Genomic DNA, 230,686 nt, shown 5'->3' on the forward strand with positions numbered 1-230,686 from the left:
CATGACGACCGCAGAACGCCGCGAAGCGCCCCGGACCGCCGATGAACGCACCAGCCTGGAGGGGTGGCTGGACTTCCACCGCGCGACCCTCGCCCTCAAATGCGAGGGGCTGGACGACAAGCAACTGCGCGAGGCGTCGGCGCCGCCGTCCGAACTGACCCTGCTCGGCCTCGTACGGCATATGGCCGAGGTCGAACGCAGCTGGTTCCGGCGGGTGTTCGCCCACGAAAACACGCCGCCGATCTGGTACAGCGAGGAGGACCCGGACGGGGAGTTCCACGTCGCCGACGGAGACACCGCGGAGAGTGCCTTCGCCATCTGGCGGGACGAGATCGCCAAGGCCAAGGAGGCCGCCGCGGGCCATTCCCTGGACGATGTCGTCACCCGTCCCGGCCGTGGGGACTACAACCTGCGCTGGATCTATCTGCACATGATCGAGGAGTACGCCCGCCACAACGGCCACGCCGACCTCATACGCGAGCGGATCGACGGCGTCACCGGCGACTAGGGCACATGGCGAGGGCGCCCCGGGATCAGTGGGCGTGGTGGTGCTCGTGGTCGTGGCCGTCGCGGTGGTCGTGGTCCGGGGGGCGTCGCGCCAGGGCAAGGGTGCGGGCGGTGACTTCGTCCGCCGAAACGGCGCACCGACCGGCGAGCGTGTCCTCCAGTGCGGCCAGCCAGAGCCGGTAGTAGTGGTACGGCTCGTCGGGTGCCGCCGCGGCCTCCCAGGCCGCGATCCGGGCGATCAGCGCGGCCTGGAACTCCGGCCAGGTGAAGGCACCCGCCTCGTACAGGCTGACGGCCATGCCGAAGGCGCGGCTCTCCCAGGGCTCGGCGAACACCAACTCACCGTTGGAGCGCGGTGGCGCGGCCGGGCCCTCGATGTCCAGTGGCGCGGTCATGGTGCCGCCACCTTGGCCACGCCGACCATCGCCTCCCGGGTCACCAGCGGCACGAGCTGTTCCTCGGAGAGGTGCTCGGTGCCGGCCGGACGCTCGGGCAGCACCAGCCAGCGCACCTCGCTGGTGGAGTCGTGGACGGTGATCCGCACGTCGTCGTCGAGTTCGAGGCCCATCTCGGACAGCACCGTGCGGGGCTCCTTGACCACGCGCGCACGGTAGGCGGGGTCCTTGTACCAGCTCGGCGGCAGGCCGAGCACCGGCCACGGGTAGCAGGAGCACAGCGTGCACACCACCACATGGTGCGTGGTCGCGGAGTTCTCCACCACGACGATGTGCTCGCCCTGCGGCCCCGAGAACCCCAACTCCCCGATGGCCGCGGTGCCGTCCTGGAGCAGCCGCCGCCGGTACTCCGGGTCGGTCCATGCCCTGGCGACGACCTTGGCGCCGTTGAGCGGGCCCACGTTGGTCTCGTAGGTGGTGATGATCTCGTTCATCACCTTCGGGTCGATCAGGCCCCGCTCGGTGAGCAGTTGCTCGAGCGCCTCGGTGCGCAGGGCCACGGGAGGCGCCTCGCCCGGTCCGCCATCGGTGCGGGTCATGAGGTGGCCTCCAGGTAGTTCTCGAACAGGTCGGCGGTGACCGCGAAGGGCTCGGCGTCGGCGCCCCACAGCTCGCGCGAGTCGAAGCGCACCGAGTAGACGTACCGCGGGTTCTCGCCCTGGAAGTGGGCGTTGGTGTCCGGCAGTACGAAGGCGGGCTGGACGACCTCGACGATCCCGGTGTGTCCCCGTGCGTAGCCCGGCAGCCGGGTGTGCCCGGGCACCGGCATGGTCTTGGTCCGCACCCGCTCGCCGACAGCGAAGGCGGGCGGGCGGTCCACCGGGCGCAGCGAGCCCTCGGCGCTCGGCTCGTAGTCGGGCACGGCGGGCTCGGGGATCGGCGGCTCCTCCACGCGTTCGCCCCGCAGGTTGCGGGCGCGGGCGCGGATCGCGCCCGGCGCGAGGACGGCACTGTCGGTGAGCATCAGCTCCGCGCCGTTGAGCCAGCGCCCGTAGTAGCCGTCGTCCAGATAGGCGGCGCGGTCCAGGCGCTCGAGCCCGTGCCGGAAGGCGTCCAGGTTGACGCCGCCGAAGGCGATACGGCCGGAGAGACTGGCGAGCGCGAAGGCCCGGCCCTGCCAGGGCTCCTCGAAGACCGGTTCATCACGCCTCGGAGGACGGACGGGGCCCCATCCCGGGGTGCCGCCCATATCAGCGATGCCGTCCACGGCGGGCCTCCCCATATGGCCGCATAACGGAACTATGGGAATGAATCATACGCGACGGGCGTCATCCGGGCCGCGACGACGGGCGCCGCATGGGTCCCGGGACCGCACCCGAACGCCGCGATCCCGGCACCTGGGCGGGTCAGGCCAGGACACGGCCGAGGAAGTTGCGGATATACGCGGTGATCGACTGCAGATGGCTTTCGAGGGCGAAGTGCCCGGAGTCGAGCAGATGGATCTCGGCGTCGGGCAGGTCCTGGCCGAACGCCTCCGCGCCCGCCGGGCCGAAGATCTCGTCGTTGGCGCCCCAGACCGCCAGCAGCGGGACCCGGGAGTCGCGGAAGTACTGCTGGACCCGCGGGTAGAGGTCCACGTTGGTGGGGTAGTCGCGGAAGAGCTTGAGCTGGATCTCGTCATTGCCGGGGCGGTCCAGGAGTGCCTGGTCGTGCACCCAGTTGTCGGGGCTGACCAGGGTGGGGTCGGCGACTCCGTTCAGATACTGCCAGCGCGTGATCTCGGCGGTCAGGGCGCCGCGCATGGGGGCCTCGGTCTCCGGCCCGGGGGCCTCGGCGTAGGCGAACACGCCGTCCCAGAACGGCTTGACGAAGCCGTCGACGTAGGCGTTGCCGTTCTGGGTGATGATCGCGGTGATGCGGTCCGGGTCGCGCAGCGCGAGCCGCCAGCCGATGGGGGCGCCGTAGTCCTGTACGTACATCGCGAACCGGTCGACGCCCAGGCCCTGCAGCAGGCCCGAGGTGACCTGGGCGAGGGCGTCGAAGGTGTAGGGGAAGTCCCGCAAGGAGGGCATCACCGACTGGCCGAACCCGATGTGGTCGGGGGCGATGACGCGGTATCGGTCGGCGAGCGCCGGGATCAGGTGGCGGAACATGTGCGAGCTGGTCGGAAAGCCGTGCAGCAGCACTACGACGGGCGCCTGGGGGTCACCGGCCTCCCGGTAGAAGACCTCCAGGCCATCGACGGTGGCGGTGCGGTGGTGGACTACGACAGTCATCACTCTAACCTTTCTACGCGGCTTCAGTGGTTACACAACCCAGTCGAGCACGCTAGGGCTAACCAGTCAAGAAGCTTTAGAGGGTTAGATTGAATCCCGGGTTGAATCCTGGGTCGCCGTCTCCGTACAGCGGCGCCCTGATTCAAGCCTCCGCCCGTCCGCGGCCGTCGGCCAGTGCGGTCGGCGCCGAGGCGCCGCCACCACATCGCCGTCCGGCACCCGGGCGGCCGGCACAACCGCTGCACGCTGCGCTAACCTGTCACACGAGGCAAAACGGTTAGGACGTGTCATGGTGACCACGCAGGAGCAGCAGGACACGCTGCTGGAACTCCTCAACAGCACACCGGTGGTCCGCGGGGTCGTCCAGGACCAGCTTGCGGATCCGGAAACGGCCAGGTCCTGGCAGCAGGCGCACGGCGGCAGCGGCACCGCGGAGGAGCACGCCTGGCTCCTGCGGGCACGGGACGCACTGCAGGACGTGGTGCGCGGCGGCCGGCCGGCCGCTTCACTGGCTCCGCTCCTCGACGGGGTCACCTCCCGCCCGGGGGTCTCCTCCGAGGGGGTGTCCTGGGAGCTCGACGCCCCGGAGGAGCGCCGGATGGCAGTGGAGTCGGTGATGGCCTGGAGCGCGCTGCTGGAGACGATGTCCGGGCGGCTGCGGCCGTGCGCCAACCCGGAGTGCCGGCGCTTCCTCCTCGACCGCAGCAAGACCAACAAGGCCCGCTGGTGCTCGATGGCGATCTGCGGCAACAGGATGAAGGCCAGGCGCCACTACCAGCGCACCCGGGACGGAGCGACCCAGTAGCCGTCGCCGCGCCGGCGGTCGGAGCCTCCGGCCGCCGATCGGCCTCTGGTCCCTTTAGCCCTCTGGTCCCCCTAGCCCTCTGGTCCCCCTAGTCCCCTAGTCCTCGACGGCGCCCTCCAGAGCCAGCGTCAGCCGCAGGATGGCGGCCCGCACCCCGTCGCCGTACGGGTCCTCGCCGAGCGCACCGGCGGCCGCCCGCGCGAGCGCCAACTGGCCGCGGGCCGCCTCCTCCTGGCCCAGCTTCAGGTAGCCGGTGGCCACATTGAGGTGGAGGGAGGGGACGAACGCGCGCGGGGCCAGGGCCCCGGTGAGCCCGTCGGCGGCGGCGAGCGCCCGCAGATTCCAGATCAGCTCGTCGAGCGGATCGTCCTGGGTGTCGGCCAGGTAATGGGCGAGGGCGCAGCGGTGGAAGGGGGCGCCGTCCCGTTCGATCTCCTGCCACAGCGCGGCGAGGCGATTGCGCGCCTCCTCCCGGTCACCGCCCCGGTGCAGCATGACCGCCTGCCCGATCCGGGTCAGTACGGCATCGCCGTTGGGCGCCTCCCGCTGGGCTTCCGTCATCGCGGCCTCCCGACCTTCGAGCGAAGCTAGAAGGCCGATGAAGATCTTGGTGAGGGGCTGTCCGGCCGGAGGCCGGATGGCCCCTCTTCGTTATGTGGTGGCTGGGGCGAGGTGCCAGGCGCCGTCGATGCGGGTGAGTCCGAGGTTGATCAGTCGGCGGAGGTTGAGGGCGGCGGCTCGGGTGTGGAGCCAGGTGTCGTTCTTGAGGGTGCCGCGGTAGCGGAGTCGGCGGTTGCCGTGGTGGACGAGCCATGCGACGGCGCGTTCGACCGGTGGTCTCCAGCGGCGGTAGTCGGCCTGCCAGTCAGGATCGGTGGCGGCCTGGTGGCGGGCGGCCGCTTGGAGGTCGTGGTGCGGGCGGATGGTCAGGATGCGTCCGGCCTTGGCCTTGGTGCACTGCTCGCGCAGGGGGCATCCGGTGCATAAGTTCCCGAAAGAGGCTTTGCGCTGGTGGTGCTGCCCGCCGGGGTCGGACAGGCCCACGGCGTGTCCGGCCGGGCAGGTCACGATGGCGGTGGTGGTGTCGATGGCGAAGTCGTCGAGGGTGAAGCCGCCGGGGACGGCGGGCCGCAGCGGGGCGGGTTTGAGGAACAGCCGGTGCCCGGCCCGGTCCAGGGCCTGGCGGGCGTCGCCGGTGGAGTAGGCGGTGTCACCGAAGGCGTCCACCGGGGTGTCCTCGTCGGCGAGCAGCTCAAGACCCACGGCAGCCTCATGGTGCTCGGGCCCGGAGCCGGGCCGCAGGGCGACGGCGGTGTATAAGCCGGTCTCGGGCTCGATGGCCAGATGGGCCTTGAAACCGTCCTGCTGGTGGCTGCGGGTCTTGTGGATGTGCCGGGCTTCCGGATCGATGGTGGAGACCATCCGGCCAGGGACGGTGCCCCGGGTGATGCGCCAGCGTCCGTCGCGGCCGTCGGAGTCCTCGGCGGGCTCGACGTCCTGACCGGCGACCAGGGCCAGGATGCCCACCGCGTTCGCGGCCTTCTCGCCGAGTTGCTGTTCGGGCAGGTGACCCAGCAGCCGCAGCGCGTCCGTGACGAGTGCGTCGACCAGCTCGGCGCGGGCCTGCTCGTCGTTCCAGGCGATCTTCGGTTTGCCCGGGTCGGTGTAGTCGTGGGCGGTGCACTGGGCAGCGGCGGCCGTGTCGGCGCCGGGGACTTCGCGGATCACCGCGCGGACGGCGGCGATGATCTGGGTGACGGTGTCCTGGGTGGCGACCGCGTCGTCCAGCACAGTGGAGTCCAGAGCCCGGCGGTGCTTGCCCTTGAGGACACCGGTGGCCTTCACGACCTCGCGTACGGTCTCGAAGATGCGGTTCGGGCGGGCGGAACGGGCCAGCCGGCGGCGGAAGTAGGCCAGCAGCGATGGATCGAACGCCATGTCGTTGAGGCCCAGGCCGCATGCGGCCTTCCACCGCAGGTCGCACCGCAATTCCTGGACTGTCTCGAAGTCCGACAGCCCGTGCAGGGCCTGTAGCGCGATCGCGGCGGCCAGGATCTGCGGCGGCATGCTCGGCCGTCCATTCGCCGACGGATACATGTCCACGAACATCTCAGCCGGGAACAGCTCGCCACGATGCTCGGCCAGGAACGCGAACACACTCCCGGCCGGAATCAGGTCCCGGCAGGTCTCCCACACATCCGGCCCGACCATCTCGCCGACCCACTCACCCATCGCCACAAGACAAGTCTGGCCCTGCCGCTGACACGGCAGGGCCAGAACCCAAGATCTTCACGAGCCTTCTAGGGGGTGTTCTGCGGATCATGCACCGTTCGCCATGCCCCGCTCGGCGTGTCGTGGTTCGGCGGGGCCCCGGGGGTGTCGCCCTTCGGCGCGCCGTAGCGGCGGGCCAGTTCGGCGACGGCGCGGGCGACGGCCGACCGCAGCTCGGGCGGCCCGAGCACCTCGGCGTCGGTGCCCAGCCGCAGCATGTCGTGGACCGCGACCGGCAGCGACTCCACCGGCAGGACGACACGCCGGCGCCCCCGGTCGTCGGGCGGGCCCGCCGCGGCCACCGCCTCCGCGCCCACCGCTCCGAACTGCATCGGGAGCAGCTGCACCCCGCGCTCGGAGAGCAGGAGTTCGGCCTCGCCGTGGAAGCGCGAGGACTCCAGGCGGCGGGACGACTCCGCCCAGTAGGCGGCGAGGTCGAACCCGGCGGGCCGGTCGAAGACCTCCTCCAGCACCTCGGCAGCGAGGATCCGGGAGACCCGGTAGCTGCGCACGGTGTCCTCGACCCTCGCCACCAGGTACCAGATGCCGCCCTTGAGGACGAGGCCCAGCGGGCACAGCTCCCGCCGCACCTCGCCGCGCCAGCGGCGGTAGTGCACCCGCAGGACCCGCAGCTCCCATACGGCCTCGGCGGCCGCCGCCAGATGGGGCACCGGCTCGGCATCGCGGAACCAGCCCGGCGCGTCGAGGTGGAAGCGCTCCTGGATGCGACGGGAGCGCTCCCCCAGCTCGGCCGGGAGCGCGGCCCGCAGCTTGAGCTGGGCCGTGGTGAGGTCGGCGCCCAGACCCAGCTCGGCGGCCGGGCCCGGCATCCCGGCGAGGAAGAGCGAGTCGGCCTCGTCGCCGGTGAGCCCGGTCAGCCGGGTGCGGTAGCCGTCGAGCAGCCGGTAGCCCCCGGCCGGGCCGCGGTCGGCGTACACCGGCACACCGGACGCGCTCAGCGCCTCCACATCGCGGTAGACGGTGCGCACCGAGACTTCCAGCTCGGCGGCGAGGTCGGGCGCGGTCATCCGGCCCCGGTTCTGCAGCAGCAGAAGCAGCGAGAGAAGGCGGTCGGCGCGCATGCGGTCCATTGTGGGTGCCGTACCTGACAAAAGATGTCAGGTACGGCCGCCAGAGTGGCTCCCACAGCCGATCCACCACAGATCCGGCCCCTGACCGGCCCCTGACGGCCCCCGAAAGGACCCGCCATGACCACCCACACCACCGGCCACTTCACCTACGCCGACTGGAAGGAGACCGCTCTCGAAGAGGTCGAGGGCAGCGGCGCGAAGCCGGCCCAGGCCGTGGTGACGAACGCCTTCTCGGGCGGCATCGAGGCACCGCGGACGAGCTGCAATTACGCGATCACCTATCTGTCCGAGAAGACCGGCGTCTGCTGCGGCTACGAGCTGCTGACCGGCACCCTCGACGGGCGCGCCGGCAGCTTCGTCGTACTGCAGCACGGCAGTTGGGGCGAGGACGCCACCGTCCACTGCACCTTCGAGGTGGTGCCCGGATCCGGCACCGGCGAGCTGACCGGGCTCACCGGATCGGGCACCTTCGCCGCCGTACGCGGGGAGACCGAGATCCCCTACAGCTTCGACTACACGCTCTAGCCGTGCCGTCCGGTCAGGCGCCGAGATCCGGGATCCGCCAGTCGATCGGGGTGTGTCCCTGGGCCTTGACCGCCTCGTCGATATGGGTGAAAGGGCGCGAGCCGAAGAACTTCTTCGCCGACAGCGGGGACGGGTGCGCCCCCTTCACCACCGCATGCCGCGACTCGTCGATCAGCGGCAGCTTCTTCTGGGCGTAGTTCCCCCAGAGCACGAAGACAGCGGGATCGGGGCGCGAGGCCACCGCGCGGATCACCGCGTCGGTGAACTTCTCCCACCCCTTGCTCTTGTGGGAGTTGGCCTCGCCGCCCCGGACCGTCAGCACCGCGTTGAGCAGCAGCACACCCTGCCGCGCCCACGGCATCAGATAGCCGTTGTCCGGCACCGGGTGGCCGAGCTCCTCCTTCATCTCCTTGAAGATGTTCCGCAGCGACGGCGGGGTCTTGACGCCCGGCCGCACCGAGAAGCACAGACCGTGGCCCTGACCCTCGCCGTGGTACGGGTCCTGCCCGAGGACGAGCACCTTCACCTGGTCGAACGGGGTGGCCTCCAGGGCGGCGAACACCTCCTCGCGCGGCGGGTACACCGGCCCCTTGTCCCGCTCCTCCTCGACGAACTCGGTGAGCTCCTTGAAATAGGGCTTCTCCAGCTCCTCGCCGAGGACCCCGCGCCAGGACTCGGGCAGCACATAGGGCACGTCTACAAACCTCCGGTCGTGTTCCGTTCAGGGCACAGAACCTACCGGTGGCCACTGACAACGCCTCATGCGGACCGGGCACCGGCCCACGGTGCCTTTGGCGCGGGGTCGGGCCGGGCGCCGGTCAGCCGATCCCGGCGCCCAGGAGGATGCCGCCGTCCACGACGAGCGTCTGGCCGGTGACCCACGCCGCCTGGTCGGAGGTGAGGAACGCGGCCGCGCCCCCGATGTCCTCCGGGGCGCCGAGCCGCTTCAGCGGATAGGCCGCGGCAACCTCCTCCTCCCGCCCCTCGTACAGGGCGGTGGCGAACTTGGTCTTCACCACCGCCGGCGAGATGGCGTTGACGCGGACCCGCGGGGCGAACTCCTGGGCGAGCTGCACCGTGAGGTTGATCATGGCGGCCTTGCTGACCCCGTAGGCCGCGATGAACGGCGAGGGCGACATCCCGGCGAGCGAGGCGATGTTGACGATCGTGCCGCCGTTCTCCTGCTGCCAGGCCTTCCAGGTCCGCTGGGCGAAGCCCAGTGCCGAGACGACGTTGGTCTCGAAGACCTTACGGATCACATCGAGGTCGAGATCGGCGATGGGCGAGTACACCGGGTTGGTGCCGGCGTTGTTGACCAGGTGGTCGATCCGCCCGAACGCCTCCATCGTCCGCTCGACGGCGGCCGCCTGGTGCGCCTGGTCGTGGGCCTTCCCGGCGGCGTAGATCGCACGGTCGGACCCGAGCCGCTCCACGGCCTCCTTGAGCGCGTCCTCGTTGCGCCCGGTGATGCACACCCGGTCACCGCGGGCCACCATGGCCTCGGCGATGGCGTAGCCGATTCCCCGGCTCGCCCCGGTGATGAGCGCGGCCTTGCCGCTGTCCTGTATCTGCTCGGACATCTGGTGGGTGACTCCTGATCAGTTGAGCGGGCCGCCGGCCACGTACAGGACCTGGCCGGAGACGAAACCGGCCGCCTCGCCGGTGAAGAAGGCGACCGCGTTGGCGATGTCACCGGGCTCCCCGACCCGCTGCACCGGGATCTGGCTCGCGGCGGCCTTCTGGAAGTCCTCGAAGCCCATGCCGACGCGCTGGGCGGTGGCGGCGGTCATGTCGGTGGCGATGAACCCGGGCGCCACGGCGTTGGCGGTGACGCCGAACTTGCCGAGCTCGATGGCGAGGGTCTTGGTGAAGCCCTGCATTCCGGCCTTGGCGGCGGAGTAGTTGACCTGGCCGCGGTTGCCCAGCGCCGAGCTGCTGGAGAGGTTGACGATCCGGCCGAAGCCCGCGTCCACCATGTGCTTCTGGCAGGCGCGCGACATCAGGAACGCGCCCCGCAGATGCACGTTCATCACGGTGTCCCAGTCGGACTCGCTCATCTTGAAGAGCAGATTGTCGCGGAGCACGCCCGCGTTGTTGACCAGGATCGTCGGCGCGCCGAGCTCCTCGGCGACACGCGCGACGGCGGCCTCGACCTGCTCGGCGTCCGACACATCGCAGCCCACGGCGATGGCCTTGCCGCCCGCCTCGTTGATCTTCTCCACGGTGTCCGCGCAGGACCCCTCGTCGAGGTCGAGCACGGCGACGACGCGACCCTCCTCGGCCAGGCGCACGGCGGTCGCCGCGCCGATGCCGCGGGCTGCGCCCGTCACGATGGCAACGCGCTGCTCGGTGGTGGACATGCGGGTTCTCCCTCGCATCGATGGCGGCTCACCGTCCCGGCCCCGGGAGTGAGCAACCGCTTAGTCTCTCCTGCGCACGAGACGCTATGAGGCCCGCCACCGCCTGTCAACGACCGCCCTTATGCACTCGCTCACCTCCGGGCACTTTCACCCGGTGTGTCACCGCACCAGCAGCCGGTGTGTCACCGCACCAGCAGATCGAGCAACCGCTCGACCTCCGCCTCCGCGTCCGCCGTCAGCCCCGTGTGCACCGGCCCCGGCTGGACGACCGTGGAGCGCGGCGCGACAAGCCAGCGGAAGCGCCGCCCCGGGTCCTCCTCCGCCGCCTGACCGGCCTGCTCTCCCCCGCAGCAGACGCACTCCACCGCGCGCAGCGCGGCCCGTACCGCCCGCACGTCCGCCGAGGGGTCGAGGGCACGCAGCCGGTCCTCGTCCAGATGGACCCGGGCCGCCACGAAGGACGTGGCGCGGCAGTAGACGACGACGCCCGCGTTGATCTGCTCACCGCGCTCGACCCGGGGGACGACGCGCAGCACGGCGTATTCGAAGACATCCCGGCCGTTGTGGAACCCGCTCACTTCGACGCCTTTCCCTCGACCCACACCCGCAGCCACTCCGGGGCCTTGGACGGCTCCTCACCGGCGCGCTCGCCGAGCGTGATCCTCCCCCCGACCGTGGCCGCCCGCTCCAGCAGCACCTCGACATAGGCGCGGCGCACCGCGTCCGGCCCGTCGAAGCCCGGCTCGTCGGTCAGCCACTCGTCGGGGACGTCCGCGACCACCTCGGTGAGCAGCTCCTCGGTGATCAGCGGCGCCAGGGCCTCGGCCGCCGCGGCGACATCCGGCGCGAACGGCGCGAGAACATGCTCGGAGGCGTCGTACGGCTTGCCGGCGGCCTTGTCCAGGCCGCGCCAGCCGTGGTGCCAGATCATCGTGGCGCCGTGGTCGATGAGCCACAACTGCCCATGCCACACCAGTAGGTTGGGGTTGCGCCAGGAGCGGTCCACATTGCCGATGAGCGCGTCGAACCACACCACCCGGCCGGCCTCCTGCGCACCCACCTCGAAGGCGAGCGGGTCGAAGCCGAGCGAGCCGGGCAGGTAGTCCATGCCCAGATTGAGCCCGCCACTGGCCTTGAGCAGCTCCTGCACCTCCTGGTCGGGCTCACTCAGACCGATCACCGGGTCCAGCTGCATCCGCACCAGCTCCGGAACCCGCAGCCCCAAACGGCGACCCAGCTGACCGCACACGACCTCGGCGACGAGGGTCTTACGTCCCTGTCCGGCGCCGGTGAACTTCATGACATAGGTGCCCAGATCATCGGCCTCGACGATGCCCGGCAGCGATCCGCCTTCACGCAGTGGCGTGACATAGCGGATCGCGGTGACTTCGGTCAACATTTTCCCAGGCTATCCGACGCACTGACCTTGCAATTCACCATTGACTCCGGGCAGGAACAAACCGGGGAATCCGCTGCCCTAAGCCCTTCATCTCGCTTCGGAGCATTCGGCGGCGAAGGCGCTGAGCCGGTCAATCAGGCTCAGGTAGGTGGCGGGGTCCGCGGTGCTCTGCATGGGGGACGCATCCTGGAGGCAGTGCTGCTGCCCCAAGCCACCCGAGCTCAGGAAACGCGCGGCTCGGCCAGCAGTGGCGCTGGACGCTACGGCTACCGCGTCACCTCCGCCGGTGACGGTTGACCGGTCTTGAACTGTTCCGGGAGGGCGGGCACCGGCCTGCTGATGCTGGACGTCATGCCGCCGGAACTCGACGGCATCGGGCTGTGGTGCCGCCGGATCCGGGAGACCAGCACGGCCCATCCCGATGCTGTCGCCCCCGCGGGTGCCAGAGTTACGCGTTCATGCGGGCCGCCTCTACGCGATCCAGTTCCACTACGCCTTGCCGGACGACATGTGGTGTGTGGAGCCGAGCGAAGCCGTGCCGGCGCCGGCGGCGTGGGCTGCGAATCCCAGGGCAGAGACGCACCTGTCATCGTGTACTGACGGACGAACCTGACAATGCGGCAGCTCGCACCGCTCTTCGGGTTCTCGAGGTCGGCAGCGGATCACATCGTCGACCACCTCGGGCCCGCCCTGGCTCTGCAACAACGCAAGCGATTCGGCAAGGACACCGTGCTGATTGTGGACAGCGCCCTGCTCCCCGCACGGGACCACACGGTTGCCGAGCAAACGTGGTCGGCCGCCCCCTCCTTGGGCGGTGAGCGAGTCGGCGCCGGCATCCGACGCCCCGTGGCGGCATGGGTCAGGAGCGTACGGGGGGCACCGGGCACGCGGCATCGAGACCGGGACGGTAGAAAGGGCGTATGCCCCGTCCTTCTCCAGCCTCCGAGTCCGATGCCGAGGCGATGGTCACCGCCCTGCTGACCGCGTCCAGGCTGCTTGTCGCCGTGTCCGCCCGGTCGTTGGCCGCGGTGGAGGATTCCCTGACCTTGCCGCAGTTCCGCATGTTGGTCGTCCTCGACGGCCGGGGGCCGTTGAGTCTGTCCAGGCTGGCGGGGGAGCTGGGGGTGCGGCCATCGACCGCGATGCGCATGATCGACCGCCTGGTCGCGGCAGGCACGGTAGCGCGCGGTGTCACCGCGGAGGACCGGCGCACCAGCATGATTTCCCTCACTGAAGACGGTCGGCGGATTGTGCACGAGGCCACCAGCCGGCGGCGACGGGAGATCGCGGGCATTGTCGACGTCATGCCACCCGGTCAGCGGCGTCATCTCATCGAGGCGCTGCAGGCGTTCACGGAAGCAGGTGGCGAACCCTCCGTGGAGGACGGTCCGCAGACGCACGCGACCTGGTGACCTCCCACAGCGGCCCCAGCGCGTGTACGGAGCGCTCCGCGTCCGGCGCACCCAACCGCGCGGACGGGCCGCAACCGGAGGCGAGATGGTACGCCCCGGTCGCCGGGTCGCGACCGGTCACCTCCTGGACGGCCTGCCGCGACAGGCCGCTCGTACGACCCCTACGTGTGAGCAGCAGCATCCGGCCGCCCAGCAGCCACCCCAGGCGCCGGCGGCAGCGCAGGAGCGGCGCCCGGAACATCACCCCGCGCAGCCCGGAAGGCGGGGGGCACCCGCGTACGGCGGTTCGCCATCGACGGGTCTCCTCTCATCGAACTTCCCCAGCGCGAAACCGGCCGCGCCGGGTGATGTGGTCGGCCGTGGTCGCCTCCGAGGTCAACCTCACCGTCCTCGACCACCAGAACGTCCTGGACGACTCCGGCCTGGTCGACGAGGCCACCTACGACGACATCGCCTCCACCTTCTGACACCCGCAGGCATGCCACGACGGCAGGCACGCGGCCGATCGCGGCACTGGCGCCCGTGATGACGACCGACTGGGACATGAGCGGTCGGGTTTCCTTCTGCTAGGGGGCAGCCTTCGTGGGCCGAGGCGGCTTCCCCGGGGTGGTCGCGGGGCCGGCCAGCCGTGCCGACGCTTCGAGCATCAGGGCGTGGACGAACGCCTGGGGCAGATTGCCCAGCAGCCGGCGCTGGGCGACGTCGTACTCCTCCGCGTACAGGCCCGGCGCTCCGCAGGCGCCGCGGTTGCGCTCGAACCAGCGGTATGCGTCGATCTCGTGGCCCTGCTGGTGCTCCGCGAGTGCCACGACGAAACCGCAGAGAAGGAACGCGCCCTCGGCCTCGTTGAGGGGCCGTTCGTCATGCCGGAAGCGGTAGGCGTAGAAGCCGTCGGTCAGCTCCGCGGTGTAGGCGCGGAGGGTGGCCCGGGTGCGGGGATCGTCGGCCGGCAGCAAGCCCCGCAGGGGAGGCAGCAGCAGCGCGGCATCGAGCGAGGGGTCGTCCGGGGAGCGCTGCCAGCGCCCGTCCGGGTGCAGGGCGCGCCGGGCGGTGTCGGCGACGATGGCATCCGCCAGAGAGGACCATTCATGGGCCGACGGCCCGCGGTGGGCCGCGTCGGCGATCCGGCGCAGCCCGGCGGCGCAGATCAGACGGCTGTGTGTCCAGGCGCGGTTGTCCAGCTCCCAGATTCCGGCGTCCGCCTCCCGCCACCGCCGCCGGATGGCGTCTGCCGCGATCCCGGCGGCCGCCCAGCCGTCGCCGTCCAGCCTGCCATGCTCCGCCGCGGCGGCGAGGAGCAGCAGCGCCTCGCCGAAGCAGTCGAGCTGGAACTGCCGGTTGACGTGATTGCCGATCCGGTCGGAGCCGCCGGGATAGCCGGGCAGGTCGAGCGGCTGCTGGTCGGGGACCGGGTGGCCGTCCACGGTGTACGCGGGGCTCAGGTCCGGCCCGTCGGCGTGCAGCCTGGCCATGGCGAAACGGACCGCGTCGTCCAGCAGCGGTCCGGGGGCAGTCGCGGCCACGGCCTGGCCCGCATAGGACTGATCGCGGATCCACACGTACCGGTAGTCGTAGTTGCGGCCCTCTTCGGCGCGTTCGGGCAGGCTGGTGGTGGCCGCGGCGACCATCCCGCCGTCGGCGCTCGTCATGCCGCGCAGTACCGCGTAGGCCTGGCGGGCGTCACGGACCGCCACGGTGTCGCCGAGCCCCGGGACCGCCGAGGCCCAGGACCGCTCGGTGGCCGCCCAGGCCCGTCCCGGATCGACGGTCGGTGTCCGCAGGGGCCCGGCTCCCAGTTCCAGCACCAGATCACGCCGCTGGCCCTCCGCCAGGTCCAGCTCCAGCGTGAACCGGCAGCCGTCCCCGCCCTCGCCGGCCGGCCGGGCGTCCTCGGCGCCCGACCACCGCAACGCCAGCCCGCCCAGCCGCGCCCGCCACTCGCCCGACGCGCCGCGCCGCATCTCGCGCATCGGCTCCCGCCCGTAACCCGCCACCGGGTGCAGCACCACCTGGACCCGGGCGGGCCCCTCGCGGGCCACGATGCGCCGGAGCAGGACCAGCCGCCCGGTCTCCCCGGGGAACGCCAGCGCATCGCGGCACTCGACGATGCCGCTGCGCGTCACCCACCGGCTGCGCCAGATCAACGAGCCGTCCTCGTACGCGCCGCCGGGCACGAACCGTTCCGCCGGAGTGACGGCGTACAGTCCGCCGCCTCCGATGAGCGCGGCGAACACCGCGTCGTCGTGCCAGCGCGGCGCGCACAGCCAGCAGATCTCGCCGCGCGGGCCGACCAGGGCGCCGCGCTCGCCGTCGGCGAGCAGCGCGTAGCTGCCCAGGTCCTGCGGCGGATAGCGGGGCGTCTCGCCCGGCCGGTGGACTCTGGTCATCGTCGCGGTGTCCTCAGGCGATGCGGTAGGGATCGGCACGGTCGGCACGCAGCGTGAGCCCATGGCCGGGTGACCGGTCCTCGCCCGGCCGGACGGTACCGCCCGCCGGGTCCAGAGCGCCGCTGAAGAGCAGATTCTCGATACGCACATGATCGTGGAACCATTCCAGGTGCCGCAGATTGGGTACGGACGCCGCCGCATGGGCGTGGACATGTGGCGCGCAGTGGCCGGAGATCTGCAGACCGGCGGCCTCGGCCAGGGCCGCCGTGCGCAGCCAGCCGGTCAGGCCGCCGCAGCGGGTGGCGTCGGCCTGCAGACAGTCCACGGCGCCGGCTTCGAGCAGATGCCAGAAGTACGGCAGCGTGTAGCCGTACTCCCCGGCCGTCACCTCGGCCGCGACGCCGGCCCTGACCTGCGCCAGACCGGCCCGGTCGTCGGAGGAGACCGGCTCCTCGAACCAGGTGACGCCGTGCGCGTCGAGGTGCGGTCCGAGCCGGATGGCCTGTTTGCGGGTGTAGGCACCGTTGGCGTCGACATACAGCTCCGTATGGTCGCCGACGCTCCGGCGGGCGAGCGCGATGCGCCGCCGGTCGCGCTGCTCCGCGGTGCCCCACGACTCACCGATCTTGATCTTGACCCGTGGAATGCCCTGCTCGGCCACCCAGATGCGCAGCTGCCGGTCCTGCCGAAGGTCGTCGTACGTGGTGAAACCGCCGCTGCCGTACACGGGCACCTCGGCACCGCTCGCCCCCAGCAGCCCGATGAGCGGCACCTGAAGCAGCCGCGCCTTGAGGTCCCACAGGGCGATGTCCACGGCCGAGATGGCGCCCGCGACCAGACCCGGCCGGCCGGCGTTGCGCACCGCCCGGGACATCGCCTCGTTGGCGCCGGGCACGTCCAGCGCGCAGCCGCCGGTCACGATGCCGGCCAGCTGCTCTTCGACGACCTGGGCGGTGGCCGCGGCCCCGTAGGTGTAGCCCAGGCCCGTCGTGCCGCCGGAGCGGACCTGGGCCACGACCACGGTGGTCGAGTCCCAGGCCAGCGTGCCGTCGCCCTCGGGGGCATCGGTGGGAAACCGGTAGACCGAGGTACCGACCGAGTCGACAACGGGGTCCGAGCCCCGGGCGTGGTGGCGCACCGTCAGTCCTCGTGGTGCTTCCGGCCCGGGAGAAACTCCTGGACCTTGGCCTTCAAGCCCTGTTTGACCATCGCCTCACGGTCACTGTCGCCCTTGACGATGGCCGTGGCCGCGGCCTCGATCTGGTCGAGGCTGGCGTGCGGCGGAATCGGCGGCACGGCCGGGTCGGTACGGAAGTCGATGACGAACGGCCGGTCGGCGCCGAGCGCCTTGTGCCAGGCGGCTTCCACCCCGTCGGGCTTTTCCACGCGTACCCCGCCCAGACCGATGGAGTGGGCGAAGTCCGCGTACCGTACGTCCGGGAGGGCCTGGGAGGGCAGGAACTGCGGCGCGCCGGACATGGCGCGCATCTCCCAGGTGACCTGGTTGAGGTCCTGGTTGTTGAGAACCGCGACGATCAGCCGCGGGTCCCGCCACTCGGACCAGTATTTGGCCGCGGTGATGAGTTCCGCCATGCCGTTCATCTGCATGGCTCCGTCGCCCACAATGGCCAGCGCGGGCCGGTCGGGGTGGGCGAACTTGGCTCCGATGACATACGGCACTCCTGGACCCATGGTGGCGAGGGTGCCGGACAGCGAGCCGCGCATGGATCCGCGGATGCGGAGGTGGCGCGCGTACCAGTTCGCCGCGGAACCGGAGTCGGCCGCCAGGATCACGTCGTGGGGCAGCAGGGCGTCGAGGGCGTGGACGACGTATTCGGGGTTGATGGGTTCGGCGTCCACGGCGGCGCGCCGTTCCATGACCTGCCACCAGCGGGCCGTGTCCTTCTCGATCTTCTTGCGCCACGATCCGTGCTTCTTGCGCTTCAGCTGGGGCAGCAGCGCCCGCAGTGTCTCCCGGGCGTCTCCGACGAGGTTGACCTCGAAGGGGTACCGCAGTCCGACCATGAACGGATCGATGTCGATCTGCACCGCGCGGGCCTGGTCGAGTTCGGGCATGAACTGGGTGTAGGGAAAGCTGGATCCCACCACCAGCAGGGTGTCGCAGTCCTGCATCAGCTCATAGGACGGCCGGGTACCGAGCAGCCCGATCGCTCCCGTGACATACGGCAGGTCGTCGGGGAGCGCATCCTTGCCCAGGAGCGCCTTGGCCACCCCCGCGCCGAGGACGTCGGCGAGTTTCTCGACCTCCGCGCGGGCCCCGCGCGCACCTTGACCGATGAGGACGGCGACCTTCTCGCCTGCGTTGAGCACCTCGGCGGCCCGGGTGATCTCCTCGGCGGCGGGGGTCGGCGCGTACCGGGCCATGCCGAGGCTGGAGGGCACCATCTTGAACGCGTGGGTCGGCGGTGAGTAGTCCAGTTCCTGTACGTCGGCTGGGATGATGACGGCCGTCACGGTCCGCTTGGCACGGGCCGTGCGCATCGCCCGGTCGATGACGTTGGGCAGTTGCTCGGGGACGGTGACCATTTCGCAGAAGTCGGCGGCGACGTCCTTGTACAGGTTGCTCAGATCAACTTCCTGCTGGTACGAGCCGCCCATGGCACTGCGATTGGTCTGGCCGACGATCGCCACCACCGGTACGTGGTCGAGCTTGGCGTCGTAGAGGCCGTTGAGCAGGTGGATGGCACCGGGGCCGGAGGTCGCCGCGCACACCCCGACCCGGCCGGAGAACTTCGCGTACCCGACGGCTTCGAACGCGGCCATCTCCTCGTGCCGCGCCTGGATGAACTGCGGCTTGTTCTCGGCCCGCCCCCAGGCGGCCAGCAGGCCGTTGATGCCATCGCCCGGGTAGGCGAAGACGTGCTCCACGTCCCACTCGCGCAGTCGCTGGAGAATGTAGTCGGACACTTTGCTCGACACGGTTTTTCCTCTCTCGTCTGTGGTCTGGCTGAGGTGTCGCCGTGGTACGGCGGTTACGGCCGGGACCCGCCGCTCACCGGCGGCGGTGGCGCACCAGGGTGCGGACACCGGCCACCGCGGCCCCGGTGACGGCGAGTGCGGCGGCGCCGGTGGCCAGGCGGGCGTCCCGCAGGGAGGGTTCGGGGCGGCGGAGGAGCTTTTCGGGCTGGTGCGCGGGCGGCGGCCCGTCCAGGCCGAGGGACAGGGCCTCGGCCAGGTGCATCGCGCGTCGGCCGGTGTCGCCCTGTTCGATCTGGGTGCGGCAGCTGAATCCGTCCGCGAGGACCAGTGCGCCGGGCGAGGTGTCACGTACGGCGGGCAGGACGCCTTGTCCGGCGATGGCCATCGACAGATCGTGGTGGCCGCGTTCGAACCCGAAGTTGCCCGCGAGCCCGCAGCACCCCTCGTCCAGGACGTCGGCGACAAGGCCTGACCGGCGCATCAGCTCCCGGTCGGCGTCATCCTTGAGCACGGCGTGCTGATGGCAGTGCGTCTGTACCGTGGCCGTCCTGCTGAGCTTCGGCGGCTGCCAGCCGGGAGCGTCATTGACCAGCAGTTCCGAGAACGTGCGGAACTGCCGGGCAAGCCGCTGGATGTCCTGGTCCTCGGGCAGCAGTTCGGGTGCGTCGGCGCGGAAGACCGCGGTGCACGAGGGCTCCAGGCCGACGATCGGAGTGCCGGCCTCGACCCACGGCCGCAGGGTGTCCACCGTGCGGGCGAGGACGCGTTTGGCCGTGGCGAGCTGTCCGGTGGAGATCCAGGTCAGGCCGCAGCATACGGCGCGGGTGGGGACCGCCACGCGGAACCCCGCGTCCTCCAGCACCCGCACCGCCGACTGCGCGATGTTCGGCTGGAAGAAGTTGCTGAAGGTGTCCGGCCACAGCACGACCGCGTTCGCGTCGCCGGGCTCCGGTCGCGACCCGTCACGCGCCTGCCACCACTGGAGGAACGACTCCGGTGCGAAGGCCGGAGCGTTCCGCTCGGTGGCCACCCCGGCCAGGGCCTTCCCGAGCCGGGCGATGCCGGGGGCGTTCAGTACGGCGTTGACCAGCCGCGGCGAGATCCGTGACAGGCGGGCCCACACCGGGAGCCAGCCCATCGAGTAGTGGGCGGCCGGACGGAGCCGCCCGGCATAGTGATGGGCGAGGAACTCGGCCTTGTAGGTGGCCATGTCCACCCCGACCGGGCAGTCGGACTTGCAGCCCTTGCAGGCCAGGCACAGGTCGAGGGCATCACGGACCTCGGTGGAACGCCAGCCGTCGGAGATCGTCGAGTCGGCGTGCCCCTCCAGCATCTCGAACAGCAACCGGGCACGGCCGCGGGTGGAGTGTTCCTCCTCGCCGGTCGCCCGGTACGAGGGGCACATCACGCCGCCGGTGTGGGTACGGCAGTTGCCGATGCCGACGCAGCGCATGGCCGCATGGGTGAAGGATCCCTGGTCGTCGGGGTAGCCGAAGTGCGGCTGGTGGGTGCGCGGCCGCCAGTGCGGGCCCAGTCGCAGATCCTCATCCACCGGATGGGGAGCCACGACCTTGCCGGGGTTCATCCGGTTGTCCGGATCGAAGAGGTCCTTCACCTCGCCGAACGCGGTGACCAGCCGGTCGCCGAACATCCGCGGCAGCAGTTCGCCGCGGGCCTGCCCGTCGCCGTGTTCCCCGGAGAGCGATCCTCCGTAGGAGGTGACCAGATCCGCGGCCCGGACGAGGAAGTCCCGGAAGGCCGCGACGCCCTCCGCGCTGGTCAGCTCGAAGGGGATGCGGGTGTGCACGCATCCCTGGCCGAAATGTCCGTACAGCGAGGAGAGACCATAACCGAACCGCTCGAACAGCCGCTTGAGGTCGCGGAGGTAGTCGCCGAGCCGCTCCGGCGGAACGGCCGAGTCCTCCCAGCCCTCCCAGGTCTCGCGCCCGTCCGGTGGGCGCGCCGTCAAGCCCAGCCCGGCCTCCCGGGCCCGGAGCATCTTCTGCTCCCGCCGGGGGTTGTCGGAGAACGTCACGGTGCCGTCGTCCTCGCGGCGGCCGATCGCCCGCAGCAGCGTTCGGCCCTGCTCATCGACACTTTCCTGGGTATCGCCGCTGAACTGCAGCAAGAGCCAGCTGTTCCCGGACGGAAACTGTTCCAGGGAATCGAGATAGGCGTTTTCCTCCCGCATGAGCTGCGCCATCCGGTCGTCCAGGGCCTCCAGCTGAGTGGGGCGGCTGTTGTCCAGGAGCCGGGGAACGTCGTCCGCTGCCGCGCAGATGTCGTCATAACCGAGCACCAGCAGGGATTCGTACGGTGGTACCGGCACCAGATCCAGCTCGGCCCGCAAAACGGTGACCAGGGTGCCCTCGCTTCCCACCAGCGTGCGGGCGAGGTCGAAGCCGTTCTCCGGGAGGAGCGAGTCCAGGTTGTACCCCGATACGCGCCGAGGAATGGCGGGAAAGCCGCGCCGGATGTCCCCCAGATAGCGGTCGACGATGTCCCGCAGCCCTTGGTAGATCTCCGCGCGGCGGCCACCGGCCGCGATGACTGCCGCGAACTCGTCGTCCGCGGTGCGACCGACCCAGCAGCGGGTTCCGTCGTAGGTCAGGACCTCCAGCCGCCGTACGTTGTCCACCGTCTTGCCGTAGGCCTGAGCGGACGCGCCGCAGGAGTTGTTGCCGATCATGCCGCCCAGCGAGCAGTGGCTGTGTGTCGAGGGCTTGGGCCCGAACTTCAGCCGGTGGGCGGCCAGCCGGCGGTTGAGCTCGTCGAGCACGATGCCCGGCTCCACCACACAGGTCCGCCGGTCGGTGTCGACCGATACCAGCCGGTCGCAGTACTTCGTCCAGTCGATGACGACCGCCGCGTTGGTGCACTGGCCTCCGAGGCTGGTTCCGCCGCCCCGGTTGAGCACGGGAGCATCGAACCGGGCGCAGACCGCGACGGCTTCGGCTCCGGCCTCCACCGTCCGTGGCACCACCACACCGATCGGCACCTGGCGGTAGTTCGAACCGTCCGTGGAATACGCGCCCCGGCTGCCCGCGTCGAAACGCACCTCCCCGTCGACGCTCTCGCGCAACGCCTTCTCCAACGTCCTGGCCCGTGCGTTGCGCTCATCGCCGCCGATGGCGGCCCTCCGACCTTTCCTGAGCATGGGCACCTTCCCGCTGTGGCTTCCGAGGCTGTGACCGGCCCCTTGAACGAGTTCCCCTTCCTCGCTCCTCATCCCGCCCGAAGTGCCGGGCCCTCCCCGTTCGGCTCAGTACCCCGAGCCCGCGGGCGGAGCCGGGGCCCGCCGTACGACCGGACGCCGGGGCGGGACGACGGGCGGTGGCCGCAGGCGCCGCGACCGAAGGCGAGGACATCGACACGAAGATCACATGGCTCAGGACCTCACGGGCCTCCGGGTCAGTGGTCCTGCCCTGATCGCGTCCGGACGGGCAACGCGCGACGACAGGCTCAGGGACGCAGCGGCGCGGCTCCTCAGCGTTTCTGGCGCGAGCGGTGGAAAGGCCAGACCGCGGGCACGAACCAGCAGGTCACAGACCAGAGCAGGGCCGCGGCCCGGTGGTGGAGACGCGGACCTGGACGCGGGACCTGGACGCATCGCGGCGATCAGGGGCCCCCGGCGATGTGCGATCGGCGAGTGGGCCAAGCCGTAGGGTTGGCCCGATGAGCAGGGATCTACGCATGTGCTTCATCGGCGACTCCTTTGTCCAGGGCATCGGTGATCCGGAGCACCGAGGTTGGGTTGGCCGGGTGCTCCAGGCCACCTGCGGTGATGTCACGGCCTTCAATCTCGGGATCCGGCGCAACACCTCCGAGGATGTCCTGCGTCGCTGTTGGCAGGAGGTCGCACCGCGCACCCTGCCCGATGCCGACAATCGGCTGGTCATTTCCTTCGGCAGCAACGACATGGTTGAGGAGGAGGGCACGGTCCGCGTTGACCCCTCCCGCTGTGTGGACAACCTGGCCTCGCTCCTCGACGGGTGCGGGCAGCGGGCGGTCGGTGCGCTGGTCGTAGGTCCCCCGCCCGTCGTCGACGCAGGTGAAGGCCATCTGCGACGGACCTCGCAACTGGCCGAGGAGATGGCCGCGCTCTGCCGTTCGCGGCACGTCCCGTTCATCGCCACGACCCAGGCCCTTGCCAATGACCCCGCCTGGACAAGGGAAGCGCTGGCCGGCGACGGTGCCCACCCAGGCAGCGCGGGCTACCACAGGCTCACTGACATCGTCCTCGCCGGCACGTGGCACGAATGGATCGCTCGCCCAGGCCAATAGCCGACTTCCGCCACCCGGCGTCATCCCAGGTCACCGCGCTCGCCAGGCTCTTCCGCGAGATCTGATCCCGCACGGCGATGGCCTCCGCGTCAGAGGGGCGCTCCCCTGGTCACCGCCGCACCTGGTTCGACGCGGGCGTGACGCCCGCCCCGTGAAGGCAGGCGCCGCCCATTGATGCCGACCGCGACGACCATCGCGCCAATACCCGCGACCTGGTCGTCCACTGGCACAGATCGCCCTCCACACAGGAGATGCCGGACCAGGGCTTCGGCATAGCCCACCACCCATCCTCCGTCTCACCTCTTGATTCACCTATCGAGATTCGATAGGTCTCCATCGTCACTCGATGGAAGGATGGGGCATGGGACAGCTGGCAGTGCGTGCGCCTCGCGCCATGCTCGTGGTGGTGCCGCCGGCTGACCCCGCTGCGCGTGATCACGATTCTGGGCATGGTGTCGGCCCAGGTCGCCCTGGTCAGCGTATGGCGGCTGGTGACGATGGTGCGAGGTGGAACCGATGTTGTCCCATGCCGCCTTCCGGTACGTGGACGCCGTGATCGGCGCGATCGTGGCGGCCGCCCTTCTGTGGTCCGCGGTCACGGCCCTCAATGCACCGGGCCAGCGGGACGATCCGGGCGTCACCGTCATCATGGGTGGGTTGGCGTGGCCATCCTGGGGGTCGCGCTCATCGTGCTCGTGCTGCGGATGCTGCTCGCCCAGGCCGTCGCGCGTGACGTCGAAGCGGCACAGATGCAGGCCAAGCTGGACGAGGTGATCTGATGCCGATCGTCGTCGACATCGACGTCATGCTGGCCAGGCGGAAGATGTCCGTGGGCGACCTCGCGGACCGCGTAGGGATCACGCCCGCCAACCTCGCGGTGCTCAAGAACGGCCGCGCCAAGGCGGTGCGTTTCGCAACGCTCGCCGCGCTCTGCGAGGTGCTCAAGTGCCAGCCGGGCGACCTGCTGCGCTGGGAGGCCGAGGACGCCGCGGGCGAATGACGTGCCCCCGGGCGTGCGTGAAAACGCGCGGCTCCACGGCCCGGGACACGGCACCTGGACCGCAACGCCCGGTTGGTCGGCCGGCGACTCCGGCCCTGTGCCATGCCGCCAGGATTCGTCCAACTGCCCTATGACTCACACCCGGACCGATCTTCGTCTGCTCTTCGTCTGCCCATGCGCCAACTGCGCGTTGCGCGGTGTCCCCCTCCAGGCCGGCGCGCACAAACACTGTTCCGCGGACCCCGCCCGGAGCCGGCACAAGGCTCGCCGCCCGCTTCCCAATCCGTGCCGTTGCGGAGAGGATCCCATCCAACGGCGTCGGCCACCCCGGTCTTCCACATCCTCTGCGCTGCCGCCGTGGATCCGTCGCTATAGGGAAGGACGTGTCCCTGGTGTTCACCACACGGAATGAATGGAACACCGGCTATGCCGATGGCCGCCGCTATCGCCCGCTCAGCGACCGTGAGCGGTCACTGCTCGCCACACACCTCCCCGCCCCTGTCGACGGCAAGGCCCTCGACGTCGGGTGCGGGGTCGGTGAACTCGCCGCCCACCTGTCCTCGCTCGGCTACCACGTCGACGCCGTCGACTGGTCCGACAACGCCCTTGCCGAGGCAACCGCCCAGCACGGAAATGCCGCCCGGTGGCTGCGCCTGGACATCGAGCTCGACGACTGGGCGCCGCTGCACGCCGACGGCTACGACGTGATCACCCTACGGTTCGTATATCCCTTCCTGAAGCACCGCGACCGAACCATGCGGGCCCTCGGCCGCCGCCTGCGACCTGGCGCCGCCATCGTGGTCATCGCGCCCCTCGCCGCCGATACCCCGGCCGATCGGCGCGGCATCGCGCTCGACGAGGACGAACTCGCCCGGCTCCGGGCCGGCTGGTCCACCACCGAACGCCACGACGCTGAAGGACTGGCCTTCGTAGTCCTGCGCGGCCCCCACCCGGCCGAGGCCACGCCGCCCTCTGGGCCATCGGCCAACCACACACCACGCACGCTCGCCGAAAGCCCAGGCACGACGCCCACCGCGCGGCAGCACCACTTCACCCTTCAGGAGCGCTACTACGCCCAGGTGGAGTGCGGACGCAAAACCATCGAAGTACGCGTCAGGACCCCCAAGAAAGCCGCCGTCGAAACCGGGGACACGCTCATCTTCCGCGAGCCGGACAGCGGGCGGGAACTCGACATCGTCGCACAGCGAATCACCCCGTACGGCTCATTCGAGGAGCTTCTCGACGCGGAGGACCCAGCCCGTATCGATCCCGACTCCTCGCGTGAGGCGCAACTCGCCAGCCTCCGCCGCATCTACCCGCCGGTCAAGGAAGCCCTCGGCGCCCTCGCTTTCGAGTTCGACCACCGTCCGGGACGGCCCGGCCGCACCATGCCCATGACTCCCGAGGAGTACGTCCAGACGGTGCCCCATCACACGGTGTACAGCTGCCTGTACATCCGCGACGAGCACGATCGCCCGGTACAGCTGCGCTCCGTGTACGGCGACCGGCTGTGGCAGTTGCCCGGCGGCAACGCCGACGCCGGTGAGGACCCCTTGGAGACCGCACGCCGCGAAGCGGCCGAGGAGACCGGACTCGAACTCGGCCGGGGCCAACCACGCCTGCTGCTGACGCACTACCGCCCGCCGGGTCCCCGCCGGCCACTGGGCAAGATCGGTTTCATCTTCGACGGCGGCCGGCTCAGCCCCGAGCAGCTGCGCCACATCCGGCTCGACCCGGCCGAACACGACCTGTGGGCCGTCCATGATCCCGCCCAGTGGCGACAGCTCATGGGCGAGCTGCCCTTCGCCCGTCTCGAAGCCATCGAACGCGCGCGCCAGGGCCGAGGCCCGAACTACCTCGCCACGGGGCCTTGATGCCCAAACCGGATGATGGAGCGCGCAGCTACTACTCTCTTCTCTCTGCTCTCGGGAGTTCCCGTGTCCCTTGAGGACCTCAATGCCGAAGCCTGGGCCCCCTTGTCCTCAGCGACCAGGGCGTGCTCCTCGGCCGGCACCGTCGCGGCACCCTGGAACTACCGGGAGGAACAGTAGAGGCCGAAGCCGTGATCCGTGAACGTGCCGAGGAGACCGATCGCCCGGCCCGACGACGTCACGCGCCAGGACGTGCAGAGCCTCGTTGTCGCCGGAGCGGGTCGAAGAGCAGGTCGGATGCAATGTCAGCCGATCCGCGACACGTCGCGGGGCTAGGTGGGGCAGCAGCACGCGCTGTGAACGGGACCGCGTCCTCGGCGAAGGCGGCCAGGTCCAGCGGGCGGTCGCGGGCCGATGACGGGTCCACTCCGCGCCGGGTGAGAAGGGCGCTCGCGCTCACCGCGCCGCCTCCGTCAGCATCAATTCGTAGGTCATCGCCACCGGGTTGTGCCCGGGCTCGAGCCGTCCGCTGTGGACGATGCCGTGGCGGTCGACGAGATGAGCCTGCAGGTGGGCGCGCATCCGGCCGTCCTCCCGGCGCACCGATCCATCGAGGAACATCACCTCCGTGGCCGGCCCGTCGACCTCGACCACGCTGCCGTCGGGCTGACCCAGGCGTCCACCGATCAGTGAGCCGATCTGCCCGCATACGTTGGCGCCGGCCCAGCCCTGTTCGTCGGCGAGAAACTCGATCACGTTCACCAGGTCCACGTTGGGGCGGATCCGGCACACCATCCCCGCGACCTCGCCGCGGCCGGTGTCGGCGATTCGACGAGGAGTGAACAGCGACATCTCCGTCTCCGGGTCGGGGTGGACCTCGATCTGGACATCCGTGGCGATGGACAGCTGGGCCCGGACGCCTGCGCCGAGTACCACGCTCTCGGGGATGAGGTGACCAGCCCCGCGGACCCCGTTGGCATCGACGAACAGGGCGTGGCTGTGTGAGAACACCGCGCCCTCTTTCAGGCCGAGGGTCAGCCCGCCGCGAACCAGCCTGCCCGGAGCCGCCCCCGACCGCGGGTCGCTGAAGGTGGCGACAGGACCACCGGGAGGCCCGAGAGCGGGTACGTAATAGGAGAACCCCGCCAACTCGCCACCGACAAGTTGCCCACAGCCCGACCTGCCGCCCGTCTCTGCGAGAAGCTGTTCCAACGCGGCCAGCAGCGGGAGCCCGGCAGGCAACTCAACATCGTGTGTCGTGAGGCGCGTCTCCACCGCCACCACCCGCTCCGCGGCAGCCGGACCGGGATGGGTCAGCCTCGGCGCTCCGGGATCCGGTGCGGCCGGGCCTGTCGTCGAACCGACCGAGTCGGCCGTCATCGAGAACCTCCCTTGGGCCAGACACCGGCGTCCTGGAGAAGCTGACGCAGGACCGGCGTGGTGACCTTGCCGTAGGCGGTGGTCGGCAACTGGTCCACGAGATGAACGCGCTTGGGTGCCTTGTAGCGAGCCATGTGTTCGCGGCACCAGCCCAGCAGATCCTCGGCGGTGAGCCCGTCGTCGACCACCGCGACGGCGTAACCGACCTCGCCCCAGTCCGGATCGGGCGCACCGACCACGCCCGCCGCCTGCACCTTCGGGTGGGTCACGAGCTTCTCCTCGACTTCACGGGGGTCGATGTTCGACCCTCCGGAGATGTACATGTCCGAGGCTCGCCCGGTGATGTAGAGCAGCCCGCGCTCGTCGAGTACGCCCAGGTCGCCGGTGCGGAACCAACCGTCCTGGAACGCCTTGGCGTTCGCCTCGTCATTCTCGAGGTAGCCGGCGAAAACAGCGGGACCCACGACGCAGATCTCGCCCCGCTCGCCGCTGGGGACCGGGTTGCCGTCGGCGTCGCGGATCGAGATGGTCATGCCGGTGCGGGGATAGCCCGCGGTGACGATGCCCTGGTACGTGGGCACGTCGTCGTGGAGAGCCGGAGGCAGGACGGTGATGGCTCCGGTGACCTCGGCCAGACCGTAATACTGCTCGATCACCGCGCCGAGCACCTCATAGGCCCGGCGCTGGTCCTGCCGGGTGATCGGCGCACCGGCGTAGATGACGTAGCGCAGCGACGAGTGGTCGGTGTCCCCGGCGACGGACTGGACCAGTCTGTTGAGGATCGTCGGTACGGTGAACATCGTCGAGATACGGTGCTCGGCCACGAGCTCCCATGCCTGTGCCGTGTCGAGCGACCCGCCGGGCAGCAGCACGATCCGCGCACCGCGGGCAACGTGAGTGAGCACATGCACGCCGGCTCCGTGCGAGAGCGGCGCCAACACCAGCGTGGCGTCGTCGCTCGACAGGCCCGGCATCAGGTCGGCGATGTGGTTGTTGATGATGAACGCGAGGTGGTCGTGGGTCAGCACGGCCGCCTTCGGGCGGCCGGAGCTGCCGGAGGTGAAGAAGAACCAGGCAGGATCCCCCGTCATCACCTCGGCATCGGGCACTCGAGCGCCGAGGTGTTTGTCGATGAGCCGCCCTACATGGGGGGTGGCACCGCTGCCCGGGGCGTCGGAAATGGCCCAGGACGGTGTGGCATCCAGCGCCGCGGCGTGGTCCTCGGCGCCCGCTCCGACGATCAGCAGGGCCGGGCGTACGACCTCGGCGAGCTGGACGAGTTCCTCGGCGGTCAGCTTCGCGTTCGTCGGTGTGACGATCCCGCCGACCCGCCAGGTTGCGAACATGACACTGAGGTAGTCGCGGCTGTTGGGCGCGTGCAGCATGACCACGTCACCACTGCCGACACCGGCATCGGTCAACGCGGCGGCCAGAGCATCGGCCCTGTCGTCGAGCTCGCCCCATGTCCAGACCACGTCGCCGCGGATCAGGGCGGTCTGGTCACGCCGTCGAGCAGCCTGCTGGCGCAGCAGGGTGGACAGGTTGCTGGTCCTCCGAGTCACCGATGGTGTGCGGGAACCGGTCCTCGGATCGGGCGCCATCTCGGTCACCAAGCCTCCAGAACGCTGGCGTAGTTTGCGACGGCGACACCGCCCATGTTGAACACCCCGGCCAGCTCCGCCCGCGGAAGCTGCATGTCGCCGGCGGTGCCGGTCAGCTGCATCGCCGCGATGGCGTGCATCGAGACGCCGGTCGCCCCGAGGGGGTGCCCTTTCGCCTTGAGCCCTCCGGATCGGTTGACGGGCAGTTTGCCATGAGGGCCGGCCAACCCCTCCTCCAGCACCCGGTGGCCCTGACCGCGCTCGGCCAGTCCGAACGCCTCGTACTGCAGCAGTTCCGCGATGGTGAAGCAGTCATGGGTTTCCACCAGGTCCAGGTCGAGGGTGGTGAGACCGGCCTGTTCCAGGGCCTGGCCCCAGGCGCGGCGTACGCCCGCGAACTCGAGCGGATCCCTGCGCGAGAGGGCCATGACGTCGTTGGCCTGAGCGCGTGACCGGAATCCGACCCGCTGTGGCGCGCTCCTCGCCAGGTCGGCCGAGGCGACGACGAGAGCCGCCGCGCCATCAGAGATCATGGAACAATCGGTGCGACGCAGCGGAGGTGCGACGAACGGGTTCTTCTCCGACGGAGAGTTGCAGAAGTCGAAACCGAAGTCGCGACGCATATGGGCATAGGGATTGTCCACACCATTACGGTGGTTTTTCGCCGCGATCTGCGCCATCGCACGGCTCGGGTCGCCATACCGCTCGGCGTATGCACTGGCCAAGGTGGCGAAGACGCCGGCGAAACCGGCTTCTTCCCCTCCCTCCTCGCGGACATAGCAGCCCGAGAGCATGAGCTCGGAGGCACGAGCTGTCGGGACTCCGGTCATCTTCTCCGCGCCGACCACCACGGCGAGGCGTCCGCGGCCCGACTCCACGAAATCGAGCGCGGCGTACAAAGCCGCGGAGCCGGTGGCACAGGCGTTCTCCAGCCGGGTGGCCGGGATGCCGACGAGCCCGGGAACGGCGATCGACACCAATCCCGCCTGAAAGTCCTGAAGGGAGAAGCCGTTGTTATAGACGCCGACGAAGATCCCGTCGACATCACCGGCCGCCACGCCGGCATGTTCGAGCGCACCGGGCAACACCGATCCCATCAGGGTTGTCGTGTCCGGCGCTTCGAGCCGCCCGAATGGAGAATGGCTCCAGCCAATGATCGACGCCCCACTGGTGGCCGCGCTCATGCCGGCACCTCCCCCGTGCGGATGGCGCCCCTGAACGTCGGATCGCCGGATCCTCCGGGGGCGACGGTGTGGATGACGGAACCGGCGGCGACCAGGACCAGCATCATCCTGGGAACCGTCTCGAAGCCGGCCTTGACAGGCATGGGCATGGCGCGAACCTCCTGGACATGGCATCAGGCGGGGGCGGACTCGGTGCACAGCTCGGGCGCTTCGACGGTAACGGTCACGGAACTGTACGCGGTGTCGGGGACGCCTCTGCGGGCCGCGCCTCGGCTGTCGGCTGGGCGCGGAATCGTCTGCCGAAGGCCAGCAGCACGATCGCCGAGGCGAACATGACCACACCGACAACCCAAAGGCCCGCCTTTGAGGTACCGGTGAGGTCCAAGAGCCAGCCGGTGAGGTAAGGAGCCGCGAAACCCGCGGCGGCACCCATGGTGTTCACTACGGCGATGCCGCTGGCCGCGGCCGGGCCGGTGAGGAAGGTCGAGGGCAGGTACCAGAATACGGGGAATGCGGCATAGATCCCGATGGCGGTGAGGCTGATGACCGCCATCGCTCCGGCGGGGGACCGCATGTACATCGCCACAGGAACGGTGATCGCGGCGAGCAGCGTGGGGAGGGCGACGTGCCAGATGCGCTCGCCGGTCCGGTCGGAGTGCCGTGACCAGATGACCAGAGCAATCGCGCCTATGGCGAAGGGGATGGCGACGATCAGCGCTGATTGGAAGGTCGAGAACTCGGTGTGGAAGCTCTCCGCGAACCCGGCCACGATGGTCGGCAGGAAGAAGGACAAGGCGAACAGGCCATAGCCCAGACCGAAGTAGACGAATCCCAGTACCCATACCCGGGCATCCCGCAGGGACTGGCGTACGGAGGTATGTCCGCCCTCTGCCGTGGCCCTTTGTTCGGCGGCCATTGTCGCGTGCAGCCATGCGCGTTCGCCGGGGGTGAGCCATTGAGCTTGGCGTGGGTAGTCGGTGAGGTAGAACCAGGCGGCGATGCCGAGTGCCACCGTGGGGACGCCCTCGATCAGGAACATGACCCGCCATCCGGCCAGGCCGAAAAATCCGTGCAGGTACTCGATAATCGCGCCCGACAAGGGAGCGCCCAGCGCGGACGAGACCGGCAACGCGATCATGAACAGGCCGATCAGCCGGACGCGGACGGTTCGTGGGAACCACCAGGTCAAATAGAGCATGACGCCGGGGAAGAAACCGGCTTCGGCGACGCCCAGCAGGATTCTTCCGATGTAGAGCGTGGTTGGGCTGTTCACGAACGCGATGCCGATCGCGACCAGTCCCCACGTGACCATGATCCGGGCGATCCAGCGTCGCGCGCCGAATCGGTGCAGCGCGAGGTTGCTCGGCACCTCGAAGAATACATAGCCGACGAAGAAGAGGCCGCTCGCCAGACCGTACGCGGTTTCGCTGAGACCGAGGTCTTTGCTCATGGTCAAATTGGCGAACGCAATGTTGGTGCGGTCCAGATAATTGAGCAGATAGGCCACCGCAAGGAACGGAATCAGCCGGAGGGCAACCTTCCGGACGACGCGTGCCTGGACGGCGCCGGGTAGTGGTCGAGGATTTTCTGAATCCATTGGGCCGGCTCCTTTGCGGGCTCCATTGAAGGCTGTCGAGCGGGGGCCGCTACCCGAGCGCCGCGCCGCCGCACACACGCAGCACCTGTCCAGTGACGTACGCGGCCGCGGGCGAGGCGAGATAGGCCACGGCCGCCCCGATTTCTTCGGGCTTTCCCATACGCGGCAGGATCTGTTGACCAAGGTCGTATGCCACGCTTTCGGTGAGCGGCGTGGCGATCGGACCAGGTGCCACCGAATTGACCGTGATCCCCAGGGCGCCGACCTCTTTGGCCAGCCATTTGGTGAGGGCGATGACGCCGCCCTTGGAAGCCGCGTACGCGGGCCCGGATCGCCCCTGGTCCTCGCTGCCCGAGGAGGGACCGCCCATCAGGCCACTGATCGAGCTGATATTGATGATCGCGCCGGCACGCCGCTCGCTCATCCAGGGGCTGATGGCGGCGCGGCAGAACAGGAACGTGCCGCGAAGGTTGGTGTCGAGGTCACGGAACCATTCATCGTCGGTGATCCCGGTCAGACCTGCCCGGCTGGCCGTCCCGGCGTTGTTGACGAGGATGTCCAGGTGCCCGAAGCGCGCGGCGGTGCCGGAGACCACCTCGTCGACCTGATCACGTTCGCGCACATCGACCGTCTTGCCCTCGTGGATACCGGCAGGGAAACCGTCCCGTAGGAGCGCCACCGTCTCGCTCGGGTCACGAAGGTCGGCGACTACGGTGTGGACGCCTCGCCGGGCCAGTTCCACAGCGATCGACTGGCCGATTCCGCGGGCGGCTCCGGTGACCAGTGCGACCTTCCCGGTGAGGTCGAACGGGTCGGTTCCGGCTCGCGTCGCCTCGACGGTACGGCGAACGGTGCTCATCTCGCGTCCCCTGCGGTTGTGTGGTCATGTCCGGAGCAGAATGCGCCTCTGCGACCGTGTGCCACTACAGATGCCGGTTGGAATGCGGACGCTGATTTTCCTCTTATTGTCGAACCCTGGCCTGCATGAGGTCCATCATGATGAGACCCAGGTGGAGCACGAGCCGGGTACGGCCGTCGGCCAGGTCGAGGCCGGTGAGTTCACCGATGCGGCCGAGGCGGTAGTAGAGCGTGGTGCGGTGGATGTGCAGCGCTTCCGATGTCGCGGGACCCGAGCACGCGTGGTCCAGATAGGCACGCAGGGTCTCGGTGAGCTTCTGACCATGGTCGATGTCGAGAAGGCGGCGTAGCTCGACCGGCAGCGCGCTCGCGCTGAGTTCGTCGGCGGGTATGCGGAGCAGCGGGCCGTAAGGGCCGACGTCGGCCCAGGTGGCGACGTCCGTGCCCAGTACTGACGAGGCGGCGCGGCGGGCCAGACGGGCCTGATCCGCTGTTTCCACGGCTCGGTCGAGACCCGCGACGGGGAACCCGACACCGGCGACCGGTGTGAAGCGGCCGGCGGCCAGATCCCGCATACGCTCGACGATCCGTTGCGCGTGTCCGCGGCTGACGCTGTCGGGAATGGGCGCGGCGCCGCCGAGCAGCAGCAACGCACCGCCGGCGGTGACCGCGCGCAATTCGGCCGTCGGGCCGGGCGGGCGACTGAACGTCACGGCGTCGCGAAGCGCCATCTCGACGTGTGACGCGCCCACCGGCTCCGCGGTGAGTGCCACCCCCACGTCGATGGCTGTGACGTGCGCGAACCGGTTGAGTTCGGCGTCCGGGCCGAGATCGGCCAATGCCCGACGGCGCACTGTGGGTTCCGTGCTGACCAGGTCCCGGATGGCTTGTTCGCGGGCGGCCGCGTCGTCATCACCAGGACGTTGGCCCACCAGCATCGGCGCGACGATCCGGACCGTCTCGTTGATCGCCGCGAGCTCGGAGGCGGTGAGGGAACTGTCGGCGTCCATCACCAACAGCAGGCCGAGCAGATCGCCGCGCCACCGGATGGGGACCGCGACGCGGGCCTTCAACCCGATCTCCTCGTAGGGAGGGATGACGCCGGCGGTGGTCCAGGTCCATACGCCCTGGGCGAGGACGTGGCCAATGGCTTTGGGGCCGGCGTCGCGGTGCAGGATCGCCTGGACGCGGACCGGGTCCTCGTCGCCGAAGTGGGCACTGCTGTAGAGCATGCGGACGGCCGGATCGTTGATCACAACGGACCGCTGTAGCTGCTGGGCGAGCTGGTCGACGAGTGGCTGGATTTCGTTGTCGGACACACGTGGATCCTACAAAGAGAGGAACGGCGGCCACGTTTCCTCGTCCGGAGACGGTGCCCGGCGGCCCGTCTCGCGCGGCATCGTGACGGTCACCTGGAGAAGGGCATAACGTGCTTGAACGATTCACGGGCAAGACCGTCATCGTCTTTGGCGCCGGTTCCGCCGGCCAAGGCTGGGGCAACGGCAAGGCGGCGGCGGTCGCTTACGCCCGAGAAGGCGCCACCGTCATCGCGGTCGACCTGCGCAAGCAGGCCGCCATCGAGACCGCCGAGGTGATCGCCGCCGAAGAGGGCCGGGCCGAGGCGTGGGAAGCCGATATCACTTCTGACAGCGAGGTCGCGCACATCGTGGCAGAGGTGATGGCCGCACACGGACGCATCGACGTGCTGCACAACAATGTCGGGGTCACGCAGATGGGCCGTCTCGAGACACTCACCCCGCAGCAATGGGACCGCTCTCTGGACGTGAATCTGTCCGGCGTCTTTCGCACGATGAAGGCCGTCCTGCCAGGCATGGTCGAGCACGGCACCGGCGCGATCGTGAACGTCTCATCGCTGGCCGGAATGCGCTACACCGGCTATCCCTACCCCGCCTATAGTGCCGCGAAAGCCGCGGTCAACCATCTCACGGCGGTGACCGCACTCGAATACGCCCGCACGGGAGTACGCATCAATGCCGTAGCGCCAGGTCTGGTCGAGACCCCGCTGATCTTCGAGCAGATCTCCAGCGAATACTCCTCGACCGAGGAGATGCTCGCCGCGCGGCACGCGGCATCGCCGACTGGACGCATGGGCACGGCCTGGGATGTCGCCCATGCCGCCCTCTTCCTGGCGTCGGACCAAGCAGCCTATGTCACCGGCGTTACTATCCCGGTCGACGGCGGCCTGCATGTCCGCTGCCTGTGAGACCGACCTCGGTCGCCACACTGGCGCCGTCTCATCAAAACCTGCACATGCGTCGAAAGGGCGGCTACGTGGCTCCCTGGAGGGTCACGACAGCCTGACCGGCGGCGCTTCCGCTGCGACTGGCCATGGCCGCGGGAACATCGTCCAACGGGTACTGCTCCGCCCGTGTCCGCGAGGGGCTGTTCGACGAGTCCGTCACTGGCTGGACACGCAGTGGCCGGCTCTGCTCAGGCCCTCCGTCGCCGCATCGTAGCGGCCGCACCGGCGCGGCCTGCGGCAGTGACGCGATGGCGGCGGGCTCCGCCTGGTGCGCACGTCGTCGGGGGCCGCCTCGCGCAGGCGCCGCCCGGCGAGCAGGTGCCGTGGCCTCGGACATCAATCGCGGACGTCGCCCGCAGCGGTTCTCACCCCGCATACGCGGCCGGGTGTGCTGCACCCGGCCGGAGCGCGGGCGCGCTCGGACAACGCCTCCAAGCCGGCATGTCGTCCATGCTGCCGAGATCAACCGCCGGGCACCGGACACCATGACCGCTGTCGCGTGCCACCCCGGCACCGTCCGCTCCGGTCTCGACCCCAACTCCGCACTGACCACGGCGGCGAAGGCAAGCCGGATCGGTCGGCGCCTGACGCGGTCACCGGAGGAGGGCCCCGAGCCGATCGTCAGAATCGCCACCACCGGCCGCAGCAATCTGGGAGACGTCTTCTACAACCGGCCCGGGGCCGGGCGGATCCGGGTTCGCCATGTCCTCCCTTCGGCCGTATCAGAGGGTGGCAGCCGTCCACCGTGGCAACGGCGTCGAGTGTGTCCCAGGGTGCGGCCTCGCGGGTCTCTAACCGAGCTGGGCGCGTCGGCAGGTTCCGGTGAATACGCGGCCGAGGTGGTCGTCCAGCGCGGCGAGGATCGCCGGTTTCGGTGTGCCGTCGGGGTCGATGTGCGTATGCAGGGCGAGTCCTTCGGCGAACGCGACGATGCGCAGGGCCTGGTCGGCCGCGTCGGTCCCCTGAGCGACCTCGCCGCATACCGTTCCATTTTTAATGGCTTGGGCGACACGTGAGCGAATGCCCACGAGGGTCTCTCTCTGGACGCCGGCAAGGCGGGCGTTGTGCGCGGCCTGGTCTGCGAAGGCGAGACGGACCAGGAATTCGGCGCGGCGGGCGTCGTCGAGCGGTACGAGCTCGGTCAGCGCCTGCCGCAGCATCTCGGCGATGGTGCGGCCCTCGGCCTCGCCTCGGTTCACCAGCTCGTCCACTCGTGCGGTGAAACGCCCGTTGACGCGGGTGAACGTGGCCAGCAGCATCTCGTCCTTCGCCGTGAAGTAGTGCTGCACCAGGCCAACGGACATGCCCGCTTCCGCGGCGGTCCGCGCGACGGTCACGGAGGTGAGGCCGTGTCGCACGATCAGGCGTTGGACGGCATCGGTGATCTGCCCGTGGCGGGCGTCATGGTCGGCAACTCTCGGCACATGAGGACGGTACCGCGTGCTATAACCGTATACATATATTGCTACCGGGGAGGGCCCTCGCGATGATCCGACGACGCTCAACTCGCCTGTTAGGCATGGGGCTTGCTCTCGCTTTCCTGCTGCCGCCCGGCATGGCCACTGCGGGCCAGGCCAGTGACGGACAGGCGGCCGGCAGCCGCCGTGACCCGGCTCTGCAGGCCCTGGCCGACCAGGTGGTGGCCGACCCGAATCCCAACCCTGGCGCCTTCCTGCGTGCCCGCCGTGGCTCGGACGACCGCTTCGGCGCGGCCGGCGTCGCCGACCGGTCCGCCGGCACGCCGATGGCACCGGACCTGAAGTTCCGCGCCGGAAGCGTCACCAAGACCTTCACCGCAACGGTCGTCCTGCAACTCGTCGCCGAGCACCGATTGCGACTCGACGACACCGTGCAGAGTCTGCTTCCCGACCAGATCCGCACCGACAACGCACTGTCCGGTGCGCCCATCACTGTCCGCCAGCTGCTCAACCACACGAGCGGGCTGTACGACTACATCGACGGGCTCCTTCCCCACTTCCGCGGGCTTGACCAGTACTGGCCCCGCGACCAGCTGATCGGCATCGGTCTTGCCCAACCCCGGTATTTCCCGGCTCCCGGCACCCGATTCCGGTACTCCAACACCAACTACCTGCTGCTCGACCTGATCGTGGAACGGATCACCGACCGCGATCTGCGCACCAATCTCGAACGCCGCGTCTTCACCCCCCTCAGGCTGCGTGACACCTCCTATCCGTTGGCGCGGAACACCATCGACGGAGCGCACGTACACGGCTACGCGGACGTTTCACCGCTGCTGCCGAACGCGCCGGAGCCAACCCGTTTCGACGTCACCGCGTTCAGCCCGTCCGAGGCTGGGGCATCGGGCGCCCTCGTGACGACCGCGGCCGACATCGCGCGCTTCTACCGGGCCCTGCTGCAAGGACGTCTGCTCCCTTCAGACCTGCTTCGCCGGATGCTCACCGACACGGTCCCCACAACCGGCACCGTCCCACCCGCTGTCGCCTACGGGCTTGGTGTCTACGTCTACGCCACCGGCTGCGGCCGTGCGTACGGCCACGGCGGCAGTGCACTCGGGTACCTGACCTTCGCCCTCAACAGCCGCGACGGGCGCGACCAACTCGTCGCCCACACCAACTGGAACTCGTTCGCCGGCACCGGGATCGACGAGGACTTCTGGACTGCCTTCCAGCGGGGTTACTGCGGAACGCCTGGGCAGATCGGCGGCCGGGTGTGATCGCTCCACGAGGGTGACCTCATGGCCGCGGCGGGCCGGCTGCCAGAGCGTGGCCGCACCCGCCAGACCGGCTCCGAACACGAGGTACTTCGACGAACTCATGGTCGTGAACTCCTGATCCGCGGGTGGCTGGACAGGTCAGCGGGCAGGTGTGGGTTCGGGTGGGGACGGCCCGCCGGTGCTGGGCGGGGGCGGTGCTGGGCGGGAGCGGGCGCGGCATCCGGAGCCGACATCTCGACGCGCACACGGGCCACGGTCGCGCCCTGGAGAGTGAGGCGTGTCCCTTCGGCGCCAGGAAGGATGGTGTCGAAACGCTCCAGCCGTCGGCCGCCGAGCGCGACGATGCCGTCGAGGACCACCAGAGCGGTGGCGAACGCGGCCGAGACCGACAGTCGCGCATCGCCCCCGAGGAGGTCGAGGCTGCCGCGGATACCGCTGCGCACCATGAGGTTGAGCGCCCGCGCCCTGCCGTGAACAGCGGTCGTGGCCACTTCGGCGGTCCCGCCGAACGTGACGATCTGGGTGTACCGCAGATCGTGGACGACACCGTCGATGGACAGCTGAAGGGGCACGGGGGCCGCCGACAGCAGATGGCGCTCCATCCCCGGAAAGGGTGAGAAGGGGCCGGTGTCCTCGATGTCCGCGAGGCTCAGCCGCCACGGGACCGTCTCCGGGGCATCTGCGGCGGGCTCACGGTGGATCTCGCGGGTCCAGCCTCGCCCGTTGGCCCACCGCTGTGGTTCGAGCGTGTCCATCGGGATGACGTGTGCGGTGTCCGCCGAGCCGTTTCCCGGTTCTCCGGCGGGCTTCCTCGGTGATTGCATGTCGAGTGCGTCTCCATCCCGCACGGCCTGGCCGATCGGGTTCAGTGGCAGGGAGGCCGGGGGTGCGGCTTTCGTCGGGGGAAGTACGGAGTGGGTGCGGGTGTTCATCCTGCTCAGGGTCAGTATCCGGCGGTGCCCATGTGGGGGTAGGTCCAGTCCAGGTCGGGGTTCGACCTGCTCATTTTCCTCGGCCGGCCGCGCGAAGCCGAAGAGTGCCGCGCAAGACAGCCCCGCGTACGTCCGCCCCGGGCCGGGCGAAGAAGCTCACGGGTGAGGACCGGCGCGGCCCAACCGTCCGCTTCCGCGGGGCACTTCGATATTCGATCGCGTGAGACGGAGCTGGGCTGCCAGGCTGCGTCCATGGATCACGCGGAAGTGCTCCTCATCGGAGGGCGGGCCGGGGTCGGCAAGACGACGGTGGGGTGGGAGGTTTCGGTGTCGCTCCGAGGTGCGGCGGTCCCCCACGCGGTCATCGACGGTGACTTCATGGGGCAGGTGCATCCCGCTCCGGAAGGAGATCCACACCGCGCGGAGATCACTGAAAGCAATCTGACTGCGGTGTGGACGAACTACGCCCGCCGCGGCTACCGGCGTCTGATCTATACGAACACACTGAGCGTGGTGCCCGAGGCGACCGGCATGTTCGAGCGGGCCATGGGCAGCGGGGTGCGGATCGTGCGGGTTCTTCTCACGGCCACCGACACGACCGCCCGGGAACGGCTGGAGCGCCGGGAAATCGGCTCGGAACTGGAGACAGAGTGGGAGAGCAGTACCCGTAAGGCACGGTTGCTGGACCAGCGGACCCCCGCGGACGCGGTGCGGGTGGCGACGGACGGGCGGGCTGTCGCGGACATCGCGCGCGAGGTGGTGGCCGCCACCGGCTGGGCCGAGCGGCACTCCACGAGCAGGCCGTGATCAGATCGGCGGTCCGGTCCGGCGGTGGCCGCGGCGGACTGCTGATCATCGGTGTGTGAAGGCCGAAGATGGGGGGTGCCGAGCGTGGCACCGGCGCTGCCGAGCTGCGGCGAGGCGGGTCTGCCCGGCGGCGTCGGCGGTCCGGGGCTCCCGAGGACGTCGCCGCGGTGCGGCAGGTGCTGCGGGCCGGAGACGAGCCGTCCGTGGTCGCCCACAGCTACGGCGGCATCGTCACCGCGGAAGCCGCCGCGGGCGTCGGGTCGGTGCGCCATCTGCTGCTGGTCTCCAGCTACCTGCCCGAGGCCGGGCAGAGCCTGTCGGATTCTGCGGACGGCAGCCCCGCCCCGTTCCTCGACGTCGCCCCCCGACGCCGGCACGTTCGGGGTCCGCCCTGCTCGTGGACACGTTCCTGCAGGACTGCGCCCCCGAGGTCCAGGCGCAGGCGGCGGACCACCTCGCCCGGCAGAGCGTGCGGGGGACCGGGCAGCCGGTCGGGGGGCTGCCGCATGGCAGCAGGTGCCCTCGACGTACCTCGTCTGCGCCCAGGACCGGGGCACCCCGCCGCGGCTGCAGCGGGAGTTCGCCCGCCGGGCCGGCGGCGTCGTCGAGCTCGACGCCGGCCACCACTCGTTCCTGTCTCAGCCTGAAGCGGTCCGGGACCTCTTTGCTGAGCCTGTGACGGCAGCCGCGGACGAGCCGGGCCGGCGATCCGAGGGCCAGGAGGCCGCCGTCCAGCCCGGGCATCGGCGGCAGCGCCATCCGCACCGCACAGAGGTCCGGATGGCGCTGCTGAAAGGCGCCGGCATCGGCGGAACTCCGCACCACTCGCTGCTCGGCCGAGCGCCCGAAGCGGGCTCCCTCAATACGGTCCCCGTGGAAAGGCGGATCAGGCCGCGCGCGTCAGCTCGATCCGGCCGAACAGGAGGGCATAGCCGGAGGGCAGCTGGGCGAGGATACGGTCCACCAGGCCGTCTCCCGCGAGTTGCGTGACGACCTTGAGGACGGAGCCGGCGTCCCAGCGAGCGGTGGCAGGAGTGCCGCCCACCCGGGTGGCGAGGTCCTTGACGAAGCCCCATCCGGTGAGGGGCTCGGGGGCGGGGATCTGGTCGGCGAGCGCCCGGGCCGCCTCCACGGGCAGCCGGGCGGCGAGGTCGACCCGCTCGTCGCCGGTGAGCTGCCGGCCCAGGCCGGCGAGCACGGCACGGACGACCGTCTCGGCCCGTTCACGGGTGGGGTAGGCCCCTTCGTAGCGGACCTTCTCCAGCATCTGGTCGAACGTCATCTCCGCCGCGGTCGGGGCGTATTCGGACTGGACCGGCATGGCTGGGTCGATTGCCTTTCTCGTCATGCTTGCTTGTCATGATGGTGTGCGCGAGTGATCGCGGAGATCGGGCGGAGGTCGGGCGGAGGCCATGGAGGACGGGGCAGAGGACGGCAAGGGAGCGCCCGCCCTTCCTGGCGTCCTCCGCCCGCGATGGTGAATCCCCATGGCCCCCTGGGGTCAGCCCCTGATCTGCTTGTGCCCGGCGCCCTCGCCGATGGCGATCTTGCGGGGCTTGGCCCGCTCGGCGATGGGGATGCGCAGCGTCAGGACACCGGCTTCGTAGTCTGCCTCGATGCGTTCGGTATCGAGGGTGTCGGCCAGCATCAGCTGGCGGGAGAAGACCCCGAGGGGCCGCTCGGACAGCTCCATCTGCACATCGTCGGCCTTGGTGATCGGCCGCCGCTCCGCCTTGACGGTGAGCATATTCCGCTCGACATCGATATCGATCGCATCGGTCGAGACGCCGGGGAGGTCGAGGGCGATCACATAGTCGTCGCCCTCACGGTAGGCGTCCATCGGCATGGTGGACGGCCTCGACCAAGTGCCGGACGAACCCATGAGCTGCTGGGTGAGCCGGTCAAGCTCGCGGAACGGGTCGGTGCGCATCAACATCGTGAAACACCTCCACTGTGCTTTGTGCCCTTTGGGCGGTACCGCCAATGCGCTGTAACCTGCTTCCGTTGTAGCATGTCATCGGAACGATGACAAATGATTCCGTCGTCGATCCGATGACGAAGGAGGGATACACCATGGCCAGCCCGGAGGAGTCTCACGAACTCGGCCCCCACCCCGCCCCCACGTCGTTCCCTGCCACCTCGGCGGCGCTGGAGGCCATCAACGAGGTCGTGCGCACCGCCACCGCCCCACCAGGCCGAGGCCCGGAGCCACCCCGGACCAGCTCGGAGCAGGCCCTGGCCGCGCTGTTGCTGCTGCGGGAGGTCAGGGACCGGCTCGCCGGGTGGGAGCCGTGGCTGATCGAGACGGCTCGCGAGGCGGGCGCCAGCTGGGCCGAGCTCGCACAGCCCTTGGGCGTGGCGAGCCGCCAGGCGGCCGAGCGTCGTTACCTGCGCGTACGGCCCGGCACCCCCGGCGCCACCGGCGAGCAGCGAGTGCAGGCCACCCGTGACCGCCGCGCCGCCGACCGCACCGTCACCTCATGGGCCCGGGGCAACGCAGCCGATCTGCGTCGGCTCGCCGGGCAAGTCACCGCCCTCACCGATCTGCCCGCCGAGGCCCGCGACCACATCGCCCGGCTGGCGGACGCCCTCGCCCACGACGACGCCGCCCAGCTCGTCGCCCCGCTCACCGAAGCCCATCAGCACCTGACAGCACGTCATATCGACCTCGCGGACCGCGTCGACACCGTGGCCCGCCACGCCGACGAGCTGCGGCAAGCGAGCGGCGACCAGCGGCGCGGCACGGACTGACCCCTCCCCGAGCCGGCCGATGCGCCGTCGGGACCCGCGCCGGAGGCGCTCGGCTACGGGACGACCAGAGGCGCCGTCGCGGCCTTCCAGGAGGAGCGGCTCATCGTCGCTGCCGGGCATCCGCGTCGGCGTCGGCCGCCACTTGGCGCAGTGCGCGCCGCGTCCGTACGGACCTGGCCCGGGCCGGATCGGGGGTGCGGTGCCGGGAGCCATGCGTGTCGTCCTTCTACACCGCCGCCTTCCAGATGATCACGCCCGCGCGGAAGAAGGCCCTGCGAACCGCGACGGTCGACCCGCAGCGCATCCGCCGTGCGCACACCCGACAAGATCGAGAGGCCGGCCGCAGCGGTCAGAGCCTCCGCCACCTTCTCGACAACGACCTCGGCAGCTACGCCCTGGAATACCTCGAGAACGATTGGTACACCACCGACTGAAACGATCGCCGCACGGGCCATCTGGGCATCGGCTTCCCCAGCACGCTGACGGAGCCGGCGCTCAGTTACTGACGCCGCCGGCCGAGGACACAGAACTCGTTGCCTTCGGGGTCTGCCATGACAACCCACGGCTGGTCACCCTGACCAATATCAACACGTTGTGCGCCATGAGCCTCAAGGCGAGCCACCTCGGCGTCCTGATCATCGGGCACAAAGTCGAGATGCAGTCGGCTCTTGGCCTTCTTGGGCTCATCAAGCAGGACGAACTCCAACCCCGGCAGGCGATCCGGCTCCGGGCGGATGGCGAACTCCACGTCGGAGGAGTGGACCACAACCCACCCAAGAGCCTCGGCCCACCACTGCCCCAGGGTCGCCGGATCCGCGGAGTGAACAATTACGTGTCGCCATTCCAAGGTCATCGGCTCAGCGTAGAGCTGACAGGACTTCGACAACAGTCATACGTGTGCCAGCGCTGCTCGAGCTCGGCGGACGCGCGCCGGCTAGCGCGTCACGCGGTAGCGGAGGTAGAGGACTCCGGAGCTGAAGGTGCGGGCCTCCACGAGTTCGAGATCCACCCGGCGCTCGCGCTGGGGAAAGAATGGAATGCCGCCGCCGACCAGCACCGGGTGGACCCTGGCCCGGTACTCGTCGATCAGACCCGACGCGGCCGCCTCGGCGGCGAGAGTCGCGCCGCCGATCGCGATGTCGCCCTCCCCCGGCTCGGCCCGCAACCGCTCGATCTCCTCCGCCACGCCGCCGGAGGCCAGGCGGGCATGGCCGCGCACCGCCGACAGCGTGGTGGAGAACACCACCTTGGGGAGCGGGTTCCAGAGCGCGGCCCACTCGAGCATCGAGTCGTCGAGCGATGGATCCTGGTCGGCGGTCTCCCAGTACAGCATCGTCTCGTACAGCCGTCGTCCCAGCAGGTGGACGCCGACCTCTCGAATCTCGTCGATGGAGGAGCGAAAGACCTCCTCGTCGGGCGCCGTCCAGTCGAAGCCGCCGTCCGGCCCCACGATGTAGCCGTCAAGTGAGACGCCCATCGAATAGGTCACCCTGCGCATAGGAAGTCCTCCTCGGTAAGGGGTTCGACAGTACGACCGCCAAACGCCGCAGAACTCATCGCGGCTCGCGGGATCCTGCCGTTCCGGCGGGTCCCGCGGGGTGTGCTCACCGCGTGAGCGGAGAGGAGATCCGGAGCCGATTACCCATGCGCACCTGAGGAGCCGTGCTTACGGAGCATGCGCGGCCAGGCGGGCGCCGATCGCCGCCGGGCACAGGCCGGCATCCTGTTCGGCACCATCGCCGTCATCGTGCCCCTGGCAGTCTCGTCGTGCCCCTGGCAGTCCATGTGCGCGGCGCTCCGCCTGTGTCGTCGCGGCGTTCCATCACGACCACCTCGGCCGCCCCCGCCGCGAGCGTTCGGTTGCCGATTCTCCGATTCGCAGGGTGGCGTGGGTGCGCGCAGCATGGAAGTGGCCGGCTGCCATCGTCGCGCGAGGGGACAGGCCACGCGCGAGGGGACAGGCCATGCCTGGTCGAGCCCGCTGGAAGCAACGACCGCGCCCGGGCCGAGGCCGTCCGGCCGAGGGGCATGGGCGCCGGGGCTCCGGCGCGATGTGCCGGTCGGAGGAGCCATAGGAGGTCGGCGATGGCGTCGCACGCACACGGAGATGAACCGATCGTGGTCGGCCTCGACCCCGATCCGGGCAGACGCACGGCACTCGGCTGGGGCGCCGACGAGGCGGACCGGCGCCGTCTGCCGCTGCTGCTGGTCCTCGCGCAGAACGTGCCGACCCCCGGGTACCGGCCGGCGGGCGGGCGGCCGTCCTGGGAGGAGTGGAACGAGTCGCTGCACACGACAGGGGATCGCATGCTGAAGGAGGCCGTGGCCTTCGTCGAGTCCCGGCATCCACAGGTGCGGGTATCGGGGCTGCTGGCCGAGGGGCATCCGGCGTGGGTGCTGCGTGAGCAGGCGCGGAACGCCACGGTGGTGGTGATCGGGTCCTGGCGTCTGAGCGCTCTTCAGGAGCTCTTCACCTCCGCCGCCGTCGCCCTGCCGCTCATCGCCCACGCGCCCTGCCCCGTGGTGGTCGTGCCGGAGCCGGACCAGGTGCCCGAGGCGGAACACGTCCCTGGGCGGGAACCCGCCCCCGAGGCGGAGCACGCCCCCGAGCGACAGCCGCATTTCGTGGTCGGGGTCGACGGCAGCCGTCATTCCGCGGCCGCCGTCGACTTCGCCTTCGGCGAGGCCGCCTTGCGCGGCTCGGCCCTGCGCGCCCTGTACGTGTGGCAACCTCCGCGGCTCGGAACCCCCGACGAGGAGGCCGCCGTCCAGGAGTGCCGTCGGCTGCTGTCGGAGACCGTCGCCGGGCGTACCGCCGACCATCCGGAGGTGGAGCTGCGCCAAGAGGTCGTACCGGGCCACCCGGTGCAGGTCCTGACCGAGGCGTCCGAAAACGCCCTCGGCCTGGTCGTGGGCACACGCGGACACGGCGGGTTCACCGGCCTGCTGCTGGGCTCCGTCAGCCAGGGCGTGACGCAGCACGCCCGCTGTCCGGTCATCACCGTCCCGAGCGCCTGACCACGGTCGCGGCCCCGAAGGCCCGGTCCGGTTCGGTGTTCTTCAGGCCCTGGCGAGGCGGGGGGCGATCTCCCGCAGCAGCTCCATCACCACACGGGCGCGGGCGGTCTGGGTCATGCCCTTCACCGAGGCGATCTTGACTTCGAGCGGGGGGCTTCCGTCCCGCAGCTCCAGTTCCGCGATCTCGCCGCCGCCGTAGGTCTGGCCGGTCGCCGGCCGCTGGTTGAGCACGGAGTATCCGAGCCCCCGGGCCACCAGGGAACGTACGGTTTCATAGCTCCGAGTGCGGTAGCGGACATCGGGCGCGGTGCCGGTGGCGGCGACCAGGGAGCGGAAGTAGTCGCGGCTGTGGGGCAGGTCGAGCAGGACGAGGGGTTCCGCGGACAGTTCGGCCAGCTCCACGGAGCCCTGCCGGGCCAGCGGGTGATCGGCCGCGACGATGACATAGGCCGGGGCCCGCGCGATCGTCTCGCTGCGCAGGTCCATCTCGGCCGTCAGACCGAGGTCGTAGGTGAGGGCGAAGTCGATGCGCCCCGCGCCCAGGGCCTGGACGAGCTGGTCCGTCTCCCCCTCCACCACGTCGATCTCGATGCCCGGGTAGCGGTCGGTGCATTCGCTGAACAGGGGCGGCAGATAGTACGGGGCCAGGGTCACGAAGCAGCCGACGGCCACCGGCCCGGAGATCGTCTCGCCGTCTCCCCGGGCCTCCCGCTCGATCTCGCGCGCACGGGCCAGCAACTCCCGCGCATGCTGCTGAAGCCTCTCCCCCGCGGGCGTCAGGGTCAGACCCCGGCCCCTGCGGCGGATGAACAGCTGCACCCGCAGGTCGCGCTCCAGGTTGTGGATGGCCGCGGACACGGCGGACTGCGCGATATGGAGCGCCCCCGACGCCTCCGTCATCGAACCGCGCTCGGCGGCGACGAGGAAGTAACGGAGCTGGAGGAGGGTGAAACCCACCGGTGACGTCATGCGTGACCCTCGCGCCTGGTGATCGGTGTCCGTGCCGATGCCGACCCTATGCGGCCGCCGGACCCTATGCGGGCGGTGCCTGGTGGCGCTCCGCGGGCGTGTCGGAGACATCCTCGGGACGCAGCAGGGCGGAACCGGCGGTCTCCTTGAGGGACAGGGCGGCGATGAGGCCGCCGACGGCGAACACCATCAGGTAGGGGCCGGGCAGCAGGGTGCTGCCGGTCGCGGAGATGAGCACGGTCATCAGGTACGGCACCGTGCCGGCGAACAGGGCCGCGGTGACGTTGTAGGCGATGGACAGGCCGCTCTGGCGGGTGCGGGTGGGGAAGATCTCCGCCGACCACACCGCGTAGGTGCCGAGGATCGCGGCGAGGATCGCGCCGAGCAGCAGACCGGCGATCCAGGTTCCGGCGAGCCCGGTCCGCATGAGGAGGAACGCGGGGGTGGAGAGGACCAGGAGGGCCGCGGTGGCCCCGACGAAGACCGGTTTGCGTCCCACCCGGTCGGACAGCAGCCCGAACACGGGGACCAGCACCAGCCCCAGCAGTGAGATCACCGTGGACAGCAGGGCCGCGCTGCCGGCCGAGTGCCCCAGGTGGTCGGTCTCGTAGGTGACCAGGTACGTCAGCACCATGTAGAAGGGCACATGCATGGCCGCCATCAGGCCCGCGGCCTGGAGCAGGTGCCGCTTGTGGCGGCGGAGCAACTCCCGTACGGGGGTGCGCGGCACGGTGTCGTTGGCTTCGAGCGTCCGGTACTCGGGGGTGTCCTCGATCTTGTTGCGGATGATGAAGCCGATGACGCCGAGCGGCGCGGAGACGAGGAAGGGGACGCGCCAGCCCCAGGCGGTCAGCTGGTCCTCGTCGAGCCCTGTCGACAGCAGCAGATAGACGAACGAACCGGCGAGGAAGCCCAGCAGGGAGCCGACCTCCAGCCAGCTCACCCCGAAACCGCGGCGGCGCCGGGGCGAGCTCTCGGCCAGGAAGCTCGCCGCGCTGCCGAACTCGCCGCCCGCCGCGAATCCCTGGATCAGGCGCAGGATCACCAGGAGCACCGGGGCGGCGACCCCGATCGTCGCGTAGCCGGGCAGCAGGCCGATCGTCAGGGTCGCGCCGGACATCATGAAGATGACCAGCGACAGTGTGCGCTTGCGGCCGATCCGGTCACCGAGCGGTCCGAACACCAGGGCGCCGATGGGCCGGATGCCGAAGGACACGGCGAACACGCCGAATACGGCGAGCAGTCCGGTGGTGCTGTTCTCGTCCGGGAAGAACACGGTCGCGACGGTGCCGGCGAGATAGGCGTAGGCGGCCCAGTCGAACCAGTGCACGAACACGCCGACGGCTCCCGCGGCAACGCTTCTTCGCAGTGCGACGACGTCGGTGGCCACCTCGACCTCGGCCGTGGTGACGTCGGTGTGAGTGGTGGGCATGCGCGCCTCCTTGGGGATGGGTGGAACAAGCCGGAGCTGTGCGGGGCCGCCTCGGTCGGGAGGCCGTGCGGGGGTGCCGCCTCGGTCAGGAGTTCGCGCTCGCGTAGCGGCTCGAACTCCGGTCCACACCGGTCCAGGCCAGCGCCACCGCCCCGTCGAGCAGAGCCCGCTGGGCGTTGCCGCCCACGCAGAACGCGGCGAACTCGTGCTGGTGGTTGGTGGCGGGCAGCGAGCCGATACCGATGTACGGGTGGATGGCGGGCACCGTCTGCGAGACGTTGCCCATGTCGGTGGAGGCGCGGTTCATCCGGGCGGCCTGTCCCGGCGGCGCGAACTCCCGCCCCAGGGAGAGGGCGTTCGCGCGGTAGTGGGCAAGAGCGGTCTCGTCCGTGCGGAACTCCGCGTACGGCTTGCTCTCCGGCTCGATCTCCAGCTCGCACCCGGTCGCGAGGGCGCCCGCCTCGAAGGCCCGCATGACCCGTGGTTCCAGCTCGGCCAGTTCGGCGAGGGTCTCCGCCCTGACGTACCAGCGGCCGGCGGCCCGCTCCGGGATGGCGTTCGGGGCGTCCCCGGCGTGGGTCACCACGCCGTGCACCCGGGCGGAGGCGGGCAGTTGCTGGCGGAGCAGCCCGATCGCGACCTGGGCCACGGTGAAGGCGTCGGCCGCGTTGATCCCGGCCTCGGGATAGGCCGCGGCGTGTGCGGACCTACCGGTGTAGGAGATCTTGGAGTGGCTGACCGCGAACGGACGGGCCTCGGCGACGTCGACCGGTGCCGGGTGCACCATCATCGCGAGGTCCAGCCCGGCGAAGGCGCCCCGGTCGAGCATCTCGATCTTGCCGCCGCCGCCCTCCTCCGCCGGGGTGCCGTAGACCTCGACGGTGAGGCCGGCGTCGTCGGCGACGGCGGCGAGGCCGAGCGCGGCGCCGACCGAGCTGGCCGCGATGAGGTTGTGCCCGCACGCGTGGCCGAGGCCGGGCAGCGCGTCGTACTCGGCGCACAGCGCGATCCGCACGGGCCCGCTGCCGAACCGGGCGTGGAAGGCGGTCTCCAGGCCCAGGTAGGACGTGGTGACGTCGAATCCGGCGCGGTCCAGCGACTCGGGTACAGCGGCCGCCGCCCGGTGTTCCTCCCAGGCCGTCTCCGGGTCGGCGTGCAGCCGCTCGGACAGCCGGATCAGCTCCTCGGCATGCCGGTCGACCTCGCGCCGGGCGGCCTCTTTGAGCGCCCGCATCGTCCCCGTCGTACCCGTCGTACCCGTCGTACCCGTCGTACCCGTCGTACCCGGGGTCCCCATCGTCTCCATCATCGATCGCCCGGGACGCCGTAGGAGGGGGCGGAGGCGGGATCGAGTCCACGGCGCACATAGTCGTCCCGCTGCGGCAGCCAGACGGCGAGGAGTTCGGCAAGCCGGTCGACGGGGTCGTCGGCCCAGTCCACGCGCAGGTCGGTCACCCGCCACTCCACCTCCGCGACGACCGCGAGGCCCGCGGAGTGCACCGGCCCCTCCTCGCCACCGGCCTCGACCGCGGCCTTCAGTGCGGTGACCAGTCGCTCCTCCAGCTCCCCCGAGGCGGCGGAGTACGCGTCGAGGAGGACGCCCGGGATGTGCTCGCCGCACAGCATGTTGCCCGCCGCCACCGCGCCCTCGGCGGTGGCCGAGGCGTGCTTGCCCAGGGTGTGCGCGCCGCTGTAGACGAACCCGGGCCCGGAGCGGCCCAGCACGGTCAGCTGACGGTGGGCGATGGACCTCGCGTTCCGCGCCGCGCCGGTGACACCGGCCAGGGCGCGTTCCGCGTCGCCGTGGTCCGCCAGTTCCGCCAGCAGGCTCGTGCCGAGCGTGGGGTCGGTGACGTTCTGCGACGCCGCCGCTCCGACCCCGGGCCGCAGATGGGCGACCCGGGCGGCCACCGCCGGACTGGACGAGCTGACCACGACGCCGAACCGCTCGCCGTCGCGGACCACCAGGGAGAACGTCATGCCCGCTCCTCCCCGGGGATCACGGCGACGGCGTCGATCTCGCACAGCCACTCCGGACGGGCCAGGGCCGACACCACCAGGCCGGTGGAGATCGGGTGGACGCCGTTGGTCCAGCGGCCCACGGTGCGGTACACCGCCTCGCGGTAACGCGGGTCGATCAGATAGATGGTCAGCTTGACCAGGTGCTCCATCCGGCTGCCCGCCTCTTCGAGCAGCATCTTGATGTTCGCCATGGCCTGTTCGGCCTGCGCCTCGGCGTCGCCGATGCCCACCGACTCGCTGGTGTCGAGGTCCTGGCCGATCTGGCCCCGGACGTACACGGTGTCGCCGGCGACGACGGCCTGGCAGAGGTCGTTGTCGAGGTTCTGCTCGGGATAGGTGTCGCGGGTGTTGAACGGACGGATCCGGGTGTGCCCGCCGGCAACGACCGGGGCCTTGACGGCGTTCGCCCGGCGGCCCTCGTTCGTGGAGGTCATCAGCTGCTCCTCAGTTCTTCCAGGCCACCGGCGCGGCGCCGGGCCGGTCGGGGGTGCCGTACGCGAGATAGCCCCGCTGGGTCGTGATGTGATCGGCGACGTATCCGGCGTCGTGCCACACGCCCCAGATGAAGCTCGATCCGCGGCGGGACAGCCAGGGCAGGCCCAGGAAGTACACGCCGGGTTCGGAGGACACACCGCGTCGCTGGTTCGGCCGGCCGTTCTCGTCGAACGCGTCGACCTCGAGCCAGCTGTAGTCGGTGGCGAAGCCCGTCGCCCAGACGATCGAGGTGACACCGGCCGCGGCCAGGTCGAGCTCCAGCCGGGGGTCGGCCACGCCTGCCGGGTCCGGCCCGAGGACGTGGGCTTGTGGCTCTTCGGGAAGGTCGAGCCCATTGCGTTCGACGTACTCATCGGCCGCCCGGAGGAGTTCGAGGTACTTCGCGTCGCCGAGCGCGATATTCGTGGCGAGATCCGGCGCGAAGCGCAGCACACCGTCGTCGTAGGACGCGGTCAGACCGACGAGCTCGACGCCGTCGGCGGCCAGCGCACGGAAGTCCACGGTGTGGCCGCCGCGGGCGCCGCTCACCGCGATGGTGACGTGTTCGGCACCCTGGGGAGGCGTCTCCGCGTCCCAGCGCCCGAGCACACCGAGCCACCAGCAGAAATCGCGTTCGCGGTACTGGCGGGCGGGACGGTCGTGCGGACCGACGGAGAGAAAGACCCGGCGGCCGGAGCGGCGCAGCTCATCGGCGATCTGGACGCCCGAGGAGCCGGCCCCGACCACGAGGACCGCGCCCTCGGGGAGCTGCTCCGGGTTGCGGTACCCGCTGGAGTGAATCTGCACGGGGACGGCGCCGTCCGGGACGATGGGCGGGATCACGGGCCGCTGGAACGGCCCGGTCGCGGCCACGACGAAGCGCGTGTCGATGGGGCCCCGCGAGGTCTCGACCCGGAAACCGGGCCGACCGGTCCGCCTGCGCACCGAGGTCACCTCGACACCGCACCGGATCGGGGCACCTATCTTCTCGGCGTAGGTGACGAAGTAGTCGGCGATCTGTTCCTTCGAGGCGAAGGCGTCGGGGTGGACGTCGGGGTCGACATCGGAGAACTCCAGCCCCGGGAACCGGTCGTGCCACGCGGGCCCGTTCGCCACCAGGGAATCCCACCGCTCCGAGCGCCATCGCTCGGCGATACGGTGCCGCTCCAGGACGATATGCGGCACACCGTGGGCTCCCAGGTGCTCGCTCATCGCCACGCCTGCCTGGCCCGCGCCGACGACGACTACCTCAGTCTCTTCACTCAACGTTCAGCCTCCACTCAGGCGGTAGCGCATCCCGGTGTCGCGTCGACTGTGCTGTGGGTGCTACCGCACGAGGGATCCTTGGGCATGGCCGTAGTGCTGTCCAACAGATGTTTCCGCTGAAGGCGATCTGATTTACAGATGCGGCTGCGACTGGCGGCTGCGTGCGTGCGCAGGGCGAGGGCCGGCCTGGAGAGGGGAAGCCTCTTCGGAGTCGGCGAGTTCAGCGATCACGGCCATCGGCGTCAGCAACCGCACACTGCAACGCTCCGTCCAGCGCACCATGGGGACCTCCCCCATCCGCTTCGTCCAGGACCTCAGGGTCCAGCAGGCCTCCCACGTGCCGCGCACCACCGATCTGCCCCTGGAAACCACCGCCCGGAGAGTCGGCTACGAGCACCCCGACACGCTGCGCGTGCTCCTTCGCGAACGCGCCGGCAAGACCACGATCGCCCTGCGGGGCGCCTGCCCCGCGATCACCTGGCTACGAGCCGGGTGGCAGGAGTCCGCGGGCCAGGGTGAAGGCAGCCGTGGCGGTGGACAGGAGGGCGTTGATCCTTCCGAGGATGCGAGCCGTCCTGTCGGGATCCCGCGCGTCGACGGCCGCGGCCAGGTCGTCGGCGTACTCCCGTGCCCTTACCGCCTCATCGGACGTCGCGGTGTCCGCGTCCGTACGCAGGGCGTCGATCAGTTGCTGATGGGGGATGTCAGGCGCGTTCGTCCGGTTGCCGTAGCCGCCGTGGACCACCGAATGATGGCTGTTGACGTTCGCCACGACGAAGCCGCCCGGTCCAGTGGAGATGTGCACCCCTTCGCCTCCCGTCCAGATGAACTTGCCCTCGTACTCGGTCCAGCCCTTGTACGTCACGCTGTAACTGCCGAACCGCCAACCCTCCACATCGATCAGCTTGTGCTTGAGCGGCTCGGCCAGGACGCGCATGGCGTCCGCCCGATTCCATCCTCGCTGGGCGAAGTAGTCGGTCATCATCACGCGCCGGCCGGGGTTCGCCGCCCGTCGGCAGATCTCGCGGAACGCCTGCCCCTGATACGTCTCCAGCTGGCCCGGGGCGACCGACGGCTCCGGCAGCCGCCGCCGATGCACGATTCCGCGGATCCATACGAACAGGGCGTAGATCAGCCAGCAGAGCAAGGCGATCACAACTAGCAACTCCACGCTCGTCACCCTCCCCCGTCGACCCCAAGCCAACCCATTTTAGGACCAGTTGGTGCGCCGTGGCACTGTCCTGGCGTGTCCCGTCCCGTCCTGCCCTGCCCTGCAACGGGCTTCGGGGACAAGCGGCTACTGGGGCAGGGGGCGGTCGTGGACGACGGACCTGCTGCTGGTGTTCACTTCCGGCGCGGACTGGGCCTATGCGACCGCGGCCGGGCTGCGGGACCGTTCGGTCGTCCCGGCGGTCGCCGGGCTGACAGCCGGATACGCGGGGTACACGCTGCTCGCCGACGGCTTCTGGACCGCCCGCCCGAGGTGCTCGCCGCCGAGTTGATCGACATCACGCTCGGCAGCGGCGCCGTCATTCTGCGCGACGGACGCCTCCAGGCCGCCGCGGAGCCCACCCCCGTCCCGGCGGAAGCGCTCCGGGTGCCGTACCCCCGGGCGTGGCCGCCGACGCGACCGCGCTGACTCGCGGCCGGCTCGGCGGTGGTACACGCGGCCCCGCCTCCGGCCCGGCCCGGCCCGGCCCGGCCCGTCAGCGTGTGTGGCGGCGGACCGCGTCGAGGAGCTGGTCGATGTCGTCGGCGCTGTGGGTGAAGGAGGTGACGAAGCGGACCGTCCCCGGCTCCCAGCGGTCGTGGTGGAAGACGTAGCCCTCCGCGAGGAGTCCCTCGGTGACGTGCTGGGGCAGGCGGCAGAAGAGGATATTGGCCTGGGGGGTGGCCAGAAGAGCGATGTCGGGGATGGCCTTGAGACCGTCGCCGAGCCGGGTGGCCATCGCGTTGGCTCGGCGGGCGTTGTGCAACCAGAGGTCGTCGGTGAGGTAGGCGTCGATCTGGGCGGCGTGGAAGCGCATCTTGGAGGCGAGCTGGCCGGCGCGCTTGGCGCGGAAGCCGAGCTCGGTGGCGAGTTCGGGGTCGAAGGAGACGATGGCGTCGGCAGTCATCGCACCGTTCTTGGTGGCGCCGAAGGACAGCACGTCGATGCCGGCCTTCCAGGTCATCTCGGCCGGGGTGGTGCCGAGGTGGTCCAGCGCGTTGGCGAAGCGCGCGCCGTCCATGTGGACGCGCAGCCCGGCATCCTTGGCGATGGCGCACAGGCGGCGGATCTCCGCCACGGTGTAGACGCTGCCGAGCTCGGTGGCCTGGCTGATGCTCACCGCGGACGGCTGCACACTGTGCACGTCACCGGCCTTGCGGCGCACCGCCGCATGCAGCGCGTCGGGGTCGATCACGCTGTTGTCGCCGGGAACGCCGACGAGCTTGGCACCGGCGGTGAAGAACTCGGGTGCGCCGCATTCGTCGTGGTGGATGTGGCTGTCGGGGTGGGCCAGCACACTGCCCCACGGCGGGGTGAGGGCGGCCAGGCTCAGACCGTTGGCGGCGGACCCGGTGGAGACCATGAAGACATCGACGTCCCGCTCGAAGATCTCGCTCAGCCTGCGGCGGGCGCTGACGGTGAAGGGGTCGTTGCCGTACGGCAGGACCTGCCCGGCAGCCGCTTCGGCGACGGCCTGGACTATCTCCGGGGATGCTCCGGCCATGTTGTCGCTGATGAAGGCACGGCTGGCGGGGGTGGTGGCGATGATGGCGCTCATGAGTGGGTTTTCCTCGGTGTCAGGTTCCGAACGGGTCAGAGGGTGATGGTGCCGCGGATATAGCTGGTGGCGGCGCCGCCGACCCAGACGGTGCCGTCCTCGTCGACGATGACCTCGATGGTCCCGGCCCGGCCCAGGCGGGCGCCCTGGGAGACCCGGTAGGCGGACGGCACCGCACCGGTGGCGGTGAGCCACTGCCCCACGGAGGCGTTCATGCTGCCGCATACGGGATCCTCGGCCACGCCGACGCCGGGCGCGAAGGTGCGCATCTCGAAGTCGTGCTCGGATCCCTCGGGGTGGGCACCGATCGCGCCGATCATCGCGTCCGGGATGAGGGACAGGTCGGGTTCGAGGGCGAGCACCTCCTCGGCCGTGGCTAGCCGGACCACGGCCCAGCCGGGTCCGTTGTCGACCCACTGGTGCCCGATGACACGATCCCGCTTGATACCGAACGCGGCGACGATCCGGTTCAGGTACGCGTCGTCGAGCCCGCCGTCGCGGACAAGCGGCGGGGCGGCGAACGACAAGATGCCTTCACCGCGGCGCACGGTGACCAGACCGGCGCCGCACTCCTGCACGACGCGGTCCGCGTGCCGTGGCGCGCCCCCGTTGTCCAGCCACGCGCGCGCGGAGCCGAGCGTGGGATGCCCGGCGAACGGCAGCTCACCTCCAGGGGTGAGGATCCGCAGCCGGTAGTCCGCCTCCGGCGTGGTCGGGGGCAGGACGAACGTGGTCTCGGACAGATTCGTCCAGCGCGCCAGGCGCTGCATCTCCTCGTCGGCGATATCCGCCCCATCGAGGACGACGGCGACCGGGTTGCCGAGGCAGGGGGTCGTGGAGAACACGTCGACCTGCATGAACGAGCGTGCGCGTGGCGTGGTCATCAAGAGCCTCTCACAATGGCGGAAGCGGTCTTCGGGCGTCCCGTGCGTCCATGGAAGCTCCATCCCAGCGGCTGCCGGCCCGGTGGGAAACAGCCAGTCACGACCGGGTGGACTGATTGCCGGGGCTGGGAGAAGGCGGGGGCAGGATCCCGCACGATGGCGTCGCGTCCCGTCCGACACGCGCATGCCCGCCTCGACACCCACGTGCCGTGATCGCGTCCGAACACCGTCGGCGACCGGGGCAAACCCCGGGCGGGGCACGATCATCTTATCGAGTTAACGCCAGCGGCTCTCCGAGGCCGAATGGGCGCACCGGCCACTACTGTTCCCCGGGTCTGGACGGATTCCCGGAGGTTTGCCCCCTCCTTTCCTCTTTGCCGGTGACCCGCACGCACGCCAGCCATCGCCCTCACGAAGGAGAGTTCACCCGATGACTGTTGGTACCAGCTCGGAAGCACCTCTGGAGCCGCCTCGGCAGTCCAGCCTGAGCACGGCGACCGCCCGCAACCTCGCCACCACGACCAAGTCCGCCCCGCAGATGCAGGGGATCACCTCGCGCTGGCTGCTGCGGACGCTCCCCTGGGTGGAGGTCAAGGGCGGCACCTACCGGGTGAACCGCCGGCTGAGCTACACCGTCGGCGAGCGGCGCATCGAGTTCGTCCAGGACGGCGCCGACGTCCGGGTGATCCCCCGCGAGCTCGGCGAACTGGCCCTGCTGCGCGGCTTCGAGGACGTGGAGGTGCTGACCGCCATCGCCGACCGGTGCGTCCAGCACGACTTCCGTGCGGGCGAAACGCTGGTGGAGCGCGGTAGACCTGCCGAGGAGTTCCATCTGATCGCCCACGGCCGCATCAGCCAGACCTCCGTCGGCCCGTACGGCGACGAGACCGCCGTCGACTACTCCGCCGCCATCCTGGTGCCGGATGCGCTCGGCGTGTTGGAGAACGTGCAGATCGCCCGCAGCCGCGACTAGAGGTCCTGCCCTGCCCCGCGGCTACGAGAGCCCGGCGCTCCCGGCCGGCCGGGCATGCCCGAGATCCGGGACAGCCACCCACCCCATCGAGGAGCTATGGATGCCCGCGCCCGAACCTTCCCCTCCGCAGCCGAGCCCGCCCGCGGCGGGTTCGCACTCCGGGGCGTATGTCCTCGCTGAGGCCGCCGCCCGCGCCCGCGACATCAGGGCCGCCTTGGGCGGCGGCAGATCCCCCGCGCCGTCCTTGCCCGCACCGTCTCCCGCCGACGCCCGCACCGACGTTCCTGCCACCGACGCTCTTCCCGCCGAGGCGCCCACCGCGGGCGCCGGCCTGGGTCGGATCCTGCGTGGTCCCAGTGGTCTGGGCACAGTGGGCCTGCACCTGGCCCGGTGCGAGAGCGCGTCGGCGCCGGTTGAGCCGCCGGCGGCTCCGGCGGAGGGTACCCCGGTCCCGGGCCTCTACCACCATCCGGTGCCGGAGCCCGACCCGGTGCGGGTGGAGGAGGTCAGCCGCAGGATCAAGACCTGGGCGCTGGACGAGGTCGATCTGTACCCGGAGGACTGGGAGGACCAGTTCGACGGCTTCTCCGTGGGGCGCTACATGGTCGCCTGCCATCCGGACGCTCCCACCGTCGACCACCTGCTGCTCGCCACGCGCCTGATGGTCGCCGAGAACGCGGTGGACGACTGCTACTGCGAGGACCACGGAGGATCGCCCATCGGCCTCGGCGGACGCCTGCTGCTGGCGCACACCGCCCTCGACCCCTTGTACACGACGAAGGAGTACCAGCCGAGGTGGGCGGAGTCGCTCCATTCGGACGCGCCCCGGCGCGCGTACCGCTCCGCCATGGAGTACTTCGTCCGAGCGGCCGGCGCCTCCCAGGCGGACCGGTACCGGCACGACATGGCCCGTCTGCACCTGGGGTACCTCGCTGAGGCCGCCTGGGCCCAGACGGACCACGTGCCCGAGGTGTGGGAGTACCTGGCGATGCGCCAGTTCAACAACTTCCGCCCCTGCCCCACCATCACGGACACCGTCGGCGGCTACGAGCTGCCGGCGGACCTGCACGCCACGCCCGCCATGCAGCGCGTCATCGCGCTCGCCGGGAACGCCACCACCATCGTGAACGACCTGTACTCGTACACCAAGGAACTCGCCTCCCCCGGGCATCACCTGAACCTGCCCGTGGTGATCGCCGAGCGTGAGGGCATCTCCGACCGCGAGGCCTATCTGAAGTCGGTCGAAGTCCACAACGACCTCATGCACGACTTCGAAGCCGCGGCCGCGGACCTGGCCGCCGCCTGCCCCGTCCCGAACGTGCAGCGCTTTCTGCGGGGCGTGGCCGCGTGGGTCGACGGCAACCACTACTGGCACCGGACCAACACCTATCGCTACAGCCTGCCCGACTTCTGGTAAGAAGAATGGACTTATCTGTGACCAGCACCGACCTCTCCACCGACGCCGCCGTCTCCACCAGCGCCGCCTCCGTGTTCATCCCCGCCCCGGTGACGCCCTACCAGGGGGACATCGCCCGCTACTGGGACGGCGAGGCCAGGCCGGTGAACCTGCGTCTCGGCGATGTCGACGGCCTTTACCACCACCACTACGGCATCGGCGCCGTCGACCGCACCGCCCTCGGCGACGCCGACGACAGTGCGTACGAGAAGAGGCTGATCGCCGAACTCCACCGCCTGGAATCGGCACAGGCCGAACTCCTCCTGGACCACCTCGGCCCCGTGGAGCGCGACGCCATGCTCGTGGACGCCGGCTGCGGCCGCGGCGGCTCGATGGTCATGGCCCACCAGCGCTTCCGGTGCCAGGTCGAGGGCGTCACCCTGTCGGCCAAGCAGGCGGACTTCGCCAACCAGCGTGCCCACGAGCTCGGCATCGAGGACCACGTCCACGCCCGCGTCTGCAACATGCTCGGCACGCCCTTCGAGACCGGGCAGATCGCGGCCTCGTGGAACAACGAGTCGAGCATGTACGTCGACCTGCACGACCTCTTCGCCGAACACTCCCGCATCCTCGAGGTCGGCGGTCGCTATGTGACCATCACCGGCTGCTGGAACCCCCGTTACGGCCAGCCCTCGAAGTGGGTCTCCCAGATCAACGCGCACTTCGAGTGCAACATCCACTCCCGCCGGGAGTATCTGCGCGCCATGGCCGACAATCGCCTCGTACCGCAGGCCGTCATCGACCTGACCGCCGCGACCCTGCCGTACTGGGAGCTGCGAGCCACGTCCTCGCTGGTCACCGGCATTGAGGAAGCGTTCATCGCCTCCTACAAGGACGGCTCCTTCCAGTACCTCCTGATCGCGGCCGACCGCGTCTGACCGCCTCCTGGCGCTTCGCCCCGTCGCCCTATGGTGGCGGGGCGAAGCGCTGACAGCCAACTCTCGGGTTGTCTCCGTACACTGACGGGCATGGCATGCCGCATCAGTGAGCTGGTCCTCGATTGCGCCGACGCCGAGCGGCTCGCCGCATTCTGGAGCGAGGTGCTCGGCTACGTGGAGCTCGGCCGGGAAGACGACGGAAGCATCGAGATCGGGCCGCCCGACACCGGTTTCGGCGGTCTGCGGCCCACTCTCGTCCTCAGCCCCAGCAGCGACCCGCGGGCCGGGAAGCTCCCGCTGCACATCGACGTCAACGCCACCGACCGCGACCAGGACGCCGAGCTGGAGCGGCTGCTCGCTCTCGGCGCCAGGCCCGCGGACGTCGGCCAGACCGGCAGCGAGAACTGGCACGTCCTGGCCGACCCGGAAGGCAACGTGTTCTGCCTCCTGCACGCCCGGCTCCAGCAGCCCTGACCAGGGACGGACGCGGCCGCTCTGGATGCCCTGGGCCGGTGTCTCACGGGGTCTGCTCGTGGCCGGCCATCATGGTGATCAGGCTGTGGGGTGCGCCTGCTCCGTAGAACATCTCGTGGACCTGGACTCCTTCGGCGGCGGCCGCGGCGCTGCGGGGGAACATGGCCTGCTCGTACGCGGTGAGCGCGGCCTCGATGTCCTCGGGGTGCGCGGCGAGGGCCTCGCCCAGTTCGGCGCCGTCGTACATGGCCAGGTTGGCGCCCTCGCCGTTCGGGAGCGAGAGGTGGGCGGCGTCGCCGAGCAGGGTCACCCCCGGCTCCCGCTCCCACCGGTGCTCGATGGGCAGGGCGTAGAGGGGCCGCAGGACCGGTGCGGTGTCACCGTCGGCGATCAGCGCGGTGAGTTCCGGTGCCCAGCCGTCGAATTCCCGCGTGATCCGGGCGGTGGCCGCGGCGGAATCGGTGAAGTCGATGTTCGCGAACCAGTCCCACGGCCGGGCCAGCATCACGTAGGCGTGCAGGGTGCCGGCCCGCTCCCGGTGAGCCAGGAATCCCTTGCCCGGCGCGAGCGTGAACAGCGACCCGCTGCCGACCGCTTTCGCGCTGTCCGGATGCCGGGTGTCGGCGTCGAACAGGGAGGTCTCGACGTACGACATGCCGATGTACTCGGGTGTCGCAGGGGACAGCAGCGGCCGGACTCGGGACCACGCGCCGTCCGCGCCGACCAGCAGACCGGTGGTGACGGTGGTGCCGTCCGCGAAGGTCACCTCATGGCGGCCCGCGCCGAGGGCACGGGTGCCGCTGGCCTTGTGGCCCCACCGGACAGTGCCGGCCGGGAGCGAGTCGAGGAGCATCTGCCGCAGCTCGCCGCGCAGGACCTCGGGGTTGCCACCCGTACCGTCGTCGGCCGCATCGAGCAGGACGGTCCCGGCCAGGTCGAGAACCCGTATCGCCTGGCGGCCCTCCAGGATGAGGCCACGGAACTCGTTCATCAGACCGGCCGCCCGCAAAGCGGGCTGGCCGCTGTCCTCGTGGATGTCGAGCATCCCGCCCTGCGCACGCGCCATCGGAGAGACCTCCGCCTCGTAGACCGTGGCCGGGATGCCGTGGAGGTGCAGGACGCGGGCGAGCGTCAGGCCGCCGAGTCCGGCACCGATGATCGTGACGTCAGTGGTCATGGTGGTTCCTTGCTGTCGGACGCCTGCCGAATGGGCATCCGGCAGGATTTCCCGAACGGTTCCGGACCCCGCCGACACGCCACCGACAGCGCGACCGACAGCCACCGACAAAGGGCAGGTGCGTACCGACACGGCGGTATTGCAGTCCCGGCACACCGGCAGGCGGCCTGGCGGGCGCGGTCTCGGTAGCCGGCGGCGGCCGAGACGCGGCAGGCGATGGTGCTCGCGAGCGCGGATCTGCTGGACCGCCCGCCGCCCTCCCGACCGTGCCCGGGCTGGAGGTGGCGGCCCGCTATCCGCCCACGGCGCGCGGCATGGACATCGGCGGCGACTTCTACGACCTCATCCCGCTGCGACGCCACCACCGTCGCCGCGGCCATCGGCGACGTCCAAGACCACAGCGTGAACGCCGCCGCCCCCATGGCACAGGTCCTGCTGCTGCTCCACCCGCAAGCGGTCGTCGGATGACAGAGCCGTCGCCCGGCTCGAGCCATCGCCGGGCTCGCCGAGCCCGCGCCCTCAGCGTCGCGCCCGCGCCCTGTGCGGTGGGACGAGACGCTCGCCGGACACGAGCGTGCCGGCCTGCTTGATCTGCCGCAGCACAGGAGACACCTCCATGCTCTGGAGGCCGGACAGCGACCCGATGCGGTCCGAGGTGTACTCGAACAGTTCGTCGAGGTCGCGGCAGTGCGCGACGGCTTGGAGGTTGTAGGGCCCGGAGACGGCCGCGGCGAAGGCTACATGGGGTTCCCGCGCGAGTGTGCGGCCGATGTCCTTGACCGCCGTCGGGTGCGCGCGGAGCCAAAGGTTCGCCCGAGCGTGATAGCCCAGTGCGGCCGGGGCGATCTCGACATCGATGTGGACGACGCGGCGCCGGAGCAAGGCGTGAAGACGGCGTGATGCGCGCCCAGGCGTGAGGTTCGCCGCCGCGCCGAGATCGACGAGGCCGGCGCGACCGTCCACGGCGAGAAGGTCGAGCATCTTCTCGTCCTCGGGGTCGAGGTGCACGGGAACGCGAGGGACCACCGGGGATTCGGCGAAAGGGGCGCCATCGCTTCCGAGGGTCGACTCCTGCTGTGGAGTCAGCGTGCCGCGTAGCGCGGCCCAATAGTGGCCGCGGCCTCCGACGAACTGACGCAGTATCGCGGACGCGTTGATGTCGATGACGGCCGCGGTGCGCGGAAGTCGTCGGCCGAGGAGTTCCTCGCGCTGTTCCCGCGTCCGCGACCGGACCGCGCAAGTGATCTCGGAGCCCGCGGCGCCGAGGGCCACCCAGCTGACATCGTCGCGCTGCGCGAGTGCGTCGGCGATCGCCGTGACGCTGCCGGGGCGGCACCGCAGTCGCACCAGCCACCTGCTCTGTCCCAGTGCCCCCGGATCGACGACACCGGCTACGCGGATGACGCCATCGGCGAGCAACCGGCGATAGCGGCGGCCGACGGCCCCCTCGGAGAGACCGAGCACAGCAGCGATCGAGGCGAACGAGGCCCGCGGAGCCACCTGGAGTGCGCGAATGATCCGCACATCATCGGGCTGTACAGCGGCGGATTCGGCCATCAGCGCGCTCGTCATGAGGGCGATCGTACAAAACCGCGCCCCGGACGTGCCCCGAGCGCGATGGAGCGGCAAGGCTTGCAGCACATCAGGGGTGCCCGCCCGTGGCGGTCGGCACTCCGCAACTCCAAGCAAGAGAAATAAGGGGATGACGCGGAATGTCGTCAACTGACGCGGACCGGCACCGGCCGACCGCTCTCATCGTCGGGGCGTCGCGCGGTCTCGGACACGCGATGGCGGCCGAACTCTTCGACAGGGGATGGAACGTCATCGGCACGGTACGAGACGCAACCGCTCGCACCCTCCTGCACGACCTCGCGGACCGCTCCGACGGACGCGTCAGCGTCGAGCGTCTAGACATCAACGAGCCCACCCAGTTGGCGCCCCTCCATGAGCGTCTCGCCCCACGCACACTCGACGTGCTCTTCGTCAACGCGGGGACCACGAACAACGAGCCGACGCCGATCGGTGCCGTTCCGACAGCCGACTTCGTGGACGTGATGGTCACCAACGCGCTCAGCCCCATGCGCGTCATCGAAGCACTCGAAGACCTCGTCTCTCCGACCGGACTCATCGGGGCGATGTCCTCCGGGCAAGGCAGCATCACGAACAACACGACCGCATCGCGCGAGGTCTACCGGGGCAGCAAGGCAGCCCTGAACATGTTCCTGCGCGGCTTCTCGGTCCGGCAGGTCCAACAGCACGGAAGCCGGCGCGCATTCCTCCTCATGGCGCCTGGCTGGGTCAGCACCGCCCTGGGGGGACCGGACGCGCCACTCACCATCGACGAGAGCGTCCCGCGGGTGGTGGACGTTCTGCTGTCGAGGCTGGGGAAGCCCGGTCTCGCGTATCTGGATCGCTTCGGTCAGACCGTCCCATGGTGAACCCCACCCCGGGAGGGGACACTGCGGGCACCGCTCAGTCCACCCCGTTGGCGACAGCTCCCCGTTCGATCGCCAGCCGGGTCAGTTCGACTCGCGTGTTGATATCGAGCTTGGTGAAGATGTGCTTCATGTGGGTGTTGACGGTGTGCACGGACGCATAGAGCCGGTCGGTGATCGCTCGGTTGGTGAGACCGTCCACGACGAGCCGGATCAGTTTCCGCTCGGATTCGGTCAGGGTCCCCACCCCGGGGGGCCGGTCGTGTGGTGGCGCGGGGCGCCGGTGCGCACACCGAGCCGGCGAAGGCGCGGCCGGATCCGTTCGTGATCACGCAGGGCTCCCGAGGCCGACGCCAGCTCACCCGCCTCTTCGACGTGCGGGATCTCCGCCGTCGTATCGGCCGAGGTGGCCAGGAGTTCGCCCAGGTCCTCGCAGGCCGCGGCCAGGGCCGGCGGCCTGTCACCGCTCCGGTAGGCGGTGATCGCGGACGCCAGTGCGCGCGGGTCGCGGTGGAGCAGGCCGTCCACATGGGCGCGGACCGCCCCGATGATCTGCCGGCTGTCGTCCCGCGCGATCAGGGTGCGCAGTGCGTCGGACACGGCCTGTGCGGCCGATGAGTCGGCGCCACGGAGCGCGATGCGCACGGTCCCGGGCCAGTGGGACGGGCCCACCGTGAGCAGCCGCGTCGGCTCACCGTCCCCGAAGGCGCCCGTGAGTGCCGCCGCCGCGGCGCCGCGCTGGCCCTCCGCGTCCGCCAGGCAGGCGCGCGCGAGCACCACCCACAGGCCGTACCGCTGCGTGTGGGTGCCGGAATCGGCTTCGGCGGCGCGGAGATGGTCCCTGGCCTTGACGAGGTACCCGCGTCGGAGCATCCCGGCCGCACCGGACGGGATCTCCTCGCTGATGGAGGAGGTCTCGACCGAGGGAAAGCTCGCCGAATGACCTTGTACAACACGGCGAACACCACTGCGAACAACGCTGCGGAACGCAGACCGGGGGCGCCGCTTCGGCGCCCGCGAGGAGCTCGTCGCGGGAGCGCCCCGCGCCATGAAAACCGAGAGAGGAATCCGAGGACGGCACCTACGAACGCGTCGAGCGGGGTCGGGGCGGGGCCGCCGATCTCATGGACGCCGAGGTGGGGGCGGAAGCAAGCGGTGTGAGCGACCAGCGTCGCAGTGCTCACCGTGGGGCTCTTCACATCACATGGACCGGGTAGTGCGCCCGGCTGTGACAGGTGCCGCTGACGGCAGGGCGGCCCGCTGACGGCTCGCGGGCGGCGGGGGGAGACGGCCCACTCGCGCTCGTCCACGGGCGCCGAAAAAAGTTCGGCCGGCGATGTCGAGAACCCGCGACCTGCTCCGTCCCCGAGGTGAACGCGACCACAATGGGCCGCATCAGCACCGAGGAGAAACACGATGGCCAAGTACTTGCTGCTCAAGCACTACCGTGGCGCTCCGGCCGCGGTCAACGACGTGCCCATGGACCAGTGGGCGCCGGAAGAGGTCTCTGCGCATGTGCGGTACATGAACGACTTCGCGGCGCGGCTGGAGGGGACCGGCGAGTTCGTCGGCGGCCAGGCACTCGCCCCGGAGGGGACATGGGTGCGGTACGACGGTGAGGGGCGCCCGCCGGTCACCGACGGTCCGTTCGCCGAGACCAAGGACCTCATCGCGGGCTGGATGGTGATCGACGTCGACAGCTACGAGCGCGCCGTCGAGCTGGCCGGGGAGCTGTCGGCCGCCCCCGGGGCGGGCGGCAAGCCGATCCACGAGTGGCTCGAGCTGCGCCCGTTCCTGGCCGAGTCGCCCAACACCACGGAGTGCCCTCATCGATGAACGAGGCCCTGATCCGGAGCCTCACGCCGAGCGTGCTCGCCGTCCTCGTCCGCCGCGGAGCCGACTTCGCGGCGGCCGAGGACGCCGTACAGGACGCACTGGTCGAGGCGGTCCGCGGCTGGCCGGCCGACCCTTCCCCAAGCTCTCGGCTGCGCTCGAGCAGGGGAGACCCCATTCGGGATGCGAAGGGCTGGCTGGTCACCGTGGCCTGGCGCAAGTTCCTCGACGCCACCCGCTCGGATGCCGCCCGCCGCCGGCGTGAGGACCGTGTCGACGAGGAGCCGGCTCCCGGGCCCGCGCCCGCGGTGGACGACACGCTCCAGCTCTACTTCCTGTGCGCCCACCCGTCGCTGACGCCGTCGTCCGCGGTCGCGCTCACCCTGCGCGCCGTGGGCGGGCTGACCACCCGCCAGATCGCCGAGGCCTACCTGGTGCCCGAGGCGACCATGGCGCAGCGCATCAGCCGGGCCAAGCGCACCGTCTCCGATGTGCGATTCGACCAGCCGGGCGACGTCGCCACCGTGCTGCGCGTCCTCTACCTGGTCTTCAACGAGGGCTACTCCGGCGACGTCGACCTCTCCGCCGAGGCCATCCGGCTCACCCGGCAGCTCGCGGCCCAGATCGACCACCCCGAGGTGGCGGGGTTGCTCGCCCTCATGCTGCTCCACCACGCCCGGCGCGCCACCCGGACCGCGCCGGACGGCAGTCTGGTGCCGCTCGCCGAGCAGGACCGCGGCCGGTGGGACACCGCGTCGATCGCCGAGGGCGTGGTGATCCTGCAGGCGGCGCTCGCCCGCGACCGGCTGGGCGAGTTCCAGGCCCAGGCCGCCATCGCGGCACTCCACGCCGACGCGCCCACCATCGAGGAGACCGACTGGGTGCAGATCCTGGAGTGGTACGACGAGCTTGTGCGCCTGACCGACAGCCCGGTCGTCCGGCTCAACCGCGCGGTGGCCGTCGGCGAGGCCGACGGCCCGCGGGCCGGCCTGGCGGCGCTCGCGGAACTGAACGACGCGTCCCCGTCCTCTTCGAGCAGGGGGCACCCCCTGCCCCGCCACACCGCGGTGGCGGCGTACCTCCACGAACGCGACGGCGACCTGGCGACGGCGGCACGGCTGTACGCCGAGGCTGCCCACCAGGCACCCAACCTCGCCGAGCGCGACTATCTGACCCGCCAGGCCGCCCGGCTCAACACCCGTCGGCGTGGCTGACGAGTCGCGCCCGGCGGCCCCGCTCCGTGCGCGCTCGGCCGAGTGCGCGCGGTGCCGCGATGAGTTCCGGCCGGGACGCGAGTCTGTTCTGGTGACCGTCGTAGGACGCCGTACGACGCTGCCCGGTACGAGACACCTCGGAGGACACCATGACGACCGCACCGGACGACCCGACCACCGCGCTGCCCGGCCGCCCGCCCATCGTCGACCTGGCCACCTGGCAGGCCGCCCGTGACGAGCTGCTGGTCCGCGAGAAGGCCCACACCCGCGAGGGCGACGCCATCGCCGCGGCCCGCCGCCGGCTGCCGATGGTGGAGTTCGACGGGACGGTCGAGGTCGTCGGACCGGACGGCCCGGTCCCGTTCCTGGACCTGTTCCAGGGCCGCGACGAGCTCGTGGTCTACCAGCACATGTGGTACGACGGCGCGCCGCACCAGGGGCAGTGCGAGGGCTGTACCACCACGGCCTGGCACCTGAAGGACGCCGTGTACCTCAATGCCCGCGGTGTCTCGTTCGCCATCGTGACCACGGGCCGGTGGGACGAGGTGGCCTCCTTCGTCGACTTCATGGGCTACACCCAGCCCTGGTACTCGGTGCGCGACGTGGCCGCGCCGGTCGGCGGAGACATGGGTTACCTCGCCTGCTTCCTGCGCGACGGCGACCGCGTGTTCCTCACCTACTCCACGACCGCCCGTGGCAATGAGTCGGCCAACGGGTCCCTCGGCCTGCTCGACATGACGCCCTACGGCCGCCGCGAGGCGTGGGAGGACGACCCCGAGGGCTGGCCCGAGGCTCCTCAGGCCGGTGCGCCGGTCGGCGGGCATGGCGCGCCGATCTGCTGGTACTGGCGCACGGACGCGGACGGGAATGCCACCTGGGGCCCGACCGGCCGCCCCGTACCGCAGTGGACCCGCCCCGGCGCGACCCCCGTGGAGACCCTCGGCCGGCAGGGCCACCACTGCTGACACGCCTTCGCCGACGGCGTCGGCAAGGGCGTGGGACGCCCGCGCGCTCGGTCGGTGGGCGGCCCCTGGCGGGAGACGGGCCGCCCAGGCTTGCCACTCCCCAGGGTCCGCCCCGGTCTACCGCTTGTACGGATCCCCGTCGGGGAGCCATGCGTCCGGCGCGTGGATGCCGAAGTCGCCGACGTCTTCCGTCAGGGCGTCGACGGTGCTCAGTACGGCCGGGCGGACTTCGTCCCGGCGCCAGACGAGAGACCAGGTCCAGTAGAGCTTCGGCCCGGCCACGGGGCGTGCGGCCAGATCGGGCGGCAGCGAAGCGGTCTGTCCCTTGGGCGAGTTGAGCAGGGGCCGCGCGCTTCGACGCACATGGTCGAAGAACACGGGACCGGTGATGCCGCCGTCCGTGATGCGCGCCACCGGGACGCCGGTCTCTTCGGCCAGCCGCCTCGCGTAGTCGTTCCAGGACAGCCATGTGGTGGTGTCGTCGTCCAGTAGGGCGACGGCGTCCTGGGCACGGACCTCGCCGGTGTCCTGCCCGGCCGAGACGGCGTAGAGCCGCTCCGCGCCGATCAGTCTGGCGCTGAGTCCGAGCTTCTCCAGATCGTCGTCGCGGATCCAGCACACCGCGAGGTCGAGGCCGCCGTCCGCGACGCGGGCGGCCTGGGCGTGGGAGGGCGCGACCCATGCGTCGATGTGCAGGCGCGCCACGGACGAGGCGCGGGCGGTCACATCCGCGGGCAGCCAGTTGACGTAGCCGAGCCGGACCGGTTCCGAGCCCGCGATCCTGGCGGCGCGGTGACGGAGGTCGTCAGCGCGCTCGAGCAGGGCCCGGGTGTGCGGGAGCAGGGCCGCTCCGGCCGGAGTGAGGGCCACCGAACGGCGGTCGCGGTCGAAGAGCCGGACGCCGAGATCCCGTTCCAGCGACTTGATCTGCTGGGAGAGGGAGGGGCCGGCGATCAGGAGCCGCTCCGCGGCCCGGCCGAAGTTCAGCTCCTCGGCCACAGCGACGAAATACCGCAACTGGCGCAGTTCCACGCCCGCAATCCTACCCGCGGCCGGAGTCCCGGCCGGTCCCGCCCTCGCCCCCGTGCACGGCCGCGCAGTGGTGCCCGCCGCGCCGGCGGGGCTGTCTCTTATAGGGGGCGGCCGTGTGACCGGCTTCCTCCCTTCTGGTAGGCGCTGCCTCCCACCGCAGGTCACAGCGGTGCCGGGGCGGGCTGGGGGTCTTCGCCCTCCCTGGCGTTTTGTTGACCGGTCGTCTACTTTCATGAAGAGCCGGTCATGAACACCGGTCCGGACAACCCCCCACTGGAGACAGTCACCATGAGCACTCCTGACCAGAAGGTCGCCGTCATCACCGGCGCCTCCCAGGGCATCGGCGCGGGCCTGGTCGATGCCTACCGGAAGCTCGGCTACGCCGTCGTCGCGACCTCGCGCGGGATCGCTCCCTCACCGGATCCGCAGGTCCTCACCGTCCAGGGCGACATCGCCGACCCCGCCACCGCCGAGCGGGTGGCCGGCGCCGCGATAGAGCGCTTCGGCCGCATCGACACGCTGGTCAACAACGCCGGCATCTTCGTCGCCAAGCCGTTCACGGAGTACACGCGGCAGGACTACGACACGGTCACCGGCGTCAACCTGAGCGGTTTCTTCCGCATCACCCAGCTCGCGGTCGAGCAGATGCTCCGTCAGGGCGGCGGGCACGTGGTCCAGATCACCACCAGCCTGGTCGACCACGCGCACTCCGCGGTCGCCTCCGTACTGGCCTCCCTGACCAAGGGCGGACTCCAGTCGGCGACCAAGGCCCTGGCCATCGAATACGCGACCCGCGGGGTGCGCAGCAACGCCGTGTCGCTGGGCATCATCAAGACGCCGATGCACCCGGCGGAGTACCACGACACCCTCGCCGCCCTCCACCCGGTCGGCCGGATGGGAGAGATCAGCGACATCGTCGACGCCGTCACCTACCTGGAGAACGCCCCCTTCGTCACCGGCGAGATCCTCCACGTCGACGGCGGCCAGAGCGCCGGCCACTGACCCCCACACCGCCCGGGCGCCGCACCCGCCGCCCGGGCACACCCCTCTCGGACCGTGATCCTCAGGCGTCGGCTCTCCGGCAGGCGGGCGACGCCTCACCCCCTGTTGGAGCTGACACCATGAGTACTGATTCACCGGACGACCCCCTGCACGAGGTGCTGAGCCGCTGGCAGGCCGCTTTCGACGGCCACCAGACGGACACGATGGCCGACCTGTTCACACCCGACGCCCTCTTCCAGGGGTTCGGGCCCGAGACGATCTCCGGCCGGGAGGCGGTGCGCGGCTATTACGCGGCCGTTCCGGACTACCGCAGGGCCCATCTGGGGAACGTCCAGGGCTACCGGATCGGCCCACACATGGCCGGGGGCTTCGCCGACGTCACCTTCCGGGATCCCACGGGCTGGGAGGCCGCGGTGCATCTGTCGCTGGTCCTGCAGCGCGAGGGCCGCGGTTGGCGGATCCGTCAGTACCACGTCTCCCGGATCGTCGCTGATCACTGAGGCGCTGCCCGTAAGAGGCTGTGCCTACCAGCAGTGAGGAAGCCGATCCTGGCACTCGCCCTGGTGGCGGGCGCAGCCTGGGGCCATGCAGCAGCACGTCACCGACTCCCGAGGCGGACGTCACTCACCCTGGGGCCATGTCGTACAGGCCGCCGCCGCGCTGGGAGCGGGCATGGGTGTGGGCCGTTTCGTCTACACCCCGATTCTTCCCCTGATGCACGCTCAGGCCCATCTGTCCGCCGCGACGGGGGCGAATCTCGCCACCGCCAACTACGTCGGCTATCTGCTCGGCGCGCTCGCCGGAACCTTCCTGCCCCGGCTGGTGCGTTCCCCGGCCGTGCTGCGGGGTTGCCTGGTGGTGCTGGCGGTGTCCCTGGCAGCGATGCCCGTGACCCACTCCCCCGGTGTATGGCTGGTACTCCGGCTTTGTGCGGGCGTGGCCAGTGCGCTGATCTTCGTCATCGCCGCCAGCTCCCTGCTCAGCCATCTGCGCGACCACCCCGCGCACTTGCCCGGGTGGGCCTTCGGCGGAGTCGGGGCCGGTATCGCCCTGTCCGGGCTGCTCGTCCTCGCCCTGCGCACCATCGCCGACTGGCAGGCCGCGTGGTGGGCCTCCGCCGCGCTGACCGCGCTGCTCGCCCTTCCGGCATGGTTCCTGCGACCGGAACCCGCGCCCCCGTCGGCGTCCGCCACGCCCGGCGCGCAGCAGCGGGCGACCGGTCCGCGCACCCATCGGTGGTTCACCACGCTCCTCGCGTCCTACACGCTGGAGGGCATCGGCTACATCATCGCGGGCACCTTCCTGGTGGCCGCGATCGAGCAGAGCTCTCCCGGCTGGATCGGCAGTGGTGCCTGGGTGCTGGTCGGCCTGGCGGCCATCCCTTCCTCCGCGCTGTGGGCGGGGCTGGGCCGGCGCTGGTCCCGCCCGGGCCTCCTGCTGGCCGCCCTGGCCGTCCAGGCCGTCGGCATCGCGCTGCCCGCGCTGATCGGTGGTGTCGCCGCCGCGCTGCTCTCCGCGGTGCTCTTCGGCGCCACGTTCATCGGCGTCAGTACCCTCGCGCTCGCGACCGGCGCGCATCTGCGCTTCCCCCGCGCGGTCGCCCTGCTGACGGCCGGATACTCGGTGGGCCAGATCCTCGGCCCGCTGGTCGCCACCCCGCTGCTGCGCCACGGGTACCACAAGGCCCTGATCCTCGCGGCCGCCGTCGTCCTGGCGGCCGCCGTCGCGGCAGCCCTCCTCCGGATCGGATTCCCCCACCACATGCCCACACCCGGCCCCCCGGTCGCGCGCTCGGAACCCGCACCCGGCGGGCAGCCCACGGCCGTCGACACCGCGCGGGCGCAGGCGGACTGACCTCCGCAGGAGCCCCGCCGTCGTGGGCGGCACGCCCCTTGTCCGGATCCGGGCATCACCGGCCCACCGGGCCAATCCGTCTCGATGTCCGTACCCCGTGCTATCCACGTTCGTATGACGGATACGACGTACTCCGAATTGCTCGGCCCATCGATGAGTTCGCCGGAAGACTGGACCCGCATGAGCAGGTGGCCTGCCTCTACGGCCTGATCGCTCCGCTGCTCGACCGGGTTGAGCAGGAGGACGAGGAGCTGAGCGATGAGCCCGTGCTCTCGACCCCGGATGCGGTGCGGGGCATCCGCAAGGCCGCCGCGGGCGAGCCGACCGACGTCGACGCGGTCCAGCAGCTGAAGAAGATGGTGCCGGTCAATGGCGCCCACCGTTGATCCGTGGCGTTCCGGCCCATCGTGCGGATCCGGCGGAACGCCCGCCGACCAGCGGACCGCCCGACCAGCGGACCGCCCGGCTAGCTGTACTGACCGGGCACGTTGATCAATCGTGAGAATGGCGGCTGGTTACCGCACGCGGTGTGGGGCCGGTGGTGGTTGTACTGGTGGAGCCAACCGGCCAGTGCGTCGCGTCGTTCTTGCTCGCTGGTGTGGCAGCGGGCGTAGGCCCAGCCATCGGCCATGGTGCGGTGGAAACGCTCGACCTTCCCGTTCGTCTGCGGGCGGTAAGGGCGCGTGAACTTCGAGGTGATCGAAAGCGCTTCGCAGTTGTCGCGCCACAGGTACGAGCGGTACGCGCCGCCGTTGTCCGACAGGACCCTCTCAATGGTGACGCCACGGTCAGCGAACCAGTCGACAGCCCGGTGCAGGAAGCCGACGGCGGTGACGGCTGTTTCGTCGTCGTGGACCTCGGTGTAGGCGACGCGGGAGTGGTCGTCGATGACGGTGTGCACGAATGCGTATCCGACCCTCGGGCCGCCGTAGGCGTTGCGTGACTTGCTCTGCGTCGCGGCGCGGTGCTTCTCGCCTTGGTGGCGGCCGACGTAGCGCCAGCCGCCACCGTCGGGGATGTTCCCGAGCTTCTTCACGTCCACGTGCACCAGTGATCCCGGATGGTCGTGCTCATACCGGCGGACGGGCTCACCGGTCTCACGGTCGACGTAGGGGAGTCGGTTCAGGCGGGCCGATCGCAGGATTCGATGCACTGTCGACGGGGCGATATTGAGTCTCGCAGCGAGCTGGACCGGCCCTTCCCGCAGACGTAGTCGCAGGCTGACGCACGTCTTCGTCACGGTCTTGGGTGTCTTGGCCGGAGAGCTCCGCGGTCGTGAGGATCGGTCCTGCATGGACTCGCCTGCGAGGTAGCGATCGACCCAGCGCTTCACGGTCGGCCAGGACACCTGGAAGCGGGCCGCGACTTCGCTGACTGGCCAGCCGTCGTCAGCGACGAGTCGGGCGACTTTCAGCCGGTGGCGCGGGGTGAGGGCCGCGTTCGAATGCGACATTTCTGAGCTCCTAGACAGGCTGAAAGGCCGGCCATGGTGTGTGGCCGGCCCTTCAGCTTGGAGATATGCGGGGAGGGATAGTGCAGGTCAGTCGACCGGGGAGACTCGGATGAGGTTGCCGTCAGGGTCCGTAATCACGAACGTGCGGCCGAAGACAGCATGATGCGGCTTCTGCACAACGTGGACCCCCTTCGAGGCCCACCTCGTGAAGATCTCGTCAATCGCCTCCGATGGCCCCGGCACCATGAGTCCGATCTCTGTCGTACGAGGGAGGCTCGGGACCGCGTGCTCGCTGTAGCCCGTCCACAGTGCGAACAGGACACCGGGGGCAGCTTCGAAGGCTACGTAGTGGGGACTGGTGAAGGTCGGTTCGATCTCGAACAGGTCACTGTAGAAGGCGGTGGCGGCCTCGGCGTCGCGGACGCCGATCAGGAACAGGTTCGGTGCGGGCATGGAGTGCTCCTCAACTCGTTGATTACTCGGTCCAGCACCCAGTGGATCAACCAATCGCGACGGAACCTGTCACCTTTTCTGAGAACATGGGTAAGCATGAAGGCTTCAAGGCTCCTGCATCTCCTGCTGCTCCTGCAGACCCGTCAGCGGCTCACTACCACGGAGCTCGCCGCGCGTCTTGAGGTGTCCCGGCGGACTGTGCTGCGGGACGTCGAGGCGCTATCGACAGCGGGCGTGCCCGTCTATGCCGAACGGGGGCGGAACGGCGGGATCGTCCTGCTCCCCAGTGCACGGCTCAGCGCATCCCATCTGGAACCACCAGAACTGGAGGCCCTATCCGTGGCCGGCTTGGACAGCGCACTACGTGAGCGAATGGGTCTAACTGCGGTGTGGGAGTCGGCCGAGCGCAAGATCGCCGCCCGCCAGGCTGCAGCACCTGAGTCGCCGAGCCCGCTGCGGCTGGCTGACCTGGTGCTTGTCGACAGCACCGCGTGGTTTGCTGCCCCCGAGGCAGCGGTCGAAGTATCGGCTTTGGCCTCGACCCTGCGACACCGGCGACGCCTTCGAATCCTGTACCGGCGCAGCGCCGAGAGCCAGGCCTCGACACGGGTGGTCGACCCGTACGGGATGGTGGCGAAATCAGGTCGCTGGTATCTCGTCGCCGATGACCAGGGCGACAGCCGGCTGCTCGCTCTGGAACGACTGTCGGCCTTCGAACAGCTAGACGCACCAGCCGTGCTCCAACCAGGCGAAAGCCTCCGCACCAGATGGGCCGTGTTGAAGAAACGCACCGAGGGGCAAGATCGCGTGAGCGTGACCATCCGCCTGCCGGAAAAGGGTCTCGACCTGGCGCGGCGCATCCTCGGCACCCGCATCCACCATGTCTCCGACGCGGAAAAAGGCTCGTGCGTCGTCGTCGTGCGCTACCCCGACATCGAGTCGGTGCGTCAGCTTCTTCAGTTCGGCGACCACATCGAGGTGCTCGCCCCTGAGACGGCCCGCGCACGCATCAGTCAGCTCGCCAGGGATCTGGCTAACAGACACTCAACCCCCGCATCGTGATTGCCGATCAGGTCCCCTGTTCTCAATCAACGTGCCCGGTCAGTACAGCTAGCGGACTCGGTCGACGCGGCGCTCGTCCCAGACCGGCTCCGTCGTCTCGCGGACGACACCGTCCGCGCCGAAGACCAGGAAGCGGTCGAAGGACCGCGCGAACCAGCGGTCATGGGTGACCGCCAGCACCGTCCCGTCATAGGCGCCGAGCCCGTCCTGCAGCGCTTCGGCTGACTCCAGGTCCAGGTTGTCCGTGGGCTCGTCCAGCAGCAGCGCGGTCGTCCCGGCCAGTTCGAGCAGCAGGATCTGGAACCGGGCCTGCTGACCGCCCGAGAGCCGGTCGAAGGTCTGGTCGCCCTGGCGGTCGAGCTCATAGCGCCGTAGCGCGCTCATCGCGCGGCCCCGGTCCCGGGCGTGCTCGGTCCACAGGATGTCGACCAGCGTGCGCCCGAAGAGCTCCGGATGGGCGTGGGTCTGGGCGAAGTGACCGGGCACGACCCGCGCGCCCAGCTTCCACTCCCCCCGGTGGTCGACGCTCTGGCCCGCCAGGAGCCGCAGGAAGTGGGACTTGCCCGAGCCGTTGGACCCCAGGACGGCCACCCGCTCACCGTAGAAGACCTCCAGGTCGAAGGGGCGCATCAGCCCCTCCAGCTCCAGCGCCCGGCAGGTCAGCGCCCGCACCCCGGTGCGTCCGCCCGCGAGCCGCATGGTGATGTCCTGTTTGCGCGGGGGCTCCGGTGGCGGCCCGGCCTCCTCGAACTTCCGCAGCCGGGTCTTGGCGGCCTGGTAGCGGGAGGCCATCTCGTCGCTGCGGGCGGCGTACCGCTGCATGTCCAGCACCAGCCGTTTGAGCTGGGCATGTTTCTCGTCCCAGCGCCGCCGGAGCTCCTCGAAGCGCTCGAACCGCTCCTCGCGGGCGTCGTGGTACGTGGCGAAACCGGCGCCGTGCACCCACACATCGCTGCCCGCCGGGCTCGGCTCGACGCTGACGATCCGGTCGGCCGCGCGGGCCAGCAGTTCCCGGTCGTGGCTGATGAACAGCACGGTCTTACGGGTTTCGCGCAGCCGCTCCTCCAGCCACTGCTTGCCCGGCACGTCGAGGTAGTTGTCCGGCTCGTCCAGCAGCAGCACATCGTCGGGCCCGCGCAGCAGCGCCTCCAGCACCAGCCGCTTCTGCTCGCCGCCGCTGAGGGTGCGCACCTGGCGCCACTGGGCCCGTTCGTACGGCACTCCGAGCGCCGCCATGGTGCACATGTCCCATACCGTCTCGGCCTCGTAGCCACGTGCCTCGGCCCAGTCGCTCAGGCTCTGGGCGTAGGCCATCTGGGCGGCCTCGTCGTCCCGCTCCATGATCGCCAGCTCGGCCTCGTCGACCGCGCGGGCGGCCTCGCGGACCCGGGGCTGGGCCACCGACACCAGCAGGTCGCGCACCGTCCGCTCATCGCGCACGGAGCCGATGAACTGCGGCATCACCCCGAGCGAACCGCTGACCGTGACCGTGCCGCCGTGCGGCTCCACCTCGCCGGAGACCAGCCGCAGCAGCGTGGTCTTGCCCGCCCCATTGGGCCCGACCAGGGCGGCCACCGTGCCCTCCGCGACGCGGAACGACACATCGCCCAGCAGCAACCGTCCGTCGGGCAGGAAAAAGGCGAGGTGCGCGGCCTCCAGATGTCCCATGGTCCGGCATTCTCACGGCCCGGCCGCCCCGTCGGCAAAGCGATTTCCCAAACCGGCCCCGAGGACGCCCGCATATGGCTGAACGCGGGGGCCCCACCATCCGTATGGGAGAGAAACGTCCCCTGATCAGGAGGCACCACCATGACGCAGTCGGCAATCAACGGGCAGGGCACCACCCGCCGCGCCGTCGTCACCGCGGCGGGAGTGGCCGGGCTGGCCGCCACGCTTGCCGCATGCGGCAAGGACGACGGCGGCGATTCGGACAGCGGCAGCGCGGGCAGCGCCCAGGACGCCGGGGGTTCGCAGCCGTCGCAGAGCGCGGAGGGCGGCCAGTCGGCCGGCGGGGACGGCATGGAACTGGCCAAGACCTCCCAGATCCCCGAGGGCGGCGGCATGGTCTTCAAGGACCACAAGGTCGTGGTGACCCAGCCCACGGCGGGCGAGTTCAAGGCGTTCTCGTCGATCTGTACGCACCAGGGCTGCTCGGTCGGCGATGTGACCGGCGGCACCATCAACTGCCCGTGCCACCAGAGCAAGTTCGACATCACCGACGGCAGCGTGAAGGGCGGACCGGCGCAGAAGCCGCTGCCGGGCGCGCAGATCAAGGTGCAGGGAAGCTCGATCTGGATGGCGTGACGGCCGTCCTCCGCCAGCCGGCGACCACCTCGTCGGCCGTGGTGACGGCGGCCACGAGGGCGAGGGTGTGGCGGACCATCGCCGGGGTGTACGAGGCGGGCACCCCGGCGATCGCGTCCTCGGGCACCACGGCCGTGTAGCCGAGGTTGACGGCGTCGAAGACGGCGGCCGGGATCGCCACATTGGCCGACACGCCGGTGATGACCAGTGTGCGGCAGCCCAGATTGCGCAGCAGCGCGTCCACCTCGGTCCCGGCGATCGGCGAGAGGCCGTGCAGCCGCCGTACGATCAGGTCCTCGGCGACCACCGGAACCGGTTCGGCGATCTCCACCGCCGCGCTTCCGGTGAGCTGCCGGACCGGCAGCCGCTCGACGGCCCGGAACAGCGGGGCGTTGCGGTTCGCGCCGCGTCCGTCGGCGCGCCGCTCGGCCACCGCGTGCAGCACCTGGACGCCCGTGTCGTGGGCGGCCGCCACCAGCTGGGCGACACGCCCGAGCGCACCGGACTCCTGGGCCGCGGCCGCCAGTTCGGGCAGCGCGCTGTCCGGGCCCACCACACCGCGCTGGCATTCGACGGTGAGCAGGGCGCAGCCTTCCGGCCGGAGCAGTTCCACCAGGTCTTCGCGGGGGCTCGGGGTCACGGCGCGGGAGAGTAGCGTCCCTTGCGTCATCAAGGAAGAGCCATCATCCTGTGCCGCACATCCAGTTACCGGGAGGTACAGGGTCGGATGACCGTCACCCAGCGGCGGGGACGCCGCATCATGATGGCCCAGGACGAGCTGGACGCCTTCCTCGCCGAACAGCGCACCTGCCGGGTGGCGACCGTCGCCGCGGACGGGCGGCCGCATGTCAGCCCGCTGTGGTTCTGCTGGGATGGCGCCGCCCTGTGGCTGTACTCCCTGACCCGCAGCCGCCGCTGGGCCGAGGTGCGCCACGATCCGCGGATCGCCGTGGTGATCGACGACGGGCACGACTACGGCGAACTGCGCGGAGTGGAGCTCTCCGGCGAGGCGGTCCTGGTCGGCGAGGCACCGCGCACCGGCGTGTCGTGCCCCGAACTCGACACGCCCGAGCGAATGTTCGCGGCGAAGTACTTCGGCCTGGACGCCATGCCGCACGACGGGCGCCATGCGTGGCTGCGCCTGGCCCCCGAGACGATCCGCTCCTGGGACTTCCGCAAGATGCCGCAGGGCTGACCAGGCCCCCGGGCAAGGGCTCCGGGTCGGTCGGCGGTCAGTCGATGATCTTCTCGCCGACGGACCGCAGCACCTCGACCGCCGCCCGGATCGAGGGCCTGCGATCGGCGTCCGCGCGCCAGATCGCGTAGATGTGCCGCCGCATCGTGGGCTGGCTGACGGGCACCATCCGCACCCCCTCGGGCACCGGGCCACGGCCCAGCCGGGGCACCACGGCGATGCCCAGCCCGGCGGCGATCAGCGAGAGCTGGGTGTGGTGCTCATGCGCGGTGTGCCGGATCCTCGGCTCGATGCCCTTGCCGCGCAGGGTCACCATCAGCCAGTCGTAGCAGAACCCGCCCTTGGGCCAGGAGACCCACTCGTCGTCCACGAAGTCCTCCGGCTCGACAGCGTGCCGGTCGGCGAGGGGGTGGTCGGCGGGCATCGCCACATCCACCGGGTCGTCCAGCAGGGCCGCCTTCACCAGCCCGCCGGGCATCGGCAGGGGCTTGTTGTACCAGTCCAGGACCACGGCCAGATCGATGTCGCCGCGCACCACCGAGGGCACCGACTCATCGGGCTCCATCTCCTGCAGCCGCACATTCAGCTGCGGATGCTCGGTGCGCAGCCGGCTCAGCGCTTCGGGAAAGAGACCGCGGACGGCGGTCGGGAACGCGCCCAGCAGCAGCTCGCCGACGGCATGGCCACGCTGCGCCTCCAGATCCGCCTGGGCCAGCTCCACCTGGGAGAGGATGCGCGCCGCGTGGTCGGAGAGCAGCCGCCCGGCGTCGGTGAGCCGGATCCCGCGTCCGTTCTTGGCGAGCAGCTGCTGACCGGTCTCCCGCTCCAGCTTGGCGAGTTGCTGGGAGACGGCGGAGGTGGTGACGTGCAGCCCCTCGGCGGCGCCGCTCACGGAGCCGTGGCGGGCCACGGCGTGCAACGTCCGTAGGCGATCCAGGTTCAACATGTAAGGAATCCTACGCGATACCGCGAACGAAATCTCGCTTGTCCTAAGAGGTTGTAGCCCACATCGTAAGGGCATGACCTCAGCGACCGCCCCGGCACCCCCTGCCGCCGCCTCCACCGCGGAGACCTCCTCCTCCCCCGCCCGCAGACCGCTCCTCGACTGGCGGATCCGCTTCGGCGTGCTGTCCCTGATCTGGGGCTTCAGCTTTCTCTTCATCAAGGTGGGCAATGAGGCGTTCGCCCCCTTGTACGTCACGCTCGGGCGGATGCTGTTCGGCACCGCCGTGCTGCTCGTGACGCTGGTGGTGCAGCGGGAGCGGCTGCCGCGCGGGGCGCGGGTCTGGGGCCATCTGGCGGTCGCCGCGTTCTTCCTCAACGCGCTGCCGTTCTCGCTGTTCGCCTACGCCGAGCTGACCATCCCCTCCACCCTGGCCGGTATCTGCAACGCCGCCTCGCCCCTGTGGGGGATGCTGCTCGCGGTGGTCGTGGTCTCCGACGACCGGCCGAGCCGTCAGCGTGTCGCGGGTCTCGGGCTCGGCTTCATCGGCGTGTTGATCGTGCTGGGCGCCTGGCAGGGCTTCTCCGGCCAGGACCCGCTGGGCACGGTGCTGGCGCTGATCGCCTCGGCCAGCTACGCGGTCGGCTGGCAGTACGTCCGGCGCACGCTGAGCGACACGGGCCACTCCCATCTGTCGATGTCCGGCGGCCAGCTGCTGCTCGGCACGGTGCAACTCGCCCTCGTCGCGCCAGTGTTCGCGACGACGCCCAGCTCCTTCCCCCTGCTGCCCGTGCTCTCCGTGCTCGCCCTGGGCGCGCTGGGCACCGGCGTGGCGTTCCTGATCCAGTACGGGCTCGTCGACGAGGTCGGCCCGACGACGGCGATGACGGTCACCTACTTCGTCCCGGTGATCGCCACCACCGCGGGCGTGGCGATCCTCGGGGAACACCTCACCTGGAACACGCCGGTGGGCGCGGCCGTCGTCCTCGTCGGCGCGGCCCTGGCCCAGCGGCGCTCCGCTGCCCGATAGCCGCCCCGCTGCCCGATAGCCGCCCCGCCGCCCGAAAACCGGTCGGCTGCCCGTGGGCCGACCGGCCGCCCGTCGGCCGATCGAGGGCACCGGCCGTCACCTCAGCTCGTCGAACACCAGGGCACGGCCGCGCCCGCCGGTTGGCGCTGAGCCCTCGCCCTCGGTGGTCGGTGTGCGGAATCCCGGGCACTAGTCCAGCCGTCCCGAGACCGTCGCCCCCGCCGCCGCGGCCACCGCGGCGGCGACCGTCTCGATCTCGTCGGGAGCCAGCGGCGAGACCGTCAGCCGGATCCCCGGTGGCGAGGCCACGCGGAAGCGCGCCCCGGGGGCGACGGCCCAGCCCGAGGCCAGCAGCCGGGCGACCGCGCCGGTCTCATCGGGGACCGGCACCCACACATTCATCCCGCTCCGCCCGTGCGCGGCGATCCCCCGCACCCGCAGAGCCCGCACCAGCGCGGCGCGCCGCGTGTCGTACGACGCCGCCACCGCCGCCGCGTCGACCGCACCCGTCCGCCACAGCCCGCCGACCGTGTCCTGCAGCAGATGGCTGACCCAGCCCGGCCCCAGCCGCTGGCGGCCACGCACCCGGTCCAGGGTGACGGGGTCGCCGGTGAGCACGGCGAGCCGCAGATCCGGGCCGTACGCCTTGGCGGTGGAGCGGACCAGCGCCCAGTGGTCCGTACCCCCGGCCAGGAGGCGCAGCGGGAGGTCCACGATGCCGTGCCCGTGGTCGTCCTCGATCAGCAGCACGGAAGGGTGGGCGGCGAGCACGGTGCGCAGCTCCCGGGCGCGTGTCGCGCTCACCACCGCGCCGGTCGGGTTCTGCGCCCGGTCGGTGACCACCAGCGCCCGCGCCCCCTGGGCCAGCGCCTGCTCCACCCGCTCGGGCAGCGGTCCGTCGTCGTCGACTCCGACCGGGACGGCACGCAGCCCGAGCGCCGGGATCAGGTCGAGCAGACTGCCCCAGCCGGGGTCCTCGACCGCGACCGCGTCACCGGGACGCAGATGCGCGGCCAGTACTCGCTCGATCGCGTCGAGCGCGCCGGAGGTGACGGCGACCGGCCCGGCCGGCACCCCGTCCGCGTCGAGCGCGGCCCGGGCGAGTCCGGCGACCTCGGGGACGACATCCGGCGCGCCGTACAGCGTGGGGCGCTCCGCCGCCCGGGCCGCGGCCGCCGCGAGCGGCGCGCCGAGCGGGGGCAGCAGCGCGGGATCGGGGTTGCCGCTCGACAGGTCGCGCGCCCCGGTGGCATCGACGCCGATCCACTCGCGGGGCGTACTGGAGGGGCGGGAGCGCACCCGGCTTCCCCGGCGCCCCGCCGTTTCGATCACGCCCCGTTCGCGCAGCACGCGATAGGCGGCCGCGACCGTATTGGGATTCACGCTCAGCCGCTGCGCCAACTCCCGCAAGGGCGGCAGCAGTTGACCCGGCGGCAGCTCACCGGCGCCAACCGCGCGCTCCACACTGGCCGCGATCTCGGCTGCGCGTCGGCCGACGATCGGATATTCTCCTAGCACAAACGCTATTTTGCACTAATGCAATGGAGGACGCAAATGCCCGCCCCGGACGCCACCGCCGCGACCAACGCGCCCGACAACGCCTACGCGCCCACCGACCGCACCGTGCCCACCCGCTCCCGCGAGCGCGCGTCGTACGACCGGGAGGTGGTGCACGCGATCCTCGACGAGGGCTATGTCTGCCATCTGGGCTTCCTACGCGATGGCGCCCCCGTCGTCCTGCCGACCCTCTACGGCCGGGTCGGGGAGCGGCTGTACCTCCACGGTTCGACGGGCGCGCGCCCCCTGCGCATGGCGGGCGCGCCGGGCGGCGAGGAGCCGGGGCTGCCGGTGTGTCTCACCGTCACCCATGTCGACGGGCTGGTCCTGGCCCGCTCGGCGTTCCACCACTCCATCAACTACCGCTCGGTGGTGGTGCACGGCATCGCCCGGCCGGTGACCGATCCGGCCGAGCGCACCGCGGCCCTGGACGCCCTGGTGGACCATGTGGTGCCGGGCCGCGCCGCCGACTCCCGGCCCGCCAACGCCAAGGAGCTGGCCGCCACCGCCGTGCTCAGCCTCGACCTCGAAGAGGTCTCCGCGAAGATCCGCACCGGCGGGCCCAGCGACGACGCCGAGGATCTGGGGCTCCCCCACTGGAGCGGCGTGGTGCCCGTCGCCCGCGCGTACGGCGCGCCGGAGCCCGCCGAGGATCTCGCACCCGACACGCCGGTGCCCGGCTACCTCACCCGGCTCTGACCGGGGAGGCCTCGCCGCCCTCCGGGTCGTCGTACGTCGGGAACGGGGGCGGTCACCCTCCCGCCGTGTACTCCCGCTCCCCCTCGACCGGCGCCGAGGCCGCCACCGGCTCGGCGGCGGCGGCCTTCGGGGTGGAGGTCTGGGCGATCAGTGCGCCGGCCAGCACCACCACACCGCCGACGACCTGCGCCGCGCCCAGGTGCTCATCCAGCAGCACCCACGCCAGAACGGTCGCGATGACCGCCTCCAGACAGGCGAGCACCCCGGCCACCTGCGGTGAGAGCCGACGCACCGACAGCACCCCGGTGAGATACGCGATCACCGTCGCCACCAGCACGATCCAGGCGAGCAGCACCAGGGCGGGAACGCGGGCGCCCGCCAGGTCGGCGCCGCCGGCGAGGACCGTCCAGTCCATGCCCCAGGGGCGGCCCACCACGGTCAGCGCGACGGCCCCGATCAGCAGTCCATAGGCGATGACGCCGAGCGGATCCGCCGGGTCCTGGCCGTCGCTGCCGTGGTCGGAGAGGACGAAGTAGCCCACCTGGCAGAAGGCCGCGCCGAAGGCGAGCAGCAGTCCGAGGGCGTTGAAGCTCAGCCCGGACCAGACCTCCACCACACACGCGAGTCCGCCGACGGCCAGGACGACGCCGATCGCCGCGGCCCGGCTCACCGGCCGGCGCTGGACGAACCGCACCCATCCCAGCACCAGCGCGGGCGCCAGGTATTCGACGAGCAGCGCGACGCCGACGGGGATCCGGGAGAGCGCCGCGAAGTAGCAGGCCTGCACTCCCGCGACGGCCAGCAGGCCGAACCCCACCAGCAGGGCGGGGCGGCGGGTCAGCAGCCGGCGATGGCGCCAGGCCAGGGGCAGCAGGATCAGGGCCGCGCCGGTCACCCGCAGCCAAGTGACCTCGAGCGGCGCGAGCCCCGCCTCGATCAGCGGTTTGGCGGCGACACCCGATCCGCCGAACGTGAGCGCCGACACCAGGGCGAGCCCCAGGCCGACCTTCCTCTGCCGTGAGTGGCCTCCGGATACCTGCACCGGGCCATCATGTCAGCTCGCGTCAGCACCGTCATCCCGTTGACTGCTGGCAGGTCTCCACGGCCAGGGCGGTGACCAGCGGTTCGACGGCGACGCCCGCGCGCCGCAGCACCTCCATGGCGCGGCATTCCCGGTCACGGACGAACGCGGCGAGGAGATCTAGGCCACCGGCGCGGGACCCGCCACGGGAGGCGGCGCGGCGGACCGCCGCATCGAGGGCGGCCGTCGCGGCGGGCGACCACCCGGCCGGCCCGCTCCCCGCCGACGGCGCCGCTCCCGAGACCTCGACGGTGCCGCTCCACCGGAGCCCGTAGCCGATGACTCGCTGCACCAGATACCCCAGCAGCCGTATCACCTGGGGCGTGCCGCCGGGAAACACCTCGCGCAGATCCGGGTCGGACTCCAGGAGGCCGTGCAGCAGATGGGCGGTGTCGATCTGCGCGTCGCCATCGCGTACGGCGCGCCGACGAGCTCCCGCGATCACGGTGGCCACCACTTCGCTGACCCGGTCCTCGCATCCGGCGTCGTCCGGGCCGGCGGAAAGGGTACGACTTCGCACGCTCTCACCCCATCAGTCCCTTGAGGCCGGAGCATCCTCGCCAGGAAGCATGTGCGCATCCCACCATGGTTGTGCGCGGATGACCGGTTCTCGTCCTCGGGGAGGAGAGGAAGGGGGAACACCGGAACTGACGACTCGTCAGTATTGAATATTCCGGACCCCGGGGCTACGTTGCCCGGCACCGTCGCACCACACACCGCAGGAACCCGCCGAAGGGACTCCCCCATGGCCGAGGTCAGCGCGCAGACACGCATCGAGGCACCGGCGGAGAAGGTCTGGGCCCGGCTGACGGACTTCTCCACATACGGCGACTGGAACGCCACCCACACCAGCTTTCCGCGGGGCGGCCCGGCCACGCTGGAAGTGGCGGCGACCTATGAGGAGAACATGAGACTGATGGGCTTTCCGGCCGAGGTGACCTGGACCGTCGAGGAGTGCGAACCCGCCCGGCTGTTGGCCACCCGGGGCAAGGGCCCGATGGGCGTGAACCTCGCCATGCGCTATTCGCTCACACCGGACGGCGATGCCACGACGGTGCGCGTGGACGGGGAGTTCACGGGGGCGGCGGTCTCCTTGATGGCCGGGAAGCTGAAGGACTCGGCGACCGGCGCGCTCAATGAGTCACTGCGCAAGCTGAGCGCGCTGGTCGTCTGACGCCCAACAGGCACCGGATCCCCCGCCCCGCCGCCCCCGTGCGGCCGTACCCCCGTCCGATCGGGCTCAGCTCTCGCCGCCCCGCTCGGCACCGCCCTTCTCCTCGTCCTGCTCGGCGAGGATGAGATACAGCCGCTTGCGCGACTCATTGATGACGGAGACGGCCTTCTGCCGCTGCTCCGCGCTGCCGGTGCGCCAGACCTGGGAGAACGCCTCCATCAGCCCGAAGCCCGCCTGACGGACCTCCCGCATGGCCTCCCAGTCGATGCCGCGCCCGGCCTCCTCCCACGGGGCCGCGGGCCCCGCCTCGGCCTCGGTACGGCCGGCGTCGGTGAGCGCGAACAGCTTCTTGCCGCCCTCGCTCTCGCTGCCGATCAGCCCCTCGTCCTCGAGCAGCTGAAGCGTGGGATACACCGAGCCGGGGCTGGGCCGCCAGGCTCCCCCGCTGCGCTCGGCGATCTCCTGGATCATCTCGTAGCCATGCATCGGGCGGTCCTTCAGCAGGGCCAGGATCGAGGCGCGCACATCGCCGCGCCGCGCCCGCCCACGCGGCCCGCGGCCACCGGGGCCGCCGCGGCCTCGGCCGCCGAACGGGGGCCCACCGAAGGGCGGGCCGTCGAAACCGGGGCCGAACGGGCCGAATGCCGCGCGCCGCCCCTCACCCTCGCCCCGGCCGCGGTGGCCGGGTCCGCAGTGTTCACGTCCATGTCCATGGGAACGCATCGTGACGCTCCTTCCTATCGTCGATCCATCACGACACGTCAACGATATATCGGAACCGATCGGATGCCAACCCCTGTGGCTCGCCGGCTTGCGTGAAGCCGGTTGTCGTCCGAGTGCTCGGCTACGGGTTCTTCCTGGCCGCGCCGTTTCCTAGACTCACGGCATGAAGAACAACACGTGCACCCACTGCGGCACCGTCGGCCTGGCGGAAGGATTCATCGAGGACGCCGGTGAGCATTCGCGCGGGTACGCGCGCTGGATCGAGGGGGCGATGGAGCGGGGACTCTTCGGGGGCGCCAAGCGGATCGGCCGTCCCCGGCGGAAGATAGCGGCGTTCCGCTGCCCTGAGTGCGGGCACCTCGAGCTGTTCGCCGCCGACGAGGGGTAGTCGGCCCTCGCTCCCCGCACCACCGGCCAGGGCCGACACCACCGCCCCCAGGGGGTGCCACGGCTGGAGGATTGGCCATGGCTGCCCCGCATACCGCCGCCTACGGTCGGCGGTATGCGGATACGTATCGTCGACGCCTTCACCGAGCACCCCTTCGCCGGCAACCCGGCCGGGGTCGTCCTTCTCGACACCGACTCCTTCCCGGACGACGGCCGGCTGCAGCAGGTCGCCGCCGAGGTCAATCTCGCCGAGACCGCCTTCGCCCATCCGCTCCCGCAGACCGCGGAGGCGGACTGGGCGCTGCGCTGGTTCACCCCGGTCACCGAGGCGCCCATGTGCGGCCATGCCACGCTCGCCACCGCCCATGTCCTGAAGACCACGGGGGCCGCGACCGGCACGGTCCGCTTCGCCACCCTCAGCGGGGTCCTGTCGGCGACGGCCGACGACGGCGGCTCCATCACGCTGGACTTCCCCACGGCCTCACTGACCGCGCTGCCGGTCCCCCAGAAGACGGCCGAGGTCGCCGGAGCGCTCGGCGCCGAGATCGTGTCCGCCCATCACGCCGGCCCGCACATCGACGATCTGCTGATCGAGCTGGCCGACGAGAAGACCGTGCGCGCCCTGGCCCCCGACCTCGCCTCACTCAAGCGGATCAGCCACCGGGGCGTCATCGTGACCGCGGCCGCCGAGGATCCCACGCGCGGCTACGACTTCGTCTCGCGGATGTTCGCCCCGGCCGTCGGCATCGACGAGGACCCCGTCACCGGCAGCGCCCACACCGCGCTCGCGCCCTACTGGTCGGCCCGGTTCGGCCGCGACGAGCTGACCGGGATGCAGGCGTCCGCGCGCACCGGCCTGGTCCGCACCGCGCTGCGCGGCGACCGTACGCTGCTGACGGGCGGCGCCGTCACCGTCATCGACGGCGAACTGCTGGCCTGAGACCCATCGGTCACGACGGATGGCGGGTCAGGCCGTGGGCAGCCAGTCCACCCGGCCCGCCAGCAGGGCGTATCCGACGAAGGCCACGATGTCGATCAACGCATGCGCGGCGACCAGCGGCCCGACCCGCCCCCAGCGGCGGTAGAGCAGCACGAAGATCACACCCATCGCCAGGTTGCCGAAGAAGCCGCCGATCCCCTGGTAGAGGTGGTACGAACCGCGCAGCACCGAGCTGGCCAGCAGGGCGGCCATCGGGGTCCAGCCCAACTGCCCGAGCCTGCGCAGCAGATAGCCGACCACGATCACCTCCTCCAGCACCGCGTTCTGCACGGCGGAGGCGATCAGTACAGGAATCTTCCACCACACATCGGGCAGCGACTCGGGCACCACCGTCAGATTGCCCCCGGCCGCCCGCGCTCCCAGGTACAGCAGCAGCCCGGTGCCGCCGATCGCGGCCGCGACCGCGGCGCCCCACGCCAGGTCGAACCGCGGCCGGTCGCGGTCGAAGCCGATCGTCCGCAGCCCGGCGCCCTCGCGCAGCAGCAGATGGGCCACGAGCGCGACCGGCACCAGCGCGGTCGAGATGCCGAACAGCTGCCAGGCGAGATCCAGCCAGGGCCGACCCGGCGCGGCGGAGGAGTTGAGATTGGCCGCCTGGTCCTTGAGCCCGCCCGGTTTGGTCACCGAGCCGATAAAGCTGATCAGTGCGGAGAGCCCGCTCGCGCCGAGGGACAGCGCCAGCACGAGCAGCGTCTCAGTGCGCAGCATGCGCCGCGAGAGCCTGTCCTCGACCGGGGCATCCGCGCCCCGCGCCTGTGACCGCACTCCTGTCCCCACTTCCGCTTGTCCGCCTCATCGGGCGCGTCCGCCCCGCTCACCGGACAATACGGTGTCATGGTCGCCGGTGTGGGCGTCACCCGGAGAGATCGGTGGGCCAGGTGTGCACCGGCGCGTCGGTCCGCATCAGGGCGCAGTAGCGGCGGGTCATGGCCGCGAGCGCGGCGTCCCGGTCCAGCCCGCCGGCCAGCGCCCGGTGGTAGGTGGCCGTCTGCCAGGACGCGCCGTTGACCCGCAGCTTGCAGCGCTCCTCGATCACGCCGAGATAGCGGTCGCGGTCGGCGGGCTCCACGCCCCAGGAGTCGAGGCCGGACGCGGCGAGCGGCAGCAGCTCCTCGCGGACCAGCCGTACGGCGGAGGTGCGGGCCAGGGAGGCCGACCGGCCGGATCTGGGCCACTGCAGGACCGCGTCGATGCCGTGCCGGCAGGCCGCGTCGAAGTTGGCGGCGGCGGCCGCGAACGGCAGCCGGGTCCACACCGGGCGAGACTCCTCGGCGAGCGCCCTGACCAGTCCGTAGTAGAAGGCGGCGTTGGCGATGACATCGGTGACGGTGGGCCCCGCCGGAAGCACACGGTTCTCCACGCGCAGATGCGGAACACCGTCCACGACATCGTAGACGGGCCGGTTCCAGCGGTAGATCGTGCCGTTGTGCAGCGCCAGTTCCTGGAGCTCGGGCACCCCGCCCCCGTCCAGCACCCGCAGCGGGTCCTCGTCCTCGCCGGTGGAGAGCAGGGGCGGGAAATAGCGCAGGTTCTCCTCGAACAGCTCGTAGGCGGAACCGATCCAGCGCTCGCCGAACCAGGTGCGCGGGCGCGCCCCCTGGGCGGCGATCTCCGGCGGACGCACATCGGTGGCCTGAAGGAACAGCGGCGGCCGGGATTCGCGCCATGCCTCATGGCCGAAGACGAAGGGGGAGTTGGCGCCGATCGCGATCTGTACGGCGGCCACCGCCTGCGCCGCGTTCCACGCGTCCGCGAAGCGCCCCGGGGTGACCTGGAGATGGAGCTGGACGGAGGTGCAGGCCGCCTCGGGGGCGATGGAGGCGCTGGCGTAGGTGAACCGCTCACGGCCCTCGATGTCGATGAGGAAATCCTCGCCGCGGGCGGCCAGCATCTGCTCGTTGAGGAGTTTGTAACGGTCGTCATAGGAGAGGCTCGTGGATCCCAGATCGTCCGCGGCGAGGGTCGGCAGAATTCCGATCATTACGATCTCGGAGGACACTTCCCGCGCCTTGCGATCGGCATATGACAAACCGGTCCGTAGCTCTTCCGAGAGCTGATCGAGAACGCGTCCGCGCAAACGGTGGGGCACGATGTTTACTTCAAGATTGCACTGCCCGAGTTCGGTCTGGAAATCATGACTCCCGATACGCTCCAGAACCTCCGCGTTCATCATCCTCGGCAGTCCGTCGGCCCCGGCGAGATTCAGCTCGATCTCCAGCCCCATCAGATTCTTCGGGCGGTCGAATCGCTTGTCGGCCAGGAGCCGGCCCAGCCCGTCGAGGCACTGCCGCAACCGGACGCGCTGCCGTCGCCGGCCGGACGGGTCGAACTCACCGGCTATGAGCTTGTCCCCCATCGAAGCGTCCCTCCTCGAGTGGATCATCGGTGCCAGCCGTCTGCACACCACGCTCGATGATGCCCACCAATGTGATCGATAACGCCCCGCGATCCCCACCCAGCCGGTAGGCTCTCTGGAACTCTTCATTGCGCCGGAAAATTGGACCGGCGAGTTCCAGCCTACCGCGTCGGCCTCAAAATGCCAGGTCATATCCGTTCATCTGGCATGGAATCGGGGAAAATCCCCGCCTTCTCAGGGTCTGGATAACGTCTTGTCGGCAATGCGGGCAGCGGCTAGATGAAACACAACGGGAACATGTGTCGTATAAACTCGGCTAACGAGGCAGAGAGATAAGGCCCGAACGGTCTGTTCCGGTTCCCCTCTGACCCGTGTTCCACCGACAGCGCCGCCCAAACCCGGCCCGCTATCGCTTCACCGTGTCTCCAAGCGAGAGGCGACCCACCATGCCGCTGCATGTGCCCCAGGCCCCCGCGCCCGCCCTGCGCAGCGTCCTCACGGCCCTTGATTCCCCCACCGCCGTCCGCGAGGCCCGCACCCCGGTACTCTCCACGCTCACCGGCCCCTTCGAACCCGAACTTCCGCTCCCCGTCCATGTCCTGGACGACATCACCACCGCCGACGGCCCGCCACGCACCCGGCTCACCGGCTGGCGCTTCCTGATCCGCGACGGCAACCGCACGGTGGCCGCCGCCGAGGCGATGCTCACCGCCGACGGCTGGGCCTTCTCACACTTCTCCGAGGGCCCCTATGTCAGCTCGGCCGAACTCGCCCTGAGCCAGGCCGAGTCGCTGCCCTCGGGGTACCAACCGCGGCTGCTGTCCATTCCCGAGCTCTACATGGTCACGCTCTGGCTGCACGGCGACCTGACGGCGGACGGCGCCGAAGGCGGCCTCGGCGCGGGGGACCTGTTGGTGCCGCTCGCCCCGGCCCCGCCGGGGATCGCGCCCCACCGGGCGCATCGCGCGACGGATTTGCTGCCGGTTCTCACCCACCGGCTCACCCGGGCTCCCTTGCTTGGCTCACCCGCCTGACCTGGGCCTCCGCCAGGTTGGGAGCGCCCCGTGACCGCCGGGTCACGGGGCGCTCCGCAGCATCCTCGTAACAGTCCGGCGGCGATGAACCGTCCGGACGGGTGATGCGTCATTATCTAGCGAGACCGGTACCGCGAAATCCCTGCGGATTCCAGGCCGTAGGGCAACACTGGAGCAATCGACCGACTCAAACCACGGGGGGCGGCCATGAACGCCGCAGCGAGCCGCAGGACCTTCACCACTCCGCAGCGAAAGAACCCTGTCATGTGCCAGCATCAACCACCCTGCCCGTCAGCCGACTCCGCCGACCGGGAGGCCGCCCATCTGGTGGCGCACCACCCGGAGCAGGGATGGAGCCTGCTGTGCAACGGCGTCCTGCTCTTCGAGGACACCGGTGAGCTGCTGCCGGACGGGCGCGTCATCGCACCCTGCCGGCCGCGGGGTTCCGAGCACATCGTCACCGCGGCCTGACGGTCGCCCACGCCGTCACCATGGCCTGACCCGCCGTCGACGGCACGTACCCGCAGGGGCCGGCCCGGCGTATCCGCCGCACCGGCCCCATTGACGCGCCTGCGAGTCTCCGAGTTCGGAGGGGAAGCCCTCAGCCCTCGTAGGACTCCAGCGGCGGGCAGGAGCAGACGAGGTTACGGTCCCCATAGGCCCCGTCGATCCGCCGCACCGGCGGCCAGTACTTGTCGGCCGCCGAGACCCCGGCCGGGAAGACCGCTTCCTCCCGGGAGTACGGGTGGTCCCACTCCCCGGTCAGCGACGCCGCCGTATGCGGGGCGTTCCGGAGCGGGTTGTCCTCCTTGGCCCACTCGCCGGAGCCGACCTTCTCGATCTCGGCCCGGATGGCGATCATCGCCTGGCAGAAGCGGTCCAGCTCCGTCAGATCCTCGCTCTCGGTCGGCTCGATCATCAGCGTCCCGGCGACGGGGAACGACATCGTCGGCGCGTGGAAGCCGTAGTCGATCAGGCGCTTGGCCACATCGTCGACCGTCACGCCGGTGGCCTTCGTCAGCGGCCGCAGATCCACGATGCACTCATGGGCCACCAGGCCGCCGGGGCCGGTGTAGAGCACCGGGTAGTGCGGCTCGAGACGCTTGGCGACATAGTTGGCGCCGAGCACCGCGACCTGGGTCGCGCGGCGCAGCCCCTCGGCGCCCATCAGCCGGATGTACGCCCAGGAGATCGGCAGGATCCCCGCGGAGCCCCACGGCGCGGCCGAGACCGGGCCGACTCCGGTGGCCGGGCCCGCGGCGGGCTGCAGCGGATGGTTGGGGAGGTAGGGCGCCAGGTGCTCGCGCACCGCGACCGGCCCGACGCCGGGACCGCCACCGCCGTGCGGGATGCAGAAGGTCTTGTGCAGGTTCAGATGCGAGACATCGCCGCCGAACCGGCCCGGCTCGGCGAGCCCGACCAGCGCGTTGAGGTTGGCGCCGTCCACGTAGACCTGACCGCCCGCGTCGTGCACGGCCGCGCAGATCTCGGTGATGTGCCCCTCGAACACACCGTGGGTGGAGGGGTAGGTGACCATCAGCACGGCCAGTTCGGCACCATGCTTCTCGATCTTGGCACGCAGGTCGCCGGTGTCGATCTCGCCGTCCTCACCGGTCTTGACCACGACGACCTTCATGCCGGCCATCACGGCGCTGGCGGCGTTGGTGCCGTGCGCGGAGGACGGGATCAGGCAGACGGTGCGCTGGGTGTCCCCGTTGGCACGGTGATAGGCGCGCACCGCGAGCAGCCCGGCGAGCTCGCCCTGGGATCCGGCGTTCGGCTGCAGGGAGACCTTGTCATAGCCGGTGACCTCGGCCAGCCGCTCCTCCAGCTCACGGATCAGGGTCAGATAGCCCTGGGCCTGCTCGGCCGGTGCGAAGGGGTGCAGCGCGCCGAACTCGGGCCAGGTGACCGGCTCCATCTCGGTGGTCGCGTTGAGCTTCATGGTGCAGGAGCCGAGCGGGATCATGCCGCGGTCCAGGGCGTAGTCCCGGTCGGCCAGCCGCCGCAGATAGCGCAGCATCGCCGTCTCGGAGCGGTGCTGGTGGAAGACCGGGTGGGCCAGATAGCCGTCGTGGCGCAGCAGGGCCGCGGGCAGCGCGTCCGGCGCCGCGGCGTCCAGCTCGTCGATGCCGGGGATCCCGGTGGCGTCGCCGTTTCCGCCGTCCACCCCGAAGGCGGACCACACGGCGGCGAGCTGCGCACGGGCGGTGGTCTCGTCGCAGGCGATGCCGACGTGGTCGGCGTCGGCCAGCCGAAGGTTGACCCCGGCCTCCCGGCCCGCGGCGACCACCTCGGCGGCCCGGCCCGGCACTCGCGCGGTGAGAGTGTCGAAGAACGCGCCGTGCACCACCTCGACACCGCCGGCCCGCAGCCCCTCGGCGAGCACCGAGGCGTAGCGGTGGGTGCGGCGGGCGATCGCGGCGAGCCCGTCCGGGCCGTGGTAGACGGCGTACATCCCGGCCATCACGGCCAGCAGCACCTGGGCGGTGCAGATATTGCTGGTGGCCTTCTCCCGGCGGATGTGCTGCTCACGGGTCTGCAGCGCCAGCCGGTACGCCTTGTCGCCGTCGGCGTCCACGGAGACCCCGACCAGCCGGCCGGGAAGGTTGCGGGCGTAGGCGTCGCGCACCGACATGAACCCGGCGTGCGGTCCGCCGAAGCCCATCGGGACACCGAACCGCTGGCTGTTGCCCACCGCGATGTCCGCGCCCAGCTCGCCGGGCGAGGTGAGCAGGGTGAGCGCGAGCAGATCGGCGGCGACGGTGACGATGGCGCCCAGCTCATGGGCGCGCTCGATGACCGGCCGGGGATCGCGCACCACGCCGGAGGCGCCCGGGTACTGCAGCAGTACGCCGAAGACCCCGCGTTCGGCGATCTCGTCCGGAATGCCCTCGGCCAGATCGGCGACGACGACCTCGACACCGGTCGGCTCGGCGCGGGTCCGCAGGACCGCGACGGTCTGCGGCAGACACTCGGCGTCGACCAGGAAGACGCCCTCCTTGACCTTGCCGACGCGCCGCGACAGCGCCATCGCCTCGGCGGCCGCGGTGGCCTCGTCCAGCAGCGAGGAACCGGCCGTGGGCAGCCCGGTCAGATCGGCGACCACGGTCTGGAAGTTGAGCAGGGCCTCGAGCCGACCCTGGGAGATCTCCGGCTGGTAGGGCGTGTACGCGGTGTACCAGGCGGGGTTCTCCAGCACATTGCGCAGGATCACCGGCGGGGTGTGGGTGCCGTAGTAGCCGAGACCGATCATCGACGGCAGCACCTGGTTGCGGTCGGCGAGCCCGCGCAGCTCGGCGATGACCTCCGGCTCGCTGCGGGCCGGGGGCAGGGCATTCAGCGCCTCGGTGCTCCTTATGACCTCCGGTACGGCGGCCTCGGTGAGCTCGTCCAGCGAGCCGAAGCCGACGTGGGCGAGCATCTTGGCCTGCGCCTCGCCGTCGGGGCCGATATGGCGCTGCTCGAACGGAGTACCGCGTTCCAAGTCGGAGAGTGCGATGCGATTGGCGGTCATCTGCGGGGGCCTCCTGGTCTGTAACGACCGGCGAGGGGCACCGCGGCGCGGGTGCCCGGACGGCCTCCCCCTCTGTCATCTCAACCTGAGAGCTTCACCGGTCCACGTACCGCCTGACCGGTTTTCACCGTCGGTGAGGAGGGGTTCCGGAGCTCTGCTAGCCCGTGGCCCGCCCTGCTTTCCAGAGTGACCTCACCCGCACGGTACGTGTGCCTGAGAGATTCCGGGGAGGGTTTGCTCCTTCGGCGCCTCCGACAGCGTCGGCGGAGGACTCTCCCGCACGGGGTTTACAGCCACAGTCAGCGTACCAGCGGTTCTATCGTGGGGGACGGTCGCCGGCGTTCGAGTGGCCGAGCGCGGTGATGTGGCTTTTTGTAGGTATCAATGGTCACTTGCCACCTGTGGGAGAGAGCGTGCAGACCGATATCGACCCGCGGACCCTGATCGGCCGCAAGGCATTCGACCGCGAGGGCTCCAAGATCGGCACCGTGGACGAGGTCTATCTCGACGACGCGACCGGCGAGCCCGAATGGGCGGCCGTACGCACCGGGCTGTTCAGCCGGGACGTCTTCGTGCCGCTCGAACCGAGCGAGGTCGTCGGCGACACCCTGCGGGTGCCGTACGACCGAACACTGATCAAGGACGCCCCGGACTTCGGCGTCGGCCGCCACCTCTCCCCCGAGCAGGAGTTGCAGCTCTACCACCACTACGGGCTGGACGTCACGGGCTGACCTTGGGGCTGCGGCTTGCTCTGCTCGTGTCCTGAGGCCGGGCCCCGCATATGGCCCAGGCCCTGCCCCCGCCCGGATCCCCCGCCCAGTCCCGGGGCCAGCCCATCCGCGCCCTCGGTCAGGCCGTCCGCTCCCGGGGCCAGGTCATCCGGGCCCGCGGTCTGCTCTGGGCCCGGGGCTATGCGCTCCCCCGGGTTCAGGCCCGTGGTCCCCTCCCGGCCCGTCGTCCCGTCCGGGGCCAGGTCCGAAGCCTCCTCCGGGGCCCCGTCGAGGGGCGGACCCGCGGCGTCCTCGGAGGCCGGGTCCGGGTCCGTGACGACCTCCCGGGCCACGTCGGGGCGCGGGCACACGACGTCATCCGAGACCAGGTCCGCAGCCTCTCCCGGGATCGAGGCCGGGTCCGTGGCCGCCTTCCGGGCCACATCGGGGCCCGGGCTCGCGGCGTCCTCGGGAACCGGGCCCGCAGCCTCCTCCGCGGTCGGGCTCGCGTCCGGGTCCGGGCTCACGGCCAGGTTCGGGGCCAGATCCGCGTCCGGGCCTGGGTCCACGTCCGAAGCCCCGTCCACGTCCGAAGCCCCGTCCACGTCCGGGGTCGCGGGCTCCCCCGGGACCGCGTCCAGGCCCGGAGCCGCATCCGCGTCCGGTCGCAGCAGGGGCAGCGGTTCGGTCGGCTCCAGCGCCGGGTCGTCCACCGCGAACGTCCGCACCCGCCCCGGCCGCGACCAGGGCTCCTCGAAGCGCACGGTCACCCGGCCCACCCCGCTCCCCTGCACCCAGCCCGCCCCGTACTCGGCGTGCCGCACATCGGAGCCCGGCAGCCAGCGGCGCGGCTTCTCAGCGTCCTCAGAAGCCTCTCCCGCGCCCTCTCCCACACGCTCCGGCCCCTCGGGCCCCGGCACGCGCCGGGCGTCCCCCAGGGCCTCATGGGCCTCCTGAGCCGCCTGGGCGGCCTGCGCGGCCTGCGCTGCCTGCGCTGCCTGCGCTGCCTGCGCTGCCTGCGCGAAGAGATCCTCCTGGGTGTAGTCAGCCAGACCGCTGACCCCGACCCCCAGCAGCCGCACACCCGCCGTGGTGTCCACGCCGTCGATCAGCCGTGCGGCGGCCTCCCGCACCACCCCCGGATCGTCGGTCGGCCCGCGCAGGGTCTCCGAACGGGTCAGCGTGGAGAAGTCGTACCGCCGCACCTTGATCACGACCGTCCGCCCCGAGCGGCCCGCCTCGCGCAGCCGTCGCACACAGCGGTCGGCGAGCCGTGTGATCTCCAGCTGCACCCGGGTCCGGTCGGTGAGGTCGACGTCGAAGGTGTCCTCCACCGAGATGGACTTGGCGTCCCGCTCGGCGACGACGGGCCGCTCGTCCCGGCCCTCGGCCATCAGGAAGAGCGACGCGCCGTGGGCCCGGCCCAGCAGCCGCACCAGCTCGGCCTCGCCCGCCTCCCGGGTCTCGGCCACGGTGTGGATCCCGGCCCGGCGCAGCGTCTCCGCCGTGGCGGGGCCGACGCCCGGGAGTGTCCGCACCGACATGGGGCCGAGCAGCTCGCGCTCCGTCCCCGGGTCGATGACCACCATGCCGTCGGGCTTGGCCTGCTCCGAAGCGATCTTGGCGAGCATCTTGGATCCGGCGAGCCCCACCGAGCCGGTCAGCCCGGTGGCCGCCTTGATGTCGGCCCGCAGCCGCTCCCCCACGGCGCGCGCCGCCCCGACGGTGGGCTCGGTGCCGCCCGCCTCCAGATCGACGAACGCCTCGTCCAGACTGAGCGGCTCCACAAGCGGCGAGAGCGTGTGCAGCAGGGTCATGACCGCGTCGCTCACCGTGCGGTAGAGGGTGAAGCGGGGGATGAGGAACGCCGCGTTCGGACACAGGCGGCGGGCCTGGGCCATCGCCATGGCGGAATGCACCCCGAACACCCGGGCCTCGTAGGAGGCCGTGGCGACCACGCCACGCGGCCCCAGACCCCCCACGATCACCGGCTTACCGCGCAGGCTCGGCTTGGATGCCTGCTCCGCCGAGGCGTAGAAGGCATCCATGTCCAGATGGAGAATCGTCGGCGCACCCCTCACACCTACGATGCTGCCGCACCCCACTGACAATGGGCGGCACGACGGCCCGGAGGCGGGCCTGGGGCGCCGCTCGGCTCACGTCCGGGGCGGCGCCTGACAAAAGGTGCCTGGCGAAGGGCGCCTGACGAAAGGGCGAGCGCTCAACCGGCCCGGTTGCGACGCGCCGCGAGCTCATCGGTGGGGTTGTGCCGGATCAGCGTCTCACCGGTGTCCACCCGCTCGCCGTGCAGCTGGGACAGCGCGCTCTCGACATCCCGCCAGACGACACCCACGGCGATCCCGAAGACGCCCTGACCGCCCTGGAGGAGGTCCACGACCTCATCGGGCGAGGTGCACTCGTAGACGGTCGCGCCGTCGCTCATCAGCGTCATCTGGGCCAGGTCGTCGAGCTCCCGGGCGCGCAGATGAGTCACCGCCGCCCGGATGTTCTGCAGCGATACGCCGGTGTCCAGCAGCCGCTTCACGATTTTGAGGACGACCACGTCCCGGAAGCTGTAGAGCCGCTGGCTGCCCGAGCCGTACGCGGGCCGGACGCTCGGCTCCACCAGGCCGGTGCGGGCCCAGTAGTCGAGCTGGCGGTAGGTGATGCCCGCGGCCGCGCATGCGGTGGGTCCGCGGTACCCGACCCGCTCCGTCTCCCCCGCGGCGGGCTCACGCGGCGGTGCTGCCTGTGCCGCGACCCGAGCCTTCAATGCCGGATCGGCCGGTGCGCTCCCCTGGAGCGTATACGGACCGCCGGCTGCCGTGCCGTCGCCGGTGCTTCTCACGCCGACCTCCGTCCTCGACCTGCCATCTTGAAGGTAGGCAGTCACCCGGGGTGCGTCAACGATCGCCACACTCGGCACGCCGAGTGATAATCACCCTAAGGGTGGTTTCCCGTGTCCCTCGTCCGGGAAAGGCTACTCGAATGCGCGAGCGAGGACCGGCATACCGTTCACTGGCTGCTGGTTCCGAAGTCCTCGGGCGAGATCTGGTCGAGGAACTCGCGGAACTTCTCCACCTCGTCCTCCTGCTCGTCCGGGATCGCGATACCGGCGTCGTCCAGCACCCCGTCGCTGCCGTAGATCGGCGTTCCGGTGCGCAGCGCGAGCGCTATGGCGTCGGACGGCCGGGCGCTGACCTCCACGCCGCTGGCGAAGACCAGCTCCGCGTAGAAGACCCCCTCGCGCAGATCCGTGATCCGGACCTCCGTGAGCTGCTGGCCGACCGCTTCGAGTACGTCTTTGAAAAGATCATGGGTCAGCGGGCGCGCCGGAGCCATGCCCTGCTGAGCGAAGGCGATCGCGGTCGCCTCACCTGGTCCGATCCAGATGGGGAGGTACCGGTCGCCTCCCACTTCACGCAGGAGCACGATCGGTTGGTTGGAGGGCATTTCCACCCGGACACCCACGACGTCGAGCTCGTTCACACAGCAACCCTAGGACGTGCCCGGCCGGTTTGGATAGTCGGGGCCCGGTCGGTCACCGCTCCTGGACCCTCAGAGCCGACCGCACCAGCGCCGCGTGCAGCTGTACGGAGAGCGTGGCAAGCTCCCGCACACTGGCCTCCGCATGCGCTCTGGTCTGCGGGTTTCTATGCAACCGCAGCGGAGCGACCACTTGCTCGACCATTCCGGCCTCGCGCTCGGCGGAGGCTTTCATGATTCGCAGATGACGTGGTTCCAGGCCGAAACGACCAAGTTCGGCGATGAGCCGGGCGACGGTCACCGCCTCGATGTCGTACTCGCCGTCCGCGGTCGGCGCGAGCAGCCCGTACGACTCCCATTCGGCCAGCCGCACCTCGCTGACCTCGGCCGTTGCCAGCAGCTCGGCACGGCCCAGCCGGGCGGCCGTGGGGCCGTCCGCGGCCGCCTCGATACCGCCGTCGAGCGCACCGGGCTGCCGCGCTCCCTGCGAAACGGCAGGAAGCTGCAACGACTCGCCCCGCTCCAAGGCGTCCAGATGCTCCCGGATGACCTTGAGCGGCAGGTAGTGGTCACGCTGCATCCGGAGGATATGGCCGAGCCGCTCCACATCTCGCCGGCTGAATTTGCGATAGCCGGAAGGCGTCCGCCGCGGCTCGACCAGACCTTCCGACTCCAAGAAGCGGATCTTGGAGATGGTGACCTCGGGGAACTCGTCCCGCAACAGATTCAGCACGGTGCCGATGCTCATCGATCGGCTGCCCGTGGGGGCGGTGCCGGTACCGGCACCGCCCGACGGTGTCTGAAGCATGGACCTCCCCTGACGGGTCAGATGCCGACGCCCCGCTGGCTCGGGTAGAAGACCAGCCGGTACTTACCGATCTGCACCTCGTCGCCGCTGGCCAGCACCACCGGCGCGTCGATCTGCTCCCGGTTGAGGTACGTCCCGTTGAGGCTGCCGACGTCCGAGACGGTGAAGCTGCCGTCCTGGCCGCGCCGGAACTCCACATGGCGGCGGGAGACCGTCACATCGTCCAGGAAGATGTCGCTCTGCGGGTGACGGCCCGCCGTGGTGACATCACTGTCCAGCAGGAAGCGGCTGCCCGAGTTCGGCCCGCGGCGGACCACCAGCAGCGCCGAACCCATCGGCAGCGCCTCGACGGCGGCCTGCGCCTCCGGGCTGAGCGACGGCAGCGGCGTCTGCCCGGTCACCTCGGAGTCGTACGCCTCGAGACCCGAGATCGAAATGGTGGAGGTGGTCTCCGAGGCACGCTCGGAGGGCGCACCGCCCCGCAGCGGGGCGCCGCAATTGGAACAGAACCGGCTGGCCTCCGCGTTCCGGTGGCCGCACCGCTGACAGACAGGCAAGCCGAACCCTCCACCACTGTGAGCGGCCGATGGCTCCTGGAAACCTATGGGGCCGGTCGCGGAGGGGTCAACAGACTCGCCCTGGGAGCCGACCTGGTCCCGGAACAGCGGGCGCTCCTCGGTCCCCCCTCCGCTCTCCTCCGCAGCACGCGAGGCGCGGTGGCGAGCGGTGCTGCTGCCGCCATCCTGGCGGGCACTCTTGCCGAACAACTTCCCGAACAACTTCACGGGCGATTCCCCTTGACTGAAACAGACCCGCCCGTGGGGCAGGACAAACCCTCGATGCTCACACCAGACGGTCCGGACATCCTCACAACGTCCGTGACCACCAGACAGTTTCCATCACGCGCGGATCTTCTGGTGCGTTGACCCCCCGCGTCCACATGGTCTCCCCGAGAGACCCTCATTTCGAACCGCCTCACCGTGATGACGACCGAGCGTAGTCAGGCCGCTTCGCCGATCGCAAGGCATCCACAACGATCTTCTTCTCCCGCCGCACGGACACAGTGGCCTGCTCCTTCTCCAGGCTCTGCACCACCCCGCCGGGGATGTTCAGCGCCGGCTCCAGATCTTCCGGCTTGCCGATCACCTTCACAACATACGGCTGCGTCACTTTCTGTCCATCGATCTGGATCGCGCCACCGCTGTCCGCGAAGTAGGTCCCGGCGACCACTCGCACCTTGCCGATCTGGATCGCCTCGGCGCCCGCCGCGCGCAGCTCCTGCACCGTGTCGAGCAGCATGTCCGACTCCACGGAGCCCCGGGAGTCGTCGATGGTGATCGTGATACCGGGACCCTGTGCTGCCACCGTACCCGCGAGCACGCCCAGCTGCTGCTCCTTCTGGAGCGTCTGCTTGCGGGCCTCCTCGGCCTGGTCCGAGCTGTTCTCCAGCTCGGTGCGCTGGTTCTCCAGCCGGCGCTTCTCGTCCTGGAGCCGCTGGGTGCGGGAGTCCAGCTCGTCGAGGATCCGGACCAGGTCCTCCTGCCGGGCGCCGCGCAGCACGCTGCTCTCGTTGGTCGAGCGCACCTGGATGGCGAGGCCCAGGCCGAGGCCGAAGAGCAGCAGGGCGACGATCAGCTGCGCGCGGGTCAGCCGCGGCGGCCATACGCCCTTCAGCAACCGCTGGCGGCCGGACAGAGCCTCTTCCGGCCCCTTCTCGGCCCCATCGTCGCCCTGTCCGGCTCCGGGGCCGGGGGCGGGCCCCACACGCTCTCCGGGGCCGCTCCTGGGCCCGCCGGGGGGCCTGGTGCCCTCGGCGGGCGGCGCGGGCGTACCGCCCGGCTTGACGGGCCGGCCCTGGGCCTGCGGCGGCAGGGCCTCGGGCAGCACGGCCTTGGGCAAGGGCCTCCGGAGAGCGACATCCTTGAGACCACCCGGCGGCGGCCCGGCGGGCCTGCCCGACTCACCTCGCGGCGGCATGGACGGCCTGCCCCGCTCCCGCGGAGGCATAGAAGGCCTGCCCGACTCACCCCGCGGCGGCGCGGACGGCCTGCCCGGCTCCCGCGGAGGCGTAGAGGGCCTGCCCGACTCACCCCGCGGCGGCGCGGCCGGTCTGCCCGGCTGCTCTCGTACGTCACGGTGCCCGGGCTCACGGGCGGGCGACGGGGCGCCCGGCCGCGGCGTTTCGGCCACCGACTGCCGCTCCGGCCGCGCCCGCTCGCGCGGCTCCCCGGACGGCGCGAGCTTCTCGGCCGTCTCCGGCCGTCGCGGCGGCTCGGGCGACCGCCGCGGCTGCTCAGCGGCCGGTTCGGGCTCTCGGGCCTTCGCTGCCGGCTCCGGCTTCTCGGGCTTCTCGTCCCTCTCGGCCGGTCGCGGCGTTTCGGCCGCCTTCCGCGGAGTTTCGGCCGGCCGTCGGTTTTCAGCCGAGTCTGGCCGCTCGGGCTTCTCAGGGGTGTCGTCGGTCGTCATCGGCCTCACGCCCGGAAGACATGGCGGCGGATCGCGGCCGCGTTGGAGAAGATCCGGATACCGAGCACCACCACGACTCCCGTCGACAGCTGAGCACCGACGCCCAGCTTGTCACCGAGGAAGACGATCAGTGCGGCCACCACCACATTGGACAGGAACGATACGACGAAGACCTTGTCGTCGAAGATCCCGTCCAGCATCGCCCGGAAGCCTCCGAAGACCGCGTCGAGTGCCGCCACGACGGCGATCGGCAGATAGGGCTCGACCACCGTCGGCACCACGGGTCGAACCACAAGTCCGACCACGACTCCCACGATGAGCCCCAATACGGCGATCACGATGTGCCCTTCCCTGTGTCGGCGTCACCCTTGCCGGAGCCACCGGCTATCGGTTCCGCGGTGCGTACGATCAGGCTCGGCGCGGCCGGAAGCCGGAGCGAGTCCTGGGCGGAAATGCTCGTGCGGATGTCATAGTTCTGCTGCAGCACATGCAGATACTGGCCGTCCGCGCTGTTCTGGAAAGCGGTGCTCAGCCGCTGCCCGTCCCCCACCGCGAGCACCGTATACGGGGGCGCCAGCGGCTTGTTGTCGACCAGTATGGCGTCTCCCGCCGCCCTGATCGCCGAGAGCGCCGTCAGCCGCTGCCCGTTGATCGAGACGGCCTCCGCGCCCGACTCCCACAGGCCGTTGACGACGCGCTGCATGTCGTGGTCGCGCACCCGGCCGGTATCGGAGAAGTCGGCGCTCTCCCGTGGTCCCCCGCCGCCGCCGGCCGCGCCCTTGGCATCGTCGACCACCAGCTTCACCCCCGGGCCGGTCACTTCGTTGGCCCCCGAGAGCAGCGCCACCAGATCGGCCTTGGCTCCGCCGTGCTTCTCCAGTGCCTGCCGCTGCTTCTCCCCGACCTCGCCGCGGAGCTTGTCCACGCTCCTGGCGAGCTCGTCCGCGTTCGAGTTCCCCGTCTCGATACGGTCGATCAGTTCTCCCCGCTCCTTGGCCAGCGTGGGCGCCGATATCCGCGCCTCGGCGGCGCCGACGGTGATGACCACCGCGACCAGGACGAGGCCGAGAGCCAGCCCCAGTTTGGCCCGCATGGTGCGCGGCAGGCCCGAGCGACCGGTCTCACCGCGCCGCGCGGCGGCCTCGGCGTACCCGTCGTCGAGGCTGTGGTCCATCACATTGGTCAACAGCGACATGGACGCGTCGAGGCGCGGACGAGGGCGCGGCGATGCTGTGCTCCGAACGGGGGGCGGCTGCGACATGCCGCACATCGTCGCACGTGGGGGCCGCCGCCACCGAATGGCCCCTCCGGCGTGCCGGATCGGGGACCTCGGGGCGGCGCCCCCACGCGCTCAGACGTGCGGAGACGGCCTCGGGATCAGCGCCCCGCGCTGTCCACCACACTCGACCACTCATCCAGCAGGGCCTGCGCGGACGCGTCATCCGGGCCCTCCGCCCACAGATGGGTGACCGCCTCGGCCGGGTCGGGCAGCACCATGACCCACCGCCCGTCGGCCTCCACGACCCGCACCCCGTCGGTGGTGTCCACGGAACGGTCGCCCGCGGCCTCCACCACATGCCGCATGACCAGGCCCTTGACCGCCCAGGGGGTGGCCAGATCGCGCCGCTGGACGTGCGCCCGCGGAATCCGCGCATCGATCTGGCTCAGCGTCAGCTGAGTGCGCGCCACCAGCCCGATCAGCCGGACGAAGGCGGCCGTGCCGTCGAAGACGCTGCTGAACTCGGGGATGATGAATCCGCCGCGCCCGTCACCGCCGAAGACGGTGGTCTCCGACCGGGCGACCCGGGTCAGATCGTCGGCCGCGGTGGTCGTCCACTCCACCTGCGTGCCGTGATACGCCGCCACCTGCTCGGCGATCCGGGTCGTGGTCACCGGGAGCGCCACCCGCCCGCTGCGCCGCTCCGCGGCCACCAGGTCCAGCATCACCAGCAGCGCCCGGTCGTCCTCCACGATGCGGCCCCGCTCGTCGACGAGCGAGAACCGCTCACCGACCGGGTCGAATCGCACTCCGAACGCGGCACGCGCCGAGGCGACGATCTCACCGAGCCGGGCCAGCCCCGACCGGCGGGCGTCGGCGGTCTCCGTCGGACGCGCCTCGTTCAGGCCAGGGTTGATGGTCAGCGCGTCCACCCCGAGCCGTCCCAGCAGGCTCGGAAGCACCAGCCCGGCGCTTCCGTTGGCGGCGTCCACGACGACCTTGAGGCCGGATTCGGCGATCCCGCTGATGTCCACGGCGCGCAGCAGCGAGCCCGTGTACGAGTCGAAGACACTCGACGGGAAGCTGAGGTCACCGATCTCGCCCGGGAAGGCCCGGCGGTACTCCTGGCGGGCGTAGACCCGGTCCAGCTTCCGCTGACCGGCAGCGGACAGGTCGGCGCCCCGCTCGTCGAAGAACATGATGTCCACCGAGTCCGGCACCCCGGGCGAGGTCCGGATCATGAACCCGCCGGCACTGCCGCGCGCGGTCTGCTGCCGGGCCACCGGCAGCGGTACGTTCTCCAGGTCCCGTACGTCGATGGCGCTGGTCTGCAGGGCTGAGATCATCGCCCGTTTGAGCGCCCGCGCGCCCCTGGAGTGGTCACGCGCGGTGGTGACCGTGGAGCCCTTCTTGAGGGTCGTCGCATACGCTCCGGCGAGCCGCACCGCGAGCTCCGGGGTGATCTCCACATTGAGGATGCCGGAGACGCCGCGGGCGCCGAACAGATGGGCCTGCCCCCGGGACTCCCAGATCACCGAGGTGTTGACGAACGCGCCCGCCTCGATGGTCTTGAACGGATAGACCCGGACATTGCCCTGGACGATCGATTCCTCGCCGATCAGGCACTCATCGCCGATGACGGCCCCGTCCTCGATCCGGGCGGCGCGCATGATGTCGGTGTTCTTGCCGATGACACAGCCGCGCAGGTTGCTCTGCTGGCCGACGTACACGTTGTCGTGCACCACGGCCTTGTGCAGGAAGGCGCCACTCTTCACCACGACATTGGAGCCGACGACGGTGTGCTCACGGATCTCGGTACCGGCCTCCACCTTGGCGTAGTCGCCGATGTAGAGCGGACCGCGGAGCACGGCCTCCGGATCCACGTCCGCCCCTTCGGCGACCCATACGCCGGGCGAGATCTCGAATCCGTCGAGTTCGACGTCGACCTTGCCCTCGAGAACGTCGGCCTGGGCCTTCACATAGCTCTCGTGGGTGCCCACATCCTCCCAGTAGCCCTCGGCGACATACCCGAAGATGGGCTTGCCTTCCTTCATCAGCTGGGGGAAGACATCTCCGGACCAGTCGACCGGAACATCGGGCTCGACATAGTCGAAGACCTCCGGCTCCATGACATAGATGCCGGTATTGACCGTATCGGAGAAGACCTGACCCCAAGTGGGCTTCTCCAGGAAACGCTCGACCTTTCCCGCCTCGTCGACGATGGTGATACCGAATTCGAGCGGATTGGGGACGCGCGTCAGACAGACGGTGACAAGGGCTCCGTTTTCCTTATGGAAATTGATCAGATCCGTAAGGTCGAAATCCGTCAGGGCGTCACCCGAGATCACCAGGAAGGTATCGTCCTTGAGCGCTTCCTCCGCGTTTTTGACGCTACCGGCAGTGCCGAGTGGCTTCTCCTCATTCGCGTACGTGAGCTCCATACCGAGCTCCTCGCCGTCACCGAAGTAGTTCTTCACCAGGGACGCGAGGAACTGGACTGTCACCACGGTCTCGCTGAGCCCATGCCGCTTGAGCAGCCGCAGCACATGCTCCATGATCGGCCGGTTGGCCACGGGCAGCAGCGGTTTGGGCATGGTCGAGGTCATCGGGCGCAGACGAGTTCCCTCGCCCCCTGCCATCACGACGGCCTTCATGTCGGAAGCGTCCTCCTTGAAGAGACGACTGTCACGCCGACTGCGCACGCCCGATGGCCCTTACACTTACCGCGCTACGGGCCCCGGCCTCTATGGACGCCGCTACGGCGAGCTCAGTCGGCCGCGGTGTCCGCCCTGACAAGTCGGCGGACCTGAACCACGTAGAGGACTCCTGCCCACCAATAGAGTGTTGTACCCCATCCGGCGAACGCCCATCCGAAAATCGCGGCGGTCGTGTGAAGCCAGCCACTTCCCTCACTCAGAAGGAGCAAGGGGAAGGCATACATCAGGTTGAAGGTCGCCGCCTTGCCGAGGAAGTTCACCTGGGGCGGCGGATAGCCGTGGCGCCTGAGGATGCCCACCATCACCAGCAGGACCAGCTCTCGCGCGAGAAGGACCGCGGTCAGCCAGAGGGGCAGGATCTCGCGCCAGGTGAGACCGACAAGCGTCGACAGTATGTAGAGCCGGTCGGCCGCCGGGTCGAGAAGCCGGCCGAGGCTGCTGATCTGGTTCCAGCGACGGGCCAGCTTCCCGTCGAGATAGTCGCTCACGCCGCTGAACGCCAGCACCAGCAGTGCCCAGCCGTCGCTGTTGGGCCCGCCGAACTCGGGCCGGAGGATCAGCCACAGGAAAAGCGGCACGCCGACGAGGCGCGCAGCGCTGAGGATGTTCGGGATGGTGAGCACACGGTCCGTCTGAACTCGTGTCTCCTGTACCTCCACCCGGGAGCCTCCCGTGAGAAACAGGCCGATGATGCTCCATGACTCTACCGGTAGGCCCGCATGGGTTCCGCACCGGGGCGTACCGGACATGGACACAAAAAAGACCCCGAGGGAAGTAGATTCCCATCGGGGTCTTCTTAAAGAATTGTTCGGCGGTGTCCTACTCTCCCACAGGGTCCCCCCTGCAGTACCATCGGCGCTGAAAGGCTTAGCTTCCGGGTTCGAAATGTAACCGGGCGTTTCCCTAACGCTATGACCACCGAAACACTATGAAACAGACACCGGAACCACACCCCAAACAAGAGGGGGGTTCAATACGGTTCATTGCTTCAGAACCAACACAGTGGACGCGAGCACCTGAGGACAAGCCCTCGGCCTATTAGTACCAGTCAACTCCACCAGTTACCCGGCTTCCATATCTGGCCTATCAACCCAGTCGTCTACTGGGAGCCTTAACCCATCAAGTGGGTGGGAGTCCTCATCTCGAAGCAGGCTTCCCGCTTAGATGCTTTCAGCGGTTATCCCTCCCGAACGTAGCCAACCAGCCATGCCCTTGGCAGGACAACTGGCACACCAGAGGTTCGTCCGTCCCGGTCCTCTCGTACTAGGGACAGCCCTTCTCAAGACTCCTACGCGCACAGCGGATAGGGACCGAACTGTCTCACGACGTTCTAAACCCAGCTCGCGTACCGCTTTAATGGGCGAACAGCCCAACCCTTGGGACCGACTCCAGCCCCAGGATGCGACGAGCCGACATCGAGGTGCCAAACCATCCCGTCGATATGGACTCTTGGGGAAGATCAGCCTGTTATCCCCGGGGTACCTTTTATCCGTTGAGCGACGGCGCTTCCACAAGCCACCGCCGGATCACTAGTCCCGACTTTCGTCCCTGCTCGACCCGTCGGTCTCACAGTCAAGCTCCCTTGTGCACTTACACTCAACACCTGATTGCCAACCAGGCTGAGGGAACCTTTGGGCGCCTCCGTTACCCTTTAGGAGGCAACCGCCCCAGTTAAACTACCCACCAGACACTGTCCCTGATCCGGATCACGGACCCAGGTTAGACATCCAGCACGACCAGAGTGGTATTTCAACAATGACTCCACACTAACTGGCGTTAATGCTTCACAGTCTCCCACCTATCCTACACAAGCCGAACCGAACACCAATATCAAGCTATAGTAAAGGTCCCGGGGTCTTTCCGTCCTGCTGCGCGAAACGAGCATCTTTACTCGTAGTGCAATTTCACCGGGCCTATGGTTGAGACAGTCGAGAAGTCGTTACGCCATTCGTGCAGGTCGGAACTTACCCGACAAGGAATTTCGCTACCTTAGGATGGTTATAGTTACCACCGCCGTTTACTGGCGCTTAAGTTCTCAGCTTCGCCACACCGAAATGTGACTAACCGGTCCCCTTAACGTTCCAGCACCGGGCAGGCGTCAGTCCGTATACATCGCCTTACGGCTTCGCACGGACCTGTGTTTTTAGTAAACAGTCGCTTCTCGCTGGTCTCTGCGGCCACCACCAGCTCACCGAGTAAATCGGATCACCAACAATGGCCCCCCTTCTCCCGAAGTTACGGGGGCATTTTGCCGAGTTCCTTAACCATAGTTCACCCGAACGCCTCGGTATTCTCTACCTGACCACCTGAGTCGGTTTAGGGTACGGGCCGCCATGAAACTCGCTAGAGGCTTTTCTCGACAGCATAGGATCATCCACTTCACCACAATCGGCTCGGCATCAGGTCTCACCCACAACAAGGAACGGATTTACCTACTCCTCGGGCTACACCCTTACCCCGGGACAACCACCGCCCGGGCTGGACTACCTTCCTGCGTCACCCCATCACTCACCTACTACAGGTCTGGACCGTCGGCTCCACCACTCCCCTCAACTCCGAAGAGATCAGGGCGGCTTCACGGACTTAGCATCGCCTGGTTCGACGTTGGCGCTTCAAAGCGGGTACCGGAATATCAACCGGTTGTCCATCGACTACGCCTGTCGGCCTCGCCTTAGGTCCCGACTTACCCTGGGCAGATCAGCTTGACCCAGGAACCCTTAGTCAATCGGCGCACACGTTTCCCACGTGTGTATCGCTACTCATGCCTGCATTCTCACTCGTGAACCATCCACAACTCGCTTACACGGCTGCTTCACCCGGCACACGACGCTCCCCTACCCATCACAGCGATCGTTAGACCACATGCTGCAATGACACGACTTCGGCGGTACGCTTGAGCCCCGCTACATTGTCGGCGCGGAATCACTTGACCAGTGAGCTATTACGCACTCTTTCAAGGATGGCTGCTTCTAAGCCAACCTCCTGGTTGTCTCTGCGACTCCACATCCTTTCCCACTTAGCGTACGCTTAGGGGCCTTAGTCGATGCTCTGGGCTGTTTCCCTCTCGACCATGGAGCTTATCCCCCACAGTCTCACTGCCGCGCTCTCACTTACCGGCATTCGGAGTTTGGCTAAGGTCAGTAACCCGGTAGGGCCCATCGCCTATCCAGTGCTCTACCTCCGGCAAGAAACACACGACGCTGCACCTAAATGCATTTCGGGGAGAACCAGCTATCACGGAGTTTGATTGGCCTTTCACCCCTAACCACAGGTCATCCCCCAGGTTTTCAACCCTGGTGGGTTCGGTCCTCCACGAAGTCTTACCTCCGCTTCAACCTGCCCATGGCTAGATCACTCCGCTTCGGGTCTTGAGCGCGCTACTAAACCGCCCTATTCGGACTCGCTTTCGCTACGGCTTCCCCACACGGGTTAACCTCGCAACACACCGCAAACTCGCAGGCTCATTCTTCAAAAGGCACGCAGTCACGAGACACCAGCAAGCTGATGTCCGACGCTCCCACGGCTTGTAGGCACACGGTTTCAGGTACTATTTCACTCCGCTCCCGCGGTACTTTTCACCATTCCCTCACGGTACTATCCGCTATCGGTCACCAGGGAATATTTAGGCTTAGCGGGTGGTCCCGCCAGATTCACACGGGATTTCTCGGGCCCCGTGCTACTTGGGAAATGAACAAGCAAGCCACTACGATTTCAGCTACGGGGGTCTTACCCTCTACGCCGGACCTTTCGCATGTCCTTCGCCTACCGCAATGGTTTCTGACTCACCCAGCCGCCGGCAGACGACTGAAGTTCACTCCCACAACCCCGTACGCGCAACCCCTGCCGGGTATCACACACATACGGTTTAGCCTCATCCAGTTTCGCTCGCCACTACTCCCGGAATCACGGTTGTTTTCTCTTCCTGCGGGTACTGAGATGTTTCACTTCCCCGCGTTCCCTCCACATACCCTATGTGTTCAGGTATGGGTGACAGCCCATGACGACTGCCGGGTTTCCCCATTCGGACACCCCCGGATCAAAGCTCGGTTGACAGCTCCCCGGGGCCTATCGCGGCCTCCCACGTCCTTCATCGGTTCCTGGTGCCAAGGCATCCACCGTGCGCCCTTAAAAACTTGGCCACAGATGCTCGCGTCCACTGTGCAGTTCTCAAACAACGACCCGTACCCCGTCACCCACACTTCCGCATGGTTCACCGGGACCGGCCGAAGGACGAGCGTGATAGCCCGTACCCTCAGACACCCAACAGCGTGCCCGACGTCATCTTTCCACTCGCTCTGTGTTCCACGCCGAAGCAGTACTGACAGAGAAGAGCATCCAGACGATGCCGAATAGTCAACGTTCCACCCATGAGCAAACCGTGCGAGACATGCGCTCGCAGTCGGCTATGCGCTCCTTAGAAAGGAGGTGATCCAGCCGCACCTTCCGGTACGGCTACCTTGTTACGACTTCGTCCCAATCGCCAGTCCCACCTTCGACGGCTCCCCCCACAAGGGTTGGGCCACCGGCTTCGGGTGTTACCGACTTTCGTGACGTGACGGGCGGTGTGTACAAGGCCCGGGAACGTATTCACCGCAGCAATGCTGATCTGCGATTACTAGCGACTCCGACTTCATGGGGTCGAGTTGCAGACCCCAATCCGAACTGAGACCGGCTTTTTGAGATTCGCTCCACCTCACGGCTTCGCAGCTCATTGTACCGGCCATTGTAGCACGTGTGCAGCCCAAGACATAAGGGGCATGATGACTTGACGTCGTCCCCACCTTCCTCCGAGTTGACCCCGGCAGTCTCCTGTGAGTCCCCATCACCCCGAAAGGCATGCTGGCAACACAGAACAAGGGTTGCGCTCGTTGCGGGACTTAACCCAACATCTCACGACACGAGCTGACGACAGCCATGCACCACCTGTACACCGACCACAAGGGGGCCCCTGTCTCCAGAGGTTTCCGGTGTATGTCAAGCCTTGGTAAGGTTCTTCGCGTTGCGTCGAATTAAGCCACATGCTCCGCCGCTTGTGCGGGCCCCCGTCAATTCCTTTGAGTTTTAGCCTTGCGGCCGTACTCCCCAGGCGGGGAACTTAATGCGTTAGCTGCGGCGCGGACGACGTGGAATGTCGCCCACACCTAGTTCCCAACGTTTACGGCGTGGACTACCAGGGTATCTAATCCTGTTCGCTCCCCACGCTTTCGCTCCTCAGCGTCAGTATCGGCCCAGAGATCCGCCTTCGCCACCGGTGTTCCTCCTGATATCTGCGCATTTCACCGCTACACCAGGAATTCCGATCTCCCCTACCGAACTCTAGCCTGCCCGTATCGAATGCAGACCCGGGGTTAAGCCCCGGGCTTTCACATCCGACGCGACAAGCCGCCTACGAGCTCTTTACGCCCAATAATTCCGGACAACGCTTGCGCCCTACGTATTACCGCGGCTGCTGGCACGTAGTTAGCCGGCGCTTCTTCTGCAGGTACCGTCACTCTCGCTTCTTCCCTGCTGAAAGAGGTTTACAACCCGAAGGCCGTCATCCCTCACGCGGCGTCGCTGCATCAGGCTTTCGCCCATTGTGCAATATTCCCCACTGCTGCCTCCCGTAGGAGTCTGGGCCGTGTCTCAGTCCCAGTGTGGCCGGTCGCCCTCTCAGGCCGGCTACCCGTCGTCGCCTTGGTAGGCCATCACCCCACCAACAAGCTGATAGGCCGCGGGCTCATCCTGCACCGCCGGAGCTTTCCACACGCATCCCATGCGGGAGCGTGTCATATCCGGTATTAGACCCCGTTTCCAGGGCTTGTCCCAGAGTGCAGGGCAGATTGCCCACGTGTTACTCACCCGTTCGCCACTAATCCCCGGCCGAAACCGGTTCATCGTTCGACTTGCATGTGTTAAGCACGCCGCCAGCGTTCGTCCTGAGCCAGGATCAAACTCTCCGTGAATGCTTCCGGGATATCCCGGCAACACATCACGAGAGCGGAGCAGACCGGAGGAATAATCCAGTCCGCTCACAGCGTCCTCGCTGTGTATTTTTCCAAAGGAACCTCGTCCGAGATGGACGGGGTATCAACATATCTGGCGTTGACTTTTGGCACGCTGTTGAGTTCTCAAGGAACGGACGCTTCCTTTGAAACCGTTTCACCGGTTTCTCCGGGCGCTTCCCTCCGGTGTTTCACACGCTATCAGACCATTTCCCGCTCTCCGAACCGGTGTCTTTCGCAAGGCATACGAAAGCGGATCCGAGATTTCGATCAAGTAGCTGATGGCGCTGCCCTGAACCTGGATGTACACGCAGATGACCGCAGTGCTTCATCCGGTGGGCAGGGGTACGACAGTACAGCGCCTCGCGAGGCCGTGGCAAATCGTTTCCAGGCCCGAGCGTCCACTCTGCCAGCGCCACGTGTGCGGAATCCGAAGTTCCTATGACTTACTCTTCTGGGCAGTGCGCTGTCCGGGACAGACAGTGACGGCGCGTAATGATTCTTCACCCCGGGAGGCCCCCATGACCAGCGTGACCTCACCGGTCACCGGCCGCGTGATCGGACTCGAAGCGGTTCCCGATCCGGTGTTCTCCGGCGCCATGGTCGGTCCGGGCACGGCGATCGACCCGGTGCTCGAGCCCTTTGTGGCCGTGGCTCCGGTCGACGGCATCGTTGTCTCTCTGCACCCGCACGCGTTCGTCGTCGTGGACGGGGAGGGGCACGGTGTGCTCACCCACCTCGGCATCGACACCGTGCAATTGAACGGTGAGGGCTTCGAGGTGCTCATCAATAAGGGAGACACGGTCAAGCGGGGCGACGCGATCGTGCGCTGGGACCCGGCCACTGCCGTGGCCGCGGGCAAGTCGCCGATCTGTCCGATCGTGGCGCTCGAGGCCACCGCCGAAGCCTTGTCCGACGTCAAGCAGGACGTCGACGTGAAGCCGGGCGACACGCTCTTCAACTGGTGAGCCGCGCGTACGCTCGGCGGCCGGTGGGGACCGGGGCCGGGCGGTGCGCACTGCTGGTACGACATCCACCATGGCGGGGTTCCGCCGTATCGACCGGGGACGGGTGACATGGAGACAACGCTGCGAGGCGTCGGCGTGAGCCACGGGGTGGCCATCGGCGAGGTTCGCCATATGGGGACGGCGGTCCTGGAGCCGCCGGCAAGGCAGATTCCGGCCGATGAGGCGCCACGTGAGCAGGGGCGGGCACGCCAGGCCGTGGAGGCCGTAGCGGCCGATCTCGTCGCACGCGGCAATCTGGCGGGCGGCGAGGCCCAGGCCGTGCTCGAGGCGCAGGCCATGATGGCGCAGGACCCTGAGCTGATGGCCGACGTCGAGCGGCGTATCGCCGTGGGCAGCACCGCCGAGCGCGCGGTGTACGACGCCTTCGCCGCCTACCGGGCGCTGCTCGCGGGGGCCGGTGACTACCTGGCGGGCCGGGTGGCCGACCTCGATGATGTGCGGAACCGGATCGTGGCGCGGCTGCTGGGTGTGCCGATGCCGGGTGTGCCGGACAGTGATGAACCGTATGTGCTGATCGCGCGGGACCTCGCCCCCGCCGACACCGCGCTGCTCGACCCGACGCTGGTGCTGGGGTTCGTGACCGAGGAGGGCGGGCCGACGAGCCACAGCGCGATCCTCGCCCGTGCCCTGGGGGTACCGGCCGTGGTCGCGCTGCCCGGTGCCGGGGATCTGGTCGAGGGAACCCTGATCGCCGTGGACGGCAGCACGGGTGAGATCTTCGTGTCCCCGAGCGAGGAGAAGCGGGCCGAGATGACGCGGGCCGCCGAGGAGCGCCGGGCCGCGCTGGCCGCCTCCTCCGGTCCGGGCGCGACGTCGGACGGGCACAAGGTGCCGCTGCTGGCCAACGTCGGCGGACCGGCCGATGTGCCGGCCGCTGTCGAGGCGGGCGCCGAGGGTGTGGGGCTGTTCCGCACCGAGTTCCTCTTCCTCGACGACAGCACCCAGGCGCCGTCGGAGGAGAAGCAGGTCGAGGCGTACCGCCAGGTGCTGGAGGCGTTCCCCGAGGGCCGAGTGGTGGTGCGGGTCCTGGACGCGGGCGCGGACAAGCCGCTGGACTTCCTCACTCCGGCCGATGAGCCCAACCCGGCGCTGGGTGTGCGCGGTCTGCGTACCCTGCTGGACCACCCCGAGGTGCTGCGGACGCAGCTCACGGCGCTGGCCAAGGCGTCGGAGGGACTGCCGGTCTATCTCGAGGTCATGGCCCCGATGGTGGCCGACCGGCTGGACGCCAAGGCGTTCGCGGACGCGTGCCGTGAGGCGGGGCTGCGGGCCAAGTTCGGCGCGATGGTGGAGATTCCGTCCGCCGCGCTGCGGGCGCGCTCGATCCTTCAGGAGGTCGAGTTCCTGTCGCTGGGCACCAACGACCTGGCGCAGTACACCTTCGCGGCCGACCGTCAGGTGGGTGCGGTCTCGCGGCTGCAGGACCCGTGGCAGCCCGCGCTGCTCGACCTGGTGGCGGCGTCGGCGGAGGCCGCGCAGGCCGAGGGCAAGAGCTGTGGTGTCTGCGGTGAGGCCGCTTCTGATCCGCTGCTGGCGTGTGTGCTGGCCGGTCTGGGCGTCACCAGCCTCTCCATGGGTGCGGCCTCCATTCCGTATGTGCGCGCGACGCTGGCCAAGCACACGCTCGCGCAGTGCGAGCGGGCCGCCTCCGCGGCGCGCGCGGCGGACACCGCGGAGGATGCCCGCCGGGCGGCGCAGGCGGTGCTGTCCGGCGAATGAGCCGGTGAGCTCCCGACCGTGAGCCGGTGAGCTTTTGGTGAAGGCGTCCCGCCGTGTGGCGGGACGCCTTCGGTCATTCCGGGCTGCCGAGCGGGATGCCCGCCCGGTATTCGACGCCGTGCTCCGGAGGGATGGGTTCACCGGTCTCGGCGTCGGTGCAGTACGCGGTGAACACCTCCGCCTCGCTCAGCGGACGCAGCCAGCCGTCGTGCAGCGCCCAGCCGCGGACCGTCTCGGGGGCGTCCGCGACGATGGTGCGCAGCACCAGGCCGCCGGGGCTGCGCAGGGCGAACCCGCAGGCCAGGACGGTGCGGAAGACCAGCCCCGAGGGCTCGGGCAGCTTCGGCGGGCCCGCTTCCCTGGCGTCGGCGTGCAGCACGGCGACCAGCGAGGTGCCGTCCGCCGGAACGCTGCAGACCAGATGGTGGACGCCTGGCCCGGCCGCCTCGACGACCTTGCGCAAGGCGGCCCCGGCGCGGTCGAACGCGGCGCGGGCGGTGGTGTCGTCGCGGCACTCCCCGCGGTGGCCGGCGCGAGAGAGCAGCGCCGTGGCGTACTCCCAGGTGGCCTGCTCGTCGGCCACGCCGATGAGGCGTGGGACCAGGCGGTCGATCGGCTGGCCCTCATAGGTGACGGTGCCGCCCGCGGCGGCCAGCTCCGCCGTATAGCGAGTGCGGCTCGCGGGGGTGTCCGGGTCGAGCCGGGTGTCCGCGCAGAACTCCTCGTAGGCGACGGGGTCGAACAGGGCGACGGTGGTATGGACTCCCTTGGCCGCCAGCGCCTTCAGCAGCCCTTCCATCTGCCGTAGATACGCGCCGTGGTCGTCGAAGGCGAACGATGCGTAGTGCCGCATGGCCGTGAAGTCCCGCTCGTCGGCGAGCAGGGCCACCGTGCTGGGCACCTCTCTGCGCAGGGCGCGGCGGGCGGTCTGGCTCTTCGTCCGGTGCCGCGTCCTCGTCTTCGGCTTCGTCGTCTTCGGCTTCGTCGTCCTCGGATGTGGCTTCGGCTTCCCGTGCTTGCCCCGGTGCCTGCCGGGGCGGCCCCAGTCCTCGCTCCGCTGTCCGGTGTGCGCCATGACTCCCCCTCAGCGCGGATGTTCAGTGCTCACTCACCGTAACCGGGGCCACTGACAACGCTCCGTCGCCGCGGTCCCGTACCAGGTGGCGCTGGGCGCCGCACATCGCGGCGAGCCCGGCGCCCAGGCCGAGCCAGCCGAGGGGGCCCGCCGCGATCGCCGCCGTCAGCGCGAGTGGTCCCACGCTGCGCTGGACGGCCTGGGCCAGGCCGTGCACGCCGAGGTAGGCGCCCTGCGCGGTGGGCGGGGCGAGGACGACGGACAACTCCCAGGAGATCGTGGCGTGCAGCATCTCCGCGACGGTGAAGGCGGTGGCGGCCAGCACCAGCGTGACGGCCGCGAACCAGGGCGCGCCGACGGCCGAGGCGGCCAGCGCGGCCCCGCCGAGGAGGAAGGCGCTCGCCAGCGGCCACAGCGAGGTGCGTGCGGTGTTCGGGGTGGCGCCGAAGCGGGCGAACGGGACCTGGAAGAGCACCACGAGCACGTTGTTGAGGACGAGCAGCAGGGGGACGAGTTGATGCGGTGCGCTGGTGGCCGTCACGACCCATAGCGGCAGTCCGATCTTGAAGACGGAGTCGTCGAGAAAGAGAACGGCCTCGCTGGCGGTGTAGGTGAGATAGCGGCGGTCGCGCCAAGGGGTGGGGGCGGTGGTCTTCTCGGGTGCGGGTGCGGAGTCGCTGGGTGCGGTGTCGCCGGGCGTGGGTTCGCTGGGCGCGGGAGTGGACGTGACCGCGATGCGGGTGGCCGACGGCGGTTCGGCGCAGCCGAGGGTGAACAGCGCGGAGGCGAGGAAGGAGAGTGCGTCACCGATGAGGAGCCAGCGGTAGACGGTGACCGTGCCTCCGGTGAGTGCCGCTGCCGCCGCGAGGCCGCCGACGGCCCAGCCCACGTTCATGGCGGTGCGGCTGATGGCCTGGTAGCGGACGCGGTCGGGGCCCGCGACGCGGGTCGCGTACAGCTTGGTCAGTACGGAGGCCGCGCGGTCGCCGAGGCTGCCCACCGAGGTGATGGCGAGCAGGAGCCCGAGGTCGGTGGTGGTGAGGAGGGCGAGTGAGGCGACGGCGCGGACCAGTTGGACGATGATCAGCAGTGGCCGCAGCGGGACGCGGTCGGCGAGGAGGCCGCCGAGGGGTGGGCCGGCGATGCCCACGCTTCCTGACACGGCGAGCAGTACGCCGATTTCGGCGGTGCTGAGCCGGGCGGCGTACGTGAAGTAGAGCGTCGCGGTCGCGCCCCACAGGCCCGAGCCGATCCGGTCGACGAAGGTGACGGTCAGCATGCGCCGGCCGTCCCGGCCGCCGGGGATGCGGTCGCTCAGCGCGGTGCGCCACGTTGGCTTGCCCACCCTGGTCCCCCTTGACATTCGATTTTGTATTGATACAGAATATTTTCTGTGGCGACACAATATGAGATCACCGGTGCGTCGGCCAAGGGGATTGCCGCGTCCGTCGAACAGGGCGTGGTGGAGGGGCCGTTGGCGCCCGGCACCGCGCTGCCTCCGGTGCGCCGGCTGGCCGAACGGCTGAGCGTCAGCCCCGGCACCGTCGCGACCGCCTACAAGGAGTTGCGGCGGCGCGGGATCGTGGTGACCCACGGGCGGGGCGGCACGGTGGTCGCCCCGACGCCCGCGGTCGCCTCGCGGCGTCCGCCGCCGGTGCCGGAGAGGGTGCGCGACCTGGCGGGCGGCCACCCCGACGCGGCCTTCCTCCCCGCGCTGCTGCCGACCGCCCGCCTCTCCCCCGGAGTCCGGTCGCACCGCGCCCAGCCCCGGCTGGCCGGTCTGGAGGACCTGGCCCGCGCCTGGTACGAGCGCGATGGCGTGCCGGCCGAGCACCTCACGTTCGCCCATGGCGCGCTGGACTGCGTGGCCCGGCTGCTGTCGGTCGAGCTCAGGCCGGGTGACGCGGTGGCGATGGAGGACCCCGGCTACCACCATCTGCTGGACCTCGTCCCGGCGCTGGGGCTGCGGACCGTGCCGGTGGCCGTGGACGAGGAGGGGATCCGGCCGGACGCGCTGCGGGCGGCGCTGCGGTCCGGGGCGCGTGCGCTGATCTGCAGCCCGCGCGGGCAGAACCCTTACGGCGGCTGGTTCTCGGCGGGGCGGCGGGATGCGCTGCTGGGGGTTTTGGGTGAGGCGGCGAGTGAGGTGCTGGTGATCGAGGACGATCATGTCGCGGACGTCGCGGGAGTGCCGCTGCACAGCCTCACCACGGGCGGCCTGGCGCGCTGGGCGCAGGTGCGCACGGTCTCCAAGCACCTGGGGACGGACCTGCGGTGGGGTGCGCTCGCCTGCGACCGTACGACGCTGGCGCGGCATGACGGCCGGATGGTGCTGACCTCAGGCTGGGTCAGCCATGTGCTGCAGGAGACGGTGGCCCGGCTGGTGACCGACCCGGAGACCCAGGGCCTGGTGGCCGCGGCGCGGTCCGCCTACGCCCGGCGGCGTGAGGCTCTGCTGGCCGAGCTGTCGGCTCGGGGGGTCGCCGCGCATGGGGCGAGCGGGATGAATGTGTGGGTGCCGGTGCGGGACGAGGCGGCGGTCGTGAACGGGTTGCGGACGCGGGGGTGGTGGGTGGCGGCCGGTGCGCGGTTTCGGTTGAGTGCTGGGGCGGGGGTGCGGATTACGACGGCGGGGTTGGGGGTGGGGGATGCGGGGGGTTTGGCGGGGGATTTGGCGGGGGTGTTGGGGGAGGCGCAGGCGACATATGGGGGGTAGGCGGGGGGAGTTTCCCCACCCCGCCCCTTCCCGAACCGGGGCGCTGCCCCGGGCCCCGCTGGGGCTGCGCCCCAGACCCCGTTTCGGGGGCTCCGCCCCCGGACCCCCGCCGGGGCTCCGCCCCCGGACCCCGCTCCTCAAACGCCGGAGGGGCTGGGGTGCGGACGTACTGGAGGGGCTGGGAGTCCAGAGGGGACGGGGGCTGGGGGGCCGAAGAAGCTGGGAGGTTCGGAGGGTCCGGAGAGGACTAGGAGGGGCCGGAGAGGCTGGGAAGGTCCGGAGAGGGATGAGGGCTGGGCCCTCGGGCCCGGAGAAGCCGGGAGGTTCGGGGGGCCCGGAGGGGGCTGGGAGGTCCGGAGGGCCCGGAGAGGACTAGGAGGTCCGGAGCGCCCGGAGAAGGCCGGGAGGTCCGGAGAACCCGGGGAGGCTGGGAAGGTCCGGGGGAGCTGGAGCGTGCGGCTCCCCCGGCCGAAGATCGCGGCTCCCCGGGCGACCTCCCTCTCAAGCCCCAGCCGCGCTCCCCGACGAAGCGGCGCCGCGCTTCTCCTCCGCCAGGCGCTCGTAATACCGCAGGAGCTCCACGTCGTCCACCGAGCCCGGGTTGACCGCCTTGTCCAGGGAGGTGCCCTGGAGGAGGCGCTTGACCGGCACCTCGATGCGTTTGCCGGTCAGGGTGTGGGGGACGCCGGGAACCTCGATGATCTCGTCCGGGACGTGCCGGGGGGAGAGCTGGGTGCGGATGGTGGTCTTGATGCGGGTCAGGAGTTCCTCGTTCAGGGTGGCGCCGGGGGCGAGGTGGACGAAGAGCGGCATCCAGTAGCCGCCGTCGGGTTGTTCGACGCCGATGACGAGGGATTCTCGGATCTCCGGGAGCCGTTCGACCGCCTCGTAGATGTCGGCCGAGCCCATCCGGACGCCCTGCCGGTTGAGGGTGGAGTCGGAACGGCCGTGGATGACCACGGTGCCGCGCGAGGTCAGGGTGATCCAGTCGCCGTGGCGCCACGCGCCGGGGAACATCTCGAAGTAGCTGTCGCGGTAGCGGCTGCCGTCGGGGTCGTTCCAGAAGCGGACCGGCATCGACGGCATGGGGCGGGCCACGATGAGCTCGCCGACCTCGTCGACCACCGGTTCGCCCTGTGGGTCCCACGCCTGCAGGTCGGTGCCGAGGCTGGGGGCCTGCAGCTCGCCGATGTAGACGGGGAGGGTGGGCACGGCGCCCGCGAAGCAGCTGCACACATCGGTGCCGCCGCTGACGGAGGCGATCCACATGTCCTCGGCCACCTCGTCGTGGATCCACCGGAAGCCGTCGGGCGGCAGCGGGGAGCCGGTGGTGGCGACGCATGTGATCCGGGAGAGGTCGAAGTCGCGGCCCGGGTGGACATCGGCCTTGCGGCAGGCCATGACGTACGCGGCGGAGGTGCCGTAGAGCGTGGTCCCGGTGCGCTCGGCGACGCGCCACTGGGCGGCGGTGTCCGGATAGCCGGGGCTGCCGTCGTAGAGGACCACGGTGGCGCCGACCAGCAGCCCGGACACCAGGAAGTTCCACATCATCCAGCCGGTGGAGGTGTACCAGAAGAAGCGGGCGCCGGGGCCGAGGTCGCAGTGGAGGCCGAGCTGCTTGAGGTGTTCGAGCAGGATGCCGCCCTGGGACTGGACGATCGCCTTGGGCAGACCAGTGGTGCCGGAGGAGTAGAGCACCCACAGGGGGTGGTCGAAGGGCAGCGGCTCGAAGACCGGCTCCGCCGGTTCGCGCACGACGTCGTCCCAGACCAGCGCGCCCTCGGGGGCGGAGGTGCCCAGCAGCGGGATGTGGACGACGGCGCGCAGGCTGGGCAGCTCGGCGCGGAACTCGGCCACGGTCGCGGTGCGGTCGTGGGTCTTTCCGCCGTAGCGGTAGCCGTCGATGGTGAAGAGCACCACCGGCTCGACCTGCTGGAAACGGTCCAGGACGCTGCGGGCGCCGAAGTCGGGGGCGCAGGAGGTCCATACGGCGCCGACGGCGGCGGTGGCCAGGAGGGCGACGGTGGCCTGGGGGATGTTGGGGACATAGCCGCTGACCCGGTCGCCCGGGCGGACGCCGAGGCGGCGCAGCTCGGCGGCGACGGCGCCGACCTGGCCGCGCAGTTCGGCCCAGCTGACCGGGCGCGGGTCATTGGTCTCGTCGACGTGGAGCAGCGCGGGCTCGTCGGCGCGGGCGGGGTCCTCGGCGGCGCGCAGGGCGTGCTCGGCGTAGTTGAGGGTAGCGCCGGGGAACCAGCGGGCGCCGGGCATGGCGGCGTCGGCGAGCACCCGTTCGTACGGGGTGGTGAAGCGCACCTCGAACCATTCGGCGACGGCCTGCCAGAAGGTCTCCAGCCCCTCCACCGACCAGCGGTGCAGCGCGGCGTAGCCCGCGGCCGGGTCGTCCTTGAGAGGGGCGGGCGCGCCGTGACGCTCGGCCGCCCAGGCGTGGAAGGCGGTCAGCCGGGACCGGGCGATCCGGTCCGCGCCGGGCTGCCACAGGGGCTGTGGCCGATGGTCGGAGTGGGCTGCGGTGGTCATGGCTGTCGGCTCCCGGGCTGTCCGCGTCGGATGTGTCCGTGGGTGGTGTATCCGCCTCGTATGCGTCCGGTCAGGACGATGCCATGTGATCGACTCCGACACCAGGGGCGCCACTCCACATCACAGGGCAGGATCATGTGGGAGGACCACAGGTGAACGGCAGTTGAACCATATCCCTGCCGGGCGTCGGCAATGGCAGGCTGATCAGTATGGATGCGCGTGACCTGGTGCGGTCGGAAAAGCTGGTGCGGTCGGAAAAGCTGGTGCGGTCGGAAAAGCTGGTGCGGTTGGAAAAGCTGGTGCGGTCGGTGAAGGTGATCTGCACGGCGCAGGGGCTGCGGTCACTGCGCTCGGCGTGGCGGCGTCGGCGTTCCGACGCGGTCGGGCTGCCCCGCCGGGGCACCGAGCTGGCCCGGGTGCCGGGTGAGGTGGAGGGGGCCGATCCGGAGCCGGGTGGCGGGGTGGTGCGGTTCGCCAGGTCCTCGCTGCGGGTGCGGGTGACCGCGGGTGGCGCGGTGTTCTGCGGCTGGGACGGGGCCGAGCCGGAGCCGTCGTACGCACTGGCGGGGCCCTGTCCGGAGGCGGACGAGCGCGCGGAACTGGAGCCGGACACCGAGGGCGGCTGGCGGGTGGTGTCCGAGCGGGTCACGGTGATGGTGTCGCGGACCGGCACGGTGGAGGTGCGTACCCCGGGCGGGGTGGTGCTGCGGCGGGATCTGCCGCCGCGCTGGTGGGAGCCGGCCGGGGCGCCGGGGCCCGCGGAGCCGGGGGCGGGGGTGAGCGGGGAGGGCGCGCGCTGGCTCCAGCGGTCCGAAGTGGCGGCGGACGCACGGTTCTTCGGGCTCGGCGGTCGGGCGTCGGGGCCGCGGCTGCGGGACGGTGTGTACCGGCTGTGGAACACCGATCCGGGCGGCAGCTTCGGGCCGGGCGACGATCCGCTGTATCTGACCATGCCGGTGCAGCTGGTGGTGGCCGACGCGGGCACCCATCTGGTGTTCCACGACAACTCGTGGGACGGCTCGGTCACCCTGCGGGAGGGCGAGGAGGGCGCGGGTTCGGGCCACGACCGGCCCGGCGGCTGCCGGACGCGGATGGAGGGCGGCCCACTGCGCTACTGGGTGATCGTCGGCACCCCGGCGCGGGTGCTGCACGGCTGGACGGCGCTGACCGGCGCCCCGGCCGTCCCGCCGCGGTGGGCGCTCGGCCACCATCACGCGCGCTGGGGGTTCCGCGACGCGGAGGAGGTGCGGCGAGTGGTGGCGGGCTACCGGGAGCGGGATCTGCCGCTGTCCGCGCTGCATCTGGACATCGACCACTTCGTCGGCCACCGGGTGTTCACGGTGGACGGCGCGCGCTTTCCCGATCTGCCGGGGCTCGCCGCCGAGCTGCTCGAGGACGGGGTGCGGCTGGTGTCGATCGTCGACCCGGCGGTGAAGGCGGAGCCGGGCAACGCGGTGTACGCGAGCGGGGCGGCGGAGGACGTCTTCGTGCGCGACACCCGGGGCCGTGAGGTGCGCGGAGTGGTGTGGCCGGGCGAATCGGTGTTCCCCGACTTCACCGATCCGCGCGTGCGCAAGTGGTGGGGCGGGCTGTACGCGGAGCGGCTGGCGCAGGGCTTCTCCGGGGTGTGGCACGACATGAACGAGCCGGTGTCGTTCGCCGCCTTCGGGGAGACCACCCTGCCGCGCTCGGCCCGGCACGCCCTGGAGGGCCGCGGCGGCGACCACCGCGAGGCGCACAACGTCTACGCGCTGACGATGGCGCGGGCCGGCTATGAGGGGCTGTGCGAGCTGCGCCCCGACGAGCGGCCGTTCCTCTTCTCGCGCTCGGGGTGGGCGGGGCTGCAGCGGTACGGGGGCAGCTGGTCCGGCGATGTGGCCACGGGCTGGGCGGGGCTGCGGGCCTCGCTGTCGCTGGTGATCGGGCTGGGCCTGTCGGGGGTGCCGTTTTCGGGCCCCGACATCGGCGGCTTCACCGGCTTCCCGTCGCCGGAGCTGTATCTGCGCTGGTTCCAGCTGGGCGCGTATCTGCCGCTGTTCCGCACCCATTCGGCGATCTCGGCGGGGCGGCGGGAGCCGTGGGAGTTCGGCTCGGAGGTGCTGGAGCACGCGGCGGCGGCACTGCGCGAACGGCAGCGGCTGATGCCCTACTTCACGACACTGGCGCAACTGGCCGCGCGCACCGGCGCCCCATACGTGCGCCCGGTGTGGTGGCGGACGCCCAAGGACCGCGCGCTGCGCGACTGCGAGGACGCCTTTCTGCTGGGCGACGCCCTGCTGGTGGCGCCGGTACTGGAGGAGGGCGCCCGCCGTCGCCCGGTACGGCTGCCGCGCGGCCGCTGGTACGACACGGTGACCGGCCGGGCGTACGACGGCCCGGGCCATGTGGTGCTGGACGCCCCGCTGTCGGGCATCCCGGTGCTGGCCCGGGCCGGTTCGGTGGTTCCGGTGGCGGGGGCGGACGGCGGGGTGGAGCTGGAGGTGTGGACACCGTGTCAGGGCCGTAAGGGCGCGGGGGCGGGCACGCTGGCCGTGGAGACGGGCGACGGCTGGGAGAAGCCGGAGCTGCTGCGGTTCGCCACCCGGCTGCGGGACGGTGTGCTGACGATAGAGCGGGAGGGCGGTGGCGAGGTGGGTTATCCCGTGCGGATACGGGGTGAGGCACCGCCGGAGCAGGGCAAGCCGCCGCGTCGGACGAGTTGAGGGGGCGCGTCGCGGGTCGCCTCGCGGCGGCCGGTGTTCAGGTACCGCTCCGGCGGCAGAACTTCGCCTGGAGTAGATCGGTGAAGATACCGATGGGGTCGTCCCGACCGCCATCGCACCAGTCGCCGTTGACGTTGGCGGTGACCATCTGTTCGCCGTCGCGGGCGCCGTAGCTGTAGGACCACGATCCGAACAGCGCACCCCCATGCCCCAGACCGTCTCCCCGCGGGGCAGTGCCACTGAGCAAACGCCCAGGCCGGAGGCGGCGTTGCTCATGGCGGGGACAGGGCCGGGGAGTTGTGGGCGGTGGCCTGTTTCCGGTTCTGGTGGGCGGGATAAGTGATGGGCATGCCAAGACTCGCCGTCGCGCTGCGCGCGCTCGCCCTGCCCGTTGCCGCTCTGCTGGCCGTCGCCCCGTCCGCTCCGGCGCAGGCGAAGCCGGAGCCGAAGGCTCCGAAGGAGTTCGTGGCCCTCAGCGACGTCGATCCGACGATCCTGCAGGAGATCCGCTACTTCACGCCGCACAACTTCACCGGCGAACCGGTGGACGGCTACCGTCGGCCGATGTGCATCCTGACCCGTCCGGCCGCCGTGGCGCTGCACCGGGCGCAGCGGCAACTCCTGCGGCGCGGCTACACGTTGAAGGTGTACGACTGCTATCGGCCGCAGCGCGCGGTGAACGACTTCGTGGAGTGGGCCAAGGACCTCGGCGACCAGCGGATGAAGGGCGAGTTCTATCCGGAGGTCGACAAGACCCGGCTGTTCGAGGACGGCTATATCGCGGAGAAGTCGGGGCACAGCCGGGGCAGCACCATGGACCTGACGATCGCGCGGCTGCCCGCACTGCCCACCCGGCCCTATGTGCCGGGCGAGCAGCTGGTGCCGTGCTACGCGGCCAAGAAGGACCGCTTCCCGGACAACTCGGTGGACATGGGGACCGGGTACGACTGCTTCGACACGCTCTCGCATACGCTCGATCCGCGGATCAAGGGCGTGCAGCGGGCCAACCGGCTGCTGCTCAAGGGGACGTTGGAGAAGCTCGGTTTCGTCAATCTGGCCGAGGAGTGGTGGCACTTCACGTACCGGCCGGAGCTGTTCCCGGACACCTACTTCGACTTTCCGGTCTCGCGCCGCTCACTGACCGGCTGAGCCTCACAGCCGTCCTCCCGCGGTGTCCGAGGACAGCCGCTGGGCGATGTAGACGGGTAGCACGGACGCCAGGATGAGGAGCGCGGCGACGACGTTGACGACGGGGGCCTGGTGGGGGCGGGCCAGGTTCTCGTAGATCCAGATGGGCAGGGTGCGGGTGCCGGGCCCGGCGGTGAAGGTCGTGACGACGATCTCGTCAAAGGAGAGCGCGAAGGCCAGCAGCCCGCCCGCGAAGAGCGCCGAGCGCATGGCGGGGAAGGTGACGTACCGGAAGGTCTGCCAGGGGCGCGCCCCGAGGTCCGCGGACGCCTCGGCCAGGGAGGGCGCGATACGGCGCAGCCGGGCGCCGATGTTGTTGAAGACGATGACGACGCAGAAGGTGGCGTGCCCGACGACCACCGTGAACAGGCCGAAGCCGATGCCGATCGGATCGAGGACGGTGCGGAAGGCGGCGTTGAGGGCGATGCCGCTGACGATGCCGGGCAGCGCGATCGGCAGGACGAGCAGGAAGGACACGGTCCGCCGTCCGAAGAAGCGGTGGCGGTGGACGGCGTACGCGGCCAGGGTGCCGAGCACCAGGGCGATCGCGGTGGCGGCGAGTCCGGCCTTGAGCGAGGTGAGCAGGGCCTGGCGGGCGCCCTCGCTGTGCAGGGCGGCCCGCCACCAGCGGCCGGTCAGGCCGCTGGGCGGCCAGCCGAAGGAGCGGTCGGTGTTGACGGAGTTGAGCAGCACCAGCAGCAGCGGGACGTAGACGATCGCGAGGCCGGCCGCGGTGACACAGCCGAGGACGACGCGGGCGGTGCGCGAGATGCGCATGTGTCCACCTCCTGGAGCGACTGGAGCGGCAGAGCGACTAGAGCGAGTCGAGGGCGCCCGCACGGCGTACGGCGGCCAGATAGCAGACGATGAGGACCACGGGTACGGCGGAGAGCGCGGCCGCCATCGGCAGGTCCAGGGTGACCTGCGAGGCGATGACATTGCCCAGCAGCTGGGTCTTGCCGCCGACGATCTGCACGGTGAGGTAGTCGCCCAGGCTGAGCGAGAAGGTGAAGACGGATCCGGCGAGCACGGCGGGGCGTACGGCGGGCAGGACGACGGAGCGCAGGGTGCGCCAGGCGCCGGCGCCGAGGTCGGCGGAGGCTTCCAGCATCGGCCCGGGGAGCCGTTCGAGGGCCGCGTACACCGGCAGGATCATGTAGGGCAGCCAGAGGTAGGCGAGCACGATGACGACGGCGGTGGTGCCGTAGCCGGGTCCGTGCAGCCCGAACGGGGCGAGGGCGGCGCCCACCACGCCATCCTCGCCGAGCATGACCCGCCAGGCGTACGCCTTGACCAGATAGCCGGCCCACAGCGGGGTGAGGACGGCGACCAGCAGCGGCCGCCGCCAGCGCCCGCCCGCGACCCGCGCCATGAAGAAGGCCATGGGCAGGGCGAGGAGCGCGTCGACGACGGTGACGGCGGCCGCGATGGACAGGGTGCGCAGGGCGATGGCGCGGTAGACGGGAGTGGTCAGCAGCTCGTGGAAGTTGTCGGTGTTCCAGGTGTGGACGACATCGGAGGTGAAGGAATCGGTGGCCCAGAAGGCCGACAACAGCAGGATGGCGAGCGAGCCCAGATAGGCCAGGGTCAGCCAGAGCAGGGGCGGGGCGAGGAGCGCGGTCAGCCGCAGCCGCGAGCCTGGGGTGGGCGCGGCGGGCATCTCAGCCCTTGACCTCCGTCCAGGCCCTGGTCCACTGGGCGTAGTCGGTGCAGTCGGCGTCCTTACGGCCGTCAAGGCACTGCTTGATGGGCGTGGTCCAGAAGTGGACGCGCTTGAAGTACTTCTCGTCGTCCGCGTGGAAGATCGCGCAGTGGTCGGGGGCGGAGGTCTCGGCGCACGCCTTACGGTTGGACGGAGCCTCGCCGAAGTACTCGGCGACCTGGGCGTTGACCTTGGGCGAGACGATCCAGTCGAGCCACTTGTAGGCGCAGTTGGGGTGCTCGGCCTTGGCGGAGATCATCCAGGTGTCGGACCAGCCGGTGGCGCCCTCCTTGGGGAGCACCGCCTTGACGGGCGCCTTCTCGGCCTGGGTGAGGTTGGCGATGACCTGCCAGGTGGTGCCGATGACGCTGTCGCCGCCCTTGAAGGCGGTGATCTCCTTCTGGTAGTCGCTCCAGTACTCCCCCACCGCCTTGTGCTGCTTCTTCAGCAGGGCGACGGCCGCGTCGAGTTGCCTCTGGTCGAGCGCGTAGGGGTTCTCGATGCCGAGCGAGGGCTTGGCGTGCATCAGATAGAGCGCGGCGTCGGCGATGTAGATGGGTGAGTCGTAGGCGGTGACATGGCCGTCGTACCGCGCGGCGTCGTCGAAGACGGCACGCCAGGAGTCGGGCGCCGAGGTGACCTTGTCGGTGCGGTACATGAGGAGGTTGGCGCCCCGGCCGTGCGGAATGCCGTACATCCGGCCGTCCTTGGAGTTGAACGGCTGCTGTTTGAGGGCCGGGAAGATGTCCTTGTAGTTCGGGACCAGCTTGGTGTTGACGGGGGCCGCGTCGCCGGAGGCGATGAGGCGCAAGGTGGCGTCGCCGGAGGCGGAGACCGTGTCGTACTGCCCGGTCTTCATCAGCGAGACCATCTCGTCGGAGGTGCCGGCCGTCTTGGTGTTCACCTGGCAGCCGGTCTTCTTCTCGAACGGGTGGACCCAGTCCACCTTGGGGTCGTTGGAGCCGTCCTCGGCGTAGCCGGCCCAGGCGATGATGTTGACCTTGCCTTCGCCCTTACCGAGCTTGTCGGGTGCGTGGCCGCCCTTGTCGTCGTCGTTTCCGGAACCGCATCCGGCGGCGGTCAGCAGCAGCGCGCAGATGGCGGCCGCGGACCTCCACGCAGACATCTTCCGTTTCCGCATCCGGTCCTCCTCGTCCCGCTTGGCACTTGAGGCTCGGCCAGTATCAGGCGGGTCGTATGCCCCCGCCAGGGTGCCGTCGGCAATGACAAGGTCAACTCGGTACGGGGAAGGCGTCCCGCTCGTCCCAGGAAAGCCCGATCTCGCCGTCCGGGCGGGCGGATTCGGGAAGTCCGGTGAGGTTCTGGCGGAGCACGGTGAGCCGGTCGCCGTGCGGAAGCACGATGGTGAAGCGGGTGTGCGCCCCGGCGTGCACGATATCGGTGATGCGCCCCGTGACGGTCCGGCGGCCGTCGGCGGACGCCGCGGCGGACTGCCGGGCGGACGGTTCGGCGGGGTCGGTGAGCAGGATCCGCTCGGGCCGGATGGAGTAGGTGCCGGGGCGGCCCACGACGCGGACCGCGGCCTCGCCGCGCAGCAGGTTGGTGGTGCCGACGAAGCCCGCGACGAAGGCGGTGGCGGGCTGTTCGTACACCTCGACCGGCGGACCGGTCTGTTCGATGCGGCCGTCGCGGACCACGGCGATGCGGTCGCTCATGGTCAGCGCCTCGTCCTGGTCGTGGGTGACCAGGAGGAAGGTGATGCCGGTGGTGCGCTGGAGTTCCTTGAGCTCGGTCTGCATCTCCTGCCGGAGCGCCAGGTCGAGTGCGCCGAGCGGTTCGTCGAGCAGCAGCACGGCGGGCCGGTCGACGAGCGCGCGGGCGAGGGCGACGCGCTGGCGCTGGCCGCCGGAGAGCTCGGTGGGGCGGCGGGAGGCGAAGCCGTCCAGCCGTACGGTGGTCAGCGCCTCGCGGGCGCGGGCGAGCCGCTCGGCCTTGCGGACACCGCGCACGGTCAGGGCGTAGGCCACGTTCTGCTCGACGCTCATCTGCGGGAAGAGCGCGTAGTCCTGGAAGACCGTGTGCACATCGCGGCGGTTGGGGGGAGTCGCGGTGACGTCGTCTCCGGCGAGTTCGATACGGCCGCCGGTGGGCTGTTCGAACCCGGCGATCAGACGCAGCAAAGTGGTCTTCCCCGAGCCGGAGGGGCCGAGCAGGGTGAAGAACTCGCCCTCGTGGACGGTGAGGTCGACGGCGTCCACCGCGCGCACCGTCCCGAAGTCCTTGGTGACGGCTGCCAGCCGGACGGCCGTGCCGGTCCGCGTCGTGGCCCGGGCTTGCGTCTGAGTCTCCGCCATCGACCGCTCCCCTCGCCCTTCGGCTGATCAGGACCGTGATCGCGGTCACTGTACCGGGGTTACGCGCGCTACGGTCCCCGTGCCACACTTCTGACACATCGTCAGTTACCAGGTATCGGGAGGGGCCGTGTCCTCCACGCAGGTGCCCGTGGTCGACGGGTGGTTCAGCTCCGAGGGCGGGGAGTTCCGGCTGCTGGGGACGGGTTGCCGGGGCTGCGGGGCGGTGTACTTCCCGCGCGAGGACGTCTTCTGCCGCGCCCCGGGCTGCGCCGGCACCGAGCTGGCGGAGGTGCCGCTGTCCCGGCGCGGCCGGGTGTGGTCCTACACCGACGGCCGCTACCGGCCGCCCGCCCCCTTTCCCTCAGGGCCCGAGGGCGAGTGGCGGCCGTACACCCTGATCGCCGTGGAGCTGGCCGCCGAGCGGATGGTGGTGCTGGGGCAGGGCGCCCCCGGGGTGACCGTGGCCGATCTGGCCGTCGGGATGGAGGTCGAGGTGGTGCCCGGGGTGCTGGGCGAGGAGGGCGGGCGCACCCTCACCACCTGGCACTGGCGGCCCGTCGCCGAGGAGGCGTCATGACCGGTGAGGTGGCGGTGCTCGGCGCCGGGATGCACCCGTGGGGGAAATGGGGCCGCAGCTTCGTGGAGTACGGCACGAAGGCGGCGCGGGCCGCGCTCGCGGACGCCGGACTCGAGTGGTCCGCGATCCAGTCCGTGGTGGGTGCCAACACCGTGCGCTGCGGCTACCCCGGGCAGGTCTCGGGCGCGACCTTCGCCCGGGCGCTGGGCTGGCAGGGCGCCCGGGTCACCAGCGTGTACGCGGCCTGTGCGTCCGGTGCGCGGGCCATCGACACCGCCCGCGCCCAGATCCTGTCCGGTATGGCGGACACGGTTCTGGTGGTGGGCTCCGACGCGGCGCCCAAGGGCTTCTTCGCCCCGGCGGGCGGTGAGCGGCCGGACGATCCGGACTGGCTGCGCTTCCGGGTGCTGGGCGCCACCAACCCCGCCTATTTCGCGCTCTGGGCCCGCCGCCGGATGGCGATGTACGGCGACACGGCCGAGGACTTCGCTCGGGTGAAGGTGAAGAACGCGGCCGCCGGCGCCGCCAATCCCTACGCCCGCTACCGCTCCCCCGTCACCGCCGAGGAGGTCGCCGCGTCCCCGGTGGTCGCCGATCCGCTGCGGCTGCTGGACATCTGCGCGACCTCCGACGGGGCGGCGGCGCTGGTGCTCGGCAGCATGGAGACGGCGCGGCGGCTCGGGATGAGGCGCCCGGTGCGGATCCGCGCCGTCTCATCCGTCTCCCCCAGCCATCCGCGCACCGCGCTGGATCTGCCGGACATCGCCACCGACTCGGCCCCGCCGGGCTCCCCCGCGTCCGATCCGTTCCGGCCCTCCATCGCCCGGGCGGCGTACGAGGAGGCGGGGCTGGGGCCGGAGGATCTGTCGCTGGCCGAGGTGTACGACCTGTCCACCGCCCTGGAGCTGGAGTGGTACGAGGACCTCGGGCTGTGCGGGCCCGGGGAGGGCGCGAAGCTGCTGCGCGAGGGGGCGACGGCGCTGGGCGGGCGGATTCCGGTCAATCCGAGCGGCGGGCTGGCGTCCTTCGGGGAGGCGGTTCCGGCGCAGGCCATCGCCCAGGTATGCGAGCTGACCCAGCAGTTACGCGGGCAGGCGGGCGAGCGGCAGGTGGTGGGGGCGAGCGCCGGAATCACCGTGAACCAGGGGCTGTTCGGGCACGGCTCGTCGGTCGTCGCGGTCCGCTGAGCGGTGCCCGAGCGCCCGCCGGTGCCAGGGCAACGTCCTTGCAGTTGTCACGGACACCGTTGCCGTCCATCACCTTGACGCCCCCTGACCACCGGTGAACACTGCTGCGGTGTCAGTCGGCGTCGCCGCGCGCAGGCTCTCTTGACGTTCACCCCCATGGGCGATTCCGATGCACCCGCACGCTCGAAACGACCCAGCACGGAGGACCGGGGCCACCCGCCCCGGGCGAGGTCCTAGGAGCCGACATGAGCAATGGGGACATCTTCACCGGTGAGGTCATCGGCACCGCGATACTGATTCTCTTCGGGGCGGGCGTCTGTGCCGCCGTCACGCTGAACCACTCCAAGGCCAAGGCGTCGGGGTGGATCGTCATCGCCTTCGGCTGGGGCTTCGGCGTCATGGCCGGCGCCTACACCGCCGCCCCGCTGTCCGGAGCCCATCTGAATCCGGCGGTGACCGTGGGCGTCGCCGTGGACACCGGCGACTGGGACAAGGTGCCGCTCTACATCCTCGGGCAGCTGATCGGCGCCGTCATCGGCGCGGTGCTGGCCTGGGCGCTGTACTACGCGCAGTTCGCCGCCAACGCGGACGAGAAGACCGCCCTTCCCACGCTCGGGGTCTTCTCCACCGTTCCGGAGATCCGGAATCCGGTGGCCAACCTCGTCACCGAGACCATCGCGACGGCCGCGCTGGTGCTGCCGCTGCTCGCGTTCGGCAAGGTCGACGGCATCGGGGTCGGCCCGGTCGCCGAGGGCGGCGGCACCGTGGTCCTCGGCTCGGGCATCTCCGTCCTGCTCGTCGCGTTCCTGGTGGTCGGCATCGGCCTCTCCCTGGGCGGGCCCACCGGCTATGCCATCAACCCGGCGCGCGACCTCGGGCCCCGCCTCGCCCACGCCCTGCTGCCCATCCCCAACAAGGGCACCTCGGACTGGGGTTATGCCTGGGTCCCGGTGGTGGGCCCGCTGATCGGGGCCGTGCTGGCGGGTCTCGTCTTCAACGCAGCCTTCTGACCGAAGGAGACGCCATGCCGCATCCGACGGACACCTACGTCGCCGCGATCGACCAGGGCACCACCTCCAGCCGCTGCATCATCTTCGACCGCGACGGCGCCATCGTCGCCGTCGACCAGCGCGAGCACCGCCAGATCTTTCCCAAGCCCGGCTGGGTCGAGCACGACGCCACCGAGATCTGGGCCAAGGTGCAGGCCGTGGTGGCCGGTGCGCTGGCCAAGGCGGGGCTGCGGGCCGACCAGCTGACCGCGCTGGGCATCACCAACCAGCGCGAGACGACGGTTCTGTGGGACCGCCGCACCGGCAAGCCGGTGCACAACGCGATCGTCTGGCAGGACACCCGCACCTCCGGCCTGTGCGACGAACTCGGCGGCGAGGTGGGGCAGGACCGCTTCCGGGACACCACCGGACTGCCGCTCGCCAGCTACTTCTCCGGGCCCAAGGCCGCCTGGCTGCTGGACAACGTCCCCGGGCTGCGCCACCGTGCCGAGCTGGGCGAGATCGCCTTCGGCACCATCGACTCCTGGCTGATCTGGAACCTCACCGGCGGCACCGACGGCGGAGTGCACGTCACCGATGTCACCAACGCCGGACGCACACTGCTGATGGATCTGCGGACCCTCCAGTGGGACACCTCGATCCTGGCCGCCATGGGCCTGCCCGAGGCGATGCTCCCGGAGATCCGCTCCTCCGCCGAGGTGTACGGCACGGCGGTCGGGCAACTGGCCGGTGTGCCGGTGGCCTCCGCGCTCGGCGATCAGCAGGCCGCAGTCTTCGGCCAGACCTGCTACGGCGTCGGCGAGGCCAAGAACACCTACGGCACCGGCAGCTTCCTGCTGCTGAACACCGGTGACCGCCCGGTGCCGTCCAAGAGCGGGCTGCTGACCACGATGGGCTACCAGCTCGGCGGTGAGCGGCCCGTCTACTGTCTGGAGGGGTCGATCGCGATCACCGGGGCGCTGGTGCAGTGGTTCCGCGATCAGCTGGGCATCATCCGCTCCGCCGACGAGATCGAGCCGCTCGCCGCGAGCGTGGACGACAACGGCGGGGCCTATATCGTCCCGGCCTTCTCGGGTCTGTTCGCCCCGTACTGGCGCTCGGACGCCCGTGGTGTGATCACCGGCCTCACCCGCTATGTCACCAAGGCACATCTGGCCCGTGCCGTCCTGGAGTCGACCAGCTGGCAGACGCGCGAGGTGGTCGACGCGATGTACCAGGACTCCGGGGTGCGGATCAGCTCGCTCAAGGTCGACGGCGGAATGACGGCGAACGGCCTGCTGATGCAGCATCAGGCCGATGTGCTGGGCGTTCCGGTGATCCGGCCGGTGGTCGCCGAGACCACCTGTCTGGGCGCGGCGTACGCGGCGGGGCTGGCCACCGGCGCCTGGCAGGACCTCGACGAGCTGCGGGCCCACTGGAAGCGGGACACCGAGTGGACCCCGGGGATGTCCGAGGAGGAGAGGACGCGCGAGTACGGCAACTGGCGCATGGCGGTGGAGCGCAGCTTCGGCTGGCACAAGGAAGGGCAGCCGGCCGAGGGCTCCTGAGCCGCGTACGGTGCCCTCGCTCGCGAACGGCGGCCCGTACCCCGGACGGCGGGGTACGGGCCGTGCCGTGCGGTCAGCCCTGCGGCGCGGTGGCCAGCATCGCGTGCTCGACCACCGAGATCAGCACATGCTTGACCGACTCGCGCTCCCGGGCGTCGCACAGGACGACCGGGGTGCCCGGGTCGAGGTCGAGCGCGTCGCGCACCGAGTCCTCCGGATAGCGGTCGGCGCCCTGGAAGCAGTTGACCGCCACGGTGAAGGCGATGTCCCGCCGCTCGAAGTAGTCGATGGCGGCGAAGCAGTCCTCGAGACGGCGGGTGTCGGCCAGCACCACCGCGCCCAGCGCGCCGGTGGCCAGCTCGTCCCACAGGAACCAGAAGCGGTCCTGTCCCGGTGTGCCGAAGAGATACAGCACCAGGTCCTCGCGGAGCGTGATGCGCCCGAAGTCCATGGCGACGGTGGTGGTCGTCTTGGACTCCACCCCCGCGATGTCGTCGACCGGCCGGCCCGCCTCGGTGAGCAGCTCCTCGGTGCGCAGCGGCCTGATCTCGCTGACCGCCCCCACCAGGGTCGTCTTGCCCACCCCGAAGCCGCCCGCCACCAGTATCTTCAGCGTGACCGGTTCGACGATATGGGGGCGGACCAGGTCAGAGTGCCCGTAGCCCATTGATCACCTCGCGCAGAATCCTCTCGTCCGGCAGTTCCGCCGGAGGTACGGGCCGCGACACTCGGACGAGTGCGGCGTGGAGCAGATCGCCGATGAGCACACGGATCACGCCGATCGGAAGGTCGAGCTCCGCCGCCAGTTCGGCGACGGACTGCGGACTGTCCCGGCTCAGCTCGACGATGTCGATGTGCTCCGGGGACAGCATCTGGTCGGCGACGGTCCGGTGGTTCGCGCTCTCGGCGACGACGACCGCGATCAGATCCAGCTTCTCCTCCGCGGCGCTGCGGGTGCGTCCCCGCGTCATCGCATAAGGTCTGACCACCGGTCCCGCCGCGTCGTCGAACCACCGGGCGGCGCTTTCCGGGTCTCCGCTCATCTTCCCCCGGCCTCCGTCACCCGCTGGAGCGCGGAGCCGAGCCCAGATGTACGCCCACCCGCTTGACCAGCAGCGTCATCTCGTATGCTACCTGGCCCACATCGGAGTCGGCGTCGGCGAGGACGGCGAGACAGCTGCCGTCGCCCGCCGCGGTGACGAACAGGAAGGCGTCGTCGAGTTCGACGACGGTCTGACGGACCCGGCCGACGTCGAAGTGGCGGCCGACGCCCTTGGCGAGGCTGTGGAAGCCGGAGGCCACGGCGGCCAGATGCTCACCGTCCTCCCGGGACAGATCGCGTGAGCCGCCGGTGGCGAGCCCGTCCCCGGAGAGCACCAGCGCCTTGCGGATGCTGCCCACTCTTCCGACCAGTTCATCGAGCAGCCAGTTGAGTTCGCCCGATCCGTTCGGCGAGCCGTTGGATGCTGCGGCGTTCGATGCGGTCATCGACCGTCCCCCTCATGTGTCGTTCCCGGTGCTGTGCCCGCATCGCCGGATCCGGTGGCCGACTGCCGCCGACCGCGCTGCCAACCCCGTTGGAGCGAGGCCATGGTGGCCCTCGCCTGCTCGGCTTCGCGCTCGGGATCGATCTCGGCAGCGGTTCGGTCCGCCTCGTCCGGAGGTGCGGGGTCGTTCTTCAACTGCGGGGCCAGGCTGGCCTGCCGTACCCGCTTGGGGAGGCCGGAGGCCGCCCGCTGGGTCGGCACCGGGCTCTGCTCCGGTCCCTTGCGCTCCGGCCCCGTGCGCCGCGGGCCCTGGCTTCGGTCCTGGGCCTGGTCCTGGTCCTGGTCCTGGTGCTGGTCCTGGCGTTCGGAGCGGTCGACCCAGGACGGCTGTCCCGGGCCCTGGATAGGGCTGTGCCGTTCGCCGGACGTGCCCTCGACCGGTCGGCCGTGGTCGGCGACCAGTACCGGCGGGACACGGCGGGGCAGCGGCGCGGGGCCGCCGCCCGGTGCCGGGTCCGGGCCGTCCGGAGTCTGCTGATGCTGTTCCACGGTGGACGGGGCGGGCCCGGTGCGCGTGGACTGACGCGCCTTCAGGCCGCGGGCCCGGAAGATCCCGCCCACTTCCTCGTCCTCGTCGGCGCCGTCGTGACCCTCCTGTGCGGAGGATGAGGTCAGGGAGGCGAGCTGCGAGGCCGGCTCGGCCTCGTCCGCGGGCCCGAGCCGGACGTCGCCCACGCCGCGGCGCGCGGTGTCGGCGAAGCGGCCGCCGGTGGCCCGGTCGCCGCTGTCGCGGTTATCGGTCTCCCCCCGCCCGCCCTCGTCGGTGAGCAGGTTGGAGGGGATGAGCACGATGGCCGTGGTGCCGCCGTAGGGGGAGGGCTGCAGCGAGACCCGCACCCCCTGCCGCTGGGCGAGCCGGCTGACCACGAACAGTCCGAGCCGGTCGGTGTCGGAGAGCTGGAACTCGGGGGTCTCGGCGAGCCGGAGATTGGCCTCCAGCAGCGCGTCCGGCGTCATGCCCAGACCGCGGTCGTGGATTTCCAGGGTGAAGCCCTTGGCGACCCGCTCGCCGTGCACCTGGACGGCGGTGTGCGGCGGCGAGAAGACGGTCGCGTTCTCCAGGAGTTCGGCGATCAGGTGGGTGAGGTCGCCGACGGCCGGGCCGACGGCCGCGATCCGGGGCAGCCGGCGGACCTCGATCCGCTCGTAGTCCTCCACCTCGGCGACGGCGGCGCGCACGACGTCCATCAGCTGGATCGGCTTGCGCCACTGCCGGGAGGGAGCGGCGCCGGAGAGGATGACTAGGCCCTCGGCGTGCCGCCGCATACGGGTGGTCATATGGTCCAGGCGGAACAGATCAGCGAGCTCGTCGGTGTCCTCGGTGCGCCGCTCCATGGTGTCCAGGAGGGTGAGCTGACGGTGCAGCAGCACCTGGCTGCGGCGGGCGAGGTTGACGAAGACCTCGGAGACGCCCTGGCGCAGTTCGGCCTGTTTGACCGCCGCCTCGACGGCGGCCCGCTGGAGGGTGTTGAGGGCCTGGCCCACCTGGCCCATCTCATCGGGGCCGTAGTCCAGCCGGGGCGCCTCGGTCTCCACGTCGATCTGCTCGCCCGCACCGAGGCGCCGCATCACGCTCGGCAGCCGGACGCTGGAGACCTCCTGGGCCTCCCTGCGCAGCCGGGACAGATCGCGGACCAGGCTGCGGCCGATCCGGAACGAGACGAAGACGGAGACGATGAGCGCGATCAGGCCGAGGACGCCGGCGATCCCCGCCTTGAGCAACACGCTGCTGGCCACCGGGTCGATGCGCTTCTTGAGCCGGTCGGTGGCCTCGTCGCCCAGCCGGTCGTAGTCGTTGAGGACGGGGTGGGCCGCGGCCTCCCAGTGCTCCTGGTCCAGGGCCCGGATGGCCGTGGCGGGGTCCATCGAGGAGAGCACCTTGCCCTCGGCCACCCGGAGGGCGGCGGGGGCGGCGTTGGTGCGCCGGTAGTCGGCGAAGACCTTCTGCTCGGAGTCGGGGAGGATCGGCAGGTTGATCTCGTAGAGCAGGGTGCGCTCGGCGATGAGGTCGGACATCGCCTGGAGGTCCGCCATCGTCATCTTGCGCGCCGTCAGCGCCGAGAGATACAGCGCGTCCTCGCGGGAGAGCGCCTCCCGGGCGCGGATCATGGCGACCAGCGCGCGGCCCTGTTTGTCGAGGTCGGTGTCGGGCACCGCGTGGAGGGAGCTGCGGAAGGTGTAGCAGAGGTCGACGAGCTTGTTGTAATACTCATATGCCTGAGTCGAGGAAATGCCGTCGTCCTCGACCTTGCGGCGCAGGCTGTCCAGCCCGTCGGCGGCCTTGAGGATGTTGTCGAGCTGTTCCTCGGAGTCGTCGTTCATCTTGCCGTGCATATCGCCGTCCGACTCGGCGGCCCGTAGCTCGTTGATGGCCTGGTCGGTTTTGCGCTGCAGGGAGTGGAGCACGGGCAGGGCGTCCGACTGCCGCGGATCGGCCAGCAGGATGAGCGTCTGCCGGCGTTCCTTCTGGACGGCGTGCACCGCGTCCTCGGCCGGCTGGCCCGCCTTGTCGATGATGTCGGCCGCGTCCAGCAGTTGGATCGCCTCGCGACCGGTGATCACCGTGGCGAAGGCCCATATCGCCGTCAGCGACACGAGCGGCACCAGCAACAGCGCCACGATCTTCCTGCGGATGGACTTACCGCGAAAGCGCATGGCCTCCCCAACGTCAACCCCGGATTCCGGGGGCGGTGTTCCGAGTTCCGACAACGAGCGGCGCGAGCCTACTACTGCCAGTTGGACACATCGAAGGCATGTCCACTTGATGCAGGGAACTCCTTACACTGCGTGATCAGGAGTTGTCGGGCGATTCCCCGACTTACCCCCCGCGCTCGGGGCTCTTCTCGCGGGCACCGCATGCGGCCATTCGGCCGCGGTTGGCTGGTTTTCCCCTCCCCAGGGGAACCTCGGGTCGGTGCCATTCGTGATCCAAAGGGGCACACTAGGGGGGCATACAACCCAAGTCCCGCTATCTGACTCGGCCGCACCGGGGCAGCCTTGGAAAGGGGTGGGAGCGTCATGGACGCGATGGACAAGGATCGCGACATCCCGGCACACGGGGCCCGTCCGTTGTGGACCGAGGAGCCGGCGCGCAGGCGGCGGCTGCCCGATCCCGTCCGCGCCGCGGCGGTGCGGGCCGTCATCATCATCGCCGTGACGCTGGTTCAGACGATGGTCGCCCTTCTGTGCACCCTGGCCGGCTCATGGTCCGCCTTCCCCACCGTGCTCGCCACGGTGGCGAGCACGGTGGTGGCGACCTGGGGCGTGCTGGACGTGTGGGTGACCCGGCAGGTCTGGCGCCAGCGGTACGGAGTGGTGTCCCGGCCCAGCAGCACGGCCCGGGAGATGCGCCGGCAGCGCCGCCGGGCCGGTGAGGCGGAGCCGGTCACCTCCCGGCCGGCTGCGGAGCACGGGCCAGCTCGCGGCGCAGCCGCATAAAGGGCCTGGGCCGGTCGATGCCGAGGGCGGCGGTGGAGATCCCGCCACGTTCGTAGACGGCGAGGAAGCCGCCGCCGTCGGCCGGGTCGCCCTCGACGATCCGGACGGTGTCGCCGGGTGCGCGCCGCCCGGCGTACTGGATTCGGGCGCCGTACTGGTCGGACCAGAAGTAGGGCAGCGCCTCGAAGGGTTCGACGGTGGACCCGGCGAGCAGATTGCGGGCGGCGACGGCGCCCTGCAGCATTCCGCTGGTCCAGTGCTCGGCCCGGACGGTGCGCGCGGTGCCCGGCCGGTCCAGCCGGGCCACATCCCCGACGGCCACGACATTGGGCAGCGCGGTGACACAGCCGGCGTCGCACCGCACCCCGTCGTCCAGGGCCAGACCGGAGCCTTCCAGCCACCCGGTGACCGGACGCACCCCGACGCCGACGACCACCACATCGGCGGGCAGCACCTTCCCGTCGGTGAGCTCCACACCGGTGACCCGGCCGCTGCCGCGCAAGCCCTCGACGCCGGTGCCGCACAGCAGAGCGGCCCCGCCCCGCCCGTGCAGCCCGGCACACACCCGGGCCATCTCCTCGCCCAGTTGGGGCACCAGCGGCAGCGGCGCGGCCTCCACAACGGTGACATCGAGCCCGAGGGCGGCACAGGAGGAGGCCACTTCGGCACCGATGAAGCCCGCGCCGACCACCACCACCCGGGCGGCACCCGCGCGCAGCGCGGCGCGCAGCCGGGTCGCGTCGTCGAGGGTGCGCAGGGTGTACACCCCGTCCAGCCGCGGAAGGGGCAGCGTCCTCGGGGTGGCCCCGGTGGCGATCACGACGCCGTCGGTGCGCAGGGCGCGGCCGCCGGTGAGGCGGATCTCCCCGGCGGCGGTGTCCAGCGCCTCGGCCCGGACGCCGAGCAGCCATTCGGCGTCGAGCTCGGCCTCCTCCTCCGGGTCGGTCAGGGCGAGGCGGCCCGGCCCCTCGCCGGGGTCACCGTCGCCGGTCAGGAACTCCTTGGAGAGCGGCGGGCGGTCGTAGGGGCGGTGGCGCTCCTCCCCGACGACGACCAGCCGCCCGTCGTATCCCAGGGAGCGCAGGCCGCGCGCCGCGTGCAGTCCCGCGAGCGAGGCCCCGACCACCGTGACCGTGGTGAGCGTCGTCATGCCACCGCTTCTTCCGGTGCCGCGTGCACGGGCTCGCCGGGAACGGTGCGCACCACGGGGTGGACATACAGCATTCCGTCCACGACCGTGACAGCGTGGGTCCGTACGGGCTTGCGGGCGGGCAGACAGGTCGGCTCGCCGGACCGCAGATCGAACAGCGCGGCGTGCAGCGGGCATTCGACGTAGCAGCCCTCCAGCCACCCTTCGGAGAGGGAGGCGTCCTGATGGCTGCAGGTGTCATCGATGGCGTAGAACGCTCCGTCGGTGTGGAACACCGCGATCGCCGCGGTGGCGTCGCCGGCCTCGACACGCAGCGACTCACCCTCCGGCAAGTCCTCGATACGGCAGACGGGAATCATTGGCCCCCCTCACGTTGATCGGTATCATGCGTTGTGGATAGTGCACTGAAAAGCGCGATGCGCAACAGAATCCAGATCGGGAAGGCAGCCGTCAAGAGTTCCCCGGACCGAGGGGCCCCACGCAGGGCCACCGGATGGTGAGATCAGACCCATGACGAACACGACCGAGGATCGGGCCGAGGAGAAGCGGGGGGCCGCCGGGGCAGTGCAGTCGGTGGACAGGGCGGTGAGCGTCCTGGAGATCCTTGCCAGGCTCGGCGAGGCCGGAGTGACCGAGATCGCCGACGAGCTGGGGGTCCACAAGTCGACCGCCTTCCGGCTGCTCGGCGTTCTGGAGAACCGCGGACTCGTCGGGCAGGAACGCGACCGGGGGAAGTACTACCTGGGCGCCGGGGTGCTCAGACTCGCCGGCGCCGCCGCCATCCGCCTGGACATCTCACAGGAGGGCGCCCCGGTGTGCCGGGCGCTGGCCGACGAGACCGGCGAGACGGCCAATATCGCCGTTCTGGACGGGGACGCGGCGGTCAACATCATGCAGGCGCGCGGCGCCGCGGCGGTGACCGCCTTCAACTGGCTGGGACGGCGCACCGCGCTGCACGCCACCGCGAGCGGCAAGGTGCTGCTCGCACATCTGTCGGGCGAACGCCGGGAGCGGCTGGTGACACGGAAGCTGCCGCGGTTCACCGAGCACACCATCACCACCTCCGCCGAGCTGCGGCAGCAGCTGGAGACGGCGGCCGAGCGCGGCTACGCCTACTCCTGCGAGGAGTTGGAGATCGGGCTGAACGCGGTGGCGGCGCCGGTGCGCGGCCACGACGGCGCGCTCATCGGGGCGATCGGCGTCTCGGGCCCGGCGTACCGGATGGCACAGAGCCGGCTGCCCGACCTGGCCGAGTACGCCGTGAAGACCGCCGAGGAGCTGTCCCGGCGGATGGGCTTCCCCGGCTGAGCCACCACATCACCCCACCCACCCGACGAGGGGGCCGGACGACTCCGGCCCCCTCGTCGCGTCTGTGGCCAGGGGCGCCGAGGAGCGTGTGACCGACGCGAAACCCCCAGTCAGCGCCGGTTTACAGGCGGTTTTCGCGAACCCCTTGACCGCACGGGGCGGCGACTTTCAGGATGTCTCTCATCGCGCAACATGCCGCGCTATACGCAACTGGATGGTAACCGGCGGCCGTTGAAACGGCCTCGGCCTCACCCTCCATCGAGGCAGTCATGCCAGCTCCCGTGCACCGGTCCCTGCGATCGCAGGAGAACAGAGGAGTGAGCCATGCCGCAAGAAGCCCGCGCCGTCGTCGCGGTCAAAAAGGGCGCCCCCGTGGAGGTGCTCCCCGTTCTCGTGCCCGAACCCGGCCCCGGTGAGGTGCTGGTGGGAGTCCAGGCGTGCGGGGTGTGCCACACCGACCTGCACTACCGGGACGGCGCGATCGGTGACGCGTTTCCGTATCTGCTCGGGCACGAGGCGGCCGGAACGGTCGAGGCCGTGGGCCCCGGCGTCACCGGACTCGCACCCGGTGACTATGTGGTCCTGGCCTGGCGGGCGCCGTGCGGCGGCTGCCGCTCCTGCCGCCGGGGCCGCCCGTGGTACTGCTTCGACAGCCGCAACGCCGCCCAGCCGATGACCCTGACCGACGGCACCCCGCTCAACCCGGCGCTGGGCATCGGCGCGTTCGCCGAGAAGACCCTGGTCGCGGCGGGGCAGGCGGTGAGGATCGACCCCTCGGCACGCCCCGAGGCGGCGGGTCTGATCGGCTGTGGGGTGATGGCCGGCTACGGCGCGGCCGTGCACACCGGCGGGGTGTCCAACGGCGACACGGTCGCGGTCATCGGCTGCGGCGGCGTCGGCAACGCCGCGATCGCCGGGGCCTCGCTGTCCGGGGCGCGCCGGGTGATCGCCGTGGACATCGACGACGCCAAGCTGGACGCGGCGACCCGCTTCGGCGCCACCGACACCGTCAACTCCCGTGGTACGGACCCGGTCGAGGCGGTGCGCGAGCTGACCGGGGGCTTCGGCGCGAATGTGGTCATCGACGCGGTGGGCCGTCCCGAGACCTACGCCCAGGGCTTCTACATGCGCGACCTGGCCGGGGTGCTGGTGCAGGTCGGGGTGCCGGATCCGGAGATGCACATCGATCTGCCGCTGATCGATCTGTTCTCGCGGGGCGGTGCGCTCAAGTCGTCCTGGTACGGCGACTGCCTGCCCAGCCGCGACTTCCCGGTCCTGGTCGACCTCCACCTCAGCCGCAAGCTGGATCTGGACGCGTTCGTCAGCGAGACGATCACGCTGGACGAGGTCGAGACCGCGTTCGCCAAGATGCAGCGCGGCGAGGTGCTGCGGTCGGTGGTGGTCCTGTGAACACCCACAACGAGCGCGTGGTCATCGTCGGTGCCGGGATCGTCGGCTGCTCACTCGCCGATGAGCTGACCGCCCGCGGCCTGCGGGACGTCACCGTCCTGGAGCAGGGCCCGCTGCTCGCCCCCGGCGGCTCGACCTCGCACGCCCCCGGCCTGGTCTTCCGGACTAGCCCCTCCAAGACCCTGACCGACTTCGCCACCTACACCGTCGAGAAGTTCTCCTCCCTCGAGGTCGACGGGCTGTCCTGCTTCAACCCGGTGGGCGGCCTGGAGATCGCCACCAGCGAGGAGCGCTGGGCCGATCTGCACCGCAAGGCCGGGCTGGCGGCCTCCTGGGGCGTACGGGGCGAGCTGCTCGGCCCGGCCCAATGCGCCGAACTGTGGCCGCTGCTGGACCCGGACCGGATCCTGGGCGGTTTCCACACCCCGGACGACGGGCTGGCCCGTGCGCTGCTCGCCTCCCGCGCCCAGATGGAGCGGGCCACCGCGCACGGCGCCCGCTTCCTGGACCGGCACACCGTGACCGCCATCGAGCGGGAGGGCGGCCGGGTCACCGCCGTCGTCACCGACCGGGGCACCTTCCCCGCCGACATCGTGGTCTCCGCCGCCGGCTTCTGGGGCCCGCTGATCGGCGCGATGGCGGGGGTGCCCGTCCCGCTGCAGCCGCTGGCCCACCAGTACGCCAGGACCGGGCCGCTGCCCGAGCTCGCGGGGGTGAACGACCCCCGTACGGAGGCGAGCAAGCCGATCCTGCGGTTCCAGGACCGCGACCTCTACTTCCGCGAGCACACCGACCGCATCGGCATCGGCAGCTACGCCCACCGCCCGCTCCCCGTCGACCCGGCGCGGCTGCCCGCGTACGACGAGGCCCCGGTGATGCCGTCCTCGCTGCCGTTCACCGCCGAGGACTTCGCCCCCAGCTGGGCGGACAGCGTCGAGCTGCTCCCCGCGCTCGGCGCGAGCCAGGTCGAGGAGGGCTTCAACGGCGTCTTCTCCTTCACCCCCGACGGTATGCCGGTCATCGGCGAGTCCCGCGAGGTGCGCGGCTTCTGGCTGGCCGAGGCGGTGTGGGTGACCCACTCCGCGGGCGTCGCCCGGGCCGTGGCCGAGTGGATGACGGACGGGCGGCCGGGCATGGACGTCCATGAATGCGATCTGTACCGCTTCGAGGACGCGCAACGCTCCCCTGCCTACGTCGCCGAGCGCGGGGCCCGGAACTTTGTCGAGGTCTATGACGTCATCCATCCGCTGCAGCCGATGGAGCAGCCGCGTCCACTGCGGGTCAGCCCCTTCCACGTCCGGCAGCGGGAGCTGGGCGGTTACTTCCTGGAGGCCGCGGGCTGGGAGCGGCCGCACTGGTACGAGGCGAACGCCCCGCTCGCCGAGTCCATCGACCTGCCCCCGCGCGACGCCTGGTCGGCCCGCTACTGGTCGCCCATCGCCGCCGCCGAGGCCAGGGCCACCCGGGAGCGGGTCGCGCTGTACGACATGACCCCGCTCAAGCGGCTGACGGTCACCGGACCCGGGGCGCTGGACTTCCTGCAGCACATGACCACCAATCAGCTGGCGAAGAAGCCCGGTGCGGTCACCTACACCCTGCTGCTGGACGAGGCCGGGGGCATCCGCAGCGATCTCACCGTCGCCCGGCTGTCGGAGCGCCACTTCCAGGTCGGTGCCAACGGCGGACTGGACCTGGACTGGCTGCTGCGCCACGCATCCGAAGGGGGCACCTCCCGGTCGAAGACTGGGGGAGTCCATATCGCCGACATCACGCCCGGCACCTGCTGCATCGGCGTGTGGGGCCCACTCGCCCGGGATCTGGTCCAGCCGCTGACCCGGGACGACTTCTCGCATGAGGCGTTCGGCTACTTCAAGGCCCGGCGGACGTATATCGGCCATGTCCCGGTGACCGCGATGCGGCTGTCCTACGTCGGCGAGCTCGGCTGGGAGCTGTACACCACCGCCGATATGGGGCTGCGGCTGTGGGACACCCTGTGGGAAGCGGGACAGCGCCACGGTGTGATCGCCGCCGGGCGCTCGGCCTTCAACAGCCTGCGGCTGGAGAAGGGCTATCGCGCCTGGGGCCATGACATGACCACCGAGCACGACCCCTACGAGGCCGGGGTCGGCTTCGCCGTCCGGATGGACAAGGGCGATTTCGTCGGGCGCGCGGCGCTCGAGGGCCGCGGCGCGGAGACGGCGGCGCGCAGGCTGACCTGCCTCACCCTGGACGACCCGGCCGCGGTCGTCATGGGCAAGGAGCCGGTGTACGCCGATGGCGTCCCGGCCGGCTATGTGACCAGCGCGTCCTACGGCTACACCATCGGCCGGACCGTCGCCTACGCCTGGCTGCCCGCCGCTGCCGCCGTGCCCGGCACTCCGGTCCATATCGAGTACTTCGGCGAGAAGGTCCCCGCGACCGTCGCCGCCGAGCCCCTCTTCGACCCGCGCATGGAGCGTATCCGCCGCTGACGCGAGCGCGTGCCGAGAGCGCGTGCCGAAAGCGTCCGCGAGCGCGGGAATCGACCGCTTGGAGGACCCCTGATGGCCCCCATCCACGCTGTGATCGTCCCGGGCCCCGGCGGCATGGGCCCTGCCGCCGCCCACCCCTCGAACTCTTCGACCCCGCCGGCTGATCGCCGCACCCGCCTGAGGAGAACCCCATGACTGTGGCTCCCGAGTCCCCCGCCGCCACGACCCCCAGTCTGCTCGCCACTCTCCCCGGCCACTGGTACACCGCTCCCGGGGTCTTCCGGCGGGAGCAGGAGCACCTGTTCGAGGCCATGTGGTTCTGCGCGGTACGCGGGGCCGATCTGGACCGGCCGGGTGCGTTCCGCACCGTGCAGATCGGCCGGGAGAACGTGCTGATCACCCGCAACCGGCGGGGTGAGCTGCGGGCGTTCCTCAACATCTGCCGGCACCGCGGCGCCCGGCTCTGCACCGAGGAGTCCGGGACGGTGCGGCGCTCGCTGCAGTGCCCGTACCACGCCTGGACCTACGATCTGGACGGCAGGCTCACCGCCGCCCCCAACCTTCAGAAGATGCCCGATATCGACCGGGTCGAGCGCGGACTGGTGCCGGTGCGGCTTCGCGAATGGCTCGGCTACGTCTGGGTCTGCCTGGCCGAGGAGCCACCATCGTTCGAGGAGACGGTCATCGGGGCGGTGGCCGACCGGCTCGGCGACGCGGCATCCGTGGAGCGCTACGACGTGGCGGGGCTGGCGCTGGGCCGTCGGATCTCCTATGACGTCCGGGCCAACTGGAAGCTGATCGTCGAGAACTTCATGGAGTGCTACCACTGCGCGACGATCCATCCCGAACTCACCGATGTGCTGCCGGAGTTCGCCGACGGCCTGGCGGCGCAGTACTTCGTCGGGCACGGCGCCGAATTCGCCGAGGAGGCCCAGGGGTTCACGGTGGACGGCAGCGAAGGGTTCGGCCGCATCGCCGGGATCGCCGAGGAACAGGACCGCCGCTACTACGCGATCACGGTACGGCCGCAGGTCTTCCTCAACCTGGTCCCCGACCACGTGATCATGCACCGGATGTTTCCGGTCGCCCCCGATCGCACACTGGTCGAATGCGACTGGCTCTACTCACCCGAAGTGGTGGCGTCCGAGCAGGATCTGTCGAAGTCGGTGGAGCTGTTCCACCGGGTCAACGCCCAGGACTTCGACGCCTGTGAGCGCACCCAGCCCGCCATGGACTCCCGCGCCTACCGCGACGGCGGGGTGCTGGTCCCCAGCGAGCACCACATCGGCGCCTTTCACCGATGGGTGACCGACCATGTCCCGGCCCCCGACTCGGAGGAACGCCCGTGACGGACCTGTTCATCGGTGGCCAGTGGACCGAAGCGATCGACGAACGCACCCGTGAGATCCGCTGCCCGGCCGACGGATCGCTGGTGGCGGTCGTCGACGAGGGCGGCGGCAAGGACGCGGCCGAGGCGGTGGCCGCCGCCCGGCAGGCGTTCGACCAGGGGCCCTGGCCCCGAACCCCGGTCGAGGCGCGCGGCGATCTGCTGTTGCGCGTCGCCGATCTGGTGGAGCGCGACAAGGCCGGGCTCGCCCGCGCCGAATCGCTGGACACCGGGAAGCGGCTGGCCGAGAGCGAGCTGGACATCGACGGTGTGGTGGCGTGCTTCCGCTACTACGGGCAGCTGGTGCGCACCGAGGCGGACCGGGTCGTGGACACCGGCACCGAGCACACCGTCAGCCGGGTGGCCTATGAACCGGTCGGGGTCTGCGCGCTGATCACCCCGTGGAACTATCCGCTGCTGCAGACATCGTGGAAGGTCGCGCCCGCGCTCGCCGCGGGCAACACCTTCGTGCTGAAGCCCAGTGAGCTGACCCCCAGCACGGCGATCGCCCTGATGCGGCTGCTGGCGGAGGCCGGGCTGCCGGACGGGGTGGCCAATCTGGTGCTCGGCCCGGGCGCCGAGGCCGGGGCCCCGCTCACCGACAACCCCGATGTGGACATGGTGTCCTTCACCGGGGGCCTGCGGACCGGGCGCCGGATCATGGCCGCCGCCTCGGGCACGGTCAAGCGGACCTCGCTGGAGCTGGGCGGCAAGAACCCCAATATCGTCTTCGCCGACGCGGACTTCGAAACGGCCGTGGACTACGCGCTCACCGCGGTCTTCCTCCACTCCGGGCAGGTCTGCTCGGCCGGGGCCCGGCTGCTGGTGGAGGACCCCGTGCACGACGCCTTCGTCGAGGAGGTCGTGCGCCGTGCCCGCGGGATCCGGCTGGGCGGGCCGTTCGACGAGCGGGCCCAGACCGGCCCGCTGATCTCGGCCGCGCACCGGGCCAAGGTCGAGGCGTATGTGGCGACAGGGCTCGCGGAGGGCGCCCGGCTGCGCTGCGGCGGCGCCCGGCCGGAGGATCCGGCCCTGGCCGGCGGCTACTACTTTCTGCCGACCGTCCTCGACCGCTGCCACAGCGGTATGTCGGTGCTGGCCGACGAGTCCTTCGGGCCGGTGCTCACGGTGGAACGTTTCGCCGGTGAGGACGAGGCGGTGCGGCTGGCCAACGACACCGTGTACGGGCTCGCCGGGGCCGTATGGTCCGGCGACGAGGGGCGGGCGCAGCGGGTGGCCTCCCTGTTGCGGCTGGGCACCGTATGGATCAACGACTACCACCCCTATCTGCCGCAGGCGGAGTGGGGCGGGTTCAAACAGTCGGGGAGCGGACGGGAGCTGGGGCCCTGCGGGCTCGCGGAGTACCGGGAGGCCAAGCACATCTGGCGCAACACGCGGCCACGGCCGCAGGGTTGGTTCGCCTGACCGGTGAATCCGCCCCGAGCCCGGGCCCGGGGCGGCGCGGCGAGGCGGTGAGGGCCGTGCTGCGCCATTCGGGTGCCGGTCAAGGACATTGCCCGCGCCGAGCGCACCCCCCAGGTGGTGACACTGGTGAACGGCACCGCCTCCGCGACGTTCAACCCGCTGCAGAAGGGGACGCACACCGTCACCGCCAACTACAACGGCGACGTCAACTACGCGACCTCCTCGGCGACCACCACGCAGACGGTGAACAGCGGTCAGGGGTAGCCCGCCGGGCTCACGGCCGGTCCGCCGCCTCGGCGGGCGCATCCGCGCCCGTCTCGGGGCGGCGGTACATCCGTGTCGCGGTGATCTGGCCGTGCACCTGCTGCTCCTCCTCCGGCTCCGGGGCCGGCAGGCCGGGCCGCAGATGCTCCTCGACACTGATGTACTTCAGCCCGGCCCGCAGATCCGCGTCGTTGCGCAACCGGATCACCAGCGGGAACTCGGCCAGCGCCGTGGTGTCGAACAGCCCCGTCGTATAGAGGAGCTGGACCCCGAGCGCGTCCGCGACGGCCCGCTGAAGCTCGAGCAGATAGGTGGCGTTGGCGCGGCCGATGGGGTTGTCGAGGAAGAGGGTGCCCGCGTGGCGGTGCTTGTCGCGGCCCCGGTCGTTGCTGCGCAGGGCCGCCATCGTGCAGTACAGCGCGATGGCGGCGGTCAGCAGCTGGCCGCCGGAGAACACATCGCCCATCTGTCCCACCGGCACCCGCTCGGCCCGCAGCACCGCGTCCGGCTTGAGGATCTCGACGGCCACCCCACGGGGCTGGAGCGCGGCGTGGACCCCGCGCAGCAGCAGCGACATGCCGTCCCGCCGCAGATCGGAGTTCTTCCGGACGGCGGAGCGGGTCGCCTCGTCGATCACCTCGCCGAGCCGCTCGGCGAGCGTGGCCTGGTCGGGGTCCTCGAAGCGGATCCGCAGGAACTCCTGCCCCGACCACTCGCCGAGCCCCTCCGGGAGCCGGGAGAGCCGCTGCGCCGAGCGCAGGGTGGCCAGGCAGGACTCGACCAGGCCGCGCAGCCGGTCCACGATGGAGTCGCGGTTGCGCTCCAGCTGCTCCAGCTCGTCGGTGAGCACGCGCAGCCGGGGCGCGAACGCGTCGGCCCAGGCGGCGGCGTGCTCGGGCAGCGCGGCCGCGGGGAGTTCGCGGATCTGCTGGCGGGCGGGGGTGCGCACCTGCTCGTAGCGGGTGGAGTTGGCGTGCCGCACCAGCACGTCGCCGGCCTCCCGCACCGCCGACTCGGCCCCCGACAGATCGGCGGCGCAGCCGCGCAGTGAGCGGCGGGTCTCGGCGGCGGCCTGACGGGCCTCGGCGAGATCGCCGGCGTACGGCTCGGGCCGCTCGCCGTCGTCCTCCGCGCCGGGGCCCTCGCGCAGCAGATCCCGCAGCAGGGCCGCGGTCTCGTCGAAGCCGCCCGCCGCGTCCTCGGCGGAGCGGTGGGAGCGCACCAGGTCGGCGTGGGCGGTACGGGCGGTGTCCAGGGCGTCCGTACGGGCGGCCAGTTCGCCGTTGGCGGTGCGCAGCAGCTCCTTCGCCTGCTCGGCGTCGGCCGGGACCGTCTCCTCCGGCAGCTCGGTGTGGGCGTCGCCGTCGGCGGGGGCGAGCCGCTCGGCCTCGCCGCGCAGCCGCCCGAGCTGCTCGCTCGCCGCCGACGCACGGCCCTCCAGCATCTGGACGAGCGATTCGGCGCGGGCTGCGGCGGCCTGCCGGGAAGGTCCGTCGGCGCCGTCGGTGCCCTCCAGGAGCTGGGCGGCGCGGGTGCGGACCTTGTTGGTGAGCCGGTCGAGGGAGGCGAGGGCGGCGCTCTCGTCGCTTTCGGCGCGGGCCTGTTCGGCGCGCAGATCGGCGCCGACGCCGACCTTCTCGTAGACCTGGGAGGCGGCGCGGTACGCCTCGCGGAGCGCGGGCAGCGAGGCGGTGGGCGGCTCGGCGTCCTCGCCGGGGTCGTCGGGGGCGCCGGCGATCTCCGCCCGCTCGGCGCGCAGGGCGCGGGCGGTACGGTGCGCGTCGTCGGCCGCGCGCTGGGCGGCGCGCCGGTCCTCGTCGGCGGAGCGGGCCCGGTCCACGCAGCTCGCGGCGCGCTCCTCGTACTCGGCGGCTTCCTCGGCCAGTTCGCGCAGCCGGGTCTGCCAGGTGGCGCGCTCCCGCAACCGGTACGCCAGACCGGCCAGCGCGTCCGCCACCCGGCGGGCCCGCTGCGCCGCCTCCTGGCGCTCGTCCCGGACGCGGGCGGCCTCGGTGGCGGCCTCGTCGGCCTCCGCCCGTACCGTACGCGCCTCCACCAGCTCGCGCTGCGCCGTGTCGGCGGTCTCCCGGCCGGTCTCCGCCGCCGCCGCGAGCTCCGCGAGCCGCCCGGGCGGGCAGCCGGTGCGCCAGGAGGCGAGCCGCGCGGACAGCGCCCGGTCCCCGGCCAGCCGGGCGGCGAGCGCCCTGATCTCCTCGTCCCGCTCGGTGGCGCGGGCCCGCAGCTCGCGCCGCTCGTCGTCGGCGGCACGCTCGTCGTGCATCGCCGGGTTCGGCGGCACGAGGAAGACCCCGCTGTCCTCGGTGCCGGGGGCGGGCGTCGGCGCGAGCAGCGCGGCGGACGTCCCGACGGCCACGGCGGACCGCGGCAGCAGCGACGCCTGGCCGAGGGCCGCACGGGCGCGGGCGTGGGTGTCGGGGTCGGTGATGACGACGCCGTCCACCAGCTCGGGGCGGGCCGCGAGCACGGCGGCGTGGTCGGCGGGGTCCACGGCCTGGGCGAGGTAACGCCAGCCGGGGAGGGCGGGGATGCCGTGCTCGCCGAGGTATTCGACGGCCGCCAGCACATCGGGGCTGGGCGGCAGCAGCCCTCCGTCACCGAGCGCGCCCAGGATCCGCGCGTCGTCGGCGGCGGCGGTCCGCAGCTCGAAGAGCTGCCGCTCGGCGGAGGCCACGCTCTCCTCGAGGAGCTCACGCAGCGCCTCGGCGTTGCGGTCCAACTCCTCGGCGGTCAGCGGCCCGTCGCCGAGGGGCCGCTGGGCGGGGCGGGAACGGTCGCCGCGGTCCCGGCCGGGGGCGCTGCCGGGTTCGGGGGTCCAGCAATCGGAGTCGTCGGTGGGGCCGGTGCTCGTGGTGACGTTGGGGTCGTCGGTGCCGGGGTCGGGTTCGGCGTGGACGACGTCGGCAGCGGCCTCCGACTCGGCCCGACCGTCGTCGCCGTCCCCGACCCGAGCCGATACCTCCCCGGGCGGCCGGGAGTCGGCCGCCGCCACGGCCCGGGCGCCGCCGCGCGGGCCGTCCGGACACGGGGCGTCCTCGACCTCGTCGATCCGCACCGTCACCCGCCCCGCGGGCCGCGACTCCGCCGCGAGCGGACGACGCCAATGGCCCTCCCCCGGACCCGCCTCCGTGTCCTCGCCAAGGGCCGTTCCGTGCGGAGCGGAATACGTCTCCTCGGCCTCAGTCACCGATTCGGGGTCCGCCCACCGGCCGCCAACGGAGGCGGCATCGTGTTCGCGGGTGCCGGTATCGGTAGGTGACTCCTCGAAGGCGTAGGCGTGGTCGGGGGGCGCGGACTCGGCGTCCAGGGGGATCGTGCGGGTGGAGGCGCGGAAGGCGGCGGGGAGTTGGGAGAGGCCGATGTCGTCCGCGTCCTCCTCGTCCACGCGAACGGTGATCCACCCGGCCCGGTCGGAGTCGGTCGGCAGGGCGCGGGCGCCCCGCCGGCCCACGGCGTCCGCGCCCGGAATGCGCACCGTCACCCCGCTCGCCGCGCGCGCCTCCGCCGCCGAGGGGCGGGCGGCGGCGCGCGGGGCGGGGACGGCGGCGGTGGGCTGCGGCAGGCCCAGCAGTTCGATCAGGCGCTGCTCCGCGCCCAGCGCCTCCGCGGCGCGCCGCTCCGCGTCGTACGCGGACTCCGCGGCCCTCGCCGCGTCCACCGCTCGCGCCGCGGCCAGGTCGGCGCGGGCCTCCTCGGCGGCGGCCGACTTCGCGTGGTCGGCGGCGCGCCGGGCGGTCTCGCGGGCCTCGTCGAAGGCGGCGACCGTGGTCTTCTCCGCGTCGCTCGCGGCGAGGGCGGCGCGGGCCGGGTCGGCGTCGGGGGCGGAGTCGTCGAGCCAGCCGGCGCGGACGGCCTCGGCGGTCTCCTGCTCGACCTCGGCGAGCCGCTGGCGCAGATGCTCGGCGTCGCTGCGGGCGCGCTGGGCCGCCGTGGCGGCGGAGGTGGCGTCGCGGTGGGCGGCCTCGCCGGCCTCCTGGAGGGCGGCGGAGCGCTCCTCCTCCTCGCCCGCGACCCGCTCTCCGTCCGCCGCCGCGGCGTGCAGGGCGCGGACGAGGTCGCCGGCGGCCTTGGCGCGGGCGGCGAGCGCGGGGGCCGCGTCCCGCTCGGCCTCGCGGATGGCGGCGGCCACGCGCGCGGAGCGGTCGGCGGCGGCGCGGTGGCGCAGCACCGTCTCGGCGGCCTGCCAGGCGGAGTGCAGGGTGCGGGCGTCGTTGAGCTCGCGGCGCTGCGCCGCGGCGCCCTTCTCGGCGGCGGCGAGCGCCAAGGAGGCGTGGCGGTAGGCGAGTTCGGCGGCGACGAGGTCGCTGCGGCTGCGGGCTGCCTCGGCGTCGGTGACGGCCTGGGCGGCGGAGCCGACCCGCTCGGCGAGCTCGGCGGCGCGCGCCCGCTCCTCCGCGCCGCGTGCGGACAACCGCCGGGCGAGCGCACGGGTGCGGCGCTCGGCGCCCGCGTGCACGCCGCGGGCCTGCTCACGCCGCTCGGCGGCCTCCGCGATGCGCTGGAGCAGATCGAGCGAACCGGCGGTGAAGTCGCGCTCGGCGGTCAGCTCGGCGCGGCGGCCCAGCTTGTGGGCGAAGCCGTGGACGAGGTCGGCGAGCCCGTCGGTGTCGCGGGTGTCGGTGACGGCGCGCAGCAGGAGGTCGGTGAAGTCGGAATCGTTCTTGACCGCGAAGAGCCCGGCCGCCTCGCCCTCGTCGGCGTTCATCTCCCGCTGGTAGCGGAAGAGTTCGGGGTCGAGGCCGAGCTCGCCGAGGTGTTCGTTCCAGCGCTCGTGGATCTCCACCCAGACCACGTCGAGATGCGGATACGCCTTGCCGGCCTCCGTAAGGGCGTCACGGAAGCCCTTCATGGTGCGGCGGCGGCCGCGTGCGGTGGAGGCCCCCTCGACGGAGGGGCGCACCGCCGCGGACTCGGCGACCGGCAGCGAGTCCAGGCTCATTCCGGGGCCGGGCCGGAAGGAGTACCACGCCTCGGCGAACTTCCGCGGGTCGTTGGAGACCTGACGGCCGCGCCATTCGCTCACCTTGCCCACGACGACGGTCTCACCGGTGACGGTGTGCTGCCACTCCAGCGCGACATGCCCGCAGTCGTCGGCGAGCAGGAACTTGCGCAGCACACCGGAGCTGGCGCCGCCCAGGGTGTTGCGATGGCCGGGCAGCATCACCGAGAAGATCAGCTTGAGCAGGACGGACTTGCCGCCGCCGTTCTCCAGGAAGAGCACACCGGCGGGGGCGGGGCGGCGCGGCGGGCCAACCGGCTCCTCCTCGAAGAACTCCGCCTGGGCGGGCGCGGGGCTGGGCACCGGCTCGCCGACTCCGCGCAGGTCCAGCACGGTGTCGGCGTAACGCGCACCGGCCGGCCCGATGGAGTAGAGGCGGATCCGGGACAGCTCGTACATGGCGGCGGACTCTCGTTGTCGGAAGGGGTGGTGATGTCGGGCGGGCGGGGACGGGGCGGGGTTCAGGAGTGGAAGGGGAGACCGGCGTCGGCCACCAGATCGAGGTCGTCGCCCTCGTCGGGGGGCAGCAGGGTCGCGCTGCCGTCGCTGACGGGGACGACACCGAGCTCCAGCAGCTCGGCCATGGCGGCGGTGGCCGCCATGTCACGCACCTGGAGCTGATAGCGGGCGGTGGTCCGGTAGGTGCCGCCCGACTCGTCCCCGGTGCGCTGCAGAAAGCCGGAGTCGACCAGGAAGGCGAGGGCCTTGCCGACGATGCCGGTGGTGGAACCGGCGAGCCTGCGCGCGTCCTTGGTGGCGCCGGTGGCGCTGCGCCGGGCGTACACCCGCCAGGCGGATTCCAGCCCGGGCGCGCCGGTGGCGGGGTCGGTGTTCTCCCCCTGCTCCTCGGCACGCTCCTCCAGCCGACGGCACGCCTGGCGGACGAAGGAGTCGACGCCGTTGACGGTGACCCGGCCGATGTAGCCGTCGTCGGCGAGGTCCTCGGGGCGGGGGAACGCCAGGGCGGCGACGGCGAGATGGGCGAGGCCGTGCAGAAAGCGGTCGGCGGAGTCGGTGGCGGCCCGGCGCGCGTAGTCGCCCATGCGGACGGCGAAGACGGAGTCCTCGGCGGCGGTCACGGCCATTCCGGCGCGGGTCGAGACCTCCAGCACGATGAGCCCGAGCCCGGCGGCGACGGCGTCGGCGAGGCGCGCGAAGGCCGGTTCATCGCGATGGCGGCGCAGCAGCTCGGCGTATTCGACGTCCCGCGCGGGGAGCAGCTTGGGCTGGAGTCCGAAGGCCACCAGCCGTGCGGCGTCGGCCGCGTCGGCGGGCGTGATCCCGGGCGCCGGGGCGGGTGCCGCGTCCGGGGTTGTGATGTCGTCGATGTCGTACTCGGTCACGGCTGAACCTCCTCGCGCGGGGCGTCTTCACTGGTCATGGCCATCAGGCCACCTCCGCCCGGTCGGCCGCCATACCGGCCGCGTCCAGCAGGGCGGTACCCACTATCAGGTCGGCGCCGCCGAACTCGGGGTCGTCCAGCTCGGTGCCGTCGTCCACGGCGAACAGCAGCCGCTGCTCGCCCTGGCGGTAGGCGGTGCCGACCGGGGGGCTGGCGGCGTGGACGGCGAGGAGGGCGATCAGATAGGGCAGTTCGGGGTCGCGGCGGCGGGCGTCGGCGAGCAGCCCGGACAGCCGGCGGGGGGCGTCGGCGGGCAGCTCGAGCAGCTCCATGGCCACCGCCAGCTGCTCCTCGCTGAAGCGGCTGTCGTCGGGGGTGGCGATGAGGTCCGGCTCGGGCATCTCGGCGCCGAGGTGCTCTCGCTCCACGGGCGGGGTGAGCAGCATCTCGACCAGGTCGCCCATGCGCACCGAGGTCGGGGTGCGCAGGCCGGTGCCGCGGGCGAAGAACGCGTCGGTGACCCGGCCCGCGCGGTCGAGGGGCAGCGGGAGGACGGGTGCCAGCAGCTGGCCGTACAGGTCGTATCCGGAGCGCGGGGCGGGGGGTGCGAAGGCTTGGCGGTCCTGCTCGGCGCGGAACAGCGGACCGGCCTCCAGCAGCCGGGACTGGAGCTGGGTGTGGCGCCGGATGCAGTCCTTGACGATGTCCACGAGCTCGGCGGCGCGCCGCTTGTGCTCGGCGCTCTCCGCCTCGTCGCGCGCCTTACGGATGTTGGTGAGGATCGCGTTCTCATGGCGGTAGCGGTCGGCGACGTGGTCGAGCGCCTCGCTGATCAGCTCGGGGACGGTGCTCAGCCAGTCGACGGCGCGGACGTTGCGCCGGGTGGCGTCGAGGGTGCGGCGCAGCGTCTCCGAGTACTGCACGGTGCGGTAGCGGGCCTGCTCGGCGGCGAGTTGGGCATCGGCGAGCCGGCCCCGGCTGATGAGGACCTCCAGCTTGACCTCGGCGGCGATCTGGGCGCTGGTGACATCCGTGTCCAGCGCGCCGACCAGGACGTTGACCGCCTCGTCGGTGGTGCGCAGATAGACGCTGCCGCCGGGGCCGGGCACCTCTTCGATCAGCTTGAAGTCATAGTCCCTGCGGACATAGACCCCATCGGGCCCGAAGGTGCCGTAAACGGCACGGAAGCCACGGTCCACACTGCCGACGTTGATCAGGTTCTCCAGCACCCAGCGGGCGACCCGGTCGTGCTCGGCGGCGGGGCGCCCGGGGGCCTGGGCCGCGACGCGGGGCAGCAGCCTGGCCACTATCTGCTCGTGGTCGGCGCCGGTGTCGAAGTCCATGTGGAGCGTGACGAGGTCGATGGCGGCGAGGGCGACCTCCGCCATCGCGTACACCCCGTACTCCCCCGCCAGGTTGGCCTTGCGCGCGTCGAGGTCGTGCAGCGGCGCGGTGCAGGCGAGCGCGCGCAGCCGCCGGGCCAGGCCCTCGTCGGCGGCCGGGCCCGGGGCCGGCCGGGCAGCCCCTTCAGCGGTGTTGAGCTGGGGCGCGGCGGCCCCCGGGGGTGGAGATGTCACGTCGCACAGAGTAGGCGGTCGCACCGACAACGTACGAAACGGCACGGACATCCCGGTATGACGCACCCGATCCCCCGGGCGTGCACGCGCGTACACCGGCGCGTCCCCCGCACCTCACCGATCCGTCAGTCTACGGCTCACCGGCCGGTGGTCCGTCCAGGGCGAGCGCCGCGAAGGTGGCCAGCCAGTGATCGCCGGTGAAGTCCCCGGAGTCGGTGGCCGGGAGCCCGGCGGCCAGATGGTCGCGGGCCGCCGTCCGCAGTACGTCCACCCGCGGATCGCCGTGCGGCAGGGCGGCGGCCAGGCGGCCGAGCGCGGCGGCCCGGCTGAGGATGAGGCCGAGGAGATGACCGATCTGCGGATCGGCGGGGTCGGAGACGACGGGCGGGGTGAGCACGGTGACGGGCGCGCCCCATTCGACGCCGGGCAGGAAGCGTTCCAGCCAGCGCGCGAACTCCTCTTCCGGCAGCACCCGGCTCATCGCCTCGGCCTCGGTGAGCGCGGGCGAGAGGAAGTCCTGTCCGGAGGGCTCCCAGTGGACGGGGGCGTCACGGTCGTCGGCGAACCAGCCGAGGACGGCCTCGGTGACCGGTTCGACGATCGTCGTGACGCCGGCGGCGGCCGCGCTGTCCAGGACCAGGCCGAGGGCGAAGGCGCTGTTGGTGTGGACGCCGTGCCGTACCGGGTAGGTGGCGCGCGCCAGCCATCCGCCCAGCAGTGCGCGGACGGCGTCGGCGGCCGGTTCCAGAGCCTTCGCCCAGCGCTCGCCCGCGGCTCCCGGAAGGCTCCCGCACTCGGCGGTCAACGCGAGCAGCCAGGCCCATCCGTAAGGACGCTCGAAGGAGGGATGGGCACGGAGATAGTCCGCCTCGGCGGCCAGGGCATCGACCGTAAGGTGCCCGTCCAGTACGGCGGTGACCTCGTCGGCGCGGATGCGGTCGGGGCAGCGGCGCAGCAGCCGGACCAGCAGCCAGTGCATATGGACCGCGGAGTGCCAGTCGTAGGAGCCGTAGAAGGCGGGGTGGTGGTGGCGCGGCTCCACCAAGTCCTCGGGTCCGCGCAGCAGATGCGCCGGGGCGTTGGGGTAGGCCCGGGTGACGTTGGCGGTGGCGAGGGCGGCGAACCGGGCCGCGTACCGGCCGAGTTCGCTCGCCGTCTCGTCCGGCCCGTCGGATTCGTGCGGCTCGTGCGAGTCGTCGGGCTCGTGCGGGTCGTGCGGCTCGTTCAGCTCGTTCAATGCGTTGCCCCCTCGGCGATGCGCAGGTCGGTCCGGGTGCGCACGGCCGCCCCGATGACCGCCCGCAGCGCGTCGGCGGACATCGCGGCGGGCAGCGCGGGTTCGGCGCGGTCCACGACCTGTTCGGGCGCGTACGGGAGGTGGACGAAGCCGCCGCGCAGGGCGGGCCGCTCGGTGGCGATGAGATGGGCCAGGCCGTAGAAGACGTGGTTGCACACAAAGGTCCCGGCCGTCTGCGAGACGGCGGCCGGAATCCCGGCCTCGCGGACGGCCGCGACACACGCCTTGACGGGCAGGGAGGCGAAGTAGGCGGCGGGGCCGCCCTCGATGACCGCTTCGTCGATGGGCCGGCGTCCGGCGTTGTCGGGTATGCGGGCGTCGTCCACGTTGATCGCGACCCGCTCGACGGTGACATTCGGGCGCCCGCCGGCCTGGCCCACGCACAGCACCAGATCGGGGTCGGCCTCCGCCACGGCGGCGGCCAGTTCCTCCAGCGCGGTGCCGAAGACGCAGGCGAGCTGTACGGCCGTGACCTCGGTGCCGGGCGGCGGATCGGCGGCGACGAGGGAGACGGCCTGCCACGACGGGTTGACGTCCGAGCCCGCGAAGGGCTCGAAGCCGGTGAGAAGTACTCGGGTCACAGCGGCCCCCTTTCAGAAGGCGAAGAGCGAGATGATGGCGATGTTGCAGACCAGCAGCGCACCGGCGGTGGGGATCTGCGCCTTGATGGGCCCGTACTGGTCCTTGAGTTCCAGCAGGGCGGCGGGCACCAGGTTGAAGTTGGCGGCCATGGGGGTCACGAGCGTGCCGCAGAAGCCGGCCAGCATGCCGACGGCGAGGACGACGGGCGGATCCCCGTGCATCTGCTGGATGAGCACGGGCCAGCCGATGGCGGCCGTCATCACCGGGAAGGCGGCGAAGGCGTTGCCCATGATGATGGTGAACAGGGCCATTCCGACGCAGTAGACGGCCACGGCGATGTACTTCTGGCCGTCCGGCAGCAGCTGCTCGGTGATCTTGCCGACCTGGGTGCCGACCCCGGCCACCTGGAAGATGGAGCCGAGCACGGCGAGCAGTTGGGGCAGCAGCAGCGCCCAGCCCATGGACTCCAGCAGGCTCCGGCCGGCGTGCAGGGGCACCGAGGCTCGCCGCTCGCGCACCACGACCATGGCGACCAGCAGCCCGACGATCGCGCCGAAGCCGAGGCCGAGGATGGTCTCGCTGCCCTCCTCCAAAACCGGTTGGCCCCCGATGTGCCAGTGCTTGACGGCCGAGGCGCAGACGACGGCGACCAGCGGGATGGTGAGCGCCGGGACGAACAGTTTGCTGCCGAGCCGGGCGGCCGTGGCGACACGCTGCTCGGGCGTGGTGGTGCGCGGCACACCACGCCCGGTGAGCGCGAAGCCGCCGAGGCAGACCATGGCGAGGACGGCGACGCCCAGCGGTTCGGCCGGGGCCTTCTTCTCCACCACCCAGCTGCTGTAGAAGAAGCAGCCGCCGAGCAGCCCCCAGAAGGCGGCCGAGCCAAGGCGCTTGGGGTTGCTGCGGTCGACAGCCATCTGGGCGGCCATGGCGAGGAAGACGGCGCCGACGAGCCAGTAGAACCACTCCGCCTTGATCACTTGGCTTCCTCCGCGGTGCGGCTGCCCTCGGCAGCGGATCGGCCGCCGGAGGCGGCGAGGTCGTGGTCCAGGGAGCGGTCCAGGCGCAGCAGCCGGAAGCCGTGGATGAGGAACGCGCAGACGGCGGTGGGGATGGCCCACAGCGCAAGCTGCAGCGGCTCCAGATGGGTGTGGTAGGTGGTGTTGACGAACCCGGTGATCAGCAGGATCGAGCCGATGGCCAGGAAGCAGTCCTCGCCGAAGAACAGCCCGACCGTGTCGGCGCTGGCGGAGTACGAGCGAACGCGCTCGCGGACCCGTTCGGGCAGCGGCCCGTGGCGGCGTTCCGCGGCGCCCTCGGCCATCGGCGCGACCATGGGCCGCACGCTCTGGGCCGGGCCGCCGATGCTGGTGAGGCCGAGGGCGGCGGTGAGCTGGCGCAGCAACAGGTAGAGGGCGAGGAACCGGCCGGTGGTGAGCTTGCCGAGCCGGCCGATGAGGATACGGGCCTGTTCCTGGAGGCCGTTGCGCTCCAGGAGTCCGATCACCGGCAGGGTGATGACGAAGATCGTCACCGAGCGGCTGGAGGCGAAGCCGTCGCCGAAGGCCGCCAGGATCTCCTGGGGCGAGAGCTTGGCCAGCAGTCCGGTGGCGATGCCGGCGACCCCCACCACCAGCAACGGGTTGCGTCGTGTGGCGAATCCGAGGATCACCACGAGGACGCCAAGGAGAACGATCATGCGTCCGGCCTTCCGCGCACAAGGACCTCACAGGGGCGTGAGGAGGGTGCACCGGAGGCTAGGCGTTTGTTCAACGATCCGACAAGGGCCTGAAACGAACTTGTTCCGGCCCCGCCGGATCGTTTACCGCTGGGAAACCTCTATCGCCGGGACATCTTCCGCCCATAGGCGTCGGCCAACTGCCCCTGGGAATCGTCCAGATAGGAGGCGAGCAGCCGCTCGGCCTCCACCGCGTCGCCGCTCTGCAGCGCCTCCAGGATCTGGCGGTTGCGCACCAGGTAGGGGGCGTAGAAACGGCGGGGGTCGGCCATGACGTGGAAGACCAGCCGGAGCTCGGCCAGCACCGCGCGCATCAGTTCGTTCGCGCGGGGACTTCCGGCGAGGGAGACGATCGCCTGATGGAAGCGGATATTGGCGGTGGACAGGTCCTCCCAGGCCCGGTCCCGTACGGCGCGCTCGCCCGCCAGGACCGCCGCCTCGACCGCCCGCACCTCGTACGGCGGTTCGCCCAGGCCGCGCACCGCCGCGCATTCGACGAGCCGGCGCACGCGGTAGATGTCATTGAGGTCGTCGACCGTGACGACGCGGACGAACACCCCGCGATTCAGCTCGTGCACCAGCAGCCGCTCATGGGTCAGCAGGCGGAACGCCTCGCGGAGGGTGTTGCGCGAGACGCCGAGCGCGCCGCCCACGCTGTCCTCGGACAGCCGGGTGCCGGGCGGGAAGAATCCCTCGGCGATGCGGTCGCGCAGGATGTCCGCGACGCGCTCCGCCGTGCTGGTGCGCCCCAGCAGGGCCCGGTCGGCCTCGAGCCCGGCGAGACCGGAGACCTGGGGGTACCCGGCCGCCTCCGGCACCCCCGCCGTCTCCGGCATCCCCGGCGACTCGTCCGACGATTCCCCCGACGATTCGCCGGACTGGCGATTTACGCCTTTTGCCCCGTTCGCCACATCAGCCCCTGTTCGATGTCTCGTTCGTCCCGTATAGCGAGAAGTCAAGCCCAGAAACCGTCACCGGACAACAGACATCTTGTCGGATCGTTCAACGATCGCTTACCTTGTGATGCCATCCATGACCCCTCACGTATCCCCCACGCCCCGAACGGACGGATATGACCGCATCCTTGGCGAACCTGTCCATCGATCTCAACGCCGACCTCGGCGAGGGGTTCGGCCGCTGGGAACTCACCGACGACGAGGCCCTGCTGTCCATCGTCACCAGCGCCAATGTCGCCTGTGGCTTCCACGCCGGGGACCCCTCGACCATGCGCCGGGTGTGCGAGCTGGCCGCCGAGCACGGGGTGCGCATCGGGGCCCAGGTCTCCTACCGGGACCTGGCCGGATTCGGGCGGCGCAGCATGGACGTCCCGCCGCGGGAGCTGACCGACGAGATCGCCTATCAGATCGGCGCGCTGGAAATCTTCGTCCGCGCCGCCGGGGCGCGGGTGCACTATGTCAAGCCGCATGGCGCGCTCTACAACCGCAGCGTGCACGACGAGGCGCAGGCCGCCGCCGTGGTCGAGGGCGTCCGGCTGGCCGACGGGGGTCCGCTGCCGGTGCTGGGGCTGCCCGGGTCCCGGCTGCACGAGGCGGCCCGCGCGGCCGGGCTGCCGGTGATCGCCGAGGCGTTCGCCGACCGCGCCTACACCGCCGACGGAACCCTCGTACCGCGCGGCGAGCCCGGTGCCGTGGTCCACGACCCGGACACGGTGGTCAAGCGCGCCCTCGGCTTCGCCCGGGACCGCGCGGTGACCTCGATCGACGGGCAGCGCATCGAGGTGGACGTGCGTTCCCTGTGCGTCCACGGCGACACCCCCGGCGCCGCCGACCTCGCCCGCCGGGTGCGCAGCGAGCTGACGGCCGCCGGAGTGCGCGTGGCGGCGTTCACATGACCCTGCGGTCCCTGCCCGTCGGCGAGCACGGGCTGCTCATCGAGGTCGACAGCGGCGAGGCGGCCGAGGCACTCCACGCCGAGCTGCTGCGCCGCGCCGCCGCGCGGAAGCTGCCCGCCGTACGCGAGATCGTGCCCGCCGCCCGCACCGTGTTCCTCGACGGGCTCGCCGATCCCGGGCGGCTCGCCGCCGAGCTGCCCGGCTGGCGGATACCGCCGCTGGACCGCGGCGACAGCGACATCGTCGAGGTGTCCGTGCGCTACGACGGGCCCGATCTGGCCGAGGTCGCGAAGCGGTGGGGGGTGACGCCCGAGGAAGCCGTAAGGATCCACTCGAGCACCGGGTTCCGGGTGGCCTTCTGCGGCTTCGCGCCCGGCTTCGGCTATCTGACGGGGCTGCCCGAGCGGTTCCATGTGCCGCGCCATGCGACGCCCAGGACCCGGGTGCCGGTCGGCTCGGTGGCCCTCGCGGGCGGGTACACGGGCGTCTATCCGCGCTCGTCCCCCGGCGGCTGGCAGCTCATCGGCACCACGGACGCCGTGCTGTGGGACACCGCGCGGGAACCGGCGGCGCTCTTCACCCCCGGCACCCGGGTCCGCTTCATCCCGGTACCGGGGGCGGGCCCGGCGCCGGGCCCGCCCCCGGAAGGGACGGCGCCATGACCGACAGCGCCTTCGTCGTCGTCCGGCCGGGAGCCCTGACCACCGTCCAGGACCTGGGCCGCGTCGGCCACGCCCATCTCGGGGTGCCCCGCTCGGGTGCGCTCGACCAGCCCGCCCACCGGCTCGCCAACCGCCTGGTGGGCAACACCGAAGGGGCCGCGGCCCTGGAGACCACGCTGACCGGGTGTGCGGTGCGGCTGCGCCGCCCGGCGACGGTCGCGGTCACCGGCGCGCCCTGCCCGGTCACGGTCGACGGCCGCCCCGTCGCGTGGGGAGCGGCCGTACGGGTGCCGGCGGGCGCGCTCCTGGAGGCCGGGGCCGCCGTCCACGGGGTGCGCAGCTATGTGGCGTTCGACGGCGGTGTCGAGGCCGAGCCGGTGCTCGGCAGCCGGGCCACGGATGTGCTCTCCGGGCTGGGCCCGGCGCCGCTCGTGGACGGCGCGGTGCTGCGGCTCGGGCCGCCGGGCGGGCCCGCGCCCGGTGTGGACGGGGTGCCGCATCGGGGCGTCGCACCGGAGCTGGTACTTCCCGTGGTGCTCGGCCCGCGCGACGACTGGTTCACCCCGGCGGGGCTGCGCACCCTGACCACCGGGGAGTTCCGGGTCTCGGCCGCGAGCAACCGGATCGGTCTGCGCACCGAGGGCCCTTCGCTGGAGCGGGCGAAGGACGGTGAGCTGGCCAGTGAGGGGATGGCGCTCGGCGCGCTCCAGGTCCCGCCGGACGGACGGCCGGTGCTCTTTCTCGCCGACCATCCGACGACCGGCGGCTACCCGGTGGTGGGCGTCGTGCCGGAGCCGTATCTGGCCGCCGCCGGGCAGGCCGTCCCCGGCACCCCGGTGCGGTTCACCCCGCTGGGCCGGGTCTCCTGGGGACCGCCTGCGCGGCGGACCGGCGTGGGCGGCCCCTACGAGCCGCCCGGCGGATCTTCGCGGGCCCCGCGGCGGCAGCCGCTGATGTGACGGGCGCGAAGATTCGGCGGACCGGCCCTAGCGGGCCCGCCGAGCGCCGACCCGCTCCCTGCGCTGCACCTTGCGGCGCAGGGCGCGGCGCTCCTCCTCGCCGACGCCGCCCCAGACCCCGTGGGTCATCCCGGTCTCCAGCGCGTACTCCAGGCATTCCTGGATCACCGGACAGCGGTGGCAGACCTCCTTGGCCCGCGCCTCCTGCTGCTGGGCCGCCGGGCCCGCCACCCCCACCGGGAAGAACAGCTCCGGGTCCTCGTGCGTGCATTCGGCCTTCTGCCACCAGGCCATGGCTGCCCCTTCCGTGAACGACGGTGCTGAAAGTCGCCCGCCGTCGGGCTCACACGCGTGGTTGGCGAGCGGGCGCCGCCCGGGAATCATGCGGGCGCGTCCTAGCGGGCTTTGATATGGGTCGGGTTTCCGATCGCGGCGGCGGCAAACGGATCCGAACGCGCCATGTCTCACATCGGGTTTCCCTGAGCCCCTGGGCGGCCTCAGCCCGTCCCCGGGGTCGTCAGTTCCGCCGGGCCGTAACCGCCGCCGCCCGGCGTGTGGACGACCAGGATGTCCCCCACCCCGACCTCCGCCGCGTCGCGGCCCTCCAGGCGGTCCACCGAACCGTCGGCGCGCTCGATAAGATTCGCGCCCAGCGCGCCCGGTTCGCCACCCGCCATGCCGTACGGGGGCACCCGGCGGTGGCCGGTGAGGAGGGCGACGGTCATCGGCTCCAGGAAGCGGATGCGGCGGGTGACCCCGTGACCGCCGCGCCAGTGACCGTGGCCGCCGCTGTCCCAGCGGATCGCGAAGCTCTCCACCCGCACCGGATAGCGCCACTCCAGCACCTCGGGGTCGGTCAGCCGGGAGTTGGTCATATGGGTCTGTACGGCGTCCGCGCCGTCGAAGCCGTCTCCCGCGCCGGAGCCGCCGGCGACCGTCTCGTAGTACTGGATGCGGTCATTGCCGAAGGTGACGTTGTTCATCGTGCCGGAGCCCTCGGCCTGGACGCCCAGCGCCGCGTACAGGGCGCCCGTGACGGCCTGCGAGGTCTCGACGTTCCCTGCGACCGTGGCGGCCGGGAAGACGGGCGCCAGCATGGAGCCCTCGGGGATGCGGACCTCGAGGGGCTTCAGGCAGCCGCCGTTGAGCGGGATGTCCTCGGCGACCAGCGTCCGGAAGACATAGAGCACGGCCGCCATCACCACCGAGCTCGGCGCGTTGTCGTTGCCCGGCCGCTGGGGCGAGGTGCCGGTGAAGTCCAGGAGGGCGCCGCGCGCCGTGCGGTCCACCGTAAGGGTGACGTGAATGACCGCTCCGCTGTCGGTCTCGTAGCGGTACGAGCCGTCGCTGAGACCGGTCACGATGCGGCGCACGGACTCCTCGGCGTTGTCCTGGACGTGGCCCATATAGGCGTGCACGACCTCGAGGCCGAACTGCCCGATCATCCGGCGCAGTTCCTGGATGCCCTTCTCGTTGGCGGCGATCTGGGCGCGCAGATCGGCGAGGTTGGCGTCCGGGGCGCGGGACGGATACGGCCCGCCGGTCAGCAGCTCACGGGTCTCCCGCTCGCGCAGCGCCCCGTCCCGTAGCAGCAGCCAGTTGTCGAAGAGGACGCCCTCCTCCTGGATGGTGCGGCTGAAGGCGGGCATGGAGCCGGGGGTGATACCGCCGATCTCGGCGTGGTGGCCGCGCGAGGCGACGAGGAAGAGCAGTTCGTCCCCCGCCTCGTCGAAGACCGGGCTGACCACGGTGACGTCCGGCAGGTGGGTGCCTCCGTGGTACGGGTCGTTGATCGCGTACACATCGCCGGGCCGCATCGTGTCCCCGTCGCGTCGCAGCACCTCCTTGATGGACTCGCCCATGGAGCCCAGGTGCACCGGGATATGCGGGGCGTTGGCGATGAGATTGCCCTCGGCGTCGAAGAGGGCGCAGGAGAAGTCGAGCCGCTCCTTGATGTTGACGGAGTGGGCGGTGTGTTCCAGGCGCACGCCCATCTGTTCGGCGATGGCCATGAAGAGGCTGTTGAAGACCTCCAGCATCACGGGGTCCACCTCGGTGCCGACCGCGGTGGTGCTCGGCCGCGGCCGGACGCGGGTGAGCAGCAGATGGCCGCCTTCGCCCGCGGTGGCCTGCCAGCCGGGGTCGACCACGGTGGTGGCGTCCTCCTCGGCGATGATCGCGGGCCCGGTGACCCGGTCCGACGGGCGCATACGGCCGCGCTCGTACAGCGCCGTCCGCTGCCATCGCCCGTCCGCGAACATCCTTACGGTCTTCACGGGCGCCAGCTCGCCCTCCCTCGGCGGCCGTTCCACGGCATGGTCGCCGGTGGGCCCGGACGCGCCGACCGCCTCGACCGACACCGCCTCCACGACCAGCGGCTTGTCCATGGTGAAGGCGTAGCGCTCGCGGTGTGCCCGGACGAAGTCCTCGGTCATCGCGGGGACGGAGCCCAGTGGGACGGGGATGCTGGAGTCGGTGCCCGCGTACCGCAGATGGATCCGGGCGACGGTGTCCAGGGTGTCCTCCGGGACACCGTCCGCGAGCAGTTCGCCGCGGGTCTGGCCGGCCAGCCGCCCGCACAGCTCGCGCACCCGCGGCAGCGTCTCCTCCCCCAGCTCCGCCTCGACCGCCTGCTCGCGCATGGCGGTGGCGTCGGCCACCCCGATGCCGTACGCGGAGAGCACCCCGGCGAGCGGCGGCACGATCACCGTGCCGATGCCGAGCGCGTCGGCGACCGCGCAGGCGTGCTGGCCGCCCGCGCCACCGAAGCTGGTGAGCGCATAGCGGGTGACATCGCGGCCGCGCTGGACGGAGATCTTCTTGACCGCGTTGGTCATATTGAGCACCGCGATGTCCAGGAAGCCCGCCGCGGCCTCCTCCGGTCCGCGCCGGTCGCCGGTCGACTCCGCGATCTCCTCGGCGAGCGCGGCGAAGCGCTCCCGGACCGTCGCCGCGTCCAGCGGCTGGTCGGCGTGCGGGCCGAAGACGGCCGGGAAGTGGTCCGGCTGGACCCGGCCGAGCATCACATTCGCGTCGGTCACGGTCAGCGGGCCGCCGCGCCGGTAGCAGGCGGGGCCGGGGACGGCTCCGGCCGAGTCCGGCCCCACGCGATAGCGCCGGCCGTCGAAGTGGAGCACCGAACCGCCACCCGCCGCCACGGTGTGGATGTTCATCATCGGGGCACGCATCCGCACCCCCGCGACCTCGGTACCGAAGACGCGCTCGAACTCGCCCGCGTAGTGCGAGACATCGGTCGAGGTGCCGCCCATGTCGAAGCCGATGACGCGGTCGTGTCCGGCCTCGCCGGAGGAGCGCGCCATGCCCACCACACCGCCCGCCGGTCCGGACAGCACCGCGTCCTTGCCCCGGAAGTGCGCGGCCTCCCGCAGCCCTCCGTTGGACTGCATGAACATCAGCCGGATATCGCGCAGTTCGGCGGCCACGTCCTCCACATAGCGGCGCAGGATGGGCGAGAGATACGCGTCGACCACGGTGGTGTCGCCGCGTGACACCAGTTTCATCAGCGGGCTGACCTCGTGGGAGCAGCTCACCTGCGGGAAGCCGATGTCGCGCGCCACCTCGGCGAGGGCCCTTTCGTGGGCGGCGTGCCGATAGCCGTGCAGCAGGACGACGGCGGCGCTGCGGAAGCCGTCGCGGTGGGCGGTGCGCAGCGCCTCGGCGGCGGCGTCGAGGTCCAGGGGGCGGACGACCTCGCCGTGAGCGTCCACCCGCTCGGGGATCTCCACCACCCGGTCATACAGCGCCTCGGGGAGCAGGATCCGGCGGTCGAAGAGGCGGGGCCGGTTCTGGTACGCGATGCGCAGGGCGTCCCGGAAGCCTTCGGTGACGACGAGGACGGTCGGCTCGCCCTTGCGCTCCAGCAGGGCGTTGGTGGCGACCGTGGTGCCCATCTTGACGACGTCGATCCGGTCGGCCGGGACCGGTTCGCCGGGGCCGAGCCCCAGCGTCTGCCGGATCCCGGCGACAGCGGCGTCGGTATAGCGCTCGGGGTGGTGGGAGAGCAGCTTGCGGGTGACCAGGCGGCCGTCCGGACGCTTGCCGACGACGTCCGTGAAGGTTCCGCCCCGGTCGATCCAGAATTCCCAGCGACCCGTCACCCCGCCATTGTCGCAGCGGGCGGCGGTGTGTCGGCGATGAGCGGGGCGCCGGGCGGGTGGGACAGCGGCGTGGTGGGGACATGCTGCGGGGCGGCGGACGAGGGCGTGGGCCGCTCGGTGAGTGGACCGGTGGGCGGATGAGGGAGCAGGGCCGGGGCCGGGCCGCTGGTCACCGCGGTGAGCGCGGCGAGAGTCGCCCGCCGGTCCCGCTCCTCGAGCAGATGGGCGGTGCCCCGGAGGCGGTGCCTCCATTCCAGGGCGGCCAGCGCGACCAGGCCGGGCAGGAGGTCGGTGCAGCGGTCCGCGATCCAGCGGGTGCCGCGGGTAGCCATCCACCACGCGGAGGCCGCGCGCGAGGGCGCGGGGCCGTCGAGCTCCAGGGACGGCGGGGCGCCGGTCGCGACGGACCGGGCGCGCAGGGCGGTGTGGAACTCCCTGGCCAGCAGCCGGTGCCCCAGCTCGCTCGGGTGCAGCCGGTCCACGCTCCACGCCCGCCGCTCGGCGACCCAACTGTGGTCGCCGAGCTCCACATGGACCGCCTCGTACCGCTGGGACAGTGCGTGCACCACAGTGTTCACCGCGCGCATCCGGCGCCCCAGCGGGCGCGCGAGCGCGGACGGCAGGCCCAGCATCCGCCCGGGGTCGGGCAGGCAGGCGGTGAGCACCACGGCGCCGTCGGCGCGCAGCGCGCCGATCGTGCGGTCGAGGGCCTCGGCGACCCGGTGGATGTCGAACGAGTCGCGCAGCGTGTCGTTCCCGCCGACCACGACCGAGGCCAGATGCGGGCGGGCGCGACGGGCTTCGGCCAATTGCTCATCCGCGACATCGGCGGCCAGCGCCCCGCTGCGGGACACATTGACGAACTCCACCGGCTCATCGGGGTGCGGTCCGGTGGCGGCCGCCAGCAGCGCGGCCCAGCCACGCCATCCGCCGCCGGGCGCCGGGTCGCCGAGCCCCTCGGTGAGCGAGTCGCCGAGGGCGGCGAACCGGAGCCTGCGCGGCTCCGCGCCGTCGCCCGGGCCCGGCGTCCGCCCCACCGGGTGCGGGGCAGCGATGGAAGCCTGCCCCGCACCCTCCGTCTCCGTCTCCGTCTCCGTCTCCGTAAAGACGGCCTCCGTAGGGCTGGCCCCCTTAAGGGCGGCCTCCGTACGGACGGCCTCCGTAAGGACGGCATCCGTAAGGACGGCCTCCGTACGAGACGGTTCCGTACCAGCGCGGTCCCCCGTGTGAGCGCCGGCTGCGCTCACCGCACACCGCCGACTGCCCGGTGCGCGGAGACCTCCACGGCGGCCGGGGCCCGGCCGCCGTCGGCGGATCGGACGCCCTCGGTGGACGCGTCATGGGCGGTCAGGAAGGAGGCGACCGCCGCGGGCCAGCCGTAGCGTTCGGCGCGTGCGCGGGCCGCCGCCCGGCGGAGGGGCTCGGAGCGGGCCAGGACGCGCTCCACGGCGTCCGCGAAGGCCGTTCCGTCGTCCGCGGCGGTCTCGCCCGCGGCGCCGACGATATCGGGCAGCGCGGAGAGCGCGCTGACGACGACGGGCGAACCGCACGCCAGCGCCTCCAGCGCCGCGAGGCCGAAGGTCTCCGCCGGGCCCGGCGCCAGCACGACATCGGCGCTGGCCTGGATGGCGGCGAGCCCCGCCCGCTCCGCCACATGCCCGAGGAAGACGGCCGGAAGCCCCTCGGCGTGGGCGCGGGCCTCCAGGCGCGGCCGCAGCGGCCCGTCCCCGGCGACCACGAGCGCCGCGGAGACGCCCCGCCGCCGCAGCTCGGCGAGCGCGTCGAGCACCCGGCCGGGCCGCTTCTCGGGCGAGAGCCGCGAGCACATGGCGAGGAGAACGGCAGCCTCACCACGATGGTGGTCCCGCAGCGCGGCGTCGTGGTGTGAGGGGTGGAAGTGGCCGAGATCCACGCCCAGAGGCGCGCGTACGACATTCCGCGCGCCGATCCGTACAAACTCGCGCGCCGCCCATTCGGTGGTGCAGACGATCCGCGAGTACGCCCGCGCGGTACGGACATTGAGCCGGTCCGCGGCGCCCTGGGCGATCCCGTCCGGCACGCCCCACGTGCGCAGTACGGCGTCCGCACTCTCGTGGGAGACCATCACGGCCGGGACGCGGGCGCGCCGCGCCCACTCCCCCGTCCAGCGGAGGGTGGTGCGGTCCGACACCTCGAGCCGGTCTGGCGCCAGGCCGTCGAGCAGCCGGGTCAGCCGCCGCCGGTCGGTCAGGACGCGGTAGCCGCCGGTACCGGGGATGGCCGGCCCGGGGAGCGTGATCACGCGCCCCTGCCGGGTCTGCTCGTCCGAGACCCGCTCGCCCGGCACCACGAGGACGGCCTCGTGCCCGGCCGCCTGATAACCGGCCCCGAGCTCGCGCAGCGCGGTGCGGAGGCCGCCGGAGGCGGGGGTGACGAAGTTGGCCAGCCGGACGATGCGCAGGCCCTTGCCGTCGCTCATGCTGCTCTCTCCTCCCACGGCACTCATGGTGTGTGCCTTTCCTTCGCTTCTCCGCCCGCACGGCACAGAGGCGCGGGTATCGGCCCCGGCTGCCGTCCGGCGCTCACGCCGCGACCGCCGTACGGGCCGCCAGCACCTCGGTGTAGTGGTCGATCAGCTGGTCGACGATCGCCTCCCAGGTGCGGCCCTCGACCGCCTCCCGGCCGGCGTGCCCCAGTGCCGCGCGCAGCTTCGCGTCGGCCGAGAGCAGCGCCACGGCGTCGGTCACCTCGGTCTCGTCCCCGGGCGACACCAGCAGCCCCGTACGCCCGTGGTCGACGAGGTCGAGCGGGCCGCCCGCCGCGGGCGCGACCACCGGGACGCCGCTGGCCTGGGCCTCCTGCACGGTCTGGCAGAAGGTCTCCTGGGGGCCCGTGTGGGCGAAGACGTCCAGCGACGCGAAGACGCGGGCCAGGTCGTTGCCGGTGCGGCGGCCGAGGAAGCGGGCCCTCGGCATGGCCGCCCGCAGCGCGGGCTCGCTCGGCCCGTCCCCGACCACGACGACCTGGACGCCTGGCAGCCGGCTCAGCGGTGCGAGCAGCTCGACGTTCTTCTCCGGGGCGAGACGGCCGATGTATCCGACGATCAGCTCACCGCCGGGGGCGAGAGACCGACGCAGCTCCGGGTCGCGGCGCGAGGGGTGGAAGCGCTCGGTGTCGACCCCGCGCGGCCACAGCCGGATCCGCGGCACGCCGTGCTCCTCGAGGTCGCGGGCGGAGGCGGTGGAAGGAGCCAGGGTGCGGTCGGCGGCGGTGTGCACGGCGCGGATGCGCCGCCAGGCCGCGTTCTCGCCCGCGCCGAGGTAGGTGCGGGCGTAGGAGCCGAGGTCGGTCTGGTAAACGGCCACCGCCGGTATCCGCAGCCGGAGTGCGGCGGTCATGCCGCGCGCACCCAGCACGAAGGGGCTGGCGAGGTGGACGACGTCGCTGTGGTGGGAGGTGATGGCGGCGGCGAGCTTACGGCTGGGGAGGGCGACCCGGACCTGCGGATAGCCGGGCAGGGGCAGGGAGGGGATGCGTATGACGGGGTACGGATGCGACCGGTCGAGCTCCCCTTGGCTCTCGGGTGGACCGCCTGCCGTGGCGGGCGGTGGGCCTCCGGGCGGACCCGCCGGTGCGATGACCAAGGGGTGATGACCACGGCGGTGGAGATGGTCGGCCGTCTGCAGCGTGCAGTGAGCGACGCCGTTGATGTCGGGTGGGAAGGATTCAGTCACGATGGCGACACGCATACCGGTGTTGTCGGCGTACGAAGGGTGGCTCCGGCATCGTGCACGTTTCGCGCCGTAGAACGTCCTATGAGCGTTGGCCTTCGCGCTCCCCGGGCGCCGCTCAGGACCCCGGCGAGATCATGTCAAACCCGCATGAACCCGCCTCAATGAGCGACCGGTCACTCGGCGTGAAACTGTCGCCGGGGTGAACATCCTGTTCGGGCGACGCGGAGATACGGAGGGTGACGCACCCTTCGCCCTGCCGGGGAAGACGCGTCTGCCGCCTCCGAGGTTGCGCGCCGGCGCGAGATCGCGCTCCGGGGCGGCCGACGGGTCAGAAGTCCGGGGTTTCGGGCCCGATGCGGCTGCGGACCGCCGTCTGTACCTCGGCCTCCTCCGCCGGGTCGGCGGCCAGCCGGCGGAGCTGTTCGACGACGCGGGTGTCGGCGGTGGCGGCGTGGCGGGCGGCGAGTTCCCGGGTGCTCTCCTCGCAGTCCCACAGGCATTCGACGGCGAAGCCCGCCGCGAAGGACGGATCGGTGGCGGCCAGCGCGCGGGCGGCGCGGCCGCGCAGGTGGGAGGAGGCCGTCTCGCGGTAGACATGGCGCAGTACGGGCGCGGCGCAGGAGATCGTCAGGCGTCCGGCGCCGTCGACGAGCGTCCACAGGATCTGGGCGTCCGGGCCCTCGGCCCGGACCGTGCGGCGGAGGGCGGCGAGCACGAGCGGGGTGTCGTACTGACCGCCGCGGCAGGAGAGCATCGCGGCCGCCGCGTCACCGAGAGCGTCGGGGCGGTGGGCCCAGACGCGGGCCCGGTCGAGGGCGGAGATGCTGCGCATGCGTTCGAAGGCGGAGAGGGCCGCCTGGGAGACCAGCTCCGAGGCGTCCGGCTCGGTCACGGCCGCCTCGATCAGGTCGAGCACCTCGGGGTCTCCGATCTCCGCGAGATGCCGCAGCGCCGCGGCGCGGGCGGCGTCGGGGGCCGACGCGGCGGCGGCGAGGAGTTCGGGCCGGTCCTCGGGACCGGCGACGGCGGCCAGGCAGCGGGCCGCCGCGTCGGGGCGGCGGGCATCCGGCTTCAGATCGTGCTCCCGCTGAGCCCACAGCAGGATGTCGTGGACGCTCCATCCGGGGCGCGGTCCCGAGGGCCGCAGCTGGCGCTGCCACCGGTCGAAGGCGCCCTGCTCCGCCGCCGCGCGCACCCGGGGCCCGTGGTGCGGATCGGCGGCCCACAGCCGCCAGGGCCGGGGTTCGTAGGCGCCGCGTACGACGGCGGCCAGCTCGGCGTCGCCCTCGGTGGTCTCGGGGAAGCGGGCGAGGACCGCGGGGGCCAGGCCGCGCAGCCCGGGGTCGTCGTCGCGCAGGGCCAGCTCGTCGAGGGCCCACTCCCAGTTGCTGCCGGCCGCGGTGTAGCGGCGCAGGAGCCGCAGGGCGTCGGCCCGGCCGTAGGCGGCGAGGTGGCCGAGGACGGAGAGGGCGAGCCCGGTGCGCGCCTCGTCGTCGTTGACCAGGTCGTCGGGGTGGAACAGATGCTGTTCGATTTCGTCGAGTTCGGCGTCGAGGTCCAGACAGAGCCTGGCGTAGTAGAGCGAGCGGTTCTCGACCTGCCAGTCACGGCGGGGGTCGCGCAGCACACAGTGGTGCAGTGCCGCGAGCGCCTCGGCCCGCGGCGCGGCGAGGGCATGCAGGGTCCCGTCGCCGCGGCCTCGCTGAAGGAGGCCGAGCAGGGTGCCGCTGGGCGCTATGTCTGGATCGAACATGAGGTCAGCATCCGGTGCGGGAGGTTCGCTGGCAACGGGATTTCCGTCGATCGGCATTCTTGCCGATGTCCTGGCGCCGTATGCCTGATGAACGGCGTGGGACTGAGGGACTCCCGAGCGCCGCAGCCTACCCGGAATCGCGCCCTCCGCCGATTCCCCGCCGATATGCACCCGGAAGGCCATTGGCATATGCCGCAAGCACCACCGGATCGGGTATTGCCAAACCGCTTACGGGATGTCGCAGCCTGTGCAAGAGTCGTTACCGGTCCCTCCCCTCAAGACCCGGCCGCGCCGCGCCCGTATCGGAGAACGTCATGCCGTCCCCCCGCTCCGCGGACCATCCCTCCGTACCACCTCCCCAGCGTGACACGGTCGACGCCCTCATCTCGCAGACCCAGCGGCTCCGCGGCGGGCTCGACGCCGTCCGCCGCGACACCGTCGCGGATCTGGGCGGTACGGACGACGCGCAGGTGCGCTGGCAGCGTGCGCTGTGCGAGCTCGCCGCCCACCAGCTGGACGATCTGGACCGGCATCTGGGCGAGCTGCGCGAGGGACTGCTCGCCGATCCCCCCGGAGCGGACGAGGGGACCGAAGCCGACGCGACGGGGACCGAAGCCGACACGCGGGCGGCGGCCGAGGCCCCGGCCGAAAGTGATGGCACCGGCCGCGGTTCGCTGCTGAGCCGGGTCGGCAGCGCCGAGTGGAACCTCCTCTCCGACGAGGTGACCTGGTCCGACGAGCTGTGCCGGATCTTCGGCCGCGACCCCGGGGACGGCGGGCTCACCCTCGACGAGCTGCCCTCCTGGATCTTCTCCGAGGATCAGCCGATCCTGACCGCGATGGTCACGGACTGCCTGGTGGACGGAAAGCCGATCGACGGCGAGTTCCGCGTCGTGCGCGCGGACGAGGTGGTGCGCACCGTCCATATGGCGGGCGAGCCGGTGCTCGACACCGACGGCAGCACCGCCTCCATGTGGGCCGTGCTCCGGGACGTGAGCGAGCTGCGCCGCAGCGAACGGGCGGTGCGCGAAAGCCGGGACACCCTCAGCCACCAGCGGCGGATCGCGCGGACCGAGCGCCGGCTGGCGGTGGAGGTGCGGGAGGCCGTGCTGCCGCCGTGGCGCGGCTCCCTCCGGCTTCCGTCCGGTGACGGCTTTCCGGGCACCGGCCCGGCGGCCGACGGCGCCGCCCTCGACATCGCCGCCCTCGACATCGCCGCCCACTATCTCCCCTCCGAGTCCAGCGCCCAGATCGGCGGCGACTGGTACGACGCGCTCGAACTGCCGGACGGACGGACCCTGCTGAGCGTCGGCGGTCTCACCGGCCATGGCGTGACCGCGACCTGCGGTATGGCCATGCTGCTGGGCGCGGTGCGCGGCATGGCGGTGGCCGGGATCGAGCCGGGCCCGCTGATGGGGCGGCTCAACCAGCTGCTCGCCGTCTCCTCCCAGCCCGCGCTGGTCGGCGCCGCCTGCGGGCAGTACGACCCGCGCACCCGCACCCTGGTGTGGGCGCAGGCCGGACACCCCGCCCCGCTGCTCTTCCGCTACGGGACGGGACGCCCGCTGCGCTCTCCCGACGGCGTGCTGCTCGGCGCCACCACGGGCGCCACGTATACCCAGTCCGAGGAGCGGCTGGAGCCGGGCGATCTGCTGGTGCTGCACACCGGACGGCTCGCCCAGGACGCCGAGGGCGCCACCGAGCGGCTGCTCGCGCTCGCGCCACGGCTGACCGCCGCCCATGGCGCACAGGAGTGCGTACGGCTCGTGGCCGAGGCGTTCGGCCACGAGCCGCGCGAGAACGACGCCTGTGTGCTGATCGCCAGGGTCACCGGTGCCCGCGCATGACGCGGCTTCCCGCGTCGGCGTGGCGCGGTGATCGGTCCTCGTAAGGCACGGTGATCGGCCCTCGTAAGCCGTTGGCTTCCCATACGGGTGAGTTGTCGTCAGGGTTGACTCGTCGTAAGGCGTTGCCCCCTCGTCGGGCCCCTGGTGCGGCGTGGCCCGGCCGCTAGACGGCCGCGCTCCGGGCGATGGAGCCGGACCCTTTCAGCCCCGGACCGCCCTTCCCCGTGCCACCCTTCGGCATCACCTGCTGGATCTCCTCACGCAGCTGCCGGATGGCCGGTGTCGTGGAGTACCGCCCGGTGAGCCGGTACATCTCGCGCAGCCGGTCCCAGGTGCGATGCGAGGAGTTCTGCTCGATCGTCAGCAGGGCCATCCGGGCATAGCGCTCGGCCTGCTCGGGATCGTCGCCGATGAAACAGGACGAGGCGATGGAGATGTAGTCGAAGATCTGGGACCGCTGGCGCCCGCCCTCCCGCATCCGCAGCGCCTTCTTGGCATGGCTCTCGGCGATGCCCGCCGCCCCCGGCTCATGCTCGGCGAGGGTGCGGTAGACCAGCCCCTGCATCCCGTACAGATCCGCCTCGTTGAACAACTGCATCCAGCTCGGCGACGGCCCCTCGTCCCGGTCCGAGATGAACAGCTCCTCCGCCTCGCCCAGGGCGCGGCGCACCGCCTGGCCGTTGCCCTTGGACGCCTGCGCCCATGCCTCGATGGTGCGGAACATGGCCCGGGTGCACGGCAGCGCGGCCTCGCTCGCACCGGTCTTGGCCAGCGTCATCAGATCCAGGGCGTCGTCCGGGCGGCCCAGGTGGACCATCTGCCGGGCGGCCCGGGAGAGCGCCTCGCTCGCCCGGGGGCGGTCGCCGCCCTCGCGGGCCGCGTGGGCCGCGATGACGAAGTACTTCTGGGCGGTGGGCTCCAGGCCGACGTCATGGGACATCCAGCCGGCGAGCACCGCCAGGTTGGCCGTCACCCCCCACAGTCTGCGCTGCAGATGCTCGGGGTGGCGGTAGGCGAGCATGCCGCCCACCTCGTTGAGCTGGCCGACCACGGCCTTGCGCTGGAGTCCGCCGCCGCGGGCCGCGTCCCAGGCGCGGAAGACCTCGACCGAGGTCTCCAGGGCGTCGATCTCCTGGGAGCCGACCGGGGCGGCCTCATAGCGGTCGAAGCCCACGGGCTCGACGGACAGGGGATTGTCGGTACGGGGCGCATCGGTGGCGAGGGTGGGGTCGGAGAGCAGAAACTCGCTCATGGCACCGGTGATGGCGGATCCTGCGGCGAGCGCGGCGCCCGCACCCACCAAGCCGCGTCGGTTGAACATAAGGTCCATTCCCGTGAATTCGGTGAGGACCGCGGCCGTGGACTCGGGCGGCCAGAGCAGCCCGTCGGCGGGCTGCCCCTTTCCCGAGCGCCCCCCTCGTCCGAACCCGAGATCCTCAGTGGTCACGACTCGACCGAGACGCTCGGTGAACAGGGCCGCCAGCACCTTGGGCACGGGATCGCGCGGCGTCTCGCCGGTGTCGATCCAACGCCGCACCCGCGAGGTGTCGGTCGCCAGCTGCGGATGGCCCATGGCCGCCGCCTTCCGGTTCACGAGCCTCGCGAGCTCCCCCTTGGACCATCCGGCGAGGCCGAACAGGTCCGCAAGACGGGTGTTGGGTTCCCTCGTCACGTCAAGCCCCCAGGTTCCTCGGCTGACTTGACAGTAACGGTCCCGTCACGAGCCGTGCGACTATTCGCCAGGGTTCGCCAGGGTCCGCCAGATGGTGTGCCACCCGCACAGGGGTGTGATGTAGGAGTGCGTTACCCGGCCCCGTGGCGGATCGAGCTGAACCGGCCGCATTCCCCAGGGTGCGGCCCCGCCTCGGGGCCGGGTGCGTACGCAACTCGTCGGCACACGAAGGGATCTGTATCGCCCATGTACGCAGCGTCGTCCTCCGTGTCCGTCCCGCCCAGGCCGTACCGGCGGCAGCTGCCCGGCTCCGGGCCGTACCTCGATCCCGCCCACGGCGGCCGGGCCCGGCGGACCGCCGCCCTCGGCACCGTGCCGCCTCGCGGGAGACTCGACTTGTCCGGTCCACAGGGTGCGCAGCTGCGCACCGCGATCACCTCGGTCCATCGCATCTGTCCGGAGTTCAACCCGGTGCAGGTGCTGCGGCGCAGCGGACGGTCCGTGCTCCTGATCGGGGCGACCGGGCGCAGCACCGCGGTGGCCAAGTGCCTGCTGGACCACTCCCCCGTGTGGGCCGAGCGGTTCCGCCGGGAAATAGCGATGTACCGGGCGTTCGTCCGCCAGCGCCCGCCGGTGCGGGTGCCCCGGCTGATCGCCGCCGACCCGGACAACTGCGCGCTGGTCATGGAGCGGATGCCCGGGCGGATCGCGGCCGCGCAGCGCCACCCCACCGAGCCCCCGCCGCGCGCCGATCTTGGTGCGGTGCTGGGCGCGATCCGCAGGGTCAACCAATGGCGGCCGCCCGCCGATCTGTTCGACGCCCCCATCGACTACGCCGGCCGGCTGACCCGTTATCACGAGCTCGGGCTGCTGACCGACCGGGACATGGGCGATCTGCAGAAGCTGCTGCGCGGCGTCTCGCACGCCTGGGGGCGGCAGACCCCGGCGCAGTTCTGCCATGGCGACGCCCTGTTGAACAATGTCCTGCTCTCCCCCGCGGGCCCGGTGCTCCTCGACTGGGACCACGCGGGCTGGTATCTGCCCGGCTATGACCTGGCCACGCTGTGGACGGTGCTGGGCGACGCGCCCGTCACCCGACGCCAGATCAGCCAGTTGGCGCAGGCCGCGGGCCCGGCCGCGCGGGACTCCTTCCTGGTGAATCTGATGCTGGTGCTGACGCGGGAGATCCGCCAGTACGAGACCGCGGTGCAGCGCACCATGCACGATCCCGCCCCCGTGGTGCCGGGCGCGGTCCCGGCCGGTGAGGAGCAGCGGCTGCTGCTGCGCCGGCTGCATGACGACTGTGCGCTGGCCCGGCGGGCGGTGCGGGCGGCGGTCGGCACCCGCTGAGCGGAGGCGGATGGCGGCAGGGGTGCGTCACCGGTCTGGACCGGTGACGCGCCGCGGTTGGGCTGACATGCGAACACGCGTCTGGGTGACGGCGATTGACGTCACGCCTGGCAGCGCATATCTCTAAGTGGCTCGGCCCGGCCCGCTTGAGGAGGCTGCAATGCCAGAATCCGCACAGGACAGCGCAGACGACGCGAACAGAAACCCGTCCGGCCCCACCCGGAGAACCACATTGCGGACCGCGGGAGCCGCGGCGTCCGCCGCCCTTCTGCTCCCGCTGGTCTCGGCGACATCCGCCGCCCATGCCGACCAGCCGCGGGCCGACGGTCCTCCTGCCGACGGCGGCGCCCTGCAGCGCGCCTTCGCGGCCGCGGCCGCCGAGTACGGCGTTCCGCTCAGGGTGCTCCTGGGCGTCTCGTATCTCCAGTCGCGCTGGGACGGCCACCGCGGCGCGCCCAGCGTCACCGGCGGCTATGGGCCCATGCATCTCACCGACGCCCACACCGCCCTGCTCACCGCCCCGCACCACAGCCAGGGCACCGAGGACGCGCGCGGCGACCTCGCCCGGCCCCTGAGGGTCCCCAAGGCCACCGTTCCCGAACCCCGGCAGCTGCCCGCCCGGCTGCGCACCCTCGGCCGGGCCGCGGAGCTCACGGGGCTGTCCGCGGAGGCGCTGCGCGGCGATGAGAGCGCCAATGTGCGCGGTGGCGCGGCCCTGCTGGCCGCCACCCAGAAGCGGCTGGGGCTGCCGCCGAGCGAGGACCCCGCCGACTGGTACGCGGCGGTGGCGGCCTATTCCGGCGCCGATGACGCCACGGCCGCGGCCGCCTTCGCCGACGAGGTGTACGAGGTGATCCGCGGCGGTGCCGCGCGGACGACCGCCGACGGCGAGCGGGTCTCCCTCGACGCGGCGCCCGCACTCGCGCCGGACACCCGGCAGCTGCGGACGCTCGGTCTGCCGTCCCGTGCCCGGGATCCGCATGTCGAGGCCCCCAAGGATGTGTCCTGCGAGTGGATCCCGGCGCCCTACGAGGAGTTCGGGGACAACGACTACGGCAACCACGACCTGGGCGACCGCCCCGCCTCGCAGTCCATCGACTACATCGTCATCCATGACACCGAGGGCTCCTGGGACACCACCATCAAGCTGGTCCAGGACCCCACCTATGTGTCCTGGCAGTACACCCTGCGCTCCTCCGACGGGCATATCGCCCAGCATGTGCCGCTCAAGGACGTGGCCTGGCACGCGGGCAACTGGTACGTCAACGCCAAGTCCATCGGCCTGGAGCACGAGGGGTTCCTGACCGCTCCGGACGCCTGGTACACGGAGGCGATGTACCGCTCCTCGGCGCGGCTGGTGCGCTATCTCGCCAAGCGGTTCGACATTCCGCTGGACCGCCAGCACATCCTGGGCCATGACAATGTGCCGGGCACCACCACCGCCACCATCGCGGGCATGCACACCGACCCCGGCCCCTACTGGGACTGGGCGCACTACTTCACCCTGCTCGGCGCGCCCTTCCGGCGGACCGCGGGCTCCTCCGGCGGGCTGGTCACCATCCGCCCCGACTACGACACCAACCGGCCCGTCTACACCGGCTGTGAGACGGCGGGCGAGGAGTGTGCCCCGCACGGCTCGGCCGCGGTGCGGCTGCACACCGCGCCGCGTGCGGATGCCCCGCTGGTCAAGGACATCGGGCTGCGCCCCGACGGCTCCGACTCGACGACCGGCGTCAATGACACCGGTGCCCGCGCCACCACCGGGCAGCAGTTCGCGGTCGCGGGCCGTGAGGGCGACTGGACGGCGATCTGGTACCTCGGCCAGCGGGCCTGGTTCCAGGACCCCAAGCGGCGGCCGACGGCGGTGAGCGCCAAGGGGCTTGTCGTGACGCCCAAGGCCGGGGTGGCGGAGGTGCCGGTGTACGGCCGCGCCTATCCGGAGGAGGCGGCGTATCCGGAGGGTGTGCCGGTGCAGGCGGTCTCGCCGCTGCCGTACAAGCTGCTCGCCGGGCAGTCCTATCCGCTGGGGCTGAGGACGCGGGGCGAGTATCTGTGGGCGACCACCTTCGATCCGGCGGGTCACAAGGTGGTGCGCGGCCAGGACGTGTACTACCAGATCCAGTTCGGGCACCGGGTGGCGTTCGTCCGGGCCGCCGATGTGACGGTCCGGCGCTCGGGGAAGTGAGCCCGACGGGCCGTCAGTCCGCCGCGGAAGAGTGGTGGACGGGCCATCCGGGGGTCGTGAGGACCGTGTCGGCTGTGTGCCGTACGGGCGTCTCACGGCCCCTCGGCGGCACTCCTCAGCGCTGCTGGAACATCTCCGCGGGCAGCGGCTTGAGCAGCCGGTACAGATCGTCGGTGATCGGCCGGTCCCAGCTGGCGATGGTGACGAGCACCCCGTCGCTGCGGTCGAACTGGGCGCAGGAGATCCGGCCCTCGGAGAGCTTGATCCGGCGGACGATGAGGAGGTTGTCCTCATGCATGACCGGGCTGTCCTCGGTGTCCACCACCTGCACCGGCTCGTCGTTCCCGAGCGCCGCCAGCAGCTGGGCGACCTCGAACGGCGGCTGGCCGTCCGCGACCTCCCGGGCCGGGGACCCGTCGGGCAGATTGCCGATGATCATCGCCGGGCCGCGGCCGCCGAACAGGTCGTAGCGCAGGAAGACGCCCTGGCAGGTGCCGTCCGGAGCGGGCAGCAGCCCCGCCCCGAGATCGCCGGGCCAGTCTCCCGGGTCCATGGCGAGGACATCGAAGTCCGGCCCGGTGGGCGTGGCGGCGCTGCGGCGGCGGAGGAAGGACATGCGGACATGGTACGTGGCCGCGTGCCGGTTACCGTGCCGGGGAGCAGGTGGGCCGCACCCCTCATCCGGGGTCGGGCGCCGGGCGCTGGGGCAGGCCGGCCGTGGGGGTGATCAGCCGCTTCGCCAGACCGGCGCGGTCGGTGCCGACCTTACGGTAGACATCGGAGAGCAGCCGGGCGACCTCACGCTCCTCCAGCCCCGTCGCCTCGCTGATCCGGGCGTCCGGCCAGCCCTCGGCGGCCCGCTCGGCGACGGCCTGCTCCTGGGAGGTCAGCGGGCTGGTGTGATCGACACGCAACTGCATGGGGCGCAGCCCGGCGGCGGACAGCTCGTCGCGAGCCCGGGCCGCGAGCGCGTCGGCCCCGCAGCGCACCGCTCCCTCCAGACCGCGGTAGAGCCGGTCGCCGGCCTCCTGGGGCAGGCCGATGCGGCGCAGCGCGGCGCCGTGGTCGACCAGCGCCACGGCCAGGTCGTGCGCGGCCGGTGACCGCATCAGATGGCTGACGGCCTCGGCCAGCAGCTTGATCCGCTCCGGCCCCTGGGTCACGGTGGCCGCGGTGTGCAGCGCCTTGCCGATCGCGGAGTGGGTGCCGAACTGACGGGCGCGGCGCACCGCGTCGTCGGCGACCTCGACGGCCTGCGGGGGATCGGTCAGCGCGAGGGTCTGGGCGAGGTGGAGCTGCCAGGGGCACCAGGCGGGGTTGCGCATACCGCGCCCGTCCATGCGGCGGCCGACCTCGGTGAGCTGGTGCCGGGCCTCGCGGTGCAGATTGGCGGCCAGCAGCAGCTCGCCGCGGACCGCCGGTACGTCGGGGCAGAGCGTGGCCTGCGGCAGGGTCTCGCCGCGGTGCGCGGCCGCGAACTCCTGCGCCTCGCGGACCCGGCCCTGGCAGATCAGCGTTCCGATGAGGGTGCCGACCGCGGTCCAGTGCGCGGGTGTCGAGGAGCCCACCAGATCGGCGATCCGCATCCCCTCCCGGGCCAGCTCCTCCGCCTCGCCGAGCGCGCCGCGGCGCAGCCGGGCGTACCCGAGAAGCGTGAAGCCGAACGCCAGATGGGAGCCGCGCCAGCCCTTGCGCTCGCATTGGGCGATGCCCTTGTTGAACAGCTCCTCGGCGCGCCCGGGCTGGTCGCAGTGGAGGAAGACCAGGGCGACCAGGATGGGCACCTCGAAGCCCCAGTCGTCATCGGTCCAGCTGAGGCCGTCGCCGAGGGCCTCCTCCGCGTAGTGCAGCGCGGTGGCGACCGGTTCGCCGCGCGTCAGCGCGTCCCAGGCGCGCAGCCCCAGCAGATAGCGCTCGGCCATGCCGCGGCCGGTGAGGTGGTCCGCGAGCCGGGCGAGGCGCCGGGAGCGGGCGGGCGACTCCTTCTCGTCGGCGCGGAACATGTTCCACATCAGCTGCTCGGTCTGCATCCGCAGCCGGGTGCGGGCGCTGGTGGCCCGGCCGATCTCGGCGGCGACGACCTGGGCGGCCTCCTCCATACGGCCGCTGTGGCCGTATGCCTGGGCGAGCCGGTAGGTGATCGCCTCGCGCAGGTCGGGGCCGAGTGCGGGCTCTTCGAGCGCGGCTCTCAGATGGTTGACGGTGACGTCGGGCTCGGTGAGCTGGGCGGCGCAGCCCAGCTCGTACAGCACGGCGGGGCGCTCCTCGAGGGCGGGTGGTTCGCGCAGCGCCCGGGCCAGACAGCGACGCCCGGCGTCGGGGGCTCCGGCACGCAGATACTCCCGGGCGGCGGCCCGCAGATGGTGCACCACCCAGGGGTCGCCCTCGGGGTGCATCTCCAGCAGATGCCGGCCCGCTGCCGCGGAGCCCAGGCCCGCGCCGAGCACCACGGTGGCGGCCTGGCCGTGCATGGCCACCCGCAGGGCGCCGGGGATGGCCTGGTAGACGGCGGTGGCGATGAGCGGGTGGAGGTATTCGAGGGGCTTGGTGCCGTTTCCGGGGCGCGGCGGGGCCAGGATCCGCGCATCGACGAGCCGCGCCACCACATCGACGGCCTCGGTGTCGCTGAGCCCGGCGACATCGGCGGTCAGCGCCGGGGTGGCCTCGATGCCGAGGACGGCGACGGCCCAGGCGAGGCGGACGGCGGCGGTGCCGAGGCGGGTCAGCCGCTCGTTGAGCCCGCTGTCCTTGGCCGAGGAGACCAGTTCGCGCAGCGCGGGCAGGTTCTCCGACTGCGGTTTCAGCCGGCGGTCGCGGATCTTGGCGGTGAGTTCGGTGATCTCCCAGGGGTTGCCGCCGGTCATCGCCCAGCACTCGCGGCAGAACGCGTCGTCGGCGTGGTCCCCGAGGACCTCCCGGACGATCCTGCCGACTCCGCTCGGGGTCAGCGGCGCCAGCACATGGGGACGTGATCCCTGGCGCTCGGCAAGAGCCCGTATCACGGCGACGTCGGCGGTCAGGCCCTCCGGGCGGTAGCCGACGGCGAGCAGCAGGGGCAGGTCGGCGGTGCGCGAGGCGAACCGGGTCAGCCAGTCCAGCGACTCGGGGTCGGCCCAGTGGACATCGTCGAGGATCATGACGACCGGGGCGTGTTCCACGGTGAAGCGGGTCACCAGCCAGTCGAGGCCGTCGCGGACGCCCTGCGGATCGGGTGCGCCGCCGTTGCCCGAGACCACCAGGCCGACCGCGGGCGCGACGATGTCGTACCAGCCGCCGAGGATCCTGCGGTGCTCGTCCTCGCCGGTCGCCGCGAGCACCGGCTGGAAGAGCTGGCGCACCACATGGAAGGCCGCGCCCTGTTCGTGCTCACCGCCGCGGGCCCGGAGCACGGTGCAGCCGCGTGCGGCGGCCCTCCGGCGCGCCTCGCCGAGCAGCGCGGTCTTGCCGACACCGCCGGGGCCCTCGAAGGCGATCACTCCGCCGCCGCGGGTCTCGGCCCGATCGGCGGCGCCCGTTCCGCACAGCTCGGTGAGCGCGGCGTCCACCGCGCGCAGCTCCCGATCCCGCTCCAGCAGTGTCCGGCGCGTCAGGTTCTGTTGGCTCATGTCCTCCGCCACGTTCTTCCCCTCCGGCAGGTGACGCCGAGCGTAGCGCGGATGGCACGCTCCGTAGCCCTCCAATGGGGGGTTTTCCGCCGGGCATTGCCAGTGGCACACGCCATTTCACTGCCTCCTCTATCGATGCCACGTTCCGCACGCGAGGATGACCGGATTCACCGGGGTGGCCAGACGCCGCGCACGCCTGTGGTATGTGCGGCCTCGGCCGCCCGACCGACGAAGGGGGCGGACACGATCATGCACGCGCACGCTTCGCGACCACCGGCCCGGCAGACGACACTGCTGCGCCGGGCGGCCCTGTTCGACTTTCCGGCCTCCGCCGACCTCAGTCCCGGCACGGAGGCAGCCAGGCAGCACACCATCCAATGGCTTTCGCGATTCGGTGTCTTCGAGGACCGCGCGTCCGTCGCCGAGTACGACGCGCTCCGCTTCGACGTGCTGGCGGGCCTGTTCTACCCCCGGGCGACCGGCGCCGATCTGAACCTGGGCAGTGACCTCGTGGGCTGGTACTTCGTCTTCGACGATCAGTTCGACGGCGAACTGGGCTCCCGTCCGGAGGCCGTGGCACGGCTGGTGGCGGACGTCATCCGGATCACCGAGGAGGACACGGCGCACGGCAGGGCACAGGACGGCGGAGGGCCGCTCCTGGAGAGCTTCCGCGACCTGTGGCGACGGATCAACTCCGGGCGGCCGCAGGTGTGGCGGGACCGCTTCCGCCACCACTGGCTGGAGTACCTGCACTCCTACCACCACGAGGCCCTGGAGCGGACCGGCGCCCTGCCCGGGGCCGGCGGGGACGCACCGCGCTCGGTGGAGGCCGTGCTGGCACTGCGGCGTCACTCGATAGGCGTACAGCCCTGTCTCGACCTGAACGAGCCGTTCGGCGGCTACATCCTGCCGCCCGCGCTGCACGGCGGCTTCCCGATGGCGCGGATGCGGGAGGCTACGGACGATGTGGTGGTCTTCACCAATGACATCGCTTCCCTGGACAAGGAACTGGCCGTCGGCGACGTCCACAACAGTGTCATCGTCCAGTGGGAGCGCGCGGGTGGTGAACTGGAGGACGCGGTAGGCCATATCGCCGACCTGGCCAACGCACGCTATCGGTGGTTCGAGGAGACCGCGGCCAGGCTGCCGGCGCTGCTCACCGAGGCGGGGGCGGACCCGGGCACCCACCACGCCGTGCGGCGCTACGTGGACGGCATGCGGCATGTGATGACCGGCAATCTGGGCTGGTCGCTGCGTACGGCACGCTACGACGAGCGGGGCACCGAGGCGGTCAGCGGGGGACGGCAGCGGCCCTGGGCCCAGTTGACCGGCGCGGAGGAGCTGATCCGCGCGGGGCGGGGCGCGCCGCTGCCACCGCTGGGCAGCGGCTCGGGGTCCCATTAGCCGGGGTTCAGCTCGCGTAGAGCTGCTCGATCTGTGCGGCGCAGACCTTGTAGACCGCGTCGCGCCGCAGTTTGAGCGAGGGCGTCAACAGTCCGTCCGCCACGGTGAATTCCTTCGGGAGAATACGGAAGGCCCTGATCGACTCCGCCCTGGACACCGAGAGGTTCGCCGCGGAGACCGCCTGCTGGATCTCCGCGTGCAGCGCCTTGTTCGCCGACGCGTGCTCCCGGCCGACGGGAAGCCCCGAGCCGACCACCTGGTGCCAGCGCGCCAGCATCTCGGCGTCCAGGGTGATCAGCGCCCCCACGAAGGGGCGGTTGTCGCCCACCAGGACGCACTGCGAGATCAGCGGATGCGCCCGCAGCCGCTCCTCCAGCGGCAGCGGGCAGACGCTCTTACCGCCGCTGGTGATGATGATGTCCTTCTTACGGCCGGTGATGGTGAGATAGCCCTCGCCGTCGAGGAACCCGACGTCTCCGGTGCGCAGCCAGCCGTCGCGCAGCGCGGTCCCGGTGGCCTTCGGATCGTCCAGATAGCCCTCGAAGACGGTGTCGCCGCGCACCCATACCTCGCCGTCCGGCGCGATACGCACCGTCGTGCCCGGCATCGGGCGGCCCACCGTGCCGTGCCGGGGCCGGCCGGGCGGCTGCGCGGTGATCGCCGCCGTGGTCTCGGTGAGGCCGTAGCCGTTGTAGACGGTGATCCCGGCGCCGGCGAACGTCAGCCCCAGCTCCCGGCTGAACGGTGAGCCACCGGTGACCGCGTAGCGCACCCGGCCGCCCAGGACGGCTCTCAGGCGCCGGTAGACCATGCGGTCGAAGACGGCGTGCATGGCCCTGCGCCCCGGGCCCGGTCCTTTCCCGCCGCCCTGTGCCTGCTGCTCGACGGCCGCCGCGTAGCGCCTCGCCGTGGCCATGGCCTTCTGGAAGACCACGCCCCTGCCCGCGTCCTGGGCGGCTGTCCGCGCGGCCGCGAGGATCTTCTCGAAGATGTAGGGCACCGCGAAGACACAGGTCGGGCGGAAGCTCCGGAAGGACGGCAGCAGGACGGACGGGGTGAGCTCGGGTTCATGCCCCATGAGGATGCCGCCCCGCACACAGAGCACTTGGACCATCAGTCCGTAGATATGCGCCAGCGGGAGGAAGGCGAGGATGGCGGGCCGCACCCCCGGCTCGGCGAACAGCCCGCTCCAGCCCGCGAACAGGGTGTCGCATTCGGCGGCGAGATTGGCATGAGTGATCACGCACCCCAGGGGCTGTCCGGTGGTGCCCGAGGTGTAGCAGATGACCGCGGTACAGCGCGGTTCCACGAGCCAGCGCCGCTCGGTGACCAGTTCCTCGTGGACGTCGGCGCCCCGCCGCCACAGCTCCGCCACGCACCCCTGGTCCATCTGCCAGATGGAGCGCAGCCAGGGAAGGGCGTCGCAGACGGCGCCGACCGTCATGGCGTGGTCCTCGCCCTCGACCACCACGGCCACGGCCCGGGTCTGGGCCAGGATCCAGCGCACCTGCTCCGCCGAGGAGGTGGGGTAGACGGTCACCACCTGGGCCCCGACCGACCACAGGGCATAGCTGAACAGCGTCCACTCGTACCGCGTCCGTGCCATCAGGGCCACTCGGTCCCCGAACCGCACGCCCTCGGCCAGCAGGCCCTTCGCCAGCGCCAGCACCTCGTCCCGGAAGGTCCCGGCGGTCACCGGAGTCCACCGGCCGCGGTCGGTGGCGTCGCGCCGGGCGAGCTGGGCCCTGTCCGGTTCGCGGTCCGCGAGTTCGTAGACCGAGTCCGCGAGCCCGCCCGCGCGCAGTGGTTCCACCATGTGAGGGAGACTGAATTCGCGCACGACACCCCCTGTTTTCGGCCGACTTGCCGCCCCGGGCAACGGGGAAGTGGGAGGGAAAACTACCCGCCGGGGCCGGGGCTGCATAGAGCGGTGGACGATTCTGTTCCGGCCCGCGGAGACCTACTGCGACCTGCCACCGTTACCATGAGTCACCCTCACGTTTCACCACAGGACGTGAAGGAGTCGTGAACCTCCGGTGGCCACATGGAAAAATGGGCCCCTCGGTCGTGTCCGGCGAGGCATGGATCCATCAGGGCGTTCCGCGTCCTGATCCTGGCCGATAACGCACTCACCGCTGTGGGCCGGGCGCCGCGGGGCCGGGTCCGTGGCGCGCTCTTCCGAGGGGCGACATGCCAGGGGCGGGCGGGTCCGGCCGGACCCGCCCGCCCCTGATCGGCGGTCCCGGTTCAGGTGAGGTCGAACTCGCCCTCACGCGCGCCCAGGACGAAGGCGCGCCACTCGGCCGGGGTGAAGATCAGCGCCGGGCCCTCGGGACGACGGCCGTGGCGCATCGCGATGAAGCCCTCGACGAAGGCGATCTCCACATCGCCCACCCCCTGGCTACTCGACTGCCACTGGGCGCCCGAGAGGTCGAGATCGGGCTTCTCTGCGCTTCCTGTCAGTGGCTGTGCGGTGGTGGTGGTGTCGGCCACGTCAGCTCATCCTCCCGGATCGTCGTCCGCGCCCCACCCTAGCGATCGTGACCGGTGCCGCACAGGCCACGAAAGAAGGACTGAGGAGGAGACTCAATTGGCGGGCGGCGTGTCCGCGACCACCCACATCGAGAAGAACTGCGAGCCCCCGCCATAGGCGTGGCCGAGCGCCTTACGGGCGCCGTCGACCTGGTGTTCGCCCGCCCGTCCGCGCACCTGGAGTGCGGCCTCGGCGAACCGCAGCATCCCGGACGCGCCGATGGGGTTGGTGGACAGCACCCCGCCGGAGGGGTTGACCGGAAGCTCGCCGTCGATCTCGGTCACCCCCGACTCGGTGAGCTTCCAGCCCTCGCCCTCGTCCGCGAAGCCCAGGTTCTCCAGCCACATGGGTTCGTACCAGCTGAAGGGCACGTACATCTCCACCGCGTCGATCTCCCGGCGCGGATCGGTGATCCCGGCCTGGCGGTAGACGTCGGCCGCGCAGTCCCGGCCCGCCCTCGGCGAGACGCAGTCCTTCCCCGCGAAGAGCGTCGGCTCGCTGCGCATGGCGCCGCCGTGCATCCAGGCGGGCGGATACGGGGCACGGTCCGCCCCGGCCCGGTCGGTGAGCACCAGGGCGCAGGCGCCGTCCGAGGAGGGGCAGGTCTCCGAGTAGCGGATGGGGTCCCACAGCATCGGGGAGGACCGCACCTTCTCCAGCGTCAGATCGTGTTCGTGCAGATGCGCGTAGGGGTTGCGCAGGGCGTTGCGGCGGTCCTTGTACGCCACGAGGGCGCCGATACCGTCGGGCGCGCCGGTGCGCCGCATGTACGCCCGCACGTGCGGGGCGAAGAAGCCGCCCGCCCCGGCCAGCAGCGGCTGCTGGAACGGGATGGGCAGGGACAGCCCCCACATGGCGTTCGACTCCGACTGCTTCTCGAAGGCGAGGGTGAGTACGGTCCGGTGGACACGGGAAGCGACCAGGCCCGAGGCCACCAGCGCGGTGGAGCCGCCGACCGAACCGGCGGTGTGCACGCGCAGCATCGGCTTGCCGACCGCGCCGAGCGCGTCGGCGAGGTACAGCTCGGGCATCATGACGCCCTCGAAGAAGTCGGGCGCCTTGCCGATGACGACGGCGTCGATGTCCGCCCAGGTCAGCTCGGCGTCGTCCAGGGCCCGTACGGCGGCCTCCCGGACCAGCCCGGCGATGGAGACGTCCCGGCGTGCGGCGGTGTGCTTGGTCTGGCCGATCCCGACGACGGCCACCGGCTCCTTGGTCACAGGACATCCCCTTCCAGGACCGCCACCAGGTTCTGCTGCAGACACGGGCCCGAGGTGGCATGGGCGAGGGCCCGGTCGGCGGCGCCGCGGTGGATGGCGTCGGCGGCCTCGCCGAGGCGGATCAGCCCGGCGGCCATCATGGGGTTGGCGGCCAGCGCCCCGCCGGACGGATTGACACGTACGCCCTCCCCCAGCCGCAGCTCCCGGCGGAGGATCAGCTCCTGCGAGGTGAACGGCGCATGCAGCTCGGCCAGGTCGGCGGGGGCCTCGAAGGCGCCCGCGCGCTCGGCGGCGAGCCGGGTGGACGGGGAGCGGGTGAGGTCCCGTACGCCGAGGCTGTGCGCCTCCGTCCGGTGGTCCATGCCACGGATCCAGGCCGGGCGGCGGCAGAGCCGGCGCGCGGTGTCCCCGGCGGCGAGCACGACGGCGGCCGCGCCGTCGCCGACCGGCGGGCAGTCGTGGCGGCGCAGCGGCCGCACCAGATACGGGTCGTCCAGCAGGGCCTCGGGCGGCGGTGAACCGGTCACCTGCGCATGCGGGTTGTCCTCGGCCGCGGTCCGGCTGCGCGCGGCGACCGCGGCCAGCGCCCGCTCGTCGGCGACGGTGCCTTCGGCGTCTTCCGCGTCGAGCAGCGCCTGGGCCTGGAGGGCGGCGAGGGAGACCGAGTCGGGCCACAGGGGCGCCACGTAGTACGGATCGAGCTGGCGGGTCAGGACCTCCCGCAGATCGCCGGGCGAGGACTTGCCGTAGGAGTAGACGAGCGCGGTGTCCGCCTCGCCCGTCAGCAGCCTCGTCCATGCCTCGTACAGCGCCCAGGCGCCGTCCATCTCCACATGGGACTCCGAGATCGGCGGCCAGGCGCCGACGCCGTCGAGGGCCATGGTGAAGGAGAAGGCCCGGCCCGCCAGATAGTCGGAGGAGCCGGAGCAGGTGAAGTCGATCTCGCCCGCCCGGAGCCCGACGGCGTCGAGCACCTGGTGGAGGACGGGCATCAGCATCTCGACCTCGGAGACCTCCGCGCTGTCGCGCCGGTGGTCGCTCTGGCCGAAGGCGACGATGGCAACCTCTCGCATCTACAACAGCTCCTTGTAGGTGTCGTAGTCGGCGTCGGGTTCGCCGGTGGGGCGGTAGTGGTCGGGGTAGCGGCTGTCCTCGCTCCATACGGGCTCCACGCGCAGCCCCATGCGCACCTGGTCGTAGGAGATGCCGCCGACGCGCCCGTGGAGGGCCAGACCGGCCCCGTCCAGGGCGATATGGGCGTAGACATAGGGCACTTCGATATCGAGGTTGCGGGCCTTGATGTTCACGATGCAGAAGGTGGTGACCGTGCCGCGCGGGCCGACCTCCACCTGCTCGTCGGTGGCGACCCCGCAGGTGGGGCAGGCGCCCCGGGGCGGGACGTACACCTTCCGGCAGGACGGGCAGCGCTCCCCCTGGGTGGTGCGGTCGCCGAGGGCCTTCAGATAGCGCGACTGGGCGCGGCCGGGTGCGTAGGTGTAGTCGAGGCGGGCGGGGGCCACGATGCCGGTGACGGGGTCGGTGAACTCCCCGCTGTGCGGCACGGCTTCGCCGCCCCCGGCGCCGTCGTACGGTTCGAAGCAGGCGATGTCGGTGATGGCGCCCACCCGCTCCGTGGCCCAGCGGACGCGCACCCGCATACCGGTGCGCACCGCGTCGGGGCCGGGCGCGTCGAGGGCGTGGAGGAGGGCGGTGTCCGCACCGTCCAGCCGCACCAGTACCCAGGCGAAGGGAGTGTCCAGGGGTTGGCCGCGGCGCGCCGCGGGGTTCCAGGCCCAGGTGGTGACGGTGCCGGTGGGGGCGACCTCGACGAGGTCGGACAGCTCGTCGGCGGTGACCGGGTCGTATTCGACGGGCGGCACCAGTACCCGGTCGTCGGTGGTGCGCACGCCGAGCACGGTGCGTTCACGCAGTCCGGTGAGGAAGGCGCTCTGCACCGGGCCGAGGGAGCGGGTGAAGGGGAACTCGACGACCAGAGGCGCCTGGAGCACCTCGGGTGAGGGAGCCGGGGTCATGGGGGTGCGTCTCCTTCCGCGCGGCCGGCGTGGGGCGGCGGCCTGAGGTATTGGGGGATCACGCCCGGCGGTAGACCGGCGGCCGTTTCTCCGCGAAGGCTTTCGAACCCTCCTTGGCGTCGGCGGTGTCGAAGACCGGCCAGCCGCGTTCGAGTTCGGACTTCAGACCGTCGGACTCGGTCATCTCGGCGGTCTCGTAGACGGACGCCTTGACCGCCTCGACGGCGAGCGGACCGTTGGCGTTGATCAGCTCGGCGATCTCCAGGGCCTTCTCCCGCGCCGTGCCGTCCGGGACGACATGGCCGATCAGTCCGATCCGCGCCGCCTCCTCGGCCGGGTAGGGGCGCCCGGTGAGCAGCATCTCCAGGGCGTGGGTGCGGGGCAGCTGGCGGGCCAGCCGTACGGTGGAGCCGCCGATGGGGAACAGCCCGCGGCGGACCTCGAAGAGCCCGAAGGTGGCGCCGCGGCCCGCGACCCGGATGTCGGTGCCCTGAAGGATCTCGGTGCCGCCCGCGACACAGGGGCCCTCGACGGCGGCGATCACCGGTTTGCGCGGCCGATGGTGGCGGAGCATCGCCTTCCAGTGCAGATCGGGGTCGGCCGCGAGGCGGTCGCGGACATGCTGCCCGTCCATCCGGCCACCGGCCGCGAGCGCCTTGAGGTCCATTCCCGCGCAGAAGGCCCCACCGGCGCCGGTGAGCACCACGGAGCGCACGGCATCGTCCTCGTCGGCCTCGGCCCAGCCGTCGTACAGCCCGACCAGCATCGGCAGCGAGAGCGCGTTCCTGGCCTCTGGCCGGTTCAAGGTGAGCACCAGGGTCGCGCCGACGCGCTCGGCGATGAGGTGTTCGGTCCCGCTTGTCACGACGTCCTCCCGTCTCGAGACCTAGAACAGGTTGCAGCAGGGGAAGGCCGACTTCAAGAGAAATCTGATGCTCAGTCAGATTTCTTCGACCGGGGGCCTTCCCACCTCATCCCGGCCCGGCTCTAATGAGCGCCGAGCCGCCGGATCGAGGGGTCAGGAGGAGTCATGGAGTACAACCTTGCCGACCTGTTCGAGTCGATCGTCGACACGGTGCCAGGCAGAGAGGCGCTGGTGTACCTGGACCACCCCGGCACCGGAGCCGAGCGGCGGCTCACCTACGCCCAGCTCGACGCCGCCGCCAACCGGCTCGCCCACCATCTGCGGGACAGCGGAATCGCTGCGGGCGAGCATGTCGGGCTGCATCTGTGCAATGGCGTGGAGTACCTCCAGACCGCTCTGGCCTGCGTGAAGATCCGGGCGGTGCCGGTGAACGTCAACTACCGCTACGTGGAAGACGAGTTGGTCTACCTCTACCGCGACGCGGACCTGGCCGCGCTGGTCTACGACGCCGAGTTCGGCGAGCGGGTGGCCGCCGCGCTGCCGCACACCGACAGCCTGCGCCATCTGGTGCGGGTCGGCACCGGGGACGGCCCCCGTACGTCCGTGGCGTTCACCGACGCCGAGGCGTCCGGGTCACCCGAGCGCGGCTTCCCGGCGCGGTCCGCCGACGACCGCTTCATCATCTACACCGGCGGCACCACCGGTATGCCCAAGGGCGTGATGTGGCGGCAGGAGGACCTCTTCTTCTCCGGGCTGGGCGGCGGCGCTCCGACCGGCCGGCCCGTCGGGCGCCCGGAGGAGCTGGCCGAGCGGGTGGCCGCGGGCGGCGAGGGGCTGGTCTTCTTCCCCACTCCGCCGCTGATGCACGGCACCTCCACCCTTACGGCCTTCATCGCGTTCAACTTCGGCCAGAAGGTGGTGCTGCACCGAAAGTTCGTGCCTCAGGATGTCCTGAGGACGGTCCAGAAGGAGAAGGTCACCACCGTCTCGCTGGTCGGCGACGCGATGCTGCGGCCCCTGGTGGACGCCCTGACCGGCCCCCTCAAGGGCACCGACCTCTCCTCGCTGCTCAGCGTCAGCAGCTCGGGCGCGATCCTGTCGGAGACCGTACGCGCCCAGTTCGCCGAGCTCGCCCCGCACACCCTGCTGCTGAACAACTTCGGCTCCTCGGAGTCCGGGTTCAACGGCACGGCCACCGACGACTCCGGCCCCGAGAAGGGCTTCCGGCTGCACGTCAACGCCCGTACGACGGTGGTGGACCCGGCGACCCTCGCCCCGGTGGCACCCGGTGAGCCCGGCCGGATCGCCCAGCGCGGCCATGTGCCGCTCGGCTACTACAACGACGCGAAGAAGACCGCCGAGACGTTCTTCGAGGCGGACGGCGAGCGCTGGGTGCTGCTCGGCGACATGGCCACCGTCGACGAGCAGGGCGTGATCACCGTCCTCGGGCGCGGTTCGCAGTGCATCAACACCGGGGGCGAGAAGGTCTATCCCGAAGAGGTCGAACAGGCCCTGAAGGCCCATCCGGACGTGTACGACGCGCTGGTGGCGGGCGTCCCGGACAGTCGCTGGGGCCATCGCGTCGCGGCCGTCGTCCAGCCCCGGACACAGACGTCCGCGCTCACCGCCGACGCTATCCGCGACCACTGCCGGGAGCGGCTCGCGGGCTACAAGATCCCGCGTACGGTCGTCTTCACCGACCGCATCCAGCGCTCCCCCAGCGGCAAGGCGGACTACCGATGGGCGCGCGCGGTCGCACAGGACGCGGACCGGGACACCGCACACCGCGGCGGGACCGCCGGCGCCGACTAGGCTGACCGGGTGAACCTTCCTCCTGTGCCCCTCGCCGACGGGATCACGATGCGGATCCCCGTCCCGGATGACGCCGAGGCGCTCGCTGACGCGTACACGCGCAACCGTGCGCATCTGCGCCCCACCAGCCCGCGGCGGGAGGAGAGCTTCTTCACCGCCGACGGCCAGGTCGCCCGGCTGCGGGACCAGCTGGAGCAGTGGGAGTCCGGCCGGATGGTCCCCTGGGTGCTGGCCGGTGCCGAGCGGATCCTGGGCACGGTCACGCTGTCGCATATCGTCCTCGGGCCCTGGCGCAACGCCCATCTCGCCTACTGGCTCGACGCCGGGCACCTCGGCCGCGGGCTGACCACCCTGGCCGTGCGGTCCGCCTGCCGGGTGGCCGACGAGCAGCTCGGACTGCACCGGATCGAGGCCAGCACACTGGTGGAGAACGTCCCGTCCCAGCGCGTCCTGCTGCGCTGTGAGTTCACCCGGATCGGCATGGCGCCGGACTATCTGCACATCGCCGGCGCCTGGCGGGACCATCTGCTCTTCCAGCGCGTCCTCAACGACCGCCCCTCGGCCTGACGGGCACCTTACGGCGCCGCCCGCTCGCACACCGACGGCAGCGACCGCCCCAGCGCCACACTGTGCAGCGCGTCCAGCCGCCGCCCATGGATCACCGCCGCGGCCCCGGCCGTGAGCCGTCCCACGCAGGAGGGGGCCTCCCGCACGGCCGCCGAGTCCGCGATGGCGCGCACGAGTTCGCCGTTGATCCGGTTGATCTCCAGCCGGATCCGACCGAGGTCGGGACGTTCGGTGGGCGCCTGCGAGGGATCGGCGTCCCAGCGGCGGTAGAGGCCGCGCTGGACGACCTTGCTGGCCTCGATCTGGTCGCGGAAGATCCTCGACGTCGCCACGGGGTCGGCGCCCAGCTCCTCGGCCTGCCGCGCCACCGCGTCCAGCACCTCCCGCTCCCGCGCCGGGTCGTCGATCGGGCTGTCCGTGCCCCACTTCGCGGCGGCGACCTCATCGGCCACCAGCACCCGTTGCGCGGAGAGATCGACCAGCGGCCGCAGGGTGCCATGGACACGGGCCGGACCCGCCGGAGCGGCGAAGGCGGCGGTGGCCCCCGTGGCCAGCACGGCGGTGGTCAGCGCGGCGATCAGCGCATGACGCGGGGACAGATGCGGTCGCATGGGCGGGGGTTCCTCTCTCGCAGGACGGGCGGCCCGAGGCGTCACCCCGACGGCCCCGGAGGGGCGCCGGACGGGTTCTGGAACGATAGGACGCCGCACCCTCGGCACGCCACGGGGCCGGTCCCGCGGGACAGCGGAACCGTTCCCATGGCGCATTGGCCGGATCAGGCGGCGCCGGCACTACTTGGCGCTACTGGCCACTACTGGCACTCAGCAGGCCGCCCCCACACCCTCACTGCGACCCCGCGCCCTCCCAGTACGGCGCGCGCAGCCGCCGCTTGTAGAGCTTGCCGTTGGGGTCACGCGGCATCTCGGCGATGAACTCCACCGACTTGGGGCATTTGTAGCCCGCCAGCCGGGTGGCGCAGTGGGCGAGGATCTCGGTGGCCAGATCGGGCCCCGGCGCATGCCCCTCAGCGGGTTCCACGACCGCGATGACCTGCTCGCCCCAGTCCTCGTGGGGGATCCCGAAGGCGGCGGCGTCGGCGACGGCCGGGTGGATGAGCAGCGCGGCCTCGATCTCGGCGGGGTAGATGTTGACCCCGCCCGAGATGATCAGGTCGATCTTGCGGTCGCGGAGGTAGAGATAGCCGTCCTCGTCCAGGAGGCCGAGGTCGCCGACGGTGAAGAAGTCGCCGATGCGGTTCTTCTCGGTCTTGCTCTTGTCCTTGTGGTAGGCGAAGCCCCCGGTGCTCATCTTCATGTAGACGGTGCCGAGTTCACCGGCCGGGAGCCGGGTGCCCTCGTCGTCGAAGATGGCGAGCTCGCTGATGGGCCAGGGACGGCCGACGGTCCCCGGCTTCTTCAGCCAGTCCTCGGCAGTGGCGAACGCGCCGCCGCCCTCGCTGGCCGCGTAGTACTCCTCGATGCAGCCGCCCCACCACTCGATCATCGCGCGTTTCACATGGTCGGGGCAGGGCGCGGCGCCGTGGATGGCGTGGCGCATCGAGGAGACGTCGTAGGACCGCTTGACCTCGTCGGGGAGGGCGAGCAGCCGGTGGAACTGGGTCGGCACCATATGGGTGTGCGTACAGCGGTAGGTGTCGATGAGGCGCAGCATCTCCTGGGGCGTCCACTTGTCCATGAGCACCAGGGGATGGCCGATGTGCAGCGACGAGCTCGCGAACTGCAGTACGGCGGTGTGGTAGAGCGGTGAGCACACCAGATGGACGTGGTCGGGCTCCTCGGAGCGCGGGGTGATGCCGAAGAAGCGCAGAAAGCCGCCGAGGTGGCTCTCCTCGGGAAGCTTTCCGGTCAGCGCACGGCGGATGCCACGCGGACGGCCCGTGGTGCCGGAGGTGTAGTTCATGACCCAGCCCAGCTCGCGGTCGGCGGGCGGCTCCTCCGGCTGCCCCTCGATGAGCTCGGCGTACGGGCGGAAGCCGTCGATGGCGCCGACCGCGTAGCGGTGGGTCGCGGGCAGCCCCGCCTCGTCGGCGGCCGCCGCCGCCCGCTCGCCATAGCGCTCATGGGCGATCAGCACCTTGGCGCCGGAGTCGGAGACGATCCAGGCGATCTCGGGGCCGACCAGATGGTGGTTGACCGGCACCAGATAGAGCCCGGCCTGGGTGGCGGCGAGGGCGGCGACGAAGAACTCCACCCCGTTCGGCAGGACGACCGCCAGGGCGTCGCCGCGTCGCAGCCCGGCGGCGCGCAGCCCTGCGACGAGCCGGTTGCACGCGCTGTGCAGCCGCCCGGCGGTCCACTCCTCACCGTTCGGGGCGATGAGCATGGTGCGGTCGGGCTCGAGCGCGGCCTGGGCCCAGAAGCCGTTGGGTGTAGGGGACATGGCGGTCCGGTCCTCCTTCTGACGGCGGTGTCAGGCGGTGTGGGGCGGGGGGGCAGGCGAAGTGGGGCGGGGGTCAGGCGAAGAGGGGCGGAGGTCAGGCGAAGAGGGGCGGAGGTCAGGCGAGGTGGGGCAGGTTGTGGCGGGCCGTCAGGCGCGCTTGGCGATGCGGAGGACGCGGTCGATGGCGCGCTCGAAGCCCCGGGTCAGATCGTCGAAGACGGCCTGGACCGGGCGGACCTCGTCCATCCGGCCGACGATCTGGCCGACCGGCGTGCCGAGCAGCGGTTCCACCTCGTACTTCTGGATACGGGAGACGGCCTCGGCGACGAGCAGCCCCTGGAGCGGCATGGGCAGCGGGCCCGGGCCGTCCGAGTCCTCCCAGGCGTCGGTCCACTCGGTGCGTAGCTGGCGGGCGGGCTTGCCGGTGAGGGCGCGGGAGCGCACGGTGTCCCCGGAGCCGGCCGCCAGCAGCTTGCGGATGAGGGCCGGCGAATGCAGTTCGGCCTCCTCGGTGGTGAGCCAGAGGGAGCCGATCCAGACGCCCTGGGCGCCCAGCGCCAGCCCGGCGGCGATCTGCTCACCGCTGCCGATACCGCCCGCTGCGAGCACGGGCAGCGGGTCCACGGCCCGCACCACCTCGGGGGTGAGCACCATGGAGGCGATCTCGCCGGTGTGGCCGCCCGCCTCGTACCCCTGGGCGACGATGACATCGAGCCCCGCCTCCTTGTGGTGGAGGGCGTGGCGGGCGCTGCCCGCGAGGGCGGCCACGAGGATGCCATGGTCATGGGCGCGGGCGACGACGTCGGCCGGGGGCGAGCCCAGGGCGTTGGCCAGGAGTTTCACGGGGTAGTCGAAGGCGACGTCGAGCTGACTGCGGGCCACCTCCTCGAGCCAGCCGGTGATCCGCCAGCCGGACGCCTCGCCCTCGGCCAGCTCGGGGACGCCGTGCTTGGCGAGGGTGTCCCGGACGAAGGCACGGTGGCCTTCGGGGATCATCGCCTCGATATCGGCCTCGGTGACCCCCTCCACCTTCTTCGCGGGCATCACGACGTCCACGCCATAGGGCTTGCCGTCGGCGTGCTCCTCCATCCAGTCGAGGTCGCGGGCCAGCTCATCGCCCGCGCCGTAGCGGACCGCGCCGAGCACACCGAAGCCGCCGGCCCGGCTGATCGCCGCGGCCACGGCGGGGAACGGCGTGAAGCCGAAGACGGCGTGCTCGACACCCAGCCTTGCGCTCAGCTCCGTCTGCATGGTCGGCAGGATGCCGCAGGGGGGCGGACGAAGGAAGAGTTTTTCTGACGCTACGTCAGATTCAAGAAAAGAAAAACGCGCCCAGGCCCGCCGGAAGGACTCTCCGAGGACTCTCGGGCGTCACTTCCCCAGCACCGCCATGGCCGCGTTGTGCCCGGGGATTCCGCTCACCCCGCCGCCGCGCACCGCCCCCGCGCCGCACAGCAGCACATTGGCGTGACGCGTCTCCACGCCCCAGCGGCCGGTGCCCTCCTGGGCGTACGGGAAGGCCAGATCCCGATGGAAGATATTGCCGCCGGGCAGCCGCAGCTCGGCGTCCAGGTCCAGCGGGGTCTTGGCCTCGATGCACGGCCGGCCGTCGGCGTCGTGGGCGAGACAGTCGGTGATCGGCTCGGCGAGATGCGTGTCCAGCTCCGCGAGGGTGGCGCACAGCAGGGCGGCGCGCGCCGCCTCATTGTCCTCGGTGAACAGCCGGGCGGGGGTGTGCAGTCCGAACAGGGTCAGCGTCTGATAGCCCTCGCGTGCCAGCTCCGGACCGAGGATCGACGGATCGGTCAGCGAGTGGCAGTAGATCTCCGACGGCGGCCGGTGCGGCAGCTCCCCCGCGGCCGCCTGGCGGTACGCGTCCTCCAGGGCGCCGTACCCCTCGGCGATGTGGAACGTCCCGGAGAACGCCTCGCGCGGGTCCACCTCGCGGTCGCGCAGCGCGGGCAGCCTGCGCAGCAGCATGTTCACCTTGAGCTGCGCCCCTTCGGCGGGCGGGGCGGGCGGCTCCTCGCCCAGCAGCCGGGCCAGCTCGCGCGGCGCGGCCCCGACGAGCACATGCCGGGCGGCCGTGGTGGACTCCCCCGCCTCGCCCTCGTACCGCACCTCGGCCGAGGTGCCGTCGGTGGCGATCGCGGTGACCTCGCACCCGGTCGCGATCCGCACGCCCGCCGCGCGGGCGGCGTCGGCCAGGGCATCGGTGAGCGCGCCCATGCCGCCGACGGGGACGTCCCAGTCACCGGTGCCGCCGCCGACCACGTGGTAGAGGAAGCAGCGGTTCTGGGCCAGCGACGGGTCGTGGGCCCGGGCGAAGGTGCCGATGAGCGCGTCGGTGAGGACCACGCCCCGGACGAGGTCGTCGTCGAACGCCGCCTCGACCGCCTCCCCCAGCGGCCGCTCGAACAGCGCCTGCCACGCCGCGTCGTCCCCGATCCGCGCCCGCAACTCCTCCCGGGTGGGCAGCGGCTCGGTCAGCGTGGGGAAGACGCGCTCGGCGACGCGCTGGGTCATGCCGTAGAAGCGCTGCCAGGACTCGTACTCCCGCTCCGAGCCGGTCAGCCGCGCGAACGCGGCGCGCGTCCGGGCGGAGGAGCCGGCGTCCACCAGCAGCCCGGTGTGGCGCCCGCCCCGGACCTCGGGCGTATACGAGGACACCACGCGCTTGCGCACCGCGAAGCGCAGTCCGAGGTCGTCGACGATCCGCCGTGGCAACAGGCTGACCAGGTAGGAGTAGCGCGAGAGCCGTGCGTCCACGCCGGGATAGGGCCGTGTGGACACGGCGGCGCCACCGGTGTGGCCGAGGCGCTCGAGCACCAGCACGCTCCGCCCGGCGCGGGCGAGATACGCGGCGGCGACCAGACCGTTGTGACCGCCGCCGACGATGACGACGTCATACGCATCGCTGTGAGACATGCCCTCTGGTTAGCACGCGCTGATCGCCGGGGCCAGGGCGCCGCAGGTCACCCCGCCGCGCCGCCCCGACGGCCGCGCCGTCTCGCCCGGCCCTGCCGCCCCGCCGCCTGCGCCACCTCGACCGCCCAGACCACCTCGCCCAGCCCCACCACCCCGGCTGCCTAGGCCGTCTCGGCGCGCCGGCCCAACCGCTCCAGGCAGTGGGCCTCGTCGCCGCGGCTGACAAGGGTGTCGGGATGGTCGGGGCCCAGGACGCGGGCGCGGGCGCGGGTCACCCGGCGGTAGCCGTCCAGCGCGTCGGACCAGCGGCCGAGCCAGCCCAGGGCGACGGCCACCTCGCGTCGGCTGACCAGGGTGTCCGGATGGTCGGGGCCCAGGGCGCGCTCGCGGAGGTCACAGACCTCCCGCGCCTCGGCGAGCGCCTCCTCCCAGCGGCCCAGCCGGCCGAGGCTGACACCGAGGCCGTGCCGGGCGCGCAGGGTCTCCGGATCGGCCGGGCCGTGGGCGCGGATGCGGTCCTCGACGAGGGCGCGGTAGACCGCGAGGGCCTCCGTGCCCCGGTCCAGCCGCCCCAGTCCGACGCCGATCTCGTAGCGGGCGGCGAGGGTGTCGGGATGGTCGGGGCCGAGGATACGGGCGCGGTCGGCGGCCACCTCGCGGAAGATGTCCAGGGCCTCCCGCCAGCGGTCGAGGCGGCCGAGGGCATACGCCACCTCGTAGCGGGTGACCAGCGTGTCGGGGTGGCCGGGGCCCAGCACCCGGGCGCGGTCGGCGGCCACCCCCTCCGCCATGCGGTACGCCTCCTCCAGGCGCCCCAGACAGCCCAGGTTGAAGGCGAGGTTGTGACGGCAGCGCAGGGTGTCGGGGTGGTCGGCGCCCATGGTGCGCTCGCGGGCGGCGAGCACGGCCGCATAGAGGTGCTGGGCCTCGGTGAAGCGGCCGAGGCGGCCCAGGGTGAACGCGGTCTCCTGGCGGGCGGCGAGGGTGTCCGCGTGGTCGGGGCCCAGGACGCGCCGGCGGCCCGCCGCGACCCGCTCGTACTCGCGCAGGGCGTCGCCGGGGCGGCCCAGGATCCCGAGGGCGAAGGCGGCCTCATAGCGGCTGGCGAGGGTGTCGGGGTGGTCGGCGCCCAGCGCGCGCTCGCGCTCGGCGGCCACCGCGCGGTGGGTCGCCACGGCCTCCTCCCAGCGCCCCAGCCGCCCCAGGTCCAGCGCGGCGCGGTGCCGGTCGGCGAGCCGGGCCCGAACCCCGGGCGCCGGTGCGGGCAGCGCACTGCCGCGGCGTCCGGTCCAGGCGCCGGTGAGTGCGGCCGCCGCGTCGGGCGGGGTCGCCGACAGCAGTCCCACGCCGCCGGATTGCGCCTTGGACCCGGTGGTCATGTCCTGGGCCCAGGCCGGAAGTCGGGGGGCCGGGGCTCCGGCGGCCGGGAGCGCGCCGCGCGGCTCGGGGAGCGGCGCCGCCGTCGGCCACCGGGACGGGTGGGCCGGCGCGATCCGCTGGGCGAGCTCGGTGGCGTCGCGTGGACGCCCCTCCGGGGTCTTGGCCAGCAGATCGAGGACGGCGCGCTCGAACCGCTCGGGGAGTTCGGGCCGGTGGCCGCGCGGCGGGGCGGGCTGGGTGTGGCGGTGGCCGACGAGGACCGCCCACGCGTCGTCGAGGGCGAACGGCGGCGCCCCCGTGGCCAGTTCGTAGAGCACACAGCCCAGGGAGTACAGATCGCTGCGGTGGTCGACCGGGCCGCCCGCGATCTGCTCGGGCGACATGTAGTGCGGGGTGCCCATGGCGACGCCGGTGCCGGTGAGCCGGGAGGTGAAGCCGACGTCATGGCCGAGGCGGGCGATGCCGAAGTCGCAGAGCTTCACGGTGCCGTCGGTGAGCCGCATGATGTTGGCCGGCTTCAGATCGCGGTGCACCACGCCCTGGTCATGGGTGTAGGCGAGGGCCGCGGCGACCTGCTCCGCGATGTCCAGCACCTCGGGGACCGGCAGCGGGCGGCGCTCGTTGTCCTTCAGCAGCTGGCTGAGGTTACGGCCCTCCAGCAACTCCATGACCAGGTACAGCGCGCCCTCGTACTCGCCGAAGTCATGCACCACCGTGACCCCGCGGTGCTGCAGCGCGGCGGCCACCCGCGCCTCCCGGCGGAAGCGCTCGCGCACCACACCGGTGAACGAGGGGTCGTGGCGCGACCCCAGCGGTTTGAGGCATTTGACGGCGACGTGGCGGCCGAGCGACTCGTCGCGCGCCCGCCACACCTCGCCCATTCCCCCGCGCCCGATCCGGTCCAGCAGCCGGTACCGGTCCTGGATCAGCCTGATGTCCGCCATGCTCCCCCTGCCTTGGCGGAAGTCAGCTTCCGCCGCCCCCGTGGAGACCGGCCGCGCGCGGCCGCGCCCCCGTCGCATCCCCGCTGTCCAGTATGGCCGCGTTTCTGCGCAGTTTGTAGGGCGAGGGGCGGCTGCCCGGTCCGAGCCGCTCGACCGCCCGCATGATGTGTTTCGGCGGGAGCTGCCAGCGGGCCGTGGGCGGGATGCAGCGCAGCGCCCTGCCCATCGCCCGCAATCGGCGGGTGACCACGGCGGGCGGGGGCGCGGGGCGCCCGTACAGTTCGTGGGCGTACGGGGGCAGGGACCCGTAGGCGAGCGCGGCGAAGCGCCCCCAGATCGCCTCACGCGCCGGGATGAGCAGGGCATGGACCGGGGGCCGCCGCAGAAAGGCGTCCACTTCGCGGGCCTCGGGGGTGTTGGCGAGCTGGGGGCGCACCCTCGCGAAGTACGCGGCGAGCGCCGCCGTATCGGCCGGTACGTCGGCGGGGCCGAGGCCGACCAGCCGGGCGGACACCACGTTCTCGGCGACATAGGCGTCCGCCTGGGCGTCGGTGAGCGGATAGCCGGAGCGGCGCATCACATGGAGGTACGAGTCGATCTCGGCACAGTGCACCCACAGCAGCAGCTCGGGCTCGTCGACGCCGTGCCGGACACCGGTGACGGGATCGGTCAGGGAGAGCCTGCGGTGAATGCCCCGGACCTTGGCGCCGGCCCGCTCGGCGGCCTCGGTGGTGCCGTAGGTGATGGTGGCGACGAACCGCGCGGTGCGCAGCAGCCTTCCCCAGGCCTCCTTGCGGAAGTCGGAGTTCTGGGTGACGCCGCGCACCGCGAGCGGATGCAGGGCCTGGAGGTACAGGGCGCGCACCCCCGCTATCCACATCACCGGGTCGCCGTGCATCTGCCAGGTGACCGACCGGGGGCCGTAGAGCCCCGGGTCGGCGTCCGCTCCGCCCTGCCGTATGGCCGCCGCCATGGCCACCACCTCCCGACGGCAAGCCTAGGCGGCACCGGACCCCTGCGCGGGCCCCGAAGGGCTCACTTCTTCAGGGGCTGGGTGAAGCGCAGCATGTTGCCGGAGGGGTCGCGGAACGCGCAGTCGCGGACGCCGTAAGGCTGGTCCATGGGCTCTTGCAGCACCTCGCCGCCCGCGGCGCTGACGCGCTCGAAGGTGGCGTCGCAGTCGTCCGTCGCGAAGATGACACCGCGCAACAGGCCCTTGGCCATCAGCTCCGCCATGACCTGTCTGTCGGCGGGCGAGGCGTTGGGGTCGGCGAGGGGCGGTTCGAGGACGATGTTCACGTCCGGCTGCGAGGGTGCCCCGACGGTCACCCAGCGCATTCCCTCGAACCCGACGTCGTTGCGGACCTCGAGGCCGAGGGCATCGCGGTAGAAGGCGAGCGCCTTGTCGTGGTCGTCGACGGCGATGAAGCAACTGGAGAGTGTGATGTCCATACGCTCACGCTACGGCCGGTCGGCGGGGCTCGCTTCTCCGTTCCTGACCGGTCGCGTGTGGATCTTGGCCATGCAGGCCGGGATGGCGGCGCCATCGTCATGACTCCGGGCCCGGTAGCTGCTCGGGCTCTCGCCGACCAGCTCGGTGAAGCGCGAGCTGAACGACCCGAGCGACGTACCACCGACCGCCATGCAGACCTCGGTCACCGTAAGGTCGCCGCGCCGCAGCAGCGCCTTGGCCCGCTCGATGCGGCGGGTCATCAGATAGCTGTACGGCGTCTCGCCGAAGGCGGCGCGGAAGCTGCGGGAGAAGTGGCCCGGCGACATCAGGGCGCCACGCGCCAGCGCCGGGACGTCGAGCGGCTCGGCGTAGTCGCGGTCCATCCGGTCGCGGGCCCGCCGCAGCCGGACCAGGTCATCGAGATCCTGCCGTTTCACCGGCTCAGTTTCCCACAGCACCGGGGGCCGGGGAGGAGGAGCGACCGGCCGGGAAAAGCGGCCGACCGGACCGGTCAGGAATGGAGAAGCCCCGCTCCCGCGGGCGCGGCTAGCGTCATCGCCATGGACCTCACCATTCACTGGACCTTCCTCCCGCATGACGACCCGGACGCCTCGCTGGCCTTCTACCGCGACACCCTCGGCTTCGAGGTCCGCAAGGACGTCGGATACGACGGGATGCGCTGGATCACGGTCGGCCCCGCCGGACAGCCCGGAACCTCCATCGTCCTGGAGCCCCCGGCCCTCGGCCCCGGCATCACCGACGACGAGCGCCGCACGGTCGTCGAAATGATGGCCAAGGGCAGCTACGCCCGCGTCACCCTGGCCACCGCCGACCTCGACGGCGTCTTCGCACGGGTGCGGGCCAGCGGCGCCGAGGTCGTCCAGGAGCCGACCGAGCAGCCGTACGGCATTCGCGACTGCGCCTTCCGCGATCCCGCGGGCAACATGATCCGCATCAACGAGCTGCCCTGAGCCGTCCGGCCCCGGCAGCCACGACCGGCGAACCGGACGTATTGTTCGAAGCTGGTCAGATCGAGCCAGGCGACACCGCTGGAGATCGCGAAGGCGGCACCGCCCGAACAGATGGAGACACGATGAGCATGGCCACGGACACGGACCAGCGGTCACCTGTGCCCCACGTCGCCGACAGCCACGATCTGATCCGGGTGCACGGCGCGCGCGAGAACAACCTCAAGGACGTCAGCATCGAGATCCCGAAGCGTCGGCTGACGGTGTTCACCGGCGTCTCCGGTTCGGGCAAGAGCTCGCTGGTGTTCACCACCATCGCCGCGGAGTCGCAGCGGCTGATCAACGAGACCTACAGCACCTTCGTGCAGGGCTTCATGCCGACGCAGGCGCGGCCCGAGGTCGATGTACTCGACGGGCTGACCAGCGCGATCATCGTCGACCAGCAGCGGATGGGGTCCGACCCCCGCTCCACCGTCGGCACCGCCACCGACGCCAACGCGATGCTGCGCATCCTCTTCAGCCGGCTCGGCGAGCCGCACATCGGCCCGCCCGGCGCGTACTCCTTCAACGTCGCCTCGGTCTCGGCGAGGGGTGGGTTCACGGTCGACCGCGGTACCGAGAAGACCAAGACCGAGACGGTGAGCTTCAGCCGCACCGGCGGCATGTGCACGCACTGCGAGGGCCGGGGCTCGGTCTCCGACATCGACCTCACCCAGCTCTACGACGACTCCAAGTCGCTCGCCGAGGACCCGTTCACCATCCCCACCTACACCGGTGGCGGCTGGGTCGTGCGGGTCATCGCCGAATCGGGCTTCTTCGACAAGGACAAGCCGATCCGCGAGTACACCAAGAAGGAGCGGCACGACTTCCTCCACCGCGAGCCCACCAAGGTGAAGATCAACGGCGTCAACCTCACCTACGAAGGGCTGATCCCGAAGATCCAGAAGTCGTTCCTCGCCAAGGACCGCGAGTCGATGCAGCCGCACATCCGGGCGTTCGTGGACCGGGCGGTCACCTTCGCCGAGTGTTCCGAGTGCGGCGGCAGCCGGCTCAGCGAGCTGGCCCGCTCCTCCCGGATCGGCAAGGTCAACATCGCCGACGCCTGCGCGATGGAGATTCGCGACCTGGCCGAATGGATCCGCGGACTGGACGAGCCCTCGGTGGCACCGCTGCTCGCCAAGGTGCGGCACACCCTCGACTCGTTCGTGGAGATCGGCCTCGGCTACCTCTCGCTCGACCGGGCCTCGGGCACGCTCTCCGGCGGCGAGGCGCAGCGCATCAAGATGATCCGCCACCTCGGCTCCTCGCTCACCGATGTCACCTACGTCTTCGACGAGCCCACCATCGGCCTGCACCCGCATGACATCCAGCGGATGAACGATCTGCTGCTGCGGCTGCGGGACAAGGGCAACACGGTGCTGGTGGTGGAGCACAAGCCGGAGACGATCGCCATCGCCGACCACGTCGTGGACCTCGGCCCCGGCGCCGGCACGGCGGGCGGCACCGTCTGCTTCGAGGGCAGCGTCGCGGGACTGCGGGCGAGCGAGACCGTCACCGGGCGCCATCTCGACGACCGGGCCGGGCTCAAGGAGACGGTCCGCAAGGCCACCGGCGCCCTGGAGATCCGCGGCGCGACGGCCAATAACCTGCGGAACGTCGACGTCGACATCCCGCTCGGTGTGCTCTGCGTCGTCACCGGGGTCGCCGGCTCCGGCAAGAGCTCACTCCTCCACGGTTCCATCCCGGCCCCGGAGGGTGTGGTCTCGGTGGACCAGACCCCGATCCGCGGCTCACGCCGGAGCAACCCGGCGACGTACACCGGGCTGCTCGACCCGATCCGCAAGGCGTTCGCGAAGGTCAACGGCGTCAAGCCGGCGATGTTCAGCGCCAACTCCGAGGGCGCCTGCCCCACCTGCAACGGCGCCGGCGTGATCTACACCGACCTGGCGATCATGCAGAGCACCGCCACCACCTGCGAGGAGTGCGAGGGGAAGCGGTTCGACGCGTCGGTGCTGGAGTACCACTTCGGCGGCCGTGACATCAGCGAGGTGCTCGCGATGTCGGTGGCCGAGGCCGAGGAGTTCTTCGGCAGCGGCGAGGCGCGCACCCCGGCGGCCCACAAGATCCTCCAGCGGATGTCGGACGTCGGACTCGGCTACCTCACCCTCGGCCAGCCGCTCACCACGCTCTCCGGCGGCGAGCGGCAGCGGCTCAAGCTGGCCGTCCACATGGCCGACAAGGGCGGCGTCTACGTCCTCGACGAGCCGACCACGGGGCTGCACCTCGCCGACGTCGAACAACTGCTCGGCCTGCTCGACCGGCTCGTCGACTCCGGCAAGTCGGTCATCGTCATCGAGCACCACCAGGCGGTCATGGCACACGCCGACTGGATCATCGACCTCGGCCCCGGTGCCGGTCATGACGGCGGCCGCATCGTCTTCGAGGGCACCCCCGCCGACCTCGTCGCCGAGCGCTCCACCCTCACCGGCCAGCACCTGGCGGAGTACATCGGCGCCTGACCGAGGTGGCCGGCGCGCGCACCTGGCCGAGGCGCCGCCGGCACGACATCAGATCCGGGATGGCGGCGCCTCTCATGTGGCGCCGTCGTGCCCGGATGACTTCGGACAGGTCTCCACGAACTCCGCAGCCGGTACGTGGTCTGCCCACTGTTCACGGGTGAGGCCGCCGCCCGCGACCCGGCAGGCCATGCCGATGGTGTCGGCCGCGATCTCGGGGTAGTCGCCGATGTCCACGACGTAGGCGAAGCCCGCACTCGATGTGATCATGGTCCGCCCGTGTGGTCCGCCCAGCACCACGTCGTCGACGCCCTCGCTGTGGCTGCCGAAGGTGAGCGCGAGATGCGGCCGCTCGGGGTCGGCGACGCTCCACAGGCGTACGGCGCCGTCCTCCCCCGCACCGGCCAGCAGATCGCCCTCGGGATGAAAGGCGAGCCGGTTGGTCTTCGCGGCGTCCCCTCCCATCGGTTCGGTCTCGCCCCGCAGGCGTGCGCTTCCCGCGTGTTCCGCGTCCCACAGGTGCACACCGATGTCCGGGCCCGTGGTCGGGGGCAGCTGAGCGACGGCCGCCACGGTGTTCCCCCCGGGAGCGAACGCCGCCCAGGAGCCTGCCAGGTAGAAGTGGTCGCCGGACAGCAAGGTCAGCTTCCCGGAGGAGAGGTCCCAGAGGTGGACCCTCACCCCCGCCAGCAAGAGCCGGCGGCCGTCCGGGCTGAAGGCGACCTCCCTCAGCCCGCCAAGGGTGCGGGATCGGGTCACGGCGGGCCGGGCGGGGTCGGAGACGTCCCAGACGCGGACCTGTTCCAGGTCGTTGACGGCGAGCAGCGGCGCGTCGGGGGCGAAGGCCAGCGAGGGTCCGACGGCCCCTTGGTTGTCGCTGCTCAAGGAGCCGGCAATCCGTGGACGGGCCGGGTCGGAGACATCCCAGAGGGTGACCCTCCGGTCGTGGTTCAGTGTCGCGAGCAGGGCGCCGTCGGAGCTGAAGGCGACGTCGGAGATGACATCACCGGTGCCGATGACGGTAGTGCCGCCGACGCCGTCGTACGCGTTCTCCACGGGGTTGTCCAGTTCGGCCAGCCGCCGTGGTTCGGCGGGGTCGGCCAGGTCCCACAGGCCGATCCGCGCACCCCGGGTGGCGGCGAGTGTCGTGCCGTCCGGCGCCAGGGCCAGGTCATTCCCGTCCGGTATCACGTCCAGGACCTCCGTCTGGTCGACGTCGGCCATGTCCCAGTGGACGACCTCACCGAAGCTCACCGAGACCAGCGAGCGGCCGTCCGCACCGAACCTCGTCGCCTCGACGAACGACGAGTGCCCGGCCAACCGGGACAGTCCGGTCACATCCCGTGGATCGCCGACATTCCACAGGGCAACGCTTTTGTCCCATCCTCCGCTGGCCAGACGCCGGCCGTCCGGGGAGAAGTCGAGGGAGCCGACGGTATTCGCATGGGCCGTCCATTCGTCGAGGACCTCAGGGTGCCGGGGCGAGCGAATGTCGACCATTTTGACCACGCGGTCGTCGCTCACCGCCAGCAGCTCGCCGTCCGGACTGAACGCCAACACGTCGCCGCCCTCTTCCACCTTTCCACGGGGCCGGGGCTCGCGGGGGTTCGAGAGGTCCCACAAACGCGTGTCCCCGTTGCTGTCCGCGGTGGCGAGCAGGTGGCCGTCCGGGCTGAACGCCACCCGGTCGCTCTGCAGGCTCAGACGCGAGGTGTCCTTGACGACGGAGAGCCGTCGCGGGCTCCTCGGATCTCGGACGTCCCACAGGGTGAGCATGCCGGGACCGCCGTGCCGGGACCAGCCGATGGCCGCCACCATGCTTCCGTCCGGGCTCACGGCGACCCCGGCCGGTCGATCGGTCTCGTCCGTCACGTCCTCCGCCCGCAGCGTCGCCACCTGACGCGACCCCCCGTCCCGCCACGGGCCGGCGACGTTCCACAGCCGCACCTCGTCTTCACCGCACGTGGCCGCGAGCATCCGGTCGTCGGGCCCGCCGAAGGCCACGCTCGAGCCCGCGCCGTCCTTCGAGGGACACGCCAGTCGTGCCAGCGGGGTGCGGGGAACCGAGCGGCGGCTGGTGTCCCACAGTGCCAGATCCTCACCGCTCACCGTGGCCAGCCTCCGCCCACCGGCGGCGAGCACCCCATCGGTCTCCGACGCGGGCAGCCTGGAGGCGCCGCGGAACGCGTTCCCGGCCAGGGTGTCGAAGAGCGCACGGCGGGCGTCGGCACTGGGACGCAGCGCGTAGGCGGCGAGGCCGAGCCGCAGTGCGGTGCGCGGGTCGGTCGTATCGAGGTTGCCGGCCTCGGCCAACAGCGAGCGGGCGGTGGCCAGCCGTTGCTGCGCTTCCGCGTTCCGCTGCTGTCGCACCGCGACGACGGCGGCGACGAGCGCGAGGCACAGGGCGACGGCGACAGCGGCCAGTGCTCGTTTCAGCATCCTGGTCCGGCGCTGCTCGCGATGCAGTTCGCTCGTGGCCGCAGCCTGTCCGGCCGCGAGGAACTCCGCTTCCGTGGCCAGCAGTTCGGACTGCTCGGCGAGTTCAACAGCCGCCTGGAGCCGACTCCCCCGGTAGAGGAAGGCGGCATCACGTCCCGCGGTGTCCCACTCCTCGGCAGCGGTTCCCAGCTGTTGCCGCAGCAGCAGGGTCGCGGCATCTTCCTCGATCCACCGCCGAAGCTGGGGCCAGGCCCGCAGCAGTGCCTCGTGCGCGATCTGCACCGTGTCCTTGTCCGCCGTCAAGAGACGTGCGTCGGCCAGCCGTTCGCGGATGTCTTCCGACCCGGCCGGCACGGCGGCGAGCGGAACCCGATGCCGTACGACCGGGGCTCCGCCGTCCGGGGGGAGATGGACCAGACGCAGCAGCAGCTCCCGCATCATCGCGCGTCCCTCACCGTCCAGTGAGTCGTAGAAGCGCTGGGTCGTGGTGGCCACCGAATGCCAGATGCCCTTCGTGGCCTGATATCCGGAGAGGGTGAGCCGGCTTCCGCTGCGGCGACGCCATGTCTCCCGCAACACGTGGGCCAGGAACGGCAGTGCGGCCGCCGCGTCATGGGCTGAGCGCCCCGACCGCAGGTCGTGCAGCAGCCGGTCGGTCAGCCCCGGCTCGACGGTCAGTCCCACGGCCGCTGCCGGGCCCTCGACAGCGGCGCGCAGCTCCCGCTCGCGCAGCGGGGGAACGGTGAGCTGGGCCCGGGCCAGAGCCCTTTCGAGCCCGGGCTCCTCCAGGCAGCTTCCGTAGTGGTCGGCGCGCAGGGCGAGGACGACGCGGGGTGTGGAGCGGGGCCCGTTCCGGGTGAGCACGGAGACGAACGCGGCGCGCTCATCCGGCGTGTGGCACCGTGTGAAGATCTCCTCGAACTGATCGACCACCAGCAGTCGGCAGGCGGGCTGCTCGTGCAGCGGCGGTGGGAAGCACCCACGTTCCAGTTCGGTCCGTACCTCTCGCGTGTCACGCCCGGTGGCTCGTGCCCACGCCTCGGCCAGGGTGCGCATCGGGTGCGGCCCAGGGGCCGGAACCAGCAGCGCGGGGGCAAGCGAGGTGGCACGGGCCTCGAGACCGGCGAGCAGGCCGGCGCGCAGCACGGACGACTTGCCCGCGCCGGAGGCGCCCACCAGCACCACCGGGCCGTCGTCCGGCGCGTCCTCGACCATCTCGAAGAGCCGCGAGGTGAGTTCCTCGCGTCCGAAGAAGTGCGCACTGTCCTCCGCGCGGTACGGCTGCAGCCCTGGGTACGGGCACGGCAGGTCCGCCGGCCGGTCGGCCTCCTCGGTTCGACCGGCCGGGTAGGCGCGGTTGCGGGCGAGCACGAGCGATCCCAGCGTGCCCTCACTCTGCCGGGCCGGATTGACGCGCCCGTCGTCCGCGAACTCCTCGTCGAGCGCGGCATGCAGCCGGTCGGCGGTCAGCCACAGTGGTCCGGCCGGGTCTCCCGCGTTGAGCAGTTCGAGCAGCCGCCCGCTGAACAGGGTGTGCCGTTCGCCCTCGGGGGCGAACGAGAGCGCGTAGTGCGAGGCCGATGTGAGCAGGAAGCTGCCCCGGGGCCGCGAGGAGGCGAAGGCCCGACGCGCCCCGCCCTGCGCGGGCGGAGCACCCGCACGGCCGGAGAAGCAGCAGTCGAGGACGACGAGGCTGCCACTCGGCGCCTCGCCCAGCAGGTCACGGATCGTGCGGTAGGAGACGGACTGTGCGACGTGCCGGGCGGATCGGCTGGCCCGGGTGGCGAGGTACAGGTCGTCGCGCGGACCGAGCAGACCGTGCCCGGCGTAGTAGAACAGCACGGGTCCGCCGTCGGCGGCTGTCGCCTCCTCGACCGCACCGACCACCTCGGCGGCATGGGCGTGAGCCGGGACGCGCACGACGTGCCCCGGCGCCATGCCGCACACGTCGAGCAGAGTGTCCCGAAGATCGTCGAGCGTGGTATCGACGGACGGCAGATCTTCCAGTTTCGACCCGCGGATGTGGCCCCCGGTGCCGAACAGCACGGCTCGCGCGCCGGGTGCCGCGAGACCGCCGGTCATGTCGTCGGGGAGTCCGGCGAGTCCGCCCCGTCCCGCGGGGGGCGTGCCAGGCGTTCGGCGAGGTCGGCCGCCTCCTGCGGGCTCAGCGCGCGGGCCTGGCGGGAGGAGATGGTGATCCGGGTGCCATCGGGCCGGGTCACACTGATCGTGTGGCTGCTGCGACGGGTCTGCACCCAGGCCACCAGTGCCCCCGCGAAGGCCGCGGCGACCCCGCCGGGCTCCAGCACCGCCACCAACGCGTCGGCGGCCGGCCCCATCGCCCCCGCCGGAACACCGCCCCGTTCCACCCGGTCGACGCGCCCTCTCAGCTGCGGTACGTCCGTCAGCCACGTTCCGAGTTCCGCGAGGCCGCCCTCCACGCCGTCCTCATCGCCACGTACCGTCACCACAAGCCGCATGTTCCCCCCGGGTCGGACGTTCCCTCCGGGCAAGGCGACGCCCCAGCTGAGCCGCCCCTCCTCACCCTTCCGACAGCATGCCGCACGGGAACCACGCACGACACGCTTTTCCTCGGCAGGGTCGCCGGCTCCACACCGTCCAGGGCGTTTTCGCCGGCAGTCGGCGCCGGCGCACCGCGCTGCCGCCCGGGCGGTGCCAACGAGACATCGCACCGCGGCGTGTGTCACGAGAGCCGCCGGAGCCGCGGTGTCGGTGGTATCCCGGGGCTGTCGGTCCGATGCCGGTGGCTTGTCGGCGCAGGGCCGGTGGTTTGTGGGCGGAGGGCCGGAGCCTTGCCGGAGAGCCTGCCGGGTGCCCATCCGGCGGGCATCCGACAGGCAAGGAATCCGCATGACCACTCACGTCACGATCATCGGCGCCGGACTCGGCGGGCTCACGCTCGCCCGCGTCCCGCACGTCCGCGGCATCCCGGCCACCGGCTACGAGGCGGAGTACGGCAGCCACCGGCCCCCCGGCTCACTGACCCGGTCCCCCTGGGGGATCCCGCCCCGCACCGCTGACCGGCGGGGGTACGACCGCCGGTCCGGTGGATGTCGGTCGGACGGCCGGGGCGGGAAGTGCGGGCCGCACAGAGCCTTCACGAACCGAGAGCCGAGGCGTCATGGAACACAAGCTCCGCCTGCTGAGCCGGCGGGCCATCCCCCCGTGGCGCGGCAGCGGTCGCGACCGGAACCCTCGCAGCGTGTGCGAAGGAGAACGGGGGCGGCGGCAACCGGAGCAACCGCGGGCGGGACGACCTCGACGTCATCGGCGCCGGCGTCGCCGGACCGGCCGCGGCCCGCGACTCGCCGGCCAGGGCAGGGAGGTCGTCGTCCTCGAAGCCCGCGACCGTATCGGCGGCCGCATGTTCACCGACCGCACGTCGCCGCCCGTGCCGGAGTACGGATGCGAGTGGATCCACGGAGAGAACGCCTCGGCGTGGGATCGGGGGCTACAACCAGATCCTGGCCCCCTCGCCAAGGGCCTGTCCATCCAGCGCGAAACCGTCGTCAAGCGCGTGGAGTACTCCACGACCTCAGTCACCGTCAGCGCCGAACGACAAGGCCGCACCGTCAGGTACACGGCCCGCACCGCGGTGGTGGCCCTTCCCGTCACCGCGCTGGCCGCCGACGCCATCGCGTTCTCCCCGCGGCCGCCGAAGGTGAAGACGGAGGTCTTCACGTCCGCGCCGAGCCAGTCACGGTGAAGGACAGGCGCAGCACAGCATCGGGGAGACGCTCCCTGCGCATACAGCACTGCGGGCTTCCAGACCCCCTCACCTTCTCAGCGGCGCACCCGTGGCATCCCCAGGCCGATCCAGGAGATGATCTCCCGCTGGATCTCGTTGTTGCCACCGCCGAAGGTGAAGACGACGCTGCTGCGGTAGCCACGCTCCAGCTCTCCGTGGAGGACCTCGCCCGCCGAGCCCTCCTTGAGCGGACCCGCGGCGCCGACGATCTCCATCAGCCAGGCGTAGGCGTCGCGGCGCGCCTCGGAGCCGTACACCTTGACGGCGGAGGCGTCCTGCGGGGTCAGGGTGTCGCGCTGGAGGGCGTCCACCATCTGCCAGTTGAGCACCTTCATGGCGTCCAGCCGGGCGTGTGTACGGGCCAGCCGGCCGCGCACCCAGGCCAGGTCGATCACCCGGCGGCCGTCGGGGAGCTTGGTGTCGGCGGCCCACTGGCGGACGCCGCGCAGGGCGCGGATGGCCATGGTGCCGTGGGCGGCGAGGGTGACCCGCTCGTAGTTGAGCTGGGTGGTGATCATGCGCCAGCCCTCGTTCTCGGGGCCGACCCGGCGGGTGGCCGGGACGCGGATGTTCTCGTAGTAGCTGGCGGTGGTGTCGTGGGAGGCGAGGGTCTTGATGAGGGTGGCGGAGTAGCCGGGGTCGGCGGTCGGGACCAGCAGGATGCTGATGCCCTTGTGGGGTTTGGCGTCGGGGTCGGTGCGGACCGCGAGCCAGACCCAGTCGGCGGTGTCGCCGTTGGTCGTCCAGGTCTTCTGGCCATTGACGGTGTAGTAGCCGGAGGCGGTGTCGCCGTCGCGCACCGCGCGGGTCTTGAGGGAGGCGAGGTCGGTACCGGCGTCGGGCTCGCTGTAGCCGATCGCGAAGTCGATCTCGCCGGAGAGGACCTTGGGCAGGAAGTACGCCTTCTGCTCCTCGGTGCCGAACCGCATGATCGTGGGCCCGACCGTATTGAGCGCCATCAGCGGCAGCGGCACGCCGGCCTGGGCCGCCTCGTCGAAGAAGATGAACTGCTCGACCGGGCCGAGCCCGCGCCCGCCGTACTCCTGGGGCCAGCCGACCCCCAGCCAGCCGTCGGTGCCGAGCCGGCGGATGGTCTCGCGGTAGAACCGCTTCTGCCCGGTGGAGTCGGCATAGCGGGCGTAGGCGTCGTCGGGGACCAGTTGGGCGAAGTACGCGCGCAGCTCATCGCGCAACCGCCGCTGATCAGGGGTGTATTCGAGGTCCACGGCCCCTCCTGGAGTCTCGCGTGCGCCGTACGGCGGTCTGGGAGCGTCCTGGGATCGAGGGGCACGGTAGAACGTGTTCCAACAATACGGAAGGGCCGTGGACCGGGCCCGTCGACCCGGTCCACGGCCCGGGCCTCAGCCCTCCACCCGGGGCGGGCTGTCGTCGGTGCCGCGCCGTACGACCTGTACCGGCTGGCCCGGACGCCAGGTGCGCAGCACCATCTGCCCGTTCTCCAGGGCGGTGTGCACCACCTCGGTCAGCTCGGCGCGGTAGAGGTGGAAGGGCTCGGGCGGCCGGACCTCCTCGGCGAAGCGGGCGACGGTCCCGGGGTCGGTCACCTCGACCGCCCGGCCGCTCACCCGCACATCGCCCTCGGTCAGCCCAGCGCCGGGGCCCGGGTTGGCCTGCACCGAGAACCGCGCATCGCGGCGCAGGTCCGGCGCCTTGCGCGAGTCGGGCATCATGCCCAGCCACAACTCGCCGGAGAGGAAGGTGACTTCGAGCGGGGTCACCCGCGGGGAGCCGTCCTGGCGCAGGGTGGCCAGCACATGGTGGCGGTAGCGGCCGAAGCGGTCCTGGGCGTAGTCGGCGAAGGCGGGCTCGGCCGCCGCGAATCCGGCCCAGCTGGTGGTCGGGTAGGTCATCGACACGGCGCCCATGCTCGGGCCGTTTCCGGACGTCTCCTGTCGGGATTTCCCGGCTTCCCACTCCCGCGCCTGATCCGGTGGCAGATACGCGTTCCACTCGGTGCCCGGCAGCGGATAGGCGACCCAGGTCCGGGCGTAGGACGGCGGCCGGGTCTGGCCGCGCCGCAGCAGCAGCGCGGTGGGCTCACGGGCGGCGCGGCGCAGCAGCGTGGGGAGGGTGGTGGACCGGTTGTTGCCGCTGGTCTGCGCGGAGGAGCAGCCCGCGTGGTACGCGACGGGCTGGGCCCGGTCGCCGGTCACCAGACAGGGCGGCCGCAGCCCCAGCCGCTGCAGCCCCTGCGCGGCGGTGCGATAGCGCCCGGTGGTGTTGTCGGACTGCTTGGCGGTGTGGTTGAGGATGACGAACTGGCTGGCCAGATGGAGGGTGATGACCACCCCGAGGGCGACCGCCAGGTGCTGCGGTGAGCGCGCGGCCCGCACCGCACGGAACACCAGCCCGGCGATCGGCAGTGCCAGCAGCGCGTAGGAGGGCATCAGGAAGCGCGGTGCGGAGTAGTCGATGAGCAGCAGATACGGCAGGGCGAGGGTGGCCGCGCAGACGATGGGCAGCACGGTCAGCGGTACGGCGGGGAGCCGGGCGGCCGGTCTGCCCAGCCCCACCCGCATCCGGCGCAGCTCTTGGCGGTCGCGCAGCGCGGCATGAACACACAGAAGGGTCAGCACGGGCAGTGCCAGCCACCATACGGTCAGCTCCGGGTGGCGCAGCGGCACCTCGCAGGGGCGGCACAGCTGAGGTCCGTTGAGACTGCGCAGCGCGGCCCCCACGCTGAAGTGGAGGCCCATGCCGCCCTCGACATCGCTGGAGATGTTCAGCCGCTCGCCGATGCCGCCGAAGCGGTCGTACGCCTCACCGATCCACTGGGCGGCGCCGAGCAGCGGCCCGCCGATCAGCGCGGGCAGGGCCGGCCGCCAGGTGCGCACCCCGATCGCGCCGATCAGCAGCGGCAGGGTGAGCCATCCTCCGTCGGGGGTACGCACCAGGGTGACACCCGCGAGGACGGCGGCCAGCCACCAGCGGGCATTGGTCTCGTGCGGCGCGCGGAGGAACCAGCCGACGGCGGCGACGGCGCCGATCGCCACCCAGAGGTTGGGCATCACCGCGGGCCCGCTGATCTGGGTGATCCACAGTCCGGAGAAGAGCAGCGCGGCCAGGGCGACCTGGGCCGGGGGCAGCAGCCGGGTCCAGACCCGGAAGGCGCCGTAGAGCGCGCCCGCGGAGACCAGCATGAGCAGGAGCCGCAGTGCAGGAATGGAGTCGGTCGCCGCCACGACGGGCGCGACCAGGAGACTGACGCCGCGCGAGCGGGGTGCGCTGAAGTACGCGGGCGGGGTGCGCGGGTCGACCTGGGAGACGTACACGGACTCGTCCCAGCCCAGCGCGTGGCCGGTGTGCGGGATCACCATGGCGAGCTGGACCACGGCGTATCCGATGGCCACCAGCCCGAGCCAGGGGGTCGGGCGACGGTACCGCCGCGGCTGGCGTGGCTGGGGGCGCGGGGGCAGGACGGCGGCCGCCGGTGCGGCAGTATTCTCCATGCGCGCACCATATGATGCCTATGTACCTTTTTCGTCCTATTAGGCCATCCGGCTCAGTGTCCAAGGGGTGCCATGGACGTGACGGATCCGTAGGCTGTTGCAGCGGTGCACAGCCCCCATCCGGCGGAGGACGGACACACCCATGAAGATGCTCATCAACGTCCCCGAGACGGTGGTCGCCGACGCGCTGCGCGGAATGGCCGCCTGTCACCCCGAACTGATCGTCGACGTCGAGAACCGGGTGATCGTCCGGCGGGACGCGCCGGTCGAGGGCAAGGTGGGACTGGTCTCCGGCGGCGGATCGGGACACGAGCCGCTGCACGGCGGTTTCGTGGGGAGCGGCATGCTCGACGCCGCCTGCCCCGGCGAGGTGTTCACCTCCCCCGTGCCGGATCAGATGGTGCGCGCCGCGGCGGCGGTGGACAGCGGCAAGGGCGTGCTGTTCATCATCAAGAACTACACGGGCGATGTGCTCAACTTCGACATGGCCGCCGAGCTTGCCGAGGACGAGGGCATCCAGGTCGCGAAGGTCCTGGTCAACGACGATGTGGCGGTGACCGACAGCCTCTACACGGCCGGCCGGCGCGGCACCGGGGCCACTCTGTTCGTAGAGAAGATCGCGGGCGCGGCGGCCGCCGAGGGCGCGCCGCTGGAGCGGGTGGAGTCGATCGCCCGGCGGGTGAACGAGCTCTCGCGGAGCTTCGGTGTCGCGCTCAGCCCCTGTTCCACCCCGTCCAAGGGCGGCCCCACCTTCGAGCTCCCCGACGGGGAGCTGGAATTGGGCGTGGGCATCCATGGCGAGCCCGGGCGCGAGCGGCGGGCGATGATGACCTCCCACGAGATCGCCGACTACGCGGTGCAGGTGGTGGTCGAGGACCTGCGCCCGGAGAACCCGGTGCTGCTCCTGGTCAACGGCATGGGCGCGACTCCGCAGCTCGAGCTGTACGGCTTCGCCGCCGAGGTGCACCGGGCGCTCGGCGAGCGGCAGGTGGCGGTGGCGCGTACGCTCGTCGGCAACTACGTCACGTCACTCGACATGGCGGGCGCCTCGATCACGCTGTGCCAGGTCGACGAGGACCTCCTGCGGCTGTGGGACGCGCCCGTGCGGACCGCCGGGCTGCGCTGGGGTGCCTGAGGCCGGCCGGCCCCCGATACGTACGCTGTCGCCGTTGGCTACGACCGAGGAGGCGCCTGTGTCCAGCAGTGAACCCGCCATCGATGACACGCTCGACACCCCTTTCTTCCTCCGATGGCTCACCGCCGCGGCCACGTCCGTGAGCCGTGAGGCGGCCCGCCTCACGGATCTTGACTCCGCGATCGGCGACGCCGACCACGGCACCAATATGCAGCGCGGCTTCGCCGCCGTGGCCGAGGCGCTGGAGAAGGAGCCGCCGGGCTCGCCCGGGGCCACGCTCATCCTGGCCGGGCGCCAGCTGATCTCCAAGGTGGGCGGGGCCTCCGGACCGCTGTACGGAACGCTGCTGCGCCGGGCCGGCAAGGCGCTCGGCGACGCCGAGCAGATCACCCCGCAGCAGCTGGCGGACGCGCTGCGGGCCGGGGTGGACGCGGTGGCGCAGCTCGGCGGCGCCGCGCCCGGCGACAAGACGATGCTGGACGCGCTACTCCCCGCCGTCGAGGCGCTGGGCGGGGCCACCGGGTCGTTCGCGGCCGCGGGCGAGGCCGCCGAGAAGGGCGCGCTGGCCACCGTGCCCATGCTGGCCCGCAAGGGCAGGGCCAGCTATCTGGGTGAGCGCAGCATCGGCCATCAGGACCCGGGGGCCACCTCGTCGGCCCTGCTCATCGCGGCACTGGCGGAGGCGGCACGATGACCGACGCGGGTGAGAAGAAGCTGGTCGGCATAGTGCTGGTGTCGCACAGCGCGGCGGTGGCGGACTCGGTGGCCGAGATGGCGAAGGGGCTGTCCGGCGGCGGCGCGGCACCGGTCCGCGCCGCGGGCGGCACCGCGGACGGCGGGTTCGGCACCAGTCCGGAGCTCATAGCGGAGGCGGCCCAGGCGGTCGACCGGGGCGCCGGAGTGGCGGTCCTGGTGGACCTGGGCAGCGCGGTCCTGGCCGTCAAGGCGCTGCTGGCCGAGGGCGATGAACTGCCGGAGGGCACCCGATTGGTGGACGCGCCGCTCGTGGAGGGGGCGGTCGCGGCGCTCGTCACCGCCTCCACCGGGGCGGATGTGGACGGGGTGCTCCAGGCGGCCTCGGAGGCGTACGACTACCGCAAGGTCTGACCCCGTTAGGTCTGACACCGCGACGCCTGACACCGCTACGTCCGACGGCGCGACGTCCGGCACCACAAGATCGGACGGTGCACGGCTATTGAACGGGGCTCCGCCGGCGAAGGCGGGGCCCTGCTCAGCCTTCAACGAACCCTCCGTCGCAATATTGCGGGCCGTTTATTCCGCTGATGCTCGCCGCGTACGGGGCGAGTTGCCCGTTTCGGACCGCCTCGCGCACGGCGAGACCTCACCGACCCCCGGCCGTCAAGTGATAGGCGTGATACCAGAACGGGCTTCCGAATCCGTCGATCTTGCGTCTAGACTACTGATGTCCGAGTGGGGGGACCGGCGGCACTCAGGGGGAATAAATGGGCGTAATTGAGTGTGCCCGCGCACACCTGGCATCCATCGGACCGATGATGCCGACGCGGGTGTCCCACCGGCCAGTACCCCATTGCGGGCTGGCTTGGATTCCATGCGCGGAAATGACCCGACCGCGCCGATCTCATGACTGCTTGAGCGTCTGATCTTCGCACCCGTCGCGGCGCGTTCGACATATCGACCATGAGGCAGCGGTCGCGCCCCGCTTCTGCCTTCATGGTGCCGCACACAGCGCGGACGGCAATCCATCTTTTCCGGAGAAGCAAGGGTTTCCGCGCGCCTGTTTTTTCTCCTTAATCAACGGATATCGACATTTCGACGTGGAGGAGTCAGTCGCATGACCACACCCACGCTCAGCCCCGGCCGCTCGGACGCGGATACCGTCCGCGAGTCGGTGGACGTCGTACTCGAAGACTTTCTGACGGCCAAGGCCCGTACCACTCCGCAACACCATCTGCCATATCTCTCCGGACTGCTCAAGGATTTCCTGTCCGGCGGAAAACGCATACGGCCCCTGTTGTGTGTCACCGGCTGGCAGGCCGTCGGCGGCGGTGAGGACACCGACGCGGTGTTCCGGGTGGCCGCCTGCCTGGAGATGTTCCACGCCTTCGCGCTGATCCACGACGACGTCATGGACGACAGCGACACCCGCCGCGGCCGGCCGACCATCCATCGCACCCTGGCCGCGCTGTGCGCCGCCGACCGCAGGCCGGATCAGATCGAGCGGTTCGGGGTCAGCGGGGCGGTGCTGCTCGGCGACCTCGCGCTCACCTGGTCGGACGAACTCCTGCACTCGGCCGGCCTCACCCCCGCCCAGTTCGACGCCGTGCTGCCGCTGCTGTCGGAGATGCGCACCGAGGTGATGCTGGGCCAGTACCTCGATCTGCAGGCCACCGGGGAGCTGACGGACGACGTCGAGGCCACCCTCACCGTCAACCGGTACAAGACCGCCAAGTACACCATCGAGCGCCCGCTGCACGTCGGAGCCGCCATCGCGGGTGCCGGCCCGGAGGCCATGGAGGCGTTCACCGCCTACGCCCTGCCGCTCGGCGAGGCGTTCCAGCTCCGCGACGATCTGCTGGGCGTGTACGGCGATCCGGATTCGACCGGCAAGTCCCAGCTGGACGATCTGCGGGCCGGGAAGAACACCACCCTGATCGCGCTCGCCCTGCGCGGCTCGGACCGCGCCCAGGCGGCGCGGTTGCGCAGCCTCATCGGCAATCCGCTGCTGGACGAGCGGGACGCCGTGACCATCCAGGAGATCTTCGCCGCCACCACCGCCCGCGAGGCCGTCGAGCAGATGATCGACGACCGCCGGACACAGGCCCTGCGGGCCCTCGACGACGCCCCATTCACCGCGGACGCGGTCAACGCGCTGAAGCTGATCGCCCGCATGGCCACTGTGAGGAACTCATGACGACAGGACTTTCCACGGCCGGGGCCCAGGACATCAGCCGGAGCAGCGTCCGCCCGTACCTGGAGGAATGCACTGGCCGCTTCCAGGAGATGTTCGACCGCTATGTCGTCACCCGGCCCGCCAAGGTCGAATTGACCGACGCCGAACTGCGCGAGGTCATAGACGACTGCAACGCGGCGGTGGCCCCCCTCGGTAAATCGGTTTCCGATGAGCGCTGGATCTCCTATATGGGGGTGGTGCTGTGGTCCCAAAGTCCCCGCCATATCAAGGACATGGAGGCATTCAAAGCCGTCTGTGTCCTGAACTGCGTGACGTTCGTGTGGGACGACATGGATCCCGCACTGCATGACTTCGACCTCTTCCTGCCGCGGCTGCGCGCGATCTGCGAGAAGTACTACGGCTCCGAGGACGCGGAGGTCGCGTACGAGGCCGCGCGCGCCTTCGTCACCAGCGACCACATGTTCCGCAACTCGCCGATCAAGGCGGCGCTGTGCACCACGTCCCCGGAGCAGTATTTCCGTTTCCGGGTCACGGACATCGGTGTCGACTTCTGGATGAAGATGTCGTACCCGATCTACCGGCATCCGGAGTTCACCGAACACGCCAAGACAAGCCTGGCCGCGCGGATGACCACCCGCGGACTCACCATCGTCAACGACTTCTATTCCTATGACCGCGAGGTCTCGCTGGGCCAGATCACCAACTGTTTCCGGCTCTGCGATGTGAGCGACGAGACAACGTTCAAGGAGTTCTTCCAGGCCCGGCTCGATGACATGATCGAAGACATCGAGTGCATCAAGGTGTTCGACCGGCTGACACAGGACGTCTTCCTCGATCTGATCTACGGCAACTTCGTCTGGACCATCAGCAACAAGCGCTACAAGACGGCCGTCAACGACGTCAACTCTCGCATTCAGTAAGGGAACGGGGAACCGTGACTCCCGCGAAGAGCTCCGCACAGCCGGAGCGCACCTGGACCACCGGCACGGCGCCCGGCTCGGTGCCGCTGCTGGGACACACTGTGGCGCTCTGGCGCCGTCCGCTGCAGTTCCTGGCCTCCCTGCCCGCCCACGGCGATCTGGTGGAGGTCAGGCTGGGGCCCAGCCGCGCCTATCTGGCCTGCCATCCCGAGCTGGTCCGCCATGTGCTGCTCAATCCCCGCGTGTTCGACAAGGGCGGAGTCTTCGACAAGGCGCGCCAGCTGCTCGGCAACAGCCTCTCGGTCTCCCGGGGCGAGGACCACCGCACCCAGCGGCGGATGATCCAGCCCGCGTTCCACACCCCGAAGATCGCCGACTACACCGCCGCGGTCGCCGATGACACCCGAGCCGCGATCGGTTCCTGGGAGCCGGGGCGGACCCTGGACATCAGCGACACCATGCACGGCCTGCTGATGCGGGTCGCCGCGCGGACGCTGTTCTCCACCGGGATCGACGAGGCGACGATCGACGAGGCGCGCCACTGTCTGCGCATCGTCTCGCACGGCATCTACAAGCGCACCATGGCGCCTTTGGGCATCGTGGAGAAGCTCCCCACCCCGGGCAACCGCCGCTATGACCGGGCCAATGCCCGGCTGCGGCAGATCGTGGACGAGATGATCCGCGACCGCCGGCGCTCCGGCGCCGACCACGGCGATCTGCTCTCCACGCTGCTGCGCGCCGAACACCCCGAGACCGGCGAGGGCCTGGACGACGGCGAGGTCCTCGACCAGGTGGTCACCTTCCTGGTCGCCGGGAGCGAGACCACCGCCTCGACGCTCGCCTTCGTCTTCCATCTCCTGGGCGCCCACCCGGAGGTGGAGAAGCGGGTGCACGCCGAGATCGACGAGGTCCTCGAGGGCCGTTCGCCCGCCTTCGAGGACCTGCCGTCCCTGGAGTACACCCGCGGGGTCATCACCGAGTCGCTGCGGCTGTATCCGCCGTCCTGGATGGCGATGCGGGTCACGGCGGCCGAGACCGACCTCGGCGGGCGCGCCATCCCGGCGGGCACGATGATCCTCTACAGCGCCCAGGCGCTGCACCACAACCCCGAGCTGTTCCCCGAACCCGAGCGGTTCGACCCCGAGCGCTGGCTCCCCGACCGGGCCAAGGACGTGCCGCGCGGGGCGCTGCTCCCCTTCGGCGCGGGCAGCCACAAGTGCATCGGGGACGTCCTGGCGCTGACCGAGACCGCCCTCATCGTGGCGACGATCGCGAGCCGGTGGCGTCTTCGCCCGGTGCCCGGGACGACGTTGCGCCCCGAGCCGAAGGCGACGCTCGAACCCGGCCCGCTGCCCATGGTGTGCGAGCCGCGCTGACGACGTCCGGTCCGGGGCCCGCCCCGGACCGGATGCCCCGTACCCTCCGTACTCCACCTCGCGAGCGAAGGACATCTTCCGCATGAGGACCGCGCAGCACCCGGCGACGCGCCACTGGCGGCACGCCCTCGCCCCCGGCGGGCTTCCGCTGGCCGGCCATGCCCTGCTGATGGGCCGCAAGCCGCTTCAGTTCCTGGCCTCCCTGCCTGCCTACGGCGATCTGGTCGAGCTCCGGCTGGGGCCCCGGCCGGTCTTTCTGCCCTGTCATCCGGAGCTGGTCCAGCAGGTGCTGGTGAACGCGCGGATCTACGACACCGGCGGGCCGGTCAAGGAGAAGGCGAAGCCCATCCTGGGCAACGGCCTGATCACCTCCGACTGGGCGGACCACCGACGGCAGCGCCGGCTGGTGCAGCCCGCCTTCCAGGCCGCCCGGATCGCCACGTACGCCGAGGTGATGGAGGAGGAGTGCGAGGCCGAGTCGACGGCGTGGACGGCGGGCCGGCCCATCGATGTCAGCCATGAGATGCTCGCGCTCACCGCGCGGGTGACGGCCCGTGCGCTCTTCTCGACCGATATGGCACCGCATGCCGTGGCCGAGATCCAGCACTGTCTGCCCGTCGTCGTGGAAGGCGCCTACCGGCAGGCGATCGACCCCACCGGGCTGCTGGCCAAGCTCCCGCTCGCGGCGAACCGGCGCTTCGACGACGCGCTCACCCGGCTCAACCAGCTCATCGACCGCATGATCGACGACTACAAGCGGGCGGACGACGGCGACCGCGGCGATGTGCTGTCCGCGCTCTTCGCCGCACAGGACGACGAGACCGGCGGCACGATGTCGGACCAGGAGATCCACGACCAGGTCATGACCCTGCTGCTGGCCGGGATCGAGACCACCGCCTCCGCGCTGACCTGGGCCTGGTTCCTGCTCGGCCGCAATCCCCGGGCCGAGGCCGCGCTGCACGCCGAGGTGGACGAAGTGCTGGGCGGACGGGCCCCGCGCTACGCCGACGTCCCCCGGCTCGCCTACACCCAGCGGGTGTTCAGCGAGGCGCTGCGGCTCTTCCCGCCCGCGTGGCTGTTCACCCGGACCACCACCGAGGCCACCGAGCTCGGCGGACGGCGGCTGCCCCCGGCGTCGGACGTGCTGATCAGCCCGTATGTGCTGCACCGCGATCCGGCCCTCTTCCCCGACCCGGAGTCCTTCGACCCCGACCGCTGGCTCCCCGAGCGTGCCAAGGACGTGGCACGCGGCGCGTATCTGCCGTTCGGCGGTGGCAGCCGGAAGTGCATCGGCGACGTCTTCGGCATGACGGAGGCGACGCTCGCCCTGGCCGCGATCGCGGGCCGCTGGCGGATGCGACCGATTCCGCGGACGAAGATCCGGCCGAGGCCCCAGATGAGCCTCACCGCCGGTCCGCTGCGCATGATTCCGGAACCACGCTGAACACCCTGCCGCTCGGACCGTGGTGGGCGCCCTGCCGCTCGGACCTTGGTGGGCGCCCACCGCGGTCCGCCGAGCGTCCCCGGCCGGGGTGCGCCGTCGATCACGCCCTCCAGCAGGCGCCAATCGCTGCTTCTCCCGAAGCCGGAACCGGGGATGGCTCCCCGTTCCCTCGATGATCTGAACACCTAACCGGAGAGATTCCCCCGGTTAGTGTTAGGGTTGCGGGCCATGGGCAGCCGTGTGGAGAAAGAGACACCGTTGCGCCGAGACGCACGGCGCAACCGCGAGATGCTGATAGCTGCCGCCCGGGAGATCTACACGGATCAGGGTGTGGACGCCCCGCTCGACGACATCGCCCGTCGGGCCGGAGTCGGCAGCGCCACTCTCTACCGGCGTTTCGCCGGCCGGGCGGAACTCATCGAGGCGGTATTCGGCGATTCCCTGCGGGACATCCTGCGGGCCGCCGAGGAGGCCCGCTCGGCGCCGGACGCCTGGGTCGGCCTGACCGCCTATCTGGAGCGCATATTCGGGCTGCTCGCCGCCGACCGGGGCACCAATGACCTGATGACCACCGGCATCCAGGGCGTCCCCTCGCTCGACGCGCTCCGTAAGGAGAACCACAAGACGCTCGACGTCCTTCTGCGCCGTGCCCAGCAGCAGGGTGCGGCCCGTAAGGACACCACCGCGGAGGACCTGCTGTTCCTGCTGGCCGCGCTCGGCCGCGCGGTCCCCGGCTCGACCGTCGCCGCGCCGCTGGCCTGGCGCCGCTATCTGGCCCTGCTGCTCGACGGGCTGCGCCCCGAGGGATCCCACCCGCTCCCGGCCCCCTCGCTCACCGGGGACCAGCTCGGCGCCGCCATGCTCCAGCTCGGCAAGGTGCGACGGCCGCGTATGGGACGGGCCGACTAGGGGCATTCGGGGCGGGAAGCGCCGATCCGGGGCATGTTGGACGGGGCCGCGCCGACTCGGGGCGTCCTGGGCGGGGCAGTCACCACAGTGGCCGGGTGAAGTATGTCGCCCGCCTACATATCCGAGCCGAAGTGCGCATTTCTACGGTGTGGCAACACAAAATCGTCCCCGCACCCCGCTCGGAAGTGGTGACCCATGACCACCCCGGATTCTCCGGCCTCCGCTCCCCCGACCCCACCCGGTTCGCTGCGCCGAATCGTCGCCGCGAGCCTTATCGGCACCACCATCGAGTGGTACGACTTCTTCCTCTACGGCTCGGCCGCCGCACTCGTCTTCAACAAGCTCTTCTTCCCGGACTCCGATCCGCTCGTCGGCACCCTGCTGTCGTTCCTGACCTACGCGGTCGGCTTCGCCGCCCGGCCGGTCGGCGCCCTGGTCTTCGGCCATTACGGCGACCGGCTCGGCCGTAAGAAGCTGCTGATCCTGAGTCTGCTGATGATGGGCGGCGCGACCTGCGCCATCGGGCTGCTGCCCACCCACGCCACGGTCGGTTCGGCGGCGCCCGTACTACTCACCGCGCTGCGCCTGATCCAGGGGTTCGCGCTCGGCGGCGAATGGGGCGGGGCAGTGCTGCTGGTGTCGGAGCACGGGGACGCGCGGCGGCGCGGGTTCTGGGCGTCCTGGCCGCAGACCGGCGCCCCGGCCGGGCAGTTGCTGGCCACGGGAGTGCTCTCCGCGCTCACCGCCCTGCTCTCCGACGACGCCTTCGAGGCGTGGGGGTGGCGGGTGCCGTTCCTGCTCTCGGGGGTGCTGGTAGTGGTCGGCTTGTGGATTCGTCTCTCTGTCGATGAATCGCCGGTGTTCAAGGCGGCGCAGGCCCGCGCCGAGGCCCGTAAGGCGGCCGCGGGTGAGGCGGCCACCGAGAAGATGCCGCTGGTGGCGGTCCTGCGCCACCACTGGCGGGATGTGCTGATCGCCATGGGCGCGCGGATGGCCGAGAACATCAGCTACTACGTCATCACCGCCTTCGTCCTCGTCTACGCGACCTCCGACCATGTGGGCCTCGGCAAGCAGACCGCGCTCAACGCCGTACTGATCGCCTCGGCCGTGCACTTCGCGGTCATCCCGGCATGGGGCGCGCTGTCGGACCGGATCGGGCGCCGCCCGGTGTATCTGCTGGGCGCGGTGGGCGTGGGCGCGTGGGCCTTCCCGTTCTTCCTCCTCATCGACACCAAGGGCTTCCCGGCCCTCTTGCTCGCCGTGACGGTCGGGCTGGTCTTCCACGGGGCGATGTACGCGCCCCAGGCGGCCTTCTTCTCCGAGATGTTCGCGACCCGGATGCGGTACTCGGGGGCGTCGATCGGCGCGCAGTTCGCGTCCGTCGCGGCCGGTGCGCCCGCCCCGCTGATCGCCACCGCGCTCCTGGCCGACTACGGCAGCGCCACCCCGATCGCCCTCTATGTGATCGCGGCGGCCCTGCTCACCCTGGTGGCCGTGGGCGTCGCCAAGGAGACCCGGAACCGCGATCTGGCCGCCGTCGAACCGACCTCGGCCCCGTCGCCGCGGCCGGCGTCGGACGCGGCGGAGCACACGGCCCGTTCGGCCTCGGCTCAGTAGCCCACGGCCGAGGCCAGGCGGTGCAGCCGCAGGGCGAGCTGGATCTCCAGGGAGCGGGCGGGCGACTGCCAGTCGGGGCCGAGCAGCCGCCCGACCCGCTCCAGCCGCTGCGCCACCGTGTTGACGTGCACGTGGAGGGCGTCCTTCGTACGGGCCGGGCTCATACCGCCCGCGAAGTACGCGTCGAGGGTGCGGATCAGCTCGGTGCCGCGCCGCTCGTCGTAGTCGATGACCGCGCCCACGGTGCGGGTCACGAAGTCCTGGACGCCGGTGCCGTCCGGGGCGCCCTCGCGGGTACCGGCCAGCAGCAGCCCGAGAAAGCCGAAGTCCTCGGCGGCGGCGCCCTCTCCGGCGCGGCCCAGCACCCGCAGGGCGGCCAGGCAGCGCCGCGCCTCGGCGTAGCCCGCGGCGACCTCCCCGGGCCGTGCGGCGGGCGCGGGGACGGGCGCGGAGGCGCCGACGGTGACCGCGGCGTGTACGGCGGTGCCCAGCTGCCTGGCGGTGCGGCGGGCGAGGGCGTCAGCGGTGTCGCGGTCGGCCAGCGGCAGCAGCAGCACGGTGCCGCCGTCGCGGGTGGCGGCCAGGCCGTGCCGGGTGACCGCCAGATGGGACGCGGCGGACCACAGCCGCCGACGGCCCTCGGCGTCCTCGGCGGGCGCGCCACCGGACCCGCCGCCGTGTGCGCCGCCTGATCTGCTTCCGGATATGCCGCCGGGACCGCTTCCGTGTGCGCCGCCCGGGCCGCTTCCGTGTGCGCCGCCCGGGCCGCTTCCGTGTGCGCCGCCCGGGCCGCTTCCGTGTGCGCCGCCCGGGCCGCTTCCGTGTGCGGCGCCGGGACCGGCGGCGGGGGTGCCGGTGTCCGGGGCCTCGATGCCCGCGGCGAGCACCACATGCGGCGTGTCCAGGTCTGCCCGGAGCCGCGCGGCGCGCTCGCGCAGCAGCCGGGGCTCGCGGTCGGGGGTGTCGAGGAGGTCGTCCAGGAGCTCACCGCGCACCCGCTGTTCGGCCTCACCCGCCGAGCGGCGGGCGAGCTGCAGCAGCGAGGTGACCATCGCGGCGCGCTCCAGGGTGCGCTGGTCCATGGGGTCGAGCCGGGGGTGGCCGCGCAGCACGAGCGCGCCGAGCAGTTCGCCACCCGCCGAGACGGCGGCGACCCAGTCCTCCTCGCCGTCGCGCACCGCATGGCCGTCGGCCCGGGACCGGTCGACGGCCGCCGCGGGCGCCTCGTCGACCTCAAGGAACTCCACGGAACCGCTGAGCACCTCGGCCACGGCGTCGGCCACGTCGTGCACCCCGCCACCGCGCAGCACCAGCTCGGTGAGCCGGTCGTGGACCTCGGAGGCGCGCTCGATGACCCGGCTGCGGTCCCGGATGATCTCGTTGGCGGCCTCCAGCTCGGCGAGCGCCGTACGGGTCTCGGCGAGCAGATGGGCGGTGTCGATGGCCACGGCCGCGTGGGCGGCGAACGAACCGAGCAGGGCCGTCTGCTCGCGTTCGAACACCCGGGCCCGGCGGTCGGCCGCGAACAGCACACCGATGACACCGCTGCCGAGCAGCAGCGGCACCCCGAGGATGGCGACGAGTCCCTCGTCCCTGACGCCCGCGTCGATGGTGTGGGTGTGCTGGAACCGCGGATCGTGGAAGTAGCTCTCGGTGACATAGGGGCGGGCGGTCTGGGCCACCAGGCCGCCGAGCCCCTCCCCCATGCCGAGCCGCAGCTGCTGGAAGCGGGCCGAGACCGAACCGTCGGTGACCCTCATATAGGTGTCGCCGGCCGTCGGATCGTTCAGCGTCAGATAGGCGACCTCGGTGCCCAGCAAGGAGCGGGCGCGCTGCACGATGGCCTGGAGCACCGCGTCCAGATCGCGCAGCCCCGCCAGGTCGTGGGCGGTCTCGTAGAGGGCGGACAGCTCGGCCTCGCGGCGCCGTCGCCCCTCCAGCTCGCCGCGTACCCGCAGGGCGAGCAGCTTGGCGCGCTCCAGGGCCGCCAGCCGGTCGGCCGGGGCCTTGTCGGCGCGGGCGCGCAGCACCGGGCGCTCGTACGCCTCGGCGGGCGCGCCGCGTACGAGCAGTTCCAGGTAGGGGGCCTCCGGCCGGTCGTCGGGCATGGTCACAGGCATACTCCCGCCGGGCCCGGCGGCGCCAGCCGTAAGGCGGCCCGGTACCCCTTCTATAGGGCGGCCGGGCAACACGCGGCCCGGTTGCTGAGCCAATGGGCCACCGTCCGCCGATGGCTGAGCCAATTCGTCCGCCAGTGGCTGAGCCAATCGGCCACTGTCCGCCATTGGCTGAGCCAATCCGTCGTCGTGGCCTGGTGGCTGAGCCAATCGGCCTTCGTCGTCCGGTGACCGATGCGATGGGCCGCTCAGTGGGCGGTCCATCCGCCATCCATGCTGAGCGAGGCACCGGTGACGAAGGACGTGTGCGGACCGCAGAGATACGCGACGGCCTCGGCGACCTCCTCGGGTTCGACCAGCCGCTTGACCGCCGTATCGGCCAGCATCACCTCGGCGACGACCCGCTCCGGCGAGATCCCGTGGGCCTCGGCCTGGTCGGCGATCTGCCGCTCGACGAGCGGGGTGCGCACATAGCCGGGGTTGACGCAGTTGGAGGTCACCCCGTGCGCCGCGCCCTCCAGGGCGGCGACCTTGGAGAGCCCCTCCAGACCGTGTTTGGCGGCCACATAGGCCGACTTGTACGGGGAGGCGCGCAGCCCGTGTACCGAGGAGACGTTGACGATCCGGCCCCAGCCCTGCGCGTACATATGCGGCAGCGCGCCGCGCACCAGCCGGAACGGGGCCTCGAGCATCACGGTGAGCACCCGGGAGAAAACCTCGGGCGGAAAGTCCTCGATGGGCCGGACGAGTTGGAGCCCGGCGTTGTTGACCAGGATGTCGACGCCGGCGGCGGCCCGTTCGGCGGCGTCGAGGTCGGTGAGGTCCAGGGGGTGGGCCTCGACCGGGCCGGGCAGTCCGGAGGCCGCGACGACCAGGTCGGTGAGGCCCTCGGCATCCAGATCGACGGCCCGCACCCGCGCCCCGGCGGTGGCCAGCCGCAGCGTACAGGCCCGGCCGATGCCCCCGGCGGCGCCCGTGACGAGTGCGGTACGGCGGGACAGATCGAGGCCGTCGGACGGCCGGGGGCCCGGGCCTGGTGTGGTGGACGCGCTCATGAGGGGCACATTAGGCAGCCCTGGGGCCCGGTCCGATGTGGGGGCGGCACATACTTCACTCCGCGACGGTGGGCTCGAACCATGTCGGGCCGTCCTCGAGCGCCTGCTTGATCCGGGAGAGGGAGAAGTCCTCCATCTCGGGCAGCGCGTCGAGCGGGAACCAGCCGACGTCCAGCGACTCGTCGTCGTTCACCCGCGCCTCGCCGCCGACCGCGCGGCAGCGGAAGCAGACGTCCACGAACTGGCACCGGTCGTCGTTGGGATAGGTCACCGGCGCCAGGGTCCGTACGAGCACGATGCGTTCGGGGACACAGTGCACCGCGGTCTCCTCCGCCACCTCGCGGACCACCGCCGTGGCCGGCTGCTCACCGGGTTCGGGGATACCGCAGATGATCGTCCAGCGGCCGTTGTCGGCCCGGCGGCCCAGCAGCACCCGCCCCTGGTCGTCGAAGACCACCGCGCTCACGCCCGGCAGGTACAGCAGTTGGTGACCGATGGAGGCCCTGAGGTCACGAATGAAGTCGGGGGTCGGCATGGGCCGAGAGTATCGGGCGGAAAAGGGGGCGCGCACGGCGGCCGAACAGCGCCCTCCACGGCGGGTGTTTCACGACCGACTCATCGTTTCTGTGCACCATATACACATTCCTTACGACAAGCGCTACGGTTTCGGGTGTCATGGCTCGCACGACGGCCGTAAGGCGTGTCGGTGCGGTGCCCGTCACGACGGGGGGTCGACGGGATGACGTCATCAGTGGTGGAGCCTGTCGTGCAGGACCACGGCAGACCGGCTGACGGATGTGCCGGCGCATCCGATATCGCGGGGGTTCTGATCCTGGCCGGCTGTGCCGTCTGGGCCCTGATCGCGGCCATGGGGCGACCGGCCCGCCCCGAGGGGGTGCTGCTGGCGGTGCTGGCGGTGGCCGCCGGTTACGCCTGCGGCCGGATGGCCGGATCGCTGCTGCCGGTCGCCTCGGCGGCGGCCGCCGGGCTCGCGGGGTTCGGTCTGGCCTGCGCCTCGCCGTACGGGCTCACCGGCCATGAGGGGGCGGGCGCGGGCCAGCTCACCCTGGCCACGGGCGCGGTCTGCTGCGCGGCCTGGGCCGCCCCGCGGGCCCTCCGCCCCGCGCTGTGGCTGCTGGCGACGGCGATCACGCTGACGGCCGTGGTGGCCGGTTCGACGGCGGGCTCGGTCGCGAGCGGCGCCGTCCTGGTGTGCTCGCTCACCGCCGCCCGGCGCCGGCACCGGCTGCCGGCGCTCGCCGCGTGCGTGCTGATCGCGGCGGTCGCGGTCGCCGGCACCTGGGCGGTGGCCAAGGACGCGGTCCCGGGCGGCCTCCCGCCCGCCCTGCGCGCCCAGCTCACCGAGCACCGGATCCGGCTGTGGCAGGACGCGGCCCATATCGAGGAGACGGACCCGCTGCGCGGTGCGGGCCCGGACCGCTTCGGCGAGCTGAGTCCCGCGGCGGCCCAGCCGCAAAACCCGGAGGCCAAGCCCCATTCGGCGCCGTTGCAGCAGGCGGCCGGTCAGGGGCTGCCGGGGGTGGTCCTGCTGGGCGCCGCCTTCGGCTGGATGCTCCACGCCCTGTGGCGCTCTCCGCGCCCGACTCCGGTGGTCCTTACGGCGGCCGCGACACTCACGGCCCTGGCCGTCATGTCCTGTCTGGGCAACGCCCTGAGCTGCTCCCAGATCACCGCGGGAGCGGGCCTCCTCGCCGGACTGGCGACCGCCCGCCTGAACGACGACCCGGGAGCGGTGCCATGAGACCCGGCACGGCGGGTGAGAACGCGTTCTCAGACGCGTTCCACGAAAGTGAATGCGGGCCGCCGATGGCCACGACGGACAGCGCCTCCCCCCGAGAGACATCCGCGTCCCCCAAAGGAGGGGAACGGGGACCGGCTAGACCTGGGAGGTGCGCGCCGCGATCAGCCGCAGCCGGTCGCGGATCACCCGGACCGCCGCCTCCGCGTCGTCCACCGTGACCGTGAAGACGCGCCCGTCCCCGAGCCGGACCACCACGCCCTCGCCCCGGCGCACGACTACCGCGGTGCCCTTGTCGGGGCGCCAGCGGTAGCCCCAGCCGCCCCACTGGCAGGGGGTGACCTTGCGGGCCACATCGGCGTGGACCACGTCGGCGAGCGGGATGCGGCGGCGCGGGAGCCCCATATGGCCGCAGCGGATCTCCAGCACTTCGTCGTCGACCCGCACCGCCACATGGACGAAGGCAAGGGTGCCGAAGAGCATCAGCAGCCCGGCGGCGACACAGCCGATGACGGACATCAGCAGCGGAGCGAGGCCCGAGCCCCATGGTGAGTCGACGGCGAGGTCGACACCGAGCGCCAGGCACGCGGCGCCCGCCACGGCCAGCACCCACTGCCCACGGTTGTGGGCTCGTCCGGTCCAGACCGCGGGCGGCTGCCCGGGGGCGCTCGGCGTTCCGTGGTCGTGGTGCCTCATGGTTGGCAGCGTACTCAGGTTCCGGCCCCACGGCAGCGGGGAGAATGATTCCGCTGGTGAAGAGCGTTTCGGCCGACTCACCGCACGAGGCGCCGCTGTCAACCGCGCGCCGGGGCGACGGGTGCCAGCAGCACTCCTTCGGCGTAGGCCAGGGCGACCTCCGGCAAGGCGGCCTCGCGGCCGCCGAGGACGACGGTCAGCCCCCCGGGGGCGAGCGGGCCGTCCGGCGGCAAGGGGTCGGCGCCGATCCGGCGCAGGGCCTGGGCGGCGACGGCCCCGGCCGAGCCGTGGAGGGCGATCGGCGGCGCGTCCGGCTGCTGCACGGCGGCCCGGATGCGGTCGGCGACCAGTTCGTAATGGGTGCAGCCCAGGACGACGGTCGTTACCTCGCGCGGGGTGCGGGCCGCCGCGGCGGCCACCGCTGCGGAGATCCCCTCGGTGTCGCCGTGCTGCACCGCGTCCGCGAGCCCCGGGCACGGCACCTCGGTCACCTCGACGCCGTCCGCGAAGGCGCGGATCAGCCCGCGCTGGTACGGGCTGCCGGTGGTGGCCGGGGTGGCCCAGATCGCGATCGGACCTCCCCCGGCCGCCGCGGGCTTGATGGCGGGGACGGTCCCGACGACCGGCAGCACGGGCTCCAGTTCGGCGCGCAGCGCGGGCAGGGCGTGAACGGAGGCGGTGTTGCAGGCGACGATCAGCACGTCGGGGCGGTGCGCGGCGGCGGCCCGGGCGCAGCCCAGGGCGAGCTCGGTGACGTCCTCGGGCGTGCGCGGACCCCACGGCATGGTGGCGGGGTCGGAGGAGAGGAGGAGATCGGCGTCCGGCCGCAGTCGGCGCATCGCGGCGGCGGTGGGCAAGAGCCCGATTCCGGAGTCCATAAGCGCGATCTTCACCCGGTCACTTTAATGGATCGGTCCGGTGCGCCCGACGGCCGGGCACACCTTCGGGCAGACTTCGGCGGGTGAGCGCGCTGATGTGGATCGCCGCCGGGTCGTTGGCCGCATGGCTGTGGCTGCTGCTGGGCCAGGGCTTCTTCTGGCGTACGGATGTCCGGCTGCCCCGGAGGGGCCCTGACGACTCCGGGCCGCCGGAGCCCGCGGCATGGCCCTCGGTGGCCGTCGTGGTGCCCGCCCGGGACGAGTCCGCCGTGCTTCCGGCCAGCCTGCCCTCGCTGCTCGCCCAGGACTATCCGGGGCCGGCGGAGATCTTCCTGATCGACGACGGCAGCTCGGACGGCACCGGGAAGCTCGCCCGCGAACTGGCCGAGGAGTACGGCGGGCTGCCGCTGACCGTCGACTCCCCCGGCGATCCCGGCCCCGGCTGGACCGGCAAGCTGTGGGCGGTGCGGCACGGCATGGCGCTCGCGACGACCCGTATCGCCGCGGACCGTAAGGACAACGGCGACCATAGGGACGACGGCGGCCGTAAGGACGACGCCGGCGTCGACTACCTGTTGCTGACGGACGCGGATATCGCGCATGAACCGGACTCCCTGCGGGAGTTGGTGCGCGCGGCCGAGGCGAACGGACTGGATCTGGTCTCCCAGATGGCGCGGCTGCGGGTGGCGACCGGCTGGGAGCGGCTGATCGTGCCCGCCTTCGTCTACTTCTTCGCCCAGCTGTACCCCTTTCGATGGGTCAACCGGCCTCGGGGGCGCACCGCGGCGGCCGCGGGCGGCTGTGTGCTGCTGCGCCGGGAGGCCGCCGAGCGGGCCGGGATCCCGGAGACGATCCGGCAGTCGGTCATCGACGACGTGGCGCTGGCCCGTACGGTGAAACGGTCCGGCGGTCGGATCTGGCTGGGGCTGGCCGACCGGGTCGACAGCGTGCGGCCGTATCCGCGGCTGGGCGAGCTGTGGCGGATGGTCTCGCGCAGCGCGTACACGCAGTTGCGCCATAATCCGCTGCTGTTGCTGATGACGGTCGCGGGGCTGGCGGTGGTGTATCTCGTGCCGCCCGCGGCCGTGGTCGCCGGGGTGCTGACGGGGCGTCCCACGCTCCTGTCGCTGGGCGC

The 230,686-nt window shown here is 71.2% G+C and carries 194 protein-coding genes, 3 rRNA genes, 6 pseudogenes and 1 riboswitch (1 of these 204 cut by a window edge); of the genes and pseudogenes, 81 read left to right on the forward strand and 122 right to left on the reverse strand.

Translation table 11 applies throughout. From position 1 onward, the window contains the following. Nucleotide 1: 1 nt before the first annotated feature. Nucleotides 2-508, forward strand: a complete 507-nt coding sequence (locus AS97_RS05210) for a DinB family protein (protein WP_086705757.1) — start codon at nt 2-4, stop codon at nt 506-508. A gap of 25 nt (nt 509-533) precedes the next feature. On the opposite strand, the gene AS97_RS05215 is transcribed toward AS97_RS05210, so the two are convergent. From AS97_RS05215 to AS97_RS05230, 4 genes are all read right to left on the reverse strand, one after another. Then, the gene (locus tag AS97_RS05215; RefSeq protein ID WP_210564417.1) at nt 534-902 is read right to left on the reverse strand and encodes a nitrile hydratase accessory protein; all 369 of its coding nucleotides are present in this window, start codon (nt 900-902) and stop codon (nt 534-536) included. Continuing rightward, nucleotides 899-1,501, reverse strand: coding sequence for a nitrile hydratase subunit alpha (gene nthA / locus AS97_RS05220; protein WP_086705752.1), 603 nt, complete (start codon nt 1,499-1,501; stop codon nt 899-901). The genes AS97_RS05215 and nthA overlap by 4 nt, the downstream gene beginning before the upstream one ends. Next, on the reverse strand, nt 1,498-2,169 hold the full coding sequence (gene nthB, locus AS97_RS05225) for a nitrile hydratase subunit beta (protein ID WP_059143859.1): 672 nt from the start codon (nt 2,167-2,169) through the stop codon (nt 1,498-1,500). Before nthB ends, nthA begins: the two co-directional genes overlap by 4 nt. A gap of 139 nt (nt 2,170-2,308) precedes the next feature. Continuing rightward, nucleotides 2,309-3,178: an alpha/beta hydrolase gene (locus tag AS97_RS05230; RefSeq protein WP_210564418.1), complete on the reverse strand. Its 870-nt coding sequence runs from the start codon at nt 3,176-3,178 to the stop codon at nt 2,309-2,311. Between the two features lie 289 nt (nt 3,179-3,467). Here AS97_RS05230 and AS97_RS05235 point away from each other — a divergent pair, with 289 nt between their 5' ends. After that, nucleotides 3,468-3,983: a CGNR zinc finger domain-containing protein gene (locus AS97_RS05235; protein ID WP_210564419.1), complete on the forward strand. Its 516-nt coding sequence runs from the start codon at nt 3,468-3,470 to the stop codon at nt 3,981-3,983. A gap of 96 nt (nt 3,984-4,079) precedes the next feature. Here the strand turns inward: AS97_RS05235 and AS97_RS05240 are convergent, their stop codons facing one another. From AS97_RS05240 to AS97_RS05250, 3 genes are all read right to left on the reverse strand, one after another. Then, on the reverse strand, nt 4,080-4,544 hold the full coding sequence (locus AS97_RS05240) for a hypothetical protein (protein WP_059143862.1): 465 nt from the start codon (nt 4,542-4,544) through the stop codon (nt 4,080-4,082). Between the two features lie 90 nt (nt 4,545-4,634). After that, complete coding sequence (locus AS97_RS05245; protein ID WP_210564187.1) at nt 4,635-6,215, reverse strand: IS1182 family transposase; 1,581 nt, start codon at nt 6,213-6,215, stop codon at nt 4,635-4,637. 68 nt (nt 6,216-6,283) lie between these two features. Further along, nucleotides 6,284-7,345, reverse strand: a complete 1,062-nt coding sequence (locus AS97_RS05250; RefSeq protein ID WP_210564420.1) for a WYL domain-containing protein — start codon at nt 7,343-7,345, stop codon at nt 6,284-6,286. 117 nt (nt 7,346-7,462) lie between these two features. Between AS97_RS05250 and AS97_RS05255 the strand changes: the two genes are divergently transcribed. After that, nucleotides 7,463-7,870: a DUF3224 domain-containing protein gene (locus tag AS97_RS05255; RefSeq protein WP_210564421.1), complete on the forward strand. Its 408-nt coding sequence runs from the start codon at nt 7,463-7,465 to the stop codon at nt 7,868-7,870. A gap of 13 nt (nt 7,871-7,883) precedes the next feature. On the opposite strand, the gene ung is transcribed toward AS97_RS05255, so the two are convergent. The 5 genes from ung to AS97_RS05280 form a co-directional block, all read right to left on the reverse strand. Beyond that, nucleotides 7,884-8,564 (reverse strand): uracil-DNA glycosylase, encoded by a 681-nt coding sequence (gene ung / locus AS97_RS05260; protein WP_059143865.1) that lies wholly within the window; start codon nt 8,562-8,564, stop codon nt 7,884-7,886. 124 nt (nt 8,565-8,688) lie between these two features. Continuing rightward, nucleotides 8,689-9,450, reverse strand: a complete 762-nt coding sequence (locus AS97_RS05265; protein WP_059143866.1) for an SDR family oxidoreductase — start codon at nt 9,448-9,450, stop codon at nt 8,689-8,691. 18 nt (nt 9,451-9,468) lie between these two features. Then, nucleotides 9,469-10,230: a 3-oxoacyl-ACP reductase FabG gene (fabG, locus tag AS97_RS05270; RefSeq protein ID WP_059143867.1), complete on the reverse strand. Its 762-nt coding sequence runs from the start codon at nt 10,228-10,230 to the stop codon at nt 9,469-9,471. 182 nt (nt 10,231-10,412) lie between these two features. Beyond that, nucleotides 10,413-10,808, reverse strand: coding sequence for a DUF3037 domain-containing protein (locus AS97_RS05275; RefSeq protein WP_059143868.1), 396 nt, complete (start codon nt 10,806-10,808; stop codon nt 10,413-10,415). Continuing rightward, entirely contained in the window at nt 10,805-11,629 is an 825-nt protein-coding gene (locus AS97_RS05280) for a HipA family kinase (RefSeq protein ID WP_059143869.1), read from the reverse strand. The genes AS97_RS05275 and AS97_RS05280 overlap by 4 nt, the downstream gene beginning before the upstream one ends. Nucleotides 11,630-11,962: 333 nt before the next feature. Between AS97_RS05280 and AS97_RS46905 the strand changes: the two are divergent. The 3 genes and pseudogenes from AS97_RS46905 to AS97_RS05290 form a co-directional block, all read left to right on the forward strand. Further along, a pseudogene (locus tag AS97_RS46905) lies at nt 11,963-12,043 on the forward strand (DNA-binding response regulator); the annotation flags it as partial. A 180-nt stretch (nt 12,044-12,223) separates the two neighbouring features. After that, nucleotides 12,224-12,418: pseudogene (locus AS97_RS05285) on the forward strand (transposase family protein); the annotation flags it as partial. A 173-nt stretch (nt 12,419-12,591) separates the two neighbouring features. Further along, nucleotides 12,592-13,041, forward strand: coding sequence for a MarR family transcriptional regulator (locus AS97_RS05290; protein ID WP_247204240.1), 450 nt, complete (start codon nt 12,592-12,594; stop codon nt 13,039-13,041). Between the two features lie 566 nt (nt 13,042-13,607). Here AS97_RS05290 and AS97_RS05295 read toward each other — a convergent pair. The 4 genes from AS97_RS05295 to AS97_RS05310 all read right to left on the reverse strand — a co-directional run bounded on the left by AS97_RS05295 (nt 13,608) and on the right by AS97_RS05310 (nt 21,525). After that, nucleotides 13,608-15,428 (reverse strand): glycoside hydrolase family 15 protein, encoded by a 1,821-nt coding sequence (locus tag AS97_RS05295; RefSeq protein WP_210564422.1) that lies wholly within the window; start codon nt 15,426-15,428, stop codon nt 13,608-13,610. Between the two features lie 13 nt (nt 15,429-15,441). Further along, nucleotides 15,442-16,566 carry an enolase C-terminal domain-like protein gene (locus tag AS97_RS05300; protein ID WP_210564423.1) on the reverse strand — a complete coding sequence of 375 codons (1,125 nt, stop codon included), beginning with the start codon at nt 16,564-16,566 and terminating at the stop codon, nt 15,442-15,444. Between the two features lie 2 nt (nt 16,567-16,568). Further along, on the reverse strand, nt 16,569-18,368 hold the full coding sequence (locus tag AS97_RS05305) for a thiamine pyrophosphate-requiring protein (protein WP_059143873.1): 1,800 nt from the start codon (nt 18,366-18,368) through the stop codon (nt 16,569-16,571). A gap of 73 nt (nt 18,369-18,441) precedes the next feature. Further along, a complete protein-coding gene (locus AS97_RS05310; RefSeq protein ID WP_210564424.1) occupies nt 18,442-21,525 on the reverse strand; it encodes an FAD-binding and (Fe-S)-binding domain-containing protein in 3,084 nt (1,027 codons plus the stop codon). 536 nt (nt 21,526-22,061) lie between these two features. On the opposite strand from AS97_RS05310, the gene AS97_RS05315 reads away from it, so the two are divergent. The 4 genes and pseudogenes from AS97_RS05315 (at nt 22,062) to AS97_RS46910 (ending at nt 25,526) form a co-directional block, all read left to right on the forward strand. Further along, on the forward strand, nt 22,062-22,652 hold the full coding sequence (locus AS97_RS05315) for a GDSL-type esterase/lipase family protein (RefSeq protein ID WP_247204241.1): 591 nt from the start codon (nt 22,062-22,064) through the stop codon (nt 22,650-22,652). A 361-nt stretch (nt 22,653-23,013) separates the two neighbouring features. Next, nucleotides 23,014-23,431, forward strand: a pseudogene (locus AS97_RS05320) (DUF2975 domain-containing protein). After that, nucleotides 23,431-23,652 (forward strand): helix-turn-helix transcriptional regulator, encoded by a 222-nt coding sequence (locus AS97_RS05325; RefSeq protein ID WP_037952025.1) that lies wholly within the window; start codon nt 23,431-23,433, stop codon nt 23,650-23,652. Before AS97_RS05320 ends, AS97_RS05325 begins: the two are co-directional and overlap by 1 nt. A gap of 392 nt (nt 23,653-24,044) precedes the next feature. Next, nucleotides 24,045-25,526, forward strand: a complete 1,482-nt coding sequence (locus AS97_RS46910) for a methyltransferase domain-containing protein (protein ID WP_247204242.1) — start codon at nt 24,045-24,047, stop codon at nt 25,524-25,526. Between the two features lie 453 nt (nt 25,527-25,979). Here the strand turns inward: AS97_RS46910 and AS97_RS05340 are convergent, their stop codons facing one another. From AS97_RS05340 to AS97_RS05370, 7 genes are all read right to left on the reverse strand, one after another. Next, a complete protein-coding gene (locus AS97_RS05340; protein WP_210564425.1) occupies nt 25,980-26,903 on the reverse strand; it encodes a DUF296 domain-containing protein in 924 nt (307 codons plus the stop codon). Further along, on the reverse strand, nt 26,900-28,465 hold the full coding sequence (locus AS97_RS05345; RefSeq protein WP_210564426.1) for an AMP-binding protein: 1,566 nt from the start codon (nt 28,463-28,465) through the stop codon (nt 26,900-26,902). Before AS97_RS05345 ends, AS97_RS05340 begins: the two co-directional genes overlap by 4 nt. Before the next feature lie 44 nt (nt 28,466-28,509). Beyond that, a complete protein-coding gene (locus AS97_RS05350) occupies nt 28,510-29,688 on the reverse strand; it encodes an acetyl-CoA acetyltransferase (RefSeq protein ID WP_059143878.1) in 1,179 nt (392 codons plus the stop codon). After that, complete coding sequence (locus AS97_RS05355; RefSeq protein WP_161500445.1) at nt 29,685-29,837, reverse strand: hypothetical protein; 153 nt, start codon at nt 29,835-29,837, stop codon at nt 29,685-29,687. Before AS97_RS05355 ends, AS97_RS05350 begins: the two co-directional genes overlap by 4 nt. Before the next feature lie 74 nt (nt 29,838-29,911). Continuing rightward, nucleotides 29,912-31,285, reverse strand: a complete 1,374-nt coding sequence (locus AS97_RS05360; protein WP_086709134.1) for an MFS transporter — start codon at nt 31,283-31,285, stop codon at nt 29,912-29,914. A 49-nt stretch (nt 31,286-31,334) separates the two neighbouring features. Further along, nucleotides 31,335-32,144 (reverse strand): SDR family NAD(P)-dependent oxidoreductase, encoded by an 810-nt coding sequence (locus AS97_RS05365; protein WP_210564427.1) that lies wholly within the window; start codon nt 32,142-32,144, stop codon nt 31,335-31,337. A gap of 103 nt (nt 32,145-32,247) precedes the next feature. Beyond that, nucleotides 32,248-33,462 carry a PucR family transcriptional regulator gene (locus tag AS97_RS05370; protein ID WP_210564428.1) on the reverse strand — a complete coding sequence of 405 codons (1,215 nt, stop codon included), beginning with the start codon at nt 33,460-33,462 and terminating at the stop codon, nt 32,248-32,250. A 110-nt stretch (nt 33,463-33,572) separates the two neighbouring features. On the opposite strand from AS97_RS05370, the gene AS97_RS05375 reads away from it, so the two are divergent. Continuing rightward, entirely contained in the window at nt 33,573-34,367 is a 795-nt protein-coding gene (locus tag AS97_RS05375) for an SDR family NAD(P)-dependent oxidoreductase (RefSeq protein ID WP_059143882.1), read from the forward strand. 830 nt (nt 34,368-35,197) lie between these two features. Here the strand turns inward: AS97_RS05375 and AS97_RS05380 are convergent. Then, a complete protein-coding gene (locus AS97_RS05380; RefSeq protein WP_059143883.1) occupies nt 35,198-35,830 on the reverse strand; it encodes a TetR/AcrR family transcriptional regulator in 633 nt (210 codons plus the stop codon). A gap of 95 nt (nt 35,831-35,925) precedes the next feature. On the opposite strand from AS97_RS05380, the gene AS97_RS05385 reads away from it, so the two are divergent. After that, on the forward strand, nt 35,926-37,101 hold the full coding sequence (locus tag AS97_RS05385; protein ID WP_247204243.1) for a serine hydrolase domain-containing protein: 1,176 nt from the start codon (nt 35,926-35,928) through the stop codon (nt 37,099-37,101). Between the two features lie 98 nt (nt 37,102-37,199). Here AS97_RS05385 and AS97_RS05390 read toward each other — a convergent pair whose 3' ends face one another. Further along, entirely contained in the window at nt 37,200-38,033 is an 834-nt protein-coding gene (locus tag AS97_RS05390; protein ID WP_059143884.1) for a HutD family protein, read from the reverse strand. A gap of 252 nt (nt 38,034-38,285) precedes the next feature. On the opposite strand from AS97_RS05390, the gene AS97_RS05395 reads away from it, so the two are divergent. Continuing rightward, nucleotides 38,286-38,840, forward strand: a complete 555-nt coding sequence (locus AS97_RS05395) for a zeta toxin family protein (protein WP_201724564.1) — start codon at nt 38,286-38,288, stop codon at nt 38,838-38,840. Between the two features lie 886 nt (nt 38,841-39,726). Here AS97_RS05395 and AS97_RS05400 read toward each other — a convergent pair. After that, nucleotides 39,727-40,161: a DUF2267 domain-containing protein gene (locus AS97_RS05400; protein ID WP_059143885.1), complete on the reverse strand. Its 435-nt coding sequence runs from the start codon at nt 40,159-40,161 to the stop codon at nt 39,727-39,729. 180 nt (nt 40,162-40,341) lie between these two features. Beyond that, a complete protein-coding gene (locus tag AS97_RS05405) occupies nt 40,342-40,776 on the reverse strand; it encodes an Hsp20/alpha crystallin family protein (protein ID WP_059143886.1) in 435 nt (144 codons plus the stop codon). A gap of 137 nt (nt 40,777-40,913) precedes the next feature. Here AS97_RS05405 and AS97_RS05410 point away from each other — a divergent pair, with 137 nt between their 5' ends. Both AS97_RS05410 and AS97_RS05415 read left to right on the forward strand, forming a co-directional pair. After that, complete coding sequence (locus tag AS97_RS05410) at nt 40,914-41,591, forward strand: hypothetical protein (RefSeq protein WP_059143949.1); 678 nt, start codon at nt 40,914-40,916, stop codon at nt 41,589-41,591. Between the two features lie 215 nt (nt 41,592-41,806). Then, complete coding sequence (locus AS97_RS05415) at nt 41,807-42,025, forward strand: hypothetical protein (RefSeq protein WP_059143887.1); 219 nt, start codon at nt 41,807-41,809, stop codon at nt 42,023-42,025. A 65-nt stretch (nt 42,026-42,090) separates the two neighbouring features. Here the strand turns inward: AS97_RS05415 and AS97_RS05420 are convergent, their stop codons facing one another. Beyond that, entirely contained in the window at nt 42,091-42,444 is a 354-nt protein-coding gene (locus AS97_RS05420; RefSeq protein ID WP_059143888.1) for a VOC family protein, read from the reverse strand. Nucleotides 42,445-42,525: 81 nt separating this feature from the next. Further along, nucleotides 42,526-43,089 carry a dihydrofolate reductase family protein gene (locus AS97_RS05425; RefSeq protein WP_210564429.1) on the reverse strand — a complete coding sequence of 188 codons (564 nt, stop codon included), beginning with the start codon at nt 43,087-43,089 and terminating at the stop codon, nt 42,526-42,528. 587 nt (nt 43,090-43,676) lie between these two features. Here AS97_RS05425 and AS97_RS05430 point away from each other — a divergent pair. Further along, nucleotides 43,677-44,609, forward strand: coding sequence for a universal stress protein (locus tag AS97_RS05430; RefSeq protein WP_059143890.1), 933 nt, complete (start codon nt 43,677-43,679; stop codon nt 44,607-44,609). A gap of 42 nt (nt 44,610-44,651) precedes the next feature. On the opposite strand, the gene AS97_RS05435 is transcribed toward AS97_RS05430, so the two are convergent. The 6 genes from AS97_RS05435 to AS97_RS05460 form a co-directional block, all read right to left on the reverse strand. Then, on the reverse strand, nt 44,652-45,578 hold the full coding sequence (locus tag AS97_RS05435; RefSeq protein ID WP_059143891.1) for a LysR family transcriptional regulator: 927 nt from the start codon (nt 45,576-45,578) through the stop codon (nt 44,652-44,654). 64 nt (nt 45,579-45,642) lie between these two features. Beyond that, a complete protein-coding gene (locus tag AS97_RS05440; protein WP_086708874.1) occupies nt 45,643-47,010 on the reverse strand; it encodes an MFS transporter in 1,368 nt (455 codons plus the stop codon). Nucleotides 47,011-47,095: 85 nt separating this feature from the next. Further along, nucleotides 47,096-48,244: a M20 family metallopeptidase gene (locus AS97_RS05445; RefSeq protein ID WP_210564430.1), complete on the reverse strand. Its 1,149-nt coding sequence runs from the start codon at nt 48,242-48,244 to the stop codon at nt 47,096-47,098. A gap of 71 nt (nt 48,245-48,315) precedes the next feature. Beyond that, entirely contained in the window at nt 48,316-48,990 is a 675-nt protein-coding gene (locus AS97_RS05450) for a DUF1028 domain-containing protein (protein WP_059143893.1), read from the reverse strand. Next, a complete protein-coding gene (locus AS97_RS05455) occupies nt 48,987-49,466 on the reverse strand; it encodes a RidA family protein (RefSeq protein WP_210564431.1) in 480 nt (159 codons plus the stop codon). Before AS97_RS05455 ends, AS97_RS05450 begins: the two co-directional genes overlap by 4 nt. 10 nt (nt 49,467-49,476) lie before the next feature. Then, nucleotides 49,477-50,772, reverse strand: a complete 1,296-nt coding sequence (locus AS97_RS05460) for an NAD(P)/FAD-dependent oxidoreductase (protein WP_079059339.1) — start codon at nt 50,770-50,772, stop codon at nt 49,477-49,479. Nucleotides 50,773-51,007: 235 nt separating this feature from the next. Between AS97_RS05460 and AS97_RS48460 the strand changes: the two are divergent. Next, nucleotides 51,008-51,214 (forward strand): annotated as a pseudogene (locus tag AS97_RS48460) (helix-turn-helix domain-containing protein); the annotation flags it as partial. Between the two features lie 39 nt (nt 51,215-51,253). Here the strand turns inward: AS97_RS48460 and AS97_RS05470 are convergent. Further along, nucleotides 51,254-51,943 (reverse strand): hypothetical protein, encoded by a 690-nt coding sequence (locus AS97_RS05470; RefSeq protein ID WP_236669905.1) that lies wholly within the window; start codon nt 51,941-51,943, stop codon nt 51,254-51,256. A 160-nt stretch (nt 51,944-52,103) separates the two neighbouring features. Between AS97_RS05470 and AS97_RS05475 the strand changes: the two are divergent. Beyond that, nucleotides 52,104-52,229 (forward strand): annotated as a pseudogene (locus AS97_RS05475) (LysE family translocator); the annotation flags it as partial. Nucleotides 52,230-52,270: 41 nt separating this feature from the next. Further along, the gene (locus AS97_RS05480) at nt 52,271-52,411 is read left to right on the forward strand and encodes a hypothetical protein (RefSeq protein ID WP_156107459.1); all 141 of its coding nucleotides are present in this window, start codon (nt 52,271-52,273) and stop codon (nt 52,409-52,411) included. Between the two features lie 67 nt (nt 52,412-52,478). Here AS97_RS05480 and AS97_RS05485 read toward each other — a convergent pair whose 3' ends face one another. Beyond that, complete coding sequence (locus AS97_RS05485) at nt 52,479-53,540, reverse strand: low specificity L-threonine aldolase (RefSeq protein ID WP_086708871.1); 1,062 nt, start codon at nt 53,538-53,540, stop codon at nt 52,479-52,481. A gap of 35 nt (nt 53,541-53,575) precedes the next feature. Continuing rightward, nucleotides 53,576-54,424, reverse strand: coding sequence for a PhzF family phenazine biosynthesis protein (locus AS97_RS05490; protein WP_059143897.1), 849 nt, complete (start codon nt 54,422-54,424; stop codon nt 53,576-53,578). A 430-nt stretch (nt 54,425-54,854) separates the two neighbouring features. On the opposite strand from AS97_RS05490, the pseudogene AS97_RS05495 reads away from it, so the two are divergent. The 4 genes and pseudogenes from AS97_RS05495 to AS97_RS05510 form a co-directional block, all read left to right on the forward strand. Beyond that, nucleotides 54,855-55,319: pseudogene (locus tag AS97_RS05495) on the forward strand (Crp/Fnr family transcriptional regulator); the annotation flags it as partial. Between the two features lie 178 nt (nt 55,320-55,497). After that, complete coding sequence (locus AS97_RS05500) at nt 55,498-56,814, forward strand: family 2 encapsulin nanocompartment cargo protein terpene cyclase (protein ID WP_125757426.1); 1,317 nt, start codon at nt 55,498-55,500, stop codon at nt 56,812-56,814. Between the two features lie 17 nt (nt 56,815-56,831). Next, nucleotides 56,832-57,731: a geranyl diphosphate 2-C-methyltransferase gene (locus AS97_RS05505; RefSeq protein WP_063804865.1), complete on the forward strand. Its 900-nt coding sequence runs from the start codon at nt 56,832-56,834 to the stop codon at nt 57,729-57,731. A gap of 90 nt (nt 57,732-57,821) precedes the next feature. Further along, nucleotides 57,822-58,205 carry a VOC family protein gene (locus AS97_RS05510; protein WP_059143900.1) on the forward strand — a complete coding sequence of 128 codons (384 nt, stop codon included), beginning with the start codon at nt 57,822-57,824 and terminating at the stop codon, nt 58,203-58,205. Between the two features lie 43 nt (nt 58,206-58,248). On the opposite strand, the gene AS97_RS05515 is transcribed toward AS97_RS05510, so the two are convergent. Both AS97_RS05515 and AS97_RS05520 read right to left on the reverse strand, forming a co-directional pair. After that, nucleotides 58,249-59,382 (reverse strand): NAD(P)/FAD-dependent oxidoreductase, encoded by a 1,134-nt coding sequence (locus AS97_RS05515; RefSeq protein ID WP_210564432.1) that lies wholly within the window; start codon nt 59,380-59,382, stop codon nt 58,249-58,251. A 519-nt stretch (nt 59,383-59,901) separates the two neighbouring features. After that, entirely contained in the window at nt 59,902-60,954 is a 1,053-nt protein-coding gene (locus AS97_RS05520) for an Lrp/AsnC family transcriptional regulator (protein ID WP_247204244.1), read from the reverse strand. Nucleotides 60,955-61,094: 140 nt separating this feature from the next. Here AS97_RS05520 and AS97_RS05525 point away from each other — a divergent pair, with 140 nt between their 5' ends. Then, entirely contained in the window at nt 61,095-61,820 is a 726-nt protein-coding gene (locus AS97_RS05525) for an SDR family NAD(P)-dependent oxidoreductase (protein ID WP_059143903.1), read from the forward strand. 34 nt (nt 61,821-61,854) lie between these two features. Here AS97_RS05525 and AS97_RS05530 read toward each other — a convergent pair whose 3' ends face one another. Both AS97_RS05530 and AS97_RS05535 read right to left on the reverse strand, forming a co-directional pair. Continuing rightward, nucleotides 61,855-62,064 (reverse strand): helix-turn-helix transcriptional regulator, encoded by a 210-nt coding sequence (locus tag AS97_RS05530; RefSeq protein WP_059143904.1) that lies wholly within the window; start codon nt 62,062-62,064, stop codon nt 61,855-61,857. Then, nucleotides 62,052-62,690, reverse strand: coding sequence for a hypothetical protein (locus AS97_RS05535; protein WP_210564433.1), 639 nt, complete (start codon nt 62,688-62,690; stop codon nt 62,052-62,054). Before AS97_RS05535 ends, AS97_RS05530 begins: the two co-directional genes overlap by 13 nt. 543 nt (nt 62,691-63,233) lie before the next feature. Between AS97_RS05535 and AS97_RS05540 the strand changes: the two genes are divergently transcribed. The 3 genes from AS97_RS05540 to AS97_RS05550 all read left to right on the forward strand — a co-directional run bounded on the left by AS97_RS05540 (nt 63,234) and on the right by AS97_RS05550 (nt 65,829). Continuing rightward, nucleotides 63,234-63,653: a YciI family protein gene (locus AS97_RS05540; RefSeq protein ID WP_086708865.1), complete on the forward strand. Its 420-nt coding sequence runs from the start codon at nt 63,234-63,236 to the stop codon at nt 63,651-63,653. Further along, the gene (locus AS97_RS05545; RefSeq protein ID WP_059143907.1) at nt 63,650-64,864 is read left to right on the forward strand and encodes a DUF6596 domain-containing protein; all 1,215 of its coding nucleotides are present in this window, start codon (nt 63,650-63,652) and stop codon (nt 64,862-64,864) included. The genes AS97_RS05540 and AS97_RS05545 overlap by 4 nt, the downstream gene beginning before the upstream one ends. A 149-nt stretch (nt 64,865-65,013) precedes the next feature. Beyond that, nucleotides 65,014-65,829 (forward strand): DUF899 domain-containing protein, encoded by an 816-nt coding sequence (locus AS97_RS05550; protein ID WP_086708864.1) that lies wholly within the window; start codon nt 65,014-65,016, stop codon nt 65,827-65,829. 117 nt (nt 65,830-65,946) lie between these two features. Here AS97_RS05550 and AS97_RS05555 read toward each other — a convergent pair whose 3' ends face one another. Next, entirely contained in the window at nt 65,947-66,870 is a 924-nt protein-coding gene (locus AS97_RS05555; protein WP_059143953.1) for a LysR family transcriptional regulator, read from the reverse strand. Nucleotides 66,871-67,149: 279 nt separating this feature from the next. On the opposite strand from AS97_RS05555, the gene AS97_RS05560 reads away from it, so the two are divergent. The 4 genes from AS97_RS05560 (at nt 67,150) to AS97_RS05575 (ending at nt 70,103) form a co-directional block, all read left to right on the forward strand. After that, nucleotides 67,150-67,863 (forward strand): SDR family oxidoreductase, encoded by a 714-nt coding sequence (locus tag AS97_RS05560; RefSeq protein ID WP_059143909.1) that lies wholly within the window; start codon nt 67,150-67,152, stop codon nt 67,861-67,863. A gap of 119 nt (nt 67,864-67,982) precedes the next feature. After that, nucleotides 67,983-68,363 carry a nuclear transport factor 2 family protein gene (locus AS97_RS05565; RefSeq protein WP_059143910.1) on the forward strand — a complete coding sequence of 127 codons (381 nt, stop codon included), beginning with the start codon at nt 67,983-67,985 and terminating at the stop codon, nt 68,361-68,363. Nucleotides 68,364-68,535: 172 nt separating this feature from the next. Next, complete coding sequence (locus tag AS97_RS05570; protein WP_247204773.1) at nt 68,536-69,717, forward strand: YbfB/YjiJ family MFS transporter; 1,182 nt, start codon at nt 68,536-68,538, stop codon at nt 69,715-69,717. Between the two features lie 188 nt (nt 69,718-69,905). After that, nucleotides 69,906-70,103, forward strand: a complete 198-nt coding sequence (locus tag AS97_RS05575) for a hypothetical protein (protein WP_059143912.1) — start codon at nt 69,906-69,908, stop codon at nt 70,101-70,103. Nucleotides 70,104-70,183: 80 nt separating this feature from the next. Here the strand turns inward: AS97_RS05575 and AS97_RS05580 are convergent, their stop codons facing one another. Together AS97_RS05580 and AS97_RS05585 are read right to left on the reverse strand one after the other, a co-directional pair. Then, nucleotides 70,184-71,170: an IS481 family transposase gene (locus AS97_RS05580; RefSeq protein WP_210564435.1), complete on the reverse strand. Its 987-nt coding sequence runs from the start codon at nt 71,168-71,170 to the stop codon at nt 70,184-70,186. 87 nt (nt 71,171-71,257) lie between these two features. Then, nucleotides 71,258-71,623 (reverse strand): VOC family protein, encoded by a 366-nt coding sequence (locus tag AS97_RS05585; RefSeq protein ID WP_210564436.1) that lies wholly within the window; start codon nt 71,621-71,623, stop codon nt 71,258-71,260. Nucleotides 71,624-71,719: 96 nt separating this feature from the next. Between AS97_RS05585 and AS97_RS05590 the strand changes: the two genes are divergently transcribed. Beyond that, nucleotides 71,720-72,685, forward strand: a complete 966-nt coding sequence (locus AS97_RS05590; RefSeq protein ID WP_125757417.1) for a WYL domain-containing protein — start codon at nt 71,720-71,722, stop codon at nt 72,683-72,685. Nucleotides 72,686-72,733: 48 nt separating this feature from the next. Here AS97_RS05590 and AS97_RS05595 read toward each other — a convergent pair whose 3' ends face one another. Next, nucleotides 72,734-74,353, reverse strand: coding sequence for an ATP-binding cassette domain-containing protein (locus AS97_RS05595; protein WP_125757415.1), 1,620 nt, complete (start codon nt 74,351-74,353; stop codon nt 72,734-72,736). Nucleotides 74,354-74,494: 141 nt separating this feature from the next. On the opposite strand from AS97_RS05595, the gene AS97_RS05600 reads away from it, so the two are divergent. After that, nucleotides 74,495-74,989, forward strand: a complete 495-nt coding sequence (locus AS97_RS05600) for a Rieske (2Fe-2S) protein (RefSeq protein ID WP_059143914.1) — start codon at nt 74,495-74,497, stop codon at nt 74,987-74,989. Here AS97_RS05600 and AS97_RS05605 read toward each other — a convergent pair. Further along, nucleotides 74,955-75,659 carry an isochorismatase family protein gene (locus tag AS97_RS05605; RefSeq protein ID WP_125757411.1) on the reverse strand — a complete coding sequence of 235 codons (705 nt, stop codon included), beginning with the start codon at nt 75,657-75,659 and terminating at the stop codon, nt 74,955-74,957. The two genes, AS97_RS05600 and AS97_RS05605, sit on opposite strands and share 35 nt — an antisense overlap. 57 nt (nt 75,660-75,716) lie before the next feature. On the opposite strand from AS97_RS05605, the gene AS97_RS05610 reads away from it, so the two are divergent. Continuing rightward, a complete protein-coding gene (locus tag AS97_RS05610) occupies nt 75,717-76,184 on the forward strand; it encodes a pyridoxamine 5'-phosphate oxidase family protein (protein ID WP_210564437.1) in 468 nt (155 codons plus the stop codon). 37 nt (nt 76,185-76,221) lie between these two features. Here AS97_RS05610 and AS97_RS05615 read toward each other — a convergent pair whose 3' ends face one another. Continuing rightward, on the reverse strand, nt 76,222-77,130 hold the full coding sequence (locus tag AS97_RS05615) for a LysR family transcriptional regulator (protein ID WP_059143917.1): 909 nt from the start codon (nt 77,128-77,130) through the stop codon (nt 76,222-76,224). A gap of 73 nt (nt 77,131-77,203) precedes the next feature. Here AS97_RS05615 and AS97_RS05620 point away from each other — a divergent pair, with 73 nt between their 5' ends. Next, the gene (locus AS97_RS05620) at nt 77,204-78,157 is read left to right on the forward strand and encodes a DMT family transporter (protein WP_107119220.1); all 954 of its coding nucleotides are present in this window, start codon (nt 77,204-77,206) and stop codon (nt 78,155-78,157) included. Nucleotides 78,158-78,346: 189 nt separating this feature from the next. Here AS97_RS05620 and AS97_RS05625 read toward each other — a convergent pair whose 3' ends face one another. Next, the gene (locus AS97_RS05625) at nt 78,347-79,675 is read right to left on the reverse strand and encodes an aminotransferase class I/II-fold pyridoxal phosphate-dependent enzyme (RefSeq protein WP_210564438.1); all 1,329 of its coding nucleotides are present in this window, start codon (nt 79,673-79,675) and stop codon (nt 78,347-78,349) included. A 36-nt stretch (nt 79,676-79,711) separates the two neighbouring features. Between AS97_RS05625 and AS97_RS05630 the strand changes: the two genes are divergently transcribed. After that, nucleotides 79,712-80,413 (forward strand): pyridoxamine 5'-phosphate oxidase family protein, encoded by a 702-nt coding sequence (locus AS97_RS05630; protein WP_059143920.1) that lies wholly within the window; start codon nt 79,712-79,714, stop codon nt 80,411-80,413. Between the two features lie 52 nt (nt 80,414-80,465). Here the strand turns inward: AS97_RS05630 and AS97_RS05635 are convergent, their stop codons facing one another. Both AS97_RS05635 and AS97_RS05640 read right to left on the reverse strand, forming a co-directional pair. Then, complete coding sequence (locus AS97_RS05635) at nt 80,466-81,455, reverse strand: EamA family transporter (protein WP_059143921.1); 990 nt, start codon at nt 81,453-81,455, stop codon at nt 80,466-80,468. Between the two features lie 31 nt (nt 81,456-81,486). Then, a complete protein-coding gene (locus AS97_RS05640) occupies nt 81,487-82,014 on the reverse strand; it encodes a Clp protease N-terminal domain-containing protein (protein ID WP_079059340.1) in 528 nt (175 codons plus the stop codon). Nucleotides 82,015-82,239: 225 nt separating this feature from the next. Between AS97_RS05640 and AS97_RS05645 the strand changes: the two genes are divergently transcribed. Further along, on the forward strand, nt 82,240-82,668 hold the full coding sequence (locus tag AS97_RS05645; RefSeq protein ID WP_059143922.1) for an SRPBCC family protein: 429 nt from the start codon (nt 82,240-82,242) through the stop codon (nt 82,666-82,668). Nucleotides 82,669-82,734: 66 nt separating this feature from the next. Here AS97_RS05645 and AS97_RS05650 read toward each other — a convergent pair whose 3' ends face one another. Continuing rightward, nucleotides 82,735-83,391, reverse strand: coding sequence for a PadR family transcriptional regulator (locus AS97_RS05650; protein ID WP_059143923.1), 657 nt, complete (start codon nt 83,389-83,391; stop codon nt 82,735-82,737). A gap of 163 nt (nt 83,392-83,554) precedes the next feature. Between AS97_RS05650 and AS97_RS05655 the strand changes: the two genes are divergently transcribed. Both AS97_RS05655 and AS97_RS05660 read left to right on the forward strand, forming a co-directional pair. After that, the gene (locus AS97_RS05655; RefSeq protein WP_059143924.1) at nt 83,555-83,779 is read left to right on the forward strand and encodes a hypothetical protein; all 225 of its coding nucleotides are present in this window, start codon (nt 83,555-83,557) and stop codon (nt 83,777-83,779) included. 114 nt (nt 83,780-83,893) lie between these two features. After that, nucleotides 83,894-84,718 (forward strand): PhzF family phenazine biosynthesis protein, encoded by an 825-nt coding sequence (locus AS97_RS05660; protein WP_210564439.1) that lies wholly within the window; start codon nt 83,894-83,896, stop codon nt 84,716-84,718. Between the two features lie 27 nt (nt 84,719-84,745). Here AS97_RS05660 and AS97_RS05665 read toward each other — a convergent pair whose 3' ends face one another. Further along, on the reverse strand, nt 84,746-85,486 hold the full coding sequence (locus AS97_RS05665; protein ID WP_236670184.1) for a CPBP family intramembrane glutamic endopeptidase: 741 nt from the start codon (nt 85,484-85,486) through the stop codon (nt 84,746-84,748). A gap of 145 nt (nt 85,487-85,631) precedes the next feature. Continuing rightward, the gene (locus AS97_RS05670; RefSeq protein WP_210564440.1) at nt 85,632-87,134 is read right to left on the reverse strand and encodes a glutamate--cysteine ligase; all 1,503 of its coding nucleotides are present in this window, start codon (nt 87,132-87,134) and stop codon (nt 85,632-85,634) included. Nucleotides 87,135-87,580: 446 nt separating this feature from the next. Here AS97_RS05670 and AS97_RS05675 point away from each other — a divergent pair, with 446 nt between their 5' ends. Both AS97_RS05675 and AS97_RS05680 read left to right on the forward strand, forming a co-directional pair. Further along, nucleotides 87,581-88,168 (forward strand): hypothetical protein, encoded by a 588-nt coding sequence (locus AS97_RS05675; RefSeq protein ID WP_059143928.1) that lies wholly within the window; start codon nt 87,581-87,583, stop codon nt 88,166-88,168. Nucleotides 88,169-88,432: 264 nt separating this feature from the next. Further along, the gene (locus AS97_RS05680) at nt 88,433-88,639 is read left to right on the forward strand and encodes a DUF5999 family protein (RefSeq protein WP_043236576.1); all 207 of its coding nucleotides are present in this window, start codon (nt 88,433-88,435) and stop codon (nt 88,637-88,639) included. A 130-nt stretch (nt 88,640-88,769) separates the two neighbouring features. On the opposite strand, the gene gcvP is transcribed toward AS97_RS05680, so the two are convergent. After that, nucleotides 88,770-91,685: an aminomethyl-transferring glycine dehydrogenase gene (gcvP, locus tag AS97_RS05685; RefSeq protein ID WP_086710558.1), complete on the reverse strand. Its 2,916-nt coding sequence runs from the start codon at nt 91,683-91,685 to the stop codon at nt 88,770-88,772. A gap of 191 nt (nt 91,686-91,876) precedes the next feature. After that, a riboswitch (glycine riboswitch) is annotated at nt 91,877-91,974 on the reverse strand. A gap of 124 nt (nt 91,975-92,098) precedes the next feature. Between gcvP and AS97_RS05690 the strand changes: the two genes are divergently transcribed. Next, complete coding sequence (locus tag AS97_RS05690; protein ID WP_059143931.1) at nt 92,099-92,416, forward strand: PRC-barrel domain-containing protein; 318 nt, start codon at nt 92,099-92,101, stop codon at nt 92,414-92,416. Here AS97_RS05690 and AS97_RS05695 read toward each other — a convergent pair. The 13 genes from AS97_RS05695 to AS97_RS05755 all read right to left on the reverse strand — a co-directional run bounded on the left by AS97_RS05695 (nt 92,392) and on the right by AS97_RS05755 (nt 109,036). Beyond that, a complete protein-coding gene (locus tag AS97_RS05695; protein WP_247204245.1) occupies nt 92,392-94,476 on the reverse strand; it encodes a DNA polymerase IV in 2,085 nt (694 codons plus the stop codon). The genes AS97_RS05690 and AS97_RS05695 overlap by 25 nt on opposite strands. Nucleotides 94,477-94,616: 140 nt before the next feature. Then, complete coding sequence (locus AS97_RS05700; protein WP_232546911.1) at nt 94,617-95,168, reverse strand: MerR family transcriptional regulator; 552 nt, start codon at nt 95,166-95,168, stop codon at nt 94,617-94,619. Between the two features lie 242 nt (nt 95,169-95,410). Further along, complete coding sequence (locus tag AS97_RS05705; RefSeq protein WP_014058684.1) at nt 95,411-95,884, reverse strand: bifunctional nuclease family protein; 474 nt, start codon at nt 95,882-95,884, stop codon at nt 95,411-95,413. Nucleotides 95,885-95,936: 52 nt separating this feature from the next. Continuing rightward, nucleotides 95,937-96,689: a MerR family transcriptional regulator gene (locus AS97_RS05710; protein WP_059143933.1), complete on the reverse strand. Its 753-nt coding sequence runs from the start codon at nt 96,687-96,689 to the stop codon at nt 95,937-95,939. Nucleotides 96,690-96,706: 17 nt separating this feature from the next. Continuing rightward, nucleotides 96,707-97,516 carry an FHA domain-containing protein gene (locus tag AS97_RS05715; RefSeq protein ID WP_185930298.1) on the reverse strand — a complete coding sequence of 270 codons (810 nt, stop codon included), beginning with the start codon at nt 97,514-97,516 and terminating at the stop codon, nt 96,707-96,709. Between the two features lie 148 nt (nt 97,517-97,664). Continuing rightward, on the reverse strand, nt 97,665-98,588 hold the full coding sequence (locus tag AS97_RS05720; protein WP_247204246.1) for a DUF881 domain-containing protein: 924 nt from the start codon (nt 98,586-98,588) through the stop codon (nt 97,665-97,667). A gap of 572 nt (nt 98,589-99,160) precedes the next feature. Beyond that, on the reverse strand, nt 99,161-99,493 hold the full coding sequence (locus AS97_RS05725; RefSeq protein ID WP_014058688.1) for a small basic family protein: 333 nt from the start codon (nt 99,491-99,493) through the stop codon (nt 99,161-99,163). Continuing rightward, entirely contained in the window at nt 99,490-100,416 is a 927-nt protein-coding gene (locus AS97_RS05730) for a DUF881 domain-containing protein (RefSeq protein ID WP_059143935.1), read from the reverse strand. Before AS97_RS05730 ends, AS97_RS05725 begins: the two co-directional genes overlap by 4 nt. A gap of 116 nt (nt 100,417-100,532) precedes the next feature. Beyond that, nucleotides 100,533-103,028, reverse strand: coding sequence for a mannose-1-phosphate guanyltransferase (locus AS97_RS05735; protein ID WP_059143936.1), 2,496 nt, complete (start codon nt 103,026-103,028; stop codon nt 100,533-100,535). A 113-nt stretch (nt 103,029-103,141) separates the two neighbouring features. Beyond that, a complete protein-coding gene (locus AS97_RS05740) occupies nt 103,142-103,750 on the reverse strand; it encodes a CDP-alcohol phosphatidyltransferase family protein (RefSeq protein ID WP_014058691.1) in 609 nt (202 codons plus the stop codon). 147 nt (nt 103,751-103,897) lie between these two features. Continuing rightward, a 5S ribosomal RNA gene (gene rrf, locus AS97_RS05745) occupies nt 103,898-104,014 on the reverse strand. 95 nt (nt 104,015-104,109) lie between these two features. After that, nucleotides 104,110-107,230, reverse strand: a 23S ribosomal RNA gene (locus AS97_RS05750). Between the two features lie 279 nt (nt 107,231-107,509). Next, nucleotides 107,510-109,036: ribosomal RNA gene (locus tag AS97_RS05755) — 16S ribosomal RNA — on the reverse strand. Together the 16S, 23S and 5S rRNA genes form the textbook arrangement of a ribosomal RNA operon. A gap of 560 nt (nt 109,037-109,596) precedes the next feature. Here AS97_RS05755 and AS97_RS05760 point away from each other — a divergent pair. Continuing rightward, nucleotides 109,597-110,043: a PTS glucose transporter subunit IIA gene (locus AS97_RS05760; protein WP_059142532.1), complete on the forward strand. Its 447-nt coding sequence runs from the start codon at nt 109,597-109,599 to the stop codon at nt 110,041-110,043. Nucleotides 110,044-110,151: 108 nt separating this feature from the next. Further along, nucleotides 110,152-111,822, forward strand: coding sequence for a phosphoenolpyruvate--protein phosphotransferase (gene ptsP, locus AS97_RS05765; RefSeq protein WP_059142531.1), 1,671 nt, complete (start codon nt 110,152-110,154; stop codon nt 111,820-111,822). A 73-nt stretch (nt 111,823-111,895) separates the two neighbouring features. Here ptsP and AS97_RS05770 read toward each other — a convergent pair whose 3' ends face one another. Continuing rightward, complete coding sequence (locus AS97_RS05770; protein WP_210564442.1) at nt 111,896-112,897, reverse strand: hypothetical protein; 1,002 nt, start codon at nt 112,895-112,897, stop codon at nt 111,896-111,898. A 22-nt stretch (nt 112,898-112,919) separates the two neighbouring features. Beyond that, entirely contained in the window at nt 112,920-114,242 is a 1,323-nt protein-coding gene (locus AS97_RS05775; protein WP_282615673.1) for an MFS transporter, read from the reverse strand. Between the two features lie 48 nt (nt 114,243-114,290). Here AS97_RS05775 and AS97_RS05780 point away from each other — a divergent pair, with 48 nt between their 5' ends. Further along, complete coding sequence (locus AS97_RS05780; RefSeq protein WP_210564443.1) at nt 114,291-115,613, forward strand: aminotransferase class I/II-fold pyridoxal phosphate-dependent enzyme; 1,323 nt, start codon at nt 114,291-114,293, stop codon at nt 115,611-115,613. 501 nt (nt 115,614-116,114) lie between these two features. Here AS97_RS05780 and AS97_RS05785 read toward each other — a convergent pair. After that, nucleotides 116,115-118,154, reverse strand: a complete 2,040-nt coding sequence (locus tag AS97_RS05785; RefSeq protein WP_210564444.1) for an acetoacetate--CoA ligase — start codon at nt 118,152-118,154, stop codon at nt 116,115-116,117. Between the two features lie 209 nt (nt 118,155-118,363). On the opposite strand from AS97_RS05785, the gene AS97_RS05790 reads away from it, so the two are divergent. Next, nucleotides 118,364-120,856 (forward strand): glycoside hydrolase family 31 protein, encoded by a 2,493-nt coding sequence (locus AS97_RS05790; RefSeq protein ID WP_247204247.1) that lies wholly within the window; start codon nt 118,364-118,366, stop codon nt 120,854-120,856. A 37-nt stretch (nt 120,857-120,893) separates the two neighbouring features. On the opposite strand, the gene AS97_RS05795 is transcribed toward AS97_RS05790, so the two are convergent. Further along, nucleotides 120,894-121,103, reverse strand: a complete 210-nt coding sequence (locus AS97_RS05795) for a hypothetical protein (protein WP_059145428.1) — start codon at nt 121,101-121,103, stop codon at nt 120,894-120,896. A gap of 101 nt (nt 121,104-121,204) precedes the next feature. On the opposite strand from AS97_RS05795, the gene AS97_RS05800 reads away from it, so the two are divergent. Beyond that, nucleotides 121,205-122,005 (forward strand): M15 family metallopeptidase, encoded by an 801-nt coding sequence (locus AS97_RS05800; RefSeq protein WP_059145540.1) that lies wholly within the window; start codon nt 121,205-121,207, stop codon nt 122,003-122,005. Between the two features lie 3 nt (nt 122,006-122,008). Here AS97_RS05800 and AS97_RS05805 read toward each other — a convergent pair whose 3' ends face one another. The 4 genes from AS97_RS05805 to AS97_RS05820 form a co-directional block, all read right to left on the reverse strand. Next, nucleotides 122,009-122,821 (reverse strand): ABC transporter permease, encoded by an 813-nt coding sequence (locus AS97_RS05805; protein WP_086707255.1) that lies wholly within the window; start codon nt 122,819-122,821, stop codon nt 122,009-122,011. 37 nt (nt 122,822-122,858) lie between these two features. After that, a complete protein-coding gene (locus AS97_RS05810; protein ID WP_210564445.1) occupies nt 122,859-123,704 on the reverse strand; it encodes an ABC transporter permease in 846 nt (281 codons plus the stop codon). Between the two features lies 1 nt (nt 123,705). Continuing rightward, on the reverse strand, nt 123,706-124,887 hold the full coding sequence (locus AS97_RS05815; RefSeq protein ID WP_086707253.1) for an ABC transporter substrate-binding protein: 1,182 nt from the start codon (nt 124,885-124,887) through the stop codon (nt 123,706-123,708). Nucleotides 124,888-124,978: 91 nt separating this feature from the next. After that, nucleotides 124,979-126,061 (reverse strand): ABC transporter ATP-binding protein, encoded by a 1,083-nt coding sequence (locus AS97_RS05820; protein WP_059145432.1) that lies wholly within the window; start codon nt 126,059-126,061, stop codon nt 124,979-124,981. A gap of 127 nt (nt 126,062-126,188) precedes the next feature. On the opposite strand from AS97_RS05820, the gene AS97_RS05825 reads away from it, so the two are divergent. The 4 genes from AS97_RS05825 (at nt 126,189) to glpK (ending at nt 130,382) form a co-directional block, all read left to right on the forward strand. Beyond that, on the forward strand, nt 126,189-126,638 hold the full coding sequence (locus tag AS97_RS05825) for a zinc ribbon domain-containing protein (RefSeq protein ID WP_063804908.1): 450 nt from the start codon (nt 126,189-126,191) through the stop codon (nt 126,636-126,638). Next, nucleotides 126,635-127,825, forward strand: coding sequence for a lipid-transfer protein (locus tag AS97_RS05830; protein ID WP_059145433.1), 1,191 nt, complete (start codon nt 126,635-126,637; stop codon nt 127,823-127,825). The genes AS97_RS05825 and AS97_RS05830 overlap by 4 nt, the downstream gene beginning before the upstream one ends. Nucleotides 127,826-128,070: 245 nt before the next feature. Further along, entirely contained in the window at nt 128,071-128,835 is a 765-nt protein-coding gene (locus AS97_RS05835) for an MIP/aquaporin family protein (protein WP_059145434.1), read from the forward strand. A 14-nt stretch (nt 128,836-128,849) separates the two neighbouring features. Beyond that, nucleotides 128,850-130,382, forward strand: coding sequence for a glycerol kinase GlpK (gene glpK, locus AS97_RS05840; RefSeq protein ID WP_210564446.1), 1,533 nt, complete (start codon nt 128,850-128,852; stop codon nt 130,380-130,382). Between the two features lie 73 nt (nt 130,383-130,455). Here glpK and AS97_RS05845 read toward each other — a convergent pair whose 3' ends face one another. Genes AS97_RS05845 through AS97_RS05860 form a run of 4 tightly spaced genes read right to left on the reverse strand, consistent with a single transcriptional unit; the run spans nt 130,456 to nt 134,584 of the window. Beyond that, nucleotides 130,456-131,049 (reverse strand): ATP/GTP-binding protein, encoded by a 594-nt coding sequence (locus AS97_RS05845; RefSeq protein WP_059145436.1) that lies wholly within the window; start codon nt 131,047-131,049, stop codon nt 130,456-130,458. Then, the gene (locus AS97_RS05850; RefSeq protein ID WP_059145437.1) at nt 131,030-131,425 is read right to left on the reverse strand and encodes a DUF742 domain-containing protein; all 396 of its coding nucleotides are present in this window, start codon (nt 131,423-131,425) and stop codon (nt 131,030-131,032) included. The genes AS97_RS05845 and AS97_RS05850 overlap by 20 nt, the downstream gene beginning before the upstream one ends. A gap of 16 nt (nt 131,426-131,441) precedes the next feature. Further along, nucleotides 131,442-131,870, reverse strand: a complete 429-nt coding sequence (locus tag AS97_RS05855) for a roadblock/LC7 domain-containing protein (RefSeq protein ID WP_059145438.1) — start codon at nt 131,868-131,870, stop codon at nt 131,442-131,444. Continuing rightward, the gene (locus AS97_RS05860; protein WP_210564447.1) at nt 131,867-134,584 is read right to left on the reverse strand and encodes a nitrate- and nitrite sensing domain-containing protein; all 2,718 of its coding nucleotides are present in this window, start codon (nt 134,582-134,584) and stop codon (nt 131,867-131,869) included. Before AS97_RS05860 ends, AS97_RS05855 begins: the two co-directional genes overlap by 4 nt. A gap of 363 nt (nt 134,585-134,947) precedes the next feature. On the opposite strand from AS97_RS05860, the gene AS97_RS05865 reads away from it, so the two are divergent. Beyond that, complete coding sequence (locus AS97_RS05865) at nt 134,948-135,367, forward strand: hypothetical protein (RefSeq protein WP_059145440.1); 420 nt, start codon at nt 134,948-134,950, stop codon at nt 135,365-135,367. Here the strand turns inward: AS97_RS05865 and AS97_RS05870 are convergent. Then, nucleotides 135,315-136,517, reverse strand: a complete 1,203-nt coding sequence (locus AS97_RS05870) for an FAD/NAD(P)-binding oxidoreductase (RefSeq protein ID WP_059145441.1) — start codon at nt 136,515-136,517, stop codon at nt 135,315-135,317. The genes AS97_RS05865 and AS97_RS05870 overlap by 53 nt on opposite strands. Then, entirely contained in the window at nt 136,514-136,876 is a 363-nt protein-coding gene (locus AS97_RS05875) for a bifunctional 3-phenylpropionate/cinnamic acid dioxygenase ferredoxin subunit (protein ID WP_059145442.1), read from the reverse strand. Before AS97_RS05875 ends, AS97_RS05870 begins: the two co-directional genes overlap by 4 nt. A 151-nt stretch (nt 136,877-137,027) precedes the next feature. Here AS97_RS05875 and AS97_RS05880 point away from each other — a divergent pair, with 151 nt between their 5' ends. The 6 genes from AS97_RS05880 (at nt 137,028) to AS97_RS05905 (ending at nt 144,782) form a co-directional block, all read left to right on the forward strand. Continuing rightward, entirely contained in the window at nt 137,028-137,825 is a 798-nt protein-coding gene (locus AS97_RS05880) for an IclR family transcriptional regulator (RefSeq protein WP_059145443.1), read from the forward strand. Nucleotides 137,826-138,149: 324 nt separating this feature from the next. Continuing rightward, nucleotides 138,150-139,235 carry an S-(hydroxymethyl)mycothiol dehydrogenase gene (locus AS97_RS05885; protein WP_059145444.1) on the forward strand — a complete coding sequence of 362 codons (1,086 nt, stop codon included), beginning with the start codon at nt 138,150-138,152 and terminating at the stop codon, nt 139,233-139,235. After that, on the forward strand, nt 139,232-141,706 hold the full coding sequence (locus AS97_RS05890) for an FAD-dependent oxidoreductase (RefSeq protein WP_086705566.1): 2,475 nt from the start codon (nt 139,232-139,234) through the stop codon (nt 141,704-141,706). The genes AS97_RS05885 and AS97_RS05890 overlap by 4 nt, the downstream gene beginning before the upstream one ends. 191 nt (nt 141,707-141,897) lie before the next feature. Next, complete coding sequence (locus AS97_RS05895; protein ID WP_210564448.1) at nt 141,898-143,055, forward strand: aromatic ring-hydroxylating dioxygenase subunit alpha; 1,158 nt, start codon at nt 141,898-141,900, stop codon at nt 143,053-143,055. After that, nucleotides 143,052-144,518 carry an aldehyde dehydrogenase family protein gene (locus tag AS97_RS05900; RefSeq protein ID WP_059145447.1) on the forward strand — a complete coding sequence of 489 codons (1,467 nt, stop codon included), beginning with the start codon at nt 143,052-143,054 and terminating at the stop codon, nt 144,516-144,518. Before AS97_RS05895 ends, AS97_RS05900 begins: the two co-directional genes overlap by 4 nt. A gap of 72 nt (nt 144,519-144,590) precedes the next feature. Continuing rightward, nucleotides 144,591-144,782, forward strand: coding sequence for an Ig-like domain-containing protein (locus AS97_RS05905; protein WP_236669458.1), 192 nt, complete (start codon nt 144,591-144,593; stop codon nt 144,780-144,782). Between the two features lie 10 nt (nt 144,783-144,792). Here the strand turns inward: AS97_RS05905 and AS97_RS05910 are convergent, their stop codons facing one another. The 8 genes from AS97_RS05910 to AS97_RS05945 all read right to left on the reverse strand — a co-directional run bounded on the left by AS97_RS05910 (nt 144,793) and on the right by AS97_RS05945 (nt 157,171). Further along, nucleotides 144,793-150,198: a hypothetical protein gene (locus AS97_RS05910; protein ID WP_210564449.1), complete on the reverse strand. Its 5,406-nt coding sequence runs from the start codon at nt 150,196-150,198 to the stop codon at nt 144,793-144,795. Between the two features lie 62 nt (nt 150,199-150,260). Continuing rightward, the gene (locus AS97_RS05915) at nt 150,261-151,127 is read right to left on the reverse strand and encodes a hypothetical protein (protein WP_247204774.1); all 867 of its coding nucleotides are present in this window, start codon (nt 151,125-151,127) and stop codon (nt 150,261-150,263) included. Nucleotides 151,128-151,185: 58 nt separating this feature from the next. Beyond that, nucleotides 151,186-152,718 (reverse strand): hypothetical protein, encoded by a 1,533-nt coding sequence (locus tag AS97_RS05920; protein ID WP_059145450.1) that lies wholly within the window; start codon nt 152,716-152,718, stop codon nt 151,186-151,188. A gap of 130 nt (nt 152,719-152,848) precedes the next feature. Next, entirely contained in the window at nt 152,849-153,955 is a 1,107-nt protein-coding gene (locus AS97_RS05925) for a DUF2891 domain-containing protein (protein WP_210564450.1), read from the reverse strand. Continuing rightward, nucleotides 153,952-154,596, reverse strand: a complete 645-nt coding sequence (pcp, locus tag AS97_RS05930) for a pyroglutamyl-peptidase I (RefSeq protein WP_210564451.1) — start codon at nt 154,594-154,596, stop codon at nt 153,952-153,954. Before pcp ends, AS97_RS05925 begins: the two co-directional genes overlap by 4 nt. A gap of 12 nt (nt 154,597-154,608) precedes the next feature. Further along, nucleotides 154,609-155,577: a DUF979 domain-containing protein gene (locus AS97_RS05935; protein WP_059145452.1), complete on the reverse strand. Its 969-nt coding sequence runs from the start codon at nt 155,575-155,577 to the stop codon at nt 154,609-154,611. Next, entirely contained in the window at nt 155,574-156,296 is a 723-nt protein-coding gene (locus AS97_RS05940; RefSeq protein ID WP_210564452.1) for a DUF969 domain-containing protein, read from the reverse strand. Before AS97_RS05940 ends, AS97_RS05935 begins: the two co-directional genes overlap by 4 nt. Before the next feature lie 140 nt (nt 156,297-156,436). Next, a complete protein-coding gene (locus AS97_RS05945) occupies nt 156,437-157,171 on the reverse strand; it encodes a GntR family transcriptional regulator (protein WP_059145454.1) in 735 nt (244 codons plus the stop codon). 236 nt (nt 157,172-157,407) lie between these two features. Here AS97_RS05945 and AS97_RS05950 point away from each other — a divergent pair, with 236 nt between their 5' ends. From AS97_RS05950 to AS97_RS05960, 3 genes are read left to right on the forward strand one after another with little or no spacing between them, the layout of a single operon-like run. Then, entirely contained in the window at nt 157,408-158,187 is a 780-nt protein-coding gene (locus tag AS97_RS05950; protein WP_086710177.1) for a 5-oxoprolinase subunit PxpA, read from the forward strand. Continuing rightward, the gene (locus AS97_RS05955; RefSeq protein WP_210564453.1) at nt 158,184-158,849 is read left to right on the forward strand and encodes an allophanate hydrolase subunit 1; all 666 of its coding nucleotides are present in this window, start codon (nt 158,184-158,186) and stop codon (nt 158,847-158,849) included. Before AS97_RS05950 ends, AS97_RS05955 begins: the two co-directional genes overlap by 4 nt. Beyond that, nucleotides 158,846-159,808, forward strand: a complete 963-nt coding sequence (locus AS97_RS05960) for a biotin-dependent carboxyltransferase family protein (RefSeq protein ID WP_247204248.1) — start codon at nt 158,846-158,848, stop codon at nt 159,806-159,808. The genes AS97_RS05955 and AS97_RS05960 overlap by 4 nt, the downstream gene beginning before the upstream one ends. A 27-nt stretch (nt 159,809-159,835) precedes the next feature. Here the strand turns inward: AS97_RS05960 and AS97_RS05965 are convergent, their stop codons facing one another. From AS97_RS05965 to AS97_RS05990, 6 genes are all read right to left on the reverse strand, one after another. After that, nucleotides 159,836-160,102, reverse strand: a complete 267-nt coding sequence (locus AS97_RS05965; RefSeq protein WP_078645830.1) for a WhiB family transcriptional regulator — start codon at nt 160,100-160,102, stop codon at nt 159,836-159,838. Between the two features lie 203 nt (nt 160,103-160,305). Then, complete coding sequence (locus AS97_RS05970; RefSeq protein WP_210564454.1) at nt 160,306-163,926, reverse strand: hydantoinase B/oxoprolinase family protein; 3,621 nt, start codon at nt 163,924-163,926, stop codon at nt 160,306-160,308. After that, complete coding sequence (locus AS97_RS05975; RefSeq protein ID WP_247204249.1) at nt 163,923-164,963, reverse strand: SGNH/GDSL hydrolase family protein; 1,041 nt, start codon at nt 164,961-164,963, stop codon at nt 163,923-163,925. Before AS97_RS05975 ends, AS97_RS05970 begins: the two co-directional genes overlap by 4 nt. 206 nt (nt 164,964-165,169) lie before the next feature. Further along, on the reverse strand, nt 165,170-166,384 hold the full coding sequence (locus tag AS97_RS05980; RefSeq protein ID WP_210564456.1) for a glycosyltransferase: 1,215 nt from the start codon (nt 166,382-166,384) through the stop codon (nt 165,170-165,172). 103 nt (nt 166,385-166,487) lie between these two features. Next, entirely contained in the window at nt 166,488-167,654 is a 1,167-nt protein-coding gene (locus AS97_RS05985; RefSeq protein ID WP_210564457.1) for a glycosyltransferase family 1 protein, read from the reverse strand. A 313-nt stretch (nt 167,655-167,967) separates the two neighbouring features. Then, on the reverse strand, nt 167,968-169,392 hold the full coding sequence (locus AS97_RS05990) for a hypothetical protein (protein ID WP_086708655.1): 1,425 nt from the start codon (nt 169,390-169,392) through the stop codon (nt 167,968-167,970). A 314-nt stretch (nt 169,393-169,706) separates the two neighbouring features. On the opposite strand from AS97_RS05990, the gene AS97_RS05995 reads away from it, so the two are divergent. Next, entirely contained in the window at nt 169,707-171,239 is a 1,533-nt protein-coding gene (locus tag AS97_RS05995; RefSeq protein ID WP_210564458.1) for a SpoIIE family protein phosphatase, read from the forward strand. A 163-nt stretch (nt 171,240-171,402) separates the two neighbouring features. On the opposite strand, the gene AS97_RS06000 is transcribed toward AS97_RS05995, so the two are convergent. Further along, complete coding sequence (locus AS97_RS06000; RefSeq protein WP_125758214.1) at nt 171,403-172,911, reverse strand: hypothetical protein; 1,509 nt, start codon at nt 172,909-172,911, stop codon at nt 171,403-171,405. 246 nt (nt 172,912-173,157) lie between these two features. Between AS97_RS06000 and AS97_RS06005 the strand changes: the two genes are divergently transcribed. Further along, complete coding sequence (locus AS97_RS06005; protein WP_059145466.1) at nt 173,158-174,261, forward strand: aminoglycoside phosphotransferase family protein; 1,104 nt, start codon at nt 173,158-173,160, stop codon at nt 174,259-174,261. Between the two features lie 160 nt (nt 174,262-174,421). Continuing rightward, entirely contained in the window at nt 174,422-176,446 is a 2,025-nt protein-coding gene (locus tag AS97_RS06010; protein ID WP_210564459.1) for a peptidoglycan recognition family protein, read from the forward strand. A 115-nt stretch (nt 176,447-176,561) separates the two neighbouring features. On the opposite strand, the gene AS97_RS06015 is transcribed toward AS97_RS06010, so the two are convergent. Together AS97_RS06015 and AS97_RS06020 are read right to left on the reverse strand one after the other, a co-directional pair. Continuing rightward, nucleotides 176,562-177,062: a hypothetical protein gene (locus tag AS97_RS06015; RefSeq protein WP_086708651.1), complete on the reverse strand. Its 501-nt coding sequence runs from the start codon at nt 177,060-177,062 to the stop codon at nt 176,562-176,564. A 61-nt stretch (nt 177,063-177,123) separates the two neighbouring features. Continuing rightward, nucleotides 177,124-180,051 (reverse strand): AAA family ATPase, encoded by a 2,928-nt coding sequence (locus AS97_RS06020; RefSeq protein ID WP_210564460.1) that lies wholly within the window; start codon nt 180,049-180,051, stop codon nt 177,124-177,126. A 249-nt stretch (nt 180,052-180,300) separates the two neighbouring features. Between AS97_RS06020 and AS97_RS06025 the strand changes: the two genes are divergently transcribed. Beyond that, nucleotides 180,301-181,455 (forward strand): isoafricanol synthase, encoded by a 1,155-nt coding sequence (locus tag AS97_RS06025; RefSeq protein ID WP_059145469.1) that lies wholly within the window; start codon nt 180,301-180,303, stop codon nt 181,453-181,455. A gap of 7 nt (nt 181,456-181,462) precedes the next feature. On the opposite strand, the gene AS97_RS06030 is transcribed toward AS97_RS06025, so the two are convergent. The 6 genes from AS97_RS06030 to AS97_RS06055 all read right to left on the reverse strand — a co-directional run bounded on the left by AS97_RS06030 (nt 181,463) and on the right by AS97_RS06055 (nt 188,106). Beyond that, nucleotides 181,463-183,295, reverse strand: a complete 1,833-nt coding sequence (locus AS97_RS06030; protein WP_210564461.1) for an AMP-dependent synthetase/ligase — start codon at nt 183,293-183,295, stop codon at nt 181,463-181,465. A 407-nt stretch (nt 183,296-183,702) separates the two neighbouring features. Beyond that, the gene (locus tag AS97_RS06035) at nt 183,703-183,948 is read right to left on the reverse strand and encodes a DUF397 domain-containing protein (protein WP_086708648.1); all 246 of its coding nucleotides are present in this window, start codon (nt 183,946-183,948) and stop codon (nt 183,703-183,705) included. Between the two features lie 93 nt (nt 183,949-184,041). Beyond that, on the reverse strand, nt 184,042-185,208 hold the full coding sequence (locus AS97_RS06040; protein WP_059145471.1) for a thiolase domain-containing protein: 1,167 nt from the start codon (nt 185,206-185,208) through the stop codon (nt 184,042-184,044). Continuing rightward, nucleotides 185,205-186,281 (reverse strand): thiolase domain-containing protein, encoded by a 1,077-nt coding sequence (locus tag AS97_RS06045; protein ID WP_210564462.1) that lies wholly within the window; start codon nt 186,279-186,281, stop codon nt 185,205-185,207. The genes AS97_RS06040 and AS97_RS06045 overlap by 4 nt, the downstream gene beginning before the upstream one ends. Beyond that, nucleotides 186,282-187,241 (reverse strand): OB-fold nucleic acid binding domain-containing protein, encoded by a 960-nt coding sequence (locus tag AS97_RS06050; RefSeq protein WP_210564463.1) that lies wholly within the window; start codon nt 187,239-187,241, stop codon nt 186,282-186,284. A 58-nt stretch (nt 187,242-187,299) separates the two neighbouring features. Beyond that, nucleotides 187,300-188,106 (reverse strand): crotonase/enoyl-CoA hydratase family protein, encoded by an 807-nt coding sequence (locus AS97_RS06055; RefSeq protein WP_210564464.1) that lies wholly within the window; start codon nt 188,104-188,106, stop codon nt 187,300-187,302. A 165-nt stretch (nt 188,107-188,271) separates the two neighbouring features. Here AS97_RS06055 and AS97_RS06060 point away from each other — a divergent pair, with 165 nt between their 5' ends. Both AS97_RS06060 and AS97_RS06065 read left to right on the forward strand, forming a co-directional pair. After that, complete coding sequence (locus AS97_RS06060) at nt 188,272-189,918, forward strand: acyl-CoA synthetase (RefSeq protein WP_086708644.1); 1,647 nt, start codon at nt 188,272-188,274, stop codon at nt 189,916-189,918. A 48-nt stretch (nt 189,919-189,966) separates the two neighbouring features. Further along, on the forward strand, nt 189,967-190,485 hold the full coding sequence (locus tag AS97_RS06065) for a GNAT family protein (protein ID WP_059145544.1): 519 nt from the start codon (nt 189,967-189,969) through the stop codon (nt 190,483-190,485). A gap of 8 nt (nt 190,486-190,493) precedes the next feature. Here the strand turns inward: AS97_RS06065 and AS97_RS06070 are convergent, their stop codons facing one another. The 8 genes from AS97_RS06070 to AS97_RS06105 form a co-directional block, all read right to left on the reverse strand. After that, on the reverse strand, nt 190,494-191,096 hold the full coding sequence (locus AS97_RS06070) for a chorismate mutase (RefSeq protein ID WP_086708643.1): 603 nt from the start codon (nt 191,094-191,096) through the stop codon (nt 190,494-190,496). Between the two features lie 232 nt (nt 191,097-191,328). Then, nucleotides 191,329-192,885: an acyl-CoA synthetase gene (locus AS97_RS06075; protein WP_210564465.1), complete on the reverse strand. Its 1,557-nt coding sequence runs from the start codon at nt 192,883-192,885 to the stop codon at nt 191,329-191,331. Nucleotides 192,886-193,032: 147 nt separating this feature from the next. Continuing rightward, entirely contained in the window at nt 193,033-194,136 is a 1,104-nt protein-coding gene (locus AS97_RS06080; RefSeq protein WP_059145478.1) for a nitronate monooxygenase family protein, read from the reverse strand. A 120-nt stretch (nt 194,137-194,256) separates the two neighbouring features. Then, nucleotides 194,257-195,813, reverse strand: a complete 1,557-nt coding sequence (locus tag AS97_RS06085) for an NAD(P)/FAD-dependent oxidoreductase (protein WP_210564466.1) — start codon at nt 195,811-195,813, stop codon at nt 194,257-194,259. A 161-nt stretch (nt 195,814-195,974) separates the two neighbouring features. Beyond that, nucleotides 195,975-198,137 (reverse strand): serine/threonine-protein kinase, encoded by a 2,163-nt coding sequence (locus tag AS97_RS06090; RefSeq protein WP_210564467.1) that lies wholly within the window; start codon nt 198,135-198,137, stop codon nt 195,975-195,977. Between the two features lie 22 nt (nt 198,138-198,159). After that, on the reverse strand, nt 198,160-199,110 hold the full coding sequence (locus AS97_RS06095; RefSeq protein WP_210564468.1) for an oxygenase MpaB family protein: 951 nt from the start codon (nt 199,108-199,110) through the stop codon (nt 198,160-198,162). Between the two features lie 62 nt (nt 199,111-199,172). Continuing rightward, nucleotides 199,173-199,589 carry a VOC family protein gene (locus tag AS97_RS06100; RefSeq protein WP_059145481.1) on the reverse strand — a complete coding sequence of 139 codons (417 nt, stop codon included), beginning with the start codon at nt 199,587-199,589 and terminating at the stop codon, nt 199,173-199,175. A 9-nt stretch (nt 199,590-199,598) separates the two neighbouring features. Then, nucleotides 199,599-200,027 (reverse strand): helix-turn-helix transcriptional regulator, encoded by a 429-nt coding sequence (locus tag AS97_RS06105; protein WP_210564469.1) that lies wholly within the window; start codon nt 200,025-200,027, stop codon nt 199,599-199,601. Nucleotides 200,028-200,150: 123 nt separating this feature from the next. Here AS97_RS06105 and AS97_RS06110 point away from each other — a divergent pair, with 123 nt between their 5' ends. Together AS97_RS06110 and AS97_RS06115 are read left to right on the forward strand one after the other, a co-directional pair. Next, the gene (locus AS97_RS06110; RefSeq protein WP_086709565.1) at nt 200,151-200,561 is read left to right on the forward strand and encodes a VOC family protein; all 411 of its coding nucleotides are present in this window, start codon (nt 200,151-200,153) and stop codon (nt 200,559-200,561) included. Between the two features lie 122 nt (nt 200,562-200,683). Continuing rightward, complete coding sequence (locus AS97_RS06115; protein ID WP_059145483.1) at nt 200,684-203,077, forward strand: excinuclease ABC subunit UvrA; 2,394 nt, start codon at nt 200,684-200,686, stop codon at nt 203,075-203,077. Nucleotides 203,078-203,149: 72 nt separating this feature from the next. On the opposite strand, the gene AS97_RS06120 is transcribed toward AS97_RS06115, so the two are convergent. Beyond that, nucleotides 203,150-207,595 carry a caspase family protein gene (locus AS97_RS06120; protein ID WP_210564470.1) on the reverse strand — a complete coding sequence of 1,482 codons (4,446 nt, stop codon included), beginning with the start codon at nt 207,593-207,595 and terminating at the stop codon, nt 203,150-203,152. Further along, nucleotides 207,592-207,984, reverse strand: a complete 393-nt coding sequence (locus tag AS97_RS06125; RefSeq protein ID WP_143670360.1) for a hypothetical protein — start codon at nt 207,982-207,984, stop codon at nt 207,592-207,594. Before AS97_RS06125 ends, AS97_RS06120 begins: the two co-directional genes overlap by 4 nt. Before the next feature lie 671 nt (nt 207,985-208,655). Between AS97_RS06125 and AS97_RS48465 the strand changes: the two genes are divergently transcribed. Beyond that, entirely contained in the window at nt 208,656-209,240 is a 585-nt protein-coding gene (locus AS97_RS48465; protein ID WP_276527164.1) for an FAD-dependent oxidoreductase, read from the forward strand. Nucleotides 209,241-209,317: 77 nt separating this feature from the next. On the opposite strand, the gene AS97_RS06140 is transcribed toward AS97_RS48465, so the two are convergent. Continuing rightward, on the reverse strand, nt 209,318-210,508 hold the full coding sequence (locus tag AS97_RS06140; RefSeq protein WP_210564471.1) for an acyl-CoA dehydrogenase family protein: 1,191 nt from the start codon (nt 210,506-210,508) through the stop codon (nt 209,318-209,320). A gap of 135 nt (nt 210,509-210,643) precedes the next feature. Beyond that, the gene (locus AS97_RS06145; RefSeq protein ID WP_210564472.1) at nt 210,644-212,752 is read right to left on the reverse strand and encodes a pyridoxamine 5'-phosphate oxidase family protein; all 2,109 of its coding nucleotides are present in this window, start codon (nt 212,750-212,752) and stop codon (nt 210,644-210,646) included. 142 nt (nt 212,753-212,894) lie between these two features. Here AS97_RS06145 and dhaK point away from each other — a divergent pair, with 142 nt between their 5' ends. The 9 genes from dhaK to AS97_RS06190 all read left to right on the forward strand — a co-directional run bounded on the left by dhaK (nt 212,895) and on the right by AS97_RS06190 (nt 223,046). Then, a complete protein-coding gene (gene dhaK, locus AS97_RS06150; RefSeq protein ID WP_086709569.1) occupies nt 212,895-213,887 on the forward strand; it encodes a dihydroxyacetone kinase subunit DhaK in 993 nt (330 codons plus the stop codon). Between the two features lie 58 nt (nt 213,888-213,945). Further along, complete coding sequence (gene dhaL / locus AS97_RS06155) at nt 213,946-214,581, forward strand: dihydroxyacetone kinase subunit DhaL (protein WP_210564473.1); 636 nt, start codon at nt 213,946-213,948, stop codon at nt 214,579-214,581. Further along, nucleotides 214,578-214,994 carry a PTS fructose transporter subunit IIA gene (locus AS97_RS06160; protein WP_210564474.1) on the forward strand — a complete coding sequence of 139 codons (417 nt, stop codon included), beginning with the start codon at nt 214,578-214,580 and terminating at the stop codon, nt 214,992-214,994. The genes dhaL and AS97_RS06160 overlap by 4 nt, the downstream gene beginning before the upstream one ends. A gap of 706 nt (nt 214,995-215,700) precedes the next feature. Beyond that, nucleotides 215,701-216,780 carry a polyprenyl synthetase family protein gene (locus AS97_RS06165; RefSeq protein WP_059145492.1) on the forward strand — a complete coding sequence of 360 codons (1,080 nt, stop codon included), beginning with the start codon at nt 215,701-215,703 and terminating at the stop codon, nt 216,778-216,780. Then, nucleotides 216,777-217,700 carry a hypothetical protein gene (locus AS97_RS06170; protein WP_059145493.1) on the forward strand — a complete coding sequence of 308 codons (924 nt, stop codon included), beginning with the start codon at nt 216,777-216,779 and terminating at the stop codon, nt 217,698-217,700. The genes AS97_RS06165 and AS97_RS06170 overlap by 4 nt, the downstream gene beginning before the upstream one ends. A 14-nt stretch (nt 217,701-217,714) precedes the next feature. Further along, a complete protein-coding gene (locus AS97_RS06175) occupies nt 217,715-219,076 on the forward strand; it encodes a cytochrome P450 (RefSeq protein WP_086709571.1) in 1,362 nt (453 codons plus the stop codon). 82 nt (nt 219,077-219,158) lie between these two features. Beyond that, a complete protein-coding gene (locus AS97_RS06180; RefSeq protein WP_125757974.1) occupies nt 219,159-220,520 on the forward strand; it encodes a cytochrome P450 in 1,362 nt (453 codons plus the stop codon). Nucleotides 220,521-220,748: 228 nt separating this feature from the next. Continuing rightward, nucleotides 220,749-221,429, forward strand: coding sequence for a TetR/AcrR family transcriptional regulator (locus AS97_RS06185; protein WP_059145496.1), 681 nt, complete (start codon nt 220,749-220,751; stop codon nt 221,427-221,429). Between the two features lie 195 nt (nt 221,430-221,624). Then, nucleotides 221,625-223,046, forward strand: coding sequence for an MFS transporter (locus tag AS97_RS06190; protein WP_210564475.1), 1,422 nt, complete (start codon nt 221,625-221,627; stop codon nt 223,044-223,046). Here AS97_RS06190 and AS97_RS06195 read toward each other — a convergent pair. The 3 genes from AS97_RS06195 to AS97_RS06205 all read right to left on the reverse strand — a co-directional run bounded on the left by AS97_RS06195 (nt 223,040) and on the right by AS97_RS06205 (nt 226,753). Continuing rightward, on the reverse strand, nt 223,040-225,166 hold the full coding sequence (locus AS97_RS06195) for a GAF domain-containing protein (RefSeq protein ID WP_210564476.1): 2,127 nt from the start codon (nt 225,164-225,166) through the stop codon (nt 223,040-223,042). The two genes, AS97_RS06190 and AS97_RS06195, sit on opposite strands and share 7 nt — an antisense overlap. Nucleotides 225,167-225,411: 245 nt before the next feature. Continuing rightward, nucleotides 225,412-226,218, reverse strand: coding sequence for a 3-hydroxybutyrate dehydrogenase (locus AS97_RS06200; RefSeq protein ID WP_210564477.1), 807 nt, complete (start codon nt 226,216-226,218; stop codon nt 225,412-225,414). Nucleotides 226,219-226,273: 55 nt separating this feature from the next. Continuing rightward, a complete protein-coding gene (locus AS97_RS06205) occupies nt 226,274-226,753 on the reverse strand; it encodes an NUDIX domain-containing protein (RefSeq protein WP_059145500.1) in 480 nt (159 codons plus the stop codon). Between the two features lie 333 nt (nt 226,754-227,086). Between AS97_RS06205 and AS97_RS06210 the strand changes: the two genes are divergently transcribed. Continuing rightward, complete coding sequence (locus tag AS97_RS06210) at nt 227,087-227,980, forward strand: O-antigen ligase family protein (protein ID WP_247204250.1); 894 nt, start codon at nt 227,087-227,089, stop codon at nt 227,978-227,980. A gap of 135 nt (nt 227,981-228,115) precedes the next feature. Here the strand turns inward: AS97_RS06210 and AS97_RS06215 are convergent, their stop codons facing one another. Both AS97_RS06215 and AS97_RS06220 read right to left on the reverse strand, forming a co-directional pair. After that, entirely contained in the window at nt 228,116-228,673 is a 558-nt protein-coding gene (locus AS97_RS06215) for a hypothetical protein (protein ID WP_059145502.1), read from the reverse strand. Between the two features lie 98 nt (nt 228,674-228,771). Beyond that, the gene (locus AS97_RS06220) at nt 228,772-229,566 is read right to left on the reverse strand and encodes an aspartate/glutamate racemase family protein (RefSeq protein WP_059145503.1); all 795 of its coding nucleotides are present in this window, start codon (nt 229,564-229,566) and stop codon (nt 228,772-228,774) included. A gap of 68 nt (nt 229,567-229,634) precedes the next feature. Here AS97_RS06220 and AS97_RS06225 point away from each other — a divergent pair, with 68 nt between their 5' ends. Next, a protein-coding gene (locus tag AS97_RS06225; protein WP_079059500.1) for a glycosyltransferase crosses the window boundary here: on the forward strand, nt 229,635-230,686 show its 5' portion. The gene runs 199 nt beyond the window's last position; only the first 1,052 of its 1,251 coding nucleotides appear in the window; it begins with the start codon at nt 229,635-229,637; its stop codon lies off the right edge, out of view.

The organism is Streptomyces sp. AgN23 (assembly GCF_001598115.1).
Classification (GTDB): Bacteria; Actinomycetota; Actinomycetes; order Streptomycetales; family Streptomycetaceae; genus Streptomyces; species Streptomyces antimycoticus.

Bases quoted from the DNA above. Each gene is read 5' to 3' on its own strand.
- AS97_RS05210 (WP_086705757.1), top strand. From the start codon at position 2: ATGACGACCGCAGAACGCCGCGAAGCGCCCCGGACCGCCGATGAACGC.
- AS97_RS05215 (WP_210564417.1), bottom strand. From the start codon at position 902: ATGACCGCGCCACTGGACATCGAGGGCCCGGCCGCGCCACCGCGCTCC.
- nthA (WP_086705752.1), bottom strand. From the start codon at position 1,501: ATGACCCGCACCGATGGCGGACCGGGCGAGGCGCCTCCCGTGGCCCTG.
- AS97_RS05230 (WP_210564418.1), bottom strand. From the start codon at position 3,178: ATGACTGTCGTAGTCCACCACCGCACCGCCACCGTCGATGGCCTGGAG.
- AS97_RS05235 (WP_210564419.1), top strand. From the start codon at position 3,468: ATGGTGACCACGCAGGAGCAGCAGGACACGCTGCTGGAACTCCTCAAC.
- AS97_RS05240 (WP_059143862.1), bottom strand. From the start codon at position 4,544: ATGACGGAAGCCCAGCGGGAGGCGCCCAACGGCGATGCCGTACTGACC.
- AS97_RS05245 (WP_210564187.1), bottom strand. From the start codon at position 6,215: ATGGGTGAGTGGGTCGGCGAGATGGTCGGGCCGGATGTGTGGGAGACC.
- AS97_RS05250 (WP_210564420.1), bottom strand. From the start codon at position 7,345: ATGGACCGCATGCGCGCCGACCGCCTTCTCTCGCTGCTTCTGCTGCTG.
- AS97_RS05255 (WP_210564421.1), top strand. From the start codon at position 7,463: ATGACCACCCACACCACCGGCCACTTCACCTACGCCGACTGGAAGGAG.
- AS97_RS05265 (WP_059143866.1), bottom strand. From the start codon at position 9,450: ATGTCCGAGCAGATACAGGACAGCGGCAAGGCCGCGCTCATCACCGGG.
- fabG (WP_059143867.1), bottom strand. From the start codon at position 10,230: ATGTCCACCACCGAGCAGCGCGTTGCCATCGTGACGGGCGCAGCCCGC.
- AS97_RS05280 (WP_059143869.1), bottom strand. From the start codon at position 11,629: ATGTTGACCGAAGTCACCGCGATCCGCTATGTCACGCCACTGCGTGAA.
- AS97_RS05290 (WP_247204240.1), top strand. From the start codon at position 12,592: ATGGTCACCGCCCTGCTGACCGCGTCCAGGCTGCTTGTCGCCGTGTCC.
- AS97_RS05295 (WP_210564422.1), bottom strand. From the start codon at position 15,428: ATGACCAGAGTCCACCGGCCGGGCGAGACGCCCCGCTATCCGCCGCAG.
- AS97_RS05310 (WP_210564424.1), bottom strand. From the start codon at position 21,525: ATGCTCAGGAAAGGTCGGAGGGCCGCCATCGGCGGCGATGAGCGCAAC.
- AS97_RS05315 (WP_247204241.1), top strand. From the start codon at position 22,062: ATGTGCTTCATCGGCGACTCCTTTGTCCAGGGCATCGGTGATCCGGAG.
- AS97_RS05325 (WP_037952025.1), top strand. From the start codon at position 23,431: ATGCCGATCGTCGTCGACATCGACGTCATGCTGGCCAGGCGGAAGATG.
- AS97_RS05340 (WP_210564425.1), bottom strand. From the start codon at position 26,903: ATGACGGCCGACTCGGTCGGTTCGACGACAGGCCCGGCCGCACCGGAT.
- AS97_RS05350 (WP_059143878.1), bottom strand. From the start codon at position 29,688: ATGAGCGCGGCCACCAGTGGGGCGTCGATCATTGGCTGGAGCCATTCT.
- AS97_RS05355 (WP_161500445.1), bottom strand. From the start codon at position 29,837: ATGCCCATGCCTGTCAAGGCCGGCTTCGAGACGGTTCCCAGGATGATG.
- AS97_RS05360 (WP_086709134.1), bottom strand. From the start codon at position 31,285: ATGGATTCAGAAAATCCTCGACCACTACCCGGCGCCGTCCAGGCACGC.
- AS97_RS05365 (WP_210564427.1), bottom strand. From the start codon at position 32,144: ATGAGCACCGTTCGCCGTACCGTCGAGGCGACGCGAGCCGGAACCGAC.
- AS97_RS05385 (WP_247204243.1), top strand. From the start codon at position 35,926: ATGGGGCTTGCTCTCGCTTTCCTGCTGCCGCCCGGCATGGCCACTGCG.
- AS97_RS05390 (WP_059143884.1), bottom strand. From the start codon at position 38,033: ATGAACACCCGCACCCACTCCGTACTTCCCCCGACGAAAGCCGCACCC.
- AS97_RS05395 (WP_201724564.1), top strand. From the start codon at position 38,286: ATGGATCACGCGGAAGTGCTCCTCATCGGAGGGCGGGCCGGGGTCGGC.
- AS97_RS05400 (WP_059143885.1), bottom strand. From the start codon at position 40,161: ATGCCGGTCCAGTCCGAATACGCCCCGACCGCGGCGGAGATGACGTTC.
- AS97_RS05405 (WP_059143886.1), bottom strand. From the start codon at position 40,776: ATGTTGATGCGCACCGACCCGTTCCGCGAGCTTGACCGGCTCACCCAG.
- AS97_RS05410 (WP_059143949.1), top strand. From the start codon at position 40,914: ATGGCCAGCCCGGAGGAGTCTCACGAACTCGGCCCCCACCCCGCCCCC.
- AS97_RS05420 (WP_059143888.1), bottom strand. From the start codon at position 42,444: ATGACCTTGGAATGGCGACACGTAATTGTTCACTCCGCGGATCCGGCG.
- AS97_RS05425 (WP_210564429.1), bottom strand. From the start codon at position 43,089: ATGCGCAGGGTGACCTATTCGATGGGCGTCTCACTTGACGGCTACATC.
- AS97_RS05430 (WP_059143890.1), top strand. From the start codon at position 43,677: ATGGCGTCGCACGCACACGGAGATGAACCGATCGTGGTCGGCCTCGAC.
- AS97_RS05435 (WP_059143891.1), bottom strand. From the start codon at position 45,578: ATGACGTCACCGGTGGGTTTCACCCTCCTCCAGCTCCGTTACTTCCTC.
- AS97_RS05440 (WP_086708874.1), bottom strand. From the start codon at position 47,010: ATGCCCACCACTCACACCGACGTCACCACGGCCGAGGTCGAGGTGGCC.
- AS97_RS05445 (WP_210564430.1), bottom strand. From the start codon at position 48,244: ATGCGGGCGCTCAAAGAGGCCGCCCGGCGCGAGGTCGACCGGCATGCC.
- AS97_RS05450 (WP_059143893.1), bottom strand. From the start codon at position 48,990: ATGACGTTCTCCCTGGTGGTCCGCGACGGCGAGCGGTTCGGCGTCGTG.
- AS97_RS05455 (WP_210564431.1), bottom strand. From the start codon at position 49,466: ATGACCTCCACGAACGAGGGCCGCCGGGCGAACGCCGTCAAGGCCCCG.
- AS97_RS05485 (WP_086708871.1), bottom strand. From the start codon at position 53,540: ATGAGCGCCATCATCGCCACCACCCCCGCCAGCCGTGCCTTCATCAGC.
- AS97_RS05490 (WP_059143897.1), bottom strand. From the start codon at position 54,424: ATGACCACGCCACGCGCACGCTCGTTCATGCAGGTCGACGTGTTCTCC.
- AS97_RS05500 (WP_125757426.1), top strand. From the start codon at position 55,498: ATGCCCGCGCCCGAACCTTCCCCTCCGCAGCCGAGCCCGCCCGCGGCG.
- AS97_RS05510 (WP_059143900.1), top strand. From the start codon at position 57,822: ATGGCATGCCGCATCAGTGAGCTGGTCCTCGATTGCGCCGACGCCGAG.
- AS97_RS05515 (WP_210564432.1), bottom strand. From the start codon at position 59,382: ATGACCACTGACGTCACGATCATCGGTGCCGGACTCGGCGGCCTGACG.
- AS97_RS05520 (WP_247204244.1), bottom strand. From the start codon at position 60,954: ATGACGAGCGCGCTGATGGCCGAATCCGCCGCTGTACAGCCCGATGAT.
- AS97_RS05525 (WP_059143903.1), top strand. From the start codon at position 61,095: ATGTCGTCAACTGACGCGGACCGGCACCGGCCGACCGCTCTCATCGTC.
- AS97_RS05535 (WP_210564433.1), bottom strand. From the start codon at position 62,690: ATGCTCCGACGCGGGTACCTCGTCAAGGCCAGGGACCATCTCCGCGCC.
- AS97_RS05540 (WP_086708865.1), top strand. From the start codon at position 63,234: ATGGCCAAGTACTTGCTGCTCAAGCACTACCGTGGCGCTCCGGCCGCG.
- AS97_RS05545 (WP_059143907.1), top strand. From the start codon at position 63,650: ATGAACGAGGCCCTGATCCGGAGCCTCACGCCGAGCGTGCTCGCCGTC.
- AS97_RS05550 (WP_086708864.1), top strand. From the start codon at position 65,014: ATGACGACCGCACCGGACGACCCGACCACCGCGCTGCCCGGCCGCCCG.
- AS97_RS05560 (WP_059143909.1), top strand. From the start codon at position 67,150: ATGAGCACTCCTGACCAGAAGGTCGCCGTCATCACCGGCGCCTCCCAG.
- AS97_RS05565 (WP_059143910.1), top strand. From the start codon at position 67,983: ATGAGTACTGATTCACCGGACGACCCCCTGCACGAGGTGCTGAGCCGC.
- AS97_RS05570 (WP_247204773.1), top strand. From the start codon at position 68,536: ATGGGTGTGGGCCGTTTCGTCTACACCCCGATTCTTCCCCTGATGCAC.
- AS97_RS05580 (WP_210564435.1), bottom strand. From the start codon at position 71,170: ATGTCGCATTCGAACGCGGCCCTCACCCCGCGCCACCGGCTGAAAGTC.
- AS97_RS05585 (WP_210564436.1), bottom strand. From the start codon at position 71,623: ATGCCCGCACCGAACCTGTTCCTGATCGGCGTCCGCGACGCCGAGGCC.
- AS97_RS05590 (WP_125757417.1), top strand. From the start codon at position 71,720: ATGAAGGCTTCAAGGCTCCTGCATCTCCTGCTGCTCCTGCAGACCCGT.
- AS97_RS05595 (WP_125757415.1), bottom strand. From the start codon at position 74,353: ATGGGACATCTGGAGGCCGCGCACCTCGCCTTTTTCCTGCCCGACGGA.
- AS97_RS05600 (WP_059143914.1), top strand. From the start codon at position 74,495: ATGACGCAGTCGGCAATCAACGGGCAGGGCACCACCCGCCGCGCCGTC.
- AS97_RS05605 (WP_125757411.1), bottom strand. From the start codon at position 75,659: ATGACGCAAGGGACGCTACTCTCCCGCGCCGTGACCCCGAGCCCCCGC.
- AS97_RS05610 (WP_210564437.1), top strand. From the start codon at position 75,717: ATGACCGTCACCCAGCGGCGGGGACGCCGCATCATGATGGCCCAGGAC.
- AS97_RS05615 (WP_059143917.1), bottom strand. From the start codon at position 77,130: ATGTTGAACCTGGATCGCCTACGGACGTTGCACGCCGTGGCCCGCCAC.
- AS97_RS05620 (WP_107119220.1), top strand. From the start codon at position 77,204: ATGACCTCAGCGACCGCCCCGGCACCCCCTGCCGCCGCCTCCACCGCG.
- AS97_RS05630 (WP_059143920.1), top strand. From the start codon at position 79,712: ATGCCCGCCCCGGACGCCACCGCCGCGACCAACGCGCCCGACAACGCC.
- AS97_RS05645 (WP_059143922.1), top strand. From the start codon at position 82,240: ATGGCCGAGGTCAGCGCGCAGACACGCATCGAGGCACCGGCGGAGAAG.
- AS97_RS05650 (WP_059143923.1), bottom strand. From the start codon at position 83,391: ATGCGTTCCCATGGACATGGACGTGAACACTGCGGACCCGGCCACCGC.
- AS97_RS05655 (WP_059143924.1), top strand. From the start codon at position 83,555: ATGAAGAACAACACGTGCACCCACTGCGGCACCGTCGGCCTGGCGGAA.
- AS97_RS05660 (WP_210564439.1), top strand. From the start codon at position 83,894: ATGCGGATACGTATCGTCGACGCCTTCACCGAGCACCCCTTCGCCGGC.
- AS97_RS05665 (WP_236670184.1), bottom strand. From the start codon at position 85,486: ATGCTGCGCACTGAGACGCTGCTCGTGCTGGCGCTGTCCCTCGGCGCG.
- AS97_RS05670 (WP_210564440.1), bottom strand. From the start codon at position 87,134: ATGGGGGACAAGCTCATAGCCGGTGAGTTCGACCCGTCCGGCCGGCGA.
- AS97_RS05675 (WP_059143928.1), top strand. From the start codon at position 87,581: ATGCCGCTGCATGTGCCCCAGGCCCCCGCGCCCGCCCTGCGCAGCGTC.
- AS97_RS05680 (WP_043236576.1), top strand. From the start codon at position 88,433: ATGTGCCAGCATCAACCACCCTGCCCGTCAGCCGACTCCGCCGACCGG.
- gcvP (WP_086710558.1), bottom strand. From the start codon at position 91,685: ATGACCGCCAATCGCATCGCACTCTCCGACTTGGAACGCGGTACTCCG.
- AS97_RS05710 (WP_059143933.1), bottom strand. From the start codon at position 96,689: ATGCTTCAGACACCGTCGGGCGGTGCCGGTACCGGCACCGCCCCCACG.
- AS97_RS05730 (WP_059143935.1), bottom strand. From the start codon at position 100,416: ATGTCGCAGCCGCCCCCCGTTCGGAGCACAGCATCGCCGCGCCCTCGT.
- AS97_RS05735 (WP_059143936.1), bottom strand. From the start codon at position 103,028: ATGAAGGCCGTCGTGATGGCAGGGGGCGAGGGAACTCGTCTGCGCCCG.
- AS97_RS05760 (WP_059142532.1), top strand. From the start codon at position 109,597: ATGACCAGCGTGACCTCACCGGTCACCGGCCGCGTGATCGGACTCGAA.
- ptsP (WP_059142531.1), top strand. From the start codon at position 110,152: ATGGAGACAACGCTGCGAGGCGTCGGCGTGAGCCACGGGGTGGCCATC.
- AS97_RS05770 (WP_210564442.1), bottom strand. From the start codon at position 112,897: ATGGCGCACACCGGACAGCGGAGCGAGGACTGGGGCCGCCCCGGCAGG.
- AS97_RS05785 (WP_210564444.1), bottom strand. From the start codon at position 118,154: ATGACCACCGCAGCCCACTCCGACCATCGGCCACAGCCCCTGTGGCAG.
- AS97_RS05790 (WP_247204247.1), top strand. From the start codon at position 118,364: ATGGATGCGCGTGACCTGGTGCGGTCGGAAAAGCTGGTGCGGTCGGAA.
- AS97_RS05800 (WP_059145540.1), top strand. From the start codon at position 121,205: ATGCCAAGACTCGCCGTCGCGCTGCGCGCGCTCGCCCTGCCCGTTGCC.
- AS97_RS05805 (WP_086707255.1), bottom strand. From the start codon at position 122,821: ATGCGCATCTCGCGCACCGCCCGCGTCGTCCTCGGCTGTGTCACCGCG.
- AS97_RS05810 (WP_210564445.1), bottom strand. From the start codon at position 123,704: ATGCCCGCCGCGCCCACCCCAGGCTCGCGGCTGCGGCTGACCGCGCTC.
- AS97_RS05815 (WP_086707253.1), bottom strand. From the start codon at position 124,887: ATGCGGAAACGGAAGATGTCTGCGTGGAGGTCCGCGGCCGCCATCTGC.
- AS97_RS05820 (WP_059145432.1), bottom strand. From the start codon at position 126,061: ATGGCGGAGACTCAGACGCAAGCCCGGGCCACGACGCGGACCGGCACG.
- AS97_RS05830 (WP_059145433.1), top strand. From the start codon at position 126,635: ATGACCGGTGAGGTGGCGGTGCTCGGCGCCGGGATGCACCCGTGGGGG.
- AS97_RS05835 (WP_059145434.1), top strand. From the start codon at position 128,071: ATGAGCAATGGGGACATCTTCACCGGTGAGGTCATCGGCACCGCGATA.
- glpK (WP_210564446.1), top strand. From the start codon at position 128,850: ATGCCGCATCCGACGGACACCTACGTCGCCGCGATCGACCAGGGCACC.
- AS97_RS05845 (WP_059145436.1), bottom strand. From the start codon at position 131,049: ATGGGCTACGGGCACTCTGACCTGGTCCGCCCCCATATCGTCGAACCG.
- AS97_RS05850 (WP_059145437.1), bottom strand. From the start codon at position 131,425: ATGAGCGGAGACCCGGAAAGCGCCGCCCGGTGGTTCGACGACGCGGCG.
- AS97_RS05855 (WP_059145438.1), bottom strand. From the start codon at position 131,870: ATGACCGCATCGAACGCCGCAGCATCCAACGGCTCGCCGAACGGATCG.
- AS97_RS05860 (WP_210564447.1), bottom strand. From the start codon at position 134,584: ATGCGCTTTCGCGGTAAGTCCATCCGCAGGAAGATCGTGGCGCTGTTG.
- AS97_RS05865 (WP_059145440.1), top strand. From the start codon at position 134,948: ATGGACGCGATGGACAAGGATCGCGACATCCCGGCACACGGGGCCCGT.
- AS97_RS05870 (WP_059145441.1), bottom strand. From the start codon at position 136,517: ATGACGACGCTCACCACGGTCACGGTGGTCGGGGCCTCGCTCGCGGGA.
- AS97_RS05875 (WP_059145442.1), bottom strand. From the start codon at position 136,876: ATGATTCCCGTCTGCCGTATCGAGGACTTGCCGGAGGGTGAGTCGCTG.
- AS97_RS05880 (WP_059145443.1), top strand. From the start codon at position 137,028: ATGACGAACACGACCGAGGATCGGGCCGAGGAGAAGCGGGGGGCCGCC.
- AS97_RS05885 (WP_059145444.1), top strand. From the start codon at position 138,150: ATGCCGCAAGAAGCCCGCGCCGTCGTCGCGGTCAAAAAGGGCGCCCCC.
- AS97_RS05895 (WP_210564448.1), top strand. From the start codon at position 141,898: ATGACTGTGGCTCCCGAGTCCCCCGCCGCCACGACCCCCAGTCTGCTC.
- AS97_RS05910 (WP_210564449.1), bottom strand. From the start codon at position 150,198: ATGTACGAGCTGTCCCGGATCCGCCTCTACTCCATCGGGCCGGCCGGT.
- AS97_RS05940 (WP_210564452.1), bottom strand. From the start codon at position 156,296: ATGATCGTTCTCCTTGGCGTCCTCGTGGTGATCCTCGGATTCGCCACA.
- AS97_RS05945 (WP_059145454.1), bottom strand. From the start codon at position 157,171: ATGCCGGAGACGGCGGGGGTGCCGGAGGCGGCCGGGTACCCCCAGGTC.
- AS97_RS05950 (WP_086710177.1), top strand. From the start codon at position 157,408: ATGACCGCATCCTTGGCGAACCTGTCCATCGATCTCAACGCCGACCTC.
- AS97_RS05955 (WP_210564453.1), top strand. From the start codon at position 158,184: ATGACCCTGCGGTCCCTGCCCGTCGGCGAGCACGGGCTGCTCATCGAG.
- AS97_RS05960 (WP_247204248.1), top strand. From the start codon at position 158,846: ATGACCGACAGCGCCTTCGTCGTCGTCCGGCCGGGAGCCCTGACCACC.
- AS97_RS05965 (WP_078645830.1), bottom strand. From the start codon at position 160,102: ATGGCCTGGTGGCAGAAGGCCGAATGCACGCACGAGGACCCGGAGCTG.
- AS97_RS05980 (WP_210564456.1), bottom strand. From the start codon at position 166,384: ATGAGCGACGGCAAGGGCCTGCGCATCGTCCGGCTGGCCAACTTCGTC.
- AS97_RS05985 (WP_210564457.1), bottom strand. From the start codon at position 167,654: ATGCGTGTCGCCATCGTGACTGAATCCTTCCCACCCGACATCAACGGC.
- AS97_RS05990 (WP_086708655.1), bottom strand. From the start codon at position 169,392: ATGTTCGATCCAGACATAGCGCCCAGCGGCACCCTGCTCGGCCTCCTT.
- AS97_RS05995 (WP_210564458.1), top strand. From the start codon at position 169,707: ATGCCGTCCCCCCGCTCCGCGGACCATCCCTCCGTACCACCTCCCCAG.
- AS97_RS06005 (WP_059145466.1), top strand. From the start codon at position 173,158: ATGTACGCAGCGTCGTCCTCCGTGTCCGTCCCGCCCAGGCCGTACCGG.
- AS97_RS06010 (WP_210564459.1), top strand. From the start codon at position 174,422: ATGCCAGAATCCGCACAGGACAGCGCAGACGACGCGAACAGAAACCCG.
- AS97_RS06015 (WP_086708651.1), bottom strand. From the start codon at position 177,062: ATGTCCTTCCTCCGCCGCCGCAGCGCCGCCACGCCCACCGGGCCGGAC.
- AS97_RS06020 (WP_210564460.1), bottom strand. From the start codon at position 180,051: ATGAGCCAACAGAACCTGACGCGCCGGACACTGCTGGAGCGGGATCGG.
- AS97_RS06025 (WP_059145469.1), top strand. From the start codon at position 180,301: ATGCACGCGCACGCTTCGCGACCACCGGCCCGGCAGACGACACTGCTG.
- AS97_RS06045 (WP_210564462.1), bottom strand. From the start codon at position 186,281: ATGCGAGAGGTTGCCATCGTCGCCTTCGGCCAGAGCGACCACCGGCGC.
- AS97_RS06050 (WP_210564463.1), bottom strand. From the start codon at position 187,241: ATGACCCCGGCTCCCTCACCCGAGGTGCTCCAGGCGCCTCTGGTCGTC.
- AS97_RS06060 (WP_086708644.1), top strand. From the start codon at position 188,272: ATGGAGTACAACCTTGCCGACCTGTTCGAGTCGATCGTCGACACGGTG.
- AS97_RS06065 (WP_059145544.1), top strand. From the start codon at position 189,967: ATGCGGATCCCCGTCCCGGATGACGCCGAGGCGCTCGCTGACGCGTAC.
- AS97_RS06070 (WP_086708643.1), bottom strand. From the start codon at position 191,096: ATGCGACCGCATCTGTCCCCGCGTCATGCGCTGATCGCCGCGCTGACC.
- AS97_RS06075 (WP_210564465.1), bottom strand. From the start codon at position 192,885: ATGTCCCCTACACCCAACGGCTTCTGGGCCCAGGCCGCGCTCGAGCCC.
- AS97_RS06080 (WP_059145478.1), bottom strand. From the start codon at position 194,136: ATGCAGACGGAGCTGAGCGCAAGGCTGGGTGTCGAGCACGCCGTCTTC.
- AS97_RS06085 (WP_210564466.1), bottom strand. From the start codon at position 195,813: ATGTCTCACAGCGATGCGTATGACGTCGTCATCGTCGGCGGCGGTCAC.
- AS97_RS06090 (WP_210564467.1), bottom strand. From the start codon at position 198,137: ATGGCGGACATCAGGCTGATCCAGGACCGGTACCGGCTGCTGGACCGG.
- AS97_RS06095 (WP_210564468.1), bottom strand. From the start codon at position 199,110: ATGGCGGCGGCCATACGGCAGGGCGGAGCGGACGCCGACCCGGGGCTC.
- AS97_RS06100 (WP_059145481.1), bottom strand. From the start codon at position 199,589: ATGGACATCACACTCTCCAGTTGCTTCATCGCCGTCGACGACCACGAC.
- AS97_RS06110 (WP_086709565.1), top strand. From the start codon at position 200,151: ATGGACCTCACCATTCACTGGACCTTCCTCCCGCATGACGACCCGGAC.
- AS97_RS06115 (WP_059145483.1), top strand. From the start codon at position 200,684: ATGAGCATGGCCACGGACACGGACCAGCGGTCACCTGTGCCCCACGTC.
- AS97_RS06120 (WP_210564470.1), bottom strand. From the start codon at position 207,595: ATGACCGGCGGTCTCGCGGCACCCGGCGCGCGAGCCGTGCTGTTCGGC.
- AS97_RS48465 (WP_276527164.1), top strand. From the start codon at position 208,656: ATGGAACACAAGCTCCGCCTGCTGAGCCGGCGGGCCATCCCCCCGTGG.
- AS97_RS06145 (WP_210564472.1), bottom strand. From the start codon at position 212,752: ATGGAGAATACTGCCGCACCGGCGGCCGCCGTCCTGCCCCCGCGCCCC.
- dhaK (WP_086709569.1), top strand. From the start codon at position 212,895: ATGAAGATGCTCATCAACGTCCCCGAGACGGTGGTCGCCGACGCGCTG.
- AS97_RS06160 (WP_210564474.1), top strand. From the start codon at position 214,578: ATGACCGACGCGGGTGAGAAGAAGCTGGTCGGCATAGTGCTGGTGTCG.
- AS97_RS06165 (WP_059145492.1), top strand. From the start codon at position 215,701: ATGACCACACCCACGCTCAGCCCCGGCCGCTCGGACGCGGATACCGTC.
- AS97_RS06170 (WP_059145493.1), top strand. From the start codon at position 216,777: ATGACGACAGGACTTTCCACGGCCGGGGCCCAGGACATCAGCCGGAGC.
- AS97_RS06180 (WP_125757974.1), top strand. From the start codon at position 219,159: ATGAGGACCGCGCAGCACCCGGCGACGCGCCACTGGCGGCACGCCCTC.
- AS97_RS06185 (WP_059145496.1), top strand. From the start codon at position 220,749: ATGGGCAGCCGTGTGGAGAAAGAGACACCGTTGCGCCGAGACGCACGG.
- AS97_RS06190 (WP_210564475.1), top strand. From the start codon at position 221,625: ATGACCACCCCGGATTCTCCGGCCTCCGCTCCCCCGACCCCACCCGGT.
- AS97_RS06195 (WP_210564476.1), bottom strand. From the start codon at position 225,166: ATGCCTGTGACCATGCCCGACGACCGGCCGGAGGCCCCCTACCTGGAA.
- AS97_RS06200 (WP_210564477.1), bottom strand. From the start codon at position 226,218: ATGAGCGCGTCCACCACACCAGGCCCGGGCCCCCGGCCGTCCGACGGC.
- AS97_RS06205 (WP_059145500.1), bottom strand. From the start codon at position 226,753: ATGCCGACCCCCGACTTCATTCGTGACCTCAGGGCCTCCATCGGTCAC.
- AS97_RS06210 (WP_247204250.1), top strand. From the start codon at position 227,087: ATGGGGCGACCGGCCCGCCCCGAGGGGGTGCTGCTGGCGGTGCTGGCG.
- AS97_RS06215 (WP_059145502.1), bottom strand. From the start codon at position 228,673: ATGAGGCACCACGACCACGGAACGCCGAGCGCCCCCGGGCAGCCGCCC.